At 59.0% G+C, this 219,388-nt stretch carries 243 protein-coding genes and 3 tRNA genes (2 of these 246 running past the window's edge); 99 read left to right on the top strand and 147 right to left on the bottom strand.

What is annotated here, in order from left to right:
* From AB3Y40_RS07775 to AB3Y40_RS07765, 3 genes are all read right to left on the bottom strand, one after another.
* Positions 1-852: the 5' portion of an ABC transporter substrate-binding protein gene (locus tag AB3Y40_RS07775; RefSeq protein ID WP_369438225.1), read on the bottom strand. Its footprint begins 339 nt before the window's first position; 852 of the gene's 1,191 nt are visible here — the first part of the coding sequence; the start codon lies at positions 850-852; its stop codon lies off the left edge, out of view.
* 137 nt (positions 853-989) lie between these two features.
* On the bottom strand, positions 990-1,940 hold the full coding sequence (locus AB3Y40_RS07770) for a T6SS effector amidase Tae4 family protein (protein ID WP_369438224.1): 951 nt from the start codon (positions 1,938-1,940) through the stop codon (positions 990-992).
* 106 nt (positions 1,941-2,046) lie between these two features.
* Positions 2,047-3,048 (bottom strand): GlxA family transcriptional regulator, encoded by a 1,002-nt coding sequence (locus tag AB3Y40_RS07765; RefSeq protein WP_369438223.1) that lies wholly within the window; start codon positions 3,046-3,048, stop codon positions 2,047-2,049.
* Between the two features lie 158 nt (positions 3,049-3,206).
* Between AB3Y40_RS07765 and AB3Y40_RS07760 the strand changes: the two genes are divergently transcribed.
* Entirely contained in the window at positions 3,207-4,577 is a 1,371-nt protein-coding gene (locus tag AB3Y40_RS07760; protein ID WP_369438222.1) for a class II 3-deoxy-7-phosphoheptulonate synthase, read from the top strand.
* A gap of 16 nt (positions 4,578-4,593) precedes the next feature.
* Here AB3Y40_RS07760 and AB3Y40_RS07755 read toward each other — a convergent pair whose 3' ends face one another.
* Positions 4,594-5,238: a PAS domain-containing protein gene (locus AB3Y40_RS07755; protein ID WP_369438221.1), complete on the bottom strand. Its 645-nt coding sequence runs from the start codon at positions 5,236-5,238 to the stop codon at positions 4,594-4,596.
* 185 nt (positions 5,239-5,423) lie between these two features.
* Between AB3Y40_RS07755 and AB3Y40_RS07750 the strand changes: the two genes are divergently transcribed.
* Genes AB3Y40_RS07750 through AB3Y40_RS07735 form a run of 4 tightly spaced genes read left to right on the top strand, consistent with a single transcriptional unit; the run spans position 5,424 to position 8,655 of the window.
* On the top strand, positions 5,424-6,314 hold the full coding sequence (locus AB3Y40_RS07750) for a YicC/YloC family endoribonuclease (RefSeq protein ID WP_369438220.1): 891 nt from the start codon (positions 5,424-5,426) through the stop codon (positions 6,312-6,314).
* A gap of 4 nt (positions 6,315-6,318) precedes the next feature.
* Positions 6,319-6,960 (top strand): guanylate kinase, encoded by a 642-nt coding sequence (gmk, locus tag AB3Y40_RS07745; protein WP_369438219.1) that lies wholly within the window; start codon positions 6,319-6,321, stop codon positions 6,958-6,960.
* Positions 6,957-7,478 (top strand): gamma carbonic anhydrase family protein, encoded by a 522-nt coding sequence (locus AB3Y40_RS07740; protein WP_369438218.1) that lies wholly within the window; start codon positions 6,957-6,959, stop codon positions 7,476-7,478. Before gmk ends, AB3Y40_RS07740 begins: the two co-directional genes overlap by 4 nt.
* Before the next feature lies 1 nt (position 7,479).
* Entirely contained in the window at positions 7,480-8,655 is a 1,176-nt protein-coding gene (locus tag AB3Y40_RS07735) for a trans-sulfuration enzyme family protein (protein ID WP_369438217.1), read from the top strand.
* Here AB3Y40_RS07735 and AB3Y40_RS07730 read toward each other — a convergent pair.
* Positions 8,652-9,035: a hypothetical protein gene (locus AB3Y40_RS07730; protein ID WP_369438216.1), complete on the bottom strand. Its 384-nt coding sequence runs from the start codon at positions 9,033-9,035 to the stop codon at positions 8,652-8,654. The two genes, AB3Y40_RS07735 and AB3Y40_RS07730, sit on opposite strands and share 4 nt — an antisense overlap.
* A gap of 141 nt (positions 9,036-9,176) precedes the next feature.
* On the opposite strand from AB3Y40_RS07730, the gene AB3Y40_RS07725 reads away from it, so the two are divergent.
* On the top strand, positions 9,177-10,232 hold the full coding sequence (locus AB3Y40_RS07725) for an ATP-binding protein (RefSeq protein WP_369438215.1): 1,056 nt from the start codon (positions 9,177-9,179) through the stop codon (positions 10,230-10,232).
* On the opposite strand, the gene AB3Y40_RS07720 is transcribed toward AB3Y40_RS07725, so the two are convergent.
* Positions 10,180-10,929, bottom strand: a complete 750-nt coding sequence (locus AB3Y40_RS07720; protein WP_369438214.1) for an SGNH/GDSL hydrolase family protein — start codon at positions 10,927-10,929, stop codon at positions 10,180-10,182. The genes AB3Y40_RS07725 and AB3Y40_RS07720 overlap by 53 nt on opposite strands.
* A 184-nt stretch (positions 10,930-11,113) precedes the next feature.
* Between AB3Y40_RS07720 and AB3Y40_RS07715 the strand changes: the two genes are divergently transcribed.
* The 7 genes from AB3Y40_RS07715 to AB3Y40_RS07685 all read left to right on the top strand — a co-directional run bounded on the left by AB3Y40_RS07715 (position 11,114) and on the right by AB3Y40_RS07685 (position 18,560).
* Positions 11,114-12,148, top strand: coding sequence for a substrate-binding domain-containing protein (locus tag AB3Y40_RS07715; protein ID WP_369439621.1), 1,035 nt, complete (start codon positions 11,114-11,116; stop codon positions 12,146-12,148).
* A gap of 125 nt (positions 12,149-12,273) precedes the next feature.
* On the top strand, positions 12,274-13,755 hold the full coding sequence (gene pstC, locus AB3Y40_RS07710; RefSeq protein WP_369438213.1) for a phosphate ABC transporter permease subunit PstC: 1,482 nt from the start codon (positions 12,274-12,276) through the stop codon (positions 13,753-13,755).
* Positions 13,752-15,095, top strand: coding sequence for a phosphate ABC transporter permease PstA (gene pstA, locus AB3Y40_RS07705; RefSeq protein ID WP_369438212.1), 1,344 nt, complete (start codon positions 13,752-13,754; stop codon positions 15,093-15,095). The genes pstC and pstA overlap by 4 nt, the downstream gene beginning before the upstream one ends.
* 12 nt (positions 15,096-15,107) lie before the next feature.
* Entirely contained in the window at positions 15,108-15,908 is an 801-nt protein-coding gene (gene pstB / locus AB3Y40_RS07700; RefSeq protein ID WP_369438211.1) for a phosphate ABC transporter ATP-binding protein PstB, read from the top strand.
* A gap of 14 nt (positions 15,909-15,922) precedes the next feature.
* Complete coding sequence (phoU, locus tag AB3Y40_RS07695; RefSeq protein WP_369438210.1) at positions 15,923-16,630, top strand: phosphate signaling complex protein PhoU; 708 nt, start codon at positions 15,923-15,925, stop codon at positions 16,628-16,630.
* A gap of 4 nt (positions 16,631-16,634) precedes the next feature.
* The gene (gene phoB / locus AB3Y40_RS07690) at positions 16,635-17,327 is read left to right on the top strand and encodes a phosphate regulon transcriptional regulator PhoB (protein ID WP_369438209.1); all 693 of its coding nucleotides are present in this window, start codon (positions 16,635-16,637) and stop codon (positions 17,325-17,327) included.
* A 54-nt stretch (positions 17,328-17,381) separates the two neighbouring features.
* Entirely contained in the window at positions 17,382-18,560 is a 1,179-nt protein-coding gene (locus AB3Y40_RS07685; RefSeq protein ID WP_369438208.1) for a M24 family metallopeptidase, read from the top strand.
* Between the two features lie 204 nt (positions 18,561-18,764).
* On the opposite strand, the gene AB3Y40_RS07680 is transcribed toward AB3Y40_RS07685, so the two are convergent.
* Positions 18,765-19,556 (bottom strand): hypothetical protein, encoded by a 792-nt coding sequence (locus tag AB3Y40_RS07680; RefSeq protein WP_369438207.1) that lies wholly within the window; start codon positions 19,554-19,556, stop codon positions 18,765-18,767.
* Between the two features lie 122 nt (positions 19,557-19,678).
* Between AB3Y40_RS07680 and fumC the strand changes: the two genes are divergently transcribed.
* Genes fumC through AB3Y40_RS07665 form a run of 3 tightly spaced genes read left to right on the top strand, consistent with a single transcriptional unit; the run spans position 19,679 to position 21,466 of the window.
* On the top strand, positions 19,679-21,070 hold the full coding sequence (gene fumC, locus AB3Y40_RS07675) for a class II fumarate hydratase (RefSeq protein WP_369438206.1): 1,392 nt from the start codon (positions 19,679-19,681) through the stop codon (positions 21,068-21,070).
* Positions 21,067-21,246 carry a DUF4169 family protein gene (locus AB3Y40_RS07670; protein WP_369438205.1) on the top strand — a complete coding sequence of 60 codons (180 nt, stop codon included), beginning with the start codon at positions 21,067-21,069 and terminating at the stop codon, positions 21,244-21,246. Before fumC ends, AB3Y40_RS07670 begins: the two co-directional genes overlap by 4 nt.
* On the top strand, positions 21,239-21,466 hold the full coding sequence (locus AB3Y40_RS07665) for a ribbon-helix-helix domain-containing protein (RefSeq protein WP_369438204.1): 228 nt from the start codon (positions 21,239-21,241) through the stop codon (positions 21,464-21,466). Before AB3Y40_RS07670 ends, AB3Y40_RS07665 begins: the two co-directional genes overlap by 8 nt.
* Here AB3Y40_RS07665 and AB3Y40_RS07660 read toward each other — a convergent pair.
* From AB3Y40_RS07660 to AB3Y40_RS07645, 4 genes are all read right to left on the bottom strand, one after another.
* Entirely contained in the window at positions 21,451-21,708 is a 258-nt protein-coding gene (locus tag AB3Y40_RS07660; protein ID WP_369438203.1) for a hypothetical protein, read from the bottom strand. The two genes, AB3Y40_RS07665 and AB3Y40_RS07660, sit on opposite strands and share 16 nt — an antisense overlap.
* Positions 21,709-21,939: 231 nt before the next feature.
* Positions 21,940-23,301, bottom strand: coding sequence for a cytochrome P450 (locus tag AB3Y40_RS07655; RefSeq protein ID WP_369438202.1), 1,362 nt, complete (start codon positions 23,299-23,301; stop codon positions 21,940-21,942).
* Positions 23,298-24,608 (bottom strand): hypothetical protein, encoded by a 1,311-nt coding sequence (locus AB3Y40_RS07650; protein ID WP_369438201.1) that lies wholly within the window; start codon positions 24,606-24,608, stop codon positions 23,298-23,300. The genes AB3Y40_RS07655 and AB3Y40_RS07650 overlap by 4 nt, the downstream gene beginning before the upstream one ends.
* A gap of 60 nt (positions 24,609-24,668) precedes the next feature.
* Positions 24,669-25,424, bottom strand: a complete 756-nt coding sequence (locus AB3Y40_RS07645; protein ID WP_369438200.1) for a cytochrome c biogenesis CcdA family protein — start codon at positions 25,422-25,424, stop codon at positions 24,669-24,671.
* Between the two features lie 89 nt (positions 25,425-25,513).
* Here AB3Y40_RS07645 and AB3Y40_RS07640 point away from each other — a divergent pair, with 89 nt between their 5' ends.
* Positions 25,514-25,744 carry a sulfurtransferase TusA family protein gene (locus AB3Y40_RS07640; protein WP_369438199.1) on the top strand — a complete coding sequence of 77 codons (231 nt, stop codon included), beginning with the start codon at positions 25,514-25,516 and terminating at the stop codon, positions 25,742-25,744.
* A gap of 39 nt (positions 25,745-25,783) precedes the next feature.
* On the opposite strand, the gene AB3Y40_RS07635 is transcribed toward AB3Y40_RS07640, so the two are convergent.
* The 7 genes from AB3Y40_RS07635 to purC all read right to left on the bottom strand — a co-directional run bounded on the left by AB3Y40_RS07635 (position 25,784) and on the right by purC (position 34,326).
* Positions 25,784-28,420: a ribonuclease E/G gene (locus tag AB3Y40_RS07635; protein WP_369438198.1), complete on the bottom strand. Its 2,637-nt coding sequence runs from the start codon at positions 28,418-28,420 to the stop codon at positions 25,784-25,786.
* Positions 28,421-28,832: 412 nt separating this feature from the next.
* Positions 28,833-29,504 (bottom strand): transglycosylase domain-containing protein, encoded by a 672-nt coding sequence (locus AB3Y40_RS07630; protein ID WP_369438197.1) that lies wholly within the window; start codon positions 29,502-29,504, stop codon positions 28,833-28,835.
* A 3-nt stretch (positions 29,505-29,507) separates the two neighbouring features.
* Positions 29,508-30,842, bottom strand: coding sequence for a sigma-54-dependent transcriptional regulator (locus AB3Y40_RS07625; protein WP_369438196.1), 1,335 nt, complete (start codon positions 30,840-30,842; stop codon positions 29,508-29,510).
* A 12-nt stretch (positions 30,843-30,854) separates the two neighbouring features.
* Complete coding sequence (locus AB3Y40_RS07620) at positions 30,855-32,609, bottom strand: sensor histidine kinase (RefSeq protein WP_369438195.1); 1,755 nt, start codon at positions 32,607-32,609, stop codon at positions 30,855-30,857.
* A gap of 46 nt (positions 32,610-32,655) precedes the next feature.
* The gene (gene purQ, locus AB3Y40_RS07615; RefSeq protein WP_369438194.1) at positions 32,656-33,321 is read right to left on the bottom strand and encodes a phosphoribosylformylglycinamidine synthase subunit PurQ; all 666 of its coding nucleotides are present in this window, start codon (positions 33,319-33,321) and stop codon (positions 32,656-32,658) included.
* Entirely contained in the window at positions 33,318-33,548 is a 231-nt protein-coding gene (gene purS, locus AB3Y40_RS07610; RefSeq protein WP_369438193.1) for a phosphoribosylformylglycinamidine synthase subunit PurS, read from the bottom strand. The genes purQ and purS overlap by 4 nt, the downstream gene beginning before the upstream one ends.
* 13 nt (positions 33,549-33,561) lie before the next feature.
* Entirely contained in the window at positions 33,562-34,326 is a 765-nt protein-coding gene (purC, locus tag AB3Y40_RS07605; RefSeq protein WP_369438192.1) for a phosphoribosylaminoimidazolesuccinocarboxamide synthase, read from the bottom strand.
* A gap of 134 nt (positions 34,327-34,460) precedes the next feature.
* Here purC and AB3Y40_RS07600 point away from each other — a divergent pair, with 134 nt between their 5' ends.
* From AB3Y40_RS07600 to bmt, 3 genes are all read left to right on the top strand, one after another.
* A complete protein-coding gene (locus AB3Y40_RS07600; protein WP_369438191.1) occupies positions 34,461-34,775 on the top strand; it encodes a DUF1476 domain-containing protein in 315 nt (104 codons plus the stop codon).
* A gap of 182 nt (positions 34,776-34,957) precedes the next feature.
* Positions 34,958-36,730 carry a phosphatidylglycerol lysyltransferase domain-containing protein gene (locus tag AB3Y40_RS07595; RefSeq protein WP_369438190.1) on the top strand — a complete coding sequence of 591 codons (1,773 nt, stop codon included), beginning with the start codon at positions 34,958-34,960 and terminating at the stop codon, positions 36,728-36,730.
* Positions 36,706-37,728 carry a betaine--homocysteine S-methyltransferase gene (bmt, locus tag AB3Y40_RS07590; protein ID WP_369438189.1) on the top strand — a complete coding sequence of 341 codons (1,023 nt, stop codon included), beginning with the start codon at positions 36,706-36,708 and terminating at the stop codon, positions 37,726-37,728. Before AB3Y40_RS07595 ends, bmt begins: the two co-directional genes overlap by 25 nt.
* Here the strand turns inward: bmt and AB3Y40_RS07585 are convergent.
* Positions 37,725-38,810, bottom strand: a complete 1,086-nt coding sequence (locus AB3Y40_RS07585; RefSeq protein WP_369438188.1) for a PA0069 family radical SAM protein — start codon at positions 38,808-38,810, stop codon at positions 37,725-37,727. The two genes, bmt and AB3Y40_RS07585, sit on opposite strands and share 4 nt — an antisense overlap.
* A gap of 146 nt (positions 38,811-38,956) precedes the next feature.
* Between AB3Y40_RS07585 and AB3Y40_RS07580 the strand changes: the two genes are divergently transcribed.
* The 3 genes from AB3Y40_RS07580 to AB3Y40_RS07570 all read left to right on the top strand — a co-directional run bounded on the left by AB3Y40_RS07580 (position 38,957) and on the right by AB3Y40_RS07570 (position 40,502).
* Complete coding sequence (locus tag AB3Y40_RS07580; protein ID WP_369438187.1) at positions 38,957-39,658, top strand: corrinoid protein; 702 nt, start codon at positions 38,957-38,959, stop codon at positions 39,656-39,658.
* 62 nt (positions 39,659-39,720) lie between these two features.
* Positions 39,721-39,879: a hypothetical protein gene (locus AB3Y40_RS07575; protein WP_369438186.1), complete on the top strand. Its 159-nt coding sequence runs from the start codon at positions 39,721-39,723 to the stop codon at positions 39,877-39,879.
* A complete protein-coding gene (locus AB3Y40_RS07570; RefSeq protein ID WP_369438185.1) occupies positions 39,876-40,502 on the top strand; it encodes a DUF1638 domain-containing protein in 627 nt (208 codons plus the stop codon). The genes AB3Y40_RS07575 and AB3Y40_RS07570 overlap by 4 nt, the downstream gene beginning before the upstream one ends.
* On the opposite strand, the gene AB3Y40_RS07565 is transcribed toward AB3Y40_RS07570, so the two are convergent.
* Complete coding sequence (locus AB3Y40_RS07565) at positions 40,499-40,906, bottom strand: SufE family protein (RefSeq protein WP_369438184.1); 408 nt, start codon at positions 40,904-40,906, stop codon at positions 40,499-40,501. The two genes, AB3Y40_RS07570 and AB3Y40_RS07565, sit on opposite strands and share 4 nt — an antisense overlap.
* A 120-nt stretch (positions 40,907-41,026) precedes the next feature.
* Here AB3Y40_RS07565 and AB3Y40_RS07560 point away from each other — a divergent pair, with 120 nt between their 5' ends.
* Positions 41,027-41,515 carry a hypothetical protein gene (locus AB3Y40_RS07560; RefSeq protein ID WP_369438183.1) on the top strand — a complete coding sequence of 163 codons (489 nt, stop codon included), beginning with the start codon at positions 41,027-41,029 and terminating at the stop codon, positions 41,513-41,515.
* Here AB3Y40_RS07560 and rnd read toward each other — a convergent pair.
* From rnd to purM, 3 genes are all read right to left on the bottom strand, one after another.
* The gene (gene rnd, locus AB3Y40_RS07555; protein ID WP_369438182.1) at positions 41,512-42,669 is read right to left on the bottom strand and encodes a ribonuclease D; all 1,158 of its coding nucleotides are present in this window, start codon (positions 42,667-42,669) and stop codon (positions 41,512-41,514) included. The genes AB3Y40_RS07560 and rnd overlap by 4 nt on opposite strands.
* A 79-nt stretch (positions 42,670-42,748) precedes the next feature.
* The gene (gene purN / locus AB3Y40_RS07550; RefSeq protein ID WP_369438181.1) at positions 42,749-43,342 is read right to left on the bottom strand and encodes a phosphoribosylglycinamide formyltransferase; all 594 of its coding nucleotides are present in this window, start codon (positions 43,340-43,342) and stop codon (positions 42,749-42,751) included.
* Positions 43,339-44,382 carry a phosphoribosylformylglycinamidine cyclo-ligase gene (gene purM, locus AB3Y40_RS07545; protein ID WP_369438180.1) on the bottom strand — a complete coding sequence of 348 codons (1,044 nt, stop codon included), beginning with the start codon at positions 44,380-44,382 and terminating at the stop codon, positions 43,339-43,341. The genes purN and purM overlap by 4 nt, the downstream gene beginning before the upstream one ends.
* Positions 44,383-44,542: 160 nt before the next feature.
* Here purM and AB3Y40_RS07540 point away from each other — a divergent pair, with 160 nt between their 5' ends.
* The 4 genes from AB3Y40_RS07540 to AB3Y40_RS07525 all read left to right on the top strand — a co-directional run bounded on the left by AB3Y40_RS07540 (position 44,543) and on the right by AB3Y40_RS07525 (position 47,157).
* On the top strand, positions 44,543-44,734 hold the full coding sequence (locus tag AB3Y40_RS07540) for a hypothetical protein (RefSeq protein WP_369438179.1): 192 nt from the start codon (positions 44,543-44,545) through the stop codon (positions 44,732-44,734).
* An 85-nt stretch (positions 44,735-44,819) separates the two neighbouring features.
* Positions 44,820-44,896, top strand: a tRNA-Ile gene (locus AB3Y40_RS07535).
* 178 nt (positions 44,897-45,074) lie between these two features.
* On the top strand, positions 45,075-45,827 hold the full coding sequence (locus AB3Y40_RS07530) for a hypothetical protein (protein ID WP_369438178.1): 753 nt from the start codon (positions 45,075-45,077) through the stop codon (positions 45,825-45,827).
* Positions 45,828-45,948: 121 nt separating this feature from the next.
* Entirely contained in the window at positions 45,949-47,157 is a 1,209-nt protein-coding gene (locus AB3Y40_RS07525) for an NADP-dependent isocitrate dehydrogenase (protein ID WP_369438177.1), read from the top strand.
* Positions 47,158-47,228: 71 nt separating this feature from the next.
* Here the strand turns inward: AB3Y40_RS07525 and AB3Y40_RS07520 are convergent, their stop codons facing one another.
* Positions 47,229-47,786: a hypothetical protein gene (locus tag AB3Y40_RS07520; RefSeq protein WP_369438176.1), complete on the bottom strand. Its 558-nt coding sequence runs from the start codon at positions 47,784-47,786 to the stop codon at positions 47,229-47,231.
* 174 nt (positions 47,787-47,960) lie between these two features.
* Between AB3Y40_RS07520 and AB3Y40_RS07515 the strand changes: the two genes are divergently transcribed.
* Together AB3Y40_RS07515 and typA are read left to right on the top strand one after the other, a co-directional pair.
* On the top strand, positions 47,961-48,290 hold the full coding sequence (locus AB3Y40_RS07515) for a DMT family transporter (protein ID WP_369438175.1): 330 nt from the start codon (positions 47,961-47,963) through the stop codon (positions 48,288-48,290).
* 69 nt (positions 48,291-48,359) lie between these two features.
* Positions 48,360-50,180, top strand: a complete 1,821-nt coding sequence (gene typA, locus AB3Y40_RS07510; protein WP_369438174.1) for a translational GTPase TypA — start codon at positions 48,360-48,362, stop codon at positions 50,178-50,180.
* Here typA and AB3Y40_RS07505 read toward each other — a convergent pair.
* From AB3Y40_RS07505 to recA, 4 genes are all read right to left on the bottom strand, one after another.
* Positions 50,177-50,656 carry an MOSC domain-containing protein gene (locus tag AB3Y40_RS07505; protein WP_369438173.1) on the bottom strand — a complete coding sequence of 160 codons (480 nt, stop codon included), beginning with the start codon at positions 50,654-50,656 and terminating at the stop codon, positions 50,177-50,179. The genes typA and AB3Y40_RS07505 overlap by 4 nt on opposite strands.
* Complete coding sequence (locus AB3Y40_RS07500) at positions 50,653-50,943, bottom strand: DUF1330 domain-containing protein (RefSeq protein ID WP_369438172.1); 291 nt, start codon at positions 50,941-50,943, stop codon at positions 50,653-50,655. Before AB3Y40_RS07500 ends, AB3Y40_RS07505 begins: the two co-directional genes overlap by 4 nt.
* Positions 50,943-53,594: an alanine--tRNA ligase gene (gene alaS / locus AB3Y40_RS07495; protein ID WP_369438171.1), complete on the bottom strand. Its 2,652-nt coding sequence runs from the start codon at positions 53,592-53,594 to the stop codon at positions 50,943-50,945. Before alaS ends, AB3Y40_RS07500 begins: the two co-directional genes overlap by 1 nt.
* A gap of 171 nt (positions 53,595-53,765) precedes the next feature.
* Positions 53,766-54,845 (bottom strand): recombinase RecA, encoded by a 1,080-nt coding sequence (recA, locus tag AB3Y40_RS07490; protein ID WP_369438170.1) that lies wholly within the window; start codon positions 54,843-54,845, stop codon positions 53,766-53,768.
* A 188-nt stretch (positions 54,846-55,033) separates the two neighbouring features.
* Here recA and AB3Y40_RS07485 point away from each other — a divergent pair, with 188 nt between their 5' ends.
* Entirely contained in the window at positions 55,034-55,639 is a 606-nt protein-coding gene (locus AB3Y40_RS07485) for a gamma-glutamyl kinase (protein WP_369438169.1), read from the top strand.
* On the opposite strand, the gene glpK is transcribed toward AB3Y40_RS07485, so the two are convergent.
* From glpK to glpD, 3 genes are all read right to left on the bottom strand, one after another.
* The gene (gene glpK, locus AB3Y40_RS07480; protein WP_369438168.1) at positions 55,636-57,126 is read right to left on the bottom strand and encodes a glycerol kinase GlpK; all 1,491 of its coding nucleotides are present in this window, start codon (positions 57,124-57,126) and stop codon (positions 55,636-55,638) included. The two genes, AB3Y40_RS07485 and glpK, sit on opposite strands and share 4 nt — an antisense overlap.
* 14 nt (positions 57,127-57,140) lie before the next feature.
* Complete coding sequence (locus tag AB3Y40_RS07475; protein WP_369438167.1) at positions 57,141-57,845, bottom strand: DUF805 domain-containing protein; 705 nt, start codon at positions 57,843-57,845, stop codon at positions 57,141-57,143.
* An 87-nt stretch (positions 57,846-57,932) separates the two neighbouring features.
* Positions 57,933-59,495 carry a glycerol-3-phosphate dehydrogenase gene (gene glpD / locus AB3Y40_RS07470; protein ID WP_369438166.1) on the bottom strand — a complete coding sequence of 521 codons (1,563 nt, stop codon included), beginning with the start codon at positions 59,493-59,495 and terminating at the stop codon, positions 57,933-57,935.
* 159 nt (positions 59,496-59,654) lie between these two features.
* Here glpD and AB3Y40_RS07465 point away from each other — a divergent pair, with 159 nt between their 5' ends.
* Positions 59,655-60,413: a DeoR/GlpR family DNA-binding transcription regulator gene (locus AB3Y40_RS07465; RefSeq protein ID WP_369438165.1), complete on the top strand. Its 759-nt coding sequence runs from the start codon at positions 59,655-59,657 to the stop codon at positions 60,411-60,413.
* On the opposite strand, the gene AB3Y40_RS07460 is transcribed toward AB3Y40_RS07465, so the two are convergent.
* Positions 60,410-61,120, bottom strand: a complete 711-nt coding sequence (locus AB3Y40_RS07460; RefSeq protein WP_369438164.1) for an RlmE family RNA methyltransferase — start codon at positions 61,118-61,120, stop codon at positions 60,410-60,412. The genes AB3Y40_RS07465 and AB3Y40_RS07460 overlap by 4 nt on opposite strands.
* 68 nt (positions 61,121-61,188) lie before the next feature.
* Entirely contained in the window at positions 61,189-62,301 is a 1,113-nt protein-coding gene (locus AB3Y40_RS07455; protein ID WP_369438163.1) for a Ppx/GppA phosphatase family protein, read from the bottom strand.
* A gap of 251 nt (positions 62,302-62,552) precedes the next feature.
* Between AB3Y40_RS07455 and AB3Y40_RS07450 the strand changes: the two genes are divergently transcribed.
* Genes AB3Y40_RS07450 through AB3Y40_RS07440 form a run of 3 tightly spaced genes read left to right on the top strand, consistent with a single transcriptional unit; the run spans position 62,553 to position 64,895 of the window.
* Positions 62,553-62,849 (top strand): virulence factor, encoded by a 297-nt coding sequence (locus AB3Y40_RS07450; RefSeq protein WP_369438162.1) that lies wholly within the window; start codon positions 62,553-62,555, stop codon positions 62,847-62,849.
* A gap of 46 nt (positions 62,850-62,895) precedes the next feature.
* On the top strand, positions 62,896-63,831 hold the full coding sequence (locus AB3Y40_RS07445) for a methylenetetrahydrofolate reductase (RefSeq protein ID WP_459553990.1): 936 nt from the start codon (positions 62,896-62,898) through the stop codon (positions 63,829-63,831).
* Positions 63,828-64,895: a methyltetrahydrofolate cobalamin methyltransferase gene (locus AB3Y40_RS07440; protein WP_369438160.1), complete on the top strand. Its 1,068-nt coding sequence runs from the start codon at positions 63,828-63,830 to the stop codon at positions 64,893-64,895. Before AB3Y40_RS07445 ends, AB3Y40_RS07440 begins: the two co-directional genes overlap by 4 nt.
* A gap of 4 nt (positions 64,896-64,899) precedes the next feature.
* Here the strand turns inward: AB3Y40_RS07440 and AB3Y40_RS07435 are convergent, their stop codons facing one another.
* Positions 64,900-65,328 carry a hypothetical protein gene (locus tag AB3Y40_RS07435; RefSeq protein ID WP_369438159.1) on the bottom strand — a complete coding sequence of 143 codons (429 nt, stop codon included), beginning with the start codon at positions 65,326-65,328 and terminating at the stop codon, positions 64,900-64,902.
* Positions 65,329-65,435: 107 nt separating this feature from the next.
* On the opposite strand from AB3Y40_RS07435, the gene AB3Y40_RS07430 reads away from it, so the two are divergent.
* Positions 65,436-66,197, top strand: a complete 762-nt coding sequence (locus AB3Y40_RS07430; protein WP_369438158.1) for a helix-turn-helix domain-containing protein — start codon at positions 65,436-65,438, stop codon at positions 66,195-66,197.
* 225 nt (positions 66,198-66,422) lie between these two features.
* Here AB3Y40_RS07430 and AB3Y40_RS07425 read toward each other — a convergent pair whose 3' ends face one another.
* The 5 genes from AB3Y40_RS07425 to AB3Y40_RS07405 form a co-directional block, all read right to left on the bottom strand.
* Positions 66,423-67,514, bottom strand: coding sequence for an ABC transporter ATP-binding protein (locus AB3Y40_RS07425; RefSeq protein ID WP_369438157.1), 1,092 nt, complete (start codon positions 67,512-67,514; stop codon positions 66,423-66,425).
* A gap of 26 nt (positions 67,515-67,540) precedes the next feature.
* A complete protein-coding gene (locus AB3Y40_RS07420; protein WP_369438156.1) occupies positions 67,541-69,199 on the bottom strand; it encodes an alpha-amylase family glycosyl hydrolase in 1,659 nt (552 codons plus the stop codon).
* Between the two features lie 9 nt (positions 69,200-69,208).
* A complete protein-coding gene (locus AB3Y40_RS07415; protein WP_369438155.1) occupies positions 69,209-70,369 on the bottom strand; it encodes a carbohydrate ABC transporter permease in 1,161 nt (386 codons plus the stop codon).
* Positions 70,369-71,379, bottom strand: coding sequence for a carbohydrate ABC transporter permease (locus AB3Y40_RS07410; protein ID WP_369438154.1), 1,011 nt, complete (start codon positions 71,377-71,379; stop codon positions 70,369-70,371). Before AB3Y40_RS07410 ends, AB3Y40_RS07415 begins: the two co-directional genes overlap by 1 nt.
* A 94-nt stretch (positions 71,380-71,473) precedes the next feature.
* Positions 71,474-72,832 (bottom strand): ABC transporter substrate-binding protein, encoded by a 1,359-nt coding sequence (locus AB3Y40_RS07405; protein WP_369438153.1) that lies wholly within the window; start codon positions 72,830-72,832, stop codon positions 71,474-71,476.
* A gap of 249 nt (positions 72,833-73,081) precedes the next feature.
* Here AB3Y40_RS07405 and AB3Y40_RS07400 point away from each other — a divergent pair, with 249 nt between their 5' ends.
* The 4 genes from AB3Y40_RS07400 to AB3Y40_RS07385 all read left to right on the top strand — a co-directional run bounded on the left by AB3Y40_RS07400 (position 73,082) and on the right by AB3Y40_RS07385 (position 76,628).
* Positions 73,082-74,110 (top strand): substrate-binding domain-containing protein, encoded by a 1,029-nt coding sequence (locus AB3Y40_RS07400; protein ID WP_369438152.1) that lies wholly within the window; start codon positions 73,082-73,084, stop codon positions 74,108-74,110.
* Between the two features lie 6 nt (positions 74,111-74,116).
* Positions 74,117-75,439: a GH1 family beta-glucosidase gene (locus AB3Y40_RS07395; protein WP_459553989.1), complete on the top strand. Its 1,323-nt coding sequence runs from the start codon at positions 74,117-74,119 to the stop codon at positions 75,437-75,439.
* Between the two features lie 11 nt (positions 75,440-75,450).
* Entirely contained in the window at positions 75,451-76,431 is a 981-nt protein-coding gene (locus tag AB3Y40_RS07390; RefSeq protein ID WP_369438150.1) for a glucokinase, read from the top strand.
* Between the two features lie 123 nt (positions 76,432-76,554).
* Positions 76,555-76,628 (top strand) — tRNA-Gly (locus tag AB3Y40_RS07385).
* Between the two features lie 25 nt (positions 76,629-76,653).
* On the opposite strand, the gene AB3Y40_RS07380 is transcribed toward AB3Y40_RS07385, so the two are convergent.
* Positions 76,654-77,394: an RNA methyltransferase gene (locus AB3Y40_RS07380; protein WP_369438149.1), complete on the bottom strand. Its 741-nt coding sequence runs from the start codon at positions 77,392-77,394 to the stop codon at positions 76,654-76,656.
* Positions 77,395-77,458: 64 nt separating this feature from the next.
* Here AB3Y40_RS07380 and AB3Y40_RS07375 point away from each other — a divergent pair, with 64 nt between their 5' ends.
* Together AB3Y40_RS07375 and AB3Y40_RS07370 are read left to right on the top strand one after the other, a co-directional pair.
* A complete protein-coding gene (locus AB3Y40_RS07375) occupies positions 77,459-77,788 on the top strand; it encodes a TfoX/Sxy family protein (protein ID WP_369438148.1) in 330 nt (109 codons plus the stop codon).
* Between the two features lie 56 nt (positions 77,789-77,844).
* Entirely contained in the window at positions 77,845-78,468 is a 624-nt protein-coding gene (locus tag AB3Y40_RS07370) for a thiamine phosphate synthase (RefSeq protein WP_369438147.1), read from the top strand.
* On the opposite strand, the gene olsA is transcribed toward AB3Y40_RS07370, so the two are convergent.
* The 3 genes from olsA to AB3Y40_RS07355 all read right to left on the bottom strand — a co-directional run bounded on the left by olsA (position 78,439) and on the right by AB3Y40_RS07355 (position 80,348).
* Positions 78,439-79,272 carry a lyso-ornithine lipid O-acyltransferase gene (gene olsA / locus AB3Y40_RS07365; RefSeq protein ID WP_369438146.1) on the bottom strand — a complete coding sequence of 278 codons (834 nt, stop codon included), beginning with the start codon at positions 79,270-79,272 and terminating at the stop codon, positions 78,439-78,441. The genes AB3Y40_RS07370 and olsA overlap by 30 nt on opposite strands.
* Positions 79,269-80,036, bottom strand: coding sequence for a GNAT family N-acetyltransferase (locus tag AB3Y40_RS07360; RefSeq protein ID WP_369438145.1), 768 nt, complete (start codon positions 80,034-80,036; stop codon positions 79,269-79,271). Before AB3Y40_RS07360 ends, olsA begins: the two co-directional genes overlap by 4 nt.
* Before the next feature lie 120 nt (positions 80,037-80,156).
* Complete coding sequence (locus AB3Y40_RS07355; RefSeq protein ID WP_369438144.1) at positions 80,157-80,348, bottom strand: DUF3553 domain-containing protein; 192 nt, start codon at positions 80,346-80,348, stop codon at positions 80,157-80,159.
* 27 nt (positions 80,349-80,375) lie between these two features.
* Between AB3Y40_RS07355 and AB3Y40_RS07350 the strand changes: the two genes are divergently transcribed.
* Positions 80,376-80,966 carry a histidine phosphotransferase family protein gene (locus AB3Y40_RS07350; protein ID WP_369438143.1) on the top strand — a complete coding sequence of 197 codons (591 nt, stop codon included), beginning with the start codon at positions 80,376-80,378 and terminating at the stop codon, positions 80,964-80,966.
* Here the strand turns inward: AB3Y40_RS07350 and AB3Y40_RS07345 are convergent.
* The 8 genes from AB3Y40_RS07345 to AB3Y40_RS07310 form a co-directional block, all read right to left on the bottom strand.
* The gene (locus tag AB3Y40_RS07345) at positions 80,963-82,219 is read right to left on the bottom strand and encodes a glutamate-5-semialdehyde dehydrogenase (protein WP_369438142.1); all 1,257 of its coding nucleotides are present in this window, start codon (positions 82,217-82,219) and stop codon (positions 80,963-80,965) included. The two genes, AB3Y40_RS07350 and AB3Y40_RS07345, sit on opposite strands and share 4 nt — an antisense overlap.
* On the bottom strand, positions 82,216-83,340 hold the full coding sequence (gene proB / locus AB3Y40_RS07340; protein WP_369438141.1) for a glutamate 5-kinase: 1,125 nt from the start codon (positions 83,338-83,340) through the stop codon (positions 82,216-82,218). The genes AB3Y40_RS07345 and proB overlap by 4 nt, the downstream gene beginning before the upstream one ends.
* Complete coding sequence (obgE, locus tag AB3Y40_RS07335) at positions 83,328-84,374, bottom strand: GTPase ObgE (protein ID WP_369438140.1); 1,047 nt, start codon at positions 84,372-84,374, stop codon at positions 83,328-83,330. The genes proB and obgE overlap by 13 nt, the downstream gene beginning before the upstream one ends.
* Before the next feature lie 30 nt (positions 84,375-84,404).
* Positions 84,405-84,908 (bottom strand): GNAT family N-acetyltransferase, encoded by a 504-nt coding sequence (locus AB3Y40_RS07330; protein WP_369438139.1) that lies wholly within the window; start codon positions 84,906-84,908, stop codon positions 84,405-84,407.
* A complete protein-coding gene (locus tag AB3Y40_RS07325) occupies positions 84,901-85,437 on the bottom strand; it encodes a GNAT family N-acetyltransferase (protein WP_369438138.1) in 537 nt (178 codons plus the stop codon). The genes AB3Y40_RS07330 and AB3Y40_RS07325 overlap by 8 nt, the downstream gene beginning before the upstream one ends.
* Complete coding sequence (locus tag AB3Y40_RS07320) at positions 85,407-85,949, bottom strand: GNAT family N-acetyltransferase (protein WP_369438137.1); 543 nt, start codon at positions 85,947-85,949, stop codon at positions 85,407-85,409. The genes AB3Y40_RS07325 and AB3Y40_RS07320 overlap by 31 nt, the downstream gene beginning before the upstream one ends.
* Positions 85,950-86,069: 120 nt before the next feature.
* On the bottom strand, positions 86,070-86,339 hold the full coding sequence (gene rpmA / locus AB3Y40_RS07315) for a 50S ribosomal protein L27 (protein WP_369438136.1): 270 nt from the start codon (positions 86,337-86,339) through the stop codon (positions 86,070-86,072).
* Positions 86,340-86,351: 12 nt separating this feature from the next.
* Positions 86,352-87,047, bottom strand: a complete 696-nt coding sequence (locus AB3Y40_RS07310) for a 50S ribosomal protein L21 (protein WP_369438135.1) — start codon at positions 87,045-87,047, stop codon at positions 86,352-86,354.
* A 176-nt stretch (positions 87,048-87,223) separates the two neighbouring features.
* Here AB3Y40_RS07310 and AB3Y40_RS07305 point away from each other — a divergent pair, with 176 nt between their 5' ends.
* From AB3Y40_RS07305 to AB3Y40_RS07285, 5 genes are all read left to right on the top strand, one after another.
* Positions 87,224-87,571 (top strand): hypothetical protein, encoded by a 348-nt coding sequence (locus AB3Y40_RS07305; RefSeq protein ID WP_369438134.1) that lies wholly within the window; start codon positions 87,224-87,226, stop codon positions 87,569-87,571.
* 66 nt (positions 87,572-87,637) lie between these two features.
* Positions 87,638-88,375, top strand: a complete 738-nt coding sequence (locus tag AB3Y40_RS07300; protein WP_369438133.1) for a class I SAM-dependent DNA methyltransferase — start codon at positions 87,638-87,640, stop codon at positions 88,373-88,375.
* A 43-nt stretch (positions 88,376-88,418) separates the two neighbouring features.
* On the top strand, positions 88,419-88,763 hold the full coding sequence (locus AB3Y40_RS07295) for a DUF4345 family protein (RefSeq protein ID WP_369438132.1): 345 nt from the start codon (positions 88,419-88,421) through the stop codon (positions 88,761-88,763).
* Positions 88,764-88,805: 42 nt separating this feature from the next.
* A complete protein-coding gene (locus AB3Y40_RS07290) occupies positions 88,806-91,277 on the top strand; it encodes a penicillin acylase family protein (RefSeq protein WP_369438131.1) in 2,472 nt (823 codons plus the stop codon).
* Positions 91,278-91,308: 31 nt separating this feature from the next.
* Entirely contained in the window at positions 91,309-92,067 is a 759-nt protein-coding gene (locus AB3Y40_RS07285; protein ID WP_369438130.1) for a GGDEF domain-containing protein, read from the top strand.
* 67 nt (positions 92,068-92,134) lie between these two features.
* Here AB3Y40_RS07285 and hflX read toward each other — a convergent pair whose 3' ends face one another.
* From hflX to dusB, 9 genes are all read right to left on the bottom strand, one after another.
* Positions 92,135-93,427 (bottom strand): GTPase HflX, encoded by a 1,293-nt coding sequence (gene hflX / locus AB3Y40_RS07280; protein ID WP_459553971.1) that lies wholly within the window; start codon positions 93,425-93,427, stop codon positions 92,135-92,137.
* A 2-nt stretch (positions 93,428-93,429) separates the two neighbouring features.
* Positions 93,430-93,663, bottom strand: coding sequence for an RNA chaperone Hfq (gene hfq / locus AB3Y40_RS07275; RefSeq protein WP_072855560.1), 234 nt, complete (start codon positions 93,661-93,663; stop codon positions 93,430-93,432).
* Between the two features lie 138 nt (positions 93,664-93,801).
* Positions 93,802-95,325: a TrkH family potassium uptake protein gene (locus tag AB3Y40_RS07270; protein WP_459553970.1), complete on the bottom strand. Its 1,524-nt coding sequence runs from the start codon at positions 95,323-95,325 to the stop codon at positions 93,802-93,804.
* The gene (trkA, locus tag AB3Y40_RS07265; protein WP_369438127.1) at positions 95,325-96,701 is read right to left on the bottom strand and encodes a Trk system potassium transporter TrkA; all 1,377 of its coding nucleotides are present in this window, start codon (positions 96,699-96,701) and stop codon (positions 95,325-95,327) included. The genes AB3Y40_RS07270 and trkA overlap by 1 nt, the downstream gene beginning before the upstream one ends.
* 51 nt (positions 96,702-96,752) lie before the next feature.
* Positions 96,753-98,147 (bottom strand): nitrogen assimilation response regulator NtrX, encoded by a 1,395-nt coding sequence (gene ntrX / locus AB3Y40_RS07260; protein ID WP_369438126.1) that lies wholly within the window; start codon positions 98,145-98,147, stop codon positions 96,753-96,755.
* A gap of 8 nt (positions 98,148-98,155) precedes the next feature.
* Positions 98,156-100,405 (bottom strand): sensor histidine kinase NtrY-like, encoded by a 2,250-nt coding sequence (locus tag AB3Y40_RS07255; RefSeq protein ID WP_369438125.1) that lies wholly within the window; start codon positions 100,403-100,405, stop codon positions 98,156-98,158.
* Between the two features lie 102 nt (positions 100,406-100,507).
* On the bottom strand, positions 100,508-101,872 hold the full coding sequence (locus tag AB3Y40_RS07250) for a response regulator (protein ID WP_369438124.1): 1,365 nt from the start codon (positions 101,870-101,872) through the stop codon (positions 100,508-100,510).
* Positions 101,872-102,948, bottom strand: a complete 1,077-nt coding sequence (locus AB3Y40_RS07245) for a two-component system sensor histidine kinase NtrB (RefSeq protein WP_369438123.1) — start codon at positions 102,946-102,948, stop codon at positions 101,872-101,874. The genes AB3Y40_RS07250 and AB3Y40_RS07245 overlap by 1 nt, the downstream gene beginning before the upstream one ends.
* Complete coding sequence (gene dusB / locus AB3Y40_RS07240; protein ID WP_369438122.1) at positions 102,945-103,931, bottom strand: tRNA dihydrouridine synthase DusB; 987 nt, start codon at positions 103,929-103,931, stop codon at positions 102,945-102,947. Before dusB ends, AB3Y40_RS07245 begins: the two co-directional genes overlap by 4 nt.
* Before the next feature lie 193 nt (positions 103,932-104,124).
* Between dusB and AB3Y40_RS07235 the strand changes: the two genes are divergently transcribed.
* The 4 genes from AB3Y40_RS07235 (at position 104,125) to AB3Y40_RS07220 (ending at position 107,547) form a co-directional block, all read left to right on the top strand.
* Positions 104,125-105,255: a bifunctional 2-C-methyl-D-erythritol 4-phosphate cytidylyltransferase/2-C-methyl-D-erythritol 2,4-cyclodiphosphate synthase gene (locus AB3Y40_RS07235; protein WP_369439620.1), complete on the top strand. Its 1,131-nt coding sequence runs from the start codon at positions 104,125-104,127 to the stop codon at positions 105,253-105,255.
* Positions 105,252-105,740 (top strand): phosphatidylglycerophosphatase A family protein, encoded by a 489-nt coding sequence (locus AB3Y40_RS07230; RefSeq protein ID WP_369438121.1) that lies wholly within the window; start codon positions 105,252-105,254, stop codon positions 105,738-105,740. Before AB3Y40_RS07235 ends, AB3Y40_RS07230 begins: the two co-directional genes overlap by 4 nt.
* The gene (locus AB3Y40_RS07225; RefSeq protein ID WP_369438120.1) at positions 105,740-106,222 is read left to right on the top strand and encodes a CinA family protein; all 483 of its coding nucleotides are present in this window, start codon (positions 105,740-105,742) and stop codon (positions 106,220-106,222) included. Before AB3Y40_RS07230 ends, AB3Y40_RS07225 begins: the two co-directional genes overlap by 1 nt.
* A gap of 146 nt (positions 106,223-106,368) precedes the next feature.
* Complete coding sequence (locus AB3Y40_RS07220) at positions 106,369-107,547, top strand: ammonium transporter (RefSeq protein WP_369438119.1); 1,179 nt, start codon at positions 106,369-106,371, stop codon at positions 107,545-107,547.
* Between the two features lie 49 nt (positions 107,548-107,596).
* Here AB3Y40_RS07220 and AB3Y40_RS07215 read toward each other — a convergent pair whose 3' ends face one another.
* Both AB3Y40_RS07215 and AB3Y40_RS07210 read right to left on the bottom strand, forming a co-directional pair.
* Positions 107,597-108,847 carry an MmgE/PrpD family protein gene (locus tag AB3Y40_RS07215; protein ID WP_369438118.1) on the bottom strand — a complete coding sequence of 417 codons (1,251 nt, stop codon included), beginning with the start codon at positions 108,845-108,847 and terminating at the stop codon, positions 107,597-107,599.
* Positions 108,844-109,287 carry a type II toxin-antitoxin system RatA family toxin gene (locus AB3Y40_RS07210; RefSeq protein WP_369438117.1) on the bottom strand — a complete coding sequence of 148 codons (444 nt, stop codon included), beginning with the start codon at positions 109,285-109,287 and terminating at the stop codon, positions 108,844-108,846. Before AB3Y40_RS07210 ends, AB3Y40_RS07215 begins: the two co-directional genes overlap by 4 nt.
* A gap of 72 nt (positions 109,288-109,359) precedes the next feature.
* Here AB3Y40_RS07210 and hpt point away from each other — a divergent pair, with 72 nt between their 5' ends.
* From hpt to AB3Y40_RS07190, 4 genes are all read left to right on the top strand, one after another.
* The gene (gene hpt, locus AB3Y40_RS07205; protein ID WP_369438116.1) at positions 109,360-109,902 is read left to right on the top strand and encodes a hypoxanthine phosphoribosyltransferase; all 543 of its coding nucleotides are present in this window, start codon (positions 109,360-109,362) and stop codon (positions 109,900-109,902) included.
* A complete protein-coding gene (locus AB3Y40_RS07200; protein WP_369438115.1) occupies positions 109,899-110,081 on the top strand; it encodes a hypothetical protein in 183 nt (60 codons plus the stop codon). The genes hpt and AB3Y40_RS07200 overlap by 4 nt, the downstream gene beginning before the upstream one ends.
* A gap of 110 nt (positions 110,082-110,191) precedes the next feature.
* Positions 110,192-110,668, top strand: coding sequence for a c-type cytochrome (locus AB3Y40_RS07195; RefSeq protein ID WP_369438114.1), 477 nt, complete (start codon positions 110,192-110,194; stop codon positions 110,666-110,668).
* A 3-nt stretch (positions 110,669-110,671) separates the two neighbouring features.
* Complete coding sequence (locus AB3Y40_RS07190; protein WP_369438113.1) at positions 110,672-111,553, top strand: c-type cytochrome; 882 nt, start codon at positions 110,672-110,674, stop codon at positions 111,551-111,553.
* Here the strand turns inward: AB3Y40_RS07190 and lipA are convergent.
* Both lipA and AB3Y40_RS07180 read right to left on the bottom strand, forming a co-directional pair.
* Positions 111,550-112,509, bottom strand: coding sequence for a lipoyl synthase (gene lipA, locus AB3Y40_RS07185; protein ID WP_369438112.1), 960 nt, complete (start codon positions 112,507-112,509; stop codon positions 111,550-111,552). The genes AB3Y40_RS07190 and lipA overlap by 4 nt on opposite strands.
* A 131-nt stretch (positions 112,510-112,640) precedes the next feature.
* A complete protein-coding gene (locus AB3Y40_RS07180; RefSeq protein WP_369438111.1) occupies positions 112,641-113,741 on the bottom strand; it encodes a DUF6456 domain-containing protein in 1,101 nt (366 codons plus the stop codon).
* 244 nt (positions 113,742-113,985) lie between these two features.
* On the opposite strand from AB3Y40_RS07180, the gene AB3Y40_RS07175 reads away from it, so the two are divergent.
* Positions 113,986-114,288 (top strand): DUF6477 family protein, encoded by a 303-nt coding sequence (locus AB3Y40_RS07175; protein WP_369438110.1) that lies wholly within the window; start codon positions 113,986-113,988, stop codon positions 114,286-114,288.
* Here AB3Y40_RS07175 and AB3Y40_RS07170 read toward each other — a convergent pair.
* Entirely contained in the window at positions 114,281-115,828 is a 1,548-nt protein-coding gene (locus AB3Y40_RS07170; RefSeq protein ID WP_369438109.1) for a trimethylamine methyltransferase family protein, read from the bottom strand. The genes AB3Y40_RS07175 and AB3Y40_RS07170 overlap by 8 nt on opposite strands.
* Positions 115,829-115,956: 128 nt before the next feature.
* Between AB3Y40_RS07170 and guaA the strand changes: the two genes are divergently transcribed.
* From guaA to AB3Y40_RS07140, 6 genes are all read left to right on the top strand, one after another.
* Complete coding sequence (gene guaA / locus AB3Y40_RS07165; RefSeq protein WP_369438108.1) at positions 115,957-117,531, top strand: glutamine-hydrolyzing GMP synthase; 1,575 nt, start codon at positions 115,957-115,959, stop codon at positions 117,529-117,531.
* A 111-nt stretch (positions 117,532-117,642) separates the two neighbouring features.
* The gene (locus AB3Y40_RS07160; RefSeq protein ID WP_369438107.1) at positions 117,643-118,614 is read left to right on the top strand and encodes an FkbM family methyltransferase; all 972 of its coding nucleotides are present in this window, start codon (positions 117,643-117,645) and stop codon (positions 118,612-118,614) included.
* Between the two features lie 47 nt (positions 118,615-118,661).
* Positions 118,662-118,991 (top strand): hypothetical protein, encoded by a 330-nt coding sequence (locus AB3Y40_RS07155; protein ID WP_369438106.1) that lies wholly within the window; start codon positions 118,662-118,664, stop codon positions 118,989-118,991.
* Positions 118,988-119,851: a DMT family transporter gene (locus AB3Y40_RS07150; RefSeq protein ID WP_369438105.1), complete on the top strand. Its 864-nt coding sequence runs from the start codon at positions 118,988-118,990 to the stop codon at positions 119,849-119,851. The genes AB3Y40_RS07155 and AB3Y40_RS07150 overlap by 4 nt, the downstream gene beginning before the upstream one ends.
* A gap of 126 nt (positions 119,852-119,977) precedes the next feature.
* Positions 119,978-121,069: an OmpP1/FadL family transporter gene (locus tag AB3Y40_RS07145; RefSeq protein WP_369438104.1), complete on the top strand. Its 1,092-nt coding sequence runs from the start codon at positions 119,978-119,980 to the stop codon at positions 121,067-121,069.
* 104 nt (positions 121,070-121,173) lie between these two features.
* Positions 121,174-122,100 (top strand): DMT family transporter, encoded by a 927-nt coding sequence (locus AB3Y40_RS07140; RefSeq protein ID WP_369438103.1) that lies wholly within the window; start codon positions 121,174-121,176, stop codon positions 122,098-122,100.
* Here the strand turns inward: AB3Y40_RS07140 and lpxB are convergent.
* The 14 genes from lpxB to pyrH all read right to left on the bottom strand — a co-directional run bounded on the left by lpxB (position 122,047) and on the right by pyrH (position 134,535).
* Positions 122,047-123,189, bottom strand: coding sequence for a lipid-A-disaccharide synthase (lpxB, locus tag AB3Y40_RS07135; protein WP_369438102.1), 1,143 nt, complete (start codon positions 123,187-123,189; stop codon positions 122,047-122,049). The genes AB3Y40_RS07140 and lpxB overlap by 54 nt on opposite strands.
* Positions 123,186-124,091 carry an LpxI family protein gene (locus tag AB3Y40_RS07130; RefSeq protein WP_369438101.1) on the bottom strand — a complete coding sequence of 302 codons (906 nt, stop codon included), beginning with the start codon at positions 124,089-124,091 and terminating at the stop codon, positions 123,186-123,188. The genes lpxB and AB3Y40_RS07130 overlap by 4 nt, the downstream gene beginning before the upstream one ends.
* Positions 124,091-124,873: an acyl-ACP--UDP-N-acetylglucosamine O-acyltransferase gene (gene lpxA, locus AB3Y40_RS07125; RefSeq protein WP_369439619.1), complete on the bottom strand. Its 783-nt coding sequence runs from the start codon at positions 124,871-124,873 to the stop codon at positions 124,091-124,093. Before lpxA ends, AB3Y40_RS07130 begins: the two co-directional genes overlap by 1 nt.
* Positions 124,870-125,331 (bottom strand): 3-hydroxyacyl-ACP dehydratase FabZ, encoded by a 462-nt coding sequence (gene fabZ / locus AB3Y40_RS07120; RefSeq protein ID WP_369438100.1) that lies wholly within the window; start codon positions 125,329-125,331, stop codon positions 124,870-124,872. Before fabZ ends, lpxA begins: the two co-directional genes overlap by 4 nt.
* 60 nt (positions 125,332-125,391) lie before the next feature.
* Entirely contained in the window at positions 125,392-125,949 is a 558-nt protein-coding gene (locus AB3Y40_RS07115) for an OmpH/Skp family outer membrane protein (protein ID WP_369438099.1), read from the bottom strand.
* The gene (gene bamA / locus AB3Y40_RS07110) at positions 125,949-128,279 is read right to left on the bottom strand and encodes an outer membrane protein assembly factor BamA (RefSeq protein WP_369438098.1); all 2,331 of its coding nucleotides are present in this window, start codon (positions 128,277-128,279) and stop codon (positions 125,949-125,951) included. The genes AB3Y40_RS07115 and bamA overlap by 1 nt, the downstream gene beginning before the upstream one ends.
* 122 nt (positions 128,280-128,401) lie before the next feature.
* A complete protein-coding gene (locus AB3Y40_RS07105) occupies positions 128,402-128,527 on the bottom strand; it encodes a hypothetical protein (RefSeq protein WP_369438097.1) in 126 nt (41 codons plus the stop codon).
* Positions 128,528-128,596: 69 nt separating this feature from the next.
* Complete coding sequence (gene rseP / locus AB3Y40_RS07100) at positions 128,597-129,916, bottom strand: RIP metalloprotease RseP (RefSeq protein WP_369438096.1); 1,320 nt, start codon at positions 129,914-129,916, stop codon at positions 128,597-128,599.
* 10 nt (positions 129,917-129,926) lie between these two features.
* On the bottom strand, positions 129,927-131,096 hold the full coding sequence (gene dxr / locus AB3Y40_RS07095; protein ID WP_369438095.1) for a 1-deoxy-D-xylulose-5-phosphate reductoisomerase: 1,170 nt from the start codon (positions 131,094-131,096) through the stop codon (positions 129,927-129,929).
* Positions 131,093-131,923 (bottom strand): phosphatidate cytidylyltransferase, encoded by an 831-nt coding sequence (locus AB3Y40_RS07090; RefSeq protein ID WP_369438094.1) that lies wholly within the window; start codon positions 131,921-131,923, stop codon positions 131,093-131,095. The genes dxr and AB3Y40_RS07090 overlap by 4 nt, the downstream gene beginning before the upstream one ends.
* Before the next feature lies 1 nt (position 131,924).
* Complete coding sequence (gene uppS, locus AB3Y40_RS07085) at positions 131,925-132,650, bottom strand: polyprenyl diphosphate synthase (protein WP_369438093.1); 726 nt, start codon at positions 132,648-132,650, stop codon at positions 131,925-131,927.
* A gap of 106 nt (positions 132,651-132,756) precedes the next feature.
* Positions 132,757-133,320: a ribosome recycling factor gene (frr, locus tag AB3Y40_RS07080; RefSeq protein ID WP_369438092.1), complete on the bottom strand. Its 564-nt coding sequence runs from the start codon at positions 133,318-133,320 to the stop codon at positions 132,757-132,759.
* A 121-nt stretch (positions 133,321-133,441) separates the two neighbouring features.
* Positions 133,442-133,711 (bottom strand): hypothetical protein, encoded by a 270-nt coding sequence (locus AB3Y40_RS07075; protein WP_369438091.1) that lies wholly within the window; start codon positions 133,709-133,711, stop codon positions 133,442-133,444.
* A 98-nt stretch (positions 133,712-133,809) separates the two neighbouring features.
* On the bottom strand, positions 133,810-134,535 hold the full coding sequence (pyrH, locus tag AB3Y40_RS07070) for a UMP kinase (protein WP_369438090.1): 726 nt from the start codon (positions 134,533-134,535) through the stop codon (positions 133,810-133,812).
* Between the two features lie 126 nt (positions 134,536-134,661).
* Between pyrH and miaA the strand changes: the two genes are divergently transcribed.
* The 6 genes from miaA to AB3Y40_RS07040 all read left to right on the top strand — a co-directional run bounded on the left by miaA (position 134,662) and on the right by AB3Y40_RS07040 (position 143,190).
* Positions 134,662-135,555, top strand: a complete 894-nt coding sequence (gene miaA, locus AB3Y40_RS07065) for a tRNA (adenosine(37)-N6)-dimethylallyltransferase MiaA (RefSeq protein ID WP_369438089.1) — start codon at positions 134,662-134,664, stop codon at positions 135,553-135,555.
* Between the two features lie 62 nt (positions 135,556-135,617).
* Positions 135,618-136,451, top strand: coding sequence for a helix-turn-helix domain-containing protein (locus AB3Y40_RS07060; RefSeq protein WP_369438088.1), 834 nt, complete (start codon positions 135,618-135,620; stop codon positions 136,449-136,451).
* A 237-nt stretch (positions 136,452-136,688) separates the two neighbouring features.
* Positions 136,689-138,350 carry an ABC transporter substrate-binding protein gene (locus tag AB3Y40_RS07055; RefSeq protein WP_369438087.1) on the top strand — a complete coding sequence of 554 codons (1,662 nt, stop codon included), beginning with the start codon at positions 136,689-136,691 and terminating at the stop codon, positions 138,348-138,350.
* 129 nt (positions 138,351-138,479) lie between these two features.
* The gene (locus AB3Y40_RS07050; RefSeq protein WP_369438086.1) at positions 138,480-139,514 is read left to right on the top strand and encodes an ABC transporter permease; all 1,035 of its coding nucleotides are present in this window, start codon (positions 138,480-138,482) and stop codon (positions 139,512-139,514) included.
* Between the two features lie 13 nt (positions 139,515-139,527).
* Positions 139,528-140,979: an ABC transporter permease gene (locus AB3Y40_RS07045; protein WP_369438085.1), complete on the top strand. Its 1,452-nt coding sequence runs from the start codon at positions 139,528-139,530 to the stop codon at positions 140,977-140,979.
* A 123-nt stretch (positions 140,980-141,102) separates the two neighbouring features.
* Positions 141,103-143,190, top strand: a complete 2,088-nt coding sequence (locus AB3Y40_RS07040; RefSeq protein WP_369438084.1) for a dipeptide ABC transporter ATP-binding protein — start codon at positions 141,103-141,105, stop codon at positions 143,188-143,190.
* 36 nt (positions 143,191-143,226) lie between these two features.
* Here the strand turns inward: AB3Y40_RS07040 and AB3Y40_RS07035 are convergent, their stop codons facing one another.
* Positions 143,227-143,817: a lytic transglycosylase domain-containing protein gene (locus AB3Y40_RS07035; RefSeq protein ID WP_369438083.1), complete on the bottom strand. Its 591-nt coding sequence runs from the start codon at positions 143,815-143,817 to the stop codon at positions 143,227-143,229.
* Positions 143,818-143,959: 142 nt separating this feature from the next.
* On the opposite strand from AB3Y40_RS07035, the gene ssb reads away from it, so the two are divergent.
* Entirely contained in the window at positions 143,960-144,478 is a 519-nt protein-coding gene (ssb, locus tag AB3Y40_RS07030) for a single-stranded DNA-binding protein (RefSeq protein WP_369438082.1), read from the top strand.
* 69 nt (positions 144,479-144,547) lie between these two features.
* On the opposite strand, the gene aroB is transcribed toward ssb, so the two are convergent.
* Positions 144,548-145,663: a 3-dehydroquinate synthase gene (gene aroB, locus AB3Y40_RS07025; RefSeq protein ID WP_369438081.1), complete on the bottom strand. Its 1,116-nt coding sequence runs from the start codon at positions 145,661-145,663 to the stop codon at positions 144,548-144,550.
* Positions 145,660-146,229, bottom strand: a complete 570-nt coding sequence (locus AB3Y40_RS07020; RefSeq protein WP_369439618.1) for a shikimate kinase — start codon at positions 146,227-146,229, stop codon at positions 145,660-145,662. Before AB3Y40_RS07020 ends, aroB begins: the two co-directional genes overlap by 4 nt.
* Before the next feature lie 153 nt (positions 146,230-146,382).
* On the opposite strand from AB3Y40_RS07020, the gene AB3Y40_RS07015 reads away from it, so the two are divergent.
* The 4 genes from AB3Y40_RS07015 to AB3Y40_RS07000 are packed head-to-tail and all read left to right on the top strand — an operon-like array spanning position 146,383 to position 150,374.
* Positions 146,383-146,538 (top strand): hypothetical protein, encoded by a 156-nt coding sequence (locus tag AB3Y40_RS07015; protein ID WP_369439662.1) that lies wholly within the window; start codon positions 146,383-146,385, stop codon positions 146,536-146,538.
* Between the two features lie 2 nt (positions 146,539-146,540).
* The gene (locus tag AB3Y40_RS07010) at positions 146,541-148,079 is read left to right on the top strand and encodes a hypothetical protein (RefSeq protein WP_369438080.1); all 1,539 of its coding nucleotides are present in this window, start codon (positions 146,541-146,543) and stop codon (positions 148,077-148,079) included.
* Positions 148,076-149,020, top strand: a complete 945-nt coding sequence (locus AB3Y40_RS07005; RefSeq protein ID WP_369438079.1) for a site-specific tyrosine recombinase XerD — start codon at positions 148,076-148,078, stop codon at positions 149,018-149,020. The genes AB3Y40_RS07010 and AB3Y40_RS07005 overlap by 4 nt, the downstream gene beginning before the upstream one ends.
* A gap of 52 nt (positions 149,021-149,072) precedes the next feature.
* Positions 149,073-150,374, top strand: a complete 1,302-nt coding sequence (locus tag AB3Y40_RS07000) for an HlyC/CorC family transporter (protein ID WP_369438078.1) — start codon at positions 149,073-149,075, stop codon at positions 150,372-150,374.
* Positions 150,375-150,382: 8 nt separating this feature from the next.
* On the opposite strand, the gene AB3Y40_RS06995 is transcribed toward AB3Y40_RS07000, so the two are convergent.
* Positions 150,383-152,431: a putative bifunctional diguanylate cyclase/phosphodiesterase gene (locus AB3Y40_RS06995; RefSeq protein ID WP_369438077.1), complete on the bottom strand. Its 2,049-nt coding sequence runs from the start codon at positions 152,429-152,431 to the stop codon at positions 150,383-150,385.
* A 41-nt stretch (positions 152,432-152,472) separates the two neighbouring features.
* The gene (locus AB3Y40_RS06990) at positions 152,473-153,105 is read right to left on the bottom strand and encodes a glutathione S-transferase family protein (protein WP_369438076.1); all 633 of its coding nucleotides are present in this window, start codon (positions 153,103-153,105) and stop codon (positions 152,473-152,475) included.
* Between the two features lie 314 nt (positions 153,106-153,419).
* On the opposite strand from AB3Y40_RS06990, the gene AB3Y40_RS06985 reads away from it, so the two are divergent.
* On the top strand, positions 153,420-155,144 hold the full coding sequence (locus AB3Y40_RS06985) for an adenosylcobalamin-dependent ribonucleoside-diphosphate reductase (protein WP_369438075.1): 1,725 nt from the start codon (positions 153,420-153,422) through the stop codon (positions 155,142-155,144).
* Positions 155,145-155,158: 14 nt separating this feature from the next.
* Positions 155,159-155,392, top strand: a complete 234-nt coding sequence (locus tag AB3Y40_RS06980) for a hypothetical protein (protein WP_369438074.1) — start codon at positions 155,159-155,161, stop codon at positions 155,390-155,392.
* On the opposite strand, the gene AB3Y40_RS06975 is transcribed toward AB3Y40_RS06980, so the two are convergent.
* Positions 155,389-156,927 (bottom strand): helicase HerA-like domain-containing protein, encoded by a 1,539-nt coding sequence (locus AB3Y40_RS06975; RefSeq protein WP_369438073.1) that lies wholly within the window; start codon positions 156,925-156,927, stop codon positions 155,389-155,391. The genes AB3Y40_RS06980 and AB3Y40_RS06975 overlap by 4 nt on opposite strands.
* 385 nt (positions 156,928-157,312) lie before the next feature.
* Here AB3Y40_RS06975 and AB3Y40_RS06970 point away from each other — a divergent pair, with 385 nt between their 5' ends.
* On the top strand, positions 157,313-157,951 hold the full coding sequence (locus AB3Y40_RS06970; protein WP_369438072.1) for an invasion associated locus B family protein: 639 nt from the start codon (positions 157,313-157,315) through the stop codon (positions 157,949-157,951).
* A 62-nt stretch (positions 157,952-158,013) separates the two neighbouring features.
* Here the strand turns inward: AB3Y40_RS06970 and AB3Y40_RS06965 are convergent, their stop codons facing one another.
* The 4 genes from AB3Y40_RS06965 to AB3Y40_RS06950 are packed head-to-tail and all read right to left on the bottom strand — an operon-like array spanning position 158,014 to position 162,173.
* On the bottom strand, positions 158,014-159,222 hold the full coding sequence (locus tag AB3Y40_RS06965) for a beta-ketoacyl-[acyl-carrier-protein] synthase family protein (protein WP_369438071.1): 1,209 nt from the start codon (positions 159,220-159,222) through the stop codon (positions 158,014-158,016).
* Complete coding sequence (locus AB3Y40_RS06960) at positions 159,222-159,485, bottom strand: acyl carrier protein (RefSeq protein WP_369438070.1); 264 nt, start codon at positions 159,483-159,485, stop codon at positions 159,222-159,224. Before AB3Y40_RS06960 ends, AB3Y40_RS06965 begins: the two co-directional genes overlap by 1 nt.
* 27 nt (positions 159,486-159,512) lie before the next feature.
* A complete protein-coding gene (gene lpxD, locus AB3Y40_RS06955; RefSeq protein ID WP_369438069.1) occupies positions 159,513-160,586 on the bottom strand; it encodes a UDP-3-O-(3-hydroxymyristoyl)glucosamine N-acyltransferase in 1,074 nt (357 codons plus the stop codon).
* 24 nt (positions 160,587-160,610) lie between these two features.
* Positions 160,611-162,173, bottom strand: a complete 1,563-nt coding sequence (locus AB3Y40_RS06950) for a L,D-transpeptidase family protein (protein ID WP_369438068.1) — start codon at positions 162,171-162,173, stop codon at positions 160,611-160,613.
* A 379-nt stretch (positions 162,174-162,552) separates the two neighbouring features.
* On the opposite strand from AB3Y40_RS06950, the gene AB3Y40_RS06945 reads away from it, so the two are divergent.
* The 4 genes from AB3Y40_RS06945 to AB3Y40_RS06930 all read left to right on the top strand — a co-directional run bounded on the left by AB3Y40_RS06945 (position 162,553) and on the right by AB3Y40_RS06930 (position 167,781).
* Entirely contained in the window at positions 162,553-163,122 is a 570-nt protein-coding gene (locus AB3Y40_RS06945; protein ID WP_369438067.1) for a YcbK family protein, read from the top strand.
* A gap of 141 nt (positions 163,123-163,263) precedes the next feature.
* Positions 163,264-165,849 carry a peroxidase family protein gene (locus tag AB3Y40_RS06940; RefSeq protein ID WP_369438066.1) on the top strand — a complete coding sequence of 862 codons (2,586 nt, stop codon included), beginning with the start codon at positions 163,264-163,266 and terminating at the stop codon, positions 165,847-165,849.
* A 763-nt stretch (positions 165,850-166,612) separates the two neighbouring features.
* Positions 166,613-167,380, top strand: a complete 768-nt coding sequence (locus AB3Y40_RS06935) for a hypothetical protein (protein WP_369438065.1) — start codon at positions 166,613-166,615, stop codon at positions 167,378-167,380.
* On the top strand, positions 167,377-167,781 hold the full coding sequence (locus tag AB3Y40_RS06930) for a hypothetical protein (RefSeq protein ID WP_369438064.1): 405 nt from the start codon (positions 167,377-167,379) through the stop codon (positions 167,779-167,781). The genes AB3Y40_RS06935 and AB3Y40_RS06930 overlap by 4 nt, the downstream gene beginning before the upstream one ends.
* Positions 167,782-167,954: 173 nt before the next feature.
* Here AB3Y40_RS06930 and AB3Y40_RS06925 read toward each other — a convergent pair whose 3' ends face one another.
* The 5 genes from AB3Y40_RS06925 to AB3Y40_RS06905 form a co-directional block, all read right to left on the bottom strand.
* Positions 167,955-168,221: a hypothetical protein gene (locus AB3Y40_RS06925; RefSeq protein WP_369438063.1), complete on the bottom strand. Its 267-nt coding sequence runs from the start codon at positions 168,219-168,221 to the stop codon at positions 167,955-167,957.
* A complete protein-coding gene (locus AB3Y40_RS06920) occupies positions 168,214-168,402 on the bottom strand; it encodes a hypothetical protein (protein WP_369438062.1) in 189 nt (62 codons plus the stop codon). The genes AB3Y40_RS06925 and AB3Y40_RS06920 overlap by 8 nt, the downstream gene beginning before the upstream one ends.
* A 156-nt stretch (positions 168,403-168,558) precedes the next feature.
* Complete coding sequence (locus AB3Y40_RS06915) at positions 168,559-168,792, bottom strand: hypothetical protein (protein WP_369438061.1); 234 nt, start codon at positions 168,790-168,792, stop codon at positions 168,559-168,561.
* Positions 168,785-168,946, bottom strand: coding sequence for a hypothetical protein (locus tag AB3Y40_RS06910; RefSeq protein WP_369438060.1), 162 nt, complete (start codon positions 168,944-168,946; stop codon positions 168,785-168,787). Before AB3Y40_RS06910 ends, AB3Y40_RS06915 begins: the two co-directional genes overlap by 8 nt.
* A gap of 159 nt (positions 168,947-169,105) precedes the next feature.
* A complete protein-coding gene (locus tag AB3Y40_RS06905) occupies positions 169,106-169,813 on the bottom strand; it encodes a recombinase family protein (RefSeq protein ID WP_369438059.1) in 708 nt (235 codons plus the stop codon).
* A gap of 168 nt (positions 169,814-169,981) precedes the next feature.
* Between AB3Y40_RS06905 and AB3Y40_RS06900 the strand changes: the two genes are divergently transcribed.
* From AB3Y40_RS06900 to AB3Y40_RS06885, 4 genes are read left to right on the top strand one after another with little or no spacing between them, the layout of a single operon-like run.
* Positions 169,982-170,437: an XF1762 family protein gene (locus tag AB3Y40_RS06900; RefSeq protein ID WP_369438058.1), complete on the top strand. Its 456-nt coding sequence runs from the start codon at positions 169,982-169,984 to the stop codon at positions 170,435-170,437.
* A 12-nt stretch (positions 170,438-170,449) separates the two neighbouring features.
* On the top strand, positions 170,450-170,641 hold the full coding sequence (locus tag AB3Y40_RS06895; RefSeq protein WP_369438057.1) for a hypothetical protein: 192 nt from the start codon (positions 170,450-170,452) through the stop codon (positions 170,639-170,641).
* 11 nt (positions 170,642-170,652) lie between these two features.
* Positions 170,653-170,802: a hypothetical protein gene (locus AB3Y40_RS06890; RefSeq protein WP_369438056.1), complete on the top strand. Its 150-nt coding sequence runs from the start codon at positions 170,653-170,655 to the stop codon at positions 170,800-170,802.
* The gene (locus AB3Y40_RS06885; RefSeq protein ID WP_369438055.1) at positions 170,799-171,029 is read left to right on the top strand and encodes a hypothetical protein; all 231 of its coding nucleotides are present in this window, start codon (positions 170,799-170,801) and stop codon (positions 171,027-171,029) included. The genes AB3Y40_RS06890 and AB3Y40_RS06885 overlap by 4 nt, the downstream gene beginning before the upstream one ends.
* Before the next feature lie 18 nt (positions 171,030-171,047).
* Here AB3Y40_RS06885 and AB3Y40_RS06880 read toward each other — a convergent pair whose 3' ends face one another.
* The 12 genes from AB3Y40_RS06880 to AB3Y40_RS06825 all read right to left on the bottom strand — a co-directional run bounded on the left by AB3Y40_RS06880 (position 171,048) and on the right by AB3Y40_RS06825 (position 181,606).
* The gene (locus AB3Y40_RS06880; RefSeq protein ID WP_369438054.1) at positions 171,048-173,351 is read right to left on the bottom strand and encodes a hypothetical protein; all 2,304 of its coding nucleotides are present in this window, start codon (positions 173,349-173,351) and stop codon (positions 171,048-171,050) included.
* The gene (locus AB3Y40_RS06875; RefSeq protein WP_369438053.1) at positions 173,348-174,472 is read right to left on the bottom strand and encodes a hypothetical protein; all 1,125 of its coding nucleotides are present in this window, start codon (positions 174,470-174,472) and stop codon (positions 173,348-173,350) included. The genes AB3Y40_RS06880 and AB3Y40_RS06875 overlap by 4 nt, the downstream gene beginning before the upstream one ends.
* A gap of 1 nt (position 174,473) precedes the next feature.
* Complete coding sequence (locus AB3Y40_RS06870; protein WP_369438052.1) at positions 174,474-174,680, bottom strand: hypothetical protein; 207 nt, start codon at positions 174,678-174,680, stop codon at positions 174,474-174,476.
* Positions 174,610-174,798 (bottom strand): hypothetical protein, encoded by a 189-nt coding sequence (locus tag AB3Y40_RS06865; RefSeq protein ID WP_369438051.1) that lies wholly within the window; start codon positions 174,796-174,798, stop codon positions 174,610-174,612. Before AB3Y40_RS06865 ends, AB3Y40_RS06870 begins: the two co-directional genes overlap by 71 nt.
* A 276-nt stretch (positions 174,799-175,074) precedes the next feature.
* Positions 175,075-175,284 carry a hypothetical protein gene (locus AB3Y40_RS06860; protein ID WP_369438050.1) on the bottom strand — a complete coding sequence of 70 codons (210 nt, stop codon included), beginning with the start codon at positions 175,282-175,284 and terminating at the stop codon, positions 175,075-175,077.
* Between the two features lie 140 nt (positions 175,285-175,424).
* Positions 175,425-176,078 (bottom strand): lysozyme, encoded by a 654-nt coding sequence (locus AB3Y40_RS06855; RefSeq protein WP_369438049.1) that lies wholly within the window; start codon positions 176,076-176,078, stop codon positions 175,425-175,427.
* 48 nt (positions 176,079-176,126) lie between these two features.
* A complete protein-coding gene (locus tag AB3Y40_RS06850; RefSeq protein ID WP_369438048.1) occupies positions 176,127-176,522 on the bottom strand; it encodes a hypothetical protein in 396 nt (131 codons plus the stop codon).
* 7 nt (positions 176,523-176,529) lie between these two features.
* Positions 176,530-176,751, bottom strand: a complete 222-nt coding sequence (locus AB3Y40_RS06845; RefSeq protein WP_369438047.1) for a hypothetical protein — start codon at positions 176,749-176,751, stop codon at positions 176,530-176,532.
* A gap of 39 nt (positions 176,752-176,790) precedes the next feature.
* On the bottom strand, positions 176,791-177,165 hold the full coding sequence (locus AB3Y40_RS06840) for a hypothetical protein (protein ID WP_369438046.1): 375 nt from the start codon (positions 177,163-177,165) through the stop codon (positions 176,791-176,793).
* Between the two features lie 80 nt (positions 177,166-177,245).
* A complete protein-coding gene (locus AB3Y40_RS06835; protein ID WP_369438045.1) occupies positions 177,246-177,506 on the bottom strand; it encodes a hypothetical protein in 261 nt (86 codons plus the stop codon).
* A gap of 65 nt (positions 177,507-177,571) precedes the next feature.
* Positions 177,572-179,680, bottom strand: coding sequence for a hypothetical protein (locus tag AB3Y40_RS06830; RefSeq protein ID WP_369438044.1), 2,109 nt, complete (start codon positions 179,678-179,680; stop codon positions 177,572-177,574).
* A gap of 12 nt (positions 179,681-179,692) precedes the next feature.
* Positions 179,693-181,606, bottom strand: a complete 1,914-nt coding sequence (locus AB3Y40_RS06825; RefSeq protein ID WP_369438043.1) for a hypothetical protein — start codon at positions 181,604-181,606, stop codon at positions 179,693-179,695.
* A 43-nt stretch (positions 181,607-181,649) separates the two neighbouring features.
* On the opposite strand from AB3Y40_RS06825, the gene AB3Y40_RS06820 reads away from it, so the two are divergent.
* Complete coding sequence (locus tag AB3Y40_RS06820; RefSeq protein ID WP_369438042.1) at positions 181,650-181,817, top strand: hypothetical protein; 168 nt, start codon at positions 181,650-181,652, stop codon at positions 181,815-181,817.
* Here AB3Y40_RS06820 and AB3Y40_RS06815 read toward each other — a convergent pair.
* The 31 genes from AB3Y40_RS06815 to AB3Y40_RS06665 form a co-directional block, all read right to left on the bottom strand.
* Positions 181,807-183,027 carry a hypothetical protein gene (locus tag AB3Y40_RS06815; protein ID WP_369438041.1) on the bottom strand — a complete coding sequence of 407 codons (1,221 nt, stop codon included), beginning with the start codon at positions 183,025-183,027 and terminating at the stop codon, positions 181,807-181,809. The genes AB3Y40_RS06820 and AB3Y40_RS06815 overlap by 11 nt on opposite strands.
* Positions 183,028-183,031: 4 nt before the next feature.
* Positions 183,032-183,610: a phage tail tip lysozyme gene (locus tag AB3Y40_RS06810; RefSeq protein ID WP_369438040.1), complete on the bottom strand. Its 579-nt coding sequence runs from the start codon at positions 183,608-183,610 to the stop codon at positions 183,032-183,034.
* The gene (locus tag AB3Y40_RS06805) at positions 183,610-184,581 is read right to left on the bottom strand and encodes a hypothetical protein (protein ID WP_369438039.1); all 972 of its coding nucleotides are present in this window, start codon (positions 184,579-184,581) and stop codon (positions 183,610-183,612) included. Before AB3Y40_RS06805 ends, AB3Y40_RS06810 begins: the two co-directional genes overlap by 1 nt.
* 13 nt (positions 184,582-184,594) lie before the next feature.
* Positions 184,595-184,750: a hypothetical protein gene (locus AB3Y40_RS06800; protein ID WP_369438038.1), complete on the bottom strand. Its 156-nt coding sequence runs from the start codon at positions 184,748-184,750 to the stop codon at positions 184,595-184,597.
* A complete protein-coding gene (locus AB3Y40_RS06795) occupies positions 184,747-186,069 on the bottom strand; it encodes a hypothetical protein (protein ID WP_369438037.1) in 1,323 nt (440 codons plus the stop codon). Before AB3Y40_RS06795 ends, AB3Y40_RS06800 begins: the two co-directional genes overlap by 4 nt.
* Positions 186,066-186,722, bottom strand: a complete 657-nt coding sequence (locus AB3Y40_RS06790; protein WP_369438036.1) for a phage adaptor protein — start codon at positions 186,720-186,722, stop codon at positions 186,066-186,068. The genes AB3Y40_RS06795 and AB3Y40_RS06790 overlap by 4 nt, the downstream gene beginning before the upstream one ends.
* A gap of 10 nt (positions 186,723-186,732) precedes the next feature.
* Positions 186,733-186,987, bottom strand: a complete 255-nt coding sequence (locus AB3Y40_RS06785) for a hypothetical protein (RefSeq protein WP_369438035.1) — start codon at positions 186,985-186,987, stop codon at positions 186,733-186,735.
* A 36-nt stretch (positions 186,988-187,023) separates the two neighbouring features.
* Positions 187,024-187,929, bottom strand: a complete 906-nt coding sequence (locus AB3Y40_RS06780) for a phage major capsid protein (RefSeq protein ID WP_369438034.1) — start codon at positions 187,927-187,929, stop codon at positions 187,024-187,026.
* 15 nt (positions 187,930-187,944) lie between these two features.
* Positions 187,945-188,565: a hypothetical protein gene (locus tag AB3Y40_RS06775; protein ID WP_369438033.1), complete on the bottom strand. Its 621-nt coding sequence runs from the start codon at positions 188,563-188,565 to the stop codon at positions 187,945-187,947.
* 28 nt (positions 188,566-188,593) lie between these two features.
* Positions 188,594-189,064 (bottom strand): hypothetical protein, encoded by a 471-nt coding sequence (locus AB3Y40_RS06770; protein WP_369438032.1) that lies wholly within the window; start codon positions 189,062-189,064, stop codon positions 188,594-188,596.
* Positions 189,048-189,902, bottom strand: a complete 855-nt coding sequence (locus AB3Y40_RS06765; RefSeq protein ID WP_369438031.1) for a hypothetical protein — start codon at positions 189,900-189,902, stop codon at positions 189,048-189,050. Before AB3Y40_RS06765 ends, AB3Y40_RS06770 begins: the two co-directional genes overlap by 17 nt.
* Entirely contained in the window at positions 189,899-190,216 is a 318-nt protein-coding gene (locus AB3Y40_RS06760; RefSeq protein ID WP_369438030.1) for a co-chaperone GroES, read from the bottom strand. Before AB3Y40_RS06760 ends, AB3Y40_RS06765 begins: the two co-directional genes overlap by 4 nt.
* Positions 190,217-190,311: 95 nt before the next feature.
* Entirely contained in the window at positions 190,312-192,429 is a 2,118-nt protein-coding gene (locus tag AB3Y40_RS06755) for a hypothetical protein (RefSeq protein ID WP_369438029.1), read from the bottom strand.
* A complete protein-coding gene (locus tag AB3Y40_RS06750) occupies positions 192,430-193,743 on the bottom strand; it encodes a phage terminase large subunit (RefSeq protein WP_369438028.1) in 1,314 nt (437 codons plus the stop codon).
* Positions 193,740-194,192, bottom strand: a complete 453-nt coding sequence (locus AB3Y40_RS06745) for a terminase small subunit-like protein (RefSeq protein ID WP_369438027.1) — start codon at positions 194,190-194,192, stop codon at positions 193,740-193,742. Before AB3Y40_RS06745 ends, AB3Y40_RS06750 begins: the two co-directional genes overlap by 4 nt.
* A gap of 26 nt (positions 194,193-194,218) precedes the next feature.
* Positions 194,219-194,452, bottom strand: coding sequence for a spike base protein, RCAP_Rcc01079 family (locus tag AB3Y40_RS06740; protein ID WP_369438026.1), 234 nt, complete (start codon positions 194,450-194,452; stop codon positions 194,219-194,221).
* A gap of 282 nt (positions 194,453-194,734) precedes the next feature.
* Positions 194,735-195,073, bottom strand: coding sequence for a hypothetical protein (locus tag AB3Y40_RS06735; protein ID WP_369438025.1), 339 nt, complete (start codon positions 195,071-195,073; stop codon positions 194,735-194,737).
* A 208-nt stretch (positions 195,074-195,281) separates the two neighbouring features.
* Positions 195,282-195,518, bottom strand: a complete 237-nt coding sequence (locus AB3Y40_RS06730; protein WP_369438024.1) for a DUF2188 domain-containing protein — start codon at positions 195,516-195,518, stop codon at positions 195,282-195,284.
* 17 nt (positions 195,519-195,535) lie between these two features.
* Positions 195,536-195,709, bottom strand: coding sequence for a hypothetical protein (locus tag AB3Y40_RS06725; protein WP_369438023.1), 174 nt, complete (start codon positions 195,707-195,709; stop codon positions 195,536-195,538).
* Positions 195,710-195,736: 27 nt separating this feature from the next.
* Complete coding sequence (locus tag AB3Y40_RS06720) at positions 195,737-196,009, bottom strand: hypothetical protein (RefSeq protein ID WP_369438022.1); 273 nt, start codon at positions 196,007-196,009, stop codon at positions 195,737-195,739.
* Positions 196,009-196,296, bottom strand: coding sequence for a winged helix-turn-helix domain-containing protein (locus AB3Y40_RS06715; protein ID WP_369438021.1), 288 nt, complete (start codon positions 196,294-196,296; stop codon positions 196,009-196,011). The genes AB3Y40_RS06720 and AB3Y40_RS06715 overlap by 1 nt, the downstream gene beginning before the upstream one ends.
* A gap of 13 nt (positions 196,297-196,309) precedes the next feature.
* Positions 196,310-196,654, bottom strand: coding sequence for a hypothetical protein (locus tag AB3Y40_RS06710; RefSeq protein ID WP_369438020.1), 345 nt, complete (start codon positions 196,652-196,654; stop codon positions 196,310-196,312).
* Positions 196,655-196,664: 10 nt separating this feature from the next.
* Positions 196,665-197,252 (bottom strand): hypothetical protein, encoded by a 588-nt coding sequence (locus AB3Y40_RS06705; protein ID WP_369438019.1) that lies wholly within the window; start codon positions 197,250-197,252, stop codon positions 196,665-196,667.
* Positions 197,253-197,513: 261 nt separating this feature from the next.
* Positions 197,514-199,589, bottom strand: a complete 2,076-nt coding sequence (locus AB3Y40_RS06700; RefSeq protein WP_369438018.1) for an AAA family ATPase — start codon at positions 199,587-199,589, stop codon at positions 197,514-197,516.
* 73 nt (positions 199,590-199,662) lie between these two features.
* A complete protein-coding gene (locus AB3Y40_RS06695; protein ID WP_369438017.1) occupies positions 199,663-200,628 on the bottom strand; it encodes a hypothetical protein in 966 nt (321 codons plus the stop codon).
* Complete coding sequence (locus tag AB3Y40_RS06690) at positions 200,625-200,999, bottom strand: VRR-NUC domain-containing protein (RefSeq protein ID WP_369438016.1); 375 nt, start codon at positions 200,997-200,999, stop codon at positions 200,625-200,627. The genes AB3Y40_RS06695 and AB3Y40_RS06690 overlap by 4 nt, the downstream gene beginning before the upstream one ends.
* Positions 200,992-201,198: a DUF3310 domain-containing protein gene (locus tag AB3Y40_RS06685; RefSeq protein WP_369438015.1), complete on the bottom strand. Its 207-nt coding sequence runs from the start codon at positions 201,196-201,198 to the stop codon at positions 200,992-200,994. The genes AB3Y40_RS06690 and AB3Y40_RS06685 overlap by 8 nt, the downstream gene beginning before the upstream one ends.
* A complete protein-coding gene (locus AB3Y40_RS06680) occupies positions 201,198-201,452 on the bottom strand; it encodes a hypothetical protein (RefSeq protein ID WP_369438014.1) in 255 nt (84 codons plus the stop codon). Before AB3Y40_RS06680 ends, AB3Y40_RS06685 begins: the two co-directional genes overlap by 1 nt.
* 153 nt (positions 201,453-201,605) lie before the next feature.
* Positions 201,606-202,673, bottom strand: a complete 1,068-nt coding sequence (locus AB3Y40_RS06675) for an adenine nucleotide alpha hydrolase family protein (RefSeq protein ID WP_369438013.1) — start codon at positions 202,671-202,673, stop codon at positions 201,606-201,608.
* Complete coding sequence (locus tag AB3Y40_RS06670; protein WP_369438012.1) at positions 202,658-203,077, bottom strand: hypothetical protein; 420 nt, start codon at positions 203,075-203,077, stop codon at positions 202,658-202,660. The genes AB3Y40_RS06675 and AB3Y40_RS06670 overlap by 16 nt, the downstream gene beginning before the upstream one ends.
* 361 nt (positions 203,078-203,438) lie before the next feature.
* Entirely contained in the window at positions 203,439-203,738 is a 300-nt protein-coding gene (locus AB3Y40_RS06665; RefSeq protein ID WP_369438011.1) for a hypothetical protein, read from the bottom strand.
* A gap of 87 nt (positions 203,739-203,825) precedes the next feature.
* Here AB3Y40_RS06665 and AB3Y40_RS06660 point away from each other — a divergent pair, with 87 nt between their 5' ends.
* From AB3Y40_RS06660 to AB3Y40_RS06605, 12 genes are all read left to right on the top strand, one after another.
* The gene (locus AB3Y40_RS06660) at positions 203,826-204,122 is read left to right on the top strand and encodes a helix-turn-helix domain-containing protein (RefSeq protein WP_369438010.1); all 297 of its coding nucleotides are present in this window, start codon (positions 203,826-203,828) and stop codon (positions 204,120-204,122) included.
* Positions 204,123-204,377: 255 nt separating this feature from the next.
* Complete coding sequence (locus tag AB3Y40_RS06655) at positions 204,378-205,040, top strand: hypothetical protein (protein WP_369438009.1); 663 nt, start codon at positions 204,378-204,380, stop codon at positions 205,038-205,040.
* Between the two features lie 10 nt (positions 205,041-205,050).
* The gene (locus AB3Y40_RS06650) at positions 205,051-205,299 is read left to right on the top strand and encodes a hypothetical protein (protein ID WP_369438008.1); all 249 of its coding nucleotides are present in this window, start codon (positions 205,051-205,053) and stop codon (positions 205,297-205,299) included.
* A 234-nt stretch (positions 205,300-205,533) separates the two neighbouring features.
* Positions 205,534-205,686, top strand: coding sequence for a hypothetical protein (locus AB3Y40_RS06645; protein ID WP_369438007.1), 153 nt, complete (start codon positions 205,534-205,536; stop codon positions 205,684-205,686).
* Positions 205,687-205,696: 10 nt separating this feature from the next.
* Positions 205,697-205,924, top strand: a complete 228-nt coding sequence (locus AB3Y40_RS06640; RefSeq protein WP_369438006.1) for a hypothetical protein — start codon at positions 205,697-205,699, stop codon at positions 205,922-205,924.
* A gap of 108 nt (positions 205,925-206,032) precedes the next feature.
* A complete protein-coding gene (locus AB3Y40_RS06635) occupies positions 206,033-206,746 on the top strand; it encodes a pentapeptide repeat-containing protein (protein WP_369438005.1) in 714 nt (237 codons plus the stop codon).
* Positions 206,747-207,393: 647 nt separating this feature from the next.
* Complete coding sequence (locus tag AB3Y40_RS06630; protein ID WP_369438004.1) at positions 207,394-207,837, top strand: hypothetical protein; 444 nt, start codon at positions 207,394-207,396, stop codon at positions 207,835-207,837.
* A 250-nt stretch (positions 207,838-208,087) separates the two neighbouring features.
* A complete protein-coding gene (locus AB3Y40_RS06625; protein ID WP_369438003.1) occupies positions 208,088-208,546 on the top strand; it encodes a hypothetical protein in 459 nt (152 codons plus the stop codon).
* The gene (locus AB3Y40_RS06620) at positions 208,536-208,793 is read left to right on the top strand and encodes a hypothetical protein (RefSeq protein ID WP_369438002.1); all 258 of its coding nucleotides are present in this window, start codon (positions 208,536-208,538) and stop codon (positions 208,791-208,793) included. Before AB3Y40_RS06625 ends, AB3Y40_RS06620 begins: the two co-directional genes overlap by 11 nt.
* Positions 208,783-208,971: a hypothetical protein gene (locus AB3Y40_RS06615; protein ID WP_369438001.1), complete on the top strand. Its 189-nt coding sequence runs from the start codon at positions 208,783-208,785 to the stop codon at positions 208,969-208,971. Before AB3Y40_RS06620 ends, AB3Y40_RS06615 begins: the two co-directional genes overlap by 11 nt.
* Positions 208,972-209,238: 267 nt before the next feature.
* Complete coding sequence (locus AB3Y40_RS06610; protein ID WP_369438000.1) at positions 209,239-209,472, top strand: helix-turn-helix domain-containing protein; 234 nt, start codon at positions 209,239-209,241, stop codon at positions 209,470-209,472.
* A gap of 224 nt (positions 209,473-209,696) precedes the next feature.
* Positions 209,697-210,524: a tyrosine-type recombinase/integrase gene (locus tag AB3Y40_RS06605; RefSeq protein ID WP_369437999.1), complete on the top strand. Its 828-nt coding sequence runs from the start codon at positions 209,697-209,699 to the stop codon at positions 210,522-210,524.
* A gap of 29 nt (positions 210,525-210,553) precedes the next feature.
* On the opposite strand, the gene AB3Y40_RS06600 is transcribed toward AB3Y40_RS06605, so the two are convergent.
* Positions 210,554-210,630: transfer RNA gene (locus tag AB3Y40_RS06600), tRNA-Arg, on the bottom strand.
* Between the two features lie 151 nt (positions 210,631-210,781).
* Here AB3Y40_RS06600 and AB3Y40_RS06595 point away from each other — a divergent pair.
* A complete protein-coding gene (locus tag AB3Y40_RS06595; protein WP_369437998.1) occupies positions 210,782-212,251 on the top strand; it encodes a peroxidase family protein in 1,470 nt (489 codons plus the stop codon).
* 36 nt (positions 212,252-212,287) lie between these two features.
* Here AB3Y40_RS06595 and AB3Y40_RS06590 read toward each other — a convergent pair whose 3' ends face one another.
* The 9 genes from AB3Y40_RS06590 to sufB form a co-directional block, all read right to left on the bottom strand.
* On the bottom strand, positions 212,288-213,511 hold the full coding sequence (locus AB3Y40_RS06590; RefSeq protein ID WP_369437997.1) for a cysteine desulfurase: 1,224 nt from the start codon (positions 213,509-213,511) through the stop codon (positions 212,288-212,290).
* Positions 213,508-214,086 (bottom strand): YIP1 family protein, encoded by a 579-nt coding sequence (locus tag AB3Y40_RS06585; RefSeq protein WP_369437996.1) that lies wholly within the window; start codon positions 214,084-214,086, stop codon positions 213,508-213,510. The genes AB3Y40_RS06590 and AB3Y40_RS06585 overlap by 4 nt, the downstream gene beginning before the upstream one ends.
* Positions 214,083-214,580, bottom strand: a complete 498-nt coding sequence (locus AB3Y40_RS06580; RefSeq protein WP_369437995.1) for a hypothetical protein — start codon at positions 214,578-214,580, stop codon at positions 214,083-214,085. Before AB3Y40_RS06580 ends, AB3Y40_RS06585 begins: the two co-directional genes overlap by 4 nt.
* On the bottom strand, positions 214,580-215,869 hold the full coding sequence (locus AB3Y40_RS06575; protein WP_369437994.1) for a SufB/SufD family protein: 1,290 nt from the start codon (positions 215,867-215,869) through the stop codon (positions 214,580-214,582). The genes AB3Y40_RS06580 and AB3Y40_RS06575 overlap by 1 nt, the downstream gene beginning before the upstream one ends.
* Positions 215,869-216,624, bottom strand: coding sequence for a Fe-S cluster assembly ATPase SufC (gene sufC, locus AB3Y40_RS06570; protein WP_369437993.1), 756 nt, complete (start codon positions 216,622-216,624; stop codon positions 215,869-215,871). Before sufC ends, AB3Y40_RS06575 begins: the two co-directional genes overlap by 1 nt.
* Positions 216,625-216,704: 80 nt before the next feature.
* Positions 216,705-217,235, bottom strand: coding sequence for a hypothetical protein (locus tag AB3Y40_RS06565; protein WP_369437992.1), 531 nt, complete (start codon positions 217,233-217,235; stop codon positions 216,705-216,707).
* A 111-nt stretch (positions 217,236-217,346) separates the two neighbouring features.
* Positions 217,347-217,520, bottom strand: coding sequence for a hypothetical protein (locus tag AB3Y40_RS06560; RefSeq protein WP_369437991.1), 174 nt, complete (start codon positions 217,518-217,520; stop codon positions 217,347-217,349).
* The gene (locus AB3Y40_RS06555) at positions 217,517-217,870 is read right to left on the bottom strand and encodes a hypothetical protein (protein ID WP_369437990.1); all 354 of its coding nucleotides are present in this window, start codon (positions 217,868-217,870) and stop codon (positions 217,517-217,519) included. The genes AB3Y40_RS06560 and AB3Y40_RS06555 overlap by 4 nt, the downstream gene beginning before the upstream one ends.
* Positions 217,871-217,902: 32 nt before the next feature.
* Positions 217,903-219,388 carry the 3' portion of a Fe-S cluster assembly protein SufB gene (gene sufB / locus AB3Y40_RS06550; protein ID WP_369437989.1) on the bottom strand. 38 nt of this gene lie beyond the right edge of the window, so the window shows 1,486 of its 1,524 coding nt (coding positions 39-1,524); its start codon lies off the right edge, out of view; its stop codon occupies positions 217,903-217,905.

Below are 219,388 nucleotides of genomic sequence, written 5' to 3'. Positions count from 1 at the left end.
GCCTGCGCTGTCGGTGCCGGGGAACTGGCCGAAGGAACCGGATAGTGCGTCACCGATGTCGTCAACCAACTGCTGACCCACCATGCCGTCGGGCAGCACGAAGGTTTCAAATGCTCCGGTGTCGAGCGAGGATTGGATGATCCCTTTGCCGCCCTGGTCGGTGTAACCGGCCACAACGAGGACTTCACCGCCTGCGGCGTCGAGTTCAGCGACTTCCGAGGAATAGTCGGCCTTGCCGTCTTCGTGCGCGGTCGAGATGGTGACGGTGCCGCCAGCGGCTTCGAACGCAGCCTGGAAGCTGTCGGCCAGACCTTTGCCATAGTCGTTGTTGGTGTAGGTCAGCGCCACTTCTTTGATGCCGCGGTCCATGATGACCTCGGTCATCACAACGCCCTGACGTGCGTCAGAAGGCGCGGTTCGGAAGAAGAGGCCATCGTCTTCAGCAGTGGACAGGCCCGGAGATGTTGCAGAGGGCGAAATCATCACAACTCCATTGGGGCGTGCGACGTTCTGCAGGATCGCACCGGTCACGCCCGAGCAGTCAGCGCCCATGATGGCGTTGACGCCATCGGATGTGACAAGGCGTTCAGCCGCTGTCTGTGCGGCACCTGCGTCAATGCAGGTACTGTCTGCGCGGATACCTTCGACAGAAGCACCGTCAAGCAGCGTGCCCGCGGCGTTGACTTCGGCGATTGCCAGTTCAGCGCCAGCGCCCATGGCTGGTGTGATGGATTCAAGCGGACCAGTGAAGCCCAGGATGATCCCAATTTTGACATCACCGGTGTGGCCATCGGCCATCGCGCCAGTTGCCATCAGTGCGGTGGCCGCAGTGGCCATCATCAGTTTTTTCATTTGTTTTCTCCCTATTGGATACTCGTTATCCTGTCGCGCAGATTAGCAGCACGTCAGGGGATGTGAAGCGACATCAAGAGGCAAATCGCCCGATTTTGGCAGAAACCCTAGGTCAAACCGGCACGATTGTGCCTTTGTCAGGGGTTGATCGGTAAAAAGTGGATCGCCGTACGGGTGGCCACGAAAGTCGTATTGGGATTGCGGCCGCGCGGTTCGCCGGGGGCGGCATAGTTTAGTTCATCATTCATGATACGGTGGCCGTCAAAGAAATCAATGTGATCCCCACCCGCCGTGGCAGAGGATTCGCCGATGTTGTCGAAGAAAACGATGCCGGGCGTGCCAGAGACCAGATCATAGACCGATGCGCCGGTTCGGTCGCGGGTGATGGTGTAGCGGGTGAACCGCCAGAACGAGCTGATATGGTCAAACACCCGCTGCGCGCGAGCGTCATGGGGCACTTCGATATGGCCGCCGCAGGCGCGGTGGTTGGCGCGGTGCACAATAAGCCGAACACCCTGTGCGGCCCGCATGTGAAAGCCAATGCCAGCACGGCCAAGTGCCACTGACAGACGGATCGCACATTGATTGGTGATCCCGTCACCGCTGGCACCGGGTGAGCGGCAGGGCTTGCCGCCGCTTTCAACAAAACGCCCGTATTCACGGCGCATGACGGCGGCACTGGGAATGCGCGGTGTGGTCACTGATAAGGTGTCTTGCGTTTCGGTTGGGGGTGGCGCGGCAGCTGCCACGGCCACAGAGCGGGGGGCCAGATGAGCACGGGTGGCCAGATCATCGAGCAGGCCAAGTGTGTCGCGACCAGCGATCCCGTCACCTGAGCGGCCATTTGAAGTCAGACCGTTGTCTTCTTGGAATTTGCGCACGGCCTCGAAGGTTTCAGAGCCATAACCCCCATCCAGCATACCGTCTGCGGTCTGGCTGCGGCGCAGCGTCGCGATACGCAGATCCTGCAAGGCCTGTTGCAGCAAGCGCACTGCGGCCGCGTCATTCTCGCCCCGGCGCATCGGCGGGGCATTGTCGGCAGCGCGTGCAAGGCGGGCATTACCCACGAAAAGACGGCTGGTCAGCATATTAAATCCCCCAAAATCATCAAATGTCGCATAAATATGCGGCATTTGACCATGGAGAGACTGCACCTGTCTAGGCTAGGGCAACCAGACCCCCCGCCTTGCGCGATCAGATCGACAAGCGCGACGACTGTGAACCGCGCTCGCGATAAGGCGTGGTTTTATAGTGCGACCGGTAGCATTTGGAGAAATGCGAAGGTGAGGCAAAGCCGCAGGCAAGGGCCACATTGATCACTGTCATGTCGGTCTGCATCAGTAAGTTGCGGGCCTTTTGCAGGCGCAATTCCATGTAGTACCGTTTCGGGCTGCGCGACAGGTAGCGGCGGAACAGACGCTCAAGCTGACGGGTCGACATGCCCACCTCTTGGGCGAGGATCGCCGGGCTGATCGGCTCTTCGAGGTTTTGTTCCATCATCTGGATGACACGCGACAGTTTTGGATGGCGCACACCGATGCGGGTCGGAATCGAAAGGCGTTGCGTGTCCTGATCGGTGCGGATCGAGGAATAGATCAGAATATCAGCCACGGCGGTTGCCAATTCCTCTCCATGATCCTCTGCGACAAGCTTGAGCATCAAGTCGACCGAGGCGGTGCCACCGGCGGTGGTGATCCGGTTGCCGTCGATCACGTAGATCGACTTGGTCAGGGTTACATCTTCAAATTCCTCGACAAAGCTGTCCTGATTTTCCCAGTGGATCGTAGCCTTTTTGCCGTTTAGCAGGCCGGCGCGGGCCATTGTGAAGCCAGCAGTGCAGAGGCCCGCCATGGTCACACCGCGCCGCGCCTCACGGCGGACCCAGTTCAGTACTTTCTTGTTGGTGGCGTGCTGGATGTTCACACCGCCACACAGCATGATCGTGTCGTCGCGGTCGAGTTCGATCAGCCCATCGTCAACCTGAAAGGTGCAGCCGTTCGAACAGGTCGCCGGTTGGCCGTCTTCGGCTAGAATTTGCCAGCTATAGAGCGTTTTACCTGCTGTGCGATTGGCGATGCGCAGACATTCGATGGCCGCAGCAAAGCACAGCATGGTGAAATCATTGAGCAGCACAAAAACAAAGCGCCGGGGCTTGCCAGAGTGGTCCACATCAACGGTTTGGGGTTCGATCAGCATCTAAGTCTTTCTGCTGGCATTTTGAGTCTGGAAAGCACAACACCTTTTTACGCGCCCGATCAAGAGCAAACGCAGCCGATTTGCCATTGGCCCCGCCTGCAGAGGTGGCTATAAGCGCAGACTGATAACGCGGATTTGCAACCCTTAGGAGCAAGACAATGACGGACTGGCAGAAATCGGACTGGCGCAAGAAGCCAAGGGTCCAGATGCCCGACTATACCGACGCGGCGAAACTCGCCGAAGTTGAGGCCCGTCTTGCCAGCTATCCACCGCTTGTCTTTGCGGGTGAGGCGCGTCGGCTGAAAGACCACCTTGCCAAAGTCAGCCGGGGCGAGGCGTTTCTGCTGCAGGGCGGCGACTGCGCCGAGAGCTTTGCAGAGTTTGGTGCAGATGGAATCCGCGACACCTTCAAGGTGATGTTGCAGATGGCAATGGTGCTGACCTATGGCGCCAAGGTTCCGGTCGTAAAGGTCGGACGGATGGCAGGGCAGATGGCCAAGCCGCGCTCTGCGCCGACAGAAACGATGGATGGGGTCGAACTGCCCAGCTACCGTGGTGACATCATCAACGGGTTTGATTTCACGCCAGAGGCGCGAATCCCGGACCCAGAGCGGATGGCGCAGGCCTATTTGCAGGCCGCTGCCACGCTGAACCTGCTGCGCGCCTTTTCAACGGGTGGCTATGCGGATGTGCATCAGGTGCACGCCTGGACGCTTGGGTTCACGGCAGCCAACGAAGTGCTGAAGTATGCCGATATCGCGGAGCGGATCAGCGATACGCTCGATTTCATGGAGGCCGCAGGGCTGACCAGCGAAAGCAATCACGAGCTCAAGACAGTGGAGTTCTTCACCAGCCACGAAGCCTTGCTGCTGGAATACGAAGAGGCGCTGTGCCGCGTGGATTCCACCACCGGCAAGTGGTTGGCAGGGTCTGGCCACATGATCTGGATCGGAGACCGCACGCGGCAGCCCGATGGGGCCCATGTCGAGTTCTGCAAGGGCGTGCAAAACCCGATTGGATTGAAGTGCGGGCCGAGCATGACCAGTGGTCACCTCAAATCACTGATGGCGAGCCTGAACCCCGAGAACGAAGAGGGGCGCTTGACCCTGATCGCGCGCTTTGGGGCCGGGCAGGTGGCGGATCATTTGCCGCGTCTGATCAAGGCGGTCGAGGAAGAGGGCGCAAACGTGGTCTGGACCTGCGACGCGATGCACGGCAACACGATCAAGTCGTCCACCGGTTACAAGACGCGGCCCTTTGAAAGCGTGCTGCGTGAAGTGCGCGAGTTCTTTGGTGTGCACAAGGCAGAGGGCACCATCCCCGGCGGCGTGCATTTCGAGATGACCGGGAAGGATGTCACCGAATGCACTGGTGGTGTGCGCGCGGTCACGGACGAAGACCTTTCAAGCCGGTATCACACGGCCTGCGATCCGCGTCTGAACGCCAGCCAATCGCTAGAGCTCGCGTTTCTGGTGGCAGAAGAACTTTCAGATCGTCGTCAGACGCTGGACGAAGCCAAGGCCAGCTAAACTACGGTTGTGGTGGTCAGCCGTTGTTGACCACCAGCCGCAACGCGGGCTTTTCTGTGCGGGCGGGGGGCGCATATGCCACCTCACTGCGCCGCGCGCGGCGATCAGGGTAGGGCGTATCCATCTGGTCACAGCGCACTGGCTGATCACTTGCCAGTTCAAAGCGCAGCCCGCGCGTCCCGGTTTGACCGGACACCACGAGTGCGCCCATCACGCGGGTCAGGCGGCCTTTGGCATCGCGCAGCGGCAGCAACAAAACCTCGGCCCGGAGCGGTTTGCGCCCAAAGGATCGTTGCGCCAAAAGCGGGATGCTGACGACAGCGGGGCTGGTAAAGGCCTGTTCCGCCAATCGCAGCACTGTATCGCGCGCACCTTCGGTGAAGAATGCCCCAAAGGACATGCCACGCGGGTCCATGCGCAGCATTTCGTGCAGGCGTTGACCCGCCACCCGCGTGCGCAGGGCGCCCGGCGCGGTCCGTTCCAGCATGAACGCATAAGGAAGGGCGGAATCCAGCAGCGCGGGATCAAACCGGGATTCAGCGCCCGGTTGAGCGGTTATTGTGCGCCAGTCCTGTTCCAGCGTCATCAATATCTGCGCCTCTTGCGGCGCAAGGCGGGTGGTGGCCACATGGGCTGCGTCAAAGGCGCGGATGAACTTCATCGTTTGGTCCTGTTATTCGAGCCCCGTTCGGGGCCATTGCTTACCAAGACGTTAAATCAACTTTGACATAACTTCACTTAACAAAGTCTTAAAAGGTTAACGCCCTGCAGCCGGGTGCAGCCCTTGCCCCGGAAGGTGATTTGCCCTTAGGTGCGCGCGAGATATCGCCCAAAGGAAGCCGCTCGATGATCCGATCCATGACCGCCTATGCCAGCCGCACCGGAAACCACGATGCCGTCAGTTGGGTATGGGAAATGCGCGGTGTGAATGCGCGCGGGCTTGATCTGCGGTTGCGCCTGCCAGAGGGGCTGGACGGGTTAGAGGCGACGGTGCGCACAGTCATCAAGGACACACTGACCCGCGGCAACATCAGCCTGTCATTGCGTTTGCAGCGCGATGAGGCTGCGCAACCGCTGGCGCTGGATACTGCGCAGCTAGACCGGGTTCTTGGCGCGCTGGATCAGGTGCAGGAACGTGCCTTTGCCATGGGTGTCACATTGGGTCAACCGACCGCGGCCGATGTGCTGAATACACGCGGCGTGGTCACAGCCGAACCGCAGGAACAGGACACCAAGGGGTTGGTCGCAGCGCTGAGCGCGGACGTGGCCCCGTTGTTGGCAGACTTTACGGCCATGCGGGCGCAAGAAGGTGCTGCATTGGAAGAGGTGTTGCTGGGGCAGATCAACGAGATCGGCAGCCTTGTCGATGATGCTGCTGCCGCCGCAGAAGCCCGCCGGCCACAGGCCGCACAGGCGTTGAAGGACTCGCTGGCGTGGGTGCTGGAGGATGTGGCAGAGGTGGACGAACAGCGCATCGCGCAGGAGCTTGCGATGATTGCCGCCAAGCAGGACATCACCGAAGAAATCGACAGGCTGCGCGCTCATGTCACAGCGGCCCGCGCGATGGTCGCGGCAAGCGCACCTACGGGCCGCAAACTGGACTTTCTTGCACAGGAATTTAACCGCGAGGCAAACACCTTGTGTTCAAAGTCGCAGAATGCTGCGCTGACCAAGATCGGTCTGGACCTTAAGGTGGTGATCGATCAGATGCGCGAACAAGTTCAGAATGTGGAGTAGCCCCATGTCGAAGCGCCGCGGCCTTTTGATCATCTTGTCTTCGCCCTCGGGTGCCGGGAAATCGACACTGGCGCAACGTCTGATGGCCTGGGACGACACGCTGCGGTTTTCGGTCTCGGCCACCACACGCGCACCACGCGCGGGTGAGGTGGATGGCCAGCACTATTTCTTTACCAGCACCGATGACTTTCAGGAACAGGTGAAAAACGGTGAGATGCTGGAACATGCGCGGGTTTTCGGGAACTACTATGGCTCGCCCATCAAACCAGTCCAAGAAGCCATTGAAGACGGGCGCGATGTGCTTTTCGACATTGACTGGCAGGGGGCGCAGCAGATCGGGCGGTCGGCCCTGCAGGATAATGTTCTGTCGATCTTCATTCTGCCACCGTCCATCACAGAGCTGCGCCGCAGGCTGGAGGCGCGCGGGCAGGACAGCGCAGAAGTGATTGACGCTCGCATGCAGAAAAGCTGGGACGAAATCAGCCATTGGGACGGCTATGATTATGTGCTGGTGAATGACGATCTGGACCAGACTGAGGCGCGGCTGAAGACCATCATTGAGGCTGAGCGCATGAAGAGCGCGCAGCAGCCAATGCTCTTGGATGTTGTGCGGCAGTTGCAGAACGAATTTGAGGACCCGACATGAGCCTTTATGCGCTGGGAGACGCCACCCCGATCGTGGCAGAGGATGCCTGGATCGCGCCCGGATGCTATGTGATTGGCCGAGTTACCGTAGCGGCAAAGGCCAGCATCTGGTTTGGCAGCACGCTGCGCGGCGACAACGAGATGATCACTGTCGGAGCGGGCAGCAATGTGCAGGAAAACTGTGTGCTGCATACCGACATGGGGTTCCCGTTGACCATCGGCGCAGGCTGCACAATCGGGCACAAGGCGATGCTGCATGGTTGCATCATTGGCGACAACGCGCTGATCGGGATGGGGGCCACGGTGCTGAATGGCGCAGTGATCGGAGAGAACTGTTTGATCGGCGCGGGCGCGCTGATCCCTGAAGGCAAAGAGATCCCCCCGGGCAGCCTTGTGATGGGGATGCCGGGCAAGGTGGTGCGCACACTGGATGCCGCAGCGATTGACGGGCTGCGCCTGTCGGCGCTGCATTATCAGGAAAACGCCGCGCGGTTCGCGCGGGACTTGCAGAAGGTCTAAGATGAAACCGCCCACATCCCTCGTTCGTCGGACCGACTGGCCCACGTCGACCTCTCGGCCCGTGGTGACGCCATTGCAGCCTTCGGTCGTCTATGCCTCGCCTGATCCTGATGCGTTGGATGCGCAATATGCGGATGGGTCTGGGTTTACCTATGCCCGCGAGGGGCACCCCAATGCCAGCGTGCTGGCTGCCAAGATTGACATGCTTGAGGGGGCCACCGGTGGTATCATTACCGGGTCGGGGATGTCGGCAATTGGCGCTGTCTTTCTGGGCTGCTTGAAGGCGGGCGATCACGTGGTGGGTGGTGATCAGCTTTATGGGCGGAGCTTGCGGCTGATGACGCAGGATCTGCCGCGGATGGGGATTGAGACGACGCTGGCGGACCCCACGGATGTGGATGCGATGGCCGACGCGATTCGGCCCAACACAAAGCTTATCCTCGTTGAGGTGGTCAGCAATCCCACGATCCGCGTGGCGGATATGGACGGGATCGCCGCTTTGGCAAGAGACCGCGGCATTCTGCTGGCGGTCGACAACACCTTTACCACGCCACGCAGCTATCGCCCGTTGGATCACGGGGCCGACGTTGTGATCCATTCGGTGACCAAGCTGCTCGCAGGACATTCCGATGCCACGCTGGGCTATGTTGCGGCGCGCGATCCGGCGCTGGCGACGGCGATCAATGACGCCAACGTGACATGGGGCCTGACGCCCAGCCCGTTTGACTGCTGGCTGGCTGAACGGGGTCTGCATTCCTTTGATCTGCGGTTTGATCGGGCGCAGCAAAACGCCAGCGATCTGGCGGACGCGCTGGCCGAAATGCCGGGCGTAAAACGGGTGATCTACCCGACACGGCCAGATCATCCCGACCACAACCGGGCTGTTTCACTGTTGGGCGGGCAAGGGGGCCATATGCTGTCGTTTGAGCTGAACGGCGGGCGCGATGCGGCCAATGCGCTGACCCGTGCAGCTCCGGACATCGCATTTGCCCCCACGCTGGGGGATATTGGTACGACGCTGTCGCACCCTGCATCATCGTCACACCGGGGACTGACACCCGAAGGGCGTGCAGCGCTTGGGATCAGCGAAGGTTTCTTCCGGGTCTCGGTCGGGGTTGAGGATGTGGCGATGTTGCAGGCTGAGTTGAGCGCGGCGGTCGCCAAGGCGACGGCCTAAGGCCCGAACAAGTGCTCTGGCAGTGCCACAACCGCAAAGTCGAGGTCAGGTGCCACGGCTGAAACCTCTGCCCGGATAACTGTGTCATTTGGGATTTCTTCTGACACCACGCGGTAACGCCCCGCATAGTGCAAATCGCCCAATATGCGGGCAATCTCGACCGCATCGGTGTCGCGGACCACAAGCGGAGACATCACGATGTCAGGGTTCAACCGCAACAAAAGGGCGGCATCAAGGTCGGTGACATCTGCAAAGCTTAGCCCATCCAGAACCGGTAGCGCCGCGTCGCGGGCCAACCAGCGCTGCATATCGCCTAAGATCAATGTGATGGGCTCACGCCCATCCCCATTGGCCGAAAAAGGCGTAAAGGGTACCACCATGAATCCTTATCGTTCTGCGGAGAGTCGCACCTCAGGTTATGATTGTTTCAGCGGACCACACAACATAAAGCTTTGGTATTCCATGGTGTTCTGAACAATCAGTTCTGCACGTTTTGGTTGCATTCAAGGGGGGTCAATCCTGTGACCGAGAGCGAAACTGTCGCATTGCTTGAAGCCGTACCGCTGCCGATGCTGTCAATTGACAGGGACGGGCGGGTGACTGCGACGAATCGCGCATGCGTTGGACTGCTGGGGTCTGGCCTTGTCGGACGGCACTTTATCACCGCTGTACGCCAGCCGTTGCTGATTGAGTCCGTGGAAAGCACCTTGCGCAGCGGCGTGGCTGGCAAAGGTCGGTTTCTAAGCCGCGACGGACAGCGCGACACCACCTATCTTGTGCATATCGCTCCGGTTGGCGGGCAGGTTGTGCTGACCTTTGAAGATCGCACAGCCGCAGAAGAGGTCAGCGCGCTGCGTCGCGACTTTGTTGCCAATGTCAGCCACGAATTGCGCACGCCGCTGACAGCCTTGAACGGTTTCATTGAGACATTGCAGGGACCGGCCCGGAACGATCCCAAGGCGCGCGATCGTTTCCTGGGCGTTATGGCGCGGGAAACCGCGCGGATGACGCGGCTGGTCGGTGATCTGTTGTCGCTAAGTCGGGTGGAAGAGAACGAGCGGGTGCGCCCTGATGAGCCGGTGATCGTCGGGGATTTGATCCGCACCGCACTTGCCGAGCTGGACCCGATCATCACCACCGCGGGCGGGCAGGCCAAGCTGATTGATGACAGCGGTGGCGCCGCGGTGCCGGGGGATGCTGGACAAATCCGCCAAGTGATCGGCAATCTTCTCGAAAATGCGGCAAAATACGGCGTTGAGGGAGGGCAGGTGCGGATCAGCTTGAGTAAAATCAGCTATCAGCAGGCCCTGCGTCATGACGGGTTACAGCTTGCTGTGCACAATGACGGCGAGGGGATCGCCGCACATCACATTCCGCGCCTGACAGAGCGGTTTTACAGGGTAGATTCGCATCGCAGCCGTGAGGTCGGCGGCACTGGGCTGGGGCTGGCAATCGTCAAGCATATCGTTAACCGACATCGCGGTCGCTTGATGATTGAGAGCGGCAAAGAAGGCGGCACCACGATCACGGTGACACTGCCTGCGTTTCCCCCTGATGATCCGGCCAGTGACGCTTGACCAGATCGGCCGCCAGCTGACCCCATTCGGCATAGACCGCAGGGCCGGGGTGAAAGCCATCGGCTGACATGTCAGCGGGATCAAGCTGCGTCGGGCCTTGCAAGTAGCGGCAGTTCGGGCGCTCTGCGATCAGGTCACGGTGTGCCGCGTCAAAGACCTGCGCGCGGGCGTGCAATGCCCACCGCAAGGGATTGGGCAAAAGTGGGAAATCCTGTACCGGCGGCATGCCTGACGCGCAGATCAGCCGGACGCCGAAGTCAGCGGTCAGGCGATCATAAAGTTGTCCGGTCCGGCGCAGGTAGCGGGGCAGACTGTGACCGTTCTTGACGTCGTTCACGCCAAGACCAATCAAGGCGACATCAAATATGCCCTGTGGCACCTCGGCCAACATGTTGATTGTACTCGCTGTGGTTGCCCCGCAGCGGGCCTGAAGCCACCAATTGACAGTGAATTGCGGCGCCAAAGATGCGACAAACTGTCCTGCAAGTGCTTGATCTTGTGTTGCCACGCCGACGCCTGCCGCTGACGAATCGCCCAGTATCAAGACCCGAAGCGGCGTGCCTACGCCTATTTCACCCGCACGTGGGCCTGCTGCCTCTTGCAATTGGGCGGCGCGGAATTTGACGTAAACACCCTGCGGCGCGATCAGCGGCATCAAGGCAAGTGCTGCAAGGCGACGGGACGGCGTATCTGGCATGGCACTTTTATAGCAGATGACCACCACAAGGTTTATGGGGGGTGACGCAACGACAGGGCATATCCGCCGTCCTGTCATAAAACTTTTACAAAAGCGTCACAAAAGCTTTGTCAGCCAAACCTAGATCGCAGGCAACGGAACCGGCGCTCGCCCGGACCGGATGTTTGACAAACAGGAGACACCCATGTCGATCATGAAGCTGACCGCCTCTACGCTGGCGATTACGGCCCTTACCGCAACCACCGCTGCCGCACGTGACAACGTGCAAGTTGCCGGTTCTTCCACAGTTCTGCCCTATGCATCAATCGTCGCGGAGGCCTTTGGCGAAAACTTTGAATTCCCAACACCTGTTGTTGAATCAGGCGGTTCATCTGCCGGGCTGAAGCGGTTTTGTGAAGGTGTGGGCGAAAACACAATCGACATCGCAAACGCATCTCGCGCAATTCGCGAAAAAGAAGTCGCTGCCTGTGCCGAGAACGGTGTGACCGACATCATCGAAGTGCGCATCGGTTATGACGGGATCGTTTTTGCCAGCCAGCTGAACGGCCCGGACTACACCGCGTTTGAGCCTGCCGACATCTTCAACGCGCTGGCCCCCAAGGTGCTGGTCGACGGTGAGCTGGTCGACAACCCACATACCCTGTGGAGCGACTTCAACGCCGATCTGCCGAGCGAAGAAATCCTGGCCTTCATCCCCGGCACCAAGCACGGCACACGTGAAGTGTTCGAGGAAAAGGTTGTGGCTGCGGGCTGTGAAGCCACCGGCGCATTTGAAGCCATGATCGAAGCTGGCATGTCTGAGGACGACGCCGAAGACGCATGCCTGGCTGTGCGTGGCGACGGCCGTGCGGTCGACATCGACGGCGACTACACCGAAACGCTGGCCCGTATTGACGCCAACGCAAACGGCATCGGCGTGTTCGGTCTGGCGTTTTATGAGAACAACACCGACAAGCTGAAGGTCGCGACCATGTCCGGTGTTGAACCCACAACCGAGACCATTTCGACTGGCGATTATCCTGTTTCGCGCCCACTTTATTTCTACATCAAGGCCGCGCACATTGGTGTGATCCCGGGCTTGAAGGAATACGCAGAGTTCTTCGTCTCTGACGAAGTTGCTGGCCCCGACGGTCCGCTGTCTGCCTATGGTTTGGTGTCTGACCCCGCATTGATCGACGTGCAAACGACGGTCATGGAAGAAACAACGCTGAGCAATTAAGCCGCTGCGAAAAATTGGTGATCCGGGACACGCGCCCGGGTCACCCCGGCGTAATGTGCATTGATCCACGTACATTTGCCTTCTGACGCCCTATAAGGGCACCGAAACGGACTGGTGGGGACCCCATGTCAAATCTGATACTCGTGTTGATCGTGCTGTCGCTGGGCGTGGTCGGCTACGTTCTGGGCCGGGCCCGTGCGATGCAGGTCGCTGGCGGTGATCGCCGCAAGCTGCATTCCTTACCGCTCTATTATGGTGCAAATGTTGGGCTAAATGCGGTTGTGCCCGCCATGCTGGTGCTATTTGTCTGGTTGATCGTGCAGCCTTTGATCATCAATAGCAGCGTGTCGGGCATGATCCCGCAAAGCGCCATCGACGAGGGCGGCACACTCAGCCTGATCATGTCGGATGTCCGCCGGGTTGCCGAAGGTCTGGATGTTGCTGTCGCCCAAGGTGCCATGCGCGCAGAAGACGTAAGTGGTCTGGGTGCCGATTTCACGGACCTGCGCGCGCGTCTGGCAGAGGTCGGCGTGGCGCTGGGATCTGACGTGACCGCTGACACATTCGGGGCCGCCCAACGATACCGCGAGATGGCGGGGACGGGGAACCTGATCAAGACCATCGTGGTGTTCGGGACCTCATTGGCCGGACTTATCATTGCCTATCTGATGACGACGCCGACGTTCCGCGCCCGCAATGTGGTCGAACGCGGCATCCTGATGGTGCTTATCGCAGCCGCCTCGATCGCGATCCTGACGACGCTGGGCATCGTGCTATCGCTGATCTTCAATACTTTCGAGTTTTTCCGCCTTTACCCGGCGTCCGAGTTCTTTTTCTCGCTGAGTTGGAACCCAAGCTTTTCGGGCCGTGGCGGCGGGTCAGAGCTGGGCATCCTACCTTTGCTGTGGGGCACGTTATATATCTCATTCATCGCGCTTTTGGTGGCAGTGCCCATCGGGCTTTTCGCCGCGATTTACCTGAGTGAATATGCCAGCAAGCCGGTCCGGTCCGTCGCCAAACCGATGCTGGAACTGCTCGCCGGGATTCCCACGATTGTCTACGGTCTGTTTGCCTTGCTGACGGTTGGACCGATGCTGGTCAGTGTCTTTGGCCGCGACGGGGCCTTGGGTGTTGATTGGATGCAAGGTGGGACAGCGGTGATGACGGCAGGGCTGGTGATGGGGATCATGCTGATCCCGTTCGTCTCTTCCTTGTCGGATGACATTATCAACGCGGTGCCACAGTCCATGCGCGATGGGTCGCTTGGCCTTGGGGCCACCCATTCGGAAACCGTGCGCCAGGTGATCCTGCCTGCAGCCTTGCCCGGCATTGTTGGCGCGATCTTGTTGGCGGCATCCCGCGCTATCGGTGAGACGATGATCGTGGTGCTGGGGGCAGGGGCCGCGGCCCGGCTGTCGATGAACCCTTTTGATGCAATGACCACTGTGACCGCCAAGATCGTCAGCCAGCTGACCGGCGATAGTGACTTTGCCTCGCCCGAGGCGCTTGTTGCCTTTGCCTTGGGGATCACCCTTTTCGTCATCACGCTGGCGTTGAATGTCTTTGCCCTTTTCATTGTCCGTAAATACCGGGAGCAATACGAATGACCGACGCAACCCAAGGCAGCCCAGTTCGGGCCAAGGGCAAGTCGCTGCTGGAAGTCGATTCCCGCACCAAAAAGCGCAACGCCGCAGAGACCCGGTTCAAGGCCTACGGTGTAACCGCGATTGGTATCAGCCTGTTCTTTCTGGTGTCGCTGCTGTGGGCCATCGTGACCAACGGGACGCCTGCCTTTACCCAGACTTTCGCCAACGTAGAGATCACGTTGCTGGAGGAGAAGCTGGACAAGAACGGCAACCGTGACCTGGCCGACATCCGCAAAGTGTCGACCTTTGGCTACAAGCCGCTGGTCAACGACGCGCTGGTGGCAGCAACCGCCGACATCGAAACCGAGGTTGCCGCCAAGGAATTGGACAAGATCCTATCCGCCTCTGCTGCCGCGATCGTGCGAGACTATGTGATCGCCAACCCTGATCAGATTGGTGAAACGGTCGAATTTCGGTTGCTGACCTCGTCCCGTGTGGATGGCTATATGAAAGGCCGCGTGACCCGCGAGGATCTTGCACGTGACAAGAACCTGAGTGCCGCCCACCTTGATCTTGTTGATGTACTGGTTGAACGAGGGTCGGTCGAACGGGTGTTCAACTGGGACTTTATCACTGGCGCTGATGCCTCTGAGAGCAGGCCAGAGCAGGCCGGAATCGGTGTGTCGATGTTGGGGTCGTTTTTCATGATGCTGGTGGTGCTGGCGCTGGCCTTGCCGATTGGTGTCGCGGCTTCGATCTATCTTGAGGAGTTTGCGCCGCAAAACAGGTTTACTGACCTGATTGAGGTGAACATCAGCAATTTGGCCGCTGTGCCGTCGATTGTCTTTGGTATTCTTGGTCTTGCGGTCTTCATTCAGTTCGCACATTTGCCGCAGTCGGCCCCGATTGTGGGTGGTCTGACGCTGACCCTGATGACGCTGCCGACGATTGTGATTTCGACCCGTGCCTCTTTGAAAGCGGTGCCACCGTCGATCAGAGATGCGGCTTTGGGGGTCGGGGCGAGCAAGATGCAAACGGTGTTTCACCATGTGTTGCCGCTGGCGATGCCTGGTATCCTGACGGGCACGATCATCGGCCTTGCGCAGGCCTTGGGCGAAACCGCACCACTGCTGTTGATTGGCATGGTGGGCTATATCGCCACAAACTATCCCGACGGCGTGACGTCTGGCTTTCTGGACCCGAACTCGGCCATGCCCGCCCAGATTTACGAATGGGCGAAACGGGCCGACCCCGCATTCTATGAAAGAGCATGGGGCGGTATCATCGTGCTGCTGGTGTTTCTTTTGACCATGAACCTGATTGCGATCATCCTGCGCCGCAGGTTCGAGCGCCGCTGGTAGGAGCTGCCGACAATGGAAGACATGATTCAAATGGACCGCGCCATGAGCACCCAACAAGACATCAAGATCCGCGCAAATGGTGTGCAGGTCTATTACGGCGACAACCACGCCATCAAGGACGTGAACGTCGATATTCAGGACAAGACCGTGACGGCGTTCATTGGGCCATCGGGTTGTGGTAAATCGACGTTCCTACGGTGCATCAACCGAATGAACGACACGATTGACATCTGCCGGGTTGAGGGCGACATCCGCATCGACGGCGAAGACATCTATGACCCGCGGGTCGATCCGGTGCAACTGCGCGCCAAGGTGGGCATGGTGTTCCAGAAGCCGAACCCGTTTCCCAAGTCGATCTATGACAACGTGGCCTATGGCCCCAAGATCCACGGGCTGGCCCGCAACAAGGCCGAGCTTGACGAGATCGTGGAAAAGGCACTGCGGCGCGGGGCCATCTGGGACGAGGTCAAGGACAGGCTGCACGCGCCCGGCACCGGCCTTTCGGGCGGTCAACAGCAGCGCCTGTGCATCGCGCGCGCCGTGGCGACAGAGCCCGAAGTGTTGCTGATGGACGAGCCGTGTTCGGCGCTTGACCCGATCGCCACAGCACAAGTGGAAGAGCTGATTGACGAGTTGCGTCAGAATTATTCGGTGGTGATTGTCACCCACTCAATGCAGCAAGCCGCACGCGTCAGCCAACGCACTGCGTTTTTCCACCTGGGTAATCTGGTGGAATATGATGACACCGACAAGATTTTCACCAACCCCGAAGACCCGCGCACCGAGAGCTACATCTCGGGCCGGATCGGGTAGAGGAGAGCAGGCAGATGAACGAACATATCTCAAGCGCGTATGACCGCGATCTAGAAGGTATCACCACGCTGGTCATGCGCATGGGCGGGTTGGTCGAAGACGCCATCCTGAATGCCGCCAAGTCGCTGATGGACCGCGATGTCGAGTTGGCCGAACAGGTGCGGCAGGGTGACAAAGCGATTGACGCTCTTGAAATCCAGATCAACGAAGAGGCGGCGCGCACCATCGCGCTGCGTGCTCCGGTGTCTAAGGACCTGCGGTCCATCCTGACGGTGTTGCGGCTTGCCGCTTCACTAGAGCGGATCGGAGATTACGCCAAGAATATCGCCAAGCGCACCGGGACACTGGTCGAGATGAGCCCGGTCAATGGATCGGATTCCGCCTTGCGCCGGATGGCCCGCGAGGTGCAGGCGATGCTGAAAGACACGCTGGATGCCTATATCCGTGGCGATGCAGACCTCGCCGAAGACGTGCGCCAGCGCGATCAGGAAGTCGATCAGATGTATAATGCGCTGTTCCGCGAATTCTTGACGTTCATGATGGAAGACCCGCGCAACATCACGCCTTGCATGCATTTGCACTTCATGGCCAAAAACGTGGAACGCATGGGCGATCTGACCACCAATATGGCCGAGCAGATCATCTATCTTGTGACCGGCGAGATGCCCGAGGACGCGCGCCCCAAAAGCGACAAGACATCCTTTGTGAGCGAGGCGGGCTAAGACCATGTCAGCAGCCCAGCAACCACATGTTTTGATTGTGGAAGACGAGCCTGCGCAACGCGAAGTGCTAGCCTACAATCTGGAAGCCGAAGGATTTCGCGTAAGCCAGGCCGAAGACGGGGAAGAGGGGCTGTTGCTGCTGTCCGAAGACCCGCCAGATGTGATGGTGCTGGATTGGATGCTGCCGTCAGTATCCGGGATCGAAGTGTGCAGGCGGGTCAAGATGGACCCGGCGACACGGTCAACTGCGATCATCATGCTGTCGGCCAAATCCGAAGAGGTGGACAAGGTGCGCGGTCTGGAAACCGGTGCTGACGACTATGTCGCAAAGCCCTATTCGATGTCCGAACTGATGGCGCGTGTCCGGTCGCAGTTGCGCCGTGTGCGGCCCGCGACCGTGGGGCAGGTGCTGACTTACGATGATATCGTGCTTGATGCAGAGACCCATATCGTGACCCGCGCGGATGAAAAGCTGAAGCTTGGACCAACAGAGTTTCGTCTGCTGAGTACGTTCATGGAAAAACCTGGCCGCGTCTGGTCGCGGGATCAGTTGCTGGACCGGGTCTGGGGGCGCGACATCTATGTGGATACGCGGACCGTTGATGTGCATGTCGGCCGGTTGCGCAAAGTGTTAACCCAAGGCGGCGGCGAAGACCCCGTGCGCACGGTGCGTGGCGCGGGCTATGCGCTGGGATAGTTTCGGCTAGGACGGTGCAAAAACCGGTGCCATAGTCGGGCAGGGGGTCCTGCCATGCCGCATCCAAAACCGGCCTTTGACCAAAAGGAATACGATGCGCGGGTTATGCGCGTCCGCGCGGCTATGTCCGAAGCCGGGATCGAAGTTCTGTTGGTCACTGATCCATCCAATATGGCCTGGATCACCGGTTACGACGGTTGGTCGTTTTATGTGCATCAAGGGGTGATCGTGGGTCCTGATGGCCCACCGCGCTGGTGGGGCCGTGCAATGGATGCCGCTGGCGCGCAACGCACAGTCTGGATGGAGGACGATTTCATCCACGGCTACGATGACACCTTTGTCCAGAACCCCGACAAACACCCGATGGCGGATCTGTCAGAGGTGATCGCAGACTGCGGCTGGGGTGCATTGCGAATTGGCGCTGAACTGGATAATTATTATTTTAGTGCAGTGGCTTACATTGCACTATTAAAGCATCACACAAAGATTTTAGACGCCACCGGATTGGTCAATTGGCAGCGATTGGTTAAGTCACCGCAAGAGATCACTTATATGCGGCGCGCCGGTGCCATTGTGACCGCCATGCACGCCCAAATTCGCGACATCGCAGAAGTCGGTATGCGCAAGAATGACCTGATTGCAGAGATCTACCGGACGGCAATTCGCGGTGTGGATGGGCATTGGGGCGACTATCCGGCAATTGTGCCAATGGCACCGTCAGGCGCGGACGCAACGGCACCGCACCTGACATGGGATGACAGTCCGCTACGGGCTGGAGAGGCAACTTTCTTCGAGATTGCAGGGGCTTACAGGCGTTATCAATGCCCGCAAAGCCGCACGCTGTTCTTTGGAGAAGTTCCAAAACGCTATCGCGAAGCCGAGGCTGCCATATCAAACGCGACCGAGGCCGTGCTGGCCAATGCGGCGCCCGGATTGACCTGCGAGGCGCTTGCAGAGGTGTTCAACGGCACCTTGGCGCAACACGGCTTTGAGAAAGACAGCCGCTGCGGATATGCCATCGGGCTGTCATATCCGCCAGACTGGGGCGAACGCACGATTTCCTTGCGCGCTGGTGACACAACGGAACTGCGCGCCGGAATGGCGCTGCACTTTATGCCGGCGTTGTGGCTGAGCGACGGCGGCATCGAAATCACGGAGCCGCTGCTGATTACCGACCAGGGATGCGAGAAGCTTTGCCAAACGCCGGGCGGGTTGGTCGTGAAGTCAGCGTAGTCCAATGGCCGTTGTAAACATTAGATTTGTGTCGGTTAGGGGCTTAGTTGAGTTTTGCCCTTAGTGCGCATAATCGGTATTATGTAAGATTGAGAAGGATGTACCCCCTTGAAATACGGTCAATAAACACCGATTGGGCGTTTTGCCCCCGCAAAACGGCATCAAGCGCAACCTAGGCGGCGCACTGCACCGCCCAGTAACGCACTAAGCGCCCATGAAACTGCGATTGAAAAGCCGTCCCTTGACCAGCCACGCGGCGCCAAACGCCATCAGGCCCACGGCCTCGCACCAGAACGTCAAGTTCAGCATGTTCCAGAACGTGACCTCGACAACCAGTCCGGCAAGGAAATAAAGCAGCAGTCCCATCGACGCCAACGCAATGACAATCGCGCAAAGCCGGTAAATGCCGTTGCGCAACATCTTGATCGTCTTCACTTTTCCGGTCGCTGGGTTCACGTCCGAGGCGCTGACCAACGGAAAAACGCACCAACAGAAGTAGATCATCATGCCGAACAACAGGCTGGCAGCCGCGTAGTGGATATAGTCGACGAAGGGAAAGGACTGAAATTCAGGCGCAGTGCCGGAGATTTCAGGCAAGTTAGTGGTGACGGTGCTGAAGGCGCGTGCGTTAAAGGCCCCCTGCTCACACCCGGGAAATATGGTTGGAAAGAACGCGACGCAAAGTGCTGCCCACCCGGCGATTGTTGCCAACCGGTTGATCCGCGCCGTCTCGCCCCGGTAAGCCATGAGCATCGCACCGGCGAAGGCCAGCGCCATCACAAAGAGATCGCCGGACAGTCGCGCATAGTAATAATGGCTGAGGCTGTCGCGAAAGCAGGCATCATTGAAGGTTTCATCGACCAAAACGGTCAGCGCGGGCAATGTGATACCGATCAGGCCGACAATCGAGATACGGCGGCGCTGGGTTCGCAAAGCCTCGGCTTCGGATTGCTGTAGCCAAAGCGGGTCAACGGGTTTGTTAATCCGGGCGGTCATAGAAATTCTCCTCCGTTCAAATGTGCTAACGTAAACATTGCGCTTGGGGTTTGTCATGAATTGCCTTCAACCGGGTGGCGGGATATCCCTGCCGAAACCGACAGCAACGAGGGCCATGAGACATGACCGAGACCCGCACCGAAACCGACAGCTTTGGCCCGCTTGAGGTCCCCAGTGATCGCTATTGGGGCGCGCAGACGCAGCGCAGCCTGATGAACTTTCCCATCGGTTGGGAAAAACAGCCCGTCGCAATCGTGCGGGCACTGGGCGTGATCAAGCAGGCCTGTGCGATGGCCAACAAGGAGCGCGGCAAGCTGGATGCGGAACGCGCGGACGCCATGATCAAGGCCGCGTCAGAAGTCGTGGCAGGTGATCTGGACGATCATTTCCCGCTGGTGGTCTGGCAAACCGGGTCAGGCACACAGTCCAACATGAATGCCAACGAAGTGATATCGAACCGCGCGATTGAAATTCTGGGCGGTACGATCGGGTCCAAAGACCCTGTGCATCCCAACGATCACTGCAACATGGGCCAATCCTCGAACGATACCTTTCCGACCGCAATGCACATTGCCGTGGCGCGCACTGCGCATGATGTGCTGATCCCGGGTTTGGAAAAGCTGCACGCGGCCCTTGCTGCCAAGCAGGAAGAATTTGAAGACATCATCAAGATCGGGCGTACCCATACGATGGACGCAACGCCGCTGACCCTGGGGCAAGAGTTTTCGGGCTATGTCCATCAGGTTGCAATGGGTCTGCGCCGGATCAAGGCCGCCCTGCCCGCGATCTATGAACTGGCGCAAGGTGGCACCGCCGTCGGCACCGGGCTGAACACACCCAAAGGCTGGGGCGAAACGGTGGCCGCCCATATGGCCGAGATCACCGCCCTGCCCTTCGTCACGGCCCCGAACAAATTCGAAGCGCTGGCAAGCCATGATGCGCTGGTTGAAATGTCAGGTGCTTTGAAGACGGTCGCTGCATCAATCTACAAGATTGCCTGTGACATCAGGTTCCTTGGCTCTGGTCCGCGCTGCGGATTGGGCGAATTGATGTTGCCTGAGAATGAGCCCGGGTCGTCAATTATGCCCGGCAAGGTGAACCCGACGCAAGTTGAGGCGATCACCCAAGTCTGTGCCCATGTGATGGGCAATGATGCAGCCGTAGGCTTTGCCGGCAGTCAGGGCCATTTTGAGTTGAACGTGATGAAGCCGATGATGGCTTATAACGTGCTGCAATCCATGCAACTTTTGGGCGATGCATCTGTCGCGTTTACCGACAACTGTGTGGTTGGGATCAAGGCGGATACTGTGCGGATCGAAAAGCTGATGCGCGAAAGCCTGATGCTGGTCACAGCATTGGCCCCGACGATTGGCTATGACAATGCCACCACGGTTGCAAAGACCGCGCACAAAAACGGCACAACCCTGAAGGAAGAAGCCATCAAGCTGGGCTTTGTTGACGAGGAAACCTTCGAAGCGGTTGTGCGGCCCGAGGATATGATCGGCCCGAAATGACCACACCGATCAATCTCAATAAGGTGCGCAAGGCGCGCGACCGCGCGGCGGATAAAACCCGCGCGGACGAGAATGCAGTAAAGTTCGGCCGGACCAAAGCCGAGCGGGTTCTGGACGCCGCAAAGGCAGATCAAGCCGCACGGCGGTTGGACCAATTGAAGTTCGAGGATGAATAGCGGGCGGCCCGTCAAACGGTCGCTAACGTTGCGCGGTCACCGCACAAGCGTGTCACTGGAAGATGCGTTCTGGCAAGCGTTTCGGGATCTTGCCGCCGATCAAGGCAAGACGATCAACGGTTTTGCTGCTGAAATTGATGAGGCCCGCGGTGACGTCGGCCTCGCCTCGGCCATTCGTGTTACGGTTTTAAAAACGTTGCAGGATCAGTCGGACGCATAAAGCGCCGAGCGGATCAGCAGCATGGACTCAAGTTCCTGACGCTCTGATTCCTGAAACTCTTCGTTGGTGGACAGCGGCATGCCTGTCGGCAACTCGAACAATTGGCTGAGTTCTTCGCGCTTTAGCGGGACGGGATCGTACCGATCAAAGGCGTCGTCGGGCCGCGAGGCAGCGCCAAAATTGCGCATCGTCCGCCCCAGCGCACCCGCGACAGTTGAAAAGGTCGTTCCATAAATCGACATCAGCGGTTTCCCACATTGCTGATGCCCCCACGCCGAAATGATTAACATATTTCGGCATGCGGCCGCCTAAAACTTGCCGTATTTCCGACAAAACTAATGCGGCGTGGCGCTAACTCATTGAGTCATATACATTTCAATAAGGCGGCCTCGTTTCCGATGGTTGCGCCCCCTGTTTCGAGATCAAACAGCAATATCGAGCGGAATGAGGGATCGTTTCGGGATTGGAACCGATCAAACCTCGCGCGGGGCGAATCGCAACCACATACCGTCTGCTGTGCGGACCGTCAGATGGGCCACGGGGCGTGGGGTGTGATCTGGTACAGCCTCAAACCGATAAGCGCGGATCAAATGTGCCAGAAGGACCACCCCTTCGATCATTGCAAAGCCCGCACCGGTGCACACCCGCGGACCGGTTGAGAACGGAATGTAGGCGTCACGCTGACAGGTTTTGCCATTCTCTGTGCCCCAGCGCGCCGGATCAAAGCCATCAGGATTGTCCCACATCCGGTTTTGGCGGTGCAGATGCCACGGTGAGATCACAACCTGTGCGCCGGGTTTGACGGGCCGGTCACGAAATGTCTCTTGACGGGTTGATTGACGCACCATCATCGGCACCGGCGGATAAAGCCGCAAAGCCTCGCGAAAGACGTCACGTGTGACGCGCAACTTGGACACACTGGAAAAGTCGTCGGTCAGCAGCTCCGCCTCTGCGGCGACCTTGTCCTGCCATTCAGGATGGGTTGCGAGCAGATAGAGCGCCCAGGACAAGGCTGCGGCAGAGGTTTCGTGCCCGGCCAGAAAGAAAATTGCGACCTGATCGACCATTTCGTCGACGCTGAAAGTCTGGCCAGTGACCGGGTCGCGGGTCGTCATGATCTTGGTTGCCAGATCATCAGGGCCATGACCGCGATTGATTTCTTCCAGTCGGTTACTGGTGAGTTTGGTGATCAACCGGCGGATTGTCTTTGCCGTCGCTTTGGTTTCGGACCGAAAGAACCGCGGCATCCAACGCGGTCCCGACACAAAGGCTGCAAGGTTCAGGATCGGTTGGCTGCGCTGATAAGCCTTGAACGCATCAAAGACCTGCGTTGCAATCCGGTCTTCGATCGGGATCGAGAACAGCGTGCGAAAGATCACGTCGGCAGCGGCATGGCTCGTCTCGGGTTCGATATCGAAGGGGGTCATGTCCGCCATCGGGGCCATGCGCACTGTGGCCGCCTGCCCTGCGGCGTAGATCGCGGGAAAGGTGTCGCGCAGGCGCCCACCTTCAAACGCCGGGTCGATGATACGGCGCTGCCGCTTCCAGACCGCACCATTGGTCAGAAAAACTGAATTGCCCAGCAAGGGCCGCAGGCCCGCGCCGATCCGGTCCGATTTCGGAAAATCGTCAGGGCGTACCTGCAGCACCCGCTTTATCAGCGCGGGATCGTTGATCATGTAGCTGCGAAAGAACGGTGTGCGAAATTCGGCCATCCACGCGCGATATAGGCGCGCAGGCTGGGCCGACAGGATATCGGCGCGAAAGAGCCGCAGATACCGCCAGAGCGAGACCTTGTCAGGGCGCGCCGCTGGTTTGGGCGGCAGCTGCGTCATGGGTGCAAGGACGTGTATTTTGACGCTGGCACGTCGATCCGGGACTTTGACGAATGCCGCTCGCGATAGCGGTCTGCGAGTGTCAAAGGACCTGCGGTGATTTTGAAATAGTCGTAGTCCTTAGGGCGATCGAAGGCGCAGAGATACTGAAAATGTAGCCGGAAGAACCGCCAACGCAGTTCTTTCCAAGTCTCGGGGGATAATGTTTGTGTAAAGGCCGCAGAGAGGATCAGCGGCCAATGCTGTCCCGGTGGCGCGACACCGGTCACGGCCACGGGGTCACAAAGCGCAAAAGAACAGCCGTCGCCTGGGGCTGTCACATCGACCCATGCCACCTGTTCCTGCACCGCCATAAAGGCAAGGTCGTTGCGCAAGCGGTAGGCGTTCGGCAGGAAGCTGACCATCGGGACCACCTGCCCCAGAGACAGAAACGAAAGCGTTGGGCCATCGGTCGGAACGCGCCCGGCACGCAGAAGATCAGCGATGATCGACACCGCCAGATGTGCGCCGGAAGAGTGACCGACCACCAGAACCTCGTCCAGATTGTCGTCAAGTGCGGCGGCGATTTGGTCGCCAAAGACGGCCATGCGCTGCTCCAACGGTTTGGGATTCACGCCATTGTAGCGGGCCGAATAGGCGTAGTCGTGCATCAGGTAGTATGCGTAAAGCTTGTTATCCTTGGACTTGAACCAGCGCAGCAGCCAGACGACCCCGAAGATCCAGACGAACCACGACACAAAGCCCAAAACCAGCCCAACGACCCACGCCACATTCAGGATGCCGTCAGGCCCAAGACCAACAAGACCCGCCAATTGCACAAATGGCAGGGCAATGAGCGGAGTCAGCATCTCGATGATCTTTGCCGGAATCCACGCAACGAAGACCGCCAACGCCAGTTGCAGCAGCAACATGCCAACGGGATAGAGCGCCGCGATCACCGGACCTTTGCGCATCCACATCAAGCGCCGGAGGGTGCCGCTGGCAATGTAGGTCCACGCGGTACGGACCAATTGCAGATAGGTGGCCGGGATCGAGTTGGACATGCTGTCGCGAACGATGTCGGACCACACCAGCACATCAACCTCTGCCAGGGTCGCCCCACCGTCAATTTTTGAGGCGACTTTCCACCCATAGGTTTCGACCCCGGGACGCGGTGCGATGCCGATCTCATAGCCCGCGATCTGGGCCTGCTTTGCACTTTCGGTGCGATAAAGCTCGCGGTACCGGCGCGGATGAATCGGGTCGTAGCCGGGGATGTAGAACACCCTGCGGCGACGCACCGGTTTGGGGGGCATTTCGTCTGACATGCTCGTGCCTGATTGCGGTTTTGCCGCAGCCTAGCGCAGGATTGGGACGAAAATAAGCCTTTATCCCAATGCGGCGAGCGCCGGGAACCTTTCCAGCAGCCACCAGCTGAAGGCAGTGAACTGACCGGTCAACATCATCAGGCCCACGGTCCACAACAGCAGGCCGGAGGTGCGTTCGATCCGGTCCATATGGCGTTTCATCCACGCCATCGTCCCTTTGAGGCGCGGAAAGAAGGCGGCGACCAGTAGGAACGGGATGCCTAGCCCTAGCGCATAGACCGCCAGCAAAGTGGTGCCGCGCCAGACGTCTGCCTCTGACGCCGCAAGACCAAGGATTGCGCCAAGGATCGGACCGAGACAGGGTGTCCAGCCAAAGGCAAACGCAAGCCCGAGGACATAGGCCCCAAGGGCAGAGCCGCCCCGGTCGCCTGCGTCCATCCGCGCCTCTCTGTCAAGAAATGGGATGCGGAAGACGCCGACGAAATGCGCGCCAAAGATCATCACGATAACGCCGGCGATAACGACGAACCAATCCTGAAACGATAGAAACATCCGGCCCATTGCTGAAAAGGCAAAGCCAAGCAGCAGGAAGACGGTGGAAAGTCCAAGCACAAAAAAGGCAGCAGCCAGCAAGACACGGCGGCGATTTGCGCCGGTTTGTTCCATCTCGGAGACAGACACACCGCCCATAAACGCCAGATAAGGCGGCACGATGGGCAGTACACAAGGTGACAGGAACGACAACAGACCTGCAAAAAGCGCGATGAGCATCGCAGGCAGCAGGGTCGCGTCGAGAATCTGGGCGGCTTCCAACATAGAACTGACCTATCCTGTCCGTTGCCCTGCGTCACCCATGCGTCACGCAGTTGTTTACAAGCTGAAACATCAGGCCTAATCGGAGCGTTATGGACTTTGACGCTGATCTTGATGCCACCGGGCTGCTGTGCCCCCTGCCCGTTCTGAAGGCTCGCAAGAGGCTGGAACCGCTTCGCGCCGGGCAAGTGCTGCGCATGCGTGCCGATGATCCTGCGGCGGTTGTGGATGTGCCGCATTTCTGCACCGAGGCCGGTCATGCGCTAATCGATCAACGCGATGATGCAGATGCGCAAGTTTATTTGATCCGCAAGGGTGGCTAGGAAAAAGGGCCGCGCGATCACCGCGCGGCCCAGATTTTTCTAGCGGCCCAGTGACCACCAGCCCTTGCGTTTGGGCTTGGCAGGCTCTTCAGCGCTTGGCGCTTCTTCCTCTGGCGCAGGAGCTGGAGCCGGAGCCGGAGTGTCAGCCACAACTTCCATCGCCTTGGTTTCGGGCGCGGCTTCTGCTTCGGCCGCCACAGGCTCTGCCTTTTTGCGGGCCCGCGGTTTGCGCTTGGGCTTTGGCTTTTCCTCGGCTGCGGGTTCCTCTGCTACCGGTGCCGCATCTTCGGATGCTGCGGCCTCGTCGGCCACAGGTTCCGCCTTTTTGCGACGCGTGCGCTTTGGCTTTGGCTTTTCCTCAGCAGCCGGTTCTTCAACAACCGGCGCGTCTGGCGCGACGGCGGCTGTTTCTTCTGCTGCAGGCTCATCCGCCTTCTTGCGACGAACCCGCTTGCGCTTGGGTTTTTCTTCAGGGGCCGACTCTGCGCTGGCCTCTACGTTTGTGCTGCTGTCTGTCGCAGTCTCTGCGTCAGCCTCAGCAACCTCGGCCTGCGTGGCGTCGGCCGATTGTGCATCAGATTGTTGGTTTTCGCCCTGCGCGTCACTGCCGCCACCGCGCCGCCGCCGACGACGACGCCGGCGCTTTTTCGGCCGGTCTTCGCCGTCACCTTCACCCTGTGCGCTGGGCACTTCATCTTCGTCCGGGGTTTCGGCAACGACATCATCGTCGTCGTCCATGACAACCACCGATGTCACCACTGGCGTGGCATCGGGGACAACACGCGTTGCAGTCTTGAACTTTTCAATAGCAAAGTCTGGCGACACCATCGTCGGATCACATTCGATGCGCACGGACATACCATAACGCGCCTCGATCTCGGCGATATGTTCGCGTTTGCCGTTCATCAGGAAATTGGCAATCGACACAGGCGCTTTGATCAGCACCTCTTTGGACCGGCCCCGCACGCCCTCTTCTTCGAGTTGGCGCAGGATGTTCAGCGCGACGTTGTCGTCAGAGCGCAAGAGACCCGTGCCGTGGCAGTGGCTGCACATCTGTGTCGTGGCTTCCAACATGCCAGGACGCAGGCGCTGACGCGACATCTCCATCAGGCCAAAGCCCGAGATGCGACCCACCTGAATGCGAGCGCGGTCCGTTTTGAGCTTGTCTTTGAACCGCTTTTCAACCGCCGTATTGTTCCGGCGCTCATCCATGTCGATGTAATCGATCACGATCAGACCGGCGAGGTCGCGCAGACGTAACTGGCGCGCCACTTCGTCCGCGGCTTCAAGGTTGGTTTTCAGTGCTGTCTGTTCAATCGAGCCTTCCTTGGTGGCCCGGCCAGAGTTCACGTCGATGGCCACTAGCGCTTCGGTCACGCCGATGACGATGTAACCGCCAGAGGGCAGTTGCACAGTCGGATTGAACATGCCGGCCAGGTAGCCTTCGACCTGATAGCGGGCATAAAGCGGAAGTTGTTCGGCGTAGTGTTTCACGTTCTTTGCATGGGACGGCATGATCATTTTCATGAAGTCCTTGGCCTCGCGGTAGCCCACGTCGCCAGCCACGATCACCTCGTCGATCTCTTTGGAATAGAGATCACGGATCGAACGTTTGATCAGGTTGCCCTCTTCGTAGATCCGCGCGGGCGCTGTGGATTTCAGCGTCAACTCGCGGATTTGTTCCCACATCCGTTGCAGGTATTCATAGTCGCGCTTGATTTCCGATTTCGTGCGCTGGGACCCAGCAGTGCGGATGATCAGCCCTGCCCCTTCGGGCACAGACATGCCACCGGCAATTTCTTTGAGTTTCTTACGGTCCGCGGCATTCGTGATCTTGCGTGAGATGCCACCACCACGTGCGGTATTGGGCATCAGCACGCAGTAGCGACCGGCCAGCGACAGATAGGTGGTCAAGGCGGCACCCTTATTGCCGCGCTCTTCCTTGACGACCTGCACCAGCAGAATCTGGCGAACCTTGATGACTTCTTGAATTTTGTAGCGCTTGGGGCGCGGCTTACGGACAGGGCGCACCTCGTCAGTGTCGTCTTCCTTGGCGACACTTTCGATGGTTTCGTCCTTGGCAGTCGCATCGGGCGCCGTGTCATCGTCGTCCGCATCATCGCCGTCGTCGGTGTCTTCCTCGCCGGCGGCCGGGGTTTCAACGGGCGTTTCGCCCACCAATTCCATCGGGCTGGAACCTTCTTCGCTGATGTCGAGGTCGATGGTTTCCATCCCCTCGATATCGCCAGAGGTCACATCCTCTTCGGTCTCGACCTCTTGCGTCGCGATTGCATCATCGCTTTTGGCCTCTGCGGCCTTGGACCGGCTGCGGCGACGACGCTTGGGTTTGGGCTTTTCATCCTCGTCTTCGGCCTTGAGGCTTTCGGCATAGGCCTTTTCCTCGGCGATCAGCGCCTCGCGGTCAGCGACCGGGATCTGATAGTAGTCGGGGTGAATTTCCGAGAACGCAAGGAACCCGTGGCGGTTGCCACCGTAGTCCACAAAAGCCGCCTGCAACGAGGGTTCAACCCGCGTGACTTTGGCCAGATAGATGTTTCCAGCAAGCTGACGCTTGAACTGGCTTTCGAAGTCAAATTCCTCGACTTTGTTCCCGTCTACCACAACAACGCGGGTTTCTTCCGCGTGTGTTGCATCGATTAGCATTTTCTTTGGCATTGTATCCATTCGCACGCGCAAGCGGCCTGCACCCTGGGGGTGCGGCGGTCCGTCTGGCATGTCTGATTTGGGCGATCACGGCGCGGGCAGCGACCCGGCCCCTTGGGGCGTGGTGCGTGCTGCCTGTATGTTGCGCGCTTTGCATCGCGTTTCTTCTCCGACCGCGTGTAGTGCGGCCCATTCATGGCCCGGTCCTGCACAAAAACACGTGCGACCAGAGCGTTCTTCTGGCCCTATGGGGCCAAATCAGCTGCCAATGTCGGGTGTCCGGCCATGTGGCAGAGAATCTCACCGAATGTCACCGTGCAACGTCGCACGGGCATCCGTAATTCCTACATAAGTCACAGCGCTGTCATAAAACAAGGTGTGATCGCATCAATCCGGGAATTGTCTGACCAAAAACAGGTCCGCATCAGCTTTCAGCCCCAGCACAACCTTCCAGCCAGACGTCGCTGTTACCCAAGGGTTCACAAGCACCTTCCAGCAGGCGCTTGATCCGTGCAATGCGCGTTTGAAGGACTGCATCCGCCTCTCCCAATGCAAGATCGCGGGGGGCAATCATCACGGCGACAAGAGCAATAAAGTCATCTTCGGGAATTGCATCTGGTGTCGCGTCAAAATGTGCAAGGCTGGCGGGAAAGAGCCCGGTAATCCAATCGCCGTCAGGACCACGGCCCATTGAGACGCTGTCCAGAAACAGCGCCAGGATCTGCGGTTTGGTCAATCCGCGTTCGAGCCCAATGGCATAAGTTGTCTGCCGCAGCTTGCGATATCCCGGGATGAATTCGTCAAACCCCTGCCTCTTGGCCAGCGACTGGGTGATGGTTGTGATCCCGCCGCCCGGTGTGGTCAGATCAAACCCGACGTGGGTGAAAAACGCCGGATCCTCAACCGCCAGCAGCATGGCCTGCCTGCCGGGACCAAGCGCCCCGCCACCCTGCCCGGCTGCAATCAGCGCGTCGGCCTGCGGCGCCAGTTCCACACTGGCGCGCAAACCGTCGCGATAGCCGATCCAGCCATAGATGCCACAGCCCAACAGGGCCACCAGCACAAGCAAAGTGAAAAAACGCAGGAGTCTTCGCATCAATCAGTTCAAATAGTCGGACCGGGTCAGGCCGTATTTGGCCATCTTTTCATTCAATGTCCGGCGCGGCAGGCACAATTCCTCCATAACCGCGACGATGCTGCCCTTATGGCGGCGCATGGTGTTGTCGATCAACATCCGTTCGAACGCCTCGACAAATTCCTTGAGCGGTTTGCCTTCGGTGGTCATCGCAGGGCGCGTGTCTTCGGTGTCGGCCATCAGAAGCGAAGCGATCGAACCGGTTCCGCGCCGGTTTTGCAGCACGGCCCGTTCGGCCACGTTGATCAATTGACGGACATTGCCGGGCCAAGGGGCCTGCAACAATTGTGCCGCCTCTTGCGCGCTGACCTCTGGCGCGTCGCAGCCATATTCATCGGCGAACTGTTCCGACAAGCGGGTAAACAACGACAGGATGTCCTCGCCCCGTTGACGCAAGGGTGGCACCACAATTTTGAGCGCAGCTAGTCGGTAGAACAGGTCAGGACGCAGCACGCTTTCGCAGGTTTTATCCTGTTCCTGCAGGTTGCAGATTGCCACGATCCGGGTCTCTGCCGGATTGCCCTGTTCGTTGATCGCGGTCAGCAGGCGGGCCTGTAACGCATGGCTGAGTGCCTCGATATCTTCCAGCACCAATGTTCCGCCGCGCGCTTCTTCCATTGCGGGTATCGGCTCGTCCTCTTGTGCGGGACCGAACAAGCGGCGCGACAGCGCCTCTTCCTCGTAAGCCGAGCACGAGATCAATGTGAATTTCTTGGACGCACGGGCGCCAACGGCATGCAGGGCATGGGCAACAAGCGTCTTGCCGGTACCTGTTTCGCCTTCAATCAACACATGCCCATCGGCCTGGCCCAGATCAAGGATGTCTTCCTTGAGCCGCTCCATTGGTGGCGATTGTCCAATCAGCTTTTTCATCAGCGCGGTGCCGTCTGACAGCTCTTTCCGCAAGGCACGGTTATCGAGCGTCAAGCGGCGCGCAGATGTGGCGCGCTTGGCAAGTTCCGTCATCCGGTCGGGGTTGAACGGCTTTTCAAGAAAATCGAATGCGCCAATACGCATTGCCTCGACTGCCATGGGCACATCACCGTGCCCGGTGATCATGATCACAGGAAGCGCGCTGTCCACGCCCTTGATCTTTTTAAGAAATTGCATCCCATCCATGCCAGGCATCTTGATGTCCGAGACGATAATGCCGGGGAAATCATTGCCCACACCACGCAGCGCATCTTCGGCGCTGGCATAGGTTTCAGTGTCAAAACCAGACAGGGCCAGCCATTGGCTGATCGACTGGCGCATATCCTTTTCGTCATCGACGATGGCGATCTTCATGGCCTTGCTCATGTGTTCGCTCCTTTATTCTGCCGCCGCGACATCTTCGCGGAAGATCGGCAACCTGACCTCAAACACCGCCCCACCGTTTGCGCCATTGCGCGCGGTCAGTCGGCCGCCCAAATCGTTCACAATGCCGGACGAGATGGCAAGCCCAAGGCCCACACCATCGCCCGGCTGTTTGGTGGTGTAAAATGGCTCGAACAGGTTATCGAGGTCTTCGATCCCCCTGCCATTGTCCCGCACCGTCAACGTCATTTCATCCCCCGCCGCAAGGATCACATCGATCCGCGGGTCCTTGACTGATTTGGTGGCATCAAGGGCATTGCGCAAGAGGTTAATGATCACCTGTTCGAGACGCAGCCGATCACCGAAAATCATCGGCGCATCAGATGGCAACGTGCGGCTGATATCGACGTGCCGGGTCTTGAGTTGCGGTTCCATCATGGCAAGCGCGGCACTGACAGCAGCCCTTGTATCAACGGGTTCGAAGGCATCTGCACCTTTGCGCGCATAGGATTTAAGCTGACGCGTGATCGCGCCCATCCGTTCGATCAAATCGTCGATCCGCTGGAACGACGACAGCGCCTCGTCCGGGCGGCGGCGTTGCAGCAACAAGCGCGCTCCGGCAAGGTAAGTCTTCATCGCTGCCAGCGGTTGGTTCAACTCGTGACTGACCGCCGCTGACATCTCACCCAATGCTGCAAGTTTTGAGGTCTGGGCAACGGTCTGTTCGGCAACCTGGAGGTTCTTTTCGGCCTTCTGACGTTCGGCGACTTCCCGCTGTAAGGCCACGTTCAATGCGCGCAACTCTGCCGATTCACGTTGAAAAAACACCAGTCGCGAGGCCGTTTTTCGCGAGGCCGCCCAAAACAGGCCCGCCAAGAGAATTGCGAATCCCATCACCTCGATCGCGAGAACCGAATTGACCCGCTCGCGGACCGACGAATAAGCGGTATAGCTGACCATACGCCAGCCTTGGAACGGCACGCGCGCTTCCCGGCGAAACACCGCCTCGCCCGCCAGATAAGCGTCAGCGGGCAACGCCGCCCAGTCTGTGGTCGCACGAAGCGCCCGTTCAATGGCTGACGGAGCTGATGCGCGTTCGAGAGCCGCAGCCTCTTGCAAGCCGCGCCAACGCGGTTCTGTTGCCAGAATGATCGTGCCTTCGCTGTCCGTCACAAAAACCGCATCTGTCACCCCGGCCCAGCCCCGTTCCAGCTTGCGCAAATCCACCTCGACCGCGATGACGCCCAAGGTTTCTGACCGGTTGCTCATCTTGCGCGAATAGATCGAAACAAAACCACCGTCTTCGAGATTGTTGTTGGTGAACACCGTGTCATTGCTACGCAAAGCGTCCAGAAAATAGGGTTGCGAGCGGTGGGTTTCGCCCAACCTGTTGCGGTCGGTGGCCGCCACCACGCGCCCATCCTTGTCAAACAGCACCAGCGAGGCCGCGCCAATTTCATCGACAAAAGACAACAGACGCGCGGTCGAAAGCGAATAGTCAGAACTATCCAGCGCACGGATCAATTCGGGGTCACGCGCCAGCAGTTGCGGCACAATGGAATTACGCTGCAGCTCGCTCATCAAATTGGCGACGTAGAGCGTCAGCCTCAGCTCTGCGCGATTGCGGGTGTTTTCAGTGAAACGTTCGGTCAAAAGCTGGTTGGTGACCGAGATCACAAGCACGCCAAAAGCGACAAGTATCAAGACACCGACGCGCAAGCGCCAGCCGCCACGCCGCCACCCTGTTTTAGAAGACGTTTCCCCAGTCATGCCGTCAAACTACGCGGCGCCAAGCGACCCGGCAAGCAAGCGCTGATCAGGCTTGCACGAATTGGCCGACCAATCCGCGGAAAAGCGCCTGTCCGTCGGTGCCACCGTGACCTGCGTCAACCGCCCGTTCTGGGTGCGGCATCATGCCAAGTACACGTCGGTTTACCGACAAGATGCCTGCGATGTCTTGCGCGGACCCGTTGGGATTGTCGCCGTAACGAAAGGCGATGCGATCCTCGCCGGCCAGCGTCGCAAGCGTTTCGGCATCCGCAGTGTAGTTGCCATCGTGATGGGCAATCGGGAAATGTACGGTGTCGCCAGCGTTGTAGCCTTCGGTGAAGGCGCTTTGCGATGTTTCGACCGTCAGCGGTGAGGTCTTGCATACGAATTTCAGGGCCGCGTTGCGCATCAATGCACCGGGGAGCAATCCGGTTTCAGTCAGGACTTGGAAGCCATTGCAGACGCCAAGCGCATATCCGCCGCGTTCTACGTGGGAAATCAAGGCTTTACAGATCGGACTTTGTGCCGCAATCGCGCCGCAGCGCAAGTAATCACCAAATGAAAACCCACCGGGCACAGCGACCAGATCCACATTCGGCAGGTCACTGTCCTTGTGCCAAACCATCGTGACATCCGCGCCTGCAGCCTTTAGTGCCACGGCCATGTCCCGGTCGCAGTTTGAGCCGGGAAAGACGATGACGGCCGCCTTCACAGCAGTTCCACCCGGTAGCTTTCGATCACCGTATTGGCGAGCAGTTTGTCGCACATTGCGTTGATCGTCGCCTCATCGGTACCGTCTGCCAAATCCAGTTCAACTACTTTGCCCTGACGCACACCATTGACACCGTCAAAACCCAGGCTTCCCAAGGCGTGACGGATCGCTTCGCCCTGTGGGTCAAGGACGCCATTCTTGAGCATGACGTGAACTTTGGCTTTCATCTGTCTGATATCCCTAATTAATCAGCGTAGGCTTTGTTGGCGCGTGGGTTACATTGCTGGGCAGAACGCCCAAGCGGCGCGCGACCTCAGTATAGGCATCCGAGAGCGAGCCGAGGTCTTTGCGGAACACGTCCTTGTCCAGTTTCTGGCCAGTTTCGATGTCCCAAAGACGGCAGCTGTCGGGGCTGATCTCATCGGCAACGATCAACCGCTGAAAGTCGTTATCCCAGACCCGACCCACTTCAATTTTGAAATCGATCAGCTTGATGCCAACGCCGTGCATCACGCCCGACATAAAGTCGTTCACCCGCAAGGCGATGCTGACGATATCGTCCAGGTCTTGCTGGCTCGCCCATCCAAAGGCGATAATATACTCCTCTGGCACCAAAGGATCACCCAAGGCGTCGTCTTTGTAGGAAAATTCCACGATGGGACGTGGCAGCGGCGCGCCCTCTTCCATGCCCATCCGTTTCGCCATGGAGCCTGCAGCGACATTGCGCACGATCACTTCGAGCGGAATAATCTCAACCTGGCGGATCAACTGCTCTCGCATGTTTAGACGTTTGATGAAGTGGGTTGGAATCCCAATCGAGGCGAGACCATTCATGAAGAATTCGGACAAACGGTTGTTCAACACGCCCTTGCCCTCGATCACGGCTTTCTTTTCGGCGTTATAGGCTGTCGCATCGTCCTTGAAATATTGCACGAACGTGCCCGGCTCGGGACCTTCGTAGAGGATTTTCGCTTTGCCTTCGTAGATCAGTTTGCGGCGTGCCATGTGGTGCCTCGCGTCTGGGGCCGCCCAGGCTGGGCCGCCATTTGCCAGCCTCTTACGCCAAGCCCCTCTTGCGGGCAAGCGGTTGCGGGGGCATATCAGGTACAACAGCGTAATTCTTGAAAAGGGAAGCCCCGATGAGCAGCATGAAAGATCGCGAGAACGCATTTGAGAACAAGTTCGCCCATGATGCAGAGATGCAATTCAAGGCTGAAGCGCGCCGCAACAAGCTTTTGGGTCTGTGGGCCGCTGATTTGATGGGTAAATCCGACGATGATGCCGCAGAATACGCCAAAGAGGTGATCAAGGCTGACTTTGAAGAGGCCGGCGATGAAGACGTCTATCGCAAGGTGAGTGGCGATCTGGGCGACAAGGCAGATGAAGCGACGATCCGTGCCAAGATGAAAGAGCTGATGGCAGAAGCCAAGGCGCAGTTGATCGACGAAGTCTGATCATTTTTCACTAAATTCCACACATTGAGACGGGCCAGCCGCGGTTATCCGCGTGCTGGCCCTTTGCTTCTTAAGACTTGGTTCAGACCCGCACCCTAGCCCTGAGAGGATCAGCGTGAAGGGATGTTATGCAGTTTTCAGGTTTTGGTTCGCCCCGCAGGCGCCCGGTTGGGCCTGCATCTGTGCTCCTATCGCTGATCGTCGTTGCGCTGTGTTTGCCCGCAGCCTGGGACACGCTTGAAACACTGGACGTCACGCAACTCCAACGCAGCTTCGCAGCGCTTGCGCCGTGGCAATGGCTGACGGCCATGGTTGTGACCGGCGTAAGTTTTGCAGCTCTGGGCCGATATGACGCGATTTGGCACCGGATCATGGACACCAGCGTTTCAGAACAGCGCGCGCGGCGTGTGGGCATGGCCGCAATCGCGGTAAGCCAGTCACTGGGCCTGACTGCAGTGACCGCAGGCATTTCCCGCTGGCGTGGTTTACCAGACTTGTCGCCATTTCAGATCGCCAAGCTGAGCGGGGCTGTAGGCCTTTCATTCCTGACCGGCTGGGCCATTTGCGGCGGCATGGCTGCCGTTTGGCTTGGCCTGATCCCCGGCGCTGTAGCGTTTTGTGCCTTGGTGGTCGGGTGCGCCGGCGCATTCTTCTGCACAGCACTGTGGATTCGCCTGCCGCTGCGGTTTCGTACCGCCTTGCCAGCGCTGCTGGGTTGGGTCGCACTTGACCTTAGCTGCGCGGGAGTGGCGCTATGGTTGCTTCTGCCTGCTGACACCGATTTGCCATTGCTGACCGTTATCGCCGCTTATGTGCTGGCCTTGGGCGCTGGATTGTTGGGAAATTCGCCTGGCGGTGTAGGCCCTTTTGAGGTTGTCTTGCTGGCGCTCTTGCCAGCGTTGCCCGCGCCAGAGCTTTTGGCGGGCTTACTGGCATTCCGGGTCGTTTATTACCTGATCCCTTTTGCAGTTGGCGCGATTTACCTGATGCGACCTGTCCGACCCAGCACGCCGATCCCCCTGGCAGGCCCCGCTGACTGGGGCCTCGCGCGGCAATCCGGCGCTGTAGAGCGTGTCGGAAAGGGTTGGGGGCATATCGTGCGTCCTTTGGGGGTACCTGTGCTGTTGGGCGACCCTTTGGGGTCAGGTCCGCAACTTCCGCTCGTTCCCATCTACAAAGCGTCGGGACGTTCAGCCCGACGCGCGCGGCGCGCGGGTTGGGTTGTTGCGCGGATCGCGGACGACGCGCAGGTCGCGTTGCATGACTGGTCGTTGGATGGCCCACGCAAAAAGCGGCTCCGTCAGGCGCTGCGCCGCGCCGCAGCGCGTGGGATCAGCATTGAGGCCGCCAAAGACGACTTGCCAATCCGGGACTTGCGCGTTGTCGCGATGGCCTGGGCGCGCACCCATGGCGGTGAGCTTGGGTTAACAGTCGGACGGTACTGCCCTGGTGAACTGGCGCAGCAACGAGTGTTCTTGATCCGTCATGACGGAGAAATCGCCGGTTTTGTGACCTTTCAAGTCGCCGACACGGACTGGGCATTGGATTTGATCCGCTATCGCGCGGGCCTGCCGGATGGTGCAGTTCAGAGCGCCATTGTGGCGGGCCTTGACGCTGCCAAGGCTGCGGGTGCAATGCGATGCGGATTGGGCGCGGTGCCTGCCCAAACGGGGCCATTGGCGCGCTGGGGTGTGAACCGGACCGGGCTGCGACACTTCAAGTCCCTTTTCGATCCGATCTGGCGACCGCGCTATTTCATGGCCCCCGGGCGCATCGGCTTTGTGCTGAGTGCTGCTGCGCTATTCTGGGGCATTCAGCGTCCGGTGCCGCGTTTGATGAACAAGCTTCATCATCTTGTTGCGTCCTTTGGCGTTGCAACGGTGCGCTTGACGCGCCACACACGCGCGACATCAAGGAATCGAGAACCCCCATGCCCGCAAGTGACAACGCGCTAAGCCGCCTTCTGCAAGACCGAGAATGGCTCTTGGCCGACGGCGCAACCGGCACCAACCTGTTCAACATGGGGCTGTCATCGGGTGACGCGCCAGAGATGTGGAACATTGAGGAACCCGCCAAGATCACCGCGCTTTACAAAGGCGCGGTTGATGCGGGCAGCGATCTGTTTCTGACCAACTCGTTTGGTGCCAATGCCTCTCGCCTCAAACTACATGATGCCGCCGATCGGGTGCTGGAGCTGAACAAGGTCGCTGCTGAGATCGGCCGCGAAGTTGCCGATGCATCGGGCCGAACAGTTGTGGTTGCAGGCTCTGTAGGTCCAACCGGAGAGATCATGGCCCCCATGGGTAGCCTGACCCACGAGATTGCGGTCGAGATGTTCCACGAGCAGGCCGAAGGGCTGAAGGCCGGTGGCGCGGATGTGTTATGGGTCGAGACGATTTCCGCATTTGAAGAATACGCCGCCGCTGCCGAAGCCTTTGAAAAGGCAGGTATGCCGTGGTGTGGCACGATGAGTTTTGACACAGCTGGCCGCACCATGATGGGGGTCACCTCCAAAGATATGGTACGTCAAGTGGACAAGCTGGATTATGCGCCGCTGGGCTTTGGTGCTAATTGTGGTACCGGCGCATCGGACCTGTTGCGCACAGTCTTGGGCATGGCAGATGCCGGTGCACGCCAGCCGCTGATTTCGAAAGGCAACGCAGGCATACCAAAGTATCACGACGGCCATATCCATTATGATGGCACACCTGAACTAATGGCGGATTACGCGCAGCTTGCGCGGGATTGCGGTGCAACGATCATTGGCGGATGCTGCGGCACAACACCAGAGCATCTGCGGTACATGCGTGAGGCACTTGAAACGCGCCCCAAGGGTGATCGTCCAGCGCTGGACGCGATTGTCGCGGCTCTCGGCGATTTCAGCTCTGAATCGGACGGTACAGATGGGGCCGGGCCAAAGCGGGCCGCGCGGCGCGGACGGCGGCGCGGCTAAAACAGCGCCAGCTGATCCCCCGCTTGTGGCGGCGGTGCAAAGAGATCGGTCCGCAGATCAGGCAAGGATTGATCCAGCCCCAGTTTGGTACAGCAGATCTTGAAACGCTTGCGCATCAAGGCCGCCCATTCCCCCTGCCCGATCATGCGAGTGCCAAAAGCCGGGTCGTAATCCTTGCCACCATGCAACTCGCGTACCCGGGCCATGATCCGCGCGGCGCGGTCCGGATAAGCCAACGCCACCCATTCGCGAAACAGCGTCGACACCTCGTACGGTAAGCGCAGCACGATGGATGACGCGGCCACGGCCCCCGCCTCTTTCCCTGCGACCAAGATCGCCTCAAGCTCGTGATCGGTCAGTGCCGGCACGACCGGAGAGACCATCAGGCGCACAGGGATCCCCGCCTCTGACAGCCGCCGGATCGTGCGCAGGCGGGCCGCGGGCAGCGGCACACGGGGTTCCATTGCGCGGGATGTTGCCGGGTTAAGGGTTGTCACCGAGATCCCGACCCGCAATAGACCGCGCACGGCCATCGGGGCCAGAATATCAATATCGCGCTCGATCAATGTGCCTTTGGTGACAATGGCCGTGGGATGGTTGAAAGCCGACAAGACTTGCATCACCTCCCGCATGATCTCATGCTTCTTTTCAATCGGTTGATAAGGGTCCGTGTTGGTCCCAATCGCGATGGTACGCGGTTCATAGCTGCGCGCCCGGAGTTCCTTTTCCAGTTGTGCAGCAGCATTGGGCCGCGCAATCAACCGCGTTTCAAAGTCAAGGCCCGGCGATAGACCGAGATAGGCATGACTGGGACGTGCAAAGCAGTAGATGCACCCATGCTCGCAGCCCCGATAGGGGTTTATCGAGCGGTCAAACGACAAATCGGGCGAGGTATTCCGGCTGATCACCTTGCGCGCCTGTTCCAAGCTCACGTCGGTGCGAGCGACAGGAATGTCGTCATCCTGAGGCAACCAGCCGTCATCCACAGCCTCGCTATGGAGCCGGTCAAACCGATTGTCGGGATTTGATTGCGCGGCCCTGCCCGGCGTGCGGTAGCGTGGGCGCAAAGGAAACTCTGACATCCACCACGGATAGAACACAACATGAACATTTGCAAGCACAGGTCGGTGCAAGCTGCACGAATGTCGTAATTTGTCGCGTGACCTCTGCGACAAAATAGCATTAAATTGCCAAGTAGGATCAGCGCCTTGCGCCTTGGAGGACAAACATGTCGGACGAAGACGAAATCATCCTGTCGGAACTGAATGACGAAGACCTCGTCGCGCAGATGTTCGACGACCTCTACGACGGCATGAAAGAGGAAATTGAGGAAGGCGTGAATATCTTGCTGGAACGCAAGTGGGAACCCTACCGAATTCTGACCGAGGCGCTGGTGGGCGGCATGACAATCGTCGGGCAAGATTTCCGCGACGGCATCTTGTTCGTGCCAGAGGTGTTGCTGGCGGCGAATGCCATGAAGGGCGGCATGGCCATTCTCAAGCCGCTTTTGGCGGAAACCGGCGCACCGCGTGTCGGCAAGATGGTGATCGGGACGGTCAAAGGCGACATCCACGACATTGGCAAGAACCTTGTATCAATGATGATGGAAGGTGCCGGTTTTGAGGTCGTCGACCTGGGGATCAACAACGCCGTTGAAAGCTATCTTGAAGCGTTGGAGACCGAAGGGCCTGATATCCTTGGCATGTCTGCCCTGCTGACAACGACCATGCCCTATATGAAAGTCGTGATCGACACGATGGTCGAGAAGGGTTTGCGCGACGACTATATCGTGCTGGTCGGTGGCGCACCGCTGAATGAAGAGTTTGGCAAGGCCATTGGCGCTGACGCTTATTGCCGCGATGCTGCGGTGGCGGTTGAAACCGCCAAAACCTTTGTCGCACGCAAACACAATCAGGGTGCAACCGCCTGAGTGCCGATCCGGGCTGGTTTGATCCCGCCCGGGTCCCTATCTTGATCGCGAAAGGAGGGACCATGTCCCAAAACCGCTTTTTTGCGATCATATTTGGCGTCATTCTGGCCGCAGGGCTGACGATCTGGGCGCTGACTGCTTTGGGTGTACCACCCGTCTATATCTTGATTGGCGCGATGGTGGGATCGGTTGTTGTCCGGTTCTGGTCGCGCCGGTCATGACCGACCTTGATGCGCGCCTGACAGCCACCGGGTTGGAACCCAAGGGCGACAAGCCGATCCTTTTGCTGGCCTGTGGGGCGCTGGCCCATGAAATCCTTGCCCTGCGCAGCATGAATGGCTGGACCCATCTGGACCTGCAATGTCTGCCTGCAATCTATCACAACCACCCCGAAAAGATCGTGCCCGGTATCCGTGCGGCTGTTGCGGCACACCGCGATGACTATGACCAGATTTTTGTCGTCTATGCCGACTGTGGCACCGGCGGGCAGTTGCAAGCGGCCTGCGCCGAACTTGGGGTCAGCATGATCGCCGGTCCGCACTGTTACAGCTTTTTTGAAGGCAACGCCGCCTTTGAAGCGCGAGATGAGATGACGGCCTTTTATCTGACCGACTTTCTTGTGCGCCAGTTTGACGCCTTTGTCTGGCGGCCGCTTGGGCTTGATCGGCATCCCGACCTGCGGGACATGTATTTCGGCAATTATGAACGCCTTGTTTACCAGGCGCAGACCGAGAACCCCGAGTTGACCGCAAAAGCAGAAGAGATTGCTGACCGCATGGGGCTAACATTCGAACGGCGGTTCACCGGATATGGGGATTTGGCCGAAGCGCTGCGCGTGCTTTAGGCTTTTGCCGCGGTTTCGCGGATCCGTTCGACCATCGCTCGCAAACCGTTTGAGCGTTGTGCTGACAGATGATCGTTCAACCCAAGGCGGGCCAATTCTGCGGACGCATCTATTGCGGCGACCTCTGCCAGTGGCACATCGTTGTAAAGCGCGCGCAAGACGGCAATCAAGCCGCGCACGATCATGGCATCACTGTCACCTTGGAACCGGAACGTTGCATTGTCGGTCTTGGGCACAAGCCACACTTGACTTGCGCAGCCGTCAACCTTGGTGGCCGGAACTTTGAAGGCATCGTCTAATGGGTCCATTGCCTTGCCCAAGTCTATCACATGGCGATAGCGGTCTTCCCAGTCATCGAGAAACTCAAAGTCGTCGACGATCTCTTCAAAGGCGGCGGTGGCCATGACCTAAACTCCTGCAGCTTGTGACCGATCTAGGACGCATTGCATCAAACGTCCAGCCCGGTGCTTTTCAAGCGTCTCTAAACCCGCTAGCTATTTGACCAGACGAGAAAAAGGTGACCCATGCGCCCTGCCCTGCCCCTTGCTTTGATCGCCGTAGTGACGGCCACCGGATGCGCCCGCGTGGCAGAATCCCGTTTGAACCCGTTGAACTGGTTCGGCAGCTCAACCGCTGTTGCCAATGTGGACGCCGCTGGCAATCTGCGCCCGCTTGTCACCGCAGAGATGGTGAGACGCGAGGTTGATGGCCGTGTGTTGATCGACTCCGTTGAAACACTGGAAATCTCACGCAATGCGGGCGGTGCGATTGTGCGGGCAACGGGTGTCGCCGCGACGCAAGGCAGCTTTAACGCGCAGCTTGTTCCCGTGGCATTCGAGGGCGGCACATTGACCCTTGCCTTTCGGGTCGAGCAGCCGCAGGGCTTTCAGCCGCAAGGTGAGACCAATACGCGTCGGGTAACGGTCGCGCGGGTGCTGGATGCGACGATGCTGGCCGGTGTGCGCAGTATTCGGGTGCAGGCTGCGCGAAATGCGCGGATCAGCAGCCGCTAGCGATCGACACAAATCACTTTTGAGCCCTTCACGGCCAAAGCGACTTCGCCGTCGCATAGGCGGAGTGCGTCTTTGCCAAATACCTCTGCCCGCCAGCCCTTGAGTGCAGGGATGTCACGCTTGCCAGCAGCCAGTTGATCAAGATCCTGAGCGTTTGCAATCAGCTTTTGCGCGACCCCTTCCTGATCGGCCTTGGCCTTAAGCAGTACGCGCAGCATATCGGCAATTGCGGGGTTCACTTGCAGCTTTTCGCGGCTGTTGTCGGCCTTCGGCAACTGATCATTTGGCACAGCCATACCGGTTTGAATTGCCGCCAGTATACCGGCGGCGATGTCCCCGCGCCGCGCCTCGCGCAGCAAAAGGCGCGACCGGCTCAGGTCTTTCTCGTTCTGCGGCTTGGTCGAGGCAAGCTCAACCAATGCATCGTCCTTGAACACCCGGTTGCGTGGTATATTGCGTTCTTGCGCGTAGGTTTCGCGAAACCGCGCCAGTTCCCGCACGATCGCCAGAAACTTGCCAGAACTGGTGCGCGTCTTGACCCGCTCCCAAGCGGTCGCAGGATCAGCGGCATATGTCTCTGGCGCGTTCAGCACGGCCATTTCTTCGGTGACCCATTTCTTGCGGCCCGATTTTTCAAGCCGCTCAGACAGGTATTCATAAATATCGCGCAGATGCGTGACGTCGGCCAGCGCATAGGTCTTTTGCGCGTCCGTCAGCGGGCGGCGGGACCAGTCGGTGAAACGGCTGGACTTGTCCAAGCCAGCCTGCGCGATCTTACGGACCAGAGTTTCATAGCCCACCTGATCACCAAAGCCACAGACCATCGCGGCCACTTGTGTGTCAAACAAAGGTGCCGGGATCAGCCCGGCGTCGACAAAGAAAATCTCAAGATCCTGGCGAGCCGCGTGGAAAACCTTGACCACGCCCGCATCGCGAAAAAGATCGTAAAGTGGTTCGAGCGACAGCTCATCAGCTAGCGGATCAACCAGAACGGCATCGGCGCCTGCGTCATCCTGATAGGCAAGCTGCACCAAACACAGTTTCGAATAATAGGTGCGTTCCCGTAAAAACTCTGTATCGACAGTGACATAGGGGCGTTTGGCCGCCTCGGCGCAAAAGGCGGCAAGGGCATCGGTCGTGGTAATGGTCTGCATCGTGGCCTGTCATTCTTTGTGGCGCGTCACGCGCGCCTGACAATTCATAGGCGATTGCAGAGAAGTTGGGAAGGCTGCCCTAAGCGTCAGGCATGACAGGGGTGCGGTCTCCATTTGCAAAGCGACGCAGGACCGCAGGATAAAGTGCATGTTCCAACGGCAAGACGCGTTGGGCCAGCGTGTCAGGGGTGTCATCGGGCGCGACAGTCAACCGCGCCTGTCCAAGGATCGGGCCGTCATCGAGGTCTGCCGTCACCTCATGCACGGTGCAACCATGATCCACATCCCCGGCATCCAGCGCCCTGGCATGGGTGTTCAGCCCTTTATGCTTTGGCAGAAGTGAGGGGTGGATGTTGAGTATCTTGCCTTGCCAATGCGTAGTGAACCCTGGTGTGAAGATGCGCATGAAACCCGCAAGGCAGATGATGTCGGGTGCCGCTTCTTTCAGCCGCGCACTCAACGCTGCGTCAAAGGCATCACGATCGGGGAAATCCTTGTGGCTGATCGCGCTTGTGGGGATACCCAGATCAGCGGCCTTTTGCAGCCCGCCCGCGTCTGCCTTGTTCGACAGCACAAGTACAGGCCGCGCGGGGTGGTCACCCATCATGGATTGTACCAGCGCCACCATGTTCGACCCGCCACCCGAAATCAGGATCGCGACCCTTTTGGTCATGCGAGCCGACCCGCATAGCGCACGCCGGCACCGGTCGTCACATGGCCCAAGGTGTGTACTGTTTCGCCCGCGGTTTGCAGCAGGTCGGTCAGGGCAGCGGCCCGGTCCGGGGCCACGACCAGCACCATGCCAATACCGGCATTAAACGTCTTGAGCATCTCAGCCTCGGCCATACCGCCTTGATCGGCGAGCCAGCGGAACACAGGCGGCAAGGTCCAACTGGAAAGATCGACGTCAGCACCAAGACCATCCGGCAGGACACGCGGCAGGTTCTCGGTCAGACCACCGCCCGTAATATGCGCCAAACCATGCACTCCGCCCGCGCGCACTGCAGCCAGCGCCTGTTTGACGTACAGGCGCGTCGGTGCCAGAAGGGCCGCGCCCAACGTACCCTCAGTGAATGGCGCATCGTCTCCCCAACCAAGGCCCGACAGATCCACGATCCGACGGACCAGCGAATAGCCGTTAGAGTGTACGCCGTCCGAGGCGAGCCCCAACAAGACGTCACCTTCCACAACATCGCGCGGCAAATCAGCGCCGCGTTCCATCGCACCCACAGCGAAACCGGCAAGGTCAAAGTCGCCGTCATGATACATGCCGGGCATCTCTGCCGTCTCGCCACCGATCAGCGCGCAACCCGAGGCTTCGCAGCCGGCCGCAATGCCGTTGATGATGCGCGTGGCGTCGTCGATATTCAGTTTGCCGGTCGCGAAATAATCCAGGAAAAACAGCGGCTCAGCGCCCTGGCACACCAGGTCGTTGACGCACATGGCGACCAGATCAATGCCGATCGTGTCGACGTTGCCGGTATCAATTGCGATGCGCAACTTGGTCCCAACGCCATCGGTTGCCGCAACCAGCACCGGGTCTTCGTAGCCTGCGCCCTTGAGGTCAAAAAGCGCGCCAAAGCCGCCCAATCCCGCCATGACACCCGGTCGCGCCGTCCGCTTGGCCGCCGGTTTGATCCGCTCTACAAGCGTGTTGCCTGCGTCAATATCGACGCCCGCCTCTGCGTAGGTCAGCCCGTTCTTGATGGTCATATCGCCCCCTTGCCAGCTTTGAGCGTCGCCTTACCGCAAGCAGCCCCCACTGACCAGAGCCTGTCGCCTGCAACATTGCCTCACCGCTTTGTCAGGGCGTCGTGATTGACAGAATGTCGCAGTCCGGTCCCTTCTGCCATGATCCAATAGGAGGGATAGAATGACACGGAAACTGATTTTGACCGCCTGCGTGATTGCCGGTCTTGCCGCCTGCGAAGAACACGGCGGCATGATGAAAGATGACGCCATGATGAAAGATGGCGACGCAGCCATGATGAAGGACGGCGATGCCATGATGTCCGATGGTGCTGCGATGATGAAAGACGGCGACGCGATGATGTCGGACGGCTGACACTTTGACAATGTGCGAGCGATCCTTGGTCGCTCGCAACACCACTTGAAAGCAGACCCCGTTCTGATAGCAAGGGCCAGATCGGGGGCCTGTAGCTCAATTGGTTAGAGCAGAGCGCTCATAACGCTTTGGTTGCGGGTTCAAGTCCTGCCGGGCCTACCATCTTCGATTCTGAGGGGAAAACTGGCGATTTTTCCCATGAAATTAAGGCCATTAAGACAAAATTAACATTATTCGGTCCCATTTTTGACGTCTCTGCGGGCGACAAAATGGCATGTTTCGCAAGGGCCTTCTTTGTTTAGGATTCCTGACTGCCGCGCAGACCGCGCAGGCAAACCCCTTGTCTATTGATGATATCACCACTGTTGATGACCTTGGCTATTCTTGCATCGATGCGAAATATCTGGATGCGGAATACGACAATCCAGCGCTTGCTTTCACCCTTGCAGGCAAGGTTCGGATGCCCAGAACGTGCCTGCCAGAACCTTGCGCTCGCGCCTTGACCCAATCCGAATTATCCAACCTGACCGGGACAGAGATGGTCCTGCCCCGGTTCCAAAAGGAGTGGGACGACTATTATGCCCGCTATGCAGAGGTGTGCCGCAAGGAAACCGTACCTTTTGGTCGTCAGCAGTACAGCGCGCCGCCTTGGCCAATGACCCCAGAGGTGTTTTGGACACCGCTGCTGACGCCACCTATCGTGACGGACGATCTCATCACCAATCTGGCACCGCCCTTTGGCTATAATGCACCCCCTTTCCGCCGTCCTGGCCGAACTTGGACGCCCATCGTGCGGACTCCCGCGATCATCATTGCCAACCCGCCTATTGGACCAGCGTCAGATACAGGGTCCAATACCTGTACCGCGATTCCAGATGGCACGTCCTTTTGGGTGATCGAATCTGATCCGACCGGAAGAACCTGCCGGGCCGGGGGCGGGACGGCTGCGGGCAGTTCATCCAGCGGGTCAGGTACAACACCGACCACGCCACCCACACCCGCACCCGTGCCGGTGCCACCCGCCATGGGAATGCTTGGCAGTGTGATAGCAGCACTGGCCCTAATGGGGCGCCGTCGCCGCGCGCGCATCTAAACCGATCTGCCCCGATTAGGCCGATCCCAAGATTTTTCGGCATACAACTGTATACCATCTTTTCCCCGCCCGCTTTATCCGCTATGGCACGGCCAAACCATTCCAGCCGCAGAGGGACATCATGTCGAAAATCAAGGTAGAGAACCCCATCGTCGAACTCGACGGTGACGAAATGACCCGGATCATCTGGGACTTCATCAAGAAAAAGCTGATCCTTCCTTATCTCGACGTGGACCTGCTGTATTACGATCTGGGGATCGAAGCGCGCGACGAGACAAACGACCAGATCACCATTGATGCCGCCGAGAAGATCAAGGAAATCGGCGTTGGCGTAAAATGTGCGACCATCACACCCGATGAAGCCCGGGTTGAGGAATTCGGCCTCAAGAAGATGTGGCGCAGCCCCAATGGCACAATCCGCAATATCCTTGGTGGTGTGGTCTTCCGTGCCCCGATTATCTGCCAGAACGTGCCGCGCCTTGTGCCGGGCTGGACGCAACCAATCGTCATCGGCCGTCATGCCTATGGCGACCAGTACCGCGCCACCGACATGAAATTCCCCGGACCGGGCAAACTGTCTATGAAATTTGTCGGCGAAGACGGCACCGTGATGGAAGAAGAAGTCTTCGACGCACCATCATCCGGCGTCTACATGGGCATGTATAACCTTGATAAGTCGATCGAGGATTTCGCCCGCGCCTCGCTCAACTACGGTTTGAACCTTGGCTGGCCGGTTTATCTGTCGACCAAGAACACGATCCTCAAGCAATATGACGGTCAGTTCATGCTGATCTTTGAACGAATCTATCAGGAAGAGTTCAAGGACAAGTTCGAAGCCAAAGGTATCAGCTATGAACACCGTCTGATTGACGACATGGTGGCCGCAGCGATGAAATGGTCGGGTGGTTTTGTCTGGGCCTGTAAGAACTACGACGGTGATGTGCAGTCGGATACTGTCGCACAGGGCTTTGGCTCGCTTGGTCTGATGACCAGCCAACTGATGACCCCCGATGGCAAGATTGTTGAGGCCGAAGCCGCCCATGGTACCGTGACCCGACATTACCGCCAGCACCAGAAAGGCAATGCGACGTCCACCAACTCGATCGCGTCGATCTTTGCCTGGACCGGTGGTCTGAAGCATCGCGCCAAGCTGGACGACAACGCGCAGCTGGCAAGCTTCGCCAACACGCTGGAAAAGGTAATTGTCGATACTGTCGAAAGCGGCCACATGACCAAGGATCTGGCCCTGCTGGTCGGTCCCGATCAGAAGTGGCTGACCACCGAAGGCTTCCTTGAGAAGATTGACGAAAATCTGAACGCCGCGATGTAAGATCGCGCATAGATCAAAGTGATGAATACTTGGGCCGTCCCTGCCGGGGCGGCCCATTTGACTCGTGGGCCCTAAAACCCGTCGTTTCCGTAAAACGCATTTTCGTACCCGCGGTTCGCCATATCCCGCCGCACAGTGTTGATCTCATTGGCGGAGGCGTTGACCGGAACCGACGGCAAGCACCTGTCGCGCATGGCGCGTGCGGCGGCGATGGTGTTGGCGGGCACATCGCTGGAGGCCGGATCAACACCGGTGTTCAGCAGATACCACGCCTCGCAAATAAAGGCCGCGCCTTCTTCTTGCCGGATCGCCGTGCCTTTCTTGAGGAAATCCGCGCCTGCATGGCTTGCCTCGTGGATGGCCGTGGCGCGCCCAAGGGCAGTGTCGAGCACACCATCCGATGCAAAGGCAAAGGCGTTCGCCCCTGAATCATATTCCGCATCACTGCCCTCGGCGGTCAGCCGGGCGGGTTCAAAATTGACCGCCACCCGCCCGTCGCGCAACGCATCGGACACCGCACGAAAGTGGCTGGGAAAGACATGCACGTGGCCTAGCCGAAAATTGATCGTCTGGACCGCGGGGCTGATCAGCAAATCGGCCAAACGGTGGCTGAGGGCCCTGCGCGGCATTGGAAGAGGAAAGCAGATACGATGGCGCCAGAACATGACGTGTCCTTTCTATGAAGGGTCAAAGGTCTCTTCGATTTGGATCTATCAATGATTGCCGCAGACTGGCATCGTCTCGTATCCGATGCGAAGTCAGGAAAGCCTGACCAGACCCCACGTCACAAACGGACATTGCCCATGACTTACCTGTATCTATTCGTCGCAGTCGCCGCCGAAACAATCGGCACCACGGCACTACAAGCCAGCCAGCAGTTCACCAAACCACTGCCCTCAATCGTGGTGGTGGTGTCATATGCACTGGCATTCTATCTGCTGTCGCTGACATTGCGCACGCTGCCGGTAGGGATCATGTATGCCATCTGGTCGGGATTGGGCATCGTACTGATCGCACTGATCGGCTACGCCGTCTTTGGTCAGAAACTTGATGGCCCAGCAATTCTGGGCATCGCACTGATCCTTGCAGGCATACTGGTGATCCACCTCTTTTCAGCGACGACGCGGCACTAGGGAAATCAGGGCTGGCCTTTGCGCGCGCCCCGCGTTATCCGCGCGGCAACTCCGCAAAAGGGCAGACCAATGGACATTCGCAATATCGCGATTATCGCACACGTTGACCACGGCAAGACCACGCTGGTGGATGAGCTTTTGAAGCAATCCGGCGTCTACCGTGAGAATGAAGCCATCACCGAACGCGCGATGGACAGCAACGATATCGAGCGTGAGCGCGGGATCACAATTCTGGCCAAGTGCACGTCAGTTGAGTGGAAGGGCAAGCGCATCAACATCGTCGACACCCCTGGCCACGCCGATTTCGGTGGCGAGGTTGAGCGGATTCTGTCGATGGTCGATGGCGTCGTACTGCTGGTGGACGCCGCCGAGGGACCAATGCCACAGACCAAATTCGTGACCTCTAAGGCGCTGGCGCTGGGGCTGCGGCCTATTGTGGTGGTCAACAAGGTCGACAAACCCGATGGAGAGCCGGATCAGGCCGTCGATAATGTCTTTGACCTGTTCGCCGCTTTGGAAGCCTCTGACGAGCAGCTCGACTTCCCTGTGATGTACGCCTCTGGCCGGTCGGGCTGGTGTGATGCGGAACTGGACGGACCGCGCGAAAACCTCGACGCGCTTTTTGATCTGATCGTCGATCACGTGCCGACGCCCAAGCAGATCGCACGCAAGGACGAACCGTTCCAGATGCTTGCAACGACCCTGTCGGCGGACCCGTTCATTGGTCGCATTCTAACCGGACGAGTGGAGTCTGGGACTTTGAAAGCAGGTGACACGATCAAGGCGCTCAGCCGCACCGGCGACAAGATCGAACAATTTCGCGTCTCGAAAATCCTCGCGTTCCGGGGCTTGGGTCAGCAGCCGATTGAACTGGCCGAGGCAGGCGACATCGTGACCGTCGCCGGTATGGCCAAGGCGACCGTGGCTGACACGCTGTGTGACCCCGCGATCGACATTCCCCTGCCCGCCCAACCGATTGACCCGCCGACAATCACCGTGACCTTTGGCATCAACGACAGCCCGCTGGCAGGCAAGGACGGCAAGAAAGTGCAGTCCCGCGTTATCCGCGACCGGTTGATGAAAGAGGCCGAGGTCAATGTCGCGATCAAAATCGCCGACACACCGGGCGGTGACGCTTTTGAGGTGTCCGGCCGCGGTGAATTGCAGATGGGTGTCCTGATTGAAAACATGCGCCGTGAAGGGTTTGAGCTGTCGATCTCGCGCCCACAGGTGATTTTCCGTGAGGAGAACGGCCAGCGCATGGAACCGGTCGAGGAAGTCACGATCGACGTGGACGACGAATACACCGGCGTTGTCGTGGAAAAACTGACCGGCCCCCGCAAGGGCGAGCTGACCGAGATGAAGCCCGCTGGCGCAGGCAAAACACGGATCATTGCCCATGTCCCCTCGCGCGGGTTGATCGGCTATCACGGCGAGTTCCTGACCGACACGCGCGGTTCTGGCGTATTGAACCGCATTTTCCACGGCTGGACGGCCTATAAGGGTTCTATTCAGGGCCGTCGCCAAGGCGTTCTGATTTCGATGGAAAATGGTGCTTCTGTCGCATTTGCGCTGTGGAACCTTGAAGAGCGCGGCAAGATGTTCATCGGCGCGCAAGAAGCGGTTTATACCGGCATGATTATTGGCGAGCACAGCCGCGACAACGATCTGGAAGTAAATCCGCTGAAGGGCAAAAAGCTGACCAACGTCCGCGCATCCGGCACGGACGAAGCTGTGCGTCTGACGCCACCGGTCACCATGTCACTGGAACAGGCGATTGCCTATATCGACGATGATGAATTGGTCGAAGTGACGCCCAATGCGATCCGCCTGCGCAAGCGTTACCTTGATCCGCATGAGCGCAAGCGTCAGGCACGCGCTGCCAGCTAACCTGCTGCGATGACGGTAACCGGGGCGCCCAACTTGATGTGCCCCGGTGTGACGACAGATGCATACCAACCGCCGTGCCCGCGCATTGCGTTGTAGCCGCCGGGCCCAAGCACCTCTTCCATCCGCGAACACGGCGGGCAAGGCCCCGTTACATGCAAGATGGCATCGCCGATCCGCAGGTTTGCCTTGCGCAAAGCATAAAGGTTGATGCCCGAGATCATCAGGTTCCGGCGCAGGTCTGTTGGCTCAACGCCCCCGAGACCTGCCAACGTGGCGATCACCGGTATATGTTCGGCCTGAATCAACGTCACTGCGCGTTTGTCCGCGCTGGCATGATCGCCCGCCAGTCCATCAGCCGTGATTTCCGCGTGATCCGGTGTCAGGACGGCGCCGCGCCGTTCTGGCCGCAGGCCGATCCAGTCAAGGCGTCCGTCTTGTGCGTGACGCCCCATCATTTCGGCCAGTTGGCCCTTCATTCGGCCTCTTCAATGATGCTCAACTCGCGTTCGGCTGCCCCTTTGGCGTGGCTGAGCGCCTCTTGGTACGCATCCGAATAATAGCAATCATGGGCGGCCTGCAACGACGGGAACCGTGCGACCACATTGCGAGGACGATCCGGCCCCTCAAGCTGCTCATAAGCCCCGCCACGGGCAAGGAATTGCCCGCCATGGGCTGCAATGGCCCCGGTGGCAAGCTCGGCATAACGGCCATAGGCCTCTGCGTCGGTGACTTTCACATGTGCAATCCACAGTGCTGTCGGCATCAGATCCCCTCCAGATAGGTCTTTGCGGCAGCAATCGCTTCATCGGCCTTGTCCGCTGACGCACCACCGCCCTGCGCCATATCGGGCCGCCCGCCACCACCTTTGCCGCCCAACAGCGGTACTGCTGCGCGCAGGACATCGACCGCCGACACCTTGTTCGTCAAGTCAGTAGTCACACCTGCTGCAACGGCCGCTTTGCCGCCCGCATCGGCAATCAACAGGACCACGCCGCTGCCAATCTTTTCCTTGAATTGATCAACCAACGCCGGCAGGTCCTTACCGGTGACGCCTTGCATGACCTGGCCCATAAAGCACATGCCATTCACGTCCTCTTGGGTGGGCCCCGCGTCGCCAGCGCCGCCCATTGCCAGATCACGACGCAATTGTGCGACTTCGTTGGTCAGCGCCTTACGTTCATCCATCAATGATCTAACCCGGTCGGCAACCTCTGAAGTGGGGGTTTTGAGCGCGGCTGCCACATCGGCCAACTGCCGATCCTGCGTCCGCAGATAATCAAGGGCCGCCTGCCCGGTCAGCGCCTCGAACCGGCGCACGCCCGCGCTGGACGCGCTGTCACCCAGCGCGACAAAGGCACCAATCTCACCCAAGCGCTTTACATGCGTGCCGCCGCACAATTCGACCGAATAGGTCTGGCCGTCCGTCCCTTTGCCCGATCCTTCGGCCACACCCATTGAAACAACGCGCACCTCGTCGCCATATTTCTCACCAAAAAGCGCCTGGGCCCCCAGCGCGCGGGCGTCATCAGGTGCCATGATCCGGGTTTCCACCGCGCCGTTTTGGCGGATCAGCGCGTTTACTTCGCGTTCGACCTTCTCAATCTCATCCGCGTGCAGCGCTGTTTGATGGCTGAAGTCAAACCGCAGGCGGTCCGGCGCGTTCAGCGATCCGCGCTGCACCACGTGATCACCAAGCGTGCTCCGCAGTGCCTCGTTCAACAGGTGCGTGGCCGAGTGGTTCGCCTGAATGTCGCCACGGCGCGTCGGATCAACGCGCAGTTCTGCGCCTTGCCCCATCTTGATCTCACCTTCAGTCACCTGCGCGACATGCACGAAGACCCCGGCCACTTTGCGGGTGTCGGTCACAGTGGCCCGGCCCGTTTCGGTCACGATCTCGCCTGCGTCACCCACCTGACCGCCGCTTTCGGCATAGAACGGTGACTGGTTCAACGCGATTTGCACTTCGCCCTTGGCCGTGTCCGCCAATGCGCCGTCCACCAGCAAGGCCACGATTTGACCTTCTGCCGTGGTCGTCTCGTAGCCCAGGAAATCGGTGACGCCCTTGTCGTCGGCCACTTCGAACCAGACCGCAGCATCCGCTTCGCCGCCTGCACCGGACCATGCCGCGCGCGCTTTAGCCTTCTGTTCCTCCATCGCCGCGTCAAAGCCGGGCGTATCCACCCCACGACCTTTTTCGCGCAACGCATCCTGCGTCAGATCAAGCGGAAAGCCGTAAGTGTCGTAGAGTTTGAACGCCGTCTCGCCCGGCAGGTCTGCGCCCTCGGGTACATCAACCAAAGCATCGTCCAAAAGCTTTAAACCGCGATCAAGGGTCTGCTTAAAACGGACCTCTTCGTTCAACAATGTCTCTTCAATCAACCGCTGACCCTGACCCAACTCTGGATAGGCGGCCCCCATCTGTTGCACCAGCGCGGGCACCAGCTTGTGCATCACCGGGTCTTTGGCGCCCAGCAGATGTGCATGGCGCATCGCGCGGCGCATGATCCGGCGCAGCACATAACCGCGGCCCTCGTTGGAGGGCAGCACACCTTCGGCAATCAAGAAAGAGGTTGATCGCAAGTGGTCGGCAATCACCCGGTGATGTACATTGCCATCCCCAAATGGATCGGTGCTGGTCACATGACCAGACGCCTCAATCAGCGCTTTGAAAAGGTCCGTATCATAGTTGTCATGGCTGCCCTGCAACAGGGCTGCAATCCGCTCGAGCCCCATGCCGGTGTCAATCGACTGCATGTCGAGCGCCTTCATCGAGCCGTCTTCGAATTGCTCATTTTGCATGAAGACCACGTTCCAAATCTCGATAAAGCGGTCGCCATCTTCTTCCGGCGATCCCGGCGGGCCGCCCCAGATATGATCACCGTGATCGTAGAAAATCTCGGTACAGGGTCCGCAGGGACCGGTCGGCCCCATCTGCCAGAAATTGTCAGAGGTCGCGATGCGGATGATCCGGTCTTCCGGCACGCCCATCTTTTTCCAGATTTCGAACGCTTCGTCATCGGTGTGATAAACGGTGGTCAAAAGCCGCGATGCATCAACACCTAATTCCTTTGTCACCAACTCCCAGGCGAAGGGGATCGCTTCTGATTTGAAGTAATCACCAAAAGAGAAATTCCCCAACATCTCGAAAAACGTGTGGTGCCGCGCGGTATAACCGACGTTGTCGAGATCGTTGTGCTTACCTCCGGCCCGGACGCATTTCTGTGCTGTTGTGGCCCGATCATAGGCCCCCGCTTCAACGCCCGTGAACCGGTTCTTGAATTGCACCATCCCAGAGTTTGTGAACATCAACGTGGGATCGTTGCGCGGCACCAGCGGACTGGAGGCGACAACCTCGTGCCCTTGGCGTTTGAAATAATCCAGAAAGGTGGATCGAATGTCAGCAAGGCTTGTCATGGGTATTCCAGGGCATAAAAACTGCGGTTCGTTCCAGATAGCCCCCCGCCCCGTTACTGTCCACCGGGCACGAAAAAAGGGTGCAGGCTTTGCCGCACCCTTTTCCCGGATATTGTCCCCGCGCATTCGGCGCGGGCCAGGCGTTTCAGGTGTCGCCCCGCACCAACTTGATCAGCTTTCGACCAGATCGTCGTCTTCAGTCGGATCGTCATCCATCAAATCAAAATCCAGACCATGGGCAGCCCTGATCTTGTCCTCGATCTCAAGCGCCACTGACGGGTTTTCCCGCAGGAACAGTTTGGAGTTTTCACGCCCCTGCCCGATCCGCTCATCACCATAGCTGAACCACGCGCCGGACTTTTCGACCACACCGGCTTTGACGCCCAGGTCCAAAAGCTCGCCATTCTTAGAGATGCCTTCGCCATACATGATGTCGAATTCCACCTGTTTGAACGGCGGTGCGACCTTGTTTTTGACAACTTTCACACGGGTCGCGTTGCCGACAACCTCGTCCCGGTCCTTGATCGCGCCAATACGGCGGATGTCCAGACGGACAGAGGCGTAGAATTTCAGCGCGTTACCACCGGTCGTAGTTTCGGGGCTGCCAAACATCACGCCAATCTTCATCCTGATCTGGTTGATGAAGATCACCATGCAGCCAGACCGGTTGATGGAACCGGTCAGCTTGCGCATTGCCTGGCTCATCAGGCGGGCATGCACACCGACACTGCTGTCGCCCATGTCGCCCTCAAGCTCTGACTTTGGTGTTAGGGCCGCAACCGAATCGACGATGACCATGTTGACGGCGCCAGACCGCACCAGCGTATCCACAATCTCAAGCGCTTGTTCACCAGTGTCGGGCTGCGAAATCAGCAACTCATCAAGGTTCACACCCAACTTTTTTGCATAAGTCGGGTCCAGCGCATGTTCAGCATCGACAAAGGCGCAAACGCCGCCCTTTTTCTGCTCTTCCGCGATGGCGTGCAGGGTCAACGTCGTCTTACCCGACGATTCCGGCCCGTAAATTTCGATAATCCGCCCCTTGGGCAGGCCGCCAATTCCAAGCGCGATATCAAGCCCCAGTGATCCGGTGCTTGTCGCTTCGATGTCGGGCATCTTGTTTTCACCGCCTAGGGTCATGATCGACCCCTTGCCGAACTGCCGTTCGATCTGGGCCAGCGCGGAATCCAGCGCCTTTTGCTTATCAGCGGTTTTCTTGTCAGTCATTTTGAGGAGTTCTGCCGTTGCCATTCTGGTCCTGTCCTTATGTCACGCCCCTGTCAGGGCGGCAATCATGCTCGGTGTTCTTCTTGTGTTCTCATTTCTCTATGAGACCAAAAGAAGAACATTTCAACTAAAATCGACATCAATGAGCCTAGCGAAAAGGTGGTTAAAAAAGGATTGATGACGTAGAGTGGCGGCAGAAGAAGAGACAAAGGATGCGTGAAGTGCTTGTTTTCAGGAAAGAAAAATTGGTCTTTCTAGCGATGCCAAAAACCGGCACCACAGCACTGGAAGGTGCCTTGGCGCCGCGGGCTTCGATGGTGATCCGCGAGCCTGCCGATCTTAAGCATGCACCGTGCTATCGGTATCAGCGATTCATCCTGCCACTGTTAAAGACCGCCAACATTCATGACCTTGAGGTCATGACCCTGATCCGCAACCCCGTGGACTGGCTCAGTTCCTGGTTTCGATACCGGTGTCGCGATGCACTGATCGGGCATCCCAATTCGACGCGCGAGGTGTCGTTTGACGCCTTTGTCCAGGAATACTGCAAGGGAAAGCCGGCACCTTTTGCCAATGTCGGATCTCAGGCGAAGTTTCTGCGCGACACGGATGGGAACCAAAGTGTCGACCACCTTTTTCGCTACGAGGCTCAGGACAGTTTGATGGCATTCCTGAAGGATCGATTCGGGGACTTTCCCGCGCCCAAAAAGCTCAACGTTTCCCCTGATTTTCAGGTGAATTTAAGCCCCAAAACTCTTGATAAACTTCATAGAAAACGCGCTGCGGAATTTGAAGCCTGGGAAGCCGCGCAGCACTAACGCACAGATAACGTCCGACTGATTGCATCCTTCCACCCGGCATAGCGCCGGTCGCGGGTCGCATCATCCATCTGGGCCTTAAACCGTTGGTCAAGCGCCCATTCTTGCGCAAAACCTGCCTGATCGGGATAGATCCCTGCGCGCATCCCTGCCAGCCACGCCGCCCCCAGAGCTGTCGTTTCCAACACGGTCGGGCGATCAACGGGCGAGCCTAAAATGTCAGACAGGAACTGCATCGCCCAATCACTGGCACTCATCCCGCCGTCGACACGTAAAACCTGCGCATTATCAGCATCTTGCCAGTCGCTTTTCATCGCCTCTAGCAGATCACGTGTCTGAAACCCGACGCTTTCCAGCGCCGCGCGGGCAAACTCTTCCGGTCCGGAATTGCGGGTCAGACCGTAGATAGCGCCGCGCGCGTTGGCGTCCCAATAGGGCGCGCCCAGACCGGTAAATGCGGGCACCAGATACAGCTCTTGCGCAGGATCAGCCTTTTCCGCGAGGGGATGCGTGTCCGCCGCTTTCGCGATGATCCCCAAGCCATCGCGCAGCCATTGCACCACGGCCCCTGCAATGAAAATCGAGCCTTCTAGCGCATAAGTGGGCTTGCCGTCGAATTGATAGGCGATTGTGCCCAGCAGACGCTTTTGGCTTTCGACCAGAGTTTCGCCCGTGTTCAACAGTGCAAAACAACCCGTGCCATAGGTCGATTTCAACATGCCCGGTGCAAAACACGCCTGCCCGATTGTTGCGGCCTGCTGATCGCCGGCAACGCCCAGAATTGGCAACTCCTCACCGAAATATTCTTTGGCCGTCATCCCGAAATCCGACGCGCAATCAAGCACTTCTGGCAACATCTTCATCGGAATCCCGTATTTGGCACAAATCGTTTCGTCCCAGACGCCATCACGAATGTTATAAAGCATCGTGCGCGCGGCGTTGGTCGCGTCGGTGACATGTCGCGCACCGTTGGTGAGCCGCCAAATGAGATAGCAATCGACAGTCCCGAACAGAAGATCCCCTGCCTCTGCCGCAGCCTTTGCGCCGTCCACGTTTTCAAGCAGCCACTTGAGCTTTGTGCCCGAAAAATAGGGATCAAGCAGCAACCCCGTGCGATGCGTTATCTCAGCCTCGAATCCGTCAGCCTTGAGCGCCTCGCACATCTCGGCTGTGCGCCTGTCCTGCCAAACAATCGCATTGTGGATGGCTTTGCCGGTGTTGCGATCCCAGACGATGGTGGTTTCGCGCTGGTTGGTGATGCCGATGGCACTGATGTCAGCTGCCGTCAGGCCCGCCATTGCGATGGCCCCTTGGGACGTGGCCAGGGTTGAAGTCCACAAATCCTCGACCACATGTTCGACCCACCCCGACTGCGGGAAGTGTTGGTCAAATTCCTGCTGAGCAGTCGCTTTTATCTTCATCGCACCGTCAAAAATGATGCCGCGGCTCGAGGTCGTTCCCTGATCAATGGCAAGGATATGGGTCATGAGGTCGGGTTCCTTTATCCGAAACGGTTTGGTCCGGGTGTGCCACGCGTGCAGAAAAACACCAGAATGACAATGGTATAGACGAGAAAGCCAATCCCAAAGAGGCCTGCAAGGGCCAGGAATGACCCAGCCGGTTCAGCGTCGAGTGGCACATCCGCATACATGGAAAACCCAAGCGCGACTGTAGCAAAAAGCACAATATAGAACCCACCAATCCACCAGCCGCTGCGATTTACGTCGTGCAACCTGCGCCAGGATACGGCGAGCGTCGGCAGCAAAAGGACCAGTGACGCAATTGAATTGAGCGGTGAAAAATCGCCAGTCGCGCCAAGAATGAACCCGTCAACGAAACCGGTGACAAATCCGATCAGAAACTGCCAAAGGACGAAATACCAGTACTCTGACCGGCTCGCGCGGCCCGAGAAGGTCGCGTATTTACTGAAACACACCTTCAGCGCCTCGGCAAAGCCGCGCGCGGGTGCACCAACATAAAGACCATCATGCCCGACGACCCCGCCTGACGCGGCTGCGCCGATCGGCGGTGGCCCGTCTTGAAAGTCAAAGTGGCGCGCTGCGGGTTCCCAAACCGGCAGGTTTTCGTTCCATACCAGCGTGTGGCCAGCGATTGTACCGCTTCGGATCAGCCCTTCGATTTGCGACATCGAAAAAGGTCCGCGACTATCGCCGCCGTCAACATAGTGCCATTGCTCTGTCGTCATTGCTGCCGTCCTGCGGTTGTCATTGCCGGCATGCTGTCAAAGCCGCCCACTGGGGGCAACACCCCGCGAAGAACTCTGTTTGATCTGTCACGCGACTGCCATGGGGGCAGTCTTGGACATGAATTGATCAAGAGCAGCGATCTGTTTTTGCGTCATCCGCAGGCCAAGTTTGCTGCGCCGCCAAACCACATCCGCCGCAGCACGTGCATATTCATGGGTCATGAGCCAGCGCACTTCAGCCTCGGTCAGCGTCGCACCAAAGTCGCGGCCCAGATCGGCTGCCGTTTCCGAGTCGCCCAGCATCACACGGGCATCGGTGCCATAGGCGCGGATCAAGCGCTTTGCCCATCGGTCGTCCAGAAAGGCAAAGTCGCTGCGCAGTGCGGCAATTTCCTTGTCGACATCGCCCACGGGAAAATCGCCGCCGGGCAAGGCCACACCTGCCGTCCACGGGCCCGTCCCGCCGACGAGTGGGGCCAGCTTGGCCATGACGTTTTCGGCCAGCTTGCGGTATGTCGTGATCTTGCCACCAAAAATACTCAGCAAGGGTGCGCCGGTGTCATCCAGCGACAGCACATAATCGCGCGTCGCTGCCGTCGCTGATTTGGCCCCGTCGTCATAAAGCGGGCGGACACCGGAATAGGTCCAGACAACATCATCACGCGACACGGGTTTTTCAAAATACTGGCTGGCAAAGGCGCACAGATAGTCCTGCTCTGCCTCTGTTGCGATTGGCGTTCGGTGCAGATCATCATGTTCTGCATCTGTGGTGCCGATCAGGGTAAAATCAGTCTCGTAAGGGATCGCAAAGATGATCCGGCCATCTTCGCCTTGGAAAAAGTAGCACTTGTCGTGGTCATAGAGTTTCTTGGTGACGATATGGCTGCCGCGCACCAGCCTGATCCCTTCAGAAGTGTTCAACCGCACCGTGTTGCGCACGATGTTCTCAACCCACGGGCCGCCCGCGTTGACTAAGGCGCGCGCAGTGAAGCTTTGCACACCGTCAGGCCCCTCAACCGTCACAACCCAATGATCTGCGCCGCGCCGCGCCGCGGTCACCTTGGTCCGCACCATAATCTTCGCGCCGCGCAACTCTGCATCGCGGGCGTTAAGCACAACAAGTCGCGAATCCTCGATCCAGCAGTCAGAATACTCGTAGGCCTGCGCAAATTTCTGCTTCAGCGGCTGGCCAAGCGGGTCTTTTGTCAGGTCGACCGTGCGCGTGCCGGGTAGAATTTTGCGCCCCCCAAGATTGTCGTACATGAATAACCCCAATCGGATCAGCCAGGCCGGTCTGCGGCCTTTCATCCAAGGCATCACCAGCGACAAGAGCCGCGAGGTTGGCGTTTCATTTTCGAACCGCATGTCCTTGTGGTACGGCAAGACAAAACGCATCGGCCATGAGATATGCGGCATCGCCGACAACAGCACTTCCCGCTCGATCAGCGCCTTGCGAACAAGCCCGAACTCAAAGAACTCCAGATAGCGCAACCCGCCGTGGAACAGCTTGGTCGAGGTAGAAGAGGTCGCCGAGGCCAGGTCATTCATTTCGGCAAGCGCGACACGCAGGCCCCGCCCTTGCGCATCACGCGCCACGCCGACACCATTGATGCCGCCGCCGATGACAAACAGGTCAAAATCTGTAGACATTTACGAACCTCGTTGCTGTGCCTGTGCTGTAGCATCGGGCACCATGCCCGCAAGGGTATATCGCCAACCGGTTCGCTTTACTCACAACGAACATCAATTTCTTGCGATTAAGCGGCGCAATAGCTTTCTATGTATTCGCTTATGACCTAAAGCGAACACATGAACTCAACCGAGCGACACTCTGCAATTCTCTCAACCGCGCGCCGCCAAGGCAAGGTGCAGGCCACAACGTTGGCCGAACAGCTTGGCGTCGCCGTTCAAACCCTGCGCCGCGATCTGCGCAGTCTTTGCGCCGCTGGTTTTCTGGAACGTGTGCACGGCGGGGCCGTTTTGCCGTCGGGCGTGCGCAACATCGGCTATGATGACCGGCGTGGCGTGAACCGAACCGCAAAACTGCGTATCGCGCGTGCGACAGCCGCACTGATCCCCGACAATGCGTCACTATTCCTCAATATCGGCACCACGACCGAAGCCGTAGCTCGCGCGCTGCGACACCACCAGAATCTGATGGTGGTCACCAATAACCTCAACGTGGCCAATATCCTGGCCGACGCGCCCAGTTGCGAGGTGATCGTGGCCGGTGGCCGGTTACGCCGCGCAGACGGCGGGTTGGTCGGTGACCTGGCGGCCTTGGCAATTGCGCGGTTTCAGGTGGATTTCGCGATCATTGGCGCCTCTGCCATTGCTGCGGACGGGCATCTACTAGACTTTGATCCGGAAGAGGTGCGCGTCAGCCAGCAAATCCTTACGGCGGCGCGTCAATCCATTGTCGTGGCCGATGCGGGCAAGTTTGCGCGCAAGGCGCCAGTTCGGATTGGATCACTGTTAGAGGTCGATCATTTTGTCACCGACCGCCTGCCATCAGAAAGGTTGGCGCAAGCGTTGCTGGATGCTGGCACCAAGGTGCAACTGGCCTAGCCTTTGAAACCACGCGCCACGACAAACTTTTCCGAACTGTCGGACCGCGATGATGGAGGTTTGACATTGGCGACAGAGGTGAAACGGGTCTTGAGCAGCTTTTGCAACTCGCCCTCGGCCCCGCCCGCGAGCACCTTGGCGACAAAGGTACCGCCCTCTTCCAGCACATCAAAGGCGAAGTAGGCCGCCGCCTCACACAGCGCGATGATCCGCAAATGGTCTGTCTGTTTGTGGCCTGACGCACTGGCCGCCATGTCAGACATCACAACATCCGCCGGACCATCCAGCCAAGCCATCACCTGCTTGTCGGCGTCGTCTTCCATAAAGTCCAACTGATGCACTTCCGCCCCTGCAATTGGTTCAACCTCTTGCAGGTCGACCCCCAGCACCCGGCCCACGGCCTTGCCCTGTCGCTCTCCCAGCGCGTTCACCCGCCGGACAGCGACCTGACACCAGCCACCGGGCGCACAGCCCAGATCGACTACCCGCGCGCCGGGGACCAGAAACCGGTACTTCTCGTCCAGCTCCAAAATCTTGAACGCAGCGCGCCCACGGTACCCTTCAGCCTTGGCGCGCTTGACGTAAGGGTCGTTCAACTGCCGCTGCAACCACCGGGTCGAGGATGTCGTGCGCCCGCGCGCGGATTTGACCTTGACCGTCAAATCCCGCTGGCCGCGTCCCGAAGTGTTCTTACCTGACTTTTTCATGGTCTTTCTTTTGAATAAAAATATGCACACGCGGCACCGGCCACCCATGCGCACATAAGGGCATCTGGTTAGTAGGGTGCGTCTTCCAGCACCCCATCTGCCGACATTTGTGCATAAAGCAACCCCTCTCGCAGCCCGCGATCCGCGACAGACAGCCGATCCGTGGGCCAAAGCCGCATCAGCGCCTGCAAAATGGCCGCCCCCGACATGATCAGCGCTTGCCGATCCTTGCCAATCCGTGGATCGCTCCGCCGTCCTTGTGGACCGAGCGTCAGATAGTTGCGGATCACCGTATCAATCTGGTCGGAGGTCATGCGCAACCCATCCACCTTGGTTCGGTCATAACGCTTTAGGCCCAGATGGCTGGCAGCAACGGTGGTCACTGTGCCACTGGTGCCGACAATCTGAAACCCGTCGCGCCCCTGCTGTTCGGTGGACGGCGCAAATTCACTCAGGTTTTCCTCAAAGAACCACGACATCAGCGCAAAGCGGGCTGCGTCATCCTCGACGTCTGAAAACTGATCGCGCAGCGTTGCCACGCCTAACGGCACCGAAATCCAGTCGACCACCTTGGCCGCAGCAAACGGACCCGGATCAGACCTGAACCCGGCATGCAACCGCATGATGGCACGAGGCCGTTCGCGCGCAGGCACATGGGCCAGATCAATCCAGACTAGCTCTGTTGATCCACCGCCGATATCCACCACCAGCAACTGCTCTGTCTTGGTGCTGACCAGCGGCGCACAAGAGATCACTGCCAGCCGCGCCTCTTCCTCTGGCTTGATGATCTCCAGCTTCATGCCGGTCTCGCGCCGGACCTGCGCAACAAAAGCATCGCCGTTCTTAGCCCTGCGACACGCCTCTGTTGCGACCAGCCGCATCCGGGTGACCCCATGGCGATCCAGCTTTTGGCGACAAATCCGCATCGCCGAAATCGTCCGGTTCATCGAGGCACGCGACAACTTGCCGGTGCTTTCCAACCCTTGACCAAGCTGCACTGATTTTGAGAATGAATCCAGCACGTGAAACTGACTGCCCTTCGGCTGGGCAATCAGCATTCGACAACTGTTTGTCCCCAGATCAAGCGCCGCATAAAGCGTGGCCGGATCCGGAGGCTGTGGCGCGGGGGTATCGACCGCTTTGGGGAACGCGCCCGCACCAAAGGGACGCTTGGGCGCCATCTTCACGCCCTCCATTTTCGAGTTACCTTTAACGTAGGCGCTTGGCCGCCACCGCGCAAGCGCCCAGAGCGGCGGGCGATGAATGAAGCTCAATTTCTCTATGAAACGAATGGTGCCAAGGGACACTGGCGGCCCCGCACCGCACGCGGCATAACAACATCGTCGCCCAAGGGTTCTGGCATGTCGAAAATCGGCATTTAGGCGCCGGGCGCGGTGTTACACCGGGGCAAACCAAGGGGTCGGAGGATTCGATGGCAGATGTCACAATAGTTTACTGGCGCGATATGCCCGCGCAGGTGATCGTCGGCAAAGGTCGGCGCGGCACCAAACTGCCCCTACCAGAGCGGTTTGAACAGGCGATTGACCGGGCCGCGATGAAGTCGGGAGCCGCTGAATCCGACGCTTACCTTGAAGGGTTCCGCAAGGCAGACCCATATGCGGTTGACGGGGGTGACGCCGATGTGGCTGCCGCCGAGGTCGCTCGCATTGATGCTGAATACGATCTGGACCGGATCAAACAACTGATTGCCAACAATGGCTGGGCCTGAATCCCTGCCCTTCCCCCAGCGCCTGAAGGAGACTGTCGTGTCACTTATGCCGTTCCTCAAGAAAAAAGACGCCGCCCCTTCGGTCGATGTGAACCCGCAGGTCGTTGATTTCCTGAAAGACTACTCGATCGAGGTGATGCCTCGCACTGCCGAAAAGATCGTGGATTTCCAGTCACTTCTGCCGAAAGGTACGCGTGTCTATATCGCCCATATCGAGGGCACACCGATTGATGACATGGTGGCGACGGCAAAACGCCTGAACGCCGACGGCTACCCGGTCATGCCGCATTTCCCTGCGCGCATCATTAAGGACAAGGCGACACTGGCCGACTGGATCGCCCGCTATCAGGGCGAGGCGGACGTCAAACAGGCGCTGCTGCTGGCAGGGGGCGTGACAAACCCGCATGGCGATTTTCACAGCTCTATGCAGCTTTTGGAAACCGGGCTTTTTGGCGAGGCGGGGTTCACAAACCTACACGTCGCTGGCCACCCCGAGGGCAACAAGGACATCGACCCTGACGGCTCATTGACCAACGTCAATGATGCGTTGCGCTGGAAACAGGCGTTCAACGACACGTCTGACGCCGAGATGGCACTGGCCACGCAATTTGCCTTCAACGCGCAACCGATCATCAAATGGGCCGACGAGCTAAAGGCCAACGGCATCATGCTGCCCATTCACATCGGCATCGCGGGCCCTGCCAAGTTACAAACACTGATCAAATTCGCGATTGCCTGCGGCGTCGGTCCTTCACTCAAGGTGCTGCAAAAGCGCGCGATGGACGTCACCAAGCTGCTGCTGCCCTATGAGCCGACAGAAGTCGTCACGGAGTTGGCCGCACACAAGGCAGTAAACCCAGATTTCAACATCACCAACGTCCACTTCTTCCCGCTGGGCGGCATCAAGACCAATGCAAAGTGGGCCATTGCCCAAGGCGGCGAAAACACCACGCCTGCCAACCCCAACAAGGAACCCGCATGACCCGCACGATTGTCGAATCCAAAACAAAAACCGCCATCATCGGCTTTGATCAGCCATTCTGCGTGATTGGCGAGCGGATCAATCCCACGGGCCGCAAAATCTTGGCCGAAGAGCTTGAGCGCGGCGATTTCAGCCGGGTTGAAGCGGATGCATTGGCACAGACTGCCGCGGGTGCCACGGTGCTCGACATCAACTCTGGCGCTGTATTTTCAAACAAGATGGCCGAAGACCCGCGCTATGCCGACAACAACTTTGTCGAGCCACCCTTGATGATGGAAATGGTTAAGCGTGTGCAGGCCATTGTTGACACACCGCTTTGCATTGACAGTTCCGTGCCTGGCGCGCTGGAAAACGGACTTGAAGCTGCCGAGGGCCGCCCGCTCCTAAACTCTGTCACCGGCGAAGAAGAGCGGCTGGAACTGGTCCTGCCACTGGTCAAGAAGTACAATGTGCCCGTTGTCGCGATTTCGAACGACGACACGGGTATCTCTGAAGACCCTGACGTGCGCTTTGCTGTCGCCAAAAAGATCGTGGAACGGGCGGCTGACTTTGGCATCCCCGCCCATGACATCGTCGTTGACCCACTGGTCATGCCGATTGGTGCGATGGGCACTGCTGGTCTGCAGGTCTTCACGCTTGTGCGTCGCTTGCGCGAAGAGCTGGGCGTGAACACGACCTGTGGCGCATCGAATATCTCGTTCGGGCTGCCCAACCGCCACGGCATCAATAACGCTTTCCTGCCGATGGCCATGACCGCGGGCATGACGTCTGCAATCATGAACCCCGTCGCCCTGCCCGTCGGCCCCAAGAAACTGGCCGAGAAAAAGGCCGAAGTGGAAGCCGCTGGCATCATCTTGCCCGAAGGGATGGATGATGAGGCGTTTGTGCAGATGTTCGGCATGGGCTCTACCAAGCCGCGCGCCGGTAAGGAAATGGAAGCCATTCGCGCCGCCAACTTCCTGACCGACAATGACCCGTCGGGGGGCGAATGGATTAAGTTCAATCGCGCGCCCGTGAAAGAGGGCGAAGGCCGCGCCCGCACCGGACGCCGCCGCCGCGCCTAAGACTTCAGGCCGGGTTGGCCACGGCTGACCCGGCATTGCGCACCGATGCCAGCATCAGCGCCAGGAATGAGAGGTTCAGCACTGCGTTGAACGGAGCACCGGCCAAAATGGAACAGGTGCTGTCGACGGCAAACCAGCTCCAGGCGGTGATCTTGACCACTTTGGCGGCGGCCACGGGTGCCTCGCCTGCGACATAGGTGCCAACGGCCCAAATCGACATGCCGATACCCACCGTCAAGCCACCAGAGATTGCAAGCAGAACCCCGACCGGCACCACCTGCCCTGCCGGGACACTTGCCATCGGCCAATATGCCAGTTGCAGGAATATGTGTGCCACGGCATGCAACGGTGCCAGTACGGACAACCCGAAAAGCACCCCTATCACGGCCACAATCAATCCATTGCGCCGCATTCCGATTTGAAGTCCCGTCATCTTCTTTCTCCTGTGATGTATCGCGACAGGCATGACATGGGCCGGATCATCAAAACAATTACCTTGCAGGTAAGTGCAATCCCGCGTCGGGCTGTTATTCTGCGCGGATGAACACTTTTTCCGCCCTTCTGCGCGATTGGCGCAAGACCCGCCGCTACAGCCAACTTGACCTCGCGATGGCGGCAGACGTCTCTGCCCGGCACTTGTCGTTTCTGGAAACCGGTCGGTCCCGGCCCAGCGTTGGTATGATTCAGCGCTTGGGCGAGGTGCTGCAACTGCCCCTTGATGCACAGAACCGTTTGCTGACGGCCGCAGGATTTGCGCCCCGCTATGCCGCCACTCCGCTGGATGCCGCGGAAATGGCACCGGTCACCCAAGCTGTGCGATGGATGCTGGACCGGCACGCCCCCTACCCTGCGCTTGCGCTGGATCAGCTCTGGAATGTGCAAATGATGAATGCGCCCGCGCGGCTGCTCTTTGCCCCTTTCGACCTGACCGAAGGCGGCAGCCTGCTGGAGTTGACGACCAGCCCGTTGATGCCGCGAGTGGTCGAGAACTGGCCGGAAGTGGCCTATCACAGCGCCGTGCGATTGCGCGCTGAAAGTGCTGCCGCTGGTGGAATCGCAGTATTGGATGCGGCGGCAGATAGGCTTGCCCAAGACGCGGACCCTGGGATCACCATATCTGGCCCGACGATCCCGACGATTTTTCGCATGGGCGATCAGCGCCTGAGCCTGTTCGGCACAATCGCGCAGTTCAGCACCGCGGCAGATGAAACCCTTTCGGACTTGCGGATCGAATTGTTCTTTCCCGCCGACGACGACACCGGCGCGGTATTGCAGCAACTGGCCGGTGACGCATGTGACTAGCCAGAATTGACAAAACTGGCTGTATTCCAACCCTGCGGCAAATGGCTGTTCATGCGACTCTGCACCGCCAACTAGACCGACAAATTAGTTGCACCCTGATTGCGAAGGTGGTCCGTGGCGGTAGGGCAGGTGTTTGCCAGCGACGGGCACTTCATCATCTCGTGCAACAAAGGCCCGACGCTTTTTTGTTCAAAGAGGGTTCGCCCCCCGAAACAGTTTTCAGCGTTACCGGTAGTATAGCGATTGCCCATTGTGGAATATCTGAACCTTCTCCGGTGCCGCCGCCATCCGCACTGATTTGCCACGCAGATCAGCATGGATACCCGGTAACTTACCGATCACTGCGTCGTTTTCGCCAACCTTGTCGAAGTACAGCAACGTCACTTCACCCAAAGCTTCGGTGATGTTGACCTTGCCTTCAAAAGCGTAGTCGTCGCCGCTGGTTTCCAGCATATCTTCCGGCCGGATGCCAATGTTGACCCGCATCCCCTTGTCTGCGTCCTGTGTTGGCACGGCAGAGGCAACGGTGCCGCCACCATCCAGCTTGACGGTTGTCTGTGCGCCTGTGCCGACCACTTCGCCCGCCAACAGGTTCATCGCGGGTGAGCCGATGAATTGCGCCACAAACTCATTCTCGGGACGTTCATAAAGCTCGAGTGGTGTGCCGACCTGTGCGATGCCTTTGTTGGCCAGTACAACGATCCGGCTGGCAAGTGTCATCGCTTCGACCTGGTCGTGGGTCACGTAGATCATCGTGCTTTCAGGCATCGATTCCTTAAGCTGCGCAATCTCAATCCGGGTCGCGACGCGCAAGGCCGCATCGAGGTTCGAAAGCGGTTCGTCAAACAGATAGACCTTGGGATCGCGGACGATCGAACGGCCAATCGCCACACGCTGGCGCTGACCACCGGACAACGCTTTGGGCAGGCGGTCGAGGTATTCGTCCAACTGCAGAATTGTTGCCGCACGGTTCACCGCCTCGTCGATCTCAGCCTGCGACTTTTTCGCCAGTTTCAGCGCGAACGACATATTGTCGCGCACCGTCATATGCGGATAAAGCGCGTAAGACTGGAACACCATCGCAATGCCGCGCTGTGCGGGTGGCACATCATTCACGACGGTGCCGTCGATTTGCAGTTCACCGCCGGTGATCTTTTCCAGCCCCGCGATCATCCGCAACAGCGTGGACTTGCCGCAACCCGAAGGGCCGACAAAGACGATCAATTCGCCCTGTTTGATATCCAGATTGATGTTCTTTAGCACATCAACCGTTCCGCCATAGGTCTTGGCAACATCTGTCAGTTTAAGATCGGCCATCGGTCCCTCCCGTTAATGCGTCGCGCTTAGGCGCGTTTGACCGCAAGGCATACCTGCCACGGTCCTAAGTGTAATTTCCCGTCAGCCGAGACATGGGCGCTGCCCAATTCCTCGCCCACCGGATGCCAGTCGCCCTGTGGCAACGCAAAGTCGCTGGGGCTGTCGCTGATGTTGAATGCGCAGAATATGGTCTGCGCGTCGGTCTTGCGGGTGAAATAGACCACATCACCCTTTGCCTTGATCCCGTTCTGATCGCCTGACTGCAGCGCCGGATGGGCGCGGCGAAAAGCAATGGCCTTGCGGTAGTGATGCAGCAGCGCACCTGGGTCATCCTCTTGTGCGGCCGCCGACAGGTGCAGATGCTCGGACGACACCGGCAGCCAAGTCCGGGCGGCTTGCGAGAATCCACCGTTCAGATTGCTTTGTTCCCAGACCATCGGCGTGCGGCAACCGTCGCGGCCCTTGAATTTCGGCCAAAACTCGATCCCGTAGGGGTCTTGCAGATCTTCAAAGGCCACGTCCGCCTCTGCCAGTCCCAGCTCTTCCCCTTGGTAGATACAGGCCGAACCGCGCCAGCACATCATCAGCGTAGTCATCAGCCGCAAACCTGCGTGGTCAAACCCCCAGCGGGTCGCATGCCGCTTGGTGTCATGGTTGGAATAGGCCCAGCACGGCCAACCGTCTGCCGCAACCCGGTCAACCCGGTCCATCACTTCAACGATCTGTGCGGCATTGGGGGCGTCGTTGGCCAGAAACTCAAATGCATAGCACATGTGCATCAGATCATCGCCAGCCGTATACTCGCCCATGATCTCAAGCCCGCGCTGGGCATCACCCACCTCACCTACGGCTGCCGCGCCGAAAGGTTCCAACACCGCGCGCAGCTTGCGCAGAAAGTTCAGGTTCTCGGGCTGGTTCTTGTCGTAGAGGTGTTCCTGATGGTTGTAGGGATTCACCTGCGGCGCAATGGTCGCATTGCGGCGCTCTGGCGCCAGCGGCGGGTTGTCACGCAATTGCGCATCGTGGACGTAGAAGTTGATCGTATCCAGCCGGAATCCATCAACCCCCCGGTTCAACCAGAACCGCGCCACATTCAGCAGCGCGTCCTGTACTGCATCACAGTGGAAATTCAGATCAGGCTGGCTGGCCAGAAAGTTATGCAGGAAATACTGCTGGCGCTCGCCATTCCACTGCCAGGCCGGTCCGCCAAAGATCGACAGCCAGTTGTTGGGCGGGCTGCCATCTGGCTTGGGATCGGCCCAGACGTACCAATCGGCCTTGGCATTGGTCTTGTCCTGACGGCTTTCGGCAAACCAAGGATGCTTGTCCGAGGTGTGGCTAAGCACCAGATCAATCATCACCCGCACACCCAGGGCATGCGCAGTTTCCACCACCGCATCAAAGTCCGCCAGATTGCCGAACATTGGATCGACGTCGCAATAGTCGCTGACATCGTATCCAAAGTCCTTCATCGGCGAAGTGAAGAACGGGCTGATCCAGATCGCATCGACCCCAAGGCTGGCGATATAGGGCAACCGCTGCACAATGCCGCCAAGATCACCGATCCCGTCGCCATTGCTGTCCTGAAAGCTGCGCGGATAGATCTGGTAGATCACCGCGCCCCGCCACCAGTCGGGGTTCGCTGTGTTGTCGATGGTCAAAGCTGTGCCGGATTGCACGTTCATAGTCTTTCCCTATTTCACCGACCCGGCCAACAGGCCGCGGACAAGGTATCGTTGCATGGTGAAGAAGACAGCCAGCGGAACCGCGATAGACACGAAGGCCGATGTGGCAAGGATTTCCCAGTCACCACCGCGAGTGCCCAAAAGCTCGACCAGCTGTTTTGTCATCACCGTGGTCTGACCAGAGCTGTCGATCAGGAACACAAGCGCCACCAGCAGGTCGTTCCACGTCCACAGGAACTGGAAGATTGCAAAGGACGCCAAGGCCGGGAACGACAGCGGAAGGATAATCTTGGTGAAGATCTGGAAATCTGTCGCCCCGTCGACCTTGGCGTTTTCGATAATATCCCGCGGCAGCCCGACCATGTAGTTGCGTAACAAATAGATGGCCAAGGGTAACCCGAAACCGGTATGCGCCAGCCAAACGCCCAAATAGCCCTTACCAATGCCGACAGCATTGTGCAGCGACAACAGCGGGATCAGCGCCAATTGCAGTGGCACGACCAAAAGGCCTACGACCGCCGCAATCAACAAGGCGCGCCCCGGAAAATCCATCCACGCCAGCGCATAGGCGGCAAAGGCCGCAATCAGGATCGGAATGATTGTTGCCGGGATCACCACCGTCAGCGTATTGAAAAACGCTTTTGCCATGCCCTCGGCATTTTCCGGGTTGAACAGCACAAATCCGTAATTGTCCAAAGTGAAATTCGGCGGAACAGTCGCCGTGATAAACATCCGCTGGGCGCGCCCGCTGATCTGTTCATCGTTGCCTTGCCAGACATAGGACCCGTCATCATTCAGCGTCAGAACCTCGCCGTCACCCAGATCAGCCGTGTCACCGGCCTGATAGGCATCCAGCGCTCGCGAAGACGTGCCCCAGCTGTCGATAGGCAGCGGATCGCCAAGGCCTTCGGCAAACACGTTGCCCTCGACCACAAAGACACCATTGCCTGCATCGACCCGCGCGTCATCGGGATCAAGCGCCCGGATTTGCAGGGTCTGCTCCGCGGGGAACAGAGATGCCCACCAACCGGAAGAGGTGATCTGATCACCTGTCCGGAAAGACGAGACAAACAGGCCGAGCGTCGGGAAGATCCACAGGAACACCAGCAGGATCACTGAAATGTTCAATGCCCAGACGACAGCGGGTTTATTGCCAGCCATATTTTCCATCAGCGCATCTCCTTGCGGGCGTTCTGAACGTTCCAGTACAGGATCGGGGTGACCATCAGCATGATGATCATCGCTGCTGCCGACCCCATGCCCCAGTCATTGGCGCGGAACAGCTTGTCATACATGTAGTTGGCCAGCACCTGCGTTTCCCACTGGCCGTTGGTCATCGCGAACACGATGTCAAAGACCTTGAGCGTGGCAATCGTGATCGTGGTCCAGACCACAACAATGGTCGACATGATCTGCGGAATCTTGATCTTGAAGAAAATCTGGAACGGGTTCGCTCCGTCTACAATGGCGGCTTCAACCGTTTCTTCGGGGATGCCGCGCAGCGCGGCCGACAAGATCACCATGGCAAAACCGGTCTGGATCCAGATCAGCACCACCATCAGGAAAAAGTTGTTCCAAAGCGGAATTGTCAGCCATTGCTGTGGCTCAGTTCCGCCGAAATAATTGAGGTAGAGGTGGTTCAGCACACCGATCTGGGCCACGTCTTCGGGGCGCGCCTCGTAGACCAGCTTGAAGATTACCGATGCACCCACAAGGCTGATCGCCATCGGCATGAAGATGATCGACTTGGCAATGCTGCCCCAGCGCAGACGGTCCGTCAGCTGTGCAACCAGCAACCCAAACGCGGTTGAGGCGGCAGGCACCACGATCAGCCAAAGAATGTTGTTCAGCATCGCCTCGCGGAACTTTGGCTCTCCGAACATGCGCGTGTAGTTGTCAAAGCCGACAAAGGCATATTGGTTGCCTGGCAGCCGCTCTAGAAAGCTGAGCCGCAGCGTGGCGAAGACCGGATAGGCAAGATAAAGCCCAAGCGCGAAAATCGCAGGAAAGAGGAAGAGCCAAGGCCGGATTTGGTTGGCGCGGTTGATATTGCGCCCGGCATTCGGCCCCTTGGCCGGAAACAACACCTTATCGAGAAAGACGTTTGCGCCGTAAAAGTATCCGATACACCCGCCGACACCAATGGCAACGGTCACGAGTCCCAGCAATGCAGGATGCATATCCATCTCCCCCCAGATTTGTTGGTCGCGTTGACCTCTATGAGGTCAGATTGGACGGCGCAGATCAACCTGCGCCGTCCGGAAGTTGGCTGAATTACTTCAGGCCATCCCAGCTGTTCTGAATGGCATCTGCCACATCCTGCGCCGACGCACCGCCGACATAGTCGACCATACCGGTCCAGAATGTGCCGGCGCCAACAGCGCCCGGCATCAGGTCGGAGCCGTCAAAGCGGAATGTTGTTGCGTTCTGCAGGATTTCACCCTGACCACGCAGCGTTGCGTCCGCATAGGCGTCCAGGTTCACACCGGTGTGCGGCGTCAAGAAACCGGTCTGCGCCATCATGACTTCGTGGGCCAGCGGAAGCTGGAAGAATTCCATCAGCTCCATTGTCGCTTCGGACTCGTTAGTCACAGCCATCAGCGTGCCGCCACCCAGAACCGGGTTGCCAAGGTCTTCGCTCGCGAAGGCCGGGAAGTAGAAGAAGTCGGCATCAACACCGATTTCAACACCTTCTGGCATGAAGGCCGGAATGAACGACGCCTGCTTATGCATGAAGCACTGAGGCGGCGACGAGAACAGACCAGCGGGGCTGTCGCGGAAGTCGGTTGTCCCAACTGCTGCAGCTCCACCCGACACCATGTCATCGTTCTTCGCGAACATGCCGAAGGTTTCGATGGCGTTCACAACCTTGGGGTCGTTGAACTTCAGCTCGTTTGCGACCCAGGCGTCATAGTCTTCTGGCGACTGTGTGCGCAGCATGATGTCTTCGACCCAGTCAGTTGCGGGCCAACCCGTGGCCGGACCGGATCCCAGACCGATACACCACGGTGTGTCACCGTTTGCGATCATCTCTTCGCTCAGCGCGATCAGGTCTTCCATCGACTCAGGCAACTCATAGCCCGCGTCTTCGAAGTTCTCAGGCACGTACCACACCAGCGACTTCACGTTGACGTTGTAGAAGAAGCCATAGAACTGATCATTGCCTTCGGCGTCGCCATAAGTGCCCAGGTCAACCCAGGACTGACCAGCAGCATAGTTGTCGCCAACCCATGCGGCCATGTCGCCACCCAATGGGGCCAGCAGGCCTTGCGACGCCATGTCAGACGCCAGACCCGGCTGCGGGAATACAGCGATGTTGGGCGGGCTGCCTGCTTCGGCGTCAATCACGATCTGCTGCTCAAAACCGTCGGACCCCGTGTAGGTCACGTCTGCGCCGGTTGCTTCTTCGAAGTATGCCAGAACGCTGGAAAAGATTTCGTCCTCCGGGCTCAGCCAAGGGCCAAACACGGTGACAGACTGACCGCTCAGGTCGGGGGCATTGGCTGCGTAGGCTTCATAGCTGTCCCAGCTGAACACGCCCTCACCGGGTGTGAATACAAGATGGCCATCAGCCATTGCCGGACCCGCCAGCAAAGCAGCCGCAGCAACACCTGCATAAAGTTTCGTTTTCATAAGTATCCTCCCATTCGCGCGTTCGCCGCGCCACGTAACGTTCCTTCACGCGATGGAATCAATCCAAAGCGCTTTGAGGTGATGCCAACGTCATGCATCTGATCGCACAAGTCAACCGAATAAAGCGATTGCGCTATGATCTATTCAGCACTCAAAAACCAAGCCAAAGTCTCGCATTGCAGCAAAATATGACACCTAAATCGATTTTGGCACTTGAGATTCACAGCGCTTTGGGTGACTTTGCCCACCATGAACTTGAAAGAGCTATCATCGCAACTGGGCCTGAGCCAAACGACCGTAAGCCGCGCGTTGAACGGCTACCCTGAGGTTTCGGAAAGCACGCGGCAGCGTGTGATGGCGGCTGCAGAGCAATTTCACTACGCCCCCAGTACCCGCGCGAAGGGGCTGGCCACTGGCAAGGCGCTGGCCATAGGTCACGTGATACCGACGACCAAAAGCCACGAGATGGTCAACCCGATCTTTGCCGACTTCATTGCCGGCGCGGGCGAAGAATACGCCCGCCAGGGATACGAGATGATCCTGTCAGTCCTAAACAATGATGAGGATGAACACCGGGTCTACCAAAACCTCAAATCGCGTCGTGCGGTCGATGGGGTCGTGGTCCACGCCCCGAAAATGGATGATCCCCGGATACCGTTGCTCAAAGATCTTGATCTGCCGTTTGTTGTGCATGGCCGCGCCAGCGGTGTGTCCCTGCCCTATTCATGGCTCGACGTGAACAATCGCTCGGCCTTTCATCGGGCCACCGGCTTTCTTTACGATCTCGGCCATCGGCGCATGGCGCTTTTGAATGGCAATGAACAAATGGACTTCGCGATGCGGCGGCGGCGCGGCTTTGTTGACGCACTGACCGACAGAGGCATCACTGCTGACCCTACCCTGATGCATGCAGACGAGATGACAGAAGACTTCGGCTATCTGACAACGCGCGAAATGCTGGCACAAGACGCCCCGCCCACCGCAATCCTGACATCCTCGATGATCATCGCATTAGGCGTCCGACGCGCGGTCGAAGAATCGGGCCTGAAGATGGGGCGCGATGTGTCGATCATAACTCACGATGACCGGCTGTCTTATCTCCGCAATGGCGGCGACGTTCCGATTTTCACCGCCACCCGGTCGTCTGTTCGGGATGCGGGACGTCAACTGGCGGCCATGCTCTTGCAGATTATTGCCGAACCCGACAAAAACCCGATGCAAACGCTGCTCGAGGCTGAACTGACGGTGGGACAATCCACCGGCCCTGCACCACGCTAAGGACATATCATGCTCAAACGCTCCGACTTTCCCAAGGATTTCATTTTTGGGGCCGCCACGGCCGCGTATCAGATCGAGGGTCATAGTTTTGGCGGCGCGGGCCTGACCCATTGGGACACCTTTGCCGCAGGCCCCAACAACGTGGTGCGGGCAGAAGACGGTGCCGTGGCCTGTGATCATTATCACCGCTTCGAAAGTGACCTCGATCATCTGGTCGATGCGGGCATGGATGCTTACCGCTTTTCGACCAGTTGGGCGCGCGTGATGCCTGATGGTGTTACCGTGAACCCCGAGGGATTGGACTTCTACGATCGCTTGTCCGACGCTATTCTGGAACGGGGACTGAAACCTTTCCAGACACTCTATCACTGGGATCTGCCTGCAGCGCTTGCCGATCTCGGCGGGTGGGCGAACCCCGATATCGCGCATCGTTTTGGTGACTACGTGGATGTGATCACCGACCGGATCGGTGATCGCATGGCCTCGATTGCAACACTGAATGAACCCTGGTGCGTCGCTTACCTGTCGCATTTTCTGGGCCACCACGCACCGGGCTTGCGTGACATCCGCGCGGCATCCCGTGCGATGCATCACGTGATGAAGGCACACGGCGTCGGCATGACCCGGCTGCGCGCTAAAGGCATGAAGAATTGCGGCATCGTTCTGAACTTTGAATACCCGCAGGCCGCAGATGAAACGGCAGAGACCCTCGCCGCCACCAAACGGCAAGAAGCGATTTACAACCGCTGGTTCATTCAGGCCGCCACCCAAGGCACCTACCCTTCAGAGGCGCTCGAAGGTTTTGAACCCCACATGCCCGAAGGTTGGCAGGACGACATGGCAGAGATCAGCCAGCCTATGGATTTTTTGGGCGTCAATTACTACACCCGCACAAACATAAAGGCCGATCCGGACGCGCCATGGCCCCACGTCACGTCAGTGACAGGCACGCTGGACAAGACCCAGATGGGCTGGGAAATCTATCCTGACGGACTGCGCGATATCCTGCTGATGCTGAAAAAGGACTATGTTGGCGACCTGCCCGTTTTCATCACCGAAAACGGCATGGCATGGGACGATCACGTTGAAAACGGCGCGGTCTTTGACCCCCAGCGCAGCGCTTATATCGCAGGCCACTTGCAAGCGATGTATGATGCTGTATCCGCTGGGGTGAACTTGCAGGGCTTTTTCTACTGGTCGCTCCTCGACAATTACGAATGGGCCTTTGGCTATGAAAAGCGGTTCGGCCTGATCCATGTCGATTTCGAAACACAGACACGGACGCCCAAAGCGTCCTATCACGACCTCAAAGCCGCCATCGCGCGCTAAGGACACGCCTCATGCCAAAACACGCTGCCAACACCTTTAGCCTTGTTGCCGACATTGGCGGCACCAACACGCGGGTTGCCCTTGCCAAAGGACGCGACATCCTGACCGACACGATCCGCCGGTATCGCAACACCGATTTCCCGGGGCTGGAAAGCGTGATCCGACGTTATGTCGATGATGAAGGGGGTGTTGATGCGCGCGCGGCCTGTGTGGCAGTGGCAGGCCCTGTGCGGGATGGCCGGGCGTCAATGACGAACCTTGACTGGACAATCGACAAGACCACCCTTGCCCGCGCCACCGGGTCCGAGACCGTGGCAATCCTGAACGATCTTCAGGCCCAGGGCCATGCCCTTGGCCATCTGGCGCCGGAAAACATTCGCACGATCCTGACCGGGGTAGAAGCCAATGCAAATGCAGCCAAACTGGTAATTGGCGTCGGCACCGGGTTCAACGCAGCCCCGGTCTTTGATACCGACCACGGACGGCTGGTGACACCATCGGAAAGCGGTCACGCCAACTTGCCCATTCGCACCGCACAAGAGCTGCGCTTGTGCGAATTTGTGTCCAGCGCGCATGGCTTCCCAGCGATCGAGGATGTGCTGTCGGGCCGCGGCCTGGAGCGGGTTTATGCGTTTCTGGGGCAAGAGGAAAACGACCCGCGCGAGGCAGCGGCCGCAAACATCATGGCCGCCTGCGCCCAAGGCGACGATCCCCGTAGCGCCGAGGCTGCGCGTATCTTCACGCGCATCCTGGGCACGGTGGCGGGCAACCTGTCGCTGGTGCAATTGCCCTTCGGCGGTGTCTATCTGGCGGGGGGCGTCGCGCGCGCCTTTGCCCCACACCTGCAAACCTTCGGCTTTGGCGAAGCCTTCCGCGACAAAGGCCGCTTTGCGGGCTTCATGGGCAACTTCTCGGTCAGCGTGATCGAGGATGACTACGCCGCCCTCACCGGCTCTGCCGCGCATCTTGCCGCCATTCTGAAAGAGGCCTGATCGCGCCCAGTTGCACCTTGCCACGTCTTTCGGCTGGGTGTAGCTAGAACCAAATCACGGACCTGATTGTCTGCCTTGGTTGCCTTGTGACCTTCGGCAGTTCGATTGGCTCACGGTGATTGTGCGGGTATGGTGAAAAGGTATCACGAAAGCTTCCCAAGCTTCAGTTACGGGTTCGATTCCCGTTACCCGCTCCAAGACAAGCGCGCCGGCCCAAAGCCCCTACCCTTTGTCTTTCCACCGCACCATCTGCCGCATGATCCCGTGCAACATCTGCACATCCGCGCGCGTCAATGACATGCGCGACCACAGGTTGCGCAGGTTCATCTTCATGTTCGCGGCCTTGTGTTCGGGAAAGAAGAACCCAGCCCGATCCAGCGTGCTCTCATAATTCTCGGCCAGCTTCTCAATTTCGATCTGCGTAGCCCAATCGCCCTGCATCTGTGTGCGCTGCGCGGGTGTCTCAACCGTCGCGCGTTGCCATTCATAACCACACAGCAGCACACACTGCGCCAAGTTCAACGATGGAAAATCCGGGTTCACCGGGACAGAGATGATCGCATTGGCCCGCGCGATATCATCATTTTCCATGCCCGCGCGTTCGGGGCCAAACATCACCGCGACCTTCTGGCCCGCGGCAATGCGGTCACGCGCATCCGACAAAGCCGCCTGAGGCGTGAAGACGGGCTTGGTCAACTCCCGTGGGCGCGCGGTCGTGGCATAAACATAATCGCAATCCGCAACCGCTTCCGCCGTCGTGCCGTGCAACTGCGCTTCGTCCAGCAACCGCCCCGCGCCAGACGCCATGGCAACAGCGCTTTGATTGGGCCAGCCATCGCGCGGGGCAGCAATGCGCATCCGGTCCAGACCAAAGTTCCACATGGCACGCGCGGCGGCCCCGATATTTTCGCCCATTTGCGGGCGGATCAGCACAAAGGCAGGTTGTGGTGTGTCAGTAGGCATCAGGGATATCCGGTTGATTTCGCGCGTGATACGCTGGCCGTCACCATGACACAAGGAGGGGCGAATGGCCTATGATGCGGGATTGGCCGAGGTGCTGCGCAGCGACCTTGCCGAAGAGCCAGGGATCACTGAACGCAAGATGTTCGGTGGCCTTTGCTTTATGAAGAATGGCCATATGGTTTGCGGTGTGCATCAGGTCGGCGGCATGGCGCGCGTTGGCAAAGCGGCAGAGCCCGAGGCGCTGAAAATTCCCGGTGTGGCACCGCTGTCGTTTACCGGGCGCAAGATGGGCGGCATGGTTGACGTGGCCGAAACGACCTTTGCCGATGATGCCTTGCGGCATCAGGTTGTCACGATGGCACTGGCCTACGCCAGCAGCCTGCCTCCGAAGTAGCCAAGCGCAGAAATCCGGGCTAGATGGGGGCAATCTATCAAGAAGGCCCCGACACGATGTCCGATTCAGAGCTGCCGCAGATCTATCTGATCTCTCCACCAGAGTTTGATCTTTCCACGTACCCAGACCGGCTGGCGGCCTGCCTTGATCTAGTGCCCGTGGCCTGTGTACGACTTGCCCTTTCCAGCCGTGATGAAGACCGTATTGGCCGCGCCGCAGACGCGCTGCGCGAAATCACGCATCAACGCGATGTGGCGCTTGTGATCGACAGCCATTTTCGGCTGGTGGAACGGTTTGGCTTGGACGGTGTGCATTTGACCGACGGCGCCCGCTCCGTCCGGGCTGTGCGCAAAGAGCTGGGCGATGATGCAATTGTCGGCACCTTTTGCGGCAATTCGCGCCATGACGGCATGACCGCTGGCGAACTTTCCGCCGACTACGTGGCTTTTGGACCCGTGGGCAGCACGGATCTGGGCGGCATGCAGCAGGCCGAGCTTGAGCTGTTCGCCTGGTGGAGCCAGATGATCGAAATCCCCGTCGTTGCCGAAGGCGCGCTTACGCCCGAGTTGATCAAGGTACTCTCCACCACAACAGATTTCTTCGGCATTGGGGATGAGGTTTGGTCAAACGACGATGCCGCGGCCAAACTGTCAGAATTCCGCGTGCTGATGGGCGGTTAATCCACCCCGCACCTGACATTCCAGATGGCGCGCCAGCGCTTTGCGATCTGCAAAGTCACGCACTTGCACCGGCGTATGGTAGACGACACTGACATGTCCTTGCTGTCTTGCCGCAAGCGTCGACAACAGATGCGGCCCAAATTCCATGTCCCCCCACCAGCCGTAGAACCGTGGATCTGCATCCGGTGGCGCGGTGTATTTCACAGTCACCGCCTGAATTGCCATGATTTCGCGCAAGCTGGGTTCAAAGAAAGCTGCAAACAGTGTCGGTTTGAACGGTAAGACCTGCAAACCGTCGGTCGAGGTACCTTCGGGAAAAAACAGCAGCCGATGCCCGGCGGCCAGTCTATCGCGGAATACAGCAATCTGTGACGCAGCCTCGGTGCGTTCGCGGCGGATAAAGACGGTGCCAGTGGCGCGCGCCAGCCACCCGATCAGCGGCCATTGCGCCACCTCGGCCTTGGAGACAAAGTAGATCCGTTTTCCCGCATTCAGCGCAAAGATATCAAGCCAGCTGGAATGGTTGGCGACAACCGCGCCGGGGCCGGTCATCGGCACGCCTTTTAACTGGAAGCCGATCCCCAATATCCGAAACCCGTTGCGGCAGACAAACTGGGTGATGTGGGGCGTGATCGGACGGCGCAGGCCAAAGAACGGACGCTCAATCAACCGCAGCGTAAGCATCAAGATCAGGCCCCCACTCACCAACACGATCAACGGGATCGCACGCAAGACCGCTCGGAAAACGCCGCCCCACGTTGGCGCCAAATGCGGCGCGTGATCGTCGGACCGCCAGGTCGTCATAAGGCGCCATCCGCATACTGCGCCCGCAATCGGTCAGGCATCTGATTGACGTCCACCACCATGCAAACATCCGTGGTGTTGAACGCCTGATCGCGGTAAGCGCCATCACCCACCATGCCACCCAACCGCAGATACGCTTTGATCAGGGGTGGGATCGCGGCTACAGCTTCCTTGCGGTTTTTATCAGCCAAAGTCAGATCATCCTGTGGAACAGCGCCTGCCCCCTTTGCGACAGGGCGCAGCTTTGGCGGTGCCAAATAACTTTGGTGCAGATGCGCCAGCGCTGCCGCATGACGGCTGGCATCCGCGCCATGAAAAGACGCCACTCCAAACAGGATCTCAATCTTCTGCTGACGTACATGTGCCGCAAGCCCCTGCCATAGATGATGCATCGCGACCCCCCCGCGGTAGTCGGGATGCAAGCACGACCGACCAAGTTCCAGCAACTTGCGCCCGCCAGCCAAAAGCGGTGTCAGATCATATTCCGCCGCCGAGGAAAAGCCGCCCGCCGCATCAGCCTGCGCACGGTTCATTAGGCGATATACCCCAATCACCTGATCATCAGCGCGGCGCGTCAGATCGCGCAACAGCAAATGGTCGGCATGGGCGTCAAACGCATCCGTCTCTTGCCCGGCTGCGTGATCCACGCCGTCGGGGGTTCCGCCCAGCTCTGCCACAAAGACCTGATACCGTAGGCATTGTGCCGCCACGACATCCGTATCGCTGCAAGCCAACTGCAAATCAAATTGGGGGGAAACGGTCATTGCGTTTTGTGTTCGGGTCCGAAGGAACAGGGGCGGTTTAGGTGCACATTTACCATTTGGCAACCAAAAGCGCGGCAACATTGTGCGGGACATATTGACGTGCCCGCAGGTATTGCTACCTTAGGTTGTGTTGCTGCCGTGATAGGGGACCAGTATGATCAATGATCCATCAATGACAATTTTACCTGTTTCGCGGAAATTGACCGTGATCCGACCGCCAATATTTGACTGCACCTGTCCCACGCCCCAGTCCGGCTTGTTGGGGTGGGTGACCAGCATGCCGGGTTCCAGAATTGCGTTCAGATCAGACATCACAGCACCCCTTGGCAGGTCATTATGATGCGCCCTGATCTTGCAGCTCTCGTCGGATCGCGCATCTGTCATGACCTTATCAGCCCAATCGGTGCAATCAGCAATGGGGTAGAGCTTTTGGCGATGTCCGACGACAGCCCAAGCGCCGAAATGCAGTTGATCAGCGACAGCGTGGACAACGCCAGCGCCCGCATCCGGTTCTTTCGCATCGCCTATGGTGCGGCAACGGCGGATCAGTTCATCAGCCAGGGTGAAGTGACTGCGATTCTTGGGGCAATGGCGCGTGGTGGCCGGTTCACCTACGCATGGGAGGTCGCTGACGACCCTCGCCGGCTAGAGGTGCGGTTGGTCTTTCTGCTTTTGCAGTGCTTTGAAAGCGCCCTGCCCTTCGGCGGTGAAGTCGCCATCAGCAGCACCGGCACTGCCTGGAAGATTGAGGCCACGGGTCGCAAGATCAGCGCTGACCCTAGTCTTTGGGACGATCTGGGCACTGTCCGTGCCAGCGATGACATCGGACCGGCACAGGTGCATTTCGCATTGATGCCCGACGCGCTGAAAGAGGCGAACCGCAAGCTGACCGCAGATATTCAAAACGACCGTATCGTGGTGACGTTTTAGGCGCGCACTGTTCCGTCGCCGGTCACGAGGTATTTGAAACTGGTCAATTGCGTCGCCCCTACCGGGCCGCGCGCGTGCAGTTTGCCCGTCGCAATCCCGATCTCGGCCCCCATGCCAAACTCGCCCCCGTCAGCAAACTGGGTCGAGGCATTGCGCATCAGGATCGCACTGTCGAGGTTGCGGAAAAACGTATCGGCCACGGCATCATCCTCGGCCATGATCGCGTCGGTGTGGTTTGACCCGTATTGCCGGATATGCGCCACTGCGGCGTCCACCCCGTCGACCACCTTGGCGGCGATGATCATGTCCAGGAATTCATGGCCAAAGTCATCAGGGGTTGCGGCCACTGTCCCGGCCACCCCAGCCGCGCCTTCTGCGCGCACCTCAACACCGGCATCGATCAGATCGCGGATCAGCACATCGCCATGCGCATCCCAGAACGCCTGATCAATCAGCAGACATTCCGACGACCCACATATCCCGGTCCGGCGCGTCTTGGCGTTCAGCACAACAGCGCGTGATTTCTCCAGATCGGCAGAGCCGTCCACGTAGATATGGCAAATGCCTTCAAGGTGGGCAAAGACCGGCACACGGGCTTCCCGCTGGACCAGCCCAACCAGGCCTTTACCGCCGCGCGGCACGATAACGTCAATAAAATCAGTAGCTTGCAGCATGTCCTTTACAGCGGCTCGGTCGCGTGTCGGGACCAGCTGGATCGCCGCCTCGGGCAGGTCTGCGGCCCTGAGTCCCGCCACCAGACAAGCATGAATCGCTGTTGAGGTATGAAAACTTTCGGACCCGCCGCGCAAAATGACGGCATTGCCCGATTTCAGGCACAGCGCGCCCGCATCTGCCGTCACGTTGGGACGGCTTTCGTAGATCACGCCGATCACGCCAATCGGCGTGCGCACGCGTTTGATGTGCAGCCCCGTGGCTTGGGTCCATTCTTTGGTGACGGCCCCGATCGGATCCTCTTGCCCGGCCACATCGCGCAGCCCGTCGCAAATGCCCGTAATCCGCGCCTCGTCCAGCATCAACCGGTCCATCATCGCAGGCGAAAGCCCTTTGTCGCGACCAAAGTCCATGTCCTTGCCATTGGCCGCAATGATATCCGCGCGTGCAGCCCAGACCGCATCCGCTGCGGCGTTCAGCGCCTTGGTCTTTTGCTCTGGTGCTGCCGTGGCCAGCGCCGCAGAGGCCGCCTTGGCCGCCGCACCCATCGTGTTCATCAACTCAGGGGTCATATCGTTCATTGCCCATTCCTGTCTTGCAGCACCATATCGTCGCGGTGGATCAACGCCGCTCGCCCGGTATAGCCAAGGATATCTGTAATGTCAGCGGAGCGTTTGCCAGCGATCTGCGCAGCCTCGTCCCTCGTGTACCGTGTCAGCCCTTGTCCAATCGTTGTATTGTCAGGCCCCAGGATCGCCACAGCATCGCCCCGCTCAAACGCGCCATCGACCACCCGAACCCCTGCAGGCAGCAAACTGCGTCCGTCATGCAAGGCGGTAATCGCGCCCGCATCCACCGTCACCGATCCGCGCGGCTTCATTGCTGCGATCCAGCGTTTGCGCGCCGCCTGCGGTGTGACTTGCGCCGCAAACCACGTTGCATTCGCGCCATCTTCAAGCCTTTTCAATGGATTCAGGGGCGATCCTAATGTAATTGCCATGGCGCACCCTGCCTCTGTCGCGACACGGGCGGCCATGACTTTCGTCTTCATTCCGCCCTTGGACAAGCCTGAACCAGCATCGCCGGCCATCGCCATGATCTGCGGTGTAATCCCCGCCACCATTGGCAAGCGTTCGGCCTGCGCATCCTCGGCCGGATTCGCGGTATAAAGCCCATCAACATCCGACAAGAGAACAAGCTGATCTGCCGCAACAGTTACGGCCACCTGCGCGGCCAACCGGTCATTGTCGCCATAGCGAATTTCATCGGTGGCGATCGTGTCGTTTTCATTTACGATGGGTGTCACACCCAATCCCAGCAAGGTTTCCAAGGTCGCCCGACTGTTCAAATAACGGCGACGATTTTCGGAATCCTCAAGCGTGACAAGCACTTGCGCGGTGGTGATGCCGTGCGGTTCCAATGCTTCTTCGTAAGCCCGTGCAAGACGGATCTGCCCCACGGCCGCCGCCGCTTGCGATTGTTCCAATGCCAGCGCGTCGGCGCCCAATCCCAATGCGCTGCGCCCCAGTGCAATGGACCCGGACGATACGATGATAACATCTGTGCCACGTGCACGGATCGCGGCCACGTCAGCTGCCAGCGACTTGAGCCAATCGGCCCGCAAGGCTCCGTTGTCGCGGTCCACCAGCAAGGCAGACCCGATCTTGACCACAAGGCGCTTTGCGTCGTTCAGGGCTGCCACGGCGTCTCTTCCTCGGCCTCGTTTGCGGCCAGCTTGGCCCTGACCCGCGTATCATCAATGTGCCCGCGCAACGCGCGCAACACGTCGACAGTGCCCTCGGTGGTGGCCCCCGACATCAGCATCACAGGCCCATCAACAACTGCCTGCATCTCTTCCAGCAAAAACGCGCGTTCTTCTGCATCCAGCGCGTCAATCTTGTTCAGCACAGTCACACGCGGCTTGTCGGCCAAGGCCCCACCGTAGTTTTCCAACTCTTCGATGATGGTTTTGTAGTCCTGCATCGGATCGCCAGAGGTGCCATCGACCAGGTGCAACAGCACCGCACAACGTTCCACATGGCCCAGAAACATATCACCCAGGCCGCGCCCTTCGGACGCCCCCTCGATCAGACCAGGGATATCAGCCACGACGAATTCGACGTTATCGACACCAACAACCCCTAGGTTCGGGACCAGCGTGGTGAACGGATAATCTGCGATCTTGGGGCGGGCATTGGAAGTTGCGGCCAAAAAGGTCGACTTGCCCGCATTCGGCATTCCCAACAGGCCCACATCCGCAATCAGCTTTAGCCGCAGCCAGATCGTCCGTTCAACACCCTCTTGCCCCGGATTGGCGCGACGGGGTGCCTGATTGGTGGCCGATTTGAAGTGCAGGTTGCCCCAGCCCCCATTGCCACCTTTCGCCAGCAACACGCGCTGGCCAACCTCGGTAATGTCAGCAATCAAGGTCTCTTCGTCTTCGTCCAGAACCTCTGTGCCCACAGGGACGCGCAGCACAATGTCATCACCGGTCTTGCCGGTCATGCCCGATCCCATGCCGTGCTGGCCGGATTTGGCAAAGAAATGCTGCTGGTAGCGGAAATCAATCAGCGTGTTCAGGCTTTCGACCCCTTCCACCCAGACAGACCCACCATTGCCGCCGTCACCCCCATTGGGGCCACCGTACTCGATAAATTTCTCGCGCCGGAATGAGATACAACCAGCACCCCCACCGCCGGAGCGGATGTAGACTTTGGCAAGGTCGAGGAACTTCATGGTCTGGGCTTTCGATTGGTTAGGTGCCGCTTAAGCTAGTTGCTGGCGCTTCTCAAGCGTCTGCCAAGCAGCACGGGTCAAGCGACGCTGATGAACCAGCGTCGGCAGACCACGGGCGATAGAGCGGATATAGACAGTTTGCCAATGGACAAAACCCAGCCGTTCCAGCACCCGCGCTGAGGCCGGATTATCATGCCAAGTTGAGCCGGTGATGTGATCCCGGTCGCTGCCGGAAAAGGCTGTGGCAACGGCCTTGCGCGTCGCCCGGCCCATAACGCCTTGACCCTGATGATCGGGGTGTAGCGCATAGCCCAGATCGCCGCGCGTCACACTAATAGTGCCGATCAGCCGGTCATCACGGCAAATCGCCCAGACAAAGCCATCGCCGTCGTAAGGTTTGGACCGTTCGCGGATTTGTACCGGATCGGGCGGCCATTTCCAGCCGCCCAATTGGCGCACAACTTCCCAACGAGAGGCAAGCGCATATAGGTCGTCATAATCCGCAGGTCGGATAGAGCGATAGGTTTCAGACATTGCGGGCCTGCCAATCGGCGCGCGTCAACGCAACGCGTTGAATGTCGACCGTTTCTCCTCGCGCAGTGGTCACATCGCGATTGATATGCGTGTCCTGAAACCCAAGTTTGCGCAGAACAGCTGCGGAGGGCCGGTTGCCAAGGATATAGCCCGAGGTCAGTTCGTCGTGCTCTTGTGTGAAATACCAATCAATGGCGGCTGTGGCGACTTCTGTCATGATGCCCTGCCCGTGGTGCGCGGAGTCCAGCCAATAGCCGAGTTCCGAGACAACGCTGATTGCGCCCAAAAGCCCGTTACCCCCGTCGATCACCCAGACGACATGCTGGGTGTCGGGAATGAAACTGTTCAGAAACCAGTCAAAGTCACGCGGCTGATAGGGCCAAGGGACCATCGTCAGCCATCTGGTAACGTCATAGTCGTTCAGTACGCGCACCGCCGCATCGCGGTCACTGGGCGCGTAGGGACGCAGCGTGAAACGCGGCGTCGTCAGAATGGGCGTCAGAGGCCAGTTTTCAGCATGTAAGTCCATGTGGGCACCACCGCACTGCGCGCGATGCTGAAAGCTTCTGCATCGCCAAGGTAATCAAATCCGGAATTCGTCAAGACACGGGCAGAGCCCGGATTGTCCTGAAACGCTTCGGCAAAGTATTGCGCGGCACTATGCGGGTTGGCGGTCAGCAGGGTGCGTACGGCTTCGGTCGCAAATCCGACATTCCAGAACGCAGGCGCGATCCAGTAAAAGACTTCGGATTGCGCACGATCCATCTTGCGCAAGGAAATCAGGCCCAGAACCTCGGCGTGATCGCTGGCAGAGCCGTCAAGCACCCAGATATCCTCTGACCGGTCGGGCAGTTGCGCCCGCTTGATCATGTTCTCGATTGTGCCCGGCGGCAGCGGATGCGGGATAGAGGCCGTGGCCCGGGCAAGTTTCTCGTCCGAGGCATACATGGTCACAAGACCGGTGTCAGACAGGCGCAGCGGGCGCAGCACGAAGCGGTCAGCGACATAGCTGGGCTGGTCAGTCACGGTTTCATGCATCATGTCATTTCCTCCGAAGGCATTTGGTGCCGCGTCCTATTCCTAGATGGGAACGGGTCACCAAAAAGATAAGGGGACCGGTTTGCACCGATCCCCCTTTGAACGTGTTATCAGGTTTTCGGTTTACTCAGCGGCCTCCGCCACCGGCAGGACCGAAATAAAGGTGCGGCCTTTGAGGCCTTTGTGGAATTTCACAGCACCTTCGGCAGTTGCAAAGATTGTGTGGTCTTTGCCCATGCCAACGCCTGCGCCCGGCCACATCTTGGTGCCGCGCTGACGCATGATGATGTTGCCAGGAATGACAACTTCACCGCCGAATTTCTTGACGCCAAGGCGACGACCGGCTGAGTCGCGCCCGTTACGGGATGAGCCGCCTGCTTTTTTGTGTGCCATTGGTCTCTCTCCTTACTTCGCCAGTTCTTTGGCCTGAGCGATCCAGCCTTCACGCTCGATACGGCCTTTGAACGACAGTTTCTCGTCCATAGCAGCAACGTCCGCATCGGTCCATGCTGCGATTTGTGCAAATGTGGTCACACCAGCGGCGTGCAGCTTCTTCTCAAGCGCGGGGCCAACGCCCGACAACTGCTTAAGATCGTCAGCTGCGGCATCGGCCTTCGGTGCGGCCTTGGCCTTGGGGGCAGCTTTCGGCTTTTCGGCCTTGGGCTTTTCAGCTTTCGGGGCTTCCGCCTTCTTGGCCGCTTTCTTTGGTGCGGCTTTGGTGGCAACTGCCACAGCGGCGGCCGACACAGCCATGCCCTTGCCGGACACAGCAGCCTTCACGCCGGATTTGTCAGCACCCTTTTCCAAGATGTCGCCGATCCGCACCAGCGTCAGCTGCTGGCGGTGGCCTTTCTTGCGCTGCGAGCTGTGCTTACGACGACGCTTGACGAAGTTGATCGTCTTAGGGCCCTTGATCTGGTCGATCACGGTCGCCTGCACGCCAGCACCTGCCACTGTGGGGGTGCCCACGGTGTCGCCAACCATCAAAATATCGTTGAATTGGATTTGCTCACCCGCTTCAGCGTTGAGCTTTTCGACACGCAGAACGTCGCCAGAGGCCACTTTGTACTGCTTGCCGCCGGTTTTGAGAACCGCAAACATATCGTCTTCCTTTGTCTTTCGCGTCGGTCCGAGGCCGCCCCTTGGGGCCGTTTGGTGCCTGGCAACTGCGCGCCCGTAGGCGAATATCAGCATAAGCCCGGACAAGGTCCTTGCCCGGATGGCGGCTTATGTGACCGTATCGCGTTCAAGTCAACCCCGTTCGAAAGGCAAATCACATGCGCCGCGCGCTTTTGTCACTCACCGTCCTGGCCGCGTGCTCAGGCGACGCCAATCACATCGGTAATCCCCTTTTGCTGCCCATCACGGGGCTCTCTACGGCGGCAGAGAATGCGGCCTATAACCAGCGGCGCGGTCAGGTGGAAGTGATCGTAAAATCAAACTTCGACCAGATCCTGCAAGATATCCGCAATGGCGGTGGTCCTGTCCTGACCGAGGCGATGGATACCGCGCGCATCCCCGATGCCGACCGCCCTGCCCGCGTCTTGCAAATGCAGCGCGATCTGGGACTTTATCAAGCCAACCCCGGCGCCTTGGTTGTGGCACTGATGGTCTACGGCGGCTAACCCGCGCCTTGCACTCTTTGGCTGATCTGCGCTGAATGTCGCGGACAGGCTGTGAGGGAACAGATCATGCAAGACGATGGCTTTTTTGATGCAGAGGTGGCTGCCACCTATGATGCCGTACATGGCGCGCCGTCAGATGCCTCCATCCCGCAGGTTGTCGCGCGTCTGCACGAATTGGCCGCAGGCGGAGCAGCGCTGGAATTTGCGATCGGCACCGGACGCATTGCCTTGCCCCTGCAGACCGCAGGCACCAAGGTTGCCGGCATTGAACTTTCGCAGGCCATGGTCGCAGAGCTGCGCAAAAAAGAGATCGGCGCACCGATGGACATCGCCATCGGAGATATGACGACGACACAGGTCGCTGGTAACTTTGCCTTGGTCTTTCTGGTGTTCAACACCATCGACAACCTTACAACGCAGGACGCCCAGATCGCCTGCTTTCAAAATGCCTTTGATCACTTACAACCGGGCGGTTGCTTTGTCGTCGAAACGCTTGTGCCCCCCATCCAGAAACTGCCTGCGGGCCAAACGTTGCTCGCAAATGATTGCACGGATGCCCACTGGGGCATCGACGAATTTGACGTGGTCACGCAAACCTACACGTCGCATCACATCCGCCCGATTGACGGCCAAGATCGCCGCCTGTCAATTCCATTCCGCTATTGCTGGCCTGCGGAAATGGACGTCATGGCCAAAATGGCCGGTTTTGTGCCAGAGGTCCGGTGGGCCGATTGGGATATGTCGCCCTTCACCCGTGATAGCACAAGCCACGTCTCGGTCTGGCGCAAGTCGGGCGGCCACTGAACCAGCACGCCCGGCCAGACGTACCAACCAAAACGGAGAGGCAATGGACATCCTCAACATCATCTTCGCCCTGCTCAGCATCGGGCTTGGCTGCTTTGGCTGGCTGGCACCGGCCTATACGATGGGCGCGCTTGACCTGACGCCCGGTAAGACCAGCATGGGCGCCTCCGAAGTACGCGCCAGCGTCGGCGCATTATTCGTGGGATTGGGGGTTGGCGCGCTGATTATCGGATCAGCAGACGCCTATGCGATACTTGGCTTTGCTTGGGCCGGGGCCGCAATCGGGCGCGGCACCTCGCTGGTCCTTGATGGGCAAAGCACCAAGAAGTGGATCTATTTTGCGGTCGAGGCGGCAGTGGCCATTGGCGCGTTGTGGGTCAACCTCTGAACCGCTAAAAGAGCCTCCAAGTCGTGTGTAATGGGGGCCGCAATGGCGTTGATTTTTCGGTGGTTGTTGCGGATTACCTCTGGCCTGATCCTGCTGGGCGTCGCGGCCGTGCTGCTGGCATGGTATTTCGCCAGCCGGTCCTTGCCAGACTACGACGCGACCTATCAGATCGCAGAGATTTCCGCGCCGGTGGAAATTGTGCGCGACAACGCCAACGTGCCGCACATCTTCGGCAGCACCGACCGCGATGTCTTCTATGCTCTTGGCTATGCCCATGCCCAAGACCGGTTGTGGCAAATGACAATGCTGCGTCGCACGGCACAGGGGCGCCTGTCCGAACTCTTTGGCGCGCGCACCTTGCCGATCGACAGCGTTATTCGACGTTTTGACATCTACGGTGCCGCCGTCAAATCCGTCTCGGCACAAGACGCGCAGACCACAGGGGCACTGGATGCCTATGCCGCTGGCGTCAACGGTTGGCTGGCCGAAGTGAACAAAGGTGCGCTGGGACGCGGCGCGCCAGAGATGTGGCTGTTCAACCATCCCGTCGCGCCGTGGCAACCCGCGGACAGCATTGCAATCATCAAACTAATGGCCCTGCAACTGTCTTCGCATCTTGAACACGAAGTGATCCGCGCCCGCGCCTCTTTGATGCTGCCGCCTGAACGACTGGCCGATCTTTTGCCCGATGATCCTGGCATGGGCATTGCGGCCCTCCCTGAATATGCGCAACTGATCGACGGTGTCCCGCGCTATGCCGCCAACAGCCGCGCGCCCTTTGACCCGCTGTCCCCGATCAAACCGCGGGCGCTGGCCGGTGCCTCTAATGCTTGGACCGCTGGAGTGACCCGCTCTGCCGCGGGCGCAACCCTCTTGGCCAATGACCCGCATCTGGGGCTGACCGCACCCACGGTTTGGTATCTGGCCCGGCTTGAACTGGAAACAGGTGGTGTCATAGGCGGCACAATTCCAGGCGTCCCAATCGTGCTGACCGGGCGCAGCGCTGATCTGGGCTGGGGGATCACCAGCAGCTATCTGGACGATCAGGACGTCTTTATCGAAGAGCTCAACCCCGACAACCCGACCGAATACCGCACGCCCACGGGTTGGAAGCCGTTTGAGACCCGCGACAGCATTGTGGTGATTAAGGACAGCGCCGCCGTCACCTTGCAGCTGCGCTGGACTGACAACGGCCCAGTGATGCCCGGCGATCAATATGATCTGGGTGCGATCACCCCGCCCGGTCATGTGACTAGCATCGGGTGGACAGCACTTTCGCCTGCCGACACCACCATGTCCTCTGGTTTGGCTGTGATGCAGGCGCGCACCGTTGAAGCGGCGCGCGCGGCTGCCGCCGCCTATATTGCCCCAAGTCAGAACATGATCATGGCCGACCGCAACAGCATTGCAATGGTCACGATCGGGGCGATGCCCAAGCGGGACATCAATCACCAAAGCCAAGGCCGTCTGCCCGCCTATGGCTACTTGCCGGAAAACCGCTGGCAAGGGATGCTGCCCTCTGACACCAACCCAAGCATCCTAGACCCCGAAGGCGGCATCATCGGGAACACAAACAACAAAAGCATCGACCGCCCCTTCCCTGAACACGTCTCATTTGAATGGGGCGACACCCAACGCATCAACCGTTGGCGGCGACTGATGCAAGCGCGCGAGGTTCATACCCGCGAAAGCTTTATCGAAGCACAGCTGGACACTGTCAGCTTTACAGCCCGCGCTCTGCTGCCGCTGATCGGGGCCGACCTTTGGTTCACAGGCGAAGCCGCACCCGATGGCACCCCCGAACGCCGCCGACAGATCGCGCTCGAACTTTTGGCGAACTGGAATGGTGAGATGAACGAGCATCTGCCGGAGCCGCTGATCTATGCCGCCTGGGTGCGGCAGCTGCAGGCCCGGCTGATCCGTGACGAGATGGGGCCGCTGGCGGCCGAATTTACCCATGTGGAGCCGATTTTTATCGAACGGGTGTTCCGCGATGTCGACGGCGCCAGCATCTGGTGCGATGTACTGCAATCGGCCCCGTTGGAAACCTGCACTGATATTGCCCGGCTGGCACTGGACGATGCGCTTGTCTGGATTGATGAAACCTACGGCGGCACCGTCGAAGCATTGCGGTGGGGTCAGGCCCATCAGGCCATTCAGGACCATCCTGTGCTGGGTGAGGTGCCGGTGTTGAACTGGTTTGTGAACATCCGCCAGTCGACCAGCGGTGGCGACAATACACTGCAAAGGGGCCGCACATCAGGCACTGGACCAGAACCGTTTCAGAATGTGCATGCTGCGGGCTATCGTGGTGTCTATGACTTTGCCGATCCCGATAGCAGCGTATTTGTCACTGCAACCGGACAATCGGGCCATTTCCTAAGCCGCTACTATGATAATCTAGGAGAGCTCTGGCGTCGTGGCGAATATATCCCGATGTCACTTGATCCCGAACTGGCCCGTGCCGCAGCGCTAGGGGTTACGACATTGCAACCGCTGAATGCCGGAAACTAATACTTAACGTTTTTGCCATTTAGTCCCCCGCATGGTGCTGCGTCTGATATTTAACGGGCTATTGATGCTGTTGTCTGTGCGGACCCGGCGCCAGCTTCTCTATAAACCAGCCATTACTTTTCTATTGGTCTACGCTTTGCGCTTTACCGCCGAAGCCGCTGTCTCAGGCATCAACCCCGATCGTATCGCCGATGAATTGGTCATTACTGCGATTGTCGCTGCGCCTTTCCTGATGATCGGGATGTGGATCGTTTCGCATATGGAATCCCTGCATGACCGTCTGGCGGCCCTTGCCGCCACCGACGTTTTGACTGAATTGCCCAACCGGCGTGCCTTCATGGCCGAATTGGAAGAAGCTATTCACCAAGGTTCCTTGGGACATCTCCTACTCTTGGATGCGGACCATTTCAAACGGGTGAATGACACTCACGGCCACGCGGCCGGCGACGCCTGCCTGGTGCGGATCGCCGCGCAAATGCGTGTGATCCTCGATCAGTCCACGGCACTTGGTCGATTGGGTGGTGAAGAATTCGGCGCGCTGATCCCGCCATTGAGCTCTGCAGACATGCATTCCCTTGGCATTCGCTTGTCAGCGCCCATTTCCGTCGTGGCACCGGATAGCGGCGACACATTTGACGTAACATTGTCCATTGGCGCCGCCCAATTGCGGGGCGGCGAGACTAGCAGCACCCTTTTTGAACGTGCCGACAAGGCACTTTACGCCGCCAAGTCGTCCGGTCGCGCGCGCATGGTGCTGGAATCCGATACCCCAACCCCTTTCGCCGCTTGAACCTTTGCACCTCTATCAACACCCGACAGTTCGGTAGGTTCTGGGCATGTTGACTCAACCGCCGTCGCTACTGGCCTGTCGTGACTAATAGTTTAGCAAAGCGTTCTTTCTGAAGCTTGGTCCAATAGACAGTCAGCGCATAACCTGCGTCGGTCTGCGTTTCTCCAATAACCACACCTTGTTCAAACAGCCAGGCGCGTGCGCGCCCTTCTTCAAATCCCAGTGCAATATCTTCATGGGTCCGTGGGTCCTTTGTCGCATCTGCAATGCCTGCCGCCAAAGCGGCCTGCCCTTCACCGGTCATTGCGGAAATCGCAAAAAGGTTGTCCGTCCGCGCCGCCGTTTCCACGACGCCAGCGCGGTCTTCAACGGACAGCTGATCGATCTTGTTCCAGACCTCGATCACCGGCGCATTCTCAGCTACCCCCAACGACGAGAGGATCGCATGAACATCCTGTGCCTGTTCCTCTGATTGAGGATGGCTAATGTCGCGCACATGCACAATTAGGTTGGCATCAAGCACTTCTTCCAAGGTTGCCCGGAATGCGGCGACAAGCTCGGTCGGCAGATCCGAGATAAAACCAACTGTGTCGGACATGATCACCTCATCCCCGGTCTCCAGCAGGATCTTGCGCATCGTAGGGTCAAGCGTGGCAAAAAGCATGTCCTTGGCAAAAACCTCTGCCCCGGTCAGCCGGTTAAACAATGTTGATTTACCGGCGTTGGTGTAGCCCACAAGGGCCACAATTGGGAACGGCACTTTGGCGCGGCCCGCCCGGTGCAGCGTTCTTGTCTTCACAACCTTGTCCAACTGCTTGCGCAAGGCGTTCAACTGCATGTCGATGGCGCGGCGGTCGGCCTCGATCTGCGTCTCTCCGGGTCCGCCCACAAATCCCAATCCGCCACGCTGACGTTCAAGGTGGGTCCAGGCGCGCACCAGCCGCGTACGCTGATAGGTCAATGCCGCCATTTCAACCTGCAACACACCTTCGGCGGTGCGGGCCCGGTCGCTGAAGATTTCCAAAATCAGTGACGTCCGATCAAGGATCTTGAGGTTCCATTCCTGTTCCAAATTGCGCTGTTGCACCGGGCTGACAGGACCATCAATCAGCACCAGCTCCACGTCCTCGGCCTTGAACCGGGCGGCCAGCTCTTCAATTTTGCCTTTCCCGAATAACTTACCCGGGTGGATGCGTGGCAGGCGCACCACATCCTGACCCAGCACAACCAGATCCGGCAGGGCAGCAGCCAGCGACACACCTTCGGCCAAGGCCGCGTCCGGGTCGCGCGCATCTTGATCGGATTTTACAGTCGGGTGCAGCACCCAAGCCCGCGTGACGGGCTTGTCGTGTTCAAGCAAAGCTATTCTTCGCCTTCATACAGGCTGATCGGCTGCGAGGGCATGATCGTGGAAATCGCAGACTTATAGACCAGTTGGGACTGACCATCGCGGCGCAGCAGCACACAGAAACTGTCAAACCAGGTGATCACACCCTGTAGTTTGACACCGTTGACCAAAAAAATGGTCACCGGGACTTTGGTCTTGCGTACATGATTCAGGAATGCGTCCTGCAGGTTGGCTTTATCTGACGCCATGTCAAAAGTCCTTTTCTTCTTTTTGCGCTCCTTAGGAGCGGCTTCTTATTCTTGCGGCTGCCGATCAGCCGACCCCCAATATTACAGATGACCAGTATGTCGCGCCGGCCACGGATGTGAAAGCCCAAATATGCGGCGCTATTTCCGCCAGATTTCGGGATTAAAAAGTGCAATGATTGCCAGCGTTTCCAATCTGCCCAACACCATTGCCGCAGCAAGGATCGCCTTGGCAAGATCGGGAATGCCCGAATAGGCAATCGGGTTTTCAGCCGCGATGCTGGCCAACGGCCCCGTCGTGGACAAGGCCGCCACCGCCAGCACCATCGTTGTTTCAAACTGCACGCCAGTCAACGACAGCAACACCATCACGGCCGCCACGCTGATCGCAAACAGCATGAAAAACACCCAAGATATATAGGCCCCTTGCTTGCGCACGCGCCGCGCCTCTGCTCCGCCGCCACCGACGGATGATGGATGCAACAGGCGTTCCAACTCGCGCTCGCTATGGCGATAAAGCGCGTAGACCCGCAGCAGCTTGACCCCACCCGCCGTCGTCGCCACACCGCCGCCGATCAATGCAAGCCCCACCAGAAAAAGGCCGGGCGTATCCAACCCTGACCATTGTGCAGCACCCAGCCAATGGCGCGATTCAAACCCCGTGGTTGTCAGGAATGACGTCACCGTAAACACCGTCCCCCAAAGCGCCTCAAACGCACCGGGTTGCGCGATCGCTGTTTCCTCATCAATCGAGCCCAGAAAATGCCGTCCGTAAAGCAGCGCTGTTGAGCCAAGGATCAAGGCAATCGCCACTTGAACCTCTGGGTCGCGGATCAATTTACCATCGCGGTCCAGCCCATTGGCGGGCGAAAACGTCAGGCGCGAGATTGCGAAGACAAAGAATGCAAAGATCAGCACCTCTCCCCAGATGCCAGAGGCCGCAAAATAGAACCCGCCGATAGGTGAAATGCCCGATGTCGACAGCACCGCCATGGCATGGCACAGCGCAATGTAAGGCACCTCGCCCAGCATCACCAAGCCAAGCCAAAGTGCCGCCGTCAGTGCTGTGTAGATCGGGGTCAGTTGCAGCGCAAAACGGGTCAGCCGCTCTGATGGGTCGATGGCATGGCCAAATTGGCTGAAGACGCCCCCGGCCCCGCGCCCGACGCCGCCTTTTGCGCGCACTTCAAACCCCCCAAGGTTCATCGGTGCAAAAATCGCCACCGCTGTCACCCAGACCAGCAATCCACCCAGCCAACCAACGGTCGCGCGCCACAGGTGTTGCGACGGCGTCAGCCGCCCCGATCCGTCATAAACCGTCGCACCCGTGGTGGTGAAGCTGGACACCATTTCAAACCAGGCATCCAGATAACTGGTATTCCCCACTGCCTCGTAAAACGGGATTGCAAATAAGACCGGCAAGCCCGCAAAGGACCCGATAAGGGTGATCAACTGACTGCGTGCGACAGACCGGGGCGCATAACCTGCCGTCGCCAGACCCAAAACCAGGGTCAGGAAACCGAACAGGATGGTGCCATAAAAGAAGACCCGCATCGTCTGGTAGTCTTCCATCACCAGCCCATGCACCGCAGGTACCAGCATGGCCAGCGCACCCAGCCCCATCAGCAGCACAAAAAACGGCAGGTCTGTCAGGCGCGCCATCATCAGAAAAAGTCGATGGTGACCTGCAAGAGCCGTTCAACCTCTGGCACGTCGTCGGCCATTGCAAAAATGGCGATCACGTCGCCTTCATTGATGCGGGTATCGCCTTTGGGTTTCACAAGGCCCTTGGGGGTCATCAAGCTCCCCACCAGCGTCCCTTCGGGGAAGTTGATATCGCGGATTTTCTGGCCCGCAATCGGGGACGTGCCCAAAACCTGCGCCTCAATCACCTCGGCCTCGGCATCGCCGATGGAATAGACACCGCGCACACGACCGTGCCGCACATGGCGCAGGATCGATGACACCGTTGTGGCGCGCGGGTTGATATAGGCATCAATATCCAGCGGCCCCATCAGCGGCACCAACGTGGGGTCATTGATCAAAGTGATCGCCATCGGCGCCCCCATCCCCTTGGCCCGAACAGAGGCCAGAAGGTTGGTCTTGTCGTCATTGGTCAGCGCCAGAATAGCATCGGCGTTCCCGACCCCGGCCTCTTCTAACAACGCGGAATCCAATCCGTCACCGTTAAGAACTATGGTCCGGTCCAGCGCGTCAGCGGCATCCTCGGCGCATTGGCGGCCCTTTTCGATGACCCGCACCCGCAACCGATCTGTCCGCGCTTCAAGCGCCTGTGCAACTGCAAGGCCCACATTGCCGCCGCCGATAATCACAATGCGTTCCTGCTTGCGCTGGGTCTTGCCAAAGATTTCCAGCGACCGGTTCATGTCCTCTGTCTCGGTGAACAAATAGACCTCATCACCGGCAAAAATCTGATCATTCGCCGCTGGCACGAAAAGCACCCCCTCGCGCCGAATGCCAACCACAATCGCGCGCAGGGTCGAAAACAGGTCGGTCAACTGCCGCAATGGCGTGTTGATCACCGGGCAATCATCCTCGATCGTGATCCCCAAAAGCTGGGCGCGGCCCTCTAGAAAACTCTCTGTGTCAAACGCTGCAGGTGCCGCAAGTCGCTGCAGTGCCGCTTCGGCCACCTCTTTTTCGGGGCTGATCACCACATCAATCGGCAAATGGTCGCGGCGATAGAGGTCCGAATAGATCGCATCAAGATAACTTTGCGCCCGCAGGCGTGCGATCTTGCGCCGCACGGCAAAGATCGAATGGGCCACCTGGCAGGTGACCATGTTGACCTCATCGGAATGGGTCGCGGCGATGATCATATCCGCGTCCCGCGCCCCTGCCCGTTCAAGGATATCGGGATAGCTCGCGTGGCCCGCGATCCCCTGCACATCAAGGCTGTCGGTGGCGCGGCGCACAAGTTCGGGGTTGTTGTCGACGACGGTGACGTCGTTCTTTTCACCCGAAAGATGCCGCGCGATTTGCCAGCCGACCTGACCTGCGCCGCAAATAATGACCTTCATCGCAAAACTCCCGTTGCGGTGAACCTGTCAAAACGTGCCTGCGGGCGCGTGTCAATCACCTTCCACATAGGCCACGCGTGCGCCAGCCTTATTCGTGGTGGCCACACCCAGCGACTTCAGCTTGCGATGCAATGCCGATCGTTCCATGCCCACAAAGGACGCGGTGCGGCTGATATTGCCGCCAAACCGGTTGATCTGGGTCAGCAGGTACTCGCGTTCGAACAACTCACGCGCCTCGCGCAGTGGCAATGTCGCAAGCCCACCAGACAAGACAATCCGGCCTTCCTCTGCGCCTGCTTCTTCGCTTGCCGGTAGCTCTTTGGCGCTAATGTCCCCGGTATTTTCCCCAAGGATCAGAACACGTTCCACGACGTTCTTCAACTGACGCACATTGCCGGGCCACAGCATCGTCTGCAACAAGGCGCGCGCGTCTTCGGCCAGCGCGCGCAGCGGCAAGCCTTGGCTCTTGTTGAACATCCCGATGAAATGCTCGGCCAAAAGCGGAATATCCTCGCGTCGTTCTTCCAGGCTGGGCACATGGATCGGGACAACGTTCAGTCGATGATACAATTCTTCACGAAACGTGCCTGCCGCTATTTCGGTCGGCAAATCGCGGTTTGTGGAAGAAACGACCCGCAAATCGACTTGCACCTTGTCGCTGCCGCCCACGCGGTTGAAGGTCTGATCAACCAACACCCGCAGGATTTTTGACTGCGTTCCCAAAGGCATATCCGCGATTTCGTCAAAGTAGATGACACCGCCATTGGCCTGTTCCAACAGACCCTTTTCAATCCCGCCCGCTGATTGCCGCCCAAATAGAACCTCTTCCATCCGGTCAGGTTCAATACTGGCCGAGGAAACCGTCACAAAAGGCGCACCAGACCGGTTCGATTGCGCGTGAATGTAGCGCGCAGCGATCTCTTTGCCGGCGCCTGCCGGGCCGGTCAACATAACCCGGCCATTGGATTTGGTGACCTTGTCCAGCTGTGCTTTCAGCGCGCGGAACGCAGCACTATCGCCCAACATCTCAGCCGTCGCCGTTTCGCCCCGTTTAAGTTCCACGTTCTCGCGACGCAGGCGGCTGGTTTCCATTGCACGTCGGATCACGACCATCAACTGATCGATATTGAACGGTTTTTCGATAAAATCGTAAGCACCCTGCTTGATCGCGGCGACTGCAATTTCAATGTTGCCGTGGCCCGAGATGATGACAATCGGAATGTCGGGATGTTCACGCTTCACTGTCTTGAGGATATCGATCCCATCCATCCCGCTGTCCTTCAGCCAAATATCCAGGATCATCAGCGCTGGGGGCTCTGATGCGATTTCCTTCATGCACTGATCGGAATTCGCCGCCAGCCGCGTGGTGTACCCTTCGTCCTTGAGAATGTCCGAGATCAGCTCTCGAATATCGCGTTCATCGTCGGTGATCAGAATATCGCCCATGTCGGTCCTCATGCTGGAATTTTCTTGGCCGCGGCCCCGGCGGGGCTGAACGGCAGGTCAATAACGGCGCAGGCCCCCACACGGGCCCCGTCACCAAAGGGTTCAGCATCGGTCAGCGTCAGTGTGCCGCCATGCTCTTCGATAATTTTCTTCACGATGGGCAGGCCCAGGCCTGTGCCCTTGTCGCGGGACGTGACGTAAGGTTCAAACAGCCGCGCCCGGTCTTCCGGCAGGCCGATGCCATTGTCTTGAATCGTGATCTGCGCACCATCTTCGGTCAGCATCAGTGCAACCCGCACCTCTGGGACGACCTCGACTTCAGGCTGCTTTTCCCGCAGTGTTTCAATGGCTTCGCCCGCGTTCTTGATTAGGTTCGTCAACGCCTGCGAAATCATGGTGCTGTCCAAATCCGTCATCGCGGGCTGATCTGGCAAGTCCGACACGATCCGCACATCCGGTTGACCGGCCTTTTGCAAAGTCACAGCGTCGCGCACAATCGCCACCAGATCGGCCGCTTTCAATTCCGGCTCTGGCATCCGGGCGAACTTGGAAAACTCATCAACAATGCGCCGCAAGTCATTGGTTTGACGTACAATCACATCTGTCATCTGCTCTAGCGCCGCATCATCCTGCACCTCTGAGCGGAACTTGCGCTTGATGCGTTCCGCCGACAGTTGAATGGGCGTCAGCGGGTTCTTGATCTCATGCGCGATCCGCCGCGCCACATCGCCCCACGCCGCCATCCTTTGCGCGCTGACCAGGTCGGTCACATCGTCAAAGGCCACCACGTAGCCTTCCAAAAGCCCTTCGGCATTCAGCCGTGGCGCCATACGCACCAGCAGACTTTCCTGTTGCCCCTGCCGAACCAGATTGACCTGTTCCTGCGCTACGCCCCGCGCCTCTGCCCGCAAGCGGTCAAACAGTGGCGTGAATTCCGGTACCGCAACGGCCAGCGCCACATCCGCTTGCCCGTCATCTACCGCCAAAAGCCGTGTGGCCGAAGGGTTCACAAAGGTGATATGCCCATCTGCATCCAAGCCCACGACGCCGGACGTGACCGAAGACAGCACACTGTCAAACAGCCGTCTGCGCCGTTCAGATCGTCGGTTGGCATCCAACAATTCTTCCCGCTGGCTTTTCAGCTGCGTGGTCATCTGATTGAAATGCGAGCCCAACTGGCTGATTTCGTCATCACCGTCGTCGGTAATCACCTGAACGTCCAGATCGCCACGTCCGACGCGCTGTGATGCGCTGACAAGCCGCCCGATGGGTGCTGACAGGCGTTCCGCAAAAGACAGCCCCATCCACGTGGCCGCGAGGATCATGATCACCGCAAAGCCCAAATAGAGGAATCCGAACCCAAACAGCAGCCGCCCGCGATCGCGTTCCAACTGTTCATAAAGCGAGAATGTCTCTTGCGTCTCATCAAGCAGCGCCAGAATCTCGCCATCCACCGCGCGGGTCACATAGATGTAACGGTCCAAAAAGGTCTCAAGCGGGATCAGCGCGCGGAACTCGTTGTTGTCGGGATCCTCTATGATGGCAAAGCCGTTCAGATCGGCCTGCGCAAATTGATCTTGCGTTGGCTGTTCATAGTTGAAGTCATAAGACCGCGCGCCCCGCGTGCGGATCGTCCCTGTCCCATCCAGGAAAAACACCTCTGTAAGGCCCCGATCAATCTGGTTCTGGACCCGACCAATTGCTTGGCGAACGTCGCCATCTTCCATGAAAAAGTTGGTTTGCCGTTCGGTGTTCAGGAAAGCGGCAAGTGCATTGCCGTCGCGCAATAGCTCATTGCGCTCCTCGTTTTCATAGGCCTGCGCGGTAGATAGCGATGTTCCCAAAACCGTCTGGACTCGCTCAGAAAACCAGCCCTCAAAGCCCAGATTGATCGACAACAGCGCAAAGACCGCGACAATGATCGTGGGGATCAGGGCCAGCAAGGCAAAGACGCCCGTCAATCGCAGGTGCAGTCGTGATCCAGCGGATTTGTTGCGGCCCGCCACGATCATCCGCATCACACGCAGCATCACCAATGCGGCCACGACGATGATATAGATCAGGTCAGCCAACAGAATCAGCCGCAGGGCAAGGCTGTTGCTGCTTTGATCAAGCGGCCCACCAAGCACCACAAAGGTCAGCGCGGTCAGCACAGGGCCAAGCACAATAATGCTCAGCGTCAACGCGTTCTGCACCTCACGCCGTCTGCGCCAGCGCGAAAATCGCCTGATATCAATGCCCAAAAGGGAACGCTGCACGCGTATCGCCCTGTTTCTGGCGCGGCCAAACCGCGCAATACCGCCATTATATGTGGTCCTGCCGCAGGGTTGTCCCTTCGGGGCCACGGTTATGTTGCGGTTTTACATCAGCTTGCGGCGGCGTGTCACGCGAATATCGAGGTCGGTGATCTTTTTACGCAAGGTATTGCGGTTGATCCCAAGCAAATCAGCACATTTGGCCTGATTTCCGCCCGTCGCATCCAGCGCGATTTCGATCAGCGGGGCCTCAACCTCTTTCAGGATACGGTTATACAGCCCCGGCGGCGGCAACACACCACCATGCAGATCAAAATAGCGCTGCAAGTGCTTGGCGACCGACGCCGACAACTTTTCACCTTCGCCGCCCGACCTTAACGGTTCCATGGCCGGTTGGTTGCCCAGGACCATCTCAACCTCTGACCGGCTGATGTCTTCTTCGGCGGCGGTAAAAACCAACCTGCGCACGGCGTTTTCCAACTGACGCACGTTGCCCGGCCAGCTATAAGCGCGCACCAGCTCAAGCGCGGCACCGCCCAGCCGGCGCACAGGGGCACCTTCCCGCTCGGCACGGGCCAGAAAATGATCCGCGAGAAGCGGAATATCATCCACCCGTTCGCGCAGCGATGGCACCGCGACTGTCACGCCGCCCAGCCGATAAAACAGATCCTCGCGGAACTTACCCTGTTCCATCAGTTCATTCAGATTTGCTTGCGACGTTGCCATGATCCGGGGCGCGTTTTCATCCAGACTGTCCAGCATCCGCACGATGCGGGCCTGCGCCTGATCGTCCAGATCGCCCACCTCATCAAACAGGATCGACCCGCCCTTGGCGCGTGACAGCACGGTGTTGGGCCCCTCGATCCCTTCCAGATCACTTTCTGTGACCGTCACAAACGGCAGGCTGCGCCGGTCAGAAAAATCATGTAGCGCCCGTCCGATCAGCGATTTGCCGGTCCCGCTTTCGCCGACGATCAGCACGGGCAACGCCGTGTTCATTACCCGCGCCACCAGCCGGTAAAGCGACTGCATCGCAGCCGTCCGCCCCACAAGCGGCAGGTCGCCTGCGTCTTCTGCTGCCGCCTCGCGCTTGGGCTGGACACGGCGCTTGACCTCCAGGGCGCGTGCTGCGCGTTTCATCAGATCAGGCAGATCGAACGGCTTGGGAAGATAATCGTAGGCATCCGCCTCTGCCGCTTGAATCGCCGTCATGATGGTGTTCTGAGCCGAGATCACGATCACCGGCAAACCGGGCCGCGCATCAGCAATCTTGGGCAATTGATCCAACCCATTGCCGTCCGGCATCACCACGTCCGAGATGACAAGGTCACCCTTGCCCTCTTCAACCCACCGCATCAGCGTGACCAGTGACGATGTGGCATGCACCTTGCACCCCGCCCGCGTCAGCGCCTGGGTCAGCACTGTGCGGATCGTGCGGTCGTCATCGGCAACAAGGATGGTTCCGTCCATTATTCTTCTCCGTCGTCAGATGTTTGCGGGGCCAATGGCAAGCTGACCCGAAATGCTGTCTTGCCCGGCACGCTGTCGACGCTGATCCAGCCGCCACCGTCATGGATCAGCTTGCTGACCAGCGCGAGGCCGAGGCCCGTGCCGTTTTCGCGGCCCGACACAAAGGGCTCAAAAATGTCGGCGGCAATGTCCGGCGGCAAGCCGGGGCCGTCATCAATGATTTCGATCTGCAATGGCAGCCGCGCCTGCGTGCCGTCATGCTGCCGTACCCGTAGCGAGGGGTCATAGAATGTATGAAGCCGGATGGTGCCGCCTTCTGACCCCGCTTCAGAGGCGTTCTTGAGCAAATTCAGAAACACCTGCAGCAGTTGATCATCATCGACCATCGCCCGCGGCAGGGACGGGTCATAATCAACGATAAAATACATATGGGCGCCAAATCCGACCGCCGCAGATTGCCGCGCACGGTCCAGCACATCGTGAATGTTGACCGCTTCGCGCTGCGGTGGCCGCAGATTGCCGAACTGCTCGACCTGCTCCAACAACTTCACGATCCGACGTGATTCCGCGACGATCAGATCAGTCAGCTCCTGATCCTCTGCCGACAGCCCCATCGACAGCAATTGCGCTGCCCCCGTGATCCCCGCAAGCGGGTTCTTGATTTCATGGGCCAGCATCTCAGCCATGCCGATTGCTGATCGAGCGGCCTTGTGGGTCTGTCCGTTCTGCACGATCCGGCTGGCCATCTCGCGTGGACTGATCATCAGAATCATCGTGTCCTCGACATTGCCCAACGGCGAAAACAGGACGTTGCAATGGCTTGGCGCCCGCATGCCCGAACCAACAAAGACGTCATTCAAAAAGATCGACCGCCGCTCTGCTTGGGCCTTGGCAAAGGGGCCCTCGATCTCGGCATCAATCGTGACCTTTTCCCACAGGCCCGCACCTTCCAGCGCCTTGGCCGACAGGTTGAGGAAACTCTCAGCCGCCGGATTCGATTGCAAAATCGTGTCGTCGGAACCAACCAGCAGTGCCGGAACCGGCAGCGACGACCACAGCACATCACCTTCAATCATGCCGCCACCTCTGCGTAATCCAGCGCCATCGGGATCAACCGCGCAACGGTGTCCGGGCTGTCAGCGGTCAACACCTCTTTGCGCAACTGATCCGGCGTGCCCGCGTCATCCATGTACCAACCCAAATGCTTGCGCGCGACGCGGCGGCCCAAATCCGTGCCATAGAATGACAACATCGCCGCGTAGTGGTCAGATACCAACGCGATCAAATCATCGCCCTGCGGGATCACCGGCGCGGGCGTGCCGTGCAACACATGCGCGACCTGCGCCAACAACCATGGCCGTCCCTGCACGCCGCGCCCAATCATCACCCCGTCCGCCCAGGATTTGTCCAACGCCGTCTGCGCGGTTGTTGCGTCAACAATGTCTCCATTGGCGATCACAGGAATGCCGACGGCCTCTTTGATCGCGCGGATCGCATCCCAATCAGCGACGCCCTTGTAGAATTGACAACGGGTGCGGCCATGGATCGTCACCAACCGCACACCTGCCTGTTCGGCTCGGGCACATACTCCAGCCGCATTCAAGGATTGATCATCCCACCCCAACCGCGTCTTGAGTGTCACCGGCACATCCACCGCCTCTACCACGGCCTCGATCAGGCTCAGCGCGTGATCAGGGGTGCGCAACAGCGCCGACCCGGAATATCCGCCTACGACCTTCTTGGCCGGACACCCCATGTTGATGTCGATAATCGCGGCCCCGCAACCTGCGGCCACCTTGGCGGCCTCTGCCATCCAATAGGCATCGCGGCCCGCAATCTGCACCGCCGTACCTGCCTGATCATATCCCAGTTCTGCGCGCGCACGGGCGTCCGGCTTGGCATTGACCATATCTTCAGAGGCGACCATCTCGCTCACCACCCATCCGGCACCAAATGACGCGACAAGCTGACGAAATGGCAGATCAGTGATGCCCGCCAGCGGGGCAAGCGCCACCGGCGGGGTAAGAGAGACGGCATCAAGCGCGATGTGTTCTGCCACGAAATTAAACTTTTGCCTGTTTACTGTGCGTTCCCGGCGTTGCTACAGGGTGTTGCGGACCCAAACAACGCGTAATGCCGCACATCTAGGCGGTTTTTGCTAATCGCCTATTTTTTGTGCATCATTCCAGCAGTCCCTTGCCGATTGCATGACAAAGCGTCACCAATGGAACACCACAAAGGACTGCGACCCGATGCGAATTGCCGCCCTCATTGTTGCCGCCGGACGCGGCACCCGCGCTGGCGGCGACCGCCCGAAGCAATGGCAAACACTGCGCGGAAAACCCGTGCTCAGTCATGCAATGGCAGCCTTTACGCCACATGTGGCACTTCGCGCGGTGGTTCTGCATCCCGATGACCATGACCTTTGGGACAACAGTCAGTTATCTGCGGATCTGGTGATCGTTGGCGGTGCCACGCGCGACGCCTCTGTCCGCGCCGGGCTCGAGGCGCTGGCAGGGCAAGACGTTGATTTGGTGCTGATCCACGATGCCGCACGCCCGCTGGTGTCCGACCGTGTTATCACAGATGTGATTGTCGCTCTGGCCCACCATGCTGGCGCGGCCCCTGCCCTTGCGGTCACAGACGCCCTTTGGACCGGTGACGACAATGTGGTGTCGGGTACCCGGGACCGTGAAGGTCTTTTTCGCGCGCAGACCCCACAAGGCTTTCACTTTGACCAAATTCTTGCCGCCCATCGCACAGGCACCGGCCCCTTTGCCGATGACGTCGCCGCCGCCCGCGCCGCTGGGCTGGACGTCGCCATCGTTCCGGGGGCAGAAGAGAACTTCAAGATCACCGGACCAGACGATCTGGCCCGCGCAGAACAGCAGATGGGAGCGCAGATGGATATAAGGCTCGGCAATGGCTATGACGTCCACCGCTTTGGACCCGGCGATCACGTCTGGCTGTGCGGTGTGAAGGTCTCGCATGACCGCGGATTGCAGGGACACTCGGATGCCGACGTTGGCATGCACGCGGTGACCGACGCAATCTATGGCGCCTTGGGCATGGGCGACATCGGCCAGCACTTTCCCCCCTCCGACCCGCAATGGAAAGGGGCTGCCAGCCACATCTTTCTGGAACACGCCGTGGCACTGGCCGCGCGGCACGGGTTTCGAATTTCCAACGTCGATTGCACGCTGATCTGCGAATACCCCAAGATCGGCCCACACCAACCCGCCATGAAAGCGGCATTGTCACAGATCATGGACCTGCCCGCCGACCGGATCAGCGTAAAAGCCACCACATCAGAACGGCTTGGCTTTACCGGACGCGGCGAAGGCATCGCCAGCATTGCAACAGCCACATTGGTGTCGACATGAGCACATTGATCGCGACCTTCTTTTACATCGGCCACATGCGCCCCGCTCCCGGCACATGGGGGTCGCTCGCCGCACTTCCCGTCGCCTATGTCATCATCCAGATCGGCAGTTGGCCGCTTTTGCTGCTCGCAGCCATCGTGGCCTATTTTGCAGGCTTATGGGCTACGCGGCAGGAAACGGCGGGCAAAGACAACCACGACCCCTCCGAAATCGTAATCGACGAAGTTGCTGGCCAATGGATTGCCCTGCTGCCGGTAGCCATTGGCGCAGCACTCACCGATATGCCGGTGGTTGTGTTCTGGCCCGGCTGGATTGCCGCCTTTGTCCTGTTCCGCCTCTTTGACATCACCAAACCCTGGCTGGTGGGCTGGGCCGACCGCCGCGATGACGCGGTGGGCGTGATGCTGGATGATGTGATCGCAGGCATCTTTGCAGCCATCGGCGTTGTGGTTTGCGCGGCGCTTTATCACTGGATCGCAATGTAATGCAGGCCGCCTCGCTTCTGATCCGAGCCAAGGCGCGCGGCGTGATGATCGCCACTGCGGAAAGCTGCACAGGCGGGCTGATTTCGGCCGCGATCACTGAGGTGCCGGGCAGCTCCGCCATCTTTGACCGCGGCTTTGTGACCTACACCAACGCGGCCAAGGTCAAGATGCTGGGCGTGCAACTCGCCACCCTTGACGCCAAAGGCGCAGTCTCGGTCGAGGTCGCAGCAGAGATGGCCACTGGCGCGCTGGCCGCCTCTCAGGCCCAGATCGCGATCTCGGTTACCGGCATCGCCGGACCTGGTGGATCAGACCACAAACCCGAAGGTCTGGTTTGTTTCGGCCTTGCCACCGCCGACCGGGTCCGAACCCAAGCGCATGAATTTGGGGCCATTGGCCGGGCGCAGGTCCGTGCCGCAACCGTGTCCCACGCGCTTGATCTGCTGCTCTTCGGCCTCGATAACTTTCCGGTCAAAAATTAGGCAGTAGCCCAAATTAGCGCCCAGCAAACGGGCAGTTTCGGAATTGCCCAAGCAATCAGCACCAACCATGCGCATTGCCACTTTTCGCAGCGCCTCGAATCCGGTCTGAGCCCGCCCCAAGGACCAAAAACGAGGGGATTCCAGATATGAACGGAGCAGACACCGCGTGGATCATGGTGGCCACGGCGCTTGTGCTTTTCATGACATTGCCGGGACTGGCGATGTTTTACGGCGGCCTTGTGCGCGCCCGCAACGTGCTCAGCGTGTTCATGCATTGCTACGCCATCGCATGTTTGATGAGCGTGCTATGGTACGTCGCAGGCTACTCCATCGCGTTTGGTGGCGGCACGTCGGGCTTTTGGGGCGGGCTTGATAAGCTCTTCCTTGCTGGCGTGACCAGCGACAGCCTGTCGGGCACCCTGCCCGAAATCCTCTTCTTCGCCTTCCAGATGACCTTTGCCATCATCACGCCCGCACTGATCGTGGGTGCCTATGTCGAACGCATCGGGTTCGGCTTTGTGCTGCTGTTTTCGTCCCTCTGGATGTTGCTGTGCTACGCGCCGGTTGTGCATTGGGTCTGGGGCGGCGGCATGCTGGCCAACGGTATGTTCTTTGAAACCGCCGTCATGGATTTTGCCGGTGGTATCGTTGTGCACGAAACCGCCGGGATCGCGGCCCTGCTGCTCGCGATATTCCTTGGGCCACGCAAAGATCCGGCGAAACCCCCGCACAACCCCGGCATGGTGATGATCGGTGCCGCAATGCTGTGGGTCGGCTGGTTCGGCTTCAATGGCGGGTCGCAGCTTGCCGCTGATGGTGGCGCTGCCATGGCCATTTCGGTCACGCATCTATCCGCTGCTGCTGCCTCGCTCACCTGGGCGCTGTGGGAAAAGATCAAATTCGGCAAAGCCTCGCTTGTGGGTCTGGTCACCGGCACAATCGCGGGCCTGGCCTCTGTTACACCCGCATCGGGCTTTATCGAACCTTGGCACGCCATCGTCATCGGTGCTGTCGCCGGTGTGCTCTGCCAAGAGGCCGTGGTGTTGATCCGCAACGTCTTCAAGATCGACGACACACTGGACGTCTTTGCCGTCCACGGCGTCGGTGGCATCTTCGGTACGATCATGATCGCAGCATTCGGCATCGGATCATGGGCGGCCCAGCTTGGCAGCCTTGTGATCGTTGGTGTCTTCACGACTGTGGTGACCGTTGTGCTGATCTTTGTCTGTAAAGCCGTCACATCGCTGCGCGTCGATGCAGAAACTGAGACGAATGGCCTCGACCTCGCTGTGCATGGCGAACGTGGCTACGACATCACCAGCTAAACACGCAGAATTCTCCCTGAGACCTGAGGCGCCTTCGGGCGCCTCTTTTTTATCCGCGCATCAAAGCCGTCAGATCGTCAATGTCGGCAGCATGGCAGGCCTCCCACAAGGCTGCAGCTTCGCGCCCCAACAGCGCACGGGCCTTGTTGCGCAATCGGGTCTCGCGCACCTCGTAGGTGAGCGGTTTCGCCAGATCATGCGTGCGTGCGTCGGTCCGTCCGTCGGCAAACGCCACCTCGACCCGCGCTTGCGTTTCGGTCAAATTGTCGTCGGCGACAACGGTCACCGCATCGCGCAAGACATGCATGGCCGGGTCGTCTGCAGCCGCGTCAGAAAACTGCATGATATCGCTGGTGTCGCGCCCCGAAAGCGCCAAAGCCGCCGCCATGCGATAGCTGAATTTTGTCTCAAGACCCGTTTGCGGCGCGGGCTTATTGCACACGCTCATCCAGCGCGGATGCGTATGCACAGTTACCGCCGCAAGATCACCCTCGACCCCACGCAATGCTTCTAGCATCGCGTGCAGACCGTGACAGCAGGCATGAAACTTGTGACTGACCCGCGCGACTTTCCATGGCTCGCTTACGTCCCACGCGCTATCGTCACCTACCCCGTGATGGGTCACGCCAAACTGCGCCAAGGCATCTGGATCAGAGGTGAGACCCGACTGCGCCCACAACACCGATTCCACGCCACAACGCGCAGCCAATCCAGCGTTCAGCGGCTTGCCCATTGTGCCAAACTGTCCCTTCAGGCCAGAGGCACCGGTTGCCGCCAGTCCAATCGCGTGGCGCGTCTGTGCCGCGTCCATCCGCAAGAACCGCGCGCCTGCGACAGCTGCACCAATCGCCCCGGATGTCGCGGTCTGGTGAAATCCAACCTGATAATGGTCGCGCCCAAGCCACAGACCCATCCGCACCGCCGCCTCTGACCCGATCAGCGCGGCGTCCAGCACCCTGTTCATCGCCGGCATCATCTGATCTTCGGCCAGCGCCAACACAGCTGGCATCACCACGGCAGAGGTATGGCCGATGTGATCAAAATGGGTGTCGTCATAGTCCAGCGCGTGGCCCGTTGTGCCGTTGATCAGTGCCGCATCTGCAGCAGAGGTCTGCCCACCTCCCAACACAGAGGCATCGCCTTCAACCCCGGCCTGCATTGCAAGGGCCTGCGCGACCGGTTCGTCTTGCCCCGCCATCGCAACCGCGGCCCAGTCAAACAGGCAAAGCCGGATTAATTCGACCGGGCCGTCACCTTCCCAGCCTTGTGCAAGGCGGATCACCTGATCGGTCACGCTCATCCGTAAAGCTCTTTCGCGCGGCCTTCAAACGCGCGCACAATCGTGCGCATCGCCTGATCAAAGAACATGCCTGCCGCCCCCTGCAAAAGCCTGTTCTTGAATTCAAAATCCACCTCAAATGCCACTTCGCACCCCCCTTCTACGTCCCGGAACTGCCAGACCGAATCCAGATGTTTGAATGGCCCGTCGATATAGGCGGTGTCGATCTGTCGCTTGTCCGGCCACAAGGTCACGCGGCTGCCAAAGGTTTCACGAAAGACTTTGAAGCTGACCACCAGATCGGCCAGCTTCACCTGATGATCGCCCTGATCTGTCGTTGATCTGATCCGCGCCGCTGCCGTCCACGGTAGGAATTTCGGGTAGTTGGCCACATCAGCCACAAGCGCATACATCTGATCGGCGGTATAGGGCAGCACCCGTGTCTCGGAATGGGCAGGCATCTGTGGTCTTTCGCGGGTGACTTCACCTCTCCATGTCGTAAAGTGCCGGTGGAAATCAACCCCGGAGCCGCCATGTCGCACCCCTCCTACGTCATCGACCAGATGATCAGCGCCAAATCCATCGCCGCACGGATCGAGGATCTGGCAGGCGAAATCGCTGCCGAGTTCAGTAACACCGACAAGCTTGTGGTGGTCGGTCTTCTGCGCGGTTCGTTCGTCTTCATTGCTGATCTGGTCCGCGAATTGGACCTGCCGGTCGAGGTCGACTTTCTCGAAGCCTCGTCTTACGGCGACGGCATGGAAAGCAGCCGGGAAGTACGCATCCTCAAAGACCTGCGCTCGGGTATTGAAGGCCGCGACGTACTGGTGGTCGAGGACATCGTCGACACCGGCCACACCATGAAACACGTTCTCGGCCTTCTGGGCGCACGCAAACCGCACAAACTGCGGTCCATTGCGCTGTTGGACAAACCCACCCGGCGCGAGGTCGACGTGCGCGCCAATTGGACCGGCTTTGAAATCCCGGATGAATTTGTGGTGGGCTACGGCATCGACTTTGCCCAACGCAACCGCAACCTGCCTTATATCGGCAAGGTCCGGTTCACCTCAGAATGAACCCACGCTGGTTTTTTCGCGCCAAACGACTGGCCCAAAATCCGCCAAGCTGGGGCCGGGTCAAACTGTTTTTGATCGTGTTGGCGCTTTGCCTGATCCTTGTTGGGATCGAACGCTTCATCGGTTGGCCCGATGCGCTCACGGTTGATCGGGCCCGCGCACCGCGCATCATCAACTGACAACCCGTCACCCATCTTGCATTTACGCACAGAATTGGTTCAAATTTGCACAGGGGAACGGTCCAATTCTGTGCAAACATGATCCCATTCGGATCAATAGGAGAATTTTCATGACGTTACCGCGTTCACTTCCTACGGCCGCCCTCCTTTGTGCAACCTTGGCCGGCGCCGCCTTTGCCGCCAGCCACCTGAGCCCCGAGGTTGCAAGTGCAATCAAAGCGCGCGGCGCGCATATGAGCCTCTACGGACATAACCTTGGCCCCCTTGGCGGCATGGCTCAGGACAAAATCCCGTATGATGCCGCGGCTGCCGCGGCGGCGGCCGCGAACCTTGCCGCCCTCGCCAATATGGACCAATCCACTTACTGGGTCGAAGGGTCCGACATCGCCGCCGCCGGAGGCCGCGCCAAATCCGAAATCTGGACCGACAGTGCTGGATTTGACGCCGAAGTCGCGAAGCTGGCAGAGGCAAGCACCGCCCTTGCAGCCGTTGCAGGCAACGGCCTGGATGAGATGAAGGCCGCATTCGGCCCGGTGGGTGCCGCTTGCGGCTCATGCCACAAGGCTTATCGCGGACCGCGGCCCTAAACCGTGCGCTGGCGGCGCTGGACGCTTTATCTCCTGCTGCTGATCGCGGCGGGCCTTTGGATCACGCGGCCAAGCCCGCTGCCATCTGACGCGCTCGACGGGCTAACCGGCGATGCCGCGGCGGGTGAAATCACCTTCGCCGCCGCCGGTTGCGCGTCTTGCCACCGCGCGCCAGAGGCATCCGATGGCCCACTGTCCGGCGGACGCAGCTTTGTCAGCCCCTTTGGCACATTCTATGCGCCAAATATCTCGCCACACGCATCGGCCGGTGTCGGCAACTGGTCCGATCATGACCTCGCCAGCGCGATCATGCGCGGTGTGTCACCGGGTGGCGCGCATTATTACCCGGCGTTCCCCTACGACAGCTACCAAAACGCGGCACCACAGGACGTGGTCGATATCATCGCCTACCTGCGCACCCTGCCCGCCAGCGACACCGCCAATCGCCCCCACGACGTCAGCTTTCCGTTCAACATCCGCACCAGTTTGGGCGGTTGGAAACTGCTTTTCGCGCGCCCGGGGTGGGTGCTGGATGATCCGGCCACGGCCGAACTTGAACGCGGTCGCTATCTGGTCGAGGCGCTTGGCCATTGCGGTGCCTGCCATACCCCCCGCAATGTTCTGGGGGGACCAGTGACCGCAAACTGGCTCGGCGGCGCGCCTGATCCATCGGGTCAGGGCCGCATCCCGAACATCACTTCAGGCGGGCTTGATTGGTCGGTCGAAGACATCGCAAGCTACCTCGAAAGCGGCTTCACCCCCGATTTCGACAGCGCGGGCGGCGAGATGGTGGACGTCATCGCAAACACCTCGCAGCTCTCGGATAGCGACAGGCTGGCAATCGCCGCCTACCTCAAGGCAGTCCCACCTGTGACAGCGCCCTAGGCCTGCCCGAGCTTTTTCAGCCGAGCCTCGCGCAGCCGGGCGAAATCATCACCGGCATGATAAGACGACCGGGTCAGCGGCGTGGCCGACACCATCAGGAACCCCTTGCCATATGCCGCCTTTTCATAGGTCGCAAATTCCTCTGGCGTGACAAAGCGGTCGACTGCGTGGTGCTTGGGTGTCGGCTGCAGATACTGACCGATGGTCAGAAAATCGATGTCAGCCGCGCGCATGTCTTCCATCACTTGCACCACGGCCTGCTTGTCTTCACCCAAGCCCACCATGATGCCCGATTTGGTAAACATCGTCGGGTCCAGCTCTTTCACGCGCTGCAACAGTCTCAGGCTGTGAAAATAGCGCGCGCCGGGCCGCACCTCGGGGTAAAGCCCCGGCACGGTTTCAAGGTTGTGGTTAAACACATCCGGCTTAGCATCCACCACAACACGCAGCACCTCGGGGTCACACTTGATGAAATCGGGCGTCAAGATTTCGATGGTAGTGCCAGGTGACTGGCGGCGGATGGCACGAATGGTCTGGGCGAAATGCTCGGCCCCGCCGTCTTCCACATCATCACGGTCAACAGAGGTGATCACCACATGGTTCAGCCCCAGCTTTTTGACCGCATCCGCCACACGGCCCGGTTCAAACACATCCAACGCTTCCGGCGGTTTGCCGGTCGCAATATTGCAGAAGGTGCAAGCGCGGGTGCAGACCTCGCCCATAATCATCATTGTGGCGTGGCCCTGTGACCAGCACTCGCCCACATTTGGACATCCCGCCTCTTCACACACTGTAACCAGCTTGTGTTCCCGCATGATATTACGGGTCTCTTTGTACCCTTCAGAGGTTGGTGCTTTGACGCGGATCCAGCCCGGCTTTTTGGGCTGGCTGCTGTCAGGGCGCTTTTGCTTTTCAGGGTGACGCTGGGCGGGAATTTTCAGATCGCGCGTGGCCATGATGCCTCCGGGTGACGTTTCACCCTACTTAGCGCCTTGCACGGGTGCTGTCCAACCTTGCACGGCGCTGTCATGGCGGGGATGCGACCAGCGCATGATGGCCAGACGCTCACCCTATCCGTGTATTTCGATTACCCGATCATCGGGCGGAATTTGCCCTGTTCTTCGTAGTGGCGCACCAGCCGCTGTAAGGCGATACGCAGCACGATCTTGCCGGAACGCGCGGACCAACCCATGCTTTTTTCGGTCACTTCAAGACCTTCCAGAAAACAGCAGCAGCGCAGCGCGATATCGGCCAGACCTGGCCCCAATTCGGTGAGCGCTTGAAACACCCGCGCGCGCGCATCAATTGTCGCCTGCGCGGTGTTGGGTTTGACCTTGGCCTGCAATGCCGCCTGCCAATTCTCGGCAACCGTTGGCCCGACATAGCACAGCTCATAATCCTCACGAAGCCGCTCGCCCGCCTGCACGAGAGCCGGCGACAAAAAGTGCTTACCATCCTTGTCGCGCCGCCGCGCCAATCCAACCAGCGGACTTTCGGTCACGACATACCGCCCGTTGCCCGTATCGCTATCCTGCAGGTCCCAGACATTGCTGCCATCGCGTCGCCGTGGGCTCGCCTCGCGAAACCCCTGTGCGCGGTTCTCGGTCTCTGCCGTTAACCCCCGCAACGCCGCGCGCCCGGCAGCAGTGACAAAATACCGCACAATCCGCAGTGACGGATCAGCCGTGTTGATCCATGATTTCAAAGCCATAGCCTGCGCGATCTGGCGGTCCGCAATCGCTGTGCGAAAGCTCTCTCCGTTCGGATCTTCGCGCACGATCACGGCCGTTTCCATGTCGCGGGCCACGGCCAGCACCGCCCCCGGTTCGCACAGACGGCGCAGGATCGGCAGTGCCTCGGCTTCGATTTGTTCCAGCGACAACGTTTCGCCGCCGCCCACTTGCGTCGTTTCAATCTTGTTCTGCATGATCTCGGCATCCCCATCCCGTGGCGCCGGTGCCAGGTCATTGGCCACCAGTGCCTTTAGTGCATCATCAACCAATGGATCATCACGCCGTGCCTCGAACCTGCGGACCTGCCGCAGAACCGTAGACGGATGCAATGCGCTGTCTCGGGCCAGTGCCCTTATGGACAGGCCTGCAACCGTATGCGCCAAGTAAAGGTGCACAGGGTGTGGTACCCAGTCCGGCAAACGCAATTGCACCACTGACTGTAACTTTTCGGACATTGAAAGCGTTCCGATCCAAAATTGACCACAATAACTGTTTCCAAACTTGCACTTCTGACACAACCTATGGATGTATTGTTAACTGATGGTTAACGATAAATGGTCAATGGCACTGGTATGACAAAAAACAGTTAACCGTTTTTGGGGGGGTCCGAACGGTCAAATCTCGAAATGCGCAACACACGCATAAGGTGTGTATCTTGATTGGCACTCACGTTTGCTGGAACACCAAAGGGGACTAAACATGCTTGATCTCAACAGCATGGTACGGACGCTCAAGCGTCCGCGTTTACTTGTACGGGCCGCCCGTTTTGGCCTGGATGACTACCGTCGCGACCGCGCGCTGCGGCGAATCCTGAAATCTGATGACCTTCCTTCAACCGGGGCCGCGCTTTTGCTGCTGATGGATCTGGAAAACATCGCCAATGAACGCCGCAAGCTGAAGTCAGCCGAATACTCTGTCGCGGCTCACATCACGCTCTTGACTGCGATCATGGGCGAGGCGCGCTTGCTTCAGGCCGCCTATCGCCCGCAGGCCGTCACATAAAGCTGTCGGGCATCGACGCTTTCTTTTCAGCCACATAGGCACGTAAGCGTGCCTCGATGTCGGGATCGAGTGTGGGCTGCTGGTAAGTGTCGATCATCTTTTGGACGCGCGCGGATGCCAAGGTTTGGGTATCGCGCGCGCCTTCCTCATCCCAGGTCTCAAACGGTTTGTAGTCAAACAGGTCCGAGCGCCAGAATGCCGACTTGAAATTGGCCTGCGTATGCGCGCAGCCCAGATAGTGCCCGCCGGGGCCAACTTCGGCAATCGCATCCATCGCCTGACCATTCTCGGACATGTCCACGCCCTTGGCAAAGTGGTGCAACGTGCCCAACTGATCGGCATCCATCACGAATTTCTCAAAGCTGGCGACAAGACCGCCTTCCAGCCAGCCGCAGCTGTGCAGCATGAAATTCACACCGGCCAATAGCCCCATTTGCAGGGAATTCGCAGTTTCATAGGCCGCCTGCGCGTCGGGCAACTTGGACCCGCAGAATGACCCGGCAGACCGATACGGAACACCCAACCTGCGGGCCAACTGCCCTGCCCCATAGGTGATATGGCTGGCCTCTGGCGTGCCAAAGGTCGGCGCGCCTGAATTCATGTCGATCGAGGTCACGAATGTGCCCATGATGACCGGCGCGCCGGGGCGAACGATCTGACTATAGGCAATGCCTGCCATCACTTCGGCCAGAACTTGCGTCAATGTGCCCGCCACAGACACCGGTGCCATCGCGCCGCCCACAATGAAAGGGCTGATGATGCTGGCCTGATTGTTCCGGGCAAAGACCTCAAGCGCACCCATCATGATGGAATCGAACGTCAGTGGGCTGTTGATATTGATGAGCGAGGTCATAACCGTGTTGTTTTGCACGAACTCTTCACCAAACAGGATATTGCACATATCCACCGAATCCTGCGCGCGGCTTGGTTCGGTCACCGCCCCCATGAAGGGTTTGTCGGACAGCGTCATATGCGCCAGCAGCATGTCCAGATGGCGCTTGTTCACAGGCACATCCGTGGGTTCGCACACGGTTCCGCCCGAATGGTGCAGCCACTTGGACATATAGCCCAGCTTCACGAACTTTTCGAAGTCAGCCATCGTGGCATAACGGCGGCCACCCTCGGCATCGCGTACAAACGGCGGGCCATAGACTGGGGCCAGCACAAGGTTCCGCCCACCGATTTCCACGCTGCGTTCTGGATTGCGCGCATGTTGCGTAAACGTTGCGGGTGCCGTGCTGCACAGCTTGCGCGCCAAACCGCGTGGGATGCGCACCCGCTCGCCTTCAACCTCGGCCCCGGCGTCTTTCCAACGGGTCAACGCCTCAGGGTTTTCGACAAAGTTCACACCGATCTCTGCCAACACCTTTTCGGCGTTTTCCTCGATCACCGACAAAGCGGCATCATCCAGGACTTCATAGTTGGGAATATTGCGTTCGATGAACTTGGCCGTCTCGACACTGACGGCGGTCCGTTCTGCACGACGCGCCGCGCCACCGCCTCCACGCCCACGGCGACCTGATCTGACTGCTTCGGACATGGTGCATCCTTCCCATTGACGTTGGCTGCTTGATACGCGGCTGAGCCAAACAGGAGTACGCGACAAACGCCATCTGAGACGGAAAAGCGACATCTTGCGAAGCCGCGCCGTCCGACATACGAAGCGGCATGGAAAACACGACGCACGAACGCCTTTTGATCATCGACTTCGGCTCTCAGGTTACGCAGCTGATTGCGCGCCGCCTGCGAGAATTGAACGTCTATTGCGAAATCCACCCCTATCAGAACGTCACCGATGCGTTTCTGACTGATTTCGCCCCCAAGGCGATGATATTCTCAGGTGGCCCCGACAGCGTGACTCGTGCAGGATCCCCACGCCCGCCTCAGGCCGCCTATGACATGGGCGTGCCAATCCTTGGTATCTGCTACGGTCAACAGGTGATGATGCAGGACCTCGGCGGCGAAGTGCACGGTGGCAAGATATCAGGCGGCGGCGGCACGGCGGAATTTGGCCGCGCCTTTGTCGCCCCTGAAGGTGAGCTTTCGCTGCTAAAGGGTTGGTTTGCCGACGAAAAAGAACAAGTCTGGATGAGCCACGGCGACCACGTCGCGCGCCTTGCCCCCGGCTTTGCGGTCTACGGCACCTCACCCAACGCGCCTTATGCGATCACCGCTGATACGGCACGCAACTTCTATGCCGTGCAATTCCACCCAGAGGTGCACCACACCCCAAACGGCGCGATGCTGTATGAAAACTTCGTGCGCATCGCCGGCTTCTCGGGCGATTGGACAATGGGCGCTTACCGCGAACAGGCGATTGCCGCGATCCGCGAGCAGGTTGGCGACAAGCAGGTGATCTGCGGGCTCTCGGGCGGCGTCGATTCGTCCGTGGCCGCCGTCCTGATCCATGAGGCCATCGGCGACCAGCTGACGTGTGTCTTCGTCGATCACGGCCTGCTGCGTCAGGGTGAGGCCGAAGAGGTTGTGACCATGTTCCGCGACCACTACAACATGCCGCTCATTCACGCCGACGAACAAGAGCTGTTTTTGGGTGAGCTTGACGGCGTAAGTGACCCGGAAACAAAGCGAAAAATCATCGGTCGTTTGTTCATCGACGTGTTCCAAAAGCACGCCAACCAGATCGACGGGGCAGAGTTTCTGGCCCAAGGCACGCTTTACCCGGATGTCATCGAGTCCGTCAGTTTCTCTGGTGGTCCTTCAGTTACGATCAAGTCGCACCACAACGTCGGTGGCCTACCCGAAAAGATGGGCCTCAAACTGGTCGAACCCCTGCGCGAACTGTTCAAGGACGAGGTGCGCGCGCTTGGCACCGAACTTGGCCTGCCGCCCAGTTTCATTGGGCGCCATCCCTTTCCTGGTCCCGGCCTTGCTATCCGTTGCCCGGGCGAGATCACGCGCGAAAAGCTCGACATTTTGCGCAAGGCCGATGCCGTTTACATTGACCAGATCCGCAAACACGGACTTTACGATGAAATCTGGCAGGCCTTCGTGGCCATCCTTCCTGTCCGCACTGTCGGCGTCATGGGCGACGGCCGCACCTATGACTTTGCCTGCGCCCTGCGCGCAGTTACCTCGGTCGACGGCATGACAGCGGACTACTACCCTTTCAGCCACGAATTCCTTGGTGAAACCGCCACCCGCATCATCAACGAAGTCCCTGGCATCAACCGCGTGACCTACGACATCACAAGCAAGCCGCCCGGCACGATCGAGTGGGAATAGCGGTCAGCTGACGACCGACCACACCGAACAGTCTTCAGAATTTCGGATGATGCGCAAATATGCATGATGCGCTATCGTGTGCCGTATTGTGTTGTATTTTGGATAAAAAGTATGTCGGGACTGTTAGACAAGATCAAAGAAAAAGGGCTTGCCCAAACGATGCGGATCGCGCCGCGTCGTGCCTACCTCGAAACGCGGCTTTTTCGCCGTAGGCTCCAACGCGTACAGGCCCTCAAGGCGCTGAACTACCGCGTGACCTTTCCGAACGAAGGCGGCAAGGTCATCAGTGTGCCACCGATTTCCACCGCTGACATCACACGTGGCGACGGTGTTTTGATTGATCAGGTCTACGACTTTTCACGCCGCCCCTTCAAAGAAACGCTGCTGCGCCGCACAATTTATGACCTCTTCGGACAGGGCTACCTAGACCCTACGAAATCCATCATCGACATCGGCTGCTGGCTGTCCGACAACGCTTTGGTTTGGGCCAGCTTGCTCAAAGATGGCGGAACCGTTCACGCCATTGATCCGTCGGCAAAGAATTTGGCATTTGGACAACGGCTGGCGGGCCTCAACGGCGTCACAAACATCAACTGGGTCGAGGCGGTTTGCGCGGAAAAGTCGGGCATGGTCCTCGATTTCGAAGGCACACTCGACCACACCGCCTTTAATGAGACCGAAGCGCAATCAGCGACCTCGCTGATCTCGCGCACGCTCGATGATGTGGTGATGGATTCCGACGCTCAATCAATCTCGTTGATTCATGTCGATGTCGAAGGCTTCGAAGCGAAGGTATTGCAAGGCGCAAAGGACATCATCGCGCGCGACAAGCCTGTCATCCTTTTTGAACAGCACATTTCGGCGGATGATGCGACATCGTTGGTGACCTGGCTCAAGGGGCATGGATATGCGGTTTACATGATCAACGAGGTCTTGCCGGGGTGCGAACATGACTGCCGCAACCTCATTGCCTTTGATGCCAGCCGCCAGATGCCCAAGGAACTGGCCGTGGACCTGATGACAGGACGCGAAACCGGGATCTGGTTTGCCACATTGGGCGGTGCGCTAGTGCCCATCGAATAGGCCGCTTTGCCATTGACCTTCTGGTCAAAACGGACTTGCCTGCGCCCATGTCGACATACCGCGCATTTGTCATTCTGGCTTGCCTGCCTCACGGGGCAGCCGCCTTGACCTGCCAAGGGGAGGATCCGGCGTGGTCTCTTACTCTTGGCGATCACAGCGCCACGTTCACCTTTCTCGACCGCGCCAGCGACATGACCATCCCGCAAATGTCGACACCCGACGGGCAAGACTGGCCGCGCGCCATGACGCTGATCGCGCCACGCGACAGCGCGATTGTGATCCTCGAGGCCCCCGCCGACCCACAACCCATCCGTATCCTGACCCAACGCGGCGAAACCCCGATCCTGCTAGTGGGCACCTGCGAGGATGACGCGTGAGCGACACCTTCAAGGCCTGCATCTGGATGATTGGTGCCATCGCCTCGTTCACTGCCATGGCAATCGCCGGACGCGAGGTGAGCTTTGAGCTTGATACCTTTGAAATCATGCTGTTTCGCAGCCTTTTGGGCATCGTCATTGTTGTTGCAGTTGCAAAAACTGCCGGAACGTTGCCGCAGATCAACCGCCGCCATCTGGGCCTACATGGTATCCGCAACCTGTCGCATTTTGTGGGCCAGAACCTGTGGTTCTACGCCATCACCGTCTTGCCACTGGCACAGGTCTTCGCTTTGGAATTCACAACACCGATCTGGGCGATCCTGTTGGCCCCGCTGATCCTGGGCGAGCGCATTACGCGAATTGGCATGATTGGTGCGATGGTGGCCTTTCTGGGCATACTTGTTGTCACCCGCCCCGGCGCCGCACCAATGTCGCCCGGGGTCTTCGCCGCAGCAGCAGCCGCTGTCGGCTTTGCGCTCAGCGCGCTTTTTACACGCAAATTGACCCGCACCGAGACGATCACCTGCATCCTCTTTTATCTGACAACCATGCAGGCGGTCTTTGGCGTGATCGCTGCGGGCATTGACGGCGATATCGCCATCCCTTCGACACAGGCCGTGCCATGGTTGATCCTCATCGGCTGTACGGGCCTTTTTGCGCATTTTTGCCTGACCACGGCCCTTTCTTTGGCCCCGGCTCCGGTGGTCATGCCCATTGATTTTGTCCGCCTGCCGGTGATCACAGCCGTGGGCGTCTTGATCTACGCAGAGCCGTTAGACCCCTGGCTTTTGCTTGGGGCGGTGCTGATTTTTGGCGGAAACTACATCAACTTGACCCTGGGGCAGCCGGTAAAACGCTAATTTCGCGGGGTTTTCCGGTCACAGACCCGCATCAATCCAGTCTGACGCGGCGTCACGATTTGACGGAATCACTTCGTGGTCCATAGGGTCAGATCAGCAACAATCTTTCATGACAGGGATGGAGACATGAAGAATATTCTCACCACAGGGGCAGCCCTGATGCTGACCACCACCGTCGCAACGGCTGGTGGCATCGACCGCAACGGCAATCCGTTTTCGGTCCTGTTCGAAGACGGCAACTATGTCGAACTGTCGTTTTCCAAAGTCACGCCCGACATTTCGGGCGACTATGCAGCACCGCTGAGCGCGTTTGGCCCCAGCACTGAAAACATGGCGAATGATTTCACTTCCGTTGGAGTTGCATTCAAATACGCCGTCAACGATCAGATCGACGTGGGCCTCTTCCTGAACCAGCCCTATGGCGCGGACGCGGAATATACGGCCGGTGCCTATACGGGTCTCGAGGCGGAATGGAAGAGCAGCCAGATCGCTGTCGTTCTGAAGTACCAGATCAACGAAAACGTCTCGGTCTACGGTGGTGCACGTTCGGTCGAATCCGAAGCGACAATCCAGATCCCGTTGTCGGCCACAGCCGTCTACAATGCAGAGGCCGCTGCTGATCGTCAGACGGGTTACATCGCAGGTGTCGCTTACGAGCGTCCCGACATCGCGCTGCGCGTTGCTTTGACATATGAAAGTGGCGTCAGCCACGAGTTCGCGACAACCGAGCTGGTCAACGGCGCGCCAATCACTCCGGGCACAACGACGACCATCGAAATCCCACAGGCTGTTACGCTTGATTTCCAAACCGGCGTCGCCGCTGACACACTCGTCTTCGGCTCCATCCGCTGGTCGGAGTGGTCCGTTTGGGAAGTCCGCCCCGCTGGTTACGAAACACTGACCGGCGGTGACCGTGTCACCGGTATCGACAGCGATGTCACGACATACCGCATTGGTGTTGGCCGTCGCCTGAACGACAACCTGTCGGTCTTTGGTCGCGTCACTTACGAAGATGCATCCGGCGATGTCGCATCGCGTCTGGCACCGACCGATGGATCAACTGCCATCGGTATCGGCGGCACTTACACAATGGACAACGTCAAGCTGACCGGCGGCGTCGAATATGTGATGCTGGGCGACGCAACTGACGGATCTGGCACCGCCTTCACCGACAACTCGGCGCTTGGCGTTGGCCTCTCGGTCGGCTTCAGCTTCTAAGCCGTAGCCGGTTACAACACGTCTGAAAGGCCCCGGTCAAAACACCGGGGCCTTTTCGCATTTTCCGGGTTGAGTTCATGCCACCAACCGGATCATGTGCCGGCATGAGCACCGTCCAGAAAACCATCACCCCTTTTGCATGGGCCGAACTGGCCCTTTTGTCGTTCTTGTGGGGTGGATCGTTCCTTGCAGTTCGGATCGCGCTGAATGAAATCGGATTCCTGACGTCTGTGGCGCACCGCGTTGGCTGGGCGGCGCTGATCCTTTGGGGCTATGTCCTGATCCGCCGCTTGGAAATCCCCCGCGATCCGCGCACATGGGGCGCGTTTCTGGTGATGGGTATGCTTGCCAATGCGATCCCATTCTGCCTGATGGCATGGGGGCAGTTGCACATCGAATCTGGCCTGACCTCCATTCTGAACGCTGCCACCGCAATCTTTGGCGTGCTGGCCGCCGCGATCTTCTTTGCGGATGAGCGACTGACCACCCGCCGGATCATCGGCGTGCTGCTTGGCTTTTTCGGTGTGGCGACCGCGATCGGCCTGTCATCGCTTACCCAGCTTGATCTGCGTTCTCTTGGGCAACTGGCCGTTATCGGCGGCACCATGTCCTATGCGCTGGCCGGTGTCTGGGCACGCAAAAAGCTATCCGACCTCAAACCTCAACTCGCAGCGGCGGGCATGTTGACCGGATCGAGCCTCGTGATGATCCCGGCAGCCTGGATTATCGAGGGACCGATCAGTCTGAACCTGTCTACCGCCACATGGCTCGCCGTTGGGTACTACGCGATCTTCGCCACCGCCGTGGCCTATCTGGTCTATTACCACGTACTCAAGATCGCGGGCGCGGGCAATGTCGCCCTTTGCACGCTGACCATCGCGCCCGTCGCGATCATTTTGGGCGCGGTGGTGTTGGGCGAAGAATTGCACTGGCAGGCCTACGCAGGCTTTGTGCTGCTGGCCCTCGGCTTGCTGATCCTAAACGGCTGGTTTGGCCGCAAACCCGCCCAAGACAGCCCGCGCCGCGCGTAGCCCCGGCGCATCACCACCCTGCCCCAACCGCTCCATCGTGAGTGCCATCGCGGCGTTCTGGTCATTTGGCGCGCCCAGCACCCGTTGCAACGCCGCCGCAATTGGTGCGGGCTTGCAGTCATGACCAATGTACTCTGGCACGACACGGGTATCGCTGACCAGATTGACCAGCGTCACTGTATCCACCAACAACATTCGGCTGATGATCACCCGGCTAAACCACGCCATGTCATAGGCAATCACCATCGGCGTCTGATTGGCGGCCAGTTCCAATGACACCGTGCCCGATGCCGCCAGCGCCACATCCGCAGCCCGAAAAGCCGCTGCTTTGTCGGCCTTGTCCTCGGGCGGGATGATCTGCACCTGAGGCCAATCCGCCGTCATCTGCTGCACCAATTCCAGCACCGCAGGGGCGGCAGGCAAGACGATTTGCGCATCCGGCACCGCTGACAACAACTGCTTCAGCGCGGCCCCAAACGTCGCCGATAACCGGGCGACCTCACCCCGCCGCGACCCCGGTAAGGCCAGCACCAGGGGTCCGGTGATCTTATGCCGGTCGCGAAACGCCTGCGCGTCCGCGACACTTGCAACAGGGTCGGTCACAACCGGATGCCCGACAAAGTCACACCGCATCCCCACGGCTTCCATCAAGGGCGGCTCAAACGGGAAAAGCGCCAGCACCTGATCCACATGCTGCGCCATCTTGGCCGCACGCCCGGCCCGCCAAGCCCAGACCGTCGGGGCCACGTAATGCACCGTGCGGATGTTGCTTCCAGCCTTCACCAGCTTGGCAACACGCAGCCCAAAATCGGGGCTGTCGATGGTAATCAGCACATCAGGCCGGGTCTCCAGCACTGCCTGCGCCATCTGGTTCACACGCGCTTTCAGGTGGCGATACTTCGGCAGGATTTCCGCCAACCCCATCACGCTCAGCTCATCCATTGGGAACCGGCTGACCATGCCTTGCGCCTGCATCAACGGCCCGCCTACCCCATCAAACGTCACATCCGTCAGCGACTGCAAGCCCCCCATCAGCGCCGCGCCCAGCTTGTCGCCAGAGGCTTCGCCCGCAATCACAAAAACCTTCATCCGCCCCCCTTGGGCCGGACCCAAAGGAACATCTTCTGCGCGTTCAGGATCTGCAGCACACCGGGAAGGTCCAGCACCATCACACCGCCCGCCTCAATCACGATGCCAGCAAGGGCGGCTTCGGCCGCTTGCATCGCCGTATCAGGGCCAATCACCGGAAGGTCCGCGCGGCGATCCTGATCGGGCTTCGGCGCTTTGAACAGAATGCCGTCATCTGCTGTCACCGGCGCCGGTCCATCAATGCCCGACAACCAATCAGCCACATCGCCCAAGACCTCACCCACCGCATCCGCAACAGCAATGATCGGCCCGTGATCGTTTGAATCCTCTTTGAAGCTTTCGTGGAATCGCTTCAGCATCGCCGCCGTGCCGTCCTGCCCCTCGGTCGCCCGGACTTGTCCTACGCGCACAACACAGGCCTGCCCGACATCCCGCGCACCCATCTGCGCCACTGCGGTTTCGCCTGCGGTTGCATCAGCGGCATGCCAGTCTTCAGGCATGACCTCTGTCAGCACACCTTCGGTCGGCAACAGATCGGGGGCGATTTCATGGGCTGCTTTGACGGTAAGTCCGGCATCCTCAAAAATGCCGATCACCGCGCGCAGCGCACCATCATCGCCAGATTGCAACGCACGCAGGATGCGTTCAACAAACGGGAACGTCGCCTCACTGATAGCAGAGGCGTCGATCTCAGGACGCTGAATGGCACCTGCCATACAAACCTCGGTCACACCGCGCGCTTGCAGCCCGTCCAACAGCTCGCCCAAATGCTCAATCCGAAAGGTGACATCAGCGCGCACTTTCGGTGTGTTCCCGTAAAGCGCACAGACCAAGGGGGGTGTCTTTAGCCGCTCAAGCAGCGCCTGTGGCAGATCGCCCGTGCCTGCGATCAGCGCCAGCATCAGCGCGGCGACAGCAGGCCGCGGTCGCTCTCGCCCAGAATAAAGCGTACCATCTGCCGGACATAGTCGCTTTCGGTCTCGGCGCTTAGCCGTTCCGCCCGGTCGTGGATTGTGCCTTCGCCCTCTTTCAGCGTCATGAACGCCGCACGCAGGGCCGTAATATCGCCGCGCGCCACGCCGCGCCGTTTGAGACCGACAAGGTTCAGCCCCTCCAACTCTCCGCGCTGGCCCATAACAAGGCCATGTGGCACCACATCCGCCGTCACCATCGACAGCGCGCCGATGATCGCGCCCTGCCCGATCCGCACCCATTGGTGAATGCCGCACAACCCACCGATGATGACGTCATCCTCAATCACGCAATGCCCCGCCACGGCAGAGCTGTTGACCACAATCACCCGGTTTCCAACCTGCGCATCATGCGCCACGTGGCAGCCTGCCATCAGAAGGCAATCATCACCCACCGTGGTCACGCCGCCACCCGCGGCCGTGCCGGTATTGACCGTTACATGTTCCCGAATGCGGTTGCGCGCACCAATGCGGAGCGCGGTCTTCTCACCACTGAATTTGAGGTCCTGTGGAACCTCGCCCAACACAGCAAAAGCAAAAACTGTGGTCTCGTCGCCGATTTGGGTGTCGCCTGTCACCACCACATGGGATTTCAACGTCACACCCCGGCCCAGCACCACTTCTGGCCCAACCACGCAGAACGGGCCAATCGTGCAGCCGTCACCAATGACGGCTCCCTCTTCAATCACGGCAGAGGGATGAACGCCCATCAGCCCTGCAGGTCCATCATCGCCATGAACTCGGCCTCGGCGGCCATCTCACCGTCGACCTCGGCCAGACCCTTGAACTTCCAGACCTTGCCGCCGGGCTTGCCGCGCAAGGTTTCAACCTTCAGCGTCAGCACATCACCCGGGATCACCTTGCGGCGGAATTTGCAGCCGTCAATCGACATGAAGTAGATCAACATATTGCCCTCGGTCAGGCCCATCGTGGCGCCAACCATCACCGCAGCGGTCTGCGCCAAAGCCTCAACAATCGTGACACCCGGCATGATCGGCGTGCCGGGAAAATGCCCCTGAAAGTGCGGCTCGTTCATCGTAACGTTCTTGATACCTGTGGCCGAAGACGTGCCGTCGATGTCTTTCACCCGATCCACCAGCAGGAACGGATAGCGATGCGGCAGGATCGCCTGGATCAACTGGATATCAGCCTCGGTCACGGGGGTGGTCATCGTCGTCTCCTCGAAATGTCTGAACTGGTTAGCAATCTCGCCGCGTGGTCACAAGCGGCGTTACTCATCATCCGCGACAGGCGCGTCTGGCATCAACACGGCATCAATTCGGCGGATCGCCTCATTGGTGATATCGGCCGACCGCACCACCACCACAACGGATCGGCTATCAACTACGGCGGTGGCCCCTTTTTCGATCATAAGCTGACCCAGAATCGGGCGCGACTCCTCGATAAAGCGTTGCCGAACCTCGGCCCGTGCCTGATTGACCTCTGCCTCTTTGGCATCGCGCGCGCGTCGGATGTCGTTGACCTTGGCATCAAAGGCGGCCGCCTCTTCGCGGAACGCCTGTGGGTCCATCGTTGGCCGGCGCAGGGTCAGGCTGCGTTCCTCTGCCGTCAGGTCTGCGACAATCCGTTCGTTCTCAATCGCCAAGACCTCGGCTTGTGCTTCAACGGCTGCGCGCAAACTGTCGGCATAGGCGGATGCACCGATCATCCGTTCCAGATCCACGACCAGCACCGCAGCGCCCGGTCCCGTGGCAGCGACCGGTTCCTGGGCCGCCGCCGGTTGGGTCAACATCAGACCCAACACCAGGAACAGCCCCCGCCAGCCCATCAGAATGTGGTCGAAATGGTCACGTCAAAGTTCTTGGTCTTGTCACCATCCTGCACGTCAACCGGTTCGGTGAAGTTGAACCGTAGCGGGCCAATCGGCGTATCCCAGAAGATCGACACACCTGCAATCGTGCGCGCCGTGTAGTCGTTGTATAGCACGTCAGCCTCGGACAAGCCGCGCAGATTGCCTACATCCCAGACAGAACCGTGGTCGATGAAAGCACCACCGGTGATCCCATATTCCTCGGGCAGACCAATGGGGAACTCAGCCTCAAGCCGGGCAACTGCAAAAGCATTGCCGCCCAATGCGTCATCTGTTGCCGCATCCCGCGGACCAATACCACCCGCTTCAAAGCCACGCATCAAGCGGCTGCCAAGAAAGAAACGATCGGTCACACGGCTGTCACCATCGTTGTACTGCAAGTATCCACCTTCGATGGTGGCACGCAGCGTCAGTTCTTCGTTCCAGACCTTGGTCTCTGCTGCGGCCAGCGCCGTGGTCTTGATGAACTGCGTATCACCAATCCCGAACTCCTGCCCAAAGCGCAGGACAAAGCCTGCATTCGGGTTCAACCCGGTGCGGCGGCTGTCATAGCTGTAACCATAGCCGATGGATTGCGTTGTGATCGCACCCAATTCAACTTCTTCGCGGATGATCTGGCTGATGGTCGTGTCGGTCACATCAATGCCCGACAGATTGGTGTAATCCACCGCGTAGAAGACCGACAAACGACCGTTCTCGCTGATCGGGAAGGCCAGCGAGGGGCTGAACCGGAAAACTTCGGTGTCGTAGACAGCATTCTCAGCCTCGGTCGTGCGATAATCAATCGCCAGACCAAACCGCAGATCGCGGCCCAGGAATTGCGGTTCTGCAAAGTCAAACGCGAAGACACGGTTGGTTTCCGCCGTCGACAATTCAAAGTTCAGCAACTGGCCCCGGCCCAGAAAGTTTCGCTCGCGGAAGCTCGCCAGCAAGCTGACCCCGGTGTCCGAATTGTAGTTGGCACCAAACGACAGCGACCCCGTCGGCTGCTCTGCCACATCAACATCCACAATCACCTGATCCGGCGTGCTGCCTTCACGGGCTTCAACGTTGGCGTTGGAAAAGAACCCCATTGCCCGGATACGCTCTGCCGCTTGCCGCACTTCACGCGGGTTAAACGGATCGCCTTCTACCGTGCGGAACTGGTTGCGCACCACCCGGTCTAGCGTGGTGTTGTTGCCTTCAATGTCGATCCGCTCCACAAAAATGCGTGGTCCACGGGTCAGCGCATAAGTGACATCCAGCGTCAGCGCCCGATCATTGCGGGTTATGCGCGGATCAACAGCGACAAAATTCAGACCGCGCTGAATCGCCAGACGTTCCAGTCGCGCAATGTCATTCTCGACCCGGCTGGGGCTGTAGACCGACCCGGGCTTCGTCGCCACTGCTGCCTGAAATTCAGCGACGTCCGGCTCGGGGATTTCAGACACCACCGTGATATTGCCAAAGCGGAACTGCTGCCCTTCCTGCACATTGAAGGTCACAAGATAGGCGTCGCGTTCGCGGGTCAGGGCAACATCCACGTTCAGCACCTGAAAATCGGCATAGCCGCGCGATTGGTAGAAATCTGTCAGCACCTGCCGGTCAAAGCCGATCCGCTCGTTCGAGAACGTATCGCGGCTGATGACGGACCGTAGAAAGCCCGCCTGCTTGGTTTCCAGCACGCCGCGCAAGCGACGCTCGGAATAGCTGCGATTGCCGATAAAGCTGATCCGCTCAATCTCGGTCACGCCGGATTCGCTGACCGCAAAAACCAGATCAACGCGGTTGTCGGACTGTCGAATGATCTGCGGCACGACACTGGCGTTGATCCGGCCTTCTGATGCATAGATCTGCGCAATCGCGGCGGCATCCCGCTCTGCCTGCGCCGGCGAATAGACCCGACGCGGCGTGCTTGTCACGACGGACAGCAATTCGGCATCGCGCAGACGGCTGTTTCCTTCGATGTTAATCCGGTTGATCGTCGGGAACTCGACCACCTCAATCCGAAGCGTGCCACCCTGCGGCGTGATATTCACTGCCTCAAACAGCCCGCTTTCGCGGATCCGCTGGCCTGCGGCGTTCAATTCTCCCGCTGACACGGCCTCACCGCGACTGATTCCCGCAAAAGTCAGGATCGCCTGATCGGACACACGATTGTTGCCCTCGATGATCACGCTGTTGAATGCAAAGTTCTGGGCCTGCGCAGGCCCCGTCAAAAGCGCCCCAAGTGTCAGAAAAAGAACGACAAAGCCGCGCACCCAGGCATTCGCCCATCGCACCGCGGCGTCTTTGATTTTCGATGTCATGAGCAGCGCCTGTTTTTATTGATCCCCGTTGCTTCTGAATTACCGGGTCTCAGGCGGGTTGTCAAAACGAAGAAACGCGCCCGGCGGGGGCGCGCTTGACCATTTCCAGACTGTGGCGGGCCTTACATCATCCCGACGTAGGCACCTGCATATAGTGCCCCGACAAGCGCACCGGTATAGATGATGCGATCCCAGTTCAGGGTCAGCAAAACGCTGAACCCGCGATATCCTTGTGCCAAAGTCTGCATGGTCTCACTCCTCAGATGACCCAAATCTAGGGGTCAAATGCGGCGCGAATGTGGCAGATTTGGGCAGCTTCAGGGGCAAAGCACCAGATCGTTGAGCAACGCAAAGGTCATTAACCCCGCGATAATCGCAAGCCCGCCGACCATCAGGAAATTAAGCGCACGGTCACTGGGACGACGACGCGCCACGGCCTCGTAAGCGTGAAACACCAGATGCCCGCCATCCAGAATAGGGATCGGAAACAAGTTCAACAGCCCCACCGCCGCTGACAACATGCCCAGAAACAGCACATAGCTTTGTGCGCCCTGCGCGGCCATCGACCCGCTCGCCTGCGCAATGCCCACAGGCCCCGACAGGTTACAGGTCGAAATCCCGCCAGTCATGATCTCCCACAGGCCCGACAGCGACATGGTGATCGTGAACCACAATCGGTCCACCCCCAGTTTCAACGCCTCCCAAGGCCCAATCGGGTCGGTCGCTGGGTCAAAAAAGAACGTGCCGCCAATGCCGATCCGCCAGAACTGCGCATAGCTGCCATCGGCCTGCGGCTCGTCCTGATAGCGGGCCGCCAGTTCCACATCAAAGGTCTCACCATCGCGCCAGACTTCCAATGTGATCGGCGTGCCCTCTGCGGCACCGACGGCGGCCACGATGTCTCGAAACGCATTGACCGGTTCGCCATCAATCGCCGTGATGAAATCGCCAACCCGCAGCTTTGCATCATCTGCTGCGGACCGGGGTGTCAGACTGTCCACCCGGCTGATGATCGGATGCGGCCCCTTGACCACCATCTCGGCCCCGTCGCGCACGATTGTGTAATCCTGCAGCAGCGTGTCAGGCAACGTATCAATATTCGCGCCCTCTTCGCCAAAGACCACATCGCCCACGGCGATAATCCGGTCACCCGGCAACAACTCTGACTGAAACGCCGCAGGGACTTCATAGGTGCTTTCCAGCACCAGTTCTTCGCTCGGCTTGCCCTCGTACATCAGGTAACCCGCAAAGATCAGCGCGGCGAGGATGAAATTCGCAACCGGCCCTGCCGCCACGGTCAAGGCCCTTGCCCACAAGGGCGCCCCCATCATCGTGGTGCGTGGATCATAGCCCGGCACACCGTCATCGCCACCGACGCTGGCGGCATTTGCATCGCCGCGAAACTTGACGTAACCACCTGCGGGGATCGCCGCGAGCTGCCATTTCGTGCCGCGCTTATCCACCCGGCTCCACAGTACTTTGCCCATGCCGACGCTGAATACATCCGCATGAATGCCCGTCCAACGCCCCACGATATAGTGTCCATATTCGTGCACGGCGACGATCACCAGCAAGGCGACGACAAAGGCCACAATGGTGAAGACCGGTCCGCCCAGCGACGGGATCAGCGATGTCATGTCCAAAGGTTCAACCCATTTCCTGCATAAAGCCTGACGCCAACCTGCGCGCTGTGGCATCCGTGTCTGCGACGTTATCTAACGTAATCTGGGCATTTTGCAGCCCATCATCTGCTGACATTTTGGCGAGAACCCGTTCCACGACCTCTGCCATGTCCAAAAACCCGATTTGGCCTGCGATAAACCCGTCCAGCGCCTGTTCCTTGGCCGCATTGAACGCCGCACCAGACAGCCCGCCCATGTCCATCACCTCTGCTGCCAACCGCAACGCCGGATAGCGGGTCAGGTCGGGTGCGCGGAAGGTGAACTGGCCGATCCCAGCAAGATCAAGCCTTTCCACAGGCAAGGTCTTGCGCTCCGGCCAATGCAGGGCAAAGCCAATCGCATGGCGCATATCAGGCGGCCCGACATGCGCCATCAGCGCGCCGTCATTGAACCCGACAAGCGCGTGGATCATGCTTTCGGGATGCACAAGCGCCTCAATCTGATCCGGCCTGACCCCGAAAAACTCTTTTGTTTCAATCAGCTCCAGCGCCTTGTTGAACATCGACGCGCTGTCGATCGTGATCCGTTGCCCCATATCCCAATTGGGATGGGATGACGCCTCTGCCAGCGTGGCGGTCTTGAGCTTCTCAAGCGGCCAATCCCGGAATGCACCGCCACTGGCTGTGATGATGATCCGCTCAACGGTATTGATATCCTCGCCGATCAACCCCTGAAACACCGCCGAATGTTCACTGTCCACAGGCAAGATTGTGGCTCCATGCGCCCGTGCCGTCGCCAATAGCAGTGGCCCGGCTGTGACCAGCGATTCCTTGTTCGCCAGCGCCAGCGTGGTGCCGTGCTTCAGCGCCTCCAGCCCCGGCGGCAGGCCCGCAGCCCCCACAATCGCGGACATGATCCAATCCGCAGGCCGCGCTGCCGCCTCACAAATCGCGGCATCACCAGCGGCAGCCTCAATCCCCGATCCTGCCAAGGCGGCACGCAGATCATCCAGTAATTCAGGGTGACACGTTACCGCAACTTCGGCACCCAAGTCCTTGGCATCATGGGCCAATTGCGCGATGTTGCGTGCCCCGGTAAGCGCCACCACGTCATAGGCCCCCCGGTCGCGCCGGATCAGGTCAATGGTGTTCTGGCCGACAGATCCCGTGGCCCCCAGAATGCTGATCCGCCTCAAAAGGCAACTCCGGGCACGTCAAATACATAGGCCACCAGCAGCATGAACAGTGATGCTCCCAGTAGCGCATCAAACCGGTCAAACAGCCCGCCGTGGCCCGGGATCAGGGCAGAGCTATCCTTGACCCCCATCCGCCGTTTCAGCGCGCTTTCCGCAATATCGCCCATCTGGCTGGCAAAGCTCACGATGGCCGAAATCAGGATAATCGCCAGCCCCGCATTGGTGAAGAGGGTAAAGATCAGCCCGACCACCGCCGCAGCGACCCAGCCAGCGGCAGTCCCGCTCCAAGTTTTCTTGGGGCTGACCTTGGGCCAGAACTTCGGACCGCCAAAGGTGCGGCCCGCCAGATAGCCAAAGACATCCGTGGCAACCACAACCATCATCAGCCACAAAATCCAGGTGAACCCGTAATCCTCGCGGAATTGCACCAGCCCCCAGCCTGCGATCTGAATGCCAAATGCAAAGACAAAGAACGTAATCCGCTCATGTTTGACGCGCCAGGCCCCAAGGATCGGCACCAGAAAGATCAGCAACAGCCCAATCGGCGTGCCCAACAGCAGCCCCGACTGGACCGAAGCCACCCCCGCCGCCAGCACCGCACCCTGATTGGGTTTGTCGGCGGCGATCATCATCCACAATTCCCAGACCATCACGGCGGTCACAAAAACCACCAGCATCTGGAACCAGACACCACCCAGGATGACGCCAACCGCACCCACGGCGATCATCGCGATGGAAGAGATTACGCGCGTCTTCAGGTCTTCCCACTTCGCAGGGTTTTGCGGCAGCACCGGCTCTGGTGCGACGGTGGTGGGATCGTCAGTCATGTCAGGCCAGCACGGCCCCAAACCGACGCTCACGCCCGCCATACCCGGCCAGAACCTTGTTGAACTCGGCGGCGGTAAAGTCGGGCCACAGCGTATCGACAAATTCGTATTCCGCATATGCCGACTGCCACAGCAGGAAATTGGATATGCGGGCCTCGCCGCTGGTGCGGATCACCAGATCGGGGTCAGGCAAAACGTGAGTATCAAGGAATTTTGACAGCGTTTCGGCGTCCACATCCTTGTGGGTCAAACGGCCCTGCTCAATCTCAAAGGCCAAACGCTGGGCCGCACGGGTTACTTCATCCCGGCCACCATAGTTCAGCGCAATGGTCAGATGTACGGCATCGTTTCCGCTTGTATATAGCTCTAAGTTGTCCATCAGGGCGACCAGCTTGTCGTCCAGCTTCATCCGGTCGCCAATGAACCGCACGCGCACACCGGAATCAAACAGCGCCTTTGCCTCACGCTCGATATAGCGCCGGAACAGCGCCATCAGCCCTGCGACTTCGGCCTGAGTCCGCTTCCAGTTCTCGGTCGAAAAGGCAAAGATTGTCAGATACTTGACGCCCTCATCGGGACAGGCCTTGACGATCTCGCGCACCCGGCGGGCACCCGCATGGTGGCCAAACAGCCGGGGCCGTCCGCGCTGGGTAGCCCAGCGACCGTTGCCATCCATGATGATGGCCACATGGTTCGGGCCGCGCTTGTCGTTTGTGTCCTTGGGCATCAATGGCCCCTTTCCTGTCCGGTTCTTGCGGCATGTGCGCCGCCTGCCCGTGTGCCGATCATCCAAAGATACGAAACTGCCACACGCACAGTTTCGCGTGTCGCGGTCAAACCTGCATGATTTCGGCTTGTTTGGTTTCCAGCGTGTCGTCGACGGTCTTGATATAGGTGTCGGTCAATTCCTGCACCGCACCTTCCCAAAATTTTTGGTCGTCTTCCGACATCCCGTCAGCCTTGGCCTTCTTGATCTGGTCCATGCCGTCGCGGCGCAGATTGCGGATGGAGACCCGCGCGCTTTCGGCATAACCGCCTGCCACCTTGGTCAAATCGCGGCGGCGCTCTTCGTTCAATTCTGGGATCGGCAGCATGATGATCGTGCCGTTCAGCTGCGGATTGATCCCCAGCCCGCTTTCGCGGATCGCCTTTTCCACCTTGCCTACAAGGGCCTTATCCCAAACATTGATCGTAACCATGCGGGGTTCTGGCACATTGACCGTTCCCACCTGGTTAATGGGCGTCATCGAACCGTATGCATCCACCATCACCGGCTCCAGCATGGACCCAGAGGCACGCCCGGTCCGCAAGGACGCAAGTTCCGTGCGCAGGTTGGCGATTGCGCCGTCCATCCGACGCTCAAGGTCATCGGTATCAAGAATAAAATCGTCTGCCATGTCATCTGCTCTAGTTTCGGGCGTTCGCCCTGCTTTTGCTGGTCTTAGTTGAAAACCAGTGACTTGTATAGGTCAGGAAAACCACAGGATTTCGGCAGTTTTTCGTCAGACACACGCGGATTTACGCCGCTTTTGCGTCTGTTTCGGGCGCTTCAGGGGCCTCTGTTTGCTCTTCCGGGGTCGGCGCGGGCAGCGCTTTGGCCTCATCGGGCATTTGGTCGGGCCACTCTATGGTGATCGTCGTCTCACCGGGCGCGATGGTGATGCGCGGCTGATCTGACAACCCCGCCAGAACCGCGTTCAGCTCTTCCAGCGCGCGCGTCGCTGACTGGCGCTGCGTTTCCTTGACCGCCTCAACGGTGCCCTTCTGGCCGAACAAGAATTTGAACATGGTGATCCCCATTTGATTGCTTGATCACAATCTGTGCCGCAGCGCAGCATCAAGCAAGGGGAAAAGGTTGCCAAATGCCCCCTGTCGGGGCGCACGGCCTAGTCGCCAACGATGGTATAGGTGCCCTCGCCCGCCAAAATCCCGCGGAAACCGCCCGGTTCATCCAGCGAAAAGACGATGATCGGCAGGTGATTGTCTCGCGCTAGGGCAATGGCGCTGGCGTCCATGACACCCAGATGCTTGGCCAATACCTCGTCATAGCTGACCTTGTCGAACCTCTGGGCATCGTCGTGCTTGGCGGGGTCCTTGTCATAGACCCCGTCAACCTTTGTGCCCTTCAAGATCGCCTCGCAGGCCATCTCATTGGCGCGCAGGGTCGCAGCGGTATCGGTCGTAAAATACGGGTTCCCGGTGCCTGCGGCAAAGATGCACACGCGCTTTTTTTCCAAGTGGCGCACCGCGCGGCGACGGATATAAGGCTCTGCCACTTCGTTCATGGTAATGGCCGAGATCACACGGGTATGGATGCCCTGTTCTTCCAGGGCCGCCTGCATCGCAAGCGCATTCATCACCGTCGCTAGCATCCCCATATAATCGGCTGTTGTGCGCTCCATCCCCTGTGCGGACCCTTGCAGCCCGCGAAAGATGTTGCCGCCGCCGATGACCATGCAGATCTCGACGCCCATGTCGTGCACGATCTTCACCTCTTGCGCGATGCGCTGCACGGTAGGCGGATGCAGGCCGAACCCGGTGTCGCCCATCAGCGCCTCGCCCGAGATTTTCAACATGACCCGCTTGTAGGTGGTGCTGGATGCGTCTGTCATGGTGGCCCCCGGTCTTGGCATTTGCGATCCCGCGCAAAATGTCGCAACAAGGGGCCAAGTTCAATGCCGCATCGCGGACTTGCGCGCATTCGCGCAAAGTAAACATCACGTTCACCGGGTAACCCTTTGTCACTGATCGACATTCATCCAGATAAACCGGTGCTGATTGCGGGGCCCACGGCCTCTGGCAAGTCCGGTCTGGCGCTGCACATCGCCCAGATGCAAGGCGGGGTTGTGGTGAACGCCGATGCCTTGCAGGTCTATGACATCTTTCGCGTCCTGACCGCCCGCCCTGATGATGTCGATTTGGCGGCTGCCCGCCACGCGCTTTACGGCCAAATCCCCTTCGATCAGCCCTATTCGGTCGGCGCTTGGCTGCGCGAGGTGAAGCCGCTGCTATCGGGTGCACGTCCGATCATCGTCGGCGGCACCGGGCTTTACTTTACAGCACTGACCGAAGGACTGGCCGAAATCCCCCCCATCGACCGCCAAACCCGGTTGATGGCCGACGCCCGAAGCCTGCCCCAGATGTTGGCCGATCTCGACGCGCAGACACTGGCACGGATCGACACGCAAAACCGGATGCGGGTCCAACGGGCATGGGAGGTGCTCAACAGTACCGGGCGCAGCCTTGCCGACTGGCAAGACAACACGCCACCGCCGCTTTTGCCGCTGCCACAGGCCACCGCCATCGTGCTCGACGCACCCAAAGACTGGCTGACACCGCGCATCGCGCAACGGTTTGACCAGATGCTAGACGGCGGCGCACTGGACGAAGTCCGCGCGATCCTGCCCCACTGGCACAGCGCGCCGCCTGCCGCCAAGGCCATCGGCGCGCCGGAACTTGTGGCCTATCTGCAAGGCGGCCTGACCCTCGATCAGGCGCGCGATGCCGCCACAATCAGCACCCGCCAATATGCCAAACGCCAGCGGACTTGGTTCAACAAGCGGATGCGTGACTGGCACCACATCCACATGCCGTCCACAGACTTATCCACAGCGCTACGGTTTGTTTCCTGATTTCTTGATTGTTTTTGAACAATTATCAGGCCAGATTTGCACAAATCCAATCTGGGGGATTCATGCTGCACCCGACCGAGAAAACCGCAACGGCGCTTGCGTTGGCGCCGATTGCCCAAAATCCGCAGATGGGCCGCTGGCGAACCGAAGCCATGCGCAGCCATGCTTCGCCCCGCCTGCTCTACGTGGGCAAGGGCCATGGGCGGATCACGGTGGCCGGGCTGACCAGTGGCTACGGCCCCAACAACCTGATCTTCATTCCCGCCCACACCATGTACGGCTTTGATGTTGGTCCTACCGTCTTTGGACAGATGGTCACGATCCCGGGGGCGATGGCCTCTGAATGGCCCGACGAACATGTGCATCTGCGCCTGCGGGACGTCAGCGCGCAAAAGGAACTGCTGGTGCTGCTGGATGGGCTGGAACGTGAGCTGAAGTCGGACCGCAGCGCCCACAGCCGGGCCGCGCACTACCACCTGGGCCTGCTGGCGGTATTCTTTGAACGCCAACTCGACACCCGCAGCGATGATGGGCAAGAGGCGCGTAGCGATACAAGTGCGGCCCGCCTTGTGGCCGCCTATACCGACCTCATTGAACGGGACTACCGCAGCGACCGGCGCGTGGGCGACTACGCCACCGAACTGGGCGTCACACCAACCCACCTGACCCGGTGTTGCAAGCAGACCTGTGGCAAGTCCGCGCTGGCGCTTTTGACGGACCGTGTCCACTATGAGGCCTGCATCCTATTGCGCGAAACCCGCACACCTGTCCAGCAAATCGCCAGCGATCTGGGCTTTCATTCACCGGCCTATTTCAGCCGCGCGTTTCATGCGCGCGCAGGCCGCACGCCGTCCGATTTTCGCAAGCACGGTGCTGCAGCGCAGCGTCGCGCATAGACCTTGATGTCGTTTTTGACCAAAGGGACAAATGTCTGACAAATGTCGCTTTTGGACATGCCAACCGTCGCAAACGTGAACTCATTGTCCTAATGTGTGCATTGACGGACGGGGTAAAACGATGCCTGAATGCGACATTGGGATAGTGTGGTTGATCCTGGTGGGATCGCCACGTTGTCGCGCACGGAAGAAATCCGGATGCGACCAAAAAACGAAATGTGTCACAGGGAGATAAGTATGACGCACCACACCAACCTGTCGGTTCACCCGGCAGCATTGACCTACGCAGCCGATGCAAAAGCAGGCAAGCTCAGCCGCCGGGAATTCCTGGCGCGCACGACAGCACTGGGGGTCACCTCTGCGGCGGCCTATGGTCTGCTCGGCCTGAACGCACCGGCCCAGGCGGCCGCACATGCACAGCAAGGCGGCACCGTTCGCATGCAGATGGAAGTCCGTGCACTCAAAGATCCGCGCGCCTTTGACTGGACGCAGATGGCCTTCGTTACTGCTGGCTGGCTGGAATATCTCGTGGAATACAACAGCGATGGCTCTTTCGAACCGATGCTGCTGGAAAGCTGGGAAGTCAACGACGACGCCACCCAGTACACACTGAACGTCCGCAAAGGCGTCAAGTGGAACAATGGCGACGACTTCACCGCCGAAGACGTGGCACGCGTGATCGGCGACTGGTGTGACAAGGACGCCGAAGGCAACTCGATGGCCGGCCGCTTTGCTGTGCTGATCGACGCCGACACCAACAAGGCGCTGGACGGCGCAATTGCTGTCACCGACAGCCACACCGTCACGCTGAACCTGCCCGCATCCGACATCACGCTGATCGCAGGCATGGCTGACTATCCTGCTGCGGTCTACCACAGCTCGATCAACCGCGAAGACCCCGCCATCGACGCTGTTGGCACCGGTCCTTATGTGCTGGAAAGCAACGAAGTTGGCGTGAAGGCCGTTCTGGTCCGTAACGAGGGCTTTGAATGGTGGGGCTACGAGGCTGGCAAAGGTGCCTACCTCGACCGGATCGAATACATCGACTACGGCACCGATCCCTCTGCCTGGGTTGCTGCCGCTGCGGCGGACGAGGTCGACATGACCTACGAAACCGTTGGTGACTTCGTGCAGGTCTTCAAAGACATCGGCTGGGAAGAAAGCGCCGTGGCCTCTGCTGCGACCATCGTGATCCGTCCCAACCAGGAAGCCGAAGTTGATGGCATGAAGCCCTACGCCGACAAGCGCGTGCGTCAGGCCATTGCACATGCCTGTAACAACGCTGTCTGTCTGGAACTGGGCTATGCTAACCAGGGTGAGGTCGCCCGCAACCAGCACGTGGGTCCGATGCACCCTGCATGGGCGGACGTGCCGGGGCTTGAATACAACCCCGAACGCGCCCTTGAGCTGCTGACAGAAGCCGGGATGCAGGACTTCGAAATGGAAATCTCTTCCATCGACGACGACTGGCGCAAGAACACCACCGATGCGGTGGCGGCACAGCTGCGTGACGCCGGCTTCAAGGTCAAGCGGACCATCATCCCCGGTTCGACCTTCTGGAACGACTGGACCAAGTACCCGTTCTCTTCCACGAACTGGAACCACCGTCCGCTCGACACCCAGATCCTGGGTCTGGCCTACCGCTCTGGCGAGGCTTGGAACGAAGCTGCGTTCTCGAACGCGGAATTCGACGCCCTGCTGGCCGAAGCCAACTCGATCGCTGATGCCGATGCCCGCCGCGAGGTGATGGGCAAATTGCAGGCCATCATGACCGACGAAGGTGTCACCATTCAGCCTTACTGGCGCACGGTTTACCGTCACGCCAAACCGGGCTTTGTGGGCTGGGATATGCACATCGCGTATCTGCCGCAGATCTACAAGATCGCTGTGGCAGCCTAAACCAACGATCAGGGCCGCACCGCACACCGGTGCGGCCCTTTTCTTCTGTAGCCGCGCCACGACGGACATACCGACGGGCGCACGTGAATGGCCGGGCAACGCCCCTGCCGCAGACCAACAGGGGTCTTTATGGGACTGTTCATTTTACGCCGCCTCGGGGTCATGATCCTGACGGCGCTGTGCCTGACGTTCATCGTCTTCTGGCTCACCAATCTCTTTCCAAACCTTGAAAAGCTGGCCAAAACCCAAGGCAACTTCCGCATGTCGGACGAAGCCGTGAACAGCTATCTGACCAACCGCGGCTATATGCAGCCGCTCCCGGTCAAATACGGCCAATGGCTCGGGGTATTGCCCGGCTATGAAATTGAAGGTTCGGATGGAGAGTTGCGCCGCCGCTGCGAAGACGGCAAATCCTTCTGCGGCATCATTCAGGGCGATTGGGGCACCTCGACCGTCTTCAAGGATGAAGTCAGCACCATTGTCGGGACCCGACTGGGCCTGACCGGCAAGTTGATGTTCTGGGTGATGGTGGTGATGGTCCCGGGCGCGCTGATTATCGGCGTGCTTGCGGGTATGCGAGAGGGGTCCGGCACCGACCGAACCCTATCGACCTTTTCGATCATATCAACGGCGACACCTGAATACGTGTCCGGTGTGATCCTGATCGCGGCCTTTGCGACCAAGGCCTTCATTGATTGGGAGGCAGTGCCATTCAAAGGCACGGCCACGTCGGCCACGGAAAATGTGACCTTCGAGAACTTCTTTCTCCCCACGATCACAATCGCGCTTTACGGCATGGGCTATATCGCGCGGATGACGCGGGCGTCGATGACCGAAGTCATGACGGCCCAGTATATCCGTACCGCGCGGCTCAAAGGGGTCAGCTTCCCCAAGATCGTGATCCGCCATGCCCTGCGCAACGCACTTATCGCGCCTTTCACGGTCATCATGCTGCAGTTCCCCTGGCTGCTGAACGGTGTCGTGATCGTCGAGACGCTCTTTAACTACAAGGGCTTCGGCTGGACGCTGGTACAGGCCGCAGGCAACAACGATATCGAGCTTCTGCTGGGTGTCTCAATCGTCTCTGTTTTCGTGGTGCTGGTGACGCAGCTCATATCCGACATCGGATATGTGTTCCTCAACCCACGCATTCGCATTTCATAAGGGAGGATTGATCATGGAAACCCTCACCTGGACCGGATCACTTGGGGCAATTCTGAACCCCGTTCTGACCATCGTGGTCATCCTGCTGGCAATCTCCGTTGTGGCACAAATCGTGCTCAGCTTGTTTGCACCAGCCGTGACCCTGCAATCCAACCCCGACGGGACGCTGATGCAACGTGGCGGCGCGCTTGGCATAGTCGAGAAATCGACCAAATGGCTGTTCTTTGCCGCGCTGATCCTCGTGCTGATCTACATCATTGGCGGCGTCATCATGCCTTACGGCAGTGCTGGGATCATCGGCGCGATGTCCAAGCAATTTGCGCCAGTCTGGATCACCCTGTTCCTGACCTTTCTGGCCTCGATCATGTTCAAACGGCGCCTTGGCCTTTACGGCAAGCTTTTCGACAGCGTCATCGGCATGATCGGCTTTGGTCTGGTGATGTTCTGGGTGTACACCGCGATCTTCGCGGGCATCTTCGACCTCATCGCCACCCATGATCCGCTCTCGCAGATCTCGGGCCTCAAGAACAAGCTGCCCGGTGTGGCCCTGCCTGAAGGCTCGGAAGAGCTTTACCCCCACTACCTCTTGGGCGGTGACAACCTCGCGCGGGATATCTTCAGCCGCATGGTCTATGGCTCGACCATCGTGATCGCGATTGCACCGATGGCGACCGTTTTTGCCTTCATGGTCGGGATCACATTGGGCCTGCCCGCAGGCTTCTATGGTGGACGTCTGGACACGGTCCTGTCGTTCCTGGCCAACCTGATCCTCGCCTTCCCGGTCATCCTGCTGTTCTACCTGCTGGTGACCCCAGAGATCGTGCAGACCGGCATCCCGTCGTTCATGGCCGCCTTCCTCTTTGTGTTCCCGATCGTGTTCTTCGGTGTGCTGCTGAACTCGCGGTTCTACACACAACCGGCCAAACGGACACCGATGCTGATCCTGGTGCTGGGCGGTCTGGCCTGGCTCTATCTGTCGATGATCTCGCAGGCGGGTACGGTGCTGAACTTCCTGCCACCGGCGGTGGACCTCTTTGACATCGCGCCGGGTATTCTGGTGGTCTTTGTCTCGGTGGTCTTCGTGAATTCGCCCACTGTGTTCCGCATCGTGCGGGGCCTCGCCCTTGATCTGCGCACCCGCGACTATGTCGCCGCGGCACAGACCCGTGGTGAGGGTGCGTGGTACATCATGCTCTGGGAAATCCTGCCCAACGCGCGTGGCCCGTTGATCGTCGATTTCTGTCTGCGCATCGGCTACACCACGATCCTGCTGGGAACCTTGGGCTTCTTTGGTCTGGGCCTGCCACCGGAATCGCCGGATTGGGGCTCTACGATCAACGAAGGCCGCAAGCTCTTGCTGATCTTCGTGCACCCGCCACTGCCGCCCGCAATTGCGCTTCTGTCGCTGGTGCTGGGCCTGAACCTGCTGGCCGATGGCCTGCGCGAAGAAAGCCTGAAGGATTAACATCCTGTGCGGCAACCGGACTGCGTACTGGTTGCCGCGTGTTAACACTCGCATACGCATCACTTGTGCATGGAATGTGCATCAGATGTTGAAAGTCCAAATTGCCCCACCGGAGGCCCCGCAATGACCACAGAAAATTATGACGGACCCATCCTCGAGATCGACAAACTGTCGATTTCCTTCTTCACCAGATTGCGTGAAATCCCTGCCGTGATGGATTTTTCGGCCAAGATCATGCCGGGCGAAGCGCTCGGCGTTGTGGGCGAATCCGGGTGCGGCAAATCCACCGTGGCCCTCGGCGTCATGCAAGACCTTGGCGTCAATGGTCGCATCGTTGGCGGCTCGATCAAGTTCAAGGGCGAAGAGATGAACACCATGACGCCAGAGCGTCTGCGTGACATCCGTGGCAGCCAAATTGCCATGATTTATCAAGAGCCTATGGCATCGCTCAACCCCGCCATGCGGATCGGCAAACAGCTCGCTGAGGTGCCGATGATCCACGAAGGCGTCTCAGAGGCTGAGGCGATGAAACGCGCGCTCGAAGTGGTCACAGATGTGAAACTGCCTGACCCCGCCCGTATCCTAAAATCCTTCCCGCATCAGCTGTCAGGCGGCCAACAGCAGCGCATCGTGATCGCGATGGCGCTGATGTCAAAGCCGTCCTTGCTGATCCTCGACGAACCCACCACAGCACTTGACGTGACGGTCGAGGCGGCGGTGGTCGAACTGGTCAAGGATCTGGGCAAAAAGTACGGCACCTCCATGCTTTTTATCAGCCATAACTTGGGCTTAGTCCTTGAAACCTGTGACAGAATTTGCGTCATGTATTCAGGTGAGGCCGTCGAACGCGGCTCTATCGAAGACGTCTTTGACGAGATGCAGCACCCCTATACACAGGCGCTGTTCCGCTCCATCCCGCTGCCGGGTGCGGACAAGAATGCCCGCCCGTTGATCGCTATTCCCGGCAACTTTCCCCTGCCCCACGAACGGCCCGAAGGCTGCAATTTTGGCCCGCGCTGCGACTATTTCGAAGAGGGTCGCTGCAACGAAAACAAGCCTATTCCGATGTCGCCAGTGGCAGGCAATGAACGCCATGAAACCCGCTGCCTGAAGTTCCAGGAAATCGACTGGAACGCGCCGCCAGAACTCGGCGAACAGAAAGAAAAGCCTGAACCGGGTCGGGTCGTCTTGAAGATGGACAACCTCAAGAAGTATTATGAAGTCGCGGCAAACGCCCTCTTTGGCGGCGGCGACAAAAAGGTGGTGAAAGCCAACGAAACCCTGTCATTCGAGGCCCGCGAAAGCGAAACCCTTGCCATCGTTGGGGAATCCGGCTGTGGCAAATCCACCTTTGCCAAGGTGTTGATGGGATTGGAAACCGCCACCGACGGGGAAATCCTGCTCGACAACAAGCCCATCGGCAACACCCCCATCGAAAACCGCGACACCAAAACGGTGGCCGATGTCCAGATGGTGTTCCAAAACCCCTTTGACACGCTCAACCCTTCGATGACCGTGGGCCGCCAGATCATGCGCGCACTAGAAATCTTCAAGGTTGGCAACAACGACGCCGAACGCCGCCAGCGGATGCTGGAACTGCTTGATCTGGTCAAACTGCCCCGCGCCTTCGCCGACCGAATGCCGCGTCAACTTTCGGGCGGACAGAAGCAACGCGTTGGTATTGCACGGGCTTTTGCCGGTGACGCCCGGATCGTTGTGGCCGATGAACCCGTCTCGGCGCTTGATGTGTCGGTGCAGGCGGCGGTGACGGACCTCTTGATGGAAATTCAGCGCGAACACAAAACCACGCTGCTTTTCATCAGCCACGATCTGTCCATTGTCCGCTACCTGTCGGACCGTGTCATGGTCATGTATCTGGGCCACGTGGTCGAGCTGGGCAGCACCGATCAGGTCTTTGCCCCGCCCTATCACCCCTATACAGAGGCGCTCTTGTCCGCCGTTCCCATCGCCGACACCTCGATCGAGAAAAAGCACATCGTGCTCGAAGGCGACATCCCCTCGGCCATGAACCCGCCCACCGGTTGCCCGTTCCAGACGCGCTGCCGTTGGAAAGACAAGGTCGATGGCGGCTTGTGCGAAAAAGAGGTGCCCGTAACCCGTGCGCTGGCAGATGGTCACCAGATCAAGTGTCACCTGACCGATGCGCAACTGGCCGAAATGGAACCTGTGATCAAGGTCGCGGCGGAATAACCGGCAACTGCGCGGCGTTCCCGTCCGGGGACGCCGTCAGCTGCCCCAGATGATCCGCACGTAATTCTGGGTTTCTTTGTACGGCGGGATGCCGTTGTAACGCTCCACCGCACCGGGGCCTGCGTTATAGGCGGCCAATGCGTGCGGCCAATTGCCGAATTTGCGATACTGCGTCGCCAGATAGCGCGCACCACCTTCAAGGTTCTGGCTCACATCATAGGGATCAACCCCCAACGCCCGCGCCGTCTGTGGCATCAGTTGTGCCAGTCCCAGCGCACCCTTGTGCGACCGCGCATTGGGGTTCCAGCCGCTTTCCTGCTGCACCAGCCGCAGGAACAAATCCTCGGGCACACCATGCTGCCGCGCGGCCGCCCGCGCCATGCTCAGATACGGCCCGTTATAACGCCCGCTATAGGCCGGGCTCGACCCCGGCGCACCGGGCACCACCACACGCGGCGGCTGCAAACGAACCGAACTACTGTACTGCTGGGCTGCACGGTTATCGAGCACTGAAAGCTGGCTGGCAAAAAGCGCTGTGCGTGATCGGGTCGAGGTCCGCTCTTGCGCCTCTGCAATCCCGGCAAAGACCAACACTACACTCAGCGCGATACCACCCAATTTCTGCATCAACTCGTCCTATCCCGACCCACACGGCGCAATCTAATCGTTTTTTCCACAGAAACCAGTCCTGCGTGTCGTTAGACCTCTGTTAACTATGACGCGGCAAACGTAAGTTAGCCAAAATCAAAGAATCGAAGGGGGTCGGCGCATGGCCGGATCAGTGAACAAAGTCATTCTTATCGGCAACCTGGGCCGCGACCCCGAGGTGCGGACTTTCCAGAACGGCGGCAAGGTCTGCAACTTGCGGATCGCCACCTCCGAGAACTGGAAAGACCGCAACACCGGCGAACGCAAGGAACGCACCGAATGGCATTCCGTCGCGATTTTCAGCGAACCGCTCGCCCGCGTGGCCGAGCAATATCTCAAGAAAGGCTCCAAGGTGTATATCGAGGGCCAGCTGGAAACCCGCAAATGGCAGGACCAGAATGGCCAGGACCGCTATTCAACCGAAGTCGTGCTGCGTCCCTACCGGTCCGAGCTGACGATGCTGGATGGCCGTGATGGCGGCGGTGGTGGCGGCGGCTACGGCGGTGATAGCGGCGGCTATTCCGGCGGCGGTGGCGGCGGCTATGACAGCGGTGGTGGCAACTACGGCGGTGGCGGCGGCGGATCATCCTCCGGCGGCGGCGGTGGCGGTCGCGATCTGGACGACGAAATTCCGTTCTAGACGCCTATGCGAAACAAAAGCCCCGGTCGGATAACCGGGGCTTTTTTGCTTGGCCAGTCACCCAATGTGCTATGAATGCCGTTGGGACAGCGCATCATCCAGCACGGAAATCACCACGTCCTTCGGCACAACTGATGTCACAAACGCCTCACCAATCCCGCGCGCCATGATGAACCGCAAAGTGCCCTCGACGACCTTCTTGTCCTGACCCATCAGGTCCAGCAAGACCGCAGCGTCAGGCAGATCGCCCGGAATATCAGCCAGATCCTTTTTCATCCCCATCGCCGCCAGATGCGCCCGCACCCGGCTGGGGTCCTCCTGACTGCACAACCCCAATCGGGCCGAAGTTTCAAAGGCGAGTGCACAGCCTATTGCCACACCTTCGCCGTGCAACAGCCGATCAGAATAGCCCGTCGCCGCCTCCAATGCGTGGCAGAAGGTATGGCCAAGATTCAACAAGGCGCGGTCGCCCTGTTCGGTCTCATCGCGCGCGACAATCTCGGCCTTCATCTGGCAGGACCGGGTCACCGCGTGAATGCGCGCGTCCATATCGGTGGACATGCGCGGCGCGTTGACCTCCAGCCAGTCAAAAAATGCCGCATCGCCCAGCAGCCCGTATTTCACCACTTCGCCATAGCCCGCCAGAAAATCACGCGCTGGCAGGCTGTCCAGCAGGGCCGTGTCACACAGCACCAGTGCAGGCTGATGAAACGCACCAATCAGGTTCTTGCCATTGGGAGAGTTGATCGCTGTCTTACCACCGACAGAGCTGTCGACCTGCGCCAGCAGCGTGGTTGGCACCTGCACAAACCGCACACCGCGGCGCAGGATGGCGGCGGCAAACCCCACCAGATCGCCAATCACGCCACCACCCATCGCCACGATGGTGTCGCCCCGCTCGACCTTTTGTTGCAGCAGCCATTCCACGCAGCGTTCCAGCTGCGCCCAGCTTTTGGTGGCCTCTCCGGGGGGTAGCAGCAAGGCGTCACTCGTCAATCCGGCACTGCTCAAACTGGTTTGAAGTGCCGCGATATGCAGCCCGGCAACGGTGGCATCCGTGATGATCGCCACATGTTTGCGCCCGCCCATGCCCGCAATGCGCGGACCCGCTTCGTCCAGAACACCGGCCCCAATGCGAATGTCATAGACCCGTCCGGGCAAGTCTACTGTCACGGTCTCGATCATGTTGCGGCCTCTAGCAGGTCAGGATGTTCCAACAGCAGCTGGATCAGCGACTGCGTTGTCTCATCAATGGAATTGTTGGGTCTCACGCTCAGTCGCAGGGTCGCCAGCGCATAAATCGGCGTCCGCTCTTCGAATAGCGCGGTCAGCGTGGCGAGCGGATCAGCGGTGCGCAGCAATGGCCGCGTGTCTTTGTGCCGCACCCGTTCCCACAGCAAACGCAACGGCGCATCCAGCCAGACCGCCGCCCCCGCCTCTGCAATAATGTCCCGATTGCGCGCGGCCAGAAACGCCCCGCCGCCGGTGGACAGCACCGCCGGCGGCCCATCCAGCAGCCGTTTGATGACTTCGCTCTCGCGACGCCTGAAAAACGCCTCGCCATCGCGGGCAAAGATGTCGGCGATGGTGTCCTGCGCGGCCTCCTCGATGGCCGCATCACTGTCCTGAAACGGCACCTGTAGGCGCGCAGACAGGGCGCGGCCAATCGCGGATTTGCCCGATCCCATCATCCCAACCAGCACAATCGTGCGCTTCAGCCGCAATGCCTTGGTCCCCTCACCGCATTTCATCCAACGTGAACCCCCGCGACGCGCCCAGAAATTAGGCCGCACACCGCTTAGTTTCATTTTCTGCCCTTCAATGGCGTGATCTTGCGCAAAAGGCCATATATAACCCATGACAAACGGCATAAGTCCGAATGGCAGGCAGATTTTGGGGCAATCATGATGTGGCGTCTGATCAAGGCGATCTTCTTTCTGGGGCTACTGGCGGCGCTGGCGCTGGTGGCCTATGCTTACGTAGGGCCAATCTTTTTCCCTGCGGATTTTGCGGCCCCGAGTGTGGAGAACCGCGTGCCAGTGGTATTGGAAACGGACTGACGATGGCCCTGCGTGGCCCTGTTGCAGCACTTTGTATTCTGGCGGCCCCGCTTGCCGCGCAGGACGGATCGCCCCTGTCCGCGATTGACTGGCTTTCCCAATCGGTCGAGGCGGCAGCGCCTGCCGGCACGCAACCCCGCATGATCGACGAACCTCCCGTGGCTGACACGGCAGCCTCGCCAAACGTCACTGTCACTCTGCTCGACAGCCCCTCGCCCGATCCGGTAGGCCTGCTGACCAGCGCCACAACCGGCCTGCCCCGCAATCTCTGGTCAGGTTCCGCCGAAGAAACGCTCGTCACGCTGGTCCGCGCCGAAGCGATGCCCGGCCTGCCCGCTATGCAGGACTTTCTGACTGTGCTGATGCTGGCAGAGGCTGATCCCCCCTTGGGTGCCGGACCGCAAGGCGCGTTGTTTCTGGCTCGTGTGGACAAGCTGCTGGATCTGGGCGCTTTGCAACAGGCCCAGGCCCTGCTGGAAGAGGCTGACGCCAAATCACCGCAGATGTTTCGCCGCTGGTTTGACGTGGCCCTTCTGACCGGGACAGAGGACGCGGCCTGCAAAGTCATGCAGGACCGCCCAGCCATCGCGCCTACCCCGTCGGCGCGCATCTTCTGCCTTGCGCGATCCGGCGACTGGCCCGCAGCCGCACTGACCTTGAACACCAACCGTGTCCTTGGCGATATTTCCGACGAAGAAGAGGCCCTGCTGTCGCGGTTCCTTGACCCCGATCTGTACGAGGACGAAGCCGAACTCGGCCCACCCACACGTGTCAGCCCGCTGGTCTTCCGCATGCGCGAGGCGATCGGTCAGGCGCTCACAACGCCCAACCTGCCGCTGGCCTTCGCGCACGCCGATTTGCGCAGCACAACCGGCTGGAAGGCCCAGCTTGAGGCGGCGGAACGGCTCGCCCGCGCGGGCGCGCTGCCCGCCAACACGCTGCAAGCGCTCTACACCTCGCGTACCCCGTCCGCCTCAGGTGGCATCTGGGACCGCGTTGATGCCATGCAACAATTCGATGTGGCCATCCGCGCGGGCGACCCCGGCGCCGTGGCCATAGCCTTACCCGCTGCGTGGGAAGCCATGCGTAGCATCAAGGCCGAGGTCCCCTTTGCCCAGCTTTACGCAAGTGATCTCAACCGACTGCCCCTGACCGGCGCGGCGGCAGACCTCGCCCTGACCGTCGGCCTGCTCTCGCCTGATTATGAAACCATCGCGCGGGATGCGGATACCGCCGTGGGTGATCCCTTCCTGCGTGCAGTAGCACAGGGCCAACCGCAAGACGCTCCGGCCCGCTCTGCAATCGCGCGCGCGGTGCAGGCCGGGTTTGGCGATGCGATGGTGCCCGAACGGCTGGCGCGTCTGGCCCAGAACGGCCAACTGGGCGAGGCGCTGCTGCGCGCCAACGCCATCTTCAACGCAGGCGTCGCCGGGGACACAGGCGCTATGACCGATGCGCTGGCCTTCTTGCGCTCTGTCGGGCTTGAAGATGTGGCTCGCCGCGCGGCGCTGCAACTCTTGATCCTCGATCGTCCGACATGACCGTCGCCGACCGCCCGATGCCTCATTGGATTCAGACCTTCCTCGAAGCGCAGGCGGCCGAACTAGATGCCGCCACCAACACGCAACTGGCCTACGCTCGTGACTTGACGATCTTTGCGGACTGGCTGTCCCCCAAAGGCCTGCACTTTGCGACCCTGACCCAGGATGACGTCGAAAGCTTTCTGATCGCGTCTGAGGCCGAAGGCCTTTCTGCCGCCACCCGCGCCCGACGTCTGTCCGCGATCAAACAGCTTTTTCGCTTCGCGTTTGAAGAAGGCTGGCGCGACGCTAATCCCGCGATCCAGATCAAGGGGCCCGGCAAATCCAAAGCCCTGCCCAAAGTGCTGTCTGAACAAGAGGTCGCAGCCCTTTTGCAAGCCGCCCGCGCGCCGGGCAAATGGGCACTGCGCGACACCTGCCTGATGGAACTGCTCTACGCCACGGGCATGCGCGTGACCGAGTTGGTCACCCTGCCCCTGTCTTCGGTGCGCGGCGACCCTGCCATGCTGTTGATCCGCGGCAAAGGCGGCAAAGAACGCATGGTGCCACTGTCGCCGCCTGCCCGTGCGGCCATGGCGGCCTATCTGGCGGTCCGCGACGCCGAAGAAGATGCCGCGCGGCAGGCGGGCAAACGCCCTTCGCCATACCTTTTTGCATCGCGCGGAAAGGCCGGTCACCTGACCCGGCAGCGGTTCTTTACCCTGATCAAGGGCATCGCCCTGCGCGCAGGTGTAGCCCCTGACAAGGTCACGCCACATACACTGCGCCATGCTTTTGCCACCCATCTTCTGGCCCACGGCGCTGACCTGCGCGCAATCCAGACCATGTTGGGCCATGCCGATGTCGCGACCACGGAAATTTACACCCACGTGCTGGACGAACGCCTGACCGCACTGGTGATAGAGCATCACCCGCTGTCAAAAGCCGCGCGCAACACTTGAAGCAAGCCCATGGAAACCCCATAACCCTTGCAGTTGTAACAATAGGACCACGATGGAACCCTCCCTTTTTGATGCCGCCTTTTGGGTTACCGCTGGCGCCATCGCCGTTTTGCTTGTCCTCTCGGGCTTCTTCTCGGGCTCTGAAACGGCACTGACCGCTGCCTCGCGCGGGAAACTGCGGGCGAATGCCGACAAGGGGCACAAAGGGTCGCAACGTGCGCTCGACATCACCGAAGACAGCGAACGCCTGATCGGGTCGGTCCTGCTGGGCAACAACGTCGTCAATATTCTGGCCACTTCGCTGGCCACGGCGCTTCTGACCAAAGTCTTTGGTCAAAACGGTGTCGCCGCTGCCACCTTGATCATGACTCTGCTGGTGCTGATCTTTGCAGAGGTGCTGCCCAAAACCTATGCCATCACCAACCCCGAAACCGTGGCGTCCCGCGTGGCGCGTCCGATCGGCGTGGTGGTGTTCCTTTTTGCCCCGATCGTGCGCGTGGTGCGCCTGCTGGTACGCGGCGTGCTGGCGCTTTTTGGAGTGCGCACGGACCCAGATGGTAACATTCTGGCCGTCCGGGAAGAGATTGCAGGCGCTTTGCAGCTTGGCCACTCCGAAGGCATCGTCGAAAAGGAAGATCGTGACCGTATCCTTGGCGCACTTGACCTAAACGAGCGCGCGGTGGAAGAGATTATGCTGCACCGCTCGGGCATCGAAATGATTGATGCGGCCTTGCCCACCGCCGAGATTCTGCGGCTCTGTCTGGAAAGCAATCACACCCGTTTGCCTCTGTTTCAGGGCGATCCGGAGAACATCGTTGGCATTCTGCATGCCAAAGAACTGCTGCGCGCGACACAGCGGATGATGACCGATGGTGTGATGACGGCGGCAGAGCTTGATGCCTTCAACATCCTCGATGTGGCGATGGAACCCTATTTTGTGCCCGAAACCACAACCCTTGATGATCAGATGCGGCAGTTTCTGCGCCGCAAAACGCACTTTGCGCTGGTGGTTGATGAATATGGCACCCTGCAAGGTCTGATCACGCTCGAAGACATCCTCGAAGAAATTGTGGGCGAAATCGCAGACGAATTCGACATCGACGAAGACACCCAGGTGTCAACGACCGCCGACGGCGCCTATCTTGTTGACGGCAGCATGACGATCCGCGACCTGAACCGCGCGCATGATTGGCATCTCCCCGATGAAGAGGCGAACACCGTCGCCGGGCTGGTCATTCATGCTGCACAGATGATCCCGCTCGAAGGTCAGGTCTTTTCGTTCCACGGCTTTCGTTTTGAAGTGGTCGAAAAGGACGAGAACCGGCTTTCCCTGCTGAAGATCAAGCAGCTTTAGCGCGTTCCTCACGGCGGAGTGGCGCGCCCATCCAGATCCTCAACGACCTTCAGGAAGGCCTCTGGCGGGACCGGCCGCGACAAAAGATATCCCTGCGCCTGCTTGCAGTTTTGCGCGGCAAGCCAGGCGTATTGCTCTTCGGTTTCCACACCTTCTGCCACAGCCGTGGCCCCGATCTGGCGGGCCAGTGTCAGGATCAGGCTGATGATCGGTCCTGATTCCGGCAATCTGTCAACAAAGGACCGGTCGATCTTCAGGCATTTCAGTGGAAAGCGCGAGATGTAGGACAGGTTCGAATAGCCCGTGCCAAAGTCATCAATCGCGATGCGATAACCCATCTCGGTGATCTTCTTAAGCTTCTTGGCGATGCTGTGATGGTCACCGAACAGCACGTTTTCGGTGATCTCCAACTCGATCTTGCCGCGTGGGAAATCGGGCGCACGGGACAGATCGTAAAGCGTGCGCATCAGGCGTTTGTCATTAAATTGCCGGGGTGAGACGTTCAGCGACACCTCAAACTTGTGCCCGGCGCGGTGCCAGACAATCGCCTGAGCCACACCGATTTCCAGCACCTGCCGGCCAAGATCCTCGATCATGCCCGTTTCTTCGCAGATCGGTATGAACTTATCGGGCATGACCAGGCCGCGGGTCGGGTGCTGCCAGCGCGCCAGCCCCTCAACCGAGACAACATTGCCACGCCGCAAATCAACCCGTGGCTGGTAATGCAGAATGAACTGCCGGTTCTGCAAGGCTGCCTTCAATTCTTCTTCAATCAGATCTCGCTCGTGCGCAGCACGGCCCATTTCGTCATTGAAATGGGTGGCGCGGTCCCGGCCTGCCTGTTTCGCCCCGTAAAGTGCGATGTCCGCACGCCGCATCACATCGGTGAAATCGATTTGCCCAGGCGTGAATCGGGCGACCCCCATGCTGACCGTGGTGCTGATCCGTGTCGCGTCATGAAAGATCGGCCTTGCGATCGCGGCCTGCAATCTCGTGATCCGCTTGGTGACCATCTCGTCGTCTTCGACATCTTCCAGCAGCACCACAAATTCATCACCCCCAAGCCGGGTGATCATGTCGCGCCCGCGCAGAATTTCGCGGGCGCGCTGCGCGATGTTGCGCAACACCGTATCGCCCGCCTCGTGCCCGTGGCGGTCGTTGATCTGCTTGAATCGGTCCACATCAAAAAAGATGATCGCACAATCGGGTGGGTCGGGCAGCCCGGCAAGATAGGCCAGATGGTTTTGCAGATAAGACCGGTTATAGCAGCCGGTCAAAAGGTCCCGATCTGCAAGATAGCGGGCCTTGTCGCGCGCGACCTTCAACTCGCTCACGTCAATGGCTGTCACAAGGATCGCGGGTTTGCCGGTTGCCGCGTCCGAACAGGATTTGGCCGAGACATCAAACCAGCGCTGCCCATTGGCTGTCTTCACCTCTGTCACCAGCCGATGTTCGCCTGTCGCCGAAAGTGCGATCAGCAAATCAGCATAGTCTGCGGGATTAACAAAGAGGTTCTGAAAATCCTGTCCGCCATCGGGCAGCATATTGCGCGCGGCGGGGTTCATATAAAGGCTCGGGCCGTCCTGTCCCACCAGCAGGATCATCACGTCGGTGTGCAGCAGCGCCTCTGCGCTTCGGATATTCTCGGGCTCGTCTTCGGACCCTCCAACCGTTTCGCACAGCATCGCCATGCGACCATCCGCCAGCGTGTAACCTGAAAAGATCACCATCACGTTTTCAGGCGACCCATTGGGGTAAAGCGTCCACATCTCGGTAAAGGTGGCGGCACTTTCGACAAAGTCGCTCTGATATTGCTTCAGCCGCTTGGCAACGGTCGAAGACATGCCCTTCGCCATGTCTCGACTGCACAGTTCTTCCTCGTCTTTGGCCTGCCAAAGCCCGCAGGCGGCCTGGTTTGCCAAGACGACCCGCGAATGATCGATGTCATAGACCCACACTGCAACCTTTAGACGCCGCGCAACGGTAAACGCCCGATGATCCGCCTGTTGCGGATCAAACGCTTGGTCGTGCAGGTTCTGAACTGTCGCTGTTTTCATTCAGGTCATCTAATTCAGGCGCCACGCGCCCATCCTATCTGTCATGCCGCTCGCGCGTCTGTCTGGCCAAGTTCGTGCAACGGTCGGAAACCCGGCGTGCGGGCGACTGTATCAATCCATGTGGCGATTGCTGGATAGTCGGTCAGGGCTATCCCTGCTTCCTCGATCACGTGGACGTAGCCAAACATGGCAATGTCCGCGATGGAATACCCCCATTTCAGCATAAACTGACGGTCCGCAAGATGCGCATCAAGCCGTGTAAGCCCCGGTGCTGCCGCCGCCTGCCATGCCGCGATATCATCCGCCCGATTGGCCCGTTCGCTTGGCAAGATGGTGGTGAAAAACCGCGCAGGAGAGATGTAGGGTTCAAGTTTGGATTGCTCAAAGAACATCCACTGCAGCGCCTCGGCCCGGCTGGCGGCATCGGGCGGCATCAGATCGCGACCTTCAGCAAGGTGCCACAACATCGCGTTGCTTTCGCCAATGCCCTGCCCGGTTTCGGTCTGCAAATAGGGCACGACCCCCAAAGGATTGATGGCAAGATAGTCCGGAGATTTCTGTTCCCCTTTCAGCACATCGATCAGGGTCAATTCGAACGGTATGTCCAATTGATGCATGGCCAACCACGGCTTCATGCAGTTACCCGATCCCAAACACGCAAATAGTTTCATCATTCAAGGATCCCCTCGGTTGTGACGGGGATCTCGATAGAGCGTCGCCCTTAAGACGGTCCTAATGATGCAACGCAAATCTGAAACGAATTGCCGATAACTCTACAAATACAACTCTTTCGCTTTTTGTCCTCCGCCAGGTTTCGTTTCTCAAGTTGCCCGGTATTTGGACAATTCTGAAACAACCTATGCGAATGCGATGCGAAATACGTTGAATCTTTGACCTTCAACTCCATTTCTTTCCCAAGGTTAACAATTCCTTAAGGTTATTAGTTAATAATTCGTTAACATTTCTTAACAAATTGGGTGGGCCAATCATGTACGAAAGACAAAATGCGGCATCAGATAGTTATGTCTTTGCACAACCTATAGCAGAGCAAATCTGGCAGGACAAATATAAGTACACGACAGCCGCAGGAAACGTTGACCGTGCCTTGGGGGATACTTTTCACCGTGTTGCAAATGGTTTAGCCGCAATAGAACCTGAAAAATCGCGCCAGTTGGTCGCACAGGAATTCTACCACGCGATGCAAGACTTTCGGTTAATTCCGGCGGGGCGCATCCTGTCAGGTTGCGGAACAGAACGGTCCGTCACCCTGTCCAATACTTTTGTGATGCGCACTATTCCTGATTCGGTTGATGGCATCATGGACACGATCAAGGATGCCGCCAAAACCATGCAAATGGGCGGGGGCATTGGGTTCGACTTTTCCACGCTGCGTCCGCGCGGCTGGACGGTCAAGGGTCTGGACTGTCCGGCAGCGGGTCCGCTGGCGGCAATGGATATTTGTGACGCCGTTTGCAAAATGTTGGTTACTGGCATGGGGCGTGGCGCGATGATGGCGACGATGCGCTGCGATCATCCTGACATTATGGACTTTATCACTGCCAAATCCGACCGGACGCGCCTGCGTAATTTCAACGTTTCGGTCATGATCACAGATGATTTCATCGACGCGGTCAGCAAAGACGACGAATGGGATCTGATGTGGGACGGCCAGATCGTGCGCACGGTCAACGCGATGGACCTTTGGGATGCGATCATGCGCCAAACCTATGACACCGCCGAACCCGGCGTGCTGTTCATCGACCGGATCAACGAAGCCAATCCGTTGAACTATCTTGAGACAATCTCGGCCACCAATTCCTGTGCCGAACAGCCGCTGCCGCCCAACGGCACCTGCCCGCTGGCAGCCATCAATCTGGCGCAACTGGTGCTATCGCCGTTCACGCCAGAGGCGCGGCTTGATCTGATCACACTCCGGCGTATGGTGGGCACGGCGGTGCGCATGTTGGACAACACGCTTGATATCTCGCACTACGCCAACGACGCGCAACGGCACGAGGCGCTGTCAAAGCGCCGCATCGGCATCGGTGTCACCGGCGTCGCGGATGCAATCATCATGCTGGGGGCTGTCTATGGGTCGGCCAAGGCGGTGTTTCTGGTCGGCAGCTGGATGCAGGCGATACAAAACGCCGCCTACCTCGCCAGTGCAGAGCTTGCCCGCGAACGCGGTGCTTTCCCGTCTTACAATGCCAAGGCACATATGGCGCAGCCCACGATTCAAGCCCTCGACCCAGAGGTCGGTGCCGCCGTCGCAGCCTATGGATTGCGCAACGGAACGCTGACCACCATCGCGCCCACCGGCACCACGTCAATGTTTGCCGGCAATACCTCTTCGGGGATCGAGCCTGTCTTCGCCAATGCATACACCCGCACCATCACACGCCCCGATGGCCGAAAGGAGGACGAGCATGTCATGGACTATGCGGTTTGGCTTTACCGGCAAATGCACGGCCCCGACGCGCCATTGACGGATGCCTTTGTCACCGTCGCAGACCTTGAACCGCGCGATCATGTGCGGATGCAGGCCGCAGCACAACGCTGGGTCGATAGCGGCATTTCAAAGACCGTGAACTGCCCCGCCGACATCCCCTTCGACACTTTCAAGAATGTCTACCTAGAGGCCTATGCCTCCGGCTGCAAAGGGTGCACAACGTACCGACCCAATGATGTGACAGGATCGGTTCTGACCGCATGACGATGATGCAAACGATGAAAACGCTCACCCGGCGCGCCCTTGGCCGCGCCGGGGCCACATGGCCGCGCAATGATCTGCCTTGGACCGCAACGCATCGGCACAAGAAAGGCGGGCTTTACCGCCGTGTGGCGGATGCGGTGCTGGAATCCGACCGCTCTGCCGTGGTGATCTATGACGATAAAGACGGCACCATCTGGGTTCGGTCCAAGGGTGAATTCGAAGACGGGCGTTTCACACGCCTGCCCTAACGCCCCTTGAACAGCCCGCCCAAAATGCCGCGCACGATCCGTTTGCCGGTCGTGCCTTTCAGCTCTTTGACAACCACATTGGTGATCGCCTCACCCCAACCGCCGTCCGACGTTTTGCGCCGCGACGTACTGCGCCCCGTGCCGCCCCCATCATAGCGCCGCGCCTTCTTGAACTCGCGCAACTCCAGCTCAGCTGCTTCCTCTTCGGCTTCGGCCTTTTCGGCCTCTGCGGCGGCCTTGTCGGCCCGCGCGCGTAACATCTCAAACGCGCTCTCGCGGTCCAGCTTTTCGGCATATTTCAAACCCATCGGAGAGGCTTGCAGCATGGCGGCCCGCGCCGCGCTGTCCAATGGCCCCAGTTGCGACGAAGGCGGGCGGATCAATGTCCGCTCAACAATCATCGGCGACCCTTTGGCATCTAGCATAGAAGTTATCGCCTCGCCGGTGCCAACCTCCTGAATGGCCTCTGCTGTGTCAAAGGCCGGGTTCTCACGATAAGTTTCTGCCGCTTTGTTGAGGTCCTTGCGGTCCTTGGCCGTGAAGGCACGCAGCGCATGTTGCACCCGGTTGCCCAACTGACCCAACACATCATCAGGCACATCCGCCGGGTTCTGGGTGATGAAATAGACCCCAACCCCTTTGGACCGGATCAGGCGTGCCACTTGTTCTACTTTGTCCACCAGCGCCTTGGGCGCGTCGTCAAACAGCAGATGCGCCTCGTCGAAAAAGAAGACCAGCTTGGGCTTATCGGGGTTGCCGACCTCTGGCAGTTCCTCAAACAGCTCTGACAGCAGCCACAGCAGGAACGTGGCATACAGCTTCGGGCTCGCCATCAACTTGTCAGCGGCCAAAATGTTCACCGCACCGCGCCCGTCTGTATCCGTGCGAATAATGTCAGCCAAGTCTAGCGCAGGCTCCCCGAACAGCTCATTGCCGCCTTGGTTTTCGATCACCAGCAACTGCCGCTGAATGGCCCCGACCGAAGAGGCCGCAACATTGCCATAGCGCAGCGACAGGTCTTTGGCGTTCTGCCCAACCCAGACCAACAAGGCCTGCAGGTCCTTGAGATCAAGCAGCGGCAGCCCCTCTTCATCCGCCACGCGGAAGGCCACGTTCATCACGCCCTCTTGCACATCCGTCAGCTCTAGCAGACGGCTCAATAACAGCGGTCCCATCTCAGCCACAGTGGCGCGGATCGGATGACCTTGCTGGCCGAACAAGTCCCAAAAGGTGACCGGAAAGGCGCTATATTGCAGATCAAGCCCGATGGTGCCCGCGCGCTTCATGAAAGCATCGTGCAACTTGAAGGTCTCACTGCCCGATGCGGCCAGCCCCGACAAATCCCCTTTGACGTCCGACAGGAACACAGGGACACCCGCCGCCGAAAACCCCTCTGCCAAGATTTGCAGCGTGACCGTCTTGCCGGTGCCGGTGGCGCCCGCGATCAACCCATGCCGGTTGGCCTTGTCCAGCAACAACTGCTGCGGCTCTGCATAATCTGGGCCACCGCCACCGATAAAGATACTGTCGGACATGCTGCCCCTCCCCCATTTTTGGCTAAAATACATTCTTAACCAATCCATGCCAGAGTAATCGCGCCTGCTTCCCCAAATGTCCCCCGGGGTTGTGGGCACCATTCTCCCTGTCAGACTGGCCGCGCCTTTGGTGCGGCCTTTTTTTCGCCACAGGGCCACCACCCCGCCGCGTCCCAAATTGTGATCGAAACCCTGTTGACGGCGCGCAGGGCGGCGGCTAGCTTGCGCTCAATTAGTCGGCCAAGTCCGACAGGGAGAATGGGAAAGGGGTCCGCTTGCGGGCCCTTTTCTCGTTTTTGCCTGCTCCCGCCGATGTGACGAATTCGGACCTGACATGGTCTGAAAGCCGTGCTAACCCGGTGCCCAAATCAATATGGAGCATGTGATGCAAAGCATCTTGAAACCGTTTGTGCTTGGCCTGTCGTTGCTGGCCGCCCTTCCTGCGATTGCGCAGGAAACCACCACCGAGACAGAGACTGACGCAGAACCGGCACCACCCGCAGGCAGCACCGCCGCGGACCTCAGCCTTGGTGAACCGGTCAACGCCGAAACCCTTGCCGGATTGCAGCCGGGTGCACCTTATATTCTGGAAGAATTTGGCGACTGGGCACTGCGCTGCCTCAAAGCACCCGAAGGACAAAACGACCCTTGCCAACTGTATCAACTGCTGCTGGATGCAGACGGCAATGCCGTCGCAGAGATGAGCATGTTTCCCCTGCCCCCCGGTGGTCAGGCTGCGGCTGGTGCGACCATCGTTGTCCCACTTGAAACCCTGCTGACACAGCAATTGACCCTGTCGGTTGATGGCGGTCAGGCACGCCGCTATCCGTTCACGTTCTGCAACGCCGCGGGCTGCGTCGCCCGCGTCGGCTTTACCGCAGACGAAATCGCGCAGTTCAAACGTGGCAATGCCGCCAAGCTGCGCCTCGTCCCGGCCGCAGCCCCCGATCAAGAGGTTCTGCTGGATGTGTCTTTGACCGGGTTCACAGCTGGTTTTGACGGCGTCGTGAACGTCGAAGAATAAGCGCAACACCAAAAAACAATGGCCGCCCCAACCGGGCGGCCTTTTGCGTTTCTGGGGTCGGCTTACGCCCGGCGCAACGCCAGAACGGCATTTAACCCGCCAAAGGCAAAGGCGTTGGACAGCACCACATCAACCTCAGCCTCGCGCGCTTCATTGGGCACCACATCCAGCGCGCATTCCGGGTCCGGCTCTTCATAGTTGATCGTAGGCGCGATGACGCCGTCGCGCAGCGCCATGATACAGGCCAGCAATTCCACAGCACCCGTGCCGCCAATCAAATGCCCATGCATGGATTTGGTCGATGACATCATCAGCCGGTCCGCATGTGCCCCGAAGACATCGGCTACTGCTGCACATTCGGTCTTGTCATTGGCCGCCGTGCCGGTGCCATGCGCGTTGATATAGCCCACCGCATCTTTTGCCACGCCCGCGTCCGCAATCGCACCTGCGATGGCCCGCGCCGCCCCTTGCTTGGAGGGCATCACAATATCAGAGGCGTCGGAAGACATCGCAAACCCCGCCACCTCGCACAAGATATCTGCACCGCGCTTGATCGCATGGTCGCGGTCCTCAAACACAAAGACCCCGGCGCCTTCGCCCTGCACCATGCCGTTGCGTGTGGCACAGAACGGACGGCAGGCATCGCGGCTCATCACCCGCAGCCCTTCCCAGGCCTTGATCCCGCCAAAGCACAACATGGATTCCGACCCACCTGTGACCATCACATCAGCCATACCGCTGCGGATCATGTTGAACGCCTGCCCCATCGCGTGGTTGGACGAGGCACAGGCCGTGGCCACCGTGAAAGACGGTCCGCGCAGGTTCCACTCCATCGACACATGGCTGGCGGCGGCATTGTTCATCAGCTTGGGCACAATAAACGGATGCACCCGGTTCTTGCCCTCTTCGTAAACCGCGCGGTAGTTTTCATCCTGCGTGTTCAATCCGCCACCGGACGTGCCAAGGATCACACCGGACCGGTCCGCCAAACGCCCGGTAAACTGCAAGCCCGCCGCATCCAGCGCCTGCCGTGCGGCCAGCAAGGTGAACTGCGTGAACCGGTCATAAAGTGCGATTTGCTGGCGGTTGAAATGCGCCTGTTCGTCATAGTCGCGCACCTGCCCGCCGATCTGGATCGACAGACGATCCACATCGCGGATGTCCAGCGGTCCGATGCCGCAGCGCCCCTCGCGCATCGCTTCAAAGGTTGCAGGCACATCGCTGCCAAGCGGGTTGATCGTCCCTGCCCCGGTCAAGACCACACAGCGCATCAGCCTTTGCCCTGCTCCGCGATCAGGGCTTCGACGGCGGTGATAATTGCGGCGACGGATGAGACATCAAATTTGCTGTCTTGCGGCGCGTTGGCGTTAAACGGCACCGAAATGTCAAAGGCCTCTTCGATGGCGAAAATGCTCTCCACAAGCCCCATGCTATCAATGCCCAGGTCGTCCAACCCGTTGTCCAGCGCCACGTCCGATGGCTCCAGCAAGGCTTGCTCGGCAAGAATTGCGATCACCTGATCTTTGACGTTCATAACGGCCTCCGGATGTCTGACGCTGATTTAGTCATTCTGACCGGGCTTTGAAACACCTTTCTGACGCAGCACCGCCTGACGCGTGGCTTTCAATTGCGCGCGGTAGCTTGGCATCGGTTGCGCGGGATACCCCATCATGAACTGCCCCGCCTCGACGGTGCTCAGCACCACGGCAGCACCGCCCACGACAACATCCGCACCGACGGTGATATTGTCTTTTACGCCGGATTTGCCGCCCAGCACGACGCGGTCGCCAATGCGGGCAGACCCGGCCACCGCAGCCTGCGCACACAGCACACAATCTTCGCCCAACACCACGTTATGGCCGACCTGCACAAGGTTATCGATCTTGGTGCCGCGCCCCACCGTGGTGGCACTGATCGTGCCTGCATCAATCGTGCTATTGGCACCCACCTCCACATCATCGCCCACAACCACGCTGCCCAGCGAATGGATCCGATGCCGCACGGCATCGTCGGGCGGGTCAAGCGGCGCCCGCCCCATCCCCTGAAACGCGCGTTCCTCATTCGATGGCCCCGCTGTCACGAAGGAAAATCCATCAGCCCCAATGACCACATTGGGTTGCAGGATGCAGCGGTCGCCAATCTGCACAGCGCGTCCCAGCCGAACGCCCGCGAAAATCTGACAGGTGCGGCCCACCTTGACCGCCTCGGCCACGGTCACATGGGCGTCAATCCATGTACCTGCGCCAATTTCCGCGCCCGGCCCGATCACACTGAACGGGCCAATGCTGACATCGCGCCCGATGGTGGCGCTGTCGTCGATCAAAGCCGTCGGATGGATGCCGGTCACCGCGCGGGGCGCGTCAAAAGCTTGCGTCAACTGCGCCATCGCCAAGCGCGCGCGTGGCACTTCGATTGCGGCCTCAAGCCCCAGCGCGCGCCAGTCCGCACCGGGCCAGACAAGGGCCGCACGCGCCCGGCTCAGCCCCAGCGGCTCGCTCCATTTCGGGGTCATGGCAAGGGCCAGATCGTCCTCTGCCGCCAAGGCAGGCTCTGCTGGCCGGCGCACCGGCAGTTCCGCATTCCCCAGCGCCTCTGCGCCAAGTGCTGTGGCAATATCCCTGACTGTAAGGCCCATGTCTTTCCCCGCTTGGGGAAAGACTTAGCCGCGAACGGCCCGCACCGCCACCCCTTCGCGCGCCAGCGCCGACCAGATCTGTGCGTCCCGGCCATAGATGTCGCGGCGGAATTGCAGATCACCCGTCACATTGGTGAATGCCGTGCGATAGACCAGATGTACCGGCACCGGAACGTCCAGATTGACCCGGCTTTCCGATCCGGAATTCAACCGCCGCTGAAAGAACCCCTTGGGATCGCTTTCCTGCTTGGCCAGCAGCGCATAGGCAAAATCGAACGGGTCGTTCAGACGGATGCAACCGTGGCTAAATGCCCGGACCTCGCGGCCAAACAGGCTTTTGGCGGGGGTGTCGTGCAGATAGATGTTGTAGCGGTTCGGGAACATGAACTTGACAAGGCCAAGTGCGTTGCGCGGGCTGGGCGGTTGCCGCATCGAAAACGGAAAGTTTCGCGCGTTGTAGCGGTTAAAGTTCACCGCACCCCGGTTCACCTCGCGGCCATTGCGATCCGTGATTTTCAGATGACTGACCGCCCCGGGGTTGCGCTGCAACTGCGGTAGATATTCCTTGGTCACGATGGACCGTGGCACGTACCAACTGGGGTTGATGACCATAAACTCCATGACATCGGAAAACTCCGGGCTTTGGCGGTCGGAATCATTGGCCCCGATGACAGAGCGGGTCGAGAATGTGACCCGGTCATAGTCAACCACATGCGCCGTGAAATCGGTCAGATTGACCCAGATATGACGGTCGCCGCGCGGCTGGTTGATCCAGCGCTCACGCTCCATCGCCACGATCACCGCCTGCATCCGCCGTTCCATCGTTACATTGACCTGCCGCATCGTGCCTTGCCCGGCGGTTCCATCCTCTTCCAGCCCATGTGCGGCTTGAAAGCGGCGCACCGCGTCGGTCAGGTCTCGGTCATAGTCGGGCGAAGCGGTGCGCCCCAGAAAACCCATCGCGATCAAACGGTTGCGCAACTCAATGACCGCAGCCCCGCTGTCGCCAGGCTTCAGGCTGCCAGCCGATACCGACGGCCCCCAACCACCTTCGGCCAGCATCCGCTCCAGCCGCAGCTTTTCGCGCATCAGGCGGGTGTACTCAGGGCTCGAGGGCGGCAGGCTGCGCAGATACCCATCGGGATTCGCACGGGCGAAATTGGTCAAGGTCTCCAGCCGGTCGCGGTACGGCACCTCGCGTTTGATGGCAGACACCACCTGTGCGGGTTTCAGAATACCGGTCTGAACGTCGCGGGCATACTGCAGGAACAACCGTGACAGGATGACTTCCATCTCGCCGCGCTCTGCTGGCGTCCGCGCTTGCCGCATCTGGTCCATCAGCGCGTCAACATCATAACGGCTGGCAGGCAGGCCGTGCGCCTCTGCATCGGCAAAGGCACCCAGAAGCGCGTTGCGGCGCGCCTGCGATGTGGCGTCAGCACCCGTCCAGATCCCCGCAAATTCGCGCGCCCGGTAGAACGCCGCCAAATCCTCGTCGCGGGCGGCTGTCTCGGCCACCGCCTGGCGGAATGCTGTCACCTGCGCTGCGGCAGGCGTTGCGACCGACAACAAGGAAACACAGAACATGGCGCAAAAAACCGCCCAAAACGACCGTCTTATGGAAACAAACAAATCAGATCCTCAATTTCATACTGGCAACCGGTTCAGCAGCGAACCTTTGATGCCACTTCATGTCGTGGCACCCCGTCTTGTCTAATCACAAATGCGGGGGGTCACCATTCGGCAGCAGCCTGTTGCGCCCGTGCATTTGCAAATCGGCCACAGTCGGAACTGATCAAATTTTGCGCAGATTCTCGCCGATTTGGAGTTGGTTAACAAAGATTCCCTAAGAAAAGCTTGGCCGCGGAATCCCATCGTGGCATAAAGCCGGTGCATCTGGGGATGAGATGGCAACGGCGTGTAGGCAAACACGCGACAATTGGGCGACGGGACAGGCGCTTTACAGATGGCAAAACTGAACTCTACGGGTATCACTCGGCGTGGGCTTTTGGGTGCGTTCGCAGCCACCGCAATCACTGCCGCACCAACATTCTCCAATGCAGCTGGCTTCTTGCGCGGCGGCGGCGACATCCGCCGCATTCGTATGTTCTCGGGCCGCACCGGCGAACGGCTGGACACGATTTACTGGATCGAAGGCCAGTACATCGGTGAGGCCGTGAACGAGGTGAACAAATTCATGCGCGACTGGCGCACCGGGCAAGCCATCCAGATGGACACCCGCACGATCGACATCATGGCCGCCGCACACCGCCTGATGGATGCAGACGAACCCTACATGTTGCTGTCAGGCTACCGCTCACCGCAGACCAACGCGATGTTGCGTAGCCAGTCATCTGGCGTGGCCCGAAATTCCCTGCACATGAAAGGCAAGGCCGCAGACCTGCGCATTTCGGGTCGCTCTGTCAGCCAGATGGCCCGCGCCGCGGCCTCTTGCCGTGCAGGTGGCGTTGGCCGCTACTCGGGCTCAAATTTTGTGCATATGGACTGCGGTCAGGTCCGCACCTGGGGCCGCTAAGCCGTCACTGTCCTTGTATCGTGATCAATCCGGCGGGCCATGGCCCACCGTTTTCGTTTGCGCAACAGCCCGTCAAAGCATGGCTAGCCAGCGTAGCAACTGCCTGTCACAACACGGATATCCTTGTTCTGACCAGTTGCCATGCCCACGCTTGAAACCCCTCAACAGCAAATCCGCCTGACCGAGGCCAGTGATGCCAACGGCGGCGGCACCAGTCCTGATGCCATTTCCAGCGCGCTTTTTGATCAAGACGCCGACATGCCTAACAGTGCGGGCCTGTCGAACCTCTTTGTCGCCTGGGGCCAGTTTCTAGATCACGACATCACGCTGTCGCCTGAATCCGAAACCGAAACGCTGACCCAAGGCAACACCACGATCCACCGCTCTGAATTTGAGCTTGATGAAGACGGCAACCGCGTCCCTCTCAACGCGATCACCTGGGCCATCGACGGCAGCCAGATCTACGGCTCGACCGAGCCGATGACTGACTTGCTGCGTGGTGATTACGGGCATCTCCGCATGGGAGAGGATCAATGGTCCGACATGGGTCTTTTGCCCAAGGATCACGCCAACCTAATGGCAGGCGGCGGCCAGTGCCCCTTTATGGCAGGCGACGTGCGCGCCAATGAAAACCCCGCGCTGAACGCCATGCACACGCTGATGGCGCGCGAACACAACTATTGGGCTGACCGGCTCGCCGAAGAGCACCCCGACTGGACCGACGATCAGGTCTTTGACGGCGCGCGCCAGATCGTTGAATTTGAACTCCAGCAAATCACCTACAACGAATGGTTGCCGCATCTGGCGGGTGACACCGTAAGCGATCACACCGGCCATGACCCCGACGCCGATGGACAAATCTCGGTCGAGTTTTCGACCGCCGCCTTCCGCTTTGGGCATACGATGGTGTCCTCCACGATCCCGTCGATGAACGAAGACGGCAGCACCGGTGAAGCGGGCGATATGGCCATTCAGGACGTGTTCTTTGACGCCGACCCTTTGCGCACAGGCGGTATTGACGACATCCTGCGCGGTCAGGCCGCCAGCCACGCGCAAGAGGTGGATACCAAGGTCGTCGACGACCTCAATTTTGCGCTTTTCAACGACAATGGCGCGAATGGGCAAAGCCTTGTGGCCTTCAACCTTTTGCGCGGTCAGGACCACGGCTTGCAAAGCTACGTCGACACACGCGCCGCCCTTTTGGGCGACATCGACCCTGCCACGCTCGATCCCGGCGATTTCAGCATCATCACCGCCGACCCTGCCCTACAGGCCGAACTGGCAGCCGTCTATGACACCGTCCACGATGTTGACCTCTGGGTCGGCGGACTGGCAGAGGATGCGCTGCCCGACACCCAGATGGGCCCGATTTTCACCTATGTCATCACCGATCAATTCGACCGGATTCGCGCAGCTGACGAAACCTTCGGCCAGCTTGATCCGGGCCTTGGCGAGGCGATCCTGACAGAAGTCCAGAACAGCACACTGTCGGACATCATCCTGCGCAACACCCAGATCGACATGCTGCAGGACGATCCCTTTGTGATGGCCCCCCGTGGCCTGACCGATGTGGCGGCCATGGATGGCACCGAAAACGCCGACGTCTTGAACGTCTTCGCCCAGAACATCCTTGGCGCGCTGACCACAGGTGCAGGCAACGACACCGTCACCCTCGTCGGGGGGAGCCGTGTGGGCGATGGCGTGGACCTTGGGCCGGGCCACGATACATTCGCGATGTCGAGTGGAAGCATCAACGGCTGCATCGATGCAGGCGAAGGCCGCGACACGATTCTGCTCTCGGGCGAAGCGACCGTTGACGCCATCGCCACCGGCAATGGCAAGGACAGCGTGACCCTGACCGAAGCCGCCTTTGCCGGCAAGATCACCACAGCCAACGGCAAGGACTATGTCAGCATCGCGGGCCGCGCGGGTGCCGACCTGATTGACACGGGCAATGGCAAGGACAGCATCACGCTGGGACATGGCGCAAATGTGGGGCTCGTCGATGGCGGCAGCGGCAAGGACAGCCTGACCGTGACAGGCGGCCGCTACCGGATCGACTGGCAAGACAATGACCCACACAGCGGCGCGGGCCGGGTTGTCTACCTCAACAAGGACGGGTCAGAAACCGGCAAGGGCACTGATTTCGTCAACATCGAAACCGTGACCTGTTTCACCCCCGGCACCCGGATCATCACCGCGACAGGTGCTGTTGCGATCGAAGACCTCTGCGCAGGCGACCGCATCTATACGCTTGATGGTGGCCTGCAACCGCTGCGCTGGGTGGGCCGCACCACTGTGCTTGCCCAAGGGCCGCACGCTCCGGTGCGCATCCAATCCGGCGCCCTCGGCAACGCCCGCACGATGGAGGTCTCGCCGCAACACCGCATGATGCTGTCGGACTGGCGCTGCGATGTGGTCTGCGGCACGGATGAGGTTCTGGCCCCTGCCCTGCACCTGTTGAATGACTGCACCATCACCCGCCGCACCGGCGGCACGGTGGACTACATTCACCTGCTGTTTGACGACCACCAGATCGTCTTTGCCGATGGCATCCCGTCCGAAAGCTTCCACCCCGGCCCGCGCGGGATCGCCGCGATGCCCGATGCCACCCGCGCCGAACTCCTGTCGCTCTTTCCGCAGCTGGCCGCCGACCTCGACAGCTTCGGCCCCGCCGCACGCTACTGCGCCCGCGCGCATGAGGTCCGTGTGATCACCGGGCTCTGACTGCCCAAACCCCGAATTCGCGATGCTCAATCTTCGGCCTCGATCCCAGCAGTATCCTGAAACGCATCAACGTACCATGTCGCGCAGCCCCACCCGGATCGTCGCGGTTGTCAAACCCGGATCACCCGTCCGCCACACCTGCGGTTACGCCGGCTTTGCGGACGAAACTGCCGTCCACCTAACGCGTAACAAATCAGCCCAAAGTGCCACCGTCCGGCGCAAGTCCGGGCACGGCCCGACCTCCCCCAGGAGGGCCGTATTCGACCCTTGCAAGCAGCATGACGGCGTACTTGTGGCGATGCCCCGCGCCACGGGACCGTCGCAGATGCCCTCCAGGTCGGGCCGCACCCGGACTTGGCTTGATGTTCCGCAGGACCCCGTCCTAACCTTCGCTGCGATCCGCCCGAAGGTCAAAACACGAGGGCTCGGATTTGGATTCATCCCCGGACAGGAGAATCAAAGTCCCCAACGTTCAACACATGAAATTGGCGGTCCGTAGAGGACGACGCAAAGCTATTCCTTTCAACGGCTTACGGCGTTAACCTCACCAAGAATGGCCTTATAGGTTTCAATGACTTACGGGGCGAAGTGTTAACTCGGAACCAGCGCGCGCTTTTGTGTAAACGAAGCCGCCCCCACGCAACCTACTGCAAAACGCACCATGGCGCGCTTCTTGCACAAGCCCTGACTGGCGTTTTCGCAGCCTATTCCGGTTCACGCCAGTTCGGCGAACCGGGGAACACTTCGCAAAAGGAGAGATGAGATGGGCAAATCCCTTGGGACTGTCATAAGCCTGTTTGACCATAGTGGCACCGCTGTCGCGCCGTGGGCTGCCGCAGGCTATGATTGCTACTGCCTGGACATCCTGCACGAAACCTATCTGACAGACGGAAACGTCACTTTCATTCCCGCCGATCTTGACCCCGGCGCGGGCGGATGGATGGCCGTCGCCAGCATCATGCGGCACGCCAAGGGACGGAAAGTCTTGTTTGCGTGGCCACCGTGCGATGACCTCACCGGCTCTGGCGCAAAGCACTTTGAGCGCAAACGCAAGTCCGATCCGGGCTTTCAGCTGCGGGCTGTCCGTCGCGCAACGCTCGCCGACGACATGGCGCGTGAGCATGGTTTCAGGTCATTGATTGAAAACCCAATCGGAAAGCTTTGCACGATGTGGCGCAAGCCTGATGTGATCTGGAACCCTAGCGATTTCGGGGGATACCTGCCGCCCGATGATGTGCACCCAACTTGGCCCAAATACATCGCGGCACGGGATGCCTACCCCAAGAAAACCGGGGCGTGGATTGGCGGGGGATTTGTCTGGCCCGAACAAAAGCCAGTGGTCCCAGAAATCCTTGAGCGTGTGACAAAGTCGGGCCGCACGATCAGGGGATCACGGCAATTCATGTATCTTGGCGGGTCGTCGCGCAAGACCAAGGAAATTCGGAATTTGACGCCGCGTGGAGCCGCACAAGCGTTTTTTGAGGCCAACGCCCCCACCCGCCCCGGCGATAGAGAAGGAGTGCGCGAATGAGTGATGCACCGGAGAGAATTTGGATAGGACCGTATACGGGTGACTGGCAGAGCAAGGACTATGACATCTCTGTTGGCGAGCCGTTTGGTGACGGTATGGAGCAGGAATACATCCGCGCCGATCTGGCGCGCCCAAAGGTCAAGCCGCTGGTGTGGGGGCAAAATGGATCGATCGGGTCTCTTTGGTCCCCCTTCAACCTCTGGGGCGGTTTCTCCGCTCACTACACAATTGACGAAACGCGACCTGGATATTCAGAAGTCTCATTCGGCATTACGTGTCACGAGTTTGGCGACAGTGTGGTCTGGTTTGGCCCATCAAGTCTGGCCAAATCTGCCGCTCAAGCTGACTACGAAGCCCGTATCCTGTCCGCCCTCACTGATCCCCCGGCAGCTTCCGAATGATCCGCACGCCGTATCCGTCTGCCCTCACGGACGCACCGCATTCCTTGCAGCGTGCCTTGGCGGCGATCTGGGCCACTGTGGCGTCCTGTGGGAGGGTGTTGCAGTCCAGACCCGCGCTATGGCCGTTCTCGAATCAAGGTGCAGCGTGTGGTCGCGGAGGGTGGATAGGAGGGTCAGCCCTTGGCCTCCCCTGTGTGGTCTAAGGAACTCTGATTGGCCCTAATCTTGGCAAGGTGCCAGGACCAAGGGTTTTCGGGTGGCAAGTGCGAAGAAAGAGCCTCGGCCTCGATCCGCATCACGTCCTTGAAGTTCAGCAAGCGTTCTGTCCCCGCTTCGTCGTCAACAAGTCGCCCGCCCGCATACAGACGCCGCCGATCCAACGGGTCCGGCGGTCCGAAATAGCACATGTGGTTGAAGGAACTTGCGACCAACTCAGCCATCGCCCGCCTCCTTTTCTGACACCCACTCAATACGACAGTCAGCGCCGCCCCCATAAAAACCCCACTCGTCGTGGAATTGCTGGGCTGTGGCGTAATTGCAGGCGTGGTCATCATTGAAGCCGATGGTTAGCGACGAAAACTCACCATCCAGCAAACCCTTTAGAATTTCGGGATCAGTCATCAGCCTTGCCCCTCTCAGACAAATACGCGAGCCCCCGGTCACCCACCTTATGAGGTTTCCAGATCATCACCCGATCTCCAGCACGGGCGCGACGACCAAAAGCGGTGTATAGCCCCGGCCCGCGAAACCTGCAAATAAGTCTTGTGAAAAACATCGTCATTCGCCCGCCTCCTTTGCGTTGTCCGATGCCCGAAACAAACTTGTCGAGGTGTAGAGATAAACTGCCCACCAAGGCCAAATCAGCGCGAGGCAAACGCGAACAAAGCGGCGCTCGTCAGCGGAGATATTGACCACTTTCCCGTCCATTTCTGCACGAGCAAAATCATACGGTGACTTCATGACCCCAATTACGCCAGCTAGATAAACAGAAAACGCGACCAATTCAGCCATCGCCCGCCTCCCCTGTGTGATCTTCAATCGACCGGCATATGCACGCGGATGAAAGCATGATGAAGGCCGACAGCTCTAAGACCGGCTTGTCACGAAACACACCCATGAGGCCAACAAATACAGCAACATAAGCAATCTTCTTTGAAAACCGCATCAGCCCCGATCCTCCTTAATGTGAAGCTCCCTCAAGGACGCAACGAATGGCATACAGCCTTTTCGACGCACCATTGCATAGCCATCCGCAACGGCCATAATCTTCACCTCCCCCGGTTCTGACCATCTCAGTGGATGGCACATCACAACTTGGCCGCGCTCAAACATCGCCCGCCTCCCCAGCATCCAGCGTGTAATCCAGCCCCGGCGCACCGGCGCGCAGCCAGCGACGGATCGTCTCAGCATTCTTGACCGGCAAAGCATCACCAATGACGCCGGGCGCGTTGATTTCGGCCATCAGCGCCAGCGCAGACATGCCCTTGATCTTCACGCCGCCCTTGCCGTTGGGCTGCAAGGTGAACTCGCCAGCGTTGTAAAGGCCCTGCACATGCTTGCGGCGCTTCGGGAAGTCGTCAAACCAGTGCTTTGCGCCCCACTTTACGTCAGGGTCTTTGGCCTTGCGCGCGGCCATCCCGGCCTTTGTCCGCTCAGATATCATGCCTCTCTCCAATTCTGCGATTGAGGCAATGATGTGAAAGAAGAACCGGCCCATCGCGGTAGATGTGTCCACGCCCTCTGTCAGACTGACCAGATCGGCCCCGGCCTTTTCGATGGTTTCCACAACGCGGATCATGTCTTTGACCGACCGAGCCAGCCTGTCCAGCTTCCAGACGACAATCCGATCCCCAGGGCGCAGATACTTGAGCGCTGTGTTCAGCTTGCGCCCGCGCAGGGACTTGCCCGACATCTTTTCCTTGATGATGCGACCGGGTGGCACGCCGTAGCGCTCCATGGCCTGCACCTGCAAGCGCAAATCCTGATCCTCTGTCGAGACCCGCGCATACCCAATTAGAAACCTTCCATCCATGGATGAGGTTACTGAACTGAGTCGCCTGATCGAGTCGAGTCATTGTGAACTTTTCACTTTCTGCCTTCAAAAATCCATATATCTCATTTTGCATTTCATTGTAAACTTTTTTCTTGCCTGAATGCCCAACTTAGAGTAGACATTCATTGTAACAAATAATTCTCTACTATGAGGAACGTCAGCATATTGTCGCATGGCCGCATATCACTAGATGAAGCAAACGCATTTGTCCGCGACCACCATCGGCACCACCCGCCGGTTGTCGGTCACCTGTATAGCATCGGTTGCTTTCAGGCAGGCAGGCTGTGTGGCGTGGTGATCGTTGGGCGTCCAGTGTCCCGGCACCGTGACGATGGACTGACCGCCGAAGTCACCCGCCTGTGTACCGATGGCACCAGAAACGCTTGCTCATTTCTTTACGGCAAAGCCTCCCGTGCGGCGTTTGCTTTGGGCTTCACAAGAATTGGCACCTACACCCTGCCCGATGAAGGTGGCGCAAGCCTTCGCGCAGCTGGTTGGAAGCTAATTGGCAAGCGCGGCGGCGGCGAATGGTCCGTGCCGTCGCGACCTCGAAAATCCATGAAATCACCCACAGCGCATAAGCACCTGTGGGAAGCATCATAAAGGAACGCCCGCATGAACGACGAACAAAGCCTCACCCGCGCAATGGCAATCACAGAGGTCGCTGTGCAGCAAATGGCAGAGGAAGGTATCAAGCCGATGCACCGAGCCATTGGGTTGGCATTCCACATGCAGGCGCAGGCCGAATTGGCAATGCCATCACCGGAAACAGCGGCGGCATTCAAGGCGTCGATAGCAACAACCTAAGGAACCAGATCATGACCAAGACGACAGACGAACGCATCGCCACTATAGAGGCCCGCCTTGACGCCATTGACGCCCGCCACGCCAAAGAGGACGCTGACATTGACGCTATGGTGCGCGCGACCAATGCAGCGGCAGATGCGGCGATGGGGACGGGCGAATGACACGCGATCAGATGGCTCAAGCAATTCTGGACCTTGTTGCTGGGCAAGCGACAGAACCGTCGTTCTTTGCTCAAGCGGATGCCTTGGCCACAGGTATCGGTGGGGGCGCGCAGCAGGGCGGACATGACCTCGATTACGCCCTAAGATATCTGGACGCGATACATGAAGGGATGCGCGAGCATTTAATCAAGCATTGGGGGCAGCATGAGTTTCAGCGCCCAAACTGAAGACCACAAAGAGCAGTCCTAAGCAGGTTCCAGCGCCCCGACAGAGGGCGTTGCGCGCTTATCCCCGTAGAAGTCCGCAGATGCCTTGACCGCCCCCGTTGCAGCCCCGTCAGCCGCAGAGTCGCCGTCGATCCCGACCGGATAGCTGTTAACCGCTGGTGAGGCATAATCGCCAAAGGCCAACGGGCTATCACGGCAGAACAGGACCATGCGAATAGCCCCGACTGTCCATGTCTCCCCGGTGTCGTTGGTTACCGTGAAGTCTGATGCGCCGAATGAGACTGGAACGTCCCTCTTTGAGGATGGAGTCAGGTCATCCCGAGCAAAGTTGTAAACCTGCCGGTTGCCGCTCCCTCCCATGATCGCGAAACGATGCGCCTCAAGTGTGCTGGTGTAGTCAGAGGCCCCGCGTCCCGCGTTGTATGGGATCGTTACTGTACCGCCATCAGGAACGTCAGAAACGAGGTCGTGGTTCACAATCTCGTACATCGACCGATATCCGTTGTGGCGCGGCGTCCACGTCGTCAGGTTCACCATCGGCCCTTGCGGGACAACGGCAGGCGAGGCGTTGGGGTAGTGTTCCACGTTGTTCGCCACCGTGACATCTGAATATCCTGATTGCGTCAGAACACCCAGAGACGCGGGCAGCCCGTTGGCAGCGGACAGCATGGAAACGCATGTGTTGTTGTAAATGCGCAAGGGCGCGGCGTAAGCCTCTGTCGGGTTGCCCTGCTGCGCGCCAGCATCGTCGTAGGCCACAGCCTTAAAGAAGTGGCTCGGGTCAAATAGTCCGAAGAAGTCAAAGCGCGCAACGTCTGGAACAAGGCAGATGTTGTTGCGAATGATGGTCCCGCCGCGCTCAATGATTGCCAAGTTTCCGTCGAAGGCTGTGCCTTGCAGAATGTTGCGCTCGACTAAAATATTGCCCGCGTTCACCTGCACGTTGTTGTTCATGCGGGCAATGGACATACTGCCCTCAATGCTGCAACGCTGCATGTTCATGCGAGAACCACGGTTCTGGCGCTGGTCGAAGCGCACCGCCGCTTGCTGAGTGTGAAGGCCAAAAGCGTTCTCAAACCACCCCGTGCGGACAAAGATGTCGCAACCATCCATGACCACGTTCGTTGCGCTCTGGAAGCGCACGATGGCGGCGTCATTGTGGGAGTCGTTCCTTGGCCCACCGGACAGCGCATTGACGTTGGACATGCCGCGCACACCCAAGTAGGCCACGGGCGCGTTGATTTCCTCATAGAAGTGATACGACCGGCTGCCTTCGCTGACCATGTTGTGGAACATGCGGACGCCCAGCTCATTGGTGAAGCTGATCGCGACATACGCGTGCGCGCCGAAATTACGCACTTCGGATTCAGTGACCAGCAGATAGCTGCCCTGATCGGTGGACTGCGAAAAGCACGAATTGCCCCCGCTGCGCCCGCTTTCCGTGGTGCTGTCCCACCCTCCGTCAAAGTCCAACCCGCTAACAACGCAGTCTTTCACGTTGCTGGGGTCCCAACCGACGAAATAGAACATGCGGCTGCCGCTGGTGTGGTTGATTTTCGGCTTGGCCGTGCCGGTGCCGGATCGCACGAAATGCAGCGAAGGCGAGAGCGACGTGACGCCAAAGCCGCCGAAGTCATACTCCTGGTCATCCATCATCATGATGCGGAACGGACCGGCTTTGTTGTTGGCGTAGCTTTCCGCGCCCGCCGGTGTGGTCTGCACAATGGCGTTTGGATAGGCAGGCAGGCCGGTGCCTGTGTCGTCCACGATGATGGTCAGGCCGTCAGCAAAGACCGTATCAGGGTCTTGGATTGCAGGGGTGTCTGCGCCGCCCCCGCCGATCTGAAATAGCGCGATAGCAACCTTGCCGCTGGACGGTTCAACAACAAGACAGGACACGGTGTAGTTGCCGGGTGCTGCGTAGACGTGGGCGGCGGTCGGGCCGTAGCCTTTGTTTGCGTCGCGCTGGTGGGCCATGACGTTCACGGTTTCGGTGAACTGGCTACCCGGATCGCCAAAGTCCCAGAAATAATAGACATCATGACGCTGCGGGTTGTAGGCGTCTGCGTCAACCGGGCCAGCGGTGTCAAAGCCGGTCAGATCAACCTCAAAGAACATGCCTTCCGGCGCGACTTGCAGGTTAGACCGCTTTACCAGCCGAATGGTGGCAGTCGCACCGGGGGTCACTGGCCCCCATCCATTGTTGTCGGTGCTTTGAGGCGTGCCGTAGGACAGGACATCGAAAGTGGCGAGGGTTGAGCCGCCGCGCCGCAAACTGCCGCGCATCCGCTGGCCTGCCGCGCCTGTGAGTGTGAAGGTCATGCGTTGTGCCTTGCCATGTAGGTTTCAAGGCTGTCCCGTTCGGCTGTCGTCAAGCCGTCCGCAATCACAACCTCATTCATTTCACCCGCAAAACTCAGGGAGCCATTAGAGGCGTAAGCCCCTAGCCAAGCGTCATTGGGCCAGCCGGACAGGTCCAAACCTTGCGCGGTGGCGACGAGGGTTGTGTCAGTGGCATATTCCAGCCGCATGTCATTCCGGGTGCTGGGCGTGATCGCCGCCCCGTTTTTGCGGTAAGTCACCGTTCCAGAGTTCGCATCTAGCGCAGTGCTGGTTGAGTTCTGGCAGATGCCAAACCAACTCGAAGTCAGCCGCGAATTGAGCAACATGAATCCGTCTTGGTCATCGGTCTTGATAGAAGCGCAATAGGTGCCGTCCGTGACTGCTTGGTGCCACGTGTCGTTGGTCTGCCCTTTGAGGTATTCATCAGCGACAAACACGACATTCCCGTTGGCGCTGACCTCTGGCAAAGGTGAAGACGTTGACCGTGTGAAGTGGTTGCCGTTGCCGGATTTATCATCAACCCGCGCTACGGGATCAGCGGCAGTGTCAGCGGGCGTTGAGGTGTCCGTTGTCTGGTAGAGCGTGCTTGTGTCCGTGAAGTCTAGCCACAACTTCAACTTAGACCCAAGGTCCGTGGGGGCGAAAGACGCCGCCGGGATTGCAACCACGTTGGAATTTGAATTGGCCGCTGTCAGTGAAGGCTGGCTGGCAGTCTCGCGATAGCGCAGATCAACGTCATCTACGCCGATGGTGTACGTCAGGCCCGTTTCGCCCGAAATGTCCACCGCATCGGCCTGCCAAATGCCAGAGATTGTGACCGTGCCAAGGCTGTTATCATAGGCCACCAGCCCCGGTGTGGCCGTCTGTGTCTCGCCCTGCCCCGTGTTGGTCGTGATAACCGGGGCTTTCAGATAGACCGGCCCGCCGCTCACATCGGGGATGGTGTACGTGCCAGCATAGGGCTGGTCCGTCAGCACCAGCTCATCGCCGGTTTGCTGCCCAGTGAATAGCGGAATGCCGGTGTCTGTGGTGACTGTGACGCCCGCAGACACAGCCGTAGCGCGCGCCTGCGTGAGGCCCATTGAAATTCCAAGCTGCATGTCAGTTTCCTAATGCTGCATCCCACGTCGCCAGCACGTCGCGGGTTGAAGATGTTGTCTTGTCCCAATCGCGGGCCACCACGCCCTCTGTCAGGGCCGTGAGTGGGTCGCGCAGGGCCTCTAGCCCCGTGGCGTCGTTAATTCCGGTGCAGCCAATCACGCAGCCAAGCGTCATCAGCAGCAGGGTCGCCCTTGCTGGTGTCTGCATCGTTGATCCTTTCGAGGGTGTCGGCGCGGGCATCAGCCTCACGCTTGCCGGTGCCGCCCTGCCACCATGCAAGGGTGCAGGCGGTCAGAATCAGCACCAAAATCAGGGCTAATCGCATGGTCAGAGTCTTTCGGGTTGATTTGTTGGGCTTGTTCGTGTAACGGGGCGTGTTATGAACACGAAGCGATCACAAAGCAGTTCCCGCTAAAACAACAGGTGGGTAAACCCGGCAGGTGCCGGGGTGCGATTGCTAATCGTTTCGTTCTTTCAAGAATGTGGATCGAGACCACTGCCCACCGCCAAACGGATGGTCTCGCTGCGTGGGCGGCAAGCGGTCTTGAAAACCGTGATGACACCGAAAGGTTGGGGGTTCGACTCCTCGGCCATCCGCCAATCACCCCACATTCGCCCGATCAGGCACAAAGTAACCCACAATCAGGGCGGCGATTGCCCCAACGAAAACGGCAGTCGCATCACCACCTGCAAGCGGTGGGTAAACGTCCATCATCACCTCAGGCCAGAGTTCCGTGACCACCGGGCCAATCATCACAGAAACGGCCAGCTTGTTGGTGGGAAGCGCAGAAGGTTGGTTCACCAATTTCATGGCGTTTCCTTTCAAATGGAACAGGGTGGAACACAATGGTATGTTGAGAAAACCGCCTGAATGGCGTAGATAGGAATGGAAGGCTGAACACTTCATTCCCGCCCGTGCCAGCACCCGTGCTGCAGGGCGGGTCTTACGCCCTACCTCCGAAACAACTCCGCCAGAAGCGCAGTAAGCCACGCAAAGCCGCCCTGTGGGGCCTTGGGGGTGTCTATGTCCAAAACGGGGGCCGGGGTGGGCTTGCGGTCCATCAGGTCAAGCATATCGCCCATAGACAGGGTGCGTTTGGCCTTCCAAACCACTTTCGCGGCCTCAGTCACGTTCCAGACCGTCGCGGATGTCTTGCCGTAAGTGCCTTTGGCGAACAGGTCGCGCTCTGCTGTGCGTCGCGGGATAATTTCCTTTGGCTTGCGCCAGTTCATGATGTCGCGGATCGCACCGGCCTTGTCGCCCTTGTTCAGCTTCTTGACCCAAGTTGCCTTTGAAATGGCCCCTGTGTTGAAGTGGAACGACACCGCCGCGTCAAACTCGTGCTGCGCCAATGGCACCTTGATCGCTCGCCGCACGTCAGCCGCGTATTTCTCAAGGTCAGCCGCGAACAGGTCAAAGACCTTGCGCAACTCCGCATCCAGGTCTGTCGGCATTCCCCGTTTCATAGACGCAGGAAATGGGGAACCAGCCGCAGCCGTGTGACCAATGCCATAGGTCATGACGCCCACGCTGTCGAAGTATGGGCCGGGAACAATGCCCTCATGCGCCGCCAAGAAGGCAACGCCTTTGTCAGAAATCTGCATATCTCTATCTCCCCGCTGGCGGGTTGCTGTGTTCAAAATGTTTGGCAGTCAAAAGGTGAACGGATCGCCCTTGTGGGTCGTTTGGTCGGACCCCCAGAACCATGACGCAACAGGCGTGTATTCCGCGCCTTGTTCAAGGCGGGCGCTGCAACCGTCATCCCCAACCCATTCGTTTAGGGGAATGTCCGCAATTCGATGCCCAACCGTGTAGTTCCATGACCCCGAACCGGAGCAAACAATCACGCCGTTACGGTCCAAAATCTCGGCCTGCCAAGTCGCGAAAAACACCGGGCCTTCCGCTGTTATCGTGCGGCTCTGGTGAATGATGCCGCTCTCATATTCCAGTGAGCGAACGGTGATCGGCGGAACCTCTGGCACAATGGCCGAAACGGCAAAACTCAGAAAGCCACCGACCGCAGCAATGCCAACGAATGTGTTTGTCATGCTCATCCTAACCCCCCAACACAGCGCGCAGATACGCAACTAATTCGGGGCTGTTGATCCAGAGAACAATGCCCGCGATAACAAGCAGGGCCTTCCAGTTTGTTGCAACCGCATGGATTGGCCCGGTGATGATCCAACCTTTGTTGGACTTCTCCAAGGCTTCCCAGATACCCGGCCACTCGTGATCTTCCGGCGGCGTCTTGCGCCGTGGGTCAAAGTCGTCATTCATACAGTAAGCCCCTAGTCTCGGGAAATTCGGCCTAGCAGGCTAATCGCGCTTTTCTTCGCGAGCGGCCATAACCACCGCAGGAGCCTTTGGCCTAACCAAATCTCCAGAACGATCCCGGCCACTATCAGAAAAGCGATGTCCATTGCCGCCCACCGTGATTGAAAGCAGGGCTAAAATCCAGAACGCATCTGCAACAATTGGGACCAGACCCATGAACCTGATGTACTGCCCGAAGATCAAAAGCACCGCATAAGAAAGACCCGACAAGGTCAGGAATACGCCGGAAAGCGCAAAGCCCAGCTTGCCAATCAGAAACGCGGCAACTAGCCAGATCACGCCGATTGCAAGCTGGTGTGACCATATTGGAATTGGTATCAGCAACACAACACGCACGGCCAAAAGGCCCACTAGCATGATTGCCGGAGCCTGCCAGCTATCGCGGGCCAGCCCGTAGAGGATCAGGCCCGCGCAAGCGATTATGTAGAATGGCCAAACTAAGTTGACCCCCCGCGCGTGATAACACCATCGCCGGTTTCAATCTTGCCGCCGATGGACCGCGCTTTCATCAGGTGGCCCTGCGCAAGCCGAAGTTCTGCCGACAAATCCGCAAACTGGTCGCGCGCGTCCAACTCATCCGACCGGCAGCAACGCACCATCGCGGCCTCTGCCTCATCGGCCAACGCTCCAACGCGGCGGATCGCCTTATCGAGTTGGTCTTTTGCCTTCTGAAAGGCGGATTGGTCAAAGTCTGGCATGTCGTCTCTCATTTCAATTGGTTACCCGCACTAAACGGGGTTAAGGAAGGTGTCTTTTGGTTAGGTTATTGCGCCAGCGCCCATTGGGCCGTGACCTGCAAGTCGGTCAAGTCAGCCGCCGCGCCCTCTTTACGGACAGTCACCGCCGTGATGTTTGAACTGTTGTAGGTCGTGCCGCTCAGGGTATCGCCCCAAAAGTCATACATCACGCCCGTGGTCGCCAAGCCGCCGACGCTGCGCTGCGCGTAGCCTGCGCCATTGGTTGCATAGGTCCGGTCATTGGCAAGGATCAGGGTTTGTTCAACCGATGTGCCTTTGTAAATGTCCACTTCCCAGCGGTCGGTTGCGTCATACCCAACCACGCCTTGCGCTGACACGCTAAGGCGGAACAGCGTCGCTTGCTGGTCCTCCACGATTGGCAGGAAGCTTGCCAAAATCATGCGGGTTGTGGCGTTAATCGTGCCGTTCACGATGTTCGTCTGCACAAACGGCGTGACAATCTTGCTGCCCGAAAACGCAGTGGTCGAGGTTGTCGCGGCGAGCATGAATCCACCGGGGCCGGTTGCATCCGCCGGGGCGTCAATCCCGATCAACTCGCCCACACCTCGCGTTGCCCCTGATGTTTGCAAAATGTCGGTTTCGATCCGCAGCGCGGGACTGGCCGCAACCTCCGTGGTTCGCTTGCGGGTGCTTGTCCGTTCATCAAGGAACCGGTCGGCCACATCGACATTCCCGAACCGCAGCCCGGTCACGTCCACAATCGCGCCGTTATTGCCCGGTGAGCGCGCAATGACCGCTTTGCCGTTGGTCATGCCGGACACAAGGCCAGTGATAATTGCGCGCGAGGGTGAGGCGTCCTGATAGATGCCGATAACGCCGCCAGACCCGCCGCCGGTATAATTCAGGTTTGACTGAGCCGTCACGTCGAGCCGCACCGTGTTGGTTGTTGCTGCAGTCGGCACAAGCACGCGCTGTGTGATTGCTGACGATGAGTCCGAAACCTTGATAAGGTCGGGGTTGCTGTAGCTGTTTGTGGCCGTGACCTTGGCGTCAAAGGACTTGACCCGGTGCAGTTCAAGCCCGGTTGTGGTGTTGTTGCCGCCATGCACCTTGATATGCGACGAGCCGCGCACAATCGCAGCGTTTTCAATCCGCCAGCCGAGATAATCGTCCTCGGTCGTGCCCAAAATGTGTGCATCGTTCATGACCGCGCCATCGGTCCCGGCGTAGGTGCCAAGCGTGCCAGTGAACAGAACAGAGTTGATATCGTCGGTCGCAGACCCGCAATCGTTACTCTGCAATTCGTTGAACCAAGAATTGTGCGACCGATCAAATCGCGCGCCCTGCCCGTCACACTTCTTGATAATAATATCATTTACAATCAGATTGTTAGTGGGGTGGACGTGAACGCCGTGAAACTCATGACGCGCGCCGCCGGGGCTGTTGATCGTGAAGCCATGGAAAGTCAGCGTGGACACGTTGTCCTGATCCCCAAAGGTCATCATGAAGCTGCGTGACGCTTGGTCGTAGTTCGCAGGTTCAAAGAATGTGGCGTTTGAACCGGCCCCGATCAGACCAACCCGGCGCGTGGTTTTGGAAAGGACAACGGGGTCAAAGGTGTATGTCCCCGCCCCAAAGAGGATAGACCCGCCGGTGTCTTTGAGGTCATCAATCGCAGATGTCAGCGCGGCAGAGTTTTGCGCCCCGGTGTTGCTGGTCGCGCCGCCGTAGCTTTCAAATGAAAACTGCGAGCCAAGAGTTGCACCAACCATTGCAGCGATTGCAGCGGAGTTGTTGTCAAGTTGCGCCTGAACCGTGACGCCTGCGTTGTTCGCGTTGGCCGTGGCCGTGACTTCGCTTGCGGTGGGGTTTTCGCTGGAAAAGCGCGGGATCGGGTCAAGCGTGTAAACCTCAACGTCATTATCGTCGTAGATCACGCACTTTACGCCAAGCGTGCCGGTGTAGAACACCTGCGGCGCAGATCCGCCCGCGTTAAGCCGCACAGAGGTCGCCAGCGTGCCGCCGTTGGGATGCGGAACCGTCCCGGCTTCGTTCGACCAAATACTAATCAGGGTGGTTGTGCCGGTCTCGTAATAGACGAGATACCCGTTCGCGACGGAATTGCCGTTTGCATCTTGCACGGGCAAAATGCCCGGCCAAAGCTGGTCTGCCATTTGTATATTTCCTTATTGTGCCAAGCGCGCGGCTTGCGGCGCGTTGGCCGAATTTGCAGATGCAGCGGGCGCAGCGGCTTCTGCGGCAGACAGTCGAAGCACTGTCGCGGCATCGCGCGAAAATGGCCCATTGCCGTTTGCCATAGCCCGCAGTTGCCTTGCATCGCCCCTCGCCGCCCTGTTCATGGCGCGAAGAAACGTTGTGTTGGTCATGGAGCGTGCGGTTAAAACTGCGCCACTAGCGATAAGGGCGGTTGTGGTAGGCGCAGTGCTGACGCCATAGCCAAGAACAAGGCCCGCGTTGATCCCGCCGGTGTTGGAGAAATTGCGCTCAGCGTTTGCCGTCTTTGACGCTTCCGCGACCTCCGCCAACTTGTGCAGTTCCGAACGCACATCATTAGGCAACAAGATACGCTTTGCCTCGTCTGACATGCGGTTCCAATTTGTCAGGAATGTGCCGGGTGAAAACGTGTCGCCGTCTGCATTTTGCGCGCCGTCTGTCGCGCGCCCCATGCGTTCAACAATCGTTCCCGATACTTCACGCCACTCATCTTCGCCTAGGGACTGCTTGATCCGTAAAAGCCGTGTTGAATTTGCGCCGCCGGACCTGTCGCGAGTCATTGCGGCGAATGCCTCAAACGCTCGCTCTGGACTATCTGCTGAGATGGCGCGGTCCAGTTGGTCGCTGATCCGCTGGCTTCCCGCGCGATAGTAGCTATTTGCTCGGTTCCACGCCTGAACGGCATCAGGTCCCGCCTGCTGTACCGCCGCGTCAAGGTCAGCGGTCAAGCTTGCATAAGCCTCCTTCATCCTGCCTTGATTGCGGTCAGCCAGCGGGCCGCTCATCTTGCCGATGCTTTCGCCGATGTTGCTGCGCAGATCGCGTGCAGCCTGCCACGAAATGCCGCTTTCAAGGTCATCAGCCAAGCGCGCCCACTTATCCAAACCAAGTTGGGCGCTGATTTCGGGGTTGTCTGCGAACGGCTCAAGGGCGGCACGGATGCGTGCAACCGTTTCGGGGGCCTGGATGGTAACGCCCTGCGGCATTGTCTCGTCAACCGCCTGATACAATTCGTTGGATTTTCCGCGAAACCTGTCAACGAAACGGTTCAAACCGGCTTGCAGCTGGCTGCCCGCGCTATTGGCGTTGGTCGATAGCCCCACGCTGGCGGCGTTACGGGCAAATACTCCCTCAGCCTCGCCAACAAAGCGGGCGGCGTCGTTGGCGATTGAATTGCCCGCAACCGGTATCTTCTCAAGTGTGGCAGCGGCTGTTGCCCCGGTACGCCCCGTCATTCCAAGCGTCGGCGTGATGCCTAGATCATCTGCCGCTCGCGCCTGACGCTGCAGGTCTGTTGCGGCGGCGGGTAGCGCGTCAGCAGCGCGAATTGCGCTAGACGCCGCTCGCGTGGTAGATGAAATTCCCGCCAACTCTGGGGCTGCAACCTCACCCATCATCATTAGGTCACGGGCAAGCTGCTTCTCCCTGTGCGGGGTTCCGCCAAAGGTTTCACCGATCAGACCCGCACCAGCCGCGTATGCCGTCCCCAGCCCCGAAACCGCAGCACCTGCCGCATCGCCCATGAAGCCCAACCGGGATTTGAGTTGCCAGTTCATATCATCGGGAAGTGCGTTGCGAGTCGGGCTTTCCCCTCCTGTCAGGCCGCCAGCGAATTGACCAAAAGCCTCACGAGGGGCTTCCGTTGCGGCGGCGATTGTGTCACCGAACCGGTCAGGGCGCGGTCCGACACGCGCACCGCCGTCAACGGGGCTGGGGGTCATTGTCGCTACCGCATTGTCTATGCTTTGATTGCGAGTAACACTTTGAATGCGCTGGGCTTCTTGGACCAACTGCCGAGCGGCGTCAGTGTCGCCCGCCCTCTCGGCGTTGACGGCGGCTTGCATTACTTCTTCGAATGTTGCCATGACGCACCTTGCAAAACGCACAAATGCACATCACCTTAGGGTCATGCTTAATCGTGCCATGATTGTTGTGTGGATCGCCTGCCTGCTTTGGGCGGCGGCTGTTTTCTACGTCATCCCCAACGTGGGAATTACCGTTTCGGTGATCGCCCTAGGCCCCTTGGGGATAGTGCTGGTTCTGCGTTGGGTTTTGTTCGGCCACCCTACTCGGTAGCGTATTTATCAAAGAGGCTTTGCGCCTCTGGTGACAGTTCAACGCCCACAGCGACGCTTGGCGGAGGGGGCGATTGCGTGTCCGGGGCCAGATCAAGCCTGTCGCCGGTGTAGCGATAGTCAATCAACACATCCTCGACTGGAATGCCGTTGCGTTGCGCCATAGACTCATATTGACCCCGCAGGCTTTCATGCTCCACCTGCGCGTTCTGATATAGGCCGGAAGCGCGGCCCACAAAGTCGCGACGCTGCTCTGTCGAGAGGCGCTGACCGGTTGACAGGGCGCGAATGGCGCGGGCAACTGGAAGCGGAACCGCCATGCCCGCTTCTTCGCTTTCTTGAAGCCATGCCGCCGCGCTCTCTGCTGTCGCAAATTCGCTCTCACGAACGACTGAGCCGGGGTCTAAGACTTTCATGAAATTAAAGATCAGGGCGAGGTCGCCCGCTGGCGACGGGTCAGTTGCCGACGCTTGAATGCGCCCAAATGCCGTTGTCTGTTCAGCAAATGCCTTCACGGCGGCAAGACCATTCCACTCATTACGCAGATCGGTCGCAGTTTCAAAAGTTTTGGCCGGATCAGGCGTTGGATTTTTCAACTGCTCAAGCTCAATTTGAGCCTTCTCAAGGGCGATTGCCTCCATTGGGTCCGGCCCCTCAGTCATCGCCATGATGTCCGCAACGTCCAGATAGTTTGAAGCCACGATATCGCGCTGGTCAAACTTGCCCACCATGTCGGGCGTGCCGTTGGCCATGGCAATTTGGTCCCACTGCTCGGGGGATGATGCCGCCAATAGCTGCTTGGCTGCGGCCTCTGCCTGCTGCGCTGCTGCTGCGCGCTGATCGGCGTCCAGCTTTGCCGCCTCGGCCCGTACCTGCCGTTCCTCTTGCGCGTTCAGGATGCGCATGCGCTGGCGCGTGGCGTCCATGTTCAGGTTGCCCGCCTCCATGCCCTGCTGGTGGGATTGCACGCCTTGGGCAAGTTCAAGGCCGGCGGTGCCAAACTGCATTAGCCCATTCAGCGCGTTGACGTTGCCACCTCTCACGCCAGCGCCGTGGTCAGCGACATACTGGTTCAGCGCGTTCTGTTGCTCCTGCGCCTGCCGCGATTGCTGGAACGCCTGCACCTGACGGGCCGCACCGGCTGCGCCATTTAGCACGTTGCCCATGTCAAAGCCCTGACCGGCAAGGATGATGTTCGGGTTCAAGGCCATATCGCTATCCGTAATTCAGGGCGTTGCCGCGCGGGTTCATGAAATCAGCCGCATTCAGGGTGTTTTCGTAGCGCGGCATCATCTGCATGGCCGCGAGAACGTTCATTTGTGGCTGTGGGGCGTTCTGCGGGGCCCTGAGCGCGTTCATGGGCTGTTGTGGGGTTTGGGGTGCCTCACCGCCCATAAGGCCGCGTGTGGCCTCTATACGCCGGTCAAGGTGAGGGATGCCGGGGCGCAAGAACCGATTGCTGACCAGCCTCGCCGCCTCAAGAGGGTCTTCTGCCGCATAAATATCGCGCGCGGCCGCCCTTTCGGTCGTGCCAAGTTCATGCACAAGAAAATCAAGCTGCGTGTCCACGTCTGCCACGCGGTCCCCTGCAAACGCCTCAAGTTGCCGTCGCCGTGGTCCAGTCCACTGGATCAGCCCAAAACCACCGCGTGACCCCGGAACAAGCGGGGCAATCTCATTAATACCCGGATCAAACCCGCTTTCCACGGACATGTTGCCAACTATGCCCAGAGCAGCCGCATAAGGTACGCCGCGCTGAACAAGGCCCGCCACAAGTTGTTGCGGATCAACCATCAGTAAAGGCCCGGTGTCTGCATGGCGTTACCGCCCATATAGCCGCCCTGCATCAACTGGTTGAACATGTTGCCCTGCATGTAGTTGCTGATGCCTTGGTTCAGGGCGTTGCCCGTTGCGATAGCCCCCGCCGCCTGAGCGTTGCCAGTGTTAAACGCGGCATTCGCTTGTTGCGCGCCGTAGCCCTGCGAAAGCCCCGAAAGGTTCGTGCCAAGCCCCGAATAAGCCCCGGCCCGCGCGTTGCCCTGATTGTTGCGAATGTTCGCGATGTTGGCGCTTCGCTGCCCAAACAGGTTTGCCAGTGCGTTCGATGTCTGAGACGCGGCGTTACTGACCGTCGCAGACCGGTTGCCGATAGCCCCGGCAAGCTGTGAACCTGCGCCCTGCCCCATTCCGGCCATCGCCATAAGCTGGTTCTGATAGTTGTTGAACGACTGGTCAGCCAAGCCCGTGCCGAAGGTCGCGGCATCGCGCAGGGTCGCACCAGAAAATAGGCTGCCGTTTGACGCCGCTGAGCCATCAATCGCCCGCAGGCCCTCGCTGCGCTGAAACTCATAGCCGGGATTTGCCTGGAACCCGCCATAACCGCGCGGTGCATCGCCCATGCCCATATTGGACATCCACGCTTGCCGCGCATAGTTGCCGTCCTGAATGGTGGGGGCAAAAATGTTGCGCTGCTGGTTGAGCGCATTCTTTGTTGTATCCCAGACCTGCCGTTGACCATTGCGCAGCGCGCCGACCGCATCGCCAAAGCCGCCGTTCAGCGCATTGACTGCGGAATTAGCGCCCGCGTTGATCGACGTAACCGCCCGGTCAACGCCCGCAATCTGATCGGCCCGCGACTGGTCGTATTGCTCTTTCTGGATGGCAGACGCGGCGTCGTTGGCGCGCTCGTGAGCGTTTTCGGCCCTGTTGCCGCTAATGATGGAAGCCGCGCCGCCAATTACGGCGGGCAGAATAAACTGTAGCATGTGGGGAAACCTCTTAGGGTTCTAGCGCGGTTACGCGGGCCTCTAGGGCCGCAATCTGGGCTTTCTGCGCCTCAACCTCGTCAAACAGGCTGAGAAGCATTTGCAGGCCCTCATTCGTCGGCCTGCCGTCCTTGTCGAAATACGGTCGGTTCTGCTGTGGCTCGATCATACGAACGCCGTGGCGCTAAAGGTCACGTCAGCCGGGTCGGATACGGTCAACTGCATGGTGAAACGCTCCTCGAACCAGCCAAGCGCGCGAAACTCGATCTGCTTGCTGGTTTGGCCGATTGCGCCAAGACCCTGCTGCCGGGGCGCTCCCCACGTCAGGCCACCATCACCGGATGTCTGCATGACCACTTGTGGGTCATCGTCAAAGCCGGTCTTGGCCCGCAGCTTCACAAGCGGAACCGTGAATGACTTGCCTTCGTTTTCAAGCGTGCGGCTTACGATCCGTCGCACCAACTCGCCCGATGCGTCTGCGTTGTTGCGCGTCAGTTTCAGGACTTTGCCGCTGTCCGTGCCAATGAAGAATTCACCGTAGGCGCTGGCTGCCGCTTTAGCCGACCACGGCCCTAAATCGTTGCCCTCTGCCCGTTCCGACCACATGTTGGTCGCAAAGTCGTAGACCCATGCGGGACGCTGATCGAACAGGATTGCACAGAATTTGTGGCCTTCATCTTCAAAGTAGACGCAGGATTGCGGGCCTTCCGTCTTAATGCTTGTCTCGACCGCAACATTCGAAACGCGATCAGGTGTCCCACCGCCAAAGGTCATCGCCATGTTGTCACTGCTGACAAAAAACACGCCATTTGGAACGCGCGTAATCAGGTTGAACGCCTTGAGGCCCTTGTCAACGGTTGCCCCCGGTAATCCCTGAAAGTCTGCCCCGCGCGCGCCCCATGCCTCGATACTGTTCTGCTTGAATACGAAATAGGAACCCGAAAACGCCACACCGCGCAGGGTGTCGTCGTCACCATCCTCTGCCGTTGCAAAACTCAGCCCATTCAAGACGGAAGGCGCGGCAGAGTCCGACCATTGAACCCACCGCCCGTTTTTCTCTGTCAGAAAGGTGCGCTGCTTGAAGAACGACACGCTGCCGAAGCCGTTAAAGGCTCCCGCAGATGGCTGAGACAGGGTTGACCCGTTCCAAACGTAATATTTGCCGCCAGCGGCGACTGTGACCTGCCCGTTATTGCCTGCAATCGTTGTTTCTGCGCTGTCCTGAATGTCACCCAAGAGCATGACAGAACCATCGCTCTCGACACAGTAAAGCCCGCCGCCTTGGGCCGCGTACAATTTGCCCTCAACCGTCGCCATTGCGCGGCAGAACGACCGGGGGATTGTTGCGAAGTCCTCAGTGCCAAGGTGCGACTTTACGTCCATGCGGTCGGCGCTGACCGGCTCCATGTAGCAATTCAGCAAGCGGCCAGAGTTAGCCGCCCGGTTGTCTGGGTCGCTGCCCGATTGAACGGCAAAGGGGAAATTCAATATCCCGGCTCCATGAAGAACACCGAGTCTTGCCGGTCATGGGCAAGCGCCATTTGGTATTCAGCTTCCGCACGGGCCACGATGCGAATTGCGGTCTGGCTTTCGACCTCGTAGTCATCAATCAGCCGCGCCGCCAAGCCATAAACCACGGCGTCATAAAACTCCGCAGGACAATCGACCGGATCATCAAGCGCCACGTCCTCGACCTCGCGGCTGACGGTCAATTCAAATGTCTCGGAGGTGACAGAGCCAAGGATAGGCCACACGTACATTGTGCAAGCCTCCCTCTGCATGTCCACAAAGTAGGTCGTTGGCGTGCCGGTGGTCGTCTTGTTGGGGAGGTTGAAGTATTCTAACCGGGTCATCCGCTGCATGGGGATATCGACCCCATCGCGCCGAAACCGGACATCTAGGACTTCGAACGGACGTGGCGAAACGCTGTGACTGCTGCCCGTTGTCGCTGTTACGCTGACCTCTGCCTCCGTCCAAAGGTTTATCCCTTGGTTCTGCCAAGATTTGAGCATCCGGTTTAGCGCCGCAACCGCCTCTGCCGACTGTTCAGCGGGTGGGGTTGCGCCTTGCGGGGCCACATTGATCTTGCGCAATGCGGCTTTACACACCTCACGATTTGTAAGTGTCGCAGTGGTTGCCATGGGCTACCCCCTAAAGATCGTCGGGCGTGACTTCATTAGCGCCGAGAACGGCACCATCTTGACGTGGCCGCACCCATTCGGGGGCCTGATCGTCAATCTTGCCGCGTACCCGCTCTTGTGGGTGGCGGTCATCAAAGCAATGATTTGTGCCGGCCCCATCGCAAACGCGCAGGCCGGTCCACTCTTTGCGCAGCTTGTGCGCCTTGTAACGAAACCCGCACCTATCGCAGATTGCGTTCCATGTGCCGGGTTCAAAATCGGTCATGGTGGAAGGGGCGACCGAAGCCGCCCCAATCCCTGCTTATGCACCGGGCGATGCGTAAACACCGCGCCAGTCAGCCCAGCCAGCGGCATAGCGTTCTTCCGCAGACATGCAGGCGTTCTTCGTGTCGAAGTCGTTATCCTGCTCAAGCGCCAGCGCCCACCGTTTCTGGTGGATCAGGCCCTCGTCGGCGTCCGTCTTGATAAAGAACGCATCGTCGTCGGTCAGGTAGTCCCAAACCACAACGCCGCCAGGCAGCATGCCCATATGGCGCATTGCGTTGATATCGTTCAGGTCAGTGCCGGACTGATTGACGCTGGACAGGATGCGCGTTGCGTCAAACTCCAAGGCCGCTGGGACAATCAACTTCATGCCCTTGAGTTGGATGCGCAGCCCGCGACTGTCCTTTGCGCCACGGATGAGTGTCAGCATGTCCTCGATTGAGGCCTCCGACATATCCGCAGCAACGGCCAGTTCGTTGGACTGTGTGCCGCTCATCGTTGGGTGGTCGGTAGCAAAGAGTTCCTTGCCATCGCCGCCAACAAAGGCACTGTCAAAGCCACGATTGAGGACGTTCGCGTGAACATTCTCTTTCGTGTGCCGCATCGAACGGGCCAGCTTTGCGCTCTTTTTCTTGGCAACCGCTTCATATTGGTTGTCAGAAATAGCCTCCTTCGTGATCTTTGCGCCAAGCGCATAGACAACGTTGGTCAGTCGGCTGGTGTAGCCCTGCGCATCGGTGTCGTAGGAAATTGCCGCGCCCTCTGCCTTCTTGGGGGCAAGGCCGAAGCCGGTTTCCTCAACACGTTCTTCGTAAGACTTGTCAGACGATTGCTCGTCAAACACCATCGTGCAGACGAGTGGCTTCTCGTCATAGGTTTTCCCGAAAAAAGCCTTTACGCCGGGCCAAAGGGCCTTCGGGTGTGCGCCAGATGTCGTGGTCATGGTCGCAATCCTTCCTTAAATGCCCACAGCGCCATGCGCTTCGGTGTGGTTGTTGATTTTGACTTCGACCTTTGTGAAGGCGCTTCCAGCTTCGTTGTCTTCACGATTGACAACCCGCTGAATGGTCAACTGGTTGGTGGCCGTCGCAGCGGGGACGTCTGACGTGGTGTCAAGTTCTGCGCCCGAAAGGCCGGTCCCGGTGTCACCCGAGTTCGTGTAGATCAGAACGGCGTTCAGGCCGACCTGCGTTGCGGCGATTGCACCATCCGCCTGGATTTCAAACACAACGTCCGGGTCATCACAGACAAGCGCCACGCGCTCCGTGCTGGCCGGGTTGTACGTGCGCTCAAGCCCGTTGGGATCAGGCGCAAAGCCGACAATCACGCCGGTAATGGCGTTCGTGTCGCCCGCTGCGGCTTTGTTCACGGCGGGCAGTGCGCCCACGTTGAACTCGCCCGCACCGGGTGCGGTCACAATGGTTGAGTTAGAAGTGCCGGTCTTCACGACTGGATCACCCACAAACAACGCCGTGCCGTAACCGGCTGGAACGTAGTATGGGTTTACCGCGCCGTTGTAGGCCGCACCGTTGCGATGCCGAATGGGTTTAAGCCCAAACGGTGTGTCAGAGTTTGCCATGGTATTGGCTCCTTGGGTTCAACACCCGTCAGGCGATAGAAATGCCTGTATTTGGGGTGTAATCTGATTGAGGCCCGCCGTCGCGGTCATTGCCGCTCCGCATTTGGGCCAGTTGCCTATCAAGTTCGGCTGATTTCTCGGCCTGATCTTCTTCCCAAAAGGTTTTTGGCTTGCGGCAAAGGTAAGCCACCAATGGGCTGCCATCTGCCTTTGTGCCAACGATCTGGGTCACTGCGTTGCCAAGGTCCGCGCTGTCATCTTTCACGCCGTCATTGGTGACCACATCCCAGTCGTCATCTTGTGTTTTGCTGTGCATCCGCGCCGGAACATCGTTGATCCAGCGATATTTGAATTGGTTAAAATCCAGCAGATTTGAGTTCACGCCCAATCGACGGCCATGCACTTCGCCGCCTCCGCGCTTACGCCGCCGCACAACCTCATTCTCGGTGCGGTCTTTGCGTTTCGGGGTTTCTTCGTCTGCCCTACGCGTTGTATTCATCGGTGTAAGCCTTTCGTCCTGCTGCATCATCAGTGAAAATCCCCTGCTCAGCGAAGCGCGCAAACGCCTGCTTCGCCTCAGGGGGCAACTTTGTGAATGGGTCGGCGCTGCGTGCGCCCCCAAGCCCGCCACCATCAACACGCGCCGGACGGGCGGGTTGCGCAGGCTTCAAGTGCGGAAAATCATCAGGATACATCTTGGCAAGGCGTTCCTCGGCATAGTGCATCTGCTGTGTCGGCGTCATGTGGGGCGATGATTGTAGGCCAGCATCAATAATCCCCCTCGCTATCGCAGATTTTTCGGGATCGTTGATCCACGCGCCGCGCTCTGTGTTTCGATAACTTTCAACCTCAGGCGGAAGCTGGGGGGTCGGGTTTTGGTCGTCCTGAGGGGGTGCAGCATTCATCAATGCCGATTCCTGCGCCTCAAGGCGGTCATATTCCTCGGTGTCAGACAGTTCCACGGCCTTACGCTTGTTTGCGCGGACGGCCTCAAGTTCCTGCTTGTGCTGCGCGCGCTGGCGCTCAATGGCGCTACTCGTTACGGCCTCAAGTCTGCGAATCCTATCTGCGGCTTCCGCTTTTTCCTGCGAAAGGCGGTCACTCATAACCTTGAACGGGCGCGAGTTCTGGATGCGCTCCAAGTATCGCGACGGATCGTCAATATATCCCGGCGGTTTCTCGCCCGCCCATTCGTCGGGGGCTTTCCAGCCAAAGGCGCGGGCCTCCAGGGCGTCCTCGTCAGTCCATGTTGGTTGTTCAACAACCTCAGTTGTGACTTCTTCGCCGGTCGTAGCTTCTTCTGCGACGATTTCGCCGCCCGTGTCTTCCTCGGTCATGCCTCAAAAACTCCTGCAATGCTCTTGTCTTTCATCAGCCAGTATTTCCCACCGTCAGCGCCCCGGATTTCCGTTGCCTGATACCGGGAAAACAAAACGCGCTGTCCGACCTTTGGGATGTCGCTTGCATCGGGCCAATCAGCGTAAGTGAACGCCAGCGGGCTGACTGCAACCAGAACACCCTCCATGCGGGCAAATTCGTCCTTTTCCAGCTTGTCGTCGGGAAGGATGATGCCCCCCGCTGTCTTCGTCTCAACCTCTTTGGGCAAAACCAAAACGTTGTATTCCATGGGCTTAATGCCGCTGCTATTCATCTGTCGCCTCTATCGCTGCTTTCATGTCTTCGTAGCTGGCCGTGAAGAAGTCCTCGTGCCATGCCGCCAGACGAACCAGTGACTTCCGGTCATCCTCAGGCCATGGTTTGCCCGACCAATAGGCCCGCGTTGCCGCCAATTCCTGCTGGTCCAGCTTGTCCTTGAGCGCCCTGCCCACCGCCTCCGTTACGGGATTGGCTAGCCATGATTCCCAGTCCAAGCTTGAGAGTTCTTTCAAGGTCATCTTTCCGCTCTTTCATCATCAGTTCCATGGCCTCCAACCGCTTGCCCTCTAAGGCTGCATCGGCCTCGGCCATCGTCTTCATGGTCTCCGCGCCTTCGCGCTTGATCTTCTCAATCGTCAGGTCGATATCGACCATCTTTTGGGACAGGTCGGCCTGCGCTGTCCGCATCATCATTTCGGCTTGGAATTGCGCCATCTGCGCGGCCATTGGGTCTTGCTGAGGCATCAGGGCCTCGCGGTCGGCAATGTTGGCGCTTTCCAGAACACGGTTTGCGGCTTCCGCCTGATCCACAAGGCCAGTTTCGGCCATGCCCATAAGAAGCTGCGCCTTGGCCGCTGTTTGCATGTCCGTGACGCTTTTGGGGTCAGCAACGGGCTGAATACCCATATCCGCCGCGCTGTAGTCTGCGGCGGGGTCAAACTGAATAGGCTGACCGTTCGGGTCAACGCCATCATGAAAGGCGTTGTATTCCTCTGGCGAAACCGTACCCGCGTTGATTTTAGCAATAAGCCCGTATTCCCGCTTGAGGCTGCGGAAAATGCGTTTGTATGCGGCTGTGAACACCATCATGCCTTGTTCGATCAGGGCAAGCGTTGTGGTTGCGGTCTGCGTCTTGCCGCCGGTGTCGCCGGTCATGATATCCTTGGTGCTGGATATCTCCTTGCCAGCCTCGATCATCATCCCCAGCATTGAAAACAACGTTGCGTCAGGCCCCGGATACGTCAGCGGAACCATTGATTGCCGCACATCACCGCCCGATGCCGCGACCGGCTTCCATTCACCGGGCCGGAACCGCATTGACTGACCCTTGATCCGAAACTCGCTGCCAATAAAACCGCCGCCCAGTGCTGCCATATGCCCGGCGTCCAAGAGCATGTTGATAATGCTGTTGATCGTATCGCTGATGTCGCCAAGGATCAGGCCAAGGCCAGTGCCGAAGAAGCCCCCGTCCATTGACGGCATGAAGGTGTAGGGAACGAAATAGCTGCCGCGCTCAATCGACATGATGCCGGTTGCGACTGTTTGTTGCTGCATTTGCGTAACTGGCGCAACATTTCCAAACTCGTCCTGCGCCAGCATCTCCATCGGCACAATGCGCGCCTCTTCCTGATAGCGCACCTGCGCCTCGGTGAAGTCTGCGACAATCCGCACAACGGTTTGCGTCTCATGATGCACCGTAACGATGTACGGCTCTGGATAGTCGTCACGGTCCAGATCAAGACGGCAATGCTGTTCCACAAACATGTGCGAAGCTTCTTTGTCGCTGACCCCTAATTCGTAGTCGAAGTCAACAAACTGCCCGCTGTTGATCCGCTCTTTGATTTCGCTTGGATACAGCGGCATTTCCTCGCCGCAACGCGGGGCTTCGGACAAGTTCCTCACCTTGTCATTGACAATGAAGTTGCCCGGATCAATCACACGGCATCGCGCGCGCCCCTTGGCCGGATCATACCACACCTTGCGCACCATCGTGCCGACGATGGGAAGCTGAACCAACAGCTTGTCGGTTTCTTCCTCCCACTCCTCGATCTGCTCAGAAAGCTGCCAGGACATGTGAGCGGAAACACGCTCAGCCCGCGCAGCCTTTTCGCCCAAGGGGTCAGCGCCGAACGTCTTGACCTTCACAAGGCTTTCGGACGGCACAATCGCCGGGTAGGCACGGGCGTTGAATTGCAGCGCCGCCGATGTAATCAACGGATATTTGACGTTGGCCGAATTGGGGAACGGGTAAGACTTATCGCTCTTGGTCAGCTTGGCGAGGTCGATGCCTTTCTGCATCTTTTCGGACCAGTCCGACATGCTGTCCTTGTCCAGCTTGTGGTCTTCAATAACCTGCCGGGCAATCTCGCTCAGTTCGCCCTCTGACAACTCCCCCGCCAGATTGTCGGACTGCGTGACAAACGCGATAAATTCCTGCGGCGGAACGGCCTGCTCAACAGGGTCTTGTTCGATCAGATCAGGCTGCATCTAATACCCCGTCGCTTCGTTTTGCCCGTAGGCGGGTTCTTCGTAGTCCGGCTCATCGTTAGGCGGCGCTGACAACTCAGGGAACAAATCTGTGAAGGCCCAGACCAGCGCATCAACGCGGTCGGGCGAATAGCCCGCCGCCTTGCGGTCAAAGCCGGTCGTGAACGTACACATCTGGTCTTCAAGTTCGGGAAACTCGCCAACGTGGTAGATCTTCTTACGCTCGTAGAGGGCTGCAATTGGCTCCGCCCGTAGAACCTTGCCGCGCGTTGCCCTGACACCCCTGTAGGGCACTGTCGTACTGTGGGCGCGTATGGTGTTTTCCACCATGTCCCCGCCTTGGTTGACCTCTGCCACGATCCGGTCAGCGCCACGAAGACGCATAATCGCAATCGCCTGACGCGCCCATTCTTCCGGGCGATGCCTGCCCGACCCGTCCTCGATCACATACCCATTGCCCGAAAAATCCACGCCAGCGCAGATAATGCCGGTTTCATCTGATCCCGCCTCAGTCGTGACCGCCGGGTCAAGCGCAACAACGATCCGCTTCATGGTCGGCGGGTTCTGCGTCCGCTGGATCATGTCGCGCCGCCACAGGGCATCTTCGGCGTCCTCGACGTACTGCCCATCATAGAAACGCTTCTTGGCGCGGGCTGGCAGTGAGCGCAGGTCGTTCAGGTACTCCTGAGAAAGGTTCTCCACGTTGTCCATCGGATTGACGACCACGTGTCCGTACTTGCTGGTATCAACCATTTCCTGCGTCTCGGGGTCGATCCCGTCAATCCACAGACGGTAAGTCCAGTGCTGGCGCGTTGTGGGATTCAGGTCCACATAGAACCGTTGCGATAGTTCCTTGCCGGTTACCGTCTTGACCGTTTGCGCCAGACGCGACCTAAGAAGCGTGAAAGCGCTATATTTAATTTCCGATGCTTCGTTGGGATAGATTGTCGCGTATTCGTTGCCGAGTATTTTCTCCAGGGCCTTCTCGTCATTAAGCCCGCCAACCCAAACCTCCGACCCGTTTTCCATCAGAAAATAGCCATATTGCTCTTTCCATTCGTATTTGACGCCGGGAAAGCGCAAGGCCATCACCTCAGGCCATGTGCCTTTGACAATTGCCCGCTTTGCCGAAGTGCCCTCCTGCCTGACAATCAGGTGCCGTGAGCCGGGAGCCAAAAGGGTGCGCTCTGCAATTGTTCCAACAATCTCAAACGTTTTCCCCGAACGCGAACCGCCGTAGACAAGCGGAAATCGCTTGCCCGATGTGAATAACTCCCTGATCCGCTCTTGGCCGGGATTCCTGCGGTAGGTCACAGGCGGTCGGCATCGCTTTCAAGGGTGACGTTGACCGTGCCGCCGTGGTTCAGGTCCAGCTTCTCGCCGTACTTCTTAGGCCGAAGCTTTCCCGCCATCCACTTTCTTGCGTCAATGCGAAGCCTAGAACGCTGGATGTGCTCACCGTTCAGGGCAAGCCCTTCGTTCGCGGGGTCATTCTTCGCCATCCAGTCGTTAGATGCGTCATCGGCGATGTCGGCAATTTCGTCAACGTAAGTGTCGGCTTGTGCCTCTCGCGCGTGCGCGTACTGGTCCTTAAATGTTTCGATATTCGCCAACCACCGAAACACGGTTGATTTGTTGGGCATATCATCATCAAGGCAGATCGTTCGCAGGCTCTCGCCGTCTGCAATGCGCTCACATATTTTGTCAGCCGTTTCTTCGGTATACGAAGAAGGCCGCCCCGTTTGCTTTTCATCAGAAGCCATTTGTCATCTCTCTTGGCTTGGGGTGTTTAGTAAAGCACTGTGATTCCGGCTGCTGTTGTTCCCGTTGATCTGACGATCTTCACTCGCAGCGGCAAAACGCCTGCTGGCACCGGGAAAGTTTGCGCATCCGTGCCGCCCTGCATGACCACAGACAAATCGCCAGCCGTGGCGACAATAATTCCGCGCACGGGGCCAAGGCTTGCTGTGTCGTTAGGGGTAACCACCGCCACGGACTTTGCCGGATCACTTAATGTGCTCATGGCTCCGCTCCTATGTCTGGAAATGCAAAATCCGCCCGGTGTTTCCACTGGACGGATTAATTCGGCGGTAGAATTGCACGTTTTTAGGGGCGGGTCAAGCATCCTAGTCACGCATCTGAAACCGAAACCCCATCACGCGGGTTGTCTTGGTGAACCCATGGCGCTCTGAAAACACTTCGGGGGCCCACGGAGCCTTTACCATGTAACAGCGCGCACCATTCGGCCTGATCCAAAAAGTGCTCCGGGATAAGCTCAAACAATGGCCCGCTATGTTGATTTGCATCACCCCTCCCCCAACACATTCAGCGCGTTTCGCAGCGCATCTAGGCTCGCGGGTCTTTGCTCTGTCAGCTTTCCGCACTCAATCACAAGGCACGCGGTAGAAATGCGCCCGATCCGTTCAACCATGACGTTGTACGCCTGCACCGCTTCGGGGTTTCCGTCTGACCCGTCATAGCCCCCCGATCCACCGGCAAGGCAGGACTTGAACCCTGGCACCTCCAGTTCAGCGACGTAGAGAGCGCGGCGTTCTTGAAACACGCGGGCGCTTTCCACCTGCTGTGCGGTCAGCTTGCCCTCCGCCCCAAGCCTGCCGATCATGTCATAGGCCAGATCAATCATACCCCTGCCGCCTCCCTTTGGTTTGGCCCAGACGCCGCGTGCGTGGCGTTCTGGCGTGGGCCTAGCGGTTTCTTTGGGAGGTAATTCTACCTTAGGGACTTCTTGGGCTGTATCGGCCTCTTTTGTGGCCTGTCGCCATTTGCGCCGATTGCGGCGATTGCGGCGTCTTGCTGCTTTGGTGGTCATGCCCTGTTGCCTCGTTTTGTTGTTATCGCTTTGCCAGCCGCGCCAATGCCGATTTGTTTTTCTCTGATATTTCCATTACCAGTTCACGGCTCAAAGATTTGGCCCTGCCATCCGTCCCAAACGTTATCGACTTGCCGCCGCGCGCCTCAACCCAGTCAGACGCGTGGGCTTTTGACGCGAAAACCCTTGACGCTCGCTGCGAGCCGGACCGCCGCACGGCCCATCCTTTTGCGTGGGGGATGATGTGATATCGGCTCATGCTCTCTGTCCCTGTTTTTATTTGCGCCGCAGGTCAAAACCCACGACAAACGGCTCGTATTCCAATGGTTGCCCGTCCGGCCCCAGAATTTCCGAATGGCTTGGGCGGTGAGTTTCGTAGCACTCCACGTCAGCGCAATATCCGTTTTGGTCCATGTCGTCGGGGAACCATGTTTGCGTTAGGTCTTCCATGTTGCCTGTGTCCCTGTTGGTGGGTGGTTATTCGTCGGGGGTGCGCTTCTTGCGGAAAGACTTGTCGGAAAACTCAAATTGCTGCCCGGTCTGCCACTGTCTCAGAATGCGGTCCAGTGACCACGCCATTAACTTGCAAATCCTCGCATCCAGACCTATGTTTTCTTCTTCTGCCGCCGCCGCTAAAGCTGACATTTCATCCCGCATTGCCTGTGCCAGCGAGTTGCGCAACGCCGCTTCCTCATCAAGGCGCTTCCGCTCTTTTGGCCGATACTTTGGTTCGTCGTAAGCGTCATCCATCACCCCTCCTCCATCCAGTAAGGCTTGCCGCCCGCTGCGGCCCACCCGGTGTCGGTCAGCGAAAAGACCTTGCGCACGATGTCTGGGGTTTCCACCAGTCCAGCGTTCTCCATCGTTTGAACAGATCGCCAGACCTCGTTTTTCGTCAGGCCGGTGCGGCGCTCTATGGCCTGTAGGTTTGTTGCTGAGAATGTGATTGCGGCGCTGCGCATTGCCTTGAGGATGGTTAGGCCCTCTGGCGTGAGTGCGCGGTTTATGAGCGGGGGTAAGGGCGTGAAGAAGGTCAAAAGTCTATCTCCCCTAGAATGGCTGCGACTGCGGCGCGGGTTGGTGGGATGTGCAGGAAGTCGGCAGGCTGCACTTCATGCGCCCCTTGTGGTTGCGCTCCACAATGACCTGACCGCGATGCTCCATTGCCGTGATGACGGCGTTGATGCTTGAGGTCGGGATGCCGGTAGCGTCTGCGATGTCGCGCGGTGCTTTCTTGCCGCCAAACATCAGATAGGCCTGCACCTTGGCGCATCGGTCCATTGCGGCGCGCTTGCGCTGGTAATCGCTTTCGGACCTGGGCTTTCCGCCGGGAACACCACCCATTCGCTTGCACTCGGCGCGGGCCATTTCTTTCATCCGTTCCAAATTGGTCATCTTCCGCTCCTCAAAATCTGATTTCGTCGCCACCGGCTGCGTAGTTCACCGGGTCTGTCGGCTTGACGCTGGACACGCTGGCGTCGGGGAAGTGAGATTTAATCTCATCCAACACACCGCTCGTCATGTCGTAGGCCACGGCGGCCAAGACGCTCTCTCTGAGCGTGATAAGCTTGAGGTCGGGTCGCGCTGCCTTGATGGACTGCCACGCTTTGTCATCGCGCATGACGCCAATCCGCTCTCCGTCCACCTCGATCTCCCAGACCTCCTGATCGGCCTTGGGCTGCCCAGCCTCCTCTGCCGCCTTGTCGAGCGCCACGTAGGCCCTGACGCCAACACCGGCCCACGCCACCACCTCGTCGGGCGTTCCGGTGGTGATGGCTTTGTTGAGGTCGGCCATCGTGTCGCCAAACTTGCGGGCCAGATCAACGCTGACCAGTTCGGGCAATCTGTCGATCCCCCACTTCCGGTCCATCTCGTCGGCGATGCGGTTGAAGGGTGCCAGCGTGTAGTGCTTCCGGGTTTCGTCAGCCGACGCGTCGGGGTGCGTGATTGTGTCAAACTTTGGGGGGCGCTTTGCGCGGCGATTAGGATGCATCGCTATTCCTTTCGTTCCGGTATTCCACCTCCACCCCCGTTCCTAAAGAAACGGGGGGTGTGGAACGGGGGTGGACGATTTTTGAGGCGGAACGAAAACCGTTCCGGTATGAATTGTTTTTTTTCAGTGACTTACCGTGCAATCGTTCCGCACCGGAACGATTTTGGAACGACTTTTGGAACGTTCCAAATGCCGTTCCAGTGCCGTACCACCGGGGCGCGTTTGGAACGATTTTTGGAACGATTTTCAGGGGGTGCAAACTCACGCCAATTCCTCCGCAAATTCGCCGCCGCTCTTGATGATATCCGCGGCGCGTTGACCGCGGGCGGTAAGCTCCCAGTTGGTCCGAAAGCGCTGGATCAGCTTTTCCTTTTCCAGCTTTTCGAGGATGCGCATCAGGTTCGTTTTCTTGGCCTTTCCGTCTTTGTTGACCATGCCGATCTCGACGCAGCGCTGTGCGATAGATTGGGCTTCGTACTTCTCGATGTTGAGGATTAGCCGATCCTCTGCTGACAGAGCGTCTACGGCGATTTCGAGCGCCCGCGTTTCGAGCAGTGGCCGCGCCATCACGGTTGGCATGAGCCGCCCCTTGGCGTCCTTGACCTTTTCGGATGTGATGCCGACCAGCTCAAAGTTTAGCGGCTCGAAGTCCGCGCCGCGGTGTTTTCCCTGCCAATGAAGCTCAACCGCGGTTTCGCGCTTCCATAGGCATAGATTGCCGTCAACTTCATTCAGCAGAGCAGACCCGCCCATGGGCGTCAGGTTTGTCTTTGCGGCGTTCTTGACGGGGTGCGCTGGCATGACAACCGCGGGCTTTCCTGTGCCTTCGGTGATCTTGCGAACGACACGCGCGAAGTCGAGCATTTGCGCATTGCTGTTGCTGTCATCGCCGTCAAAGTATGCTGCTAATGTGTCTATCACGACGAGATTGCAGTTTGGCAGCGCCTCAAGGGCCTCTTGAATAAGCTTCATGTCTTGGCGAATGCTGAACGTGCCGGGGATGAAGTGCATGCGGCTTGCCGCGGCTGGCGTTTCTGCTTGGGCAAGTGTTGCGATGATCCTGGCTCTTACGTCATCGGGATTTTCGCCTGCCAGATAGAGCACGTCGCCCGCTTCGGTGTCGCGCCCACATACCGCGGACCCGGATGCCATCGCCTCTGCGATATAGAGCATTACCGCGGTTTTCCCGCTGCCCGTGGGCGCTGTGAGGGTGTATAGGCGTCCGCGCTGGATAACCCCGTCAATGAGGTATTCGGGGGCCACAAAGTCCGCGGTAAACTCAGCCGCGGTTTGGACGCGCCAAGCCGCTGCTGCGGCATCTGCGGGCGGATGGTCGAAGGATACACTTTTCGTCTCTTCGGAAAGTGTAGGCTCAAACGCCGGGTTGGCCCGTGTGCGGTCAATCATGGCCTGCACTTCGTCGCGGGTGTCTGCGACGGTGTAGCCCGCGATTGTGAGGGGTTCGATCAGCGCAAGGATTTCGCCATCCGACATGCCCTTGCGGACGTAGGAGCCGACCAGCTTGAAAACCTCGATATTCCAGTTTTCCCCAGACAGGGCTTTGATTGCCGCCCGCTCGCGGTCCAGTTTGGGCAATTCCCCCGTGTCGATCTGGAAACCACCCTCATGCGGGGTGTTTTCAGAATTACCCCGTATGGCCGGAAACATGCGCGCCATGCGCTCAGATGGGATGGGTTCACGGTCTTCGTAGAAGTGCAGCCCGACGACTTCGGGCTTGTAGCCTTTGGCCTCTTTTTGGGGCTTTGGCCAGTTGACCGACCCTGCAACGCGCATGATGCGCGGCGGGTCTGTGACGCTGCTATCTGTCTTGAGGGTTGCGGCGATGTTCTTCTGGGTCTGTGACCATGCGTTGAGATTGAAAGTTGGGTCTTCGAGTTCCCAGTATACGTGCGGTCGCAGTGATGGCGTTGTGCCGGTCAGGACGTGGAAGGTACACTTGGGGCCTGCGAAATTGCGGATATTCTCTGCTGCCTGCGCGTCGTCTGCGTCAGCCCAATGAAAGAAGCTGGCGACGATCTGACTGGCGTTTGCGCGCTTGCTTGGCGCGGGCCGGTTGGTTGCGGACACGGGGTTGACGGTGGCGTAGGCGTTAATCCCCATCTTGTTCCAAGTGCGCACATCATCGACCGCCATGGCAATGCCGTTTGCGTCGGGTGTGTAGTGGTTGACCTGCCGAACCTGCGCTTTGTCCTCTGCTGTCAGGAAGACAAGTTCCAACAGGCACGGCTCATCGAGTTCATGCCAGCGCCGCGTTATGTGCGTCAGGTGCGCTTCTACGGTGCTGATTTCGGCCTTGATGTCGGATTGAGGCACCACGTTTCGCTCCCTGCGAATGTGTGTTTAGGTGTCCCGGCCCCCGCATGGGGGACCGGGTGTTTTCGCGTTCGTCTTAGAAGTGACCGCCGTCCGGTGCGGGTGTAGCGGTTGCAGCCGCTGCGCTCGCCGCTTGAGCGCTTGCCGCAACTTGAGCTGCCCCAGTGTCGATCCCGGCCTGAATGCCTGATTTCAAAGAATCGGGGCGGTCACGCCAGCCAGCAACTTCCAGAATTGGAATGACGGTCTTGCCGACCGTGAACGACAAATCCTCAGTCCCTGTCAGGCGCACCAAAGGCAACTTGCCGGGTTCGCCGGACTGCAAGGAAGGCGTCAGCTTCTGGATTGCGTTCTGCACCGCAGCGCCGGCTTGTTCCCAATAAGCGGTTTCGCCGTTGCCGATTGCGCATGGGATGGAGATGCCCCACTTGTATTCGTCATTCGGTTTTTCGATCCGCTGGTTTGGGGCAGGCCACCATTTCCAGTCAGGGGCTTGGCCCTTGACGCCTGAGGTGTACTGCCAGCCGACCTTGATATTCTCGATATCAAGAATGACGCCGCCGTTGGCGAACCCGTCAAACTCTGTGATGTCGTCGGCTGACCTGCGCAGGTCAAAGACCTTGCGTTGTGCCTTCCAGTTCAAGAACGGGCCGGACGTGCTGGCTGCTGTGTCAATGTCAAACATGTTGGTTTCCTTGTTTGTTGGTTTGGGTTGATTCCCCGGTTCCGCCGGGTTCGGATCAGCTTGCGCCGATGGGGTTGCGCGGGGCTGTAATAGCGCCCGCTGCGTATCGTGGGCGTCATCAATGCGCGCCCAAAATTCCGGCCAATGCATGTAAAGGCTGTCGAGCAATAGCGTCTCGCCTTCCATGTATTCGGCCAAGTCGGCTTGCGTTTCGCAGGCTTCAATCGCTTCAATGATTTGGCGGTGCGCACGCTCCATCCACAGCCCGTTTGTGGGGTCGATCTGCTGACTTTCGTCAATCATTGCAGACTTGGGTGCGGGGGCTGCCGAAGCGCCGGTGTCGATTGCAAAGGTCATAGCGCCACCTCATTGAACGGGATGCCCGCTCCGATAAGAAATTCGCGCGTGTCCTCAACCGACTTGACAACCGCGATTGGGTAGCCCCGCTCAGACAGCATCCCGTGCACTTGCTCCTGTGTCGGGCTGACACGCCCTTTTGGCGCTTTCACTTCGAGAAAAAACGGACCTGTCTTTGCGTCAGGCAGGACAATCAGATCGGGGAAACCCGGCAGCATTCCGGCACTTTTCGCGCGCACGACTTCGCGCATCCCGCTTGGGCCGCGCTTCTGCACCTCATTCCGACTGTGCTGGATCAGCGCCTTAGGCATAACAGCCCGTAGCCACTTGATGATCGCGATCTGGACCTTCAATTCAGGCTGGTTAGCCATTTGTGCGCCTTTCGATCTCGCGGCCGATGTAAAACGCAGCCTTCTGCAAGTCCTCGACTGCATTGTCTTTCAGGTCGGCGCGCCAGATATATTTGATGGCGTTGCCAAGGCAGAAGCTCATGTGTTCGGTGATCTCGATGCACTCGACGCCAGACGGGTGGTCAGTGTAGTGTTTCGGGTGGTTTACTGGGTCAGTCATCACACCCTCCCCTGCAATTCAGCGGCGTCCAGCATTTCGCCTATCGCCAATGACGCCTTGCGCAGGTCGCCAGCCATTTCCCGACTTAGGTGACCGGTGAATAGAGGCTTGAACTTGTTGTGCTCGTCAGCCTCACCGGGAATCAGCGCAAAGGTCTGCCCGTCTGCACCTGCGTCGCGCAATTCGATTGTGAAATGACCAACCTGCAATCGCTTGGTTTTGCTCGGGGGGACGTATCCGTGTTTAAAGGCCATCGGTTCTCCCCTTCATGCGCTGGACGCTCTGTGCGAGGCTGTCAGCGCGTGTGGCGTATGGATTTGTGCCGCCGCCCAGGCATTGGGGACATGGTGCGGCGGCTTCCCCGGCAGGCAGTTGTGGGACTTGCGGGGAATGGGGTGTGTGGAGGGTCATGCTACGCACTCCCCATCATCAGACTGACAAAGGAACGCCTCGTCGTTGAAAATCCAGTCACCCTGTCGATCAAGCATCTGGCGGACCTCCTTGCGGCTATATCGCTTGGAAAACTGCGCAGCGGACCGTGGCTTGGCCGTCATGCTTTCAATCACGCTGGCAGAGATCGGTCGCCCGTATGCTTCCCGCAGTTTGGTTGCCAATTCCGGGTCTGATTGAATAATACGCCGAAGGCGCGGCCATCTGCCCAGCGTATACCAGTGAGCCGAAACCCAAGCCTCCATGCGCTCGGACCAATCATCTTCGGGGTTGTCGCGCATGTAACCGGCAATGATGCTTTCGGATTTCAACATGCAGTCGCGACAGTTGCCGCCGGGCGTCTTGCCGTTAATGTTTGCGAGCTGCAGGTCAAACGGCTGCTTTCGCCAAAACAGTGCCACATCGTGCCTTGACACTCCGGCTGCGGCCATAGGGTGCCAAACGGTCCACCTGTCCTTGGGCGCGGGCTTGTTGAGCCTGTGCGGCTCGTCGGCTCGGAAACCCACCGCATTGGTCCAATGGTCCCACCCGATAGAGCGGAGATACCGCTTTGCAGTCCTGACCTTGAGTTCAATCGTGCAGAACCGCGATTGCTGATTTGGAAGATACTTCTTGCGCTTGATCAGCGCCTCAAAGGGTTCACTGTCACGGCTGGCACCTTGATAGCCCACCACCTCGAACAGCGGCGCATTTGGCCGGTACTCCAGCCATGTCACCATGACACCCCAACGGTGGCTGACCTCCTGCACGAAGTCGAGTGAGGCGTTGCTCTCGCGGCCCGTGTTTTGGAACGTGACCTCGACGCGATCCGGCAGGCCGCCGTTGGCTTCAAGGATTTGATGCAGCATGTAGGCGCTGGACCGCCCGCCGCTGAACGCGATTTGCACGTTGCCATCTGGCAGGGAATAAAAAGCCGACGAGCCGAAGCCCGCCGGAGTTGCCGCGCTACCCGGCACTAAATGGGCGGACGATGCGTCCTTGCGCGGTGGGAGGAGGTCGTGAGTGGTGGTCATGTCCGGGTCCATTCAAGGTTGCCGGTGAACTGTATTTGCATCCCCCACGGCAGCTTTTCGCCGCGCATGAGGGCGGCTTGCGCACAAGACGGGCAGCGATCCATGCCGTTCTTAAGGGTCTTTGACTTAACGCCGACAAAAACCCCACAATCGCAGCGACAAACCCAGTGCCCCTTCTGGTCCTTCGGCCCTATTTTGTGAGCCAACATACCCAGCACGTTGAAGCGGCCACGGCGACCAGTCATGTCTTGGAAGCCATCTGTTTTGCGCACAGCGGTCAGGTCTTTTAGCGGCGGGCACTCTGGCCATTGATGCATTTTTGTCTGCATCTCATAGCCCTGCCCACCACCCTTGGCGGAAACCGCAGCCTGCTTTGAGACAGGCGCACTTGCCGCAATGCGGTCAAAGTCAGTCATCCCACCCTCCCTTGACGCCCTGCCTCGCCCCCGCCAATCTGGCGGGGTTGCGGAGGGACATTGCAGAACCATGTAGATGGATCGTTTCGATCAACACCGTGATAGAAGCGCCCCCAAAGCCGGGGCGGCTTGTTCTTGATATTAAAATGCACATTGTAGCGAGGGGCTTCTGCCTCAATGGCGCGTCGCTCGGCCCTCTTTGCGCATGAGCGCGAAGGCAACCACTCCACGACCATTTGGTGGATTTGCAGGCCCCAAACCTTCAGCTTACAATGCTCAATGAAACGCGAGTGAGGGGCAACGCTTTGCCCAACATAGAGAAGCGCGCCCTCTGCATCAAAAAGGCGGTAGAGAGCGCAGGTCATGACGCGACCTTTCCGGGTTCCCCTTGAATTTCACGTTCGCCGCCCAAACGTTTATGGGAAGGCAAGGAACCTCCGGGCTGCGCAGCCGCAGAAGAAGGCGCGTCAGACTCAGGAGAATTTTTATCAATGAAGTCCCGAACCTCGGCTTCCGTTTCAGGCCACACGCGGCCACCAGAACGCAGCCGCTTGACCAACTCACTGTTGCGCGCGGCTAGTTTGCCGAAATACGTCTCGCCCATCCCGCTCTCCGCCAGGAAGGTTTCAACCGCGTCTATTAGGGTGGTTTGATGTTGCATGGGGTAGTTATATCCGCAATCGCGGATACGTCAAGCGTCACTTATTGCGGACGTGCTTTTTCCACGGATGAGCGTAGAAGATGGGGCATGAGTGATGACCTGTGGAGAGGTCGGCTTGAAGCCGCCGTTGAAAGAGATGGTCGTTCGATGAGGGATATCTCCCTCGCGGCACGTCTGTCGCACGGCTACCTGCATGGCATTCTGCGCGACAACAAAGAGCCAACGCTCGACCGATTTATCAGGATTTGCAAAGAGTTGGACGTTAGCTTGTCCTATGCTCTATTAGGCGCAGAGATCACAAAAGAAACCGAAACTATTGTAAGCGGCCTCGAGTCTGACGCGAAGACCCGGGCTGCAATCCTTGCCCTTCTTGGTCGCGAGTAGCGCGCTCTACCTTAGCGGCGATCTGTGAAATCTCGTCGCTTGTCTTAGATCGAAGTAGCGCCAGCAAATCGCCCACCTTCATAACACCACCCTAATAAAATCACCCAATAGTAACCATGCTGTGCGGCAATGTCCTAACAAAGTCTTAACGCGTCCAAATTATTTTATCCGCAATCGCGGATATATTGTTGACTGTCCGCGATTGCGGATATAATCTATCTCCAACAGCCCACCACGGGCCGAAGGAGAGACACGATGCTAACCAAGAACCACGCCATTCTGACGCAAGAGGTCAAAGCGCACATTGACGCGGATGCGCTGGTGCGGGGGACGTATTGGGACGAGGGTGCTGGCAAAGGCTGCTTTATCGGGTGCCTTGCGCATTCAAGCGACCCGAAGGTTCTGCTGGATCGCTTCGGCTTTCCCATTGCCTTGACGCGGCTATGCGAGGGCATCTTCGAGGCGCTGCCGGATGATGAAGGTAAGGCATTTTTCGCGGCCATTCCGCAGGCGGTTGGGCATGACGGGAAAGACCTGTCGCTGGTCGTCTGGAAATTTCTTGCTGCTGAATTGCGGGCATTGCCGCCCCAGCCTGACAAGATTCAGGCGGTGATTGATCCAGTGATTGCAGGCGTGGGCTTGCTGGCCGAAGGGCGCGATTGGCCTGCCGCCGCCGATGCCGCCGATGCCGCCTATGCCGCCGCCTATGCCGCCGATGCCGCCGCCTATGCCGCCTATGCCGCCGATGCCGCCGCCTATGCCGCCGATGCCGCCGCCTATGCCGCCGATGCCGCCGCCTATGCCGCCGCCTATGCCGCCGCCTATGCCGCCGCCTATGCCGCCCGTGCCGCCGCCGATGCCAGTGCCGCCCGTATTCGTCAGCGGGACACGCTGCTGCAACTCATTTCCGAAGCTTAGGAGAGACACAATGACCGCACTACCCGCACACACTTACGTTACGATGGCGCACTTTGGCGATCTGGGTCTTGGCAATGCGTCCGACCCCGGCAGCTTTGACGACGCCGTGGATGCCTACATCGAGCAAACCAGCGAGGGGCGGGAAGCATGGGTTTTTCGCATGGACTTCCCAACCGCAACCGAAGCGGGCGCGCTGATTGATGTGACCCCTGATGCGATTGAGCGAGCCGCGTATTTCAACGCCCTTAACGCAGCATGACCCCCGCCAACTGGACCGAATACGTCGCCGCGATTCTGGCGGAGCAGAATGAAATGATGAGAGGAAAGAAGTGATGGAGTGGCCGCAAATTGTCGTCGTGATGATGCTTACGCTGCATTGCGGCATTCATTTGGCTCTACATGGAACACCGATTGAGCGGAATTACAGTGCTTGGACGTCCCTCATCCGGTCCGGCATCTGGGTTGCTGTCCTATGGGACGGAGGCTTCTGGTCATGACCCCCCGCGACCTCCCCCGCTTTGCCAACGTCCGCGAAGGCATAGAGGCCCGCCGCAAGTGGCGCATCCGTGACGTGTTCTACCTCGCTGTATTCGCCGTGTCCGTCTTGATCGGGGCTGATCTGATCTGGCCCTACCCGCCTGTTTAAGGAGAAAGAAATGCCGAAGAAAGAAAGCACCCTGAACAAGATCATCATGACCCGCACAAAGTTGGGTCTATGGGTCAATTACGGCGATGTGGCGCTTGACGGTCAAGAGCCGCAAGAGTTTGCCGCTGAGGTCAAGGAGTGTTTCGACGCACTCATGGATTTCCGCAACATCGTAAGCGCAATGGCTTCGCTAGAAGGCGAGCCAAAGGATAGGGCGCGCGAATTTTTGGAACTCTAATCCCACTCGCGGGATAGCCCCCGGCGCATAACCGTCCCACGAGCGTCGGGGGTTCATTGGAATACCGCCGCAGGGCTGACCCTGCTGGCCGGAGAATAGGAGAGAACCATGAAATTCGAGATTAGATCGCGATGGACCGGCGCAGTAAGATTCACCGCCGAAATAGAGGCCGATGAAAGCGCCTCGCTTGGCGTCAAGGTTGGGCTTGCTGTCAAATGGGCAATCAAAAACGATGCCGTCCTGAGCGATGCCGACCTGAGCGGTGCCGACCTGCGCGATGCCGACCTGCGCGATGCCGTCCTGAGCGATGCCGACCTGAGCGGTGCCGACCTGCGCGATGCCGACCTGCGCGATGCCGACCTGCGCGATGCCGACCTGCGCGATGCCGACCTGCGCGATGCCGACCTGCGCGATGCCGACCTGCGCGGTGCCGACCTGAGCGATGCCGACCTGCGCGGTGCCGTCCTGAGCGGTGCCGTCCTGCGCGGTGCCGACCTGAGCGGTGCCGACCTGCGCGATTGTCCGGTGAAAATCGAAAACATACATACTGCAATTTATGAGGCAGCGTCACAACCGGGCGCGCTCAAAATGGAAACTTGGCACTGCGGCACTGCGCACTGCCGCGCCGGATGGGCGGTCACGCTTGCCGGTGAGGGCGGGAAGGCGCTTGAATTTGCGATGGGAACACCAGCCGCAGCGGCAGTGATCTACCTTGCAAGTGACCCGTCTCTTGAGCGGATGCCCAACTTTTACACCACCAACGAAAAGGCGCTCGCCGACATGAAGCGCCTCGCTGAATTGGAGGCCAAAGCCCATGCTTAACCCGATATCGACCCCTTCCCCCTGCCCGCCACCGTCCATCTTTGAGGATGGGTGGTTTGACCTTCCGCTGATTGATGCGCGCTTGCCTGTGTATGTGGGGGAAGCGTGATGGATCACTCAAAGACTTACCACTTGCCGTTGTCAGTTGCGCGGGAGCCTAAATCTGGTGAGGTGATTGTCGATGCTTTCTGGTGCGTCCACCCTGAGAAAGGCATTGCTTTCTGGGATCGTGGCTCGCGCAAGGCTTCGCGTGACGCCTCTCCGCAATGCAACACAGACAGGCGAGTCGCTGAAAGCCTTGTGAGCATACACCCCGGCCATGAAATTCAGCAAATTCCGTTGGTTTTTCTGACAAACCTTTCTTTTTTCAGGCCCACGTCATGACCCACCGCAACCCCTGGACCCCCGCGATTGCCGCCATGCTGGCAGAACTCAACCTTATGATGATGGAGAAGAAGGATGCACCTAATCGACCCGTTTGATCCTCGACAAGCCGCGATGAGCAACAAGCCGCTTCCGCCGCGCCCACCTCAGGTTGTGACTGAAGCCTTCATTGACTGGTATCAGACCCACGCCCGCGAACTGGATGACGCAACACAAGCCGCGCTGCATCGCGTGGTGAATGACGAAACACACAGGAGAGCGTGATGGAGCGCCAACAGTTCAATTTTGACCTTATGGCCATTCAGGCGAAAGGTGAGTTGCCAGATGGCTGGGACATATATCGTTGGGAAGCCAAGAACCACGGAACACCGTTTGCGTCCATAGAGTTCACCGGTGGCGTGGGCCGTCCCCTAAAATCTGGAAAACGCAAGGGCCAGATCACTTGGCGGGACATGGACCCCAGCACGGAAATTTCAGTGTCATTGACAAGGAGAGAACTCCTAGAGTTCAGGGAACAGTGGGCAAGCGAAACGGGCATTTGTCACCAGTGCCACGGAAACGGGACGCGCTGGCATGGCTGGTCGGCTGTCGATGGCAACAGATACAAACATTGCGAATACTGTGACGGCACCGGGGATTCCCGCGCCCCGGCGCACAGCAAGGCCACCGGAGACCGGACACCCCGGCCCGGTGGCGGAAAGGAATGAAGGATGATGCGACTTCTAGGATTAATTTGGCACGGATGCCTTCATGTCTGGGAGAACGTTGGGCCGCGAGGCACTTGGGGGTCCGACGAGGGTGGCCGAGGACATGCTCAATCCGTCCGTTGCAAAAAGTGCGGGCGCAGAACGTGGTTCAAGTGCTAGGCCCCCTGACCGCCCTAGATGTGCTGTTGAACGCCATTGTGCTGTTCACCGTCGCGAGCGTGTGGGCTGCTATTTTGAAAGGACTGTGGATATGGATGATGTGAAGAAGCTGGCAGAGGCGCTTGATGCTTTCGCAGGCGTCAGGTCGGATGGAGAAGCGGGATGTATGGGTCAAGCATCATTGGCGCTCGACGCCCTCACCGCCGAAAACGCCCGCCTGCGGGAGCGTATCGCGGAGTTGGAGGCCGGGCCAAAGGTCAAGCCGCTGGTGTGGGAGGACCACCCAGTGATTGACGGGCCGGTCTTGTCAATGGCTGTCTGCCTTTTCGGAACCTATTTTGTGATGGACGACACCGATGATTTTTCGGGCCTGTATCTTGATCTGATTTACCACGACAATGCCCGATGGTGGCAAAGCGTCAGGGCATGCAGCGAAACGTTGTTGGAACGGATTCATGAAGATGATTTTTCCCCACTGAAAAACGCCGCGCAGGCCGACTATGAAGCCCGCATTCGCGCCGCCCTACAGGAGAACACCGATGGCGGATGAAGCACTGCGATGGAACCCATTCAGCGATGGCCGGCCAGGCGCTTTTGCTGTGGGCTTGGGTCTTGTTTATCATGTGACCGCCTTCCCAGCAGATAGTTGCCTGTCCGGCCTTTGGTATGCCTCAAATGCTCGGGATTCCGGCAAGTTTGCAGACATGAAGTCGGCGCAATCGTTCTGCGCAAGCCTGCATAGAACGGAGGCATCGCAACGCACCCTCACCCACAAGGAGAACACCGATGGATCGTGACGCGCTGGAACGGCTGGCTGAGAAGTGGGAGAGCGAAGCGGAGGTAGCAAAACGCCAGTCGCAAAATCGCGCATTCTCTCCGCTTATTCGCCAGAAACTACAAACCGAATACTTGGCCCTATCAGGTTGTGCGGACGAACTCCGCGCCCTGATCGCACAGCATGGGGAGCGGGAGTGATGGCCGTTGACCTGTTTGGCTTCAAGGTGAAGCCGGTAAGCAAGGCCAAACGCAAAGACCCTACCCCCGCAGGGTATGCCGATTATCCCGGCACCGGCCCGGACGGGGAAACGTGCGGCTCATGCGGGAACCTGCACCGTTCGAGTTGGGCAAAAACATATCTGAAATGCGAATTGAACCGCGCGTGCTGGACTAAAGGGCGAAGAACAGACGTTCTATCGCGCTCTCCTGCTTGCTCCAAATGGACCCCCACCAAGGACTGACGCCATGACCCAAGCGCGGCACCAGTTTTCATTCATCCCCAGGCTCATGCAGGCAAGCGCCGCTGCGGCCTATATCGGTATGTCCGAAAGCAAGTTGCGCGAGAAGAAAATCCCCCGCAAAAAAGACGGTGGAAATTGGGTCTATGAAAAAGCTGATCTGGACGCCTATGCTGATTCACTGAGATACGAAGGTGAACCAGAGGGGCCAAACTCATGCGACGAGGCGTTCGGGTCGTGAAGCAACGCAACGTGTGGCGCGTCACAAAGAAAAACGGCAAGGTGTTCAAGTATCACCGAAAGACCCGCGCGCCCCTACCCAATGACATCCCCGAAGATCACCCCGAATTTGTCGCTGCATGGCTGGCAGAGGAGCAAAAGAACGGGCCTGTGAGAGCGCGGGCAAAGTCAGGGACAATCAGGGCGGGCTGTGAGGCATACCTAGCAACAACCGACTTTCTCTCTATGAAACCGGGTTCTAAGGTAAACAACCGCCGCCACATCGAGGCTATCAGCGCCAAGGGCGATTCCGCATACATGGCCGACCTGCAACCCCGTCACATCGAAGCCGATCTAGGCCCCCTGACACCCGCCGTTGCCAAGTCGCGCCTGACAGCATGGCGGCACCTCTGTCCGTTCTGGAAGTCCAAAGGCTGGATTGATACGGACGTATCGGCCCCGGTGAAGCGCAAGAAGATGCCAAAGACAGCGGGTCACAAGGAATGGACGCATGACGATCTTGACGCCTTCCGCAAGCACTGGCCCATAGGTACGCCTCAGAGGCTTGCCTGTGAGTTGCTGCAATGGACAGGGGCGCGTGCAAGTGATGCCGTGCTGCTAGGGCGGCAGATGGTGCGCCGCGACGGGCTTTTGCACTTCACCCAGGAAAAGACCGGCAACCCGGCTCACGTGCCATGGACCGCACCCGCATGGGGGCTTGAGCGGCAGCGAGAAGACCTAATGAAATGCCTGCAACCGGATCAGGCCATGTTCATCCTGACGGTCTACGGAAAGCCGCGCAGCCGCAAGTCGTTCAGTAGCTGGTTTTCTGCGGCTTGCACCACAGCAAAGCTGCCCGATCTGTCAGCCCACGGGTTGCGCAAATATCGCATGAACACGCTGGCGGAATCGGGCGTTTCATTGCTCGGAATGCAGGGCTGGGTCGGGCATGTGACGCTTGAGGAAGTGCAGCTTTACACGGAACGGGCGAACAAGCGTCAGGCGGTGCAGGGCGCGCAATCTGTTAACCCGGCAAGTCCAACTGTTAACTCAGAAGCTAAGGTTATGAAATGATTGACGTTTCTAGCGGTCAACACATGGGGTGGCGGTCCGTAGAGGATTCGAACCTCTGGCCTCTGCCTTCGGAGGGCAGCGCTCTATCCAGCTGAGCTAACGGACCGTTGATCCCGCTATAGCCGCCCGAAACCTGCCCTGCAACACGCAATCGGCAATGCTTCGCTGGTCAGGATTCCCCGACTTTGCCGCGACACCCGGTTCCCGCACCCTAGTGGCACTTTTCAAACCAACACATTTTTGAACGGAGAAATTCAATGACGAAGATGCCCCACGGCATGTCGCGGCTTGACCTGTTTCTCAAGGAATGCCTCGACCATCATGCCCTTAATGACGACCGCCCCCTGCCGCAGATTTTTGGCTATCTGCTGGGCGCCAACCCGGTCACCGGCAACCTGTCCAGGCAAACCATCGTGGATGGCTTTGACGCGCTGGTGGAAACCATGCGCGTTAATACGGTCAAGGATGGCCCGGCAGAGGCTGGTATGACCTTCTTTGGTCAATTCATCGACCATGATATCACGCTGGACGCCACCAGTGCCATTGGCACCCGGATTGACCCCCGCTCGATCCGCAACATCCGCACACCCAACCTTGACCTTGATTGCGTCTATGGCGACGGGCCAGAGGCCTCTCCCTATCTCTATGGCGAGGGGCACTTGTCCGAATACATGCTGTTCGGCCGCAAGGACAGCCCGCACGATCTGCCCCGCAACCATCATGGCCGCGCGCTGATCGGGGATTTTCGCAATGACGAAAACATCCTCGTCAGCCAGATCCAAGGTGCGTTCATCTGTTTGCACAACATCCTCATGGACCACGCAGAGGCGAATGCCGACAGCCACCACGATGTGTCCAACTGTGCCGCGATGGGTATCCGGTCAGAGGTCTGGCACGACACCATCAACCCCGGCCTGCGCAGCTTTGAAGAGGTGCGGCGCTTTATCCGTCTGCACTATCAATGGCTGGTGCTGAACGAATTCCTGCCGTCATTTGTGGATCAGGCTGATATCGACCACGCGCTGGCCCATGACATCTTCCCCGGTGCGCCGATGATGCCGGCGGAATTCTCGGTCGCCGCCTATCGTTTTGGCCATGCCACGGTGCAGCCGGAATACGTGCTGCGCAAAGGTGAATCCCCGCTTGATCTTTTTGCCCTGCGCGGCTTTGGCCCGCGCGACGACGGGGCCACGATTGAGATGGCGCAATTCTTCGGCCCCCACGCGCAAAAGGCGCTGCCGGTTGGCACCGACATGGCCGATACGCTCTTTGAGCTGCCCGACTTCATCGTCGGCTCCGGCCTGACATGGGGCGATCTGCAGATCCCGGTGGATCGCGCCAAAAAGCTGGGCCTGCGCAACATCCTGCGCGACCGCACCGCGATGCTGTTGCCCTCAGGCCAGCAAATGGCGCGGCATCTGGGGATGAAACCGCTTGATCCGCCACAGGCGCTACTGGATCACCATATCACCAAGACGCCACTGTGGTTCTATTGCCTGCAAGAGGCGCAAGCCAGCGGCAAAGGCAAGCTGACCGGTGTGGGCGGCAAGATCGTGGCCTCGGTCATCGTGCGCCTGCTCAAGGAAGACCCCGAAAGCGTGCTACACGTCCCCGGCTTCAGCCCTTGGCCCGGCTTTGGCAAGCACTGCTCTATGGCGAACCTGATGGCCTACGTCGAAAAGCACCGCGATGGCGTAAAGCACCGCGAAGACCTGTATTGCGGCTAAATCAACCAGCGTCGGGCCAGACTGGCCCGGCGTGCCTTAGCTAAACAGCTCGTGACACAGCTCCAGCGCGTCCACCAAGGTATCCACCTCTTCGGTCGTGTTATAGACGCCAAAAGAGGCGCGGCAGGTGGCATTTACCCCCATATGCTCCATCAATGGCATCGCACAATGTGTGCCCGCACGCACCGCGACACCACGCTTGTCCAACACGGTCGAGATATCATGCGCATGGGCCGCCCCCTCTAGCGACAGCGAGAATATCGCTCCCTTACCCGGCGCTGTCCCCTGCACCTGCAGCCAATTGAGCCCTGCAAACCGCATCTCGGCATAGTCGCGCACGTCAGCCTCATGTGCTGCGATATTTTCCATGCCCACATCCATCATCCATTCCAGCGCCACGCCAAGCCCGATGGTCTGGACAATGCCCGGTGTGCCCGCCTCAAACTTCATTGGGGCGTCGTTGTAAATGACGCCATCACGGGTGACGTCTTTGATCATGTCGCCACCGCCCAGAAACGGCTGCATCTCGGCCATGCGGTCTGGTGCCACATAAATCGCCCCCGACCCGGATGGACCATAAAGCTTGTGACCGGTGATGGCGTAGAAATCACAACCCAGATCAGCAATGTTGACGGGGCTGTGCACAGCCGCCTGCGATCCATCGACCAACACCGGCACACCCTTGTCATGCGCGCCCGCGGTGATTGCTTTCACATCCACATAGGTGCCCAGCACATTTGACATATGCGTCACCGCAACCAGCTTGGTTTTGGGGCCAATGGCATCAATCACCTTCTGGGGGTCCAGCGATCCATCCGGTTCCACATCCACCCATTTGATCACCACACCCTGCCGCTCGCGCAGGAAATGCCAGGGCACGATATTGGCGTGATGTTCCATGATCGACAGCACAATCTCGTCGCCCGCCTGCAACCGCGGCGCGGCCCAGCCATAGGCGACCATATTGATCCCCTCGGTGGTGCCAGAATTGAGAATGATGCTGTTTTCATCCGGCACACCAAGGAACTTTGCGATGATCCCGCGCACGCCTTCGTATTTCTCGGTGGCCAGATTGCTCAGGTAGTGCAGGCCCCGATGCACATTGGCGTATTCCTCGGCATAGGCACGTGTGATCGCGTCAATCACCACCTGCGGCTTTTGCGCGCTCGCCCCGTTGTCCAGATAGACCAGCGGCTTGCCATTTACCTCGCGGCTCAGGATCGGAAAATCGGCGCGGATCGCGTTGATGTCAAAGCTCATAAGGCAAGTCCCTGGGCCGTGACGCCCACCAGTGAAAGGATCAGGGCCAACCCAAAGGCTGTCCCAAGAAAGGCGATCATGATCGTTGCAATCGCTTTGCCGATATTGGCAAAACCGTGCAGGACATCGACCGCCAGCACCAGCGCGATCGTCAGATAGGCAAAGCCCGCGATGGACACGACTTGCACCATGAACGGCAAGATCAGCACGGTCAAAAGCTGGATGACCTGCACCGCAACGCCCATCGCCTGCCACCACGTCAGCAACAGTAAAGCACCGGGAAACCGCCCGGTCCCACCCAGCATCTGCCCGGTGAAATAGAAGGCAAAGACCATCGCAACCAGGATCGACCCCAGCAGGATCGCCAACCCAAAGGGCGGCAACACCATCAGCTGGCTTTGCGACGGCGCGGGAAAGATCGAAAGTGTGCCCACCATCATCAGAACCGACAGGCAGACCACCAAGGCCATCATCGACCACAAGATCCCGCGGTTAAGGCGCAGGGCGTTCAGCATGGTCGCCACACCCTTTGGGTCGACGAAAGACCGCCCGATGAACTGCAATACCGCGTTCAACTTTCCGCCTCCCGCAGACATTGCAGCCAAAGCCAGCCAAAGCCTGCGACCCAGATGCCGCCTACCACTTGCGTCTGCGCGCCCGGCCCCACGAAGCCGGCCATCAGACCATAAAGCAGCAGCACCGGGGTCGAGGCGAGCAAGGCCCAGAACAGCGCCAGCCGCGCAGTATAAAACGTGCCCTTGCCGCCAATGACCCGCGCCACGACATGGCTGATCGCCGCAATCGCATAAAGCAGCAACGGCCACAGCATCAGCCAGGCGAACAGCTCATAAGACAGCAATTCGGTGATATCGCGCGCCTCTGTCCCCGGAGCCAGATCAAAGCCCGCCGCCTGACGTGACAGACGCGGACCTTGGGCCACAAAGATCAGCAGACAGGCGACAATCACATAGGCAACGGCCCGATCCTCGCGCCGCCCCTGCGCCAAAAGCTCGCGCATGACGACGCGCGGCCCCCGCCACGTGCGCACGATATCGGTGGTCACCGCCATCAGCTGTGACGGGCAAGCCAGCCTTCCAGCCGGTCCCGCAACGCATCTGCAAGGGTGTCATCCGCGATCTCTTCCAGCGCCTCGGCCAGAAACGCCAGCGTCAGTAGGTTGGTCGCGGTCTTTTCATCGACCCCGCGCGAGCGCAGGTAAAACAACGCCTCTTCGCTGATCGCCCCGCTGGTTGACCCGTGGCTACAGGCCACGTCATCGGCATAAATTTCCAACTCTGGCTTGGCAAGGAACTGGCTATCGCCGTCCAGCAAAAGCGACTGGCTGATCTGATAGCCATCGGTCTTCTGCGCGCCTTGCTTGACCAGAATTTTGCCCTGAAACACGCCCACGGCCCCGTTGCGCAGCACCTTCTTGAACACTTGGCGGCTTTCGCAATTCACCGCGTCATGAGTGATGAAAACCGTGTCGTCATGATGAAAATCGTCACCGTCGCCGACACACGCGCCCGCCACATGGGCTGTCGCATCATCGCCGATGATCTCCAGCACACATTCGTTGCGCGTCAACCGCCCGTTCACCGTCAGTGTGAACGACTTGAAAGTGCTCTCGCCCGCGACCCGCGCAAAGCAATGGGTCACCGCGCGGCGCTCGTGGTCGCGCCCCTGCGCACGCACGTGGTGGAACGTGCCACCTTCCGCGACATCCACCTCAAGCACCTTGGAAAACCGCGCCGCAGCCGGGCCGGTTTCCAGCAATGTCACCTCTGCGCCCGCCTCGACCTTGACGAGGTTGTGCAGCGCCGCGTCAGAGCTGTCATCACCGTGTTGGTAAATCAGGTTGATCGGCTTTGACGCCTTGCCAGTCACGCGGATCACCGCGCCGTCGGTCGCCAATGCGGTGTTCAGCGATGCGAGTGGCCGCGCCACCGGGTCCTGCCCGCGCTTTTCCAGCACGCCATAAAGGTCCTTGGCCCAATGGATATCAGTGTTCATCGCATCCGCCAGACGCTCAACCTCGACGCCCTCAGCTGTCAGGTCCGTTGATTGCGCGGCGTCAAAAACACCGTCCACAAACACCAGCTTAATCCGGTCCACATCGTCAAACAGCGGACCTTCGTCATTGTAAAACAAGGCGGCCACAGGCGCATCCGGCTGCACAAGGCTGGCAGGGTCAGTGAACTTCCAATACTCATCCCGGCGATGCGGCAGCCCCATGGAACGGGTCCGCGCCAGCGCATCCGCACGCGCGGCCTGCGCCCAAGCTGCAGTCGCCTCTGGCAGGCTCACGGCATTCAACCGCGCCTCGGTTGCGTCGGCCTTCATTTGCGGCAAAGCCATCAGGCCACCTCCGCCAGAATGTCGGCATAACCGTTGTTTTCAACCTCAAGCGCAAGCTCTGGCCCGCCGGTCTTGACGATTCTGCCGTCCGCCATGATGTGCACCACATCGGGTTTGATGTGATCCAGCAGGCGTTGGTAGTGGGTGATCACAAGGAATGACCGCCCTTCAGACCGCAGCGCGTTCACACCTTCGGCCACCAGCTTCATCGCATCGACGTCCAGACCCGAATCCGTTTCGTCCAGCACGCACATCTTGGGTTCCAGCATCGCCATCTGCAGGATTTCATTGCGCTTCTTTTCACCGCCCGAGAATCCGACGTTCACCGGACGTTTGAGCATGTCCGCATCAATTTTCAGCGCCTTGGCCTTTTCACGCACGACCTTCAGGAAATCGCCCGCTGACAGCTCCTCTTCGCCCCGCGCCTTGCGCTGCGCATTCACGGCCGTCCGCAGAAAGGTCATGTTGCCCACACCGGGGATCTCAACCGGATACTGAAACGCAAGAAACAGGCCGGCCGCAGCGCGCTCTTCGGGTTCCATCTCCAGCAGGTCAGCGTCATCCAACATGGCCGAGCCAGAGGTGACTTCGTAACCATCCTTGCCGGACAGCACATAGGACAGGGTCGATTTGCCCGACCCGTTCGGCCCCATGATCGCATGCACCTGTCCGGGCGCAATCGACAGATCGACGCCCTTCAGGATCGTCTTCTCTTCTTCTTCAAGATCAACCGCCAGGTTCTTGATTTCCAACATGTCTTTTTCTCCTTAAACGGCAAAGGGGCCGCGCGGGCAGTTGCCCGGCGACGCCTTGAATTCTGTGATGAGTGGGTGGCTTAGGCCAGCGGGATCAAGATCGTCTCGCCGCGCACATATAGCGATGTGGGCGCCGTAGTGGCCTGCACCTGATTGACGTAGTCTTGCCCAAAGACCTGTGCGAACTCTGCGGGTGCGAGCCAGATCAGATTGTGCATCGTCACCAACATGCAGGCGATGCCCGCGACTTGTGCGGTCATATGGGCCAGTGATTTCTGTCCGATCATCCCGCCAAGGATGAAGATCGCCATCGCGGCCATGCCAAAGTCGATCAGCATCAGCGTGTCGGCTGTGGTCCCGGCCTCGTCGATGCCCAGATAGGTCCAGCGCACGAACCGCGCGCCCATCAGCATCACCGCGCCAAGGATCAGTGCCATGACCAATCCGCCGAACGTGGCCTTTTCGTTGCGTTTCTTGGCGGCTTGCTTGATCTGCTGCTTGTTCACCCGCTTGGGAATAAACGTGCCGGTCTCTCCATCCACGTAGTACGTGTTCTTGGGATCCTTGATACGCTTGATGCGCGTGTGAAAGCCTGCCATCTGGTCGGACATCGGTCCAAACCTCGCTGAAATAACCTAATTCTGAAAAGGTTAACGCGAGATATGGGCAGGATTGCGACAGGCCTGCGTCGGCATCACGACGAATATGGGCAATTTGAGCAGTCATTTATGCCGCCCCAACACAAGCTGCGACAGCAGCGATCCACAGGCCCCGGACACCGCCCCCAGCCCGATCACCTGCCACATCGTCAGCACATCAGTGACCGCGTCAACGACGCCCGCAAAGCCGGCACAGAAGCAACCGGTCAGAAGAGATGTCAGCAGAACACTTTTCATGATGACCTCATTTCTGCGATCTTACGCTGTGTATCTTTGCTATCGGCATTGGATTTTTCACGACGCAGCCGCGTATCAATCGCCTTTGCAGCTTTGATCTTCGCACCAAGCATCTTTCCATGGATCGCCGCCCATAGACCGGCGGTTCCGAAGGACAAAACGACTGTGACCGCAGCAAGCGACAGGCCCGTCGCTTCAGCCACCGGGATGACAAAGATCGGTGCCAAAGCAAACAACACCACGAACAAAACCGAGCCTCCGAACGCAAACACCAGCGTCGCTTCGCTGGACGGTTTGCGCCGCAATGTCTTCGCCAGTTTCCGGCGGCCATCTATGCTGACGTCTGACATCTCAGTTTCCATAACTCGCTCTCGGGCTCTGATCAGCCCACCGACCCCTCAAGCGAAATCGCCACCAGCGCCTGCGCTTCCATCGCAAACTCCATCGGCAGCGCCTGCAGCACTTCCTTGCAGAACCCGTTTACGACAAGCGCCACAGCCTCTTCTTCATCCATGCCGCGCGACCGGCAATAGAACAGCTGATCATCATCCACCTTGGATGTGGTCGCCTCATGCTCGACCCGGCTGCTGTTATTCTTCACCTCGATGTAAGGCACCGTATGCGCCCCGCATTTGTCGCCGATCAGCAGGCTGTCACACTGGGTATAGTTCCGAGACTCTTTCGCCTTGGGGTGCATCGACACCAGCCCCCGATAGGTATTCTGCGCACGGCCCGCAGAAATCCCCTTGGACACGATTCGGCTTTTTGTGTTCTTGCCCAGATGCACCATCTTCGTGCCGGTATCGGCCTGCTGCATGTTGTTGGCAATCGCGATGGAATAGAACTCACCTTGTGAATCATTCCCGCGCAAAATGCAGCTTGGATATTTCCACGTCACCGCAGAACCGGTTTCCACCTGCGTCCACATCACCTTGGACCGGTCGCCCCGGCAATCGGCGCGCTTGGTCACAAAGTTATAGATCCCGCCATTGCCCTCTGCATCGCCGGGATACCAGTTCTGCACGGTGGAATATTTCACCTCTGCATCTTCCTCGACAATGATCTCAACCACTGCCGCATGCAGCTGTGCTGTGTCGCGCTTGGGCGCGGTGCAGCCCTCAAGGTAGGACACATAAGACCCCTTGTCGGCAATGATCAGCGTGCGTTCAAACTGGCCCGTGTTTTCGGCGTTGATCCGGAAATAGGTGCTCAGCTCCATCGGGCAGCGCACACCGGGTGGGACGTAAACAAACGACCCATCCGAAAACACCGCCGAATTGAGCGTTGCGTAAAAGTTGTCCGACGGCGGCACCACCGTGCCCAGGTACTTCTTGACCAGTTCCGGGTGCTTCTCAATCGCCTCCGAGATGGAACAAAAGATCACTCCCGCCTTTTCCAGCTCTTTCTGGAACGTCGTGCCCACGGACACGGAATCAAACACCGCATCCACTGCCACCTTGCGCCCCTCGGCAGGCGCATCCTCGGCCCCTTCAACACCAGCGAGGATCATCTGCTCCTTCAGCGGAATGCCCAGCTTGTCATAGGTCGCCAGCAACTTGGGGTCGACCTCATCCAGCGACTTGGGCTTCACTTCCATGCTCTTGGGACGCGCATAGTAATAGATGTCCTGAAAATCGATGTCGGGGTAATTGACCATCGCCCATGTGGGCTCTTCGATGTTTTCCCAACGCGCAAAGGCAGACAGACGCCACTCGGTCATCCACTCGGGTTCGTTGTTCTTGCTGGAAATCAGCTTCACGATATCGGTGTTCACGCCCTTGGGGGCGTAGTCCATCTCGATCTCGGTTTCCCAACCGTATTTGTAGTTGCCCGATAGCTCGGCCACCGCATCCACGGTGTCCTGATCC

It is taken from the genome of Yoonia sp. R2331, assembly GCF_041103235.1.
Taxonomy (GTDB): domain Bacteria; phylum Pseudomonadota; class Alphaproteobacteria; order Rhodobacterales; family Rhodobacteraceae; genus CANMYO01.
The sequence above is the reverse complement of the archived record's forward strand: the minus strand, read 5'-3'. Positions and strand labels throughout refer to the sequence as shown.

Bases quoted from the DNA above. Each gene is read 5' to 3' on its own strand.
- glpD (WP_369438166.1), bottom strand. From the start codon at position 59,495: ATGTCTACAGATTTTGACCTGTTTGTCATCGGCGGCGGCATCAATGGT.
- AB3Y40_RS07075 (WP_369438091.1), bottom strand. From the start codon at position 133,711: ATGTTCAAATTCTTGTTCGGCCAGAAGGGCACCGTTGAGGCGGTCAAG.
- AB3Y40_RS06590 (WP_369437997.1), bottom strand. From the start codon at position 213,511: ATGAGCTTTGACATCAACGCGATCCGCGCCGATTTTCCGATCCTGAGC.
- AB3Y40_RS07750 (WP_369438220.1), top strand. From the start codon at position 5,424: ATGATCCGATCCATGACCGCCTATGCCAGCCGCACCGGAAACCACGAT.
- AB3Y40_RS07650 (WP_369438201.1), bottom strand. From the start codon at position 24,608: ATGTCAGACGAAATGCCCCCCAAACCGGTGCGTCGCCGCAGGGTGTTC.
- AB3Y40_RS06965 (WP_369438071.1), bottom strand. From the start codon at position 159,222: ATGCGCTGTGTGGTCTTGACCGGGGCAGGGACGATCAACCCGCTTGGC.
- AB3Y40_RS07005 (WP_369438079.1), top strand. From the start codon at position 148,076: ATGACCGTCGCCGACCGCCCGATGCCTCATTGGATTCAGACCTTCCTC.
- AB3Y40_RS06820 (WP_369438042.1), top strand. From the start codon at position 181,650: ATGCTTAATCGTGCCATGATTGTTGTGTGGATCGCCTGCCTGCTTTGG.
- AB3Y40_RS06905 (WP_369438059.1), bottom strand. From the start codon at position 169,813: ATGGATGGAAGGTTTCTAATTGGGTATGCGCGGGTCTCGACAGAGGAT.
- AB3Y40_RS07330 (WP_369438139.1), bottom strand. From the start codon at position 84,908: ATGTCTGAAACCTATCGCTCTATCCGACCTGCGGATTATGACGACCTA.
- AB3Y40_RS06625 (WP_369438003.1), top strand. From the start codon at position 208,088: ATGGATGATGTGAAGAAGCTGGCAGAGGCGCTTGATGCTTTCGCAGGC.
- AB3Y40_RS06830 (WP_369438044.1), bottom strand. From the start codon at position 179,680: ATGGCAGACCAGCTTTGGCCGGGCATTTTGCCCGTGCAAGATGCAAAC.
- AB3Y40_RS07680 (WP_369438207.1), bottom strand. From the start codon at position 19,556: ATGACCGCCCGGATTAACAAACCCGTTGACCCGCTTTGGCTACAGCAA.
- AB3Y40_RS07295 (WP_369438132.1), top strand. From the start codon at position 88,419: ATGGACATCCTCAACATCATCTTCGCCCTGCTCAGCATCGGGCTTGGC.
- AB3Y40_RS06810 (WP_369438040.1), bottom strand. From the start codon at position 183,610: ATGGTTGATCCGCAACAACTTGTGGCGGGCCTTGTTCAGCGCGGCGTA.
- aroB (WP_369438081.1), bottom strand. From the start codon at position 145,663: ATGATCGAGACCGTGACAGTAGACTTGCCCGGACGGGTCTATGACATT.
- obgE (WP_369438140.1), bottom strand. From the start codon at position 84,374: ATGAAGTTCCTCGACCTTGCCAAAGTCTACATCCGCTCCGGCGGTGGG.
- AB3Y40_RS06610 (WP_369438000.1), top strand. From the start codon at position 209,239: ATGACCCAAGCGCGGCACCAGTTTTCATTCATCCCCAGGCTCATGCAG.
- AB3Y40_RS06580 (WP_369437995.1), bottom strand. From the start codon at position 214,580: ATGGCGGTGACCACCGATATCGTGCGCACGTGGCGGGGGCCGCGCGTC.
- AB3Y40_RS06690 (WP_369438016.1), bottom strand. From the start codon at position 200,999: ATGGCTAACCAGCCTGAATTGAAGGTCCAGATCGCGATCATCAAGTGG.
- AB3Y40_RS07045 (WP_369438085.1), top strand. From the start codon at position 139,528: ATGGAAACCCTCACCTGGACCGGATCACTTGGGGCAATTCTGAACCCC.
- pyrH (WP_369438090.1), bottom strand. From the start codon at position 134,535: ATGACAGACGCATCCAGCACCACCTACAAGCGGGTCATGTTGAAAATC.
- typA (WP_369438174.1), top strand. From the start codon at position 48,360: ATGGACATTCGCAATATCGCGATTATCGCACACGTTGACCACGGCAAG.
- AB3Y40_RS07640 (WP_369438199.1), top strand. From the start codon at position 25,514: ATGGACTTTGACGCTGATCTTGATGCCACCGGGCTGCTGTGCCCCCTG.
- olsA (WP_369438146.1), bottom strand. From the start codon at position 79,272: ATGACGACCTGGCGGTCCGACGATCACGCGCCGCATTTGGCGCCAACG.
- AB3Y40_RS06735 (WP_369438025.1), bottom strand. From the start codon at position 195,073: ATGATTGATCTGGCCTATGACATGATCGGCAGGCTTGGGGCGGAGGGC.
- AB3Y40_RS06840 (WP_369438046.1), bottom strand. From the start codon at position 177,165: ATGCTAGTGGGCCTTTTGGCCGTGCGTGTTGTGTTGCTGATACCAATT.
- recA (WP_369438170.1), bottom strand. From the start codon at position 54,845: ATGGCAACGGCAGAACTCCTCAAAATGACTGACAAGAAAACCGCTGAT.
- AB3Y40_RS07145 (WP_369438104.1), top strand. From the start codon at position 119,978: ATGAAGAATATTCTCACCACAGGGGCAGCCCTGATGCTGACCACCACC.
- AB3Y40_RS06620 (WP_369438002.1), top strand. From the start codon at position 208,536: ATGGCGGATGAAGCACTGCGATGGAACCCATTCAGCGATGGCCGGCCA.
- AB3Y40_RS07425 (WP_369438157.1), bottom strand. From the start codon at position 67,514: ATGGCCGATCTTAAACTGACAGATGTTGCCAAGACCTATGGCGGAACG.
- AB3Y40_RS06895 (WP_369438057.1), top strand. From the start codon at position 170,450: ATGAACGACGAACAAAGCCTCACCCGCGCAATGGCAATCACAGAGGTC.
- AB3Y40_RS06695 (WP_369438017.1), bottom strand. From the start codon at position 200,628: ATGACCTTTGCAATCGACACCGGCGCTTCGGCAGCCCCCGCACCCAAG.
- AB3Y40_RS07740 (WP_369438218.1), top strand. From the start codon at position 6,957: ATGAGCCTTTATGCGCTGGGAGACGCCACCCCGATCGTGGCAGAGGAT.
- AB3Y40_RS07410 (WP_369438154.1), bottom strand. From the start codon at position 71,379: ATGCATCCTGCATTGCTGGGACTCGTGACCGTTGCCATTGGTGTCGGC.
- fumC (WP_369438206.1), top strand. From the start codon at position 19,679: ATGACCGAGACCCGCACCGAAACCGACAGCTTTGGCCCGCTTGAGGTC.
- AB3Y40_RS07225 (WP_369438120.1), top strand. From the start codon at position 105,740: ATGCAGGCCGCCTCGCTTCTGATCCGAGCCAAGGCGCGCGGCGTGATG.
- AB3Y40_RS07020 (WP_369439618.1), bottom strand. From the start codon at position 146,229: ATGAAATGCGGTGAGGGGACCAAGGCATTGCGGCTGAAGCGCACGATT.
- hpt (WP_369438116.1), top strand. From the start codon at position 109,360: ATGTCGCACCCCTCCTACGTCATCGACCAGATGATCAGCGCCAAATCC.
- AB3Y40_RS07310 (WP_369438135.1), bottom strand. From the start codon at position 87,047: ATGTTTGCGGTTCTCAAAACCGGCGGCAAGCAGTACAAAGTGGCCTCT.
- AB3Y40_RS07465 (WP_369438165.1), top strand. From the start codon at position 59,655: ATGAACTCAACCGAGCGACACTCTGCAATTCTCTCAACCGCGCGCCGC.
- AB3Y40_RS07625 (WP_369438196.1), bottom strand. From the start codon at position 30,842: ATGAGCAAGGCCATGAAGATCGCCATCGTCGATGACGAAAAGGATATG.
- AB3Y40_RS06745 (WP_369438027.1), bottom strand. From the start codon at position 194,192: ATGGCTTCTGATGAAAAGCAAACGGGGCGGCCTTCTTCGTATACCGAA.
- AB3Y40_RS07290 (WP_369438131.1), top strand. From the start codon at position 88,806: ATGGCGTTGATTTTTCGGTGGTTGTTGCGGATTACCTCTGGCCTGATC.
- AB3Y40_RS07375 (WP_369438148.1), top strand. From the start codon at position 77,459: ATGGCCTATGATGCGGGATTGGCCGAGGTGCTGCGCAGCGACCTTGCC.
- AB3Y40_RS07435 (WP_369438159.1), bottom strand. From the start codon at position 65,328: ATGACGGGACTTCAAATCGGAATGCGGCGCAATGGATTGATTGTGGCC.
- AB3Y40_RS06640 (WP_369438006.1), top strand. From the start codon at position 205,697: ATGCCGAAGAAAGAAAGCACCCTGAACAAGATCATCATGACCCGCACA.
- AB3Y40_RS06860 (WP_369438050.1), bottom strand. From the start codon at position 175,284: ATGAAATTGGTGAACCAACCTTCTGCGCTTCCCACCAACAAGCTGGCC.
- AB3Y40_RS06865 (WP_369438051.1), bottom strand. From the start codon at position 174,798: ATGCGATTAGCCCTGATTTTGGTGCTGATTCTGACCGCCTGCACCCTT.
- AB3Y40_RS07755 (WP_369438221.1), bottom strand. From the start codon at position 5,238: ATGAAGTTCATCCGCGCCTTTGACGCAGCCCATGTGGCCACCACCCGC.
- AB3Y40_RS07445 (WP_459553990.1), top strand. From the start codon at position 62,896: ATGCCGTTCCTCAAGAAAAAAGACGCCGCCCCTTCGGTCGATGTGAAC.
- AB3Y40_RS06815 (WP_369438041.1), bottom strand. From the start codon at position 183,027: ATGGCCTTGAACCCGAACATCATCCTTGCCGGTCAGGGCTTTGACATG.
- AB3Y40_RS07540 (WP_369438179.1), top strand. From the start codon at position 44,543: ATGACACGGAAACTGATTTTGACCGCCTGCGTGATTGCCGGTCTTGCC.
- AB3Y40_RS06565 (WP_369437992.1), bottom strand. From the start codon at position 217,235: ATGTCCGACCAGATGGCAGGCTTTCACACGCGCATCAAGCGTATCAAG.
- AB3Y40_RS06960 (WP_369438070.1), bottom strand. From the start codon at position 159,485: ATGAACGTCAAAGATCAGGTGATCGCAATTCTTGCCGAGCAAGCCTTG.
- AB3Y40_RS06850 (WP_369438048.1), bottom strand. From the start codon at position 176,522: ATGACAAACACATTCGTTGGCATTGCTGCGGTCGGTGGCTTTCTGAGT.
- AB3Y40_RS06630 (WP_369438004.1), top strand. From the start codon at position 207,394: ATGGAGCGCCAACAGTTCAATTTTGACCTTATGGCCATTCAGGCGAAA.
- AB3Y40_RS07440 (WP_369438160.1), top strand. From the start codon at position 63,828: ATGACCCGCACGATTGTCGAATCCAAAACAAAAACCGCCATCATCGGC.
- AB3Y40_RS07215 (WP_369438118.1), bottom strand. From the start codon at position 108,847: ATGAGCGTGACCGATCAGGTGATCCGCCTTGCACAAGGCTGGGAAGGT.
- AB3Y40_RS06755 (WP_369438029.1), bottom strand. From the start codon at position 192,429: ATGCAGCCTGATCTGATCGAACAAGACCCTGTTGAGCAGGCCGTTCCG.
- AB3Y40_RS06670 (WP_369438012.1), bottom strand. From the start codon at position 203,077: ATGACTGACTTTGACCGCATTGCGGCAAGTGCGCCTGTCTCAAAGCAG.
- frr (WP_369438092.1), bottom strand. From the start codon at position 133,320: ATGGCAGACGATTTTATTCTTGATACCGATGACCTTGAGCGTCGGATG.
- AB3Y40_RS06990 (WP_369438076.1), bottom strand. From the start codon at position 153,105: ATGATGAAACTATTTGCGTGTTTGGGATCGGGTAACTGCATGAAGCCG.
- AB3Y40_RS07400 (WP_369438152.1), top strand. From the start codon at position 73,082: ATGAACTTGAAAGAGCTATCATCGCAACTGGGCCTGAGCCAAACGACC.
- AB3Y40_RS07430 (WP_369438158.1), top strand. From the start codon at position 65,436: ATGAACACTTTTTCCGCCCTTCTGCGCGATTGGCGCAAGACCCGCCGC.
- AB3Y40_RS07505 (WP_369438173.1), bottom strand. From the start codon at position 50,656: ATGAAGGGCCAACTGGCCGAAATGATGGGGCGTCACGCACAAGACGGA.
- AB3Y40_RS07565 (WP_369438184.1), bottom strand. From the start codon at position 40,906: ATGGCCACCGCCGCCTTTGAAGAGATCGTCGACGACTTTGAGTTTCTC.
- AB3Y40_RS07515 (WP_369438175.1), top strand. From the start codon at position 47,961: ATGACTTACCTGTATCTATTCGTCGCAGTCGCCGCCGAAACAATCGGC.
- AB3Y40_RS07320 (WP_369438137.1), bottom strand. From the start codon at position 85,949: ATGATGCATGAAACCGTGACTGACCAGCCCAGCTATGTCGCTGACCGC.
- AB3Y40_RS07355 (WP_369438144.1), bottom strand. From the start codon at position 80,348: ATGTCTGATCTGAACGCAATTCTGGAACCCGGCATGCTGGTCACCCAC.
- AB3Y40_RS07730 (WP_369438216.1), bottom strand. From the start codon at position 9,035: ATGGTGGTACCCTTTACGCCTTTTTCGGCCAATGGGGATGGGCGTGAG.
- AB3Y40_RS07450 (WP_369438162.1), top strand. From the start codon at position 62,553: ATGGCAGATGTCACAATAGTTTACTGGCGCGATATGCCCGCGCAGGTG.
- AB3Y40_RS07370 (WP_369438147.1), top strand. From the start codon at position 77,845: ATGTCCGATTCAGAGCTGCCGCAGATCTATCTGATCTCTCCACCAGAG.
- AB3Y40_RS07630 (WP_369438197.1), bottom strand. From the start codon at position 29,504: ATGCGAAGACTCCTGCGTTTTTTCACTTTGCTTGTGCTGGTGGCCCTG.
- AB3Y40_RS06950 (WP_369438068.1), bottom strand. From the start codon at position 162,173: ATGTTCTGTGTTTCCTTGTTGTCGGTCGCAACGCCTGCCGCAGCGCAG.
- AB3Y40_RS06920 (WP_369438062.1), bottom strand. From the start codon at position 168,402: ATGACTGATCCCGAAATTCTAAAGGGTTTGCTGGATGGTGAGTTTTCG.
- AB3Y40_RS06730 (WP_369438024.1), bottom strand. From the start codon at position 195,518: ATGAGCCGATATCACATCATCCCCCACGCAAAAGGATGGGCCGTGCGG.
- AB3Y40_RS06760 (WP_369438030.1), bottom strand. From the start codon at position 190,216: ATGAATAGCAGCGGCATTAAGCCCATGGAATACAACGTTTTGGTTTTG.
- AB3Y40_RS07270 (WP_459553970.1), bottom strand. From the start codon at position 95,325: ATGATGGCGCGCCTGACAGACCTGCCGTTTTTTGTGCTGCTGATGGGG.
- AB3Y40_RS07715 (WP_369439621.1), top strand. From the start codon at position 11,114: ATGTCGATCATGAAGCTGACCGCCTCTACGCTGGCGATTACGGCCCTT.
- AB3Y40_RS06575 (WP_369437994.1), bottom strand. From the start codon at position 215,869: ATGGCTTTGCCGCAAATGAAGGCCGACGCAACCGAGGCGCGGTTGAAT.
- AB3Y40_RS07600 (WP_369438191.1), top strand. From the start codon at position 34,461: ATGAGCAGCATGAAAGATCGCGAGAACGCATTTGAGAACAAGTTCGCC.
- AB3Y40_RS06985 (WP_369438075.1), top strand. From the start codon at position 153,420: ATGTACGAAAGACAAAATGCGGCATCAGATAGTTATGTCTTTGCACAA.
- guaA (WP_369438108.1), top strand. From the start codon at position 115,957: ATGGAAAACACGACGCACGAACGCCTTTTGATCATCGACTTCGGCTCT.
- uppS (WP_369438093.1), bottom strand. From the start codon at position 132,650: ATGCCCAAGGACACAAACGACAAGCGCGGCCCGAACCATGTGGCCATC.
- AB3Y40_RS07140 (WP_369438103.1), top strand. From the start codon at position 121,174: ATGAGCACCGTCCAGAAAACCATCACCCCTTTTGCATGGGCCGAACTG.
- AB3Y40_RS07500 (WP_369438172.1), bottom strand. From the start codon at position 50,943: ATGCCGACAGCACTGTGGATTGCACATGTGAAAGTCACCGACGCAGAG.
- phoU (WP_369438210.1), top strand. From the start codon at position 15,923: ATGAACGAACATATCTCAAGCGCGTATGACCGCGATCTAGAAGGTATC.
- AB3Y40_RS06885 (WP_369438055.1), top strand. From the start codon at position 170,799: ATGACACGCGATCAGATGGCTCAAGCAATTCTGGACCTTGTTGCTGGG.
- AB3Y40_RS06595 (WP_369437998.1), top strand. From the start codon at position 210,782: ATGACGAAGATGCCCCACGGCATGTCGCGGCTTGACCTGTTTCTCAAG.
- AB3Y40_RS07195 (WP_369438114.1), top strand. From the start codon at position 110,192: ATGACGTTACCGCGTTCACTTCCTACGGCCGCCCTCCTTTGTGCAACC.
- AB3Y40_RS07285 (WP_369438130.1), top strand. From the start codon at position 91,309: ATGGTGCTGCGTCTGATATTTAACGGGCTATTGATGCTGTTGTCTGTG.
- AB3Y40_RS07770 (WP_369438224.1), bottom strand. From the start codon at position 1,940: ATGCTGACCAGCCGTCTTTTCGTGGGTAATGCCCGCCTTGCACGCGCT.
- phoB (WP_369438209.1), top strand. From the start codon at position 16,635: ATGTCAGCAGCCCAGCAACCACATGTTTTGATTGTGGAAGACGAGCCT.
- AB3Y40_RS06825 (WP_369438043.1), bottom strand. From the start codon at position 181,606: ATGGCAACATTCGAAGAAGTAATGCAAGCCGCCGTCAACGCCGAGAGG.
- AB3Y40_RS07655 (WP_369438202.1), bottom strand. From the start codon at position 23,301: ATGACGCAGCTGCCGCCCAAACCAGCGGCGCGCCCTGACAAGGTCTCG.
- AB3Y40_RS06945 (WP_369438067.1), top strand. From the start codon at position 162,553: ATGGCAAAACTGAACTCTACGGGTATCACTCGGCGTGGGCTTTTGGGT.
- AB3Y40_RS07050 (WP_369438086.1), top strand. From the start codon at position 138,480: ATGGGACTGTTCATTTTACGCCGCCTCGGGGTCATGATCCTGACGGCG.
- AB3Y40_RS07460 (WP_369438164.1), bottom strand. From the start codon at position 61,120: ATGAAAAAGTCAGGTAAGAACACTTCGGGACGCGGCCAGCGGGATTTG.
- AB3Y40_RS07415 (WP_369438155.1), bottom strand. From the start codon at position 70,369: ATGGAAAATATGGCTGGCAATAAACCCGCTGTCGTCTGGGCATTGAAC.
- AB3Y40_RS07040 (WP_369438084.1), top strand. From the start codon at position 141,103: ATGACCACAGAAAATTATGACGGACCCATCCTCGAGATCGACAAACTG.
- AB3Y40_RS06650 (WP_369438008.1), top strand. From the start codon at position 205,051: ATGACCGCACTACCCGCACACACTTACGTTACGATGGCGCACTTTGGC.
- AB3Y40_RS07155 (WP_369438106.1), top strand. From the start codon at position 118,662: ATGTCGACATACCGCGCATTTGTCATTCTGGCTTGCCTGCCTCACGGG.
- pstA (WP_369438212.1), top strand. From the start codon at position 13,752: ATGACCGACGCAACCCAAGGCAGCCCAGTTCGGGCCAAGGGCAAGTCG.
- AB3Y40_RS06560 (WP_369437991.1), bottom strand. From the start codon at position 217,520: ATGAAAAGTGTTCTGCTGACATCTCTTCTGACCGGTTGCTTCTGTGCC.
- AB3Y40_RS07765 (WP_369438223.1), bottom strand. From the start codon at position 3,048: ATGCTGATCGAACCCCAAACCGTTGATGTGGACCACTCTGGCAAGCCC.
- AB3Y40_RS06975 (WP_369438073.1), bottom strand. From the start codon at position 156,927: ATGTCCGACAGTATCTTTATCGGTGGCGGTGGCCCAGATTATGCAGAG.
- AB3Y40_RS07035 (WP_369438083.1), bottom strand. From the start codon at position 143,817: ATGCAGAAATTGGGTGGTATCGCGCTGAGTGTAGTGTTGGTCTTTGCC.
- AB3Y40_RS07560 (WP_369438183.1), top strand. From the start codon at position 41,027: ATGCGCCCTGCCCTGCCCCTTGCTTTGATCGCCGTAGTGACGGCCACC.
- AB3Y40_RS07090 (WP_369438094.1), bottom strand. From the start codon at position 131,923: ATGACTGACGATCCCACCACCGTCGCACCAGAGCCGGTGCTGCCGCAA.
- AB3Y40_RS07130 (WP_369438101.1), bottom strand. From the start codon at position 124,091: ATGCTGGCGCTGATCGCAGGCACGGGCGATCTGCCACAGGCGCTGCTT.
- bmt (WP_369438189.1), top strand. From the start codon at position 36,706: ATGCCCGCAAGTGACAACGCGCTAAGCCGCCTTCTGCAAGACCGAGAA.
- glpK (WP_369438168.1), bottom strand. From the start codon at position 57,126: ATGACCCATATCCTTGCCATTGATCAGGGAACGACCTCGAGCCGCGGC.
- rpmA (WP_369438136.1), bottom strand. From the start codon at position 86,339: ATGGCACACAAAAAAGCAGGCGGCTCATCCCGTAACGGGCGCGACTCA.
- AB3Y40_RS07180 (WP_369438111.1), bottom strand. From the start codon at position 113,741: ATGTCCGAAAAGTTACAGTCAGTGGTGCAATTGCGTTTGCCGGACTGG.
- AB3Y40_RS07575 (WP_369438186.1), top strand. From the start codon at position 39,721: ATGTCCCAAAACCGCTTTTTTGCGATCATATTTGGCGTCATTCTGGCC.
- hfq (WP_072855560.1), bottom strand. From the start codon at position 93,663: ATGGCGTCAGATAAAGCCAACCTGCAGGACGCATTCCTGAATCATGTA.
- AB3Y40_RS07570 (WP_369438185.1), top strand. From the start codon at position 39,876: ATGACCGACCTTGATGCGCGCCTGACAGCCACCGGGTTGGAACCCAAG.
- AB3Y40_RS06900 (WP_369438058.1), top strand. From the start codon at position 169,982: ATGAGGAACGTCAGCATATTGTCGCATGGCCGCATATCACTAGATGAA.
- AB3Y40_RS06880 (WP_369438054.1), bottom strand. From the start codon at position 173,351: ATGACCTTCACACTCACAGGCGCGGCAGGCCAGCGGATGCGCGGCAGT.
- AB3Y40_RS06725 (WP_369438023.1), bottom strand. From the start codon at position 195,709: ATGGAAGACCTAACGCAAACATGGTTCCCCGACGACATGGACCAAAAC.
- AB3Y40_RS06995 (WP_369438077.1), bottom strand. From the start codon at position 152,431: ATGAAAACAGCGACAGTTCAGAACCTGCACGACCAAGCGTTTGATCCG.
- bamA (WP_369438098.1), bottom strand. From the start codon at position 128,279: ATGACATCGAAAATCAAAGACGCCGCGGTGCGATGGGCGAATGCCTGG.
- AB3Y40_RS06660 (WP_369438010.1), top strand. From the start codon at position 203,826: ATGAGTGATGACCTGTGGAGAGGTCGGCTTGAAGCCGCCGTTGAAAGA.
- AB3Y40_RS06780 (WP_369438034.1), bottom strand. From the start codon at position 187,929: ATGACCACGACATCTGGCGCACACCCGAAGGCCCTTTGGCCCGGCGTA.
- lpxB (WP_369438102.1), bottom strand. From the start codon at position 123,189: ATGAAGGTTTTTGTGATTGCGGGCGAAGCCTCTGGCGACAAGCTGGGC.
- AB3Y40_RS07160 (WP_369438107.1), top strand. From the start codon at position 117,643: ATGTCGGGACTGTTAGACAAGATCAAAGAAAAAGGGCTTGCCCAAACG.
- gmk (WP_369438219.1), top strand. From the start codon at position 6,319: ATGTCGAAGCGCCGCGGCCTTTTGATCATCTTGTCTTCGCCCTCGGGT.
- AB3Y40_RS07455 (WP_369438163.1), bottom strand. From the start codon at position 62,301: ATGGCGCCCAAGCGTCCCTTTGGTGCGGGCGCGTTCCCCAAAGCGGTC.
- AB3Y40_RS07105 (WP_369438097.1), bottom strand. From the start codon at position 128,527: ATGCAGACTTTGGCACAAGGATATCGCGGGTTCAGCGTTTTGCTGACC.
- AB3Y40_RS06800 (WP_369438038.1), bottom strand. From the start codon at position 184,750: ATGATCGAGCCACAGCAGAACCGACCGTATTTCGACAAGGACGGCAGG.
- lpxD (WP_369438069.1), bottom strand. From the start codon at position 160,586: ATGGGCCTTACAGTCAGGGATATTGCCACAGCACTTGGCGCAGAGGCG.
- AB3Y40_RS07245 (WP_369438123.1), bottom strand. From the start codon at position 102,948: ATGATTGAAGGTGATGTGCTGTGGTCGTCGCTGCCGGTTCCGGCACTG.
- AB3Y40_RS06915 (WP_369438061.1), bottom strand. From the start codon at position 168,792: ATGGCTGAATTGGTCGCGTTTTCTGTTTATCTAGCTGGCGTAATTGGG.
- AB3Y40_RS07670 (WP_369438205.1), top strand. From the start codon at position 21,067: ATGACCACACCGATCAATCTCAATAAGGTGCGCAAGGCGCGCGACCGC.
- AB3Y40_RS06710 (WP_369438020.1), bottom strand. From the start codon at position 196,654: ATGACCAATTTGGAACGGATGAAAGAAATGGCCCGCGCCGAGTGCAAG.
- rseP (WP_369438096.1), bottom strand. From the start codon at position 129,916: ATGACATCGCTGATCCCGTCGCTGGGCGGACCGGTCTTCACCATTGTG.
- AB3Y40_RS07405 (WP_369438153.1), bottom strand. From the start codon at position 72,832: ATGAAAACGAAACTTTATGCAGGTGTTGCTGCGGCTGCTTTGCTGGCG.
- AB3Y40_RS06720 (WP_369438022.1), bottom strand. From the start codon at position 196,009: ATGGATGACGCTTACGACGAACCAAAGTATCGGCCAAAAGAGCGGAAG.
- AB3Y40_RS06910 (WP_369438060.1), bottom strand. From the start codon at position 168,946: ATGCGGTTTTCAAAGAAGATTGCTTATGTTGCTGTATTTGTTGGCCTC.
- AB3Y40_RS07345 (WP_369438142.1), bottom strand. From the start codon at position 82,219: ATGAACGATATGACCCCTGAGTTGATGAACACGATGGGTGCGGCGGCC.
- AB3Y40_RS07665 (WP_369438204.1), top strand. From the start codon at position 21,239: ATGAATAGCGGGCGGCCCGTCAAACGGTCGCTAACGTTGCGCGGTCAC.
- AB3Y40_RS06680 (WP_369438014.1), bottom strand. From the start codon at position 201,452: ATGGCCTTTAAACACGGATACGTCCCCCCGAGCAAAACCAAGCGATTG.
- AB3Y40_RS07350 (WP_369438143.1), top strand. From the start codon at position 80,376: ATGCGCCCTGATCTTGCAGCTCTCGTCGGATCGCGCATCTGTCATGAC.
- AB3Y40_RS06555 (WP_369437990.1), bottom strand. From the start codon at position 217,870: ATGTCAGACGTCAGCATAGATGGCCGCCGGAAACTGGCGAAGACATTG.
- ntrX (WP_369438126.1), bottom strand. From the start codon at position 98,147: ATGGGCGATATTCTGATCACCGACGATGAACGCGATATTCGAGAGCTG.
- AB3Y40_RS07250 (WP_369438124.1), bottom strand. From the start codon at position 101,872: ATGGACGGAACCATCCTTGTTGCCGATGACGACCGCACGATCCGCACA.
- AB3Y40_RS06855 (WP_369438049.1), bottom strand. From the start codon at position 176,078: ATGCAGATTTCTGACAAAGGCGTTGCCTTCTTGGCGGCGCATGAGGGC.
- rnd (WP_369438182.1), bottom strand. From the start codon at position 42,669: ATGCAGACCATTACCACGACCGATGCCCTTGCCGCCTTTTGCGCCGAG.
- purN (WP_369438181.1), bottom strand. From the start codon at position 43,342: ATGACCAAAAGGGTCGCGATCCTGATTTCGGGTGGCGGGTCGAACATG.
- AB3Y40_RS06980 (WP_369438074.1), top strand. From the start codon at position 155,159: ATGAAAACGCTCACCCGGCGCGCCCTTGGCCGCGCCGGGGCCACATGG.
- purM (WP_369438180.1), bottom strand. From the start codon at position 44,382: ATGACCATCAAGAACGGGCTGACCTACGCAGAGGCGGGCGTCGATATT.
- AB3Y40_RS07300 (WP_369438133.1), top strand. From the start codon at position 87,638: ATGCAAGACGATGGCTTTTTTGATGCAGAGGTGGCTGCCACCTATGAT.
- AB3Y40_RS06835 (WP_369438045.1), bottom strand. From the start codon at position 177,506: ATGCCAGACTTTGACCAATCCGCCTTTCAGAAGGCAAAAGACCAACTC.
- ssb (WP_369438082.1), top strand. From the start codon at position 143,960: ATGGCCGGATCAGTGAACAAAGTCATTCTTATCGGCAACCTGGGCCGC.
- purC (WP_369438192.1), bottom strand. From the start codon at position 34,326: ATGGCACGCCGCAAACTGATCTACGAAGGCAAAGCGAAAATCCTCTAC.
- AB3Y40_RS06940 (WP_369438066.1), top strand. From the start codon at position 163,264: ATGCCCACGCTTGAAACCCCTCAACAGCAAATCCGCCTGACCGAGGCC.
- AB3Y40_RS07475 (WP_369438167.1), bottom strand. From the start codon at position 57,845: ATGACGACAGAGCAATGGCACTATGTTGACGGCGGCGATAGTCGCGGA.
- AB3Y40_RS07115 (WP_369438099.1), bottom strand. From the start codon at position 125,949: ATGGGCTGGCGGGGGCTGTTCCTGGTGTTGGGTCTGATGTTGACCCAA.
- AB3Y40_RS07305 (WP_369438134.1), top strand. From the start codon at position 87,224: ATGCGCCGCGCGCTTTTGTCACTCACCGTCCTGGCCGCGTGCTCAGGC.
- AB3Y40_RS07055 (WP_369438087.1), top strand. From the start codon at position 136,689: ATGACGCACCACACCAACCTGTCGGTTCACCCGGCAGCATTGACCTAC.
- AB3Y40_RS06635 (WP_369438005.1), top strand. From the start codon at position 206,033: ATGAAATTCGAGATTAGATCGCGATGGACCGGCGCAGTAAGATTCACC.
- AB3Y40_RS07720 (WP_369438214.1), bottom strand. From the start codon at position 10,929: ATGCCAGATACGCCGTCCCGTCGCCTTGCAGCACTTGCCTTGATGCCG.
- AB3Y40_RS06785 (WP_369438035.1), bottom strand. From the start codon at position 186,987: ATGACCGATTTTGAACCCGGCACATGGAACGCAATCTGCGATAGGTGC.
- AB3Y40_RS07060 (WP_369438088.1), top strand. From the start codon at position 135,618: ATGCTGCACCCGACCGAGAAAACCGCAACGGCGCTTGCGTTGGCGCCG.
- AB3Y40_RS07620 (WP_369438195.1), bottom strand. From the start codon at position 32,609: ATGACTGGGGAAACGTCTTCTAAAACAGGGTGGCGGCGTGGCGGCTGG.
- AB3Y40_RS07360 (WP_369438145.1), bottom strand. From the start codon at position 80,036: ATGACCGTTTCCCCCCAATTTGATTTGCAGTTGGCTTGCAGCGATACG.
- AB3Y40_RS07735 (WP_369438217.1), top strand. From the start codon at position 7,480: ATGAAACCGCCCACATCCCTCGTTCGTCGGACCGACTGGCCCACGTCG.
- AB3Y40_RS06645 (WP_369438007.1), top strand. From the start codon at position 205,534: ATGACCCCCCGCGACCTCCCCCGCTTTGCCAACGTCCGCGAAGGCATA.
- AB3Y40_RS07200 (WP_369438115.1), top strand. From the start codon at position 109,899: ATGAACCCACGCTGGTTTTTTCGCGCCAAACGACTGGCCCAAAATCCG.
- AB3Y40_RS07380 (WP_369438149.1), bottom strand. From the start codon at position 77,394: ATGCCTACTGACACACCACAACCTGCCTTTGTGCTGATCCGCCCGCAA.
- AB3Y40_RS06765 (WP_369438031.1), bottom strand. From the start codon at position 189,902: ATGACCGAGGAAGACACGGGCGGCGAAATCGTCGCAGAAGAAGCTACG.
- AB3Y40_RS06615 (WP_369438001.1), top strand. From the start codon at position 208,783: ATGGATCGTGACGCGCTGGAACGGCTGGCTGAGAAGTGGGAGAGCGAA.
- AB3Y40_RS06675 (WP_369438013.1), bottom strand. From the start codon at position 202,673: ATGGACCCGGACATGACCACCACTCACGACCTCCTCCCACCGCGCAAG.
- AB3Y40_RS07390 (WP_369438150.1), top strand. From the start codon at position 75,451: ATGCCAAAACACGCTGCCAACACCTTTAGCCTTGTTGCCGACATTGGC.
- AB3Y40_RS07520 (WP_369438176.1), bottom strand. From the start codon at position 47,786: ATGCCGCGCAGGGCCCTCAGCCACCGTTTGGCCGATTTGCTGATCAGC.
- AB3Y40_RS07170 (WP_369438109.1), bottom strand. From the start codon at position 115,828: ATGTCCGAAGCAGTCAGATCAGGTCGCCGTGGGCGTGGAGGCGGTGGC.
- AB3Y40_RS07645 (WP_369438200.1), bottom strand. From the start codon at position 25,424: ATGTTGGAAGCCGCCCAGATTCTCGACGCGACCCTGCTGCCTGCGATG.
- sufC (WP_369437993.1), bottom strand. From the start codon at position 216,624: ATGTTGGAAATCAAGAACCTGGCGGTTGATCTTGAAGAAGAAGAGAAG.
- pstC (WP_369438213.1), top strand. From the start codon at position 12,274: ATGTCAAATCTGATACTCGTGTTGATCGTGCTGTCGCTGGGCGTGGTC.
- lipA (WP_369438112.1), bottom strand. From the start codon at position 112,509: ATGGCCACGCGCGATCTGAAAATTCCCGCCCAGCGTCACCCTGAAAAG.
- AB3Y40_RS06805 (WP_369438039.1), bottom strand. From the start codon at position 184,581: ATGCTACAGTTTATTCTGCCCGCCGTAATTGGCGGCGCGGCTTCCATC.
- AB3Y40_RS06775 (WP_369438033.1), bottom strand. From the start codon at position 188,565: ATGGCAAACTCTGACACACCGTTTGGGCTTAAACCCATTCGGCATCGC.
- AB3Y40_RS06655 (WP_369438009.1), top strand. From the start codon at position 204,378: ATGCTAACCAAGAACCACGCCATTCTGACGCAAGAGGTCAAAGCGCAC.
- AB3Y40_RS07210 (WP_369438117.1), bottom strand. From the start codon at position 109,287: ATGCCTGCCCATTCCGAGACACGGGTGCTGCCCTATACCGCCGATCAG.
- AB3Y40_RS07325 (WP_369438138.1), bottom strand. From the start codon at position 85,437: ATGGACTTACATGCTGAAAACTGGCCTCTGACGCCCATTCTGACGACG.
- AB3Y40_RS07420 (WP_369438156.1), bottom strand. From the start codon at position 69,199: ATGAACGTGCAATCCGGCACAGCTTTGACCATCGACAACACAGCGAAC.
- AB3Y40_RS06930 (WP_369438064.1), top strand. From the start codon at position 167,377: ATGAGTGATGCACCGGAGAGAATTTGGATAGGACCGTATACGGGTGAC.
- AB3Y40_RS07760 (WP_369438222.1), top strand. From the start codon at position 3,207: ATGACGGACTGGCAGAAATCGGACTGGCGCAAGAAGCCAAGGGTCCAG.
- AB3Y40_RS07685 (WP_369438208.1), top strand. From the start codon at position 17,382: ATGCCGCATCCAAAACCGGCCTTTGACCAAAAGGAATACGATGCGCGG.
- AB3Y40_RS06875 (WP_369438053.1), bottom strand. From the start codon at position 174,472: ATGCAGCTTGGAATTTCAATGGGCCTCACGCAGGCGCGCGCTACGGCT.
- alaS (WP_369438171.1), bottom strand. From the start codon at position 53,594: ATGACAAGCCTTGCTGACATTCGATCCACCTTTCTGGATTATTTCAAA.
- trkA (WP_369438127.1), bottom strand. From the start codon at position 96,701: ATGAAGGTCATTATTTGCGGCGCAGGTCAGGTCGGCTGGCAAATCGCG.
- AB3Y40_RS06685 (WP_369438015.1), bottom strand. From the start codon at position 201,198: ATGACTGACCCAGTAAACCACCCGAAACACTACACTGACCACCCGTCT.
- AB3Y40_RS07230 (WP_369438121.1), top strand. From the start codon at position 105,252: ATGAGCACATTGATCGCGACCTTCTTTTACATCGGCCACATGCGCCCC.
- AB3Y40_RS06890 (WP_369438056.1), top strand. From the start codon at position 170,653: ATGACCAAGACGACAGACGAACGCATCGCCACTATAGAGGCCCGCCTT.
- AB3Y40_RS07635 (WP_369438198.1), bottom strand. From the start codon at position 28,420: ATGCCAAAGAAAATGCTAATCGATGCAACACACGCGGAAGAAACCCGC.
- AB3Y40_RS07235 (WP_369439620.1), top strand. From the start codon at position 104,125: ATGCGAATTGCCGCCCTCATTGTTGCCGCCGGACGCGGCACCCGCGCT.
- AB3Y40_RS07175 (WP_369438110.1), top strand. From the start codon at position 113,986: ATGCTTGATCTCAACAGCATGGTACGGACGCTCAAGCGTCCGCGTTTA.
- AB3Y40_RS06790 (WP_369438036.1), bottom strand. From the start codon at position 186,722: ATGGCAACCACTGCGACACTTACAAATCGTGAGGTGTGTAAAGCCGCA.
- AB3Y40_RS06870 (WP_369438052.1), bottom strand. From the start codon at position 174,680: ATGCAGACACCAGCAAGGGCGACCCTGCTGCTGATGACGCTTGGCTGC.
- AB3Y40_RS06925 (WP_369438063.1), bottom strand. From the start codon at position 168,221: ATGGCTGAGTTGGTCGCAAGTTCCTTCAACCACATGTGCTATTTCGGA.
- AB3Y40_RS07660 (WP_369438203.1), bottom strand. From the start codon at position 21,708: ATGTCGATTTATGGAACGACCTTTTCAACTGTCGCGGGTGCGCTGGGG.
- AB3Y40_RS06935 (WP_369438065.1), top strand. From the start codon at position 166,613: ATGGGCAAATCCCTTGGGACTGTCATAAGCCTGTTTGACCATAGTGGC.
- AB3Y40_RS07015 (WP_369439662.1), top strand. From the start codon at position 146,383: ATGATGTGGCGTCTGATCAAGGCGATCTTCTTTCTGGGGCTACTGGCG.
- AB3Y40_RS06705 (WP_369438019.1), bottom strand. From the start codon at position 197,252: ATGCATCCTAATCGCCGCGCAAAGCGCCCCCCAAAGTTTGACACAATC.
- AB3Y40_RS06605 (WP_369437999.1), top strand. From the start codon at position 209,697: ATGAAACCGGGTTCTAAGGTAAACAACCGCCGCCACATCGAGGCTATC.
- AB3Y40_RS07580 (WP_369438187.1), top strand. From the start codon at position 38,957: ATGTCGGACGAAGACGAAATCATCCTGTCGGAACTGAATGACGAAGAC.
- AB3Y40_RS07010 (WP_369438080.1), top strand. From the start codon at position 146,541: ATGGCCCTGCGTGGCCCTGTTGCAGCACTTTGTATTCTGGCGGCCCCG.
- pstB (WP_369438211.1), top strand. From the start codon at position 15,108: ATGGAAGACATGATTCAAATGGACCGCGCCATGAGCACCCAACAAGAC.
- AB3Y40_RS07525 (WP_369438177.1), top strand. From the start codon at position 45,949: ATGTCGAAAATCAAGGTAGAGAACCCCATCGTCGAACTCGACGGTGAC.
- AB3Y40_RS06665 (WP_369438011.1), bottom strand. From the start codon at position 203,738: ATGCAACATCAAACCACCCTAATAGACGCGGTTGAAACCTTCCTGGCG.
- AB3Y40_RS06970 (WP_369438072.1), top strand. From the start codon at position 157,313: ATGCAAAGCATCTTGAAACCGTTTGTGCTTGGCCTGTCGTTGCTGGCC.
- AB3Y40_RS07220 (WP_369438119.1), top strand. From the start codon at position 106,369: ATGAACGGAGCAGACACCGCGTGGATCATGGTGGCCACGGCGCTTGTG.
- AB3Y40_RS07000 (WP_369438078.1), top strand. From the start codon at position 149,073: ATGGAACCCTCCCTTTTTGATGCCGCCTTTTGGGTTACCGCTGGCGCC.
- AB3Y40_RS07585 (WP_369438188.1), bottom strand. From the start codon at position 38,810: ATGTCAGAGTTTCCTTTGCGCCCACGCTACCGCACGCCGGGCAGGGCC.
- fabZ (WP_369438100.1), bottom strand. From the start codon at position 125,331: ATGACCACCCCCGTGACCGAGGCTGATATCCAGTTGATCCAGGCGATC.
- AB3Y40_RS06740 (WP_369438026.1), bottom strand. From the start codon at position 194,452: ATGAGCACATTAAGTGATCCGGCAAAGTCCGTGGCGGTGGTTACCCCT.
- AB3Y40_RS07485 (WP_369438169.1), top strand. From the start codon at position 55,034: ATGCGTGAAGTGCTTGTTTTCAGGAAAGAAAAATTGGTCTTTCTAGCG.
- AB3Y40_RS06845 (WP_369438047.1), bottom strand. From the start codon at position 176,751: ATGAATGACGACTTTGACCCACGGCGCAAGACGCCGCCGGAAGATCAC.
- purS (WP_369438193.1), bottom strand. From the start codon at position 33,548: ATGAAAGCCAAAGTTCACGTCATGCTCAAGAATGGCGTCCTTGACCCA.
- AB3Y40_RS06770 (WP_369438032.1), bottom strand. From the start codon at position 189,064: ATGAATACAACGCGTAGGGCAGACGAAGAAACCCCGAAACGCAAAGAC.